The sequence below is a fragment of the Salmonella sp. SAL04214 genome (assembly GCF_046550615.1).
In the GTDB taxonomy this organism is placed as follows: domain Bacteria; phylum Pseudomonadota; class Gammaproteobacteria; order Enterobacterales; family Enterobacteriaceae; genus Salmonella; species Salmonella enterica.
This window is the reverse complement of the sequence record NZ_JBGDXT010000002.1, coordinates 173,015-402,876: the sequence shown is the minus strand read 5'-3', so window position 1 is coordinate 402,876 and position 229,862 is coordinate 173,015. Positions and strand designations below refer to the sequence as shown.

Genomic DNA, 229,862 nt, shown 5'->3' with positions numbered 1-229,862 from the left:
AGGTGGCAGGCTGATGTTTAACCACGTTAATCATCCACGGCACCCCGAAACGATCGCTGACCTTGCCGAAACCCTGCGCCCAGAAGGTCTCCTGCCAGTCCATTTCGATTTGCCCATGTGCGGCAAGGTTATCAAACCAGCGCTTCCCTTCTGCTACATCCTGGGTATCAAGCACCAGCGTAAAGCCGGAATAATGCGCCGTTCCCGACGGGCTGGCATCACTCATCATGATATCGCTGCCGGCAATGCGCATGTTGGCGTGGGCGATAGCAGTATCGGGAAAGCGCATTCCTGACGGGCAGCCCTCTTCGTTATCCGCCGCTGAGGGGGGCATTTCACCGAAGCTGAGTTTATAAAGCAGTTCTGCGCCTAACGTTTGTTGATAATACGCGATGGCGTCGGCACAGTTGCCGGCAAAAGAGAGATAGGGACTTAACGGCATGATGGTTACCTCAGGTAAGAGATGCTCGTTAAGTGTAGTTCGAAATTGGCACAATATTGTCGGTGGCAGGGCCGCTCAGGCCCGGTAAGCGAGGCGCTACCGGGCAATGACACGGTAAATCAGTTCTTTTTCACGAACTCGGATTTCAGTTTCATCGGGCCAAAACCATCGATTTTGCAGTCGATGTTATGGTCGCCTTCAACCAGACGAATATTCTTCACTTTGGTGCCGATTTTCAGCATGGAAGAGCTGCCTTTTACTTTCAGATCTTTCACGATGGTGACGCTATCGCCGTCTGCCAGCAGGTTGCCGTTGGCGTCTTTGACAATCAGCTCATCGCTCTCCTGAGCGGGTTCCGCATCGTTCCATTCGTGAGCGCATTCCGGGCAGATGAACATGCCGTTATCTTCGTAGGTATATTCGGAGTTACATTGCGGGCAGTGGGGTAATGACATGTTGGTATCCTCAAAAAGTCAGCGGGGGCAAACGCGCCCAAAAATGGCAGATCGCCGAAAAAGGCCGCAATTATACACAAAATCCTTAGCGTTGTCGGGACTATTGCCGCTTTTATAAATGGGTCTGCGCCACGCCAGTCAGCAATGGTTTACACTCAAATAACCGCTTTTTTACTGTCACCACAGCGCATTAGGGCGTCCTTATTTACACCTTTTGACCGAATTAACATATATGTGTGAAGTTGATCACATATTTAAACCCTGTTAGGGTAAAAAGGTCATTAACTGCCCATTCAGGCGTCAACAGGTTCGGTTGTACAGTCCGTAACCGGACAGTGTAAGTAAACCTGCTACGCTTGTATGAGGGATAGCGTTCGCGCCCCTCCCTCCGCTCGACGGCGACGCTGGCGCGGTATGCCAGTGCCCGCCGTATATAGCGCTACAGGGCTTAGCCTATGAGGACAGCTATGCTGAAAAGGAAAAAAATAAAACCGATTACACTGGGCGATGTGACCATCATTGATGATGGTAAACTTCGCAAAGCGATTACCGCCGCCTCGCTGGGCAACGCGATGGAGTGGTTTGATTTTGGTGTTTATGGATTTGTTGCCTACGCGTTGGGTAAAGTCTTTTTCCCCGGCGCCGATCCCAGCGTCCAGATGATTGCCGCGCTGGCCACGTTTTCCGTTCCCTTCCTGATTCGTCCGCTCGGCGGGTTATTCTTTGGTATGCTCGGCGATAAATACGGGCGCCAGAAGATCCTGGCGATCACGATTGTGATTATGTCGATCAGTACCTTCTGTATCGGGTTAATCCCCTCTTACGCGACGATCGGTATCTGGGCGCCAATACTGTTGTTGCTGTGTAAAATGGCGCAGGGCTTCTCGGTTGGCGGGGAATATACCGGCGCGTCGATCTTTGTCGCGGAATATTCGCCGGATCGTAAACGCGGATTTATGGGAAGCTGGCTGGATTTTGGTTCCATCGCTGGGTTCGTGCTGGGCGCGGGCGTGGTGGTCTTAATCTCAACGATTGTCGGCGAGGAGAATTTCCTTGAGTGGGGCTGGCGTATTCCGTTCTTTATCGCCTTGCCATTGGGAATTATCGGTCTCTACTTACGCCATGCGCTGGAAGAGACGCCAGCGTTTCAGCAGCACGTGGATAAACTGGAGCAGGGCGACCGCGAAGGGTTGCAGGATGGGCCGAAAGTCTCCTTTAAAGAGATTGCCACCAAATACTGGCGTAGCCTGTTGTCATGTATCGGTCTGGTGATTGCCACCAACGTGACCTACTACATGCTGCTCACCTACATGCCGAGCTACCTGTCGCATAACCTGCACTATTCTGAAGATCACGGCGTGTTGATTATCATCGCCATTATGATCGGGATGCTGTTTGTGCAGCCGGTGATGGGGCTGCTGAGCGACCGTTTCGGTCGACGTCCATTTGTGATTATGGGCAGCATTGCGCTGTTTGCGCTGGCGATCCCGGCCTTCATCCTGATTAACAGTAACGTTATTGGCCTAATTTTTGCCGGTTTGTTGATGCTGGCGGTGATTCTGAACTGCTTTACCGGGGTGATGGCCTCGACATTGCCGGCGATGTTTCCGACGCATATTCGTTACAGCGCGCTGGCGGCGGCTTTTAATATCTCTGTATTGATTGCCGGTCTGACGCCAACGCTGGCGGCCTGGCTGGTGGAAAGCTCGCAGGATCTGATGATGCCGGCGTATTATTTGATGGTCATCGCGGTGATCGGCTTGATTACCGGTATTTCCATGAAAGAGACGGCCAATCGTCCGCTAAAAGGCGCAACGCCAGCGGCGTCGGACATCCAGGAAGCGAAGGAAATTCTGGGTGAGCATTACGATAATATTGAGCAGAAAATCGACGACATCGATCAGGAAATTGCGGAGCTGCAGGTCAAACGTTCGCGTCTGGTACAGCAACATCCGCGTATCGATGAATAAATTTCGCGCTTAAGGTTCGCTTAATCTCTCGCGGGCATACTCTCCTCCATACCTTTGGAGGAGAGCGTCATGAAAAGCTATATTTATAAAAGTTTGACGACCCTGTGTAGCGTGCTGATTGTCAGCAGTTTTATCTATGTGTGGGTCACGACGTATTAAACGCCTGTTATGCCTTTTTCAACAGCACCCAGGCACGGGTGCCTGTTCTTTCCGTACGGTTTTGCAGGAAAAACTGTCCCTGATGTAGCTGGGTGATGCGGCTGACGATACTCAGCCCCAGTCCAATTCCGCCATAACGGCTGTCCATCCGCACGAACGCTTCGCTTAGCTTCCCGCATTTGCTTTCATCAATACCCGGACCCTCGTCTTCGACCGCCATAATAGCGTCGGGGTCGGCGCTAATGTGGATAGTGATATGGGTTCCTTCAGGGCTATAGCGATGCGCGTTTTCCACCAGATTTCGCAGCAGCATACGCAGTAACGTCGCGTCACCGCGCACCACCACGTCCGCCGCGCTTTCCGGCAGCAACAGAGTTTGCTGGCGCGTTTCCAGCATGGTGTTCAGCTCATCGTAGGAGGGGAGGATCACATCTTCCAGCAGTTTTACTTCCTGATAATTCCCGGAAGAGAATGACTGGCCCACGCGCGCCAGTTGCAGAAGCTGGGAGACGCTATCCATCATCTGGTCAAGACGGGCGATAAGCGGCGCGACATCAACATTGTGGGTTTTTGACAATAATTCCAGATGCAAACGCACCCCCGACAGCGGCGTGCGTAGCTCATGGGCCACATCGGCGGTAAAAAGGCGTTCATTGTCGAGCGTGGTGGTCAAACGCGTAACCAGTTGATTGATCGCCGAGACGACGGACTCAATCTCAAGCGTGGAGCTGTGAATGGCGATCGGCGCCAGATTATCCGCCGTCCGTGCTTCCAGCTCTTTTTGCAGTTCGGCGAGCGGACGGGTAATACGCCGTACCGCCTGGTAACAAATTAGCAGAGTCAGGCTAACCATAAATACGCCGGGGACGATCAGGCTGGCGACCGCCTCGCGAATTTCGTGCATGATATGGCGATCGTTGTTGCGATTATCCCGCAGCGCCTGCTCGAACAATTGGATTTGCTCAGTGCTTTCATGCCATAACCAGAAGGTACTAATTAACTGGAACACCAGCAGAATAAGACCAATTGTCAGCATTAAACGCTGGCGAAGGGTCATCGCTCTTCGCTGAAAACGCATCAGGCTCACTTAGCTTTCCTCAGTGGCAACCAGCATGTAGCCAAACCCGCGAACCGTGCGAATGCGCGACTTGCCGACTTTGTCGCGCAAATTATGTATATGCACTTCCAGAGTGTTGGTCGAGGGTTCGTTATCCCAGTTGTAGATATCGTTATAAAGAATTTCCCGGTGCACCGGACTGCCTGCCTTGAGCATCAACCGTGAGAGCAACGCGTACTCCTTAGGCGTCAGGGTCAGTTCCTGTCCATCCCTCCATGCCTGATGGCGGCCTATATTGAGCGTCAGATTGCCAACCGTCAGTTCACTTTCACCCTGATTATTATGGCGGCGCAGCAGCGCGCGGATGCGGGCGTGCAACTCCTCCAGGGCGAAGGGTTTTACCAGATAATCATCTGCGCCGACATCCAGCCCGGTAATGCGATCGTTGAGCGTATCGCGGGCGGTCAGAATGAGTACCGGCAGGGTGTATTTTTTCTGTCGGATTCGCGTCAGGAAATGCAGGCCATCCTCATCGGGCAGCCCTAAATCCAGCACCATCAGACTGTAATGACCAGACTCCAGACTATGCTCGGCGGCACGCGCTGTCGAAACGCCATCACACGCATAGCCTTCGGTTTGCGCGGCGAGTATTAACCCCTGTAATAATAGCGTGTCGTCTTCAACAATCAGTATCTTCATTCGCTTAGTCTCCTGCACGGTTGCAGAATATCATCTGCGGCCTGGTAATACGTCGTTTGTACGCCGGTTAATCCCAGCATGGTTGAGAAAAGATTGTCCTGTGAATAATCCAGCGTGCTCGCCCGTTTTTGCAGGCAGGCCTGATCCACCTGATAACGCTGTTGATAATCTTTAGAAAGCCAAATGAGCATCGGGACATGTTTTTGCGTATCCGGCGCAATGGAATACGGCAAACCGTGTAAATAAACGCCATTTTCACCCAATGATTCGCCGTGATCGGAAAGATAGACCAGGCTGGTGGTGAATTTATCCTGATGAGATTTCAGCAGGTTAATGGCTTTATCTACAATATAGTCCACGTACAGCACGGTATTATCATAGGTGTTGATCAACTGCTCTTGGGAACAGTTCTGAATTTCGTTAGTGTCACAGGTTGGGGTAAATTTTTTAAACTGCGGTGGATAACGGTTGTAATAGGTTGGGCCGTGGCTGCCGATGGTATGTAATACAATAACGCCATCGCCTTTCAAATGGTCGATATAGTCTTCCAGACCGTGAAATAACACTTCATCGTAGCACTCGCCGTCGATACATTGTCCGGGCAGGTTTAGCTCGGTGACATTTTGATGCGGAACGCGATCGCATGCGCCTTTACAGCCGCCGTCATTATCATTCCACAGTACGTTAATCCCCGCGCGCTGGATAATATCCAGCAGCCCTTCCTGGTGATGCGCCAGCTCTTCGTCATAATGTTTGCGCGGCATATCAGAAAACATGCAGGGAACGGAGATCGCGGTCGCCGTACCGCAAGAGGTGGTATGCGGGAAGTAGATCACATCGTCTTTCGCCAGCCGCGGATTGGTGTCGCGCGGATAGCCGCCAAGAGAGAAATCATCGCCGCGCGAGGTTTCGCCAACGATGAGAATCGTCAGGTTTTTGCGATCGCCTTTCAGCATTAATGGATTGCGATGGGCATCCTCGCCAATGCGTACCAGCGGCAAATTCGCCAGCCGTTGATGCGAATACCATGACCAACTGGCGACAATACTGTTCGATGGGCTTAACGCTTTGATCAACTGTTTATTATTTCGAAATAGCGAGGCGTAATCTTTATAGAAAAAGGCGGCGACCAGAATAACTAATAAAATAGAGATCAGGACGCTGACCAGGCGGTAAAGCCCGCTACGTAAGCGCGGCGTCGCCGGACGGATTTTGACCCAGAAGGCAATCACGGCTGCCAGAACGCCGCTTAATCCCAGAGTCAGCACCATTTGCGGCGTCATCAGCGCAAAGGTTTCCGCGGGCGTGGTATCCATCATATTGGCGATCATGGAGCGATCGATGATGATGCCGTAAGTCAAAATAAAATACTGCGCGGCAGCGCCGACCAGAATAAAAACGCAGGCCAGCAGTCGGTTTAGCCAAATAAATGAGGCCAGCGTCAGCACACTATTGACCACGCTAAACGCGACGACCGGCATGGAAATAAACACCAGTACATTGCGCAGCGAGTTTAACGGTAGGTCTTGTAGTACCTGCTTGTAGAACGCAATGTTCAGGCAGACGGCAATATAAAAGGAAAAAAGCAGAAGCCAGGCGATTTGCCCAAGAACAGGTCTTTTAAGAAAGCGCTTTAACATGTTGATGCGTCCATCGATTCGGTGACGCTAATCGTGACAAAGTAAAATTAAGTGAACCTTAAGAACTTAATGTTGGTGGTGGCCGGATAACCTGCGCTATCCGGCCTGTTGCGATAACATTAACTACACGTGGTCAATCCTGTTTAACCGGCGCATCCAGCGGATACGGGTTTTTGTGAATGCGGTTGTAGTTCAACGCATACAGCGCGGTGATCACCATCAACGTGACGAACGACCACATCACTTCTTTGGCGCCGGAACCGATGACCGCCCAGATGCAATACACAAACGCGACGAAGGTGATCAGCAGATACAGCGGGCGCGCTTTACCAAAGTGACCGTGGCCCAACAGCAACAGCGCGGCACAGGTGTAAAGATAAGGCACCAGGGTGAAGATAACCGACACGGAGGAGACCAGACCAAACTCTTTCGCGGCGTTCGGCGACATACTGCTGAACTGGAAGATAGTCATCAGCACGCCGACGATAAGCAACCCAGCCACTGGCGTACCGGCTTTATTAACCCGCGCGAAGATCGGCGGGAAGAGACCATCGTCCGCCGCCGCTTTTGCGGTTTGACCGGCAAGCAGCGTCCAGCCGCCGAGAGAGCCCAGGCAACCTGCTGCCGCACAGAAGGAAACAATAGCCCCTGCGGTATCGCCCAGCGCCATACGCGCCGCGTCACCGAAAGGCGATGCCGACACACGCAGCGCCGCGTTGGGGATCATCCCCATAATCGCCGTTGTGGAGAGCACATAGCAGACGGCGGCGATCAGTACCCCGCCGATGGTGGCGATAGGCACGTTGCGTTTCGGGTTTTTGACCACCCCGGCCGCAACGGAGGCGCTTTCTACCCCGATGAATGACCATAGCGTGACGTTCAACGTGCTTTGAATCGCCCCGAAAGTATTCATGCCGCTCACGTTCCAGGCCGCCATATAGGTTTCGCCTTTAAACCAGAACCAGCCGAAGACCGCAATCCCTACGATAGGCACCAGCGCCAGTACGGTGGCGACGGCCTGTACGCGGGTAATCATTTTCGGCCCGACGATGTTCAGCAGAACAAAAATCCACAGCACCGCGACGCAGGTAAGCGTTAATACCAGCGGATCTTTCAGAATCGGGAAGAAATAGCTCAGATAGCCGACGCCGATAACGACCATCGCGATATTACCGATCCAGCATGCCAGCCAGTACAGCACGTTCGTTTGATAGCCCAAAAACGGCCCGAAGCAGCGGCGTGCGTAGGCATAAGAACCGCCGGGACTGGGATCTAAGGACGACATTTTGGCATAAACCATCGACAGCGCCAGGGCGCCGATGATAGTGACCAGCCATCCGTAGATTGCAATCCCGCCAGTGGCCGCCAGGTTGGCAGGGAGTAAGAATACCCCTGAACCCATAATATTCCCCGATACCATTAAGGTGACGGGGATTAGGCCCACTTTGTGAGCATCAGCATCCGAAGACATAATTTGGACTCCTGAAAAGGTGACTTCGTTACGATAAATTACGTCGTATCATACCCCCTCAGAATGCCGCTGAATTATGTCGGAGACGGGTTATCGCCAATGCTGTTATTATCGTGTCTTATCGTTGAGTGTAGAAAAATTAGGCAGCCGATCGTTCCCGATGTTGGCTAACATAATGCAGGGGGGTCATACCATAAAACTCTTTAAACACGGAAATAAAGTACGATGTGCTGTTATACCCACACAGCTGTGAGACTTGAGAGATATTCTTTCCGTCCATTAATAATTGGTTTACGGCATAACGCATTCGGCAGGTCGTGATTATTTGGCTATAACTGGTATTCTCGTTTTTGAGCTTTTTCTTTAACAAGCTTGGACTCAGGCACAGGCAGCTGGCAACGGCGCTCAGATTCCAGTCTTTATGAATATCGCTCTGAATGATGTGGTAAACGCTGTCACTGATGCGGCTGCGCAGCATGTGCATTAACAAAGAAATAAATTTTTTGTGGTCAAGAAAGCGGGATAAAACGGTGAAAAGGAGCGCACGGGTACGTTCACTAACAATTTCATCCGGTGTTTCCATCGCGCTGTAGCGGGCGGCGACCCTGAAGATATCCGGCGTCAGACAGTTGGCGGTCAATAAGGGATCGGCGTTGCGTTGCCAGACGGGAAGGTGTGAGAGATCTTTATTCAGGAATTGTAAATAGTCTTTAATATTATTGCGACTAACTTGTATTACTAGCACGCTATTTAATGATGAAATGTCAATAACGTTATTTTCACAAGCCAGAATGGCCATATAATTCGCTTTTAAACTGATTGGCTCCTTACCATTTACTCGTAACCATGTATCTTTTTCGGTTAATAACACTATGCAAGGCTCGTTGCTGCAAATCCTCATACCCGAACTCCTGGAATATGAACATAAAAGACCGGATCTCGCCAAACGGGAGAGATAACGGGGACTGAGTCAATTGTGTGATGAATTGAAACTGCACTAAAATAACTTTCCTGAATAATATTACAATATTTGTACGATGAATTAGGGTGTACAAAAAGTTGTACGCGAGTGGCAACTTGTCATTTTTGTATAAAAAAAGCGCGGGATGGGGCCCGCGCAAAAAGGTATGACAGTATTATTGTTTTGCAGCAATACTCAGGGAATACATGCCATCCTCAAAAAAAAGACTCTTTGTGATTAGGCTTTCACGCACATAACGTGATATACGCCATCAATAATTTCCGTGCCTTCGGTTTCATGCTCAAAGCCAGGGAAGTGATGATCCCAGGATTGCAGTGAGCGTAAGTAACCCACCTGCGGACTGTTTTCATCGCCAAAGTTTTCACCGGAGAGCAACATCGGGATGCCTGGCGGGTAAGGAATAACGGAGTTCGCCGCAATGCGACCCGGTAGATTTTCAATCGCCACCATTTCAATATTGTCGTTCACGATCGCGTTGTAGGCGTCGCGCGGGGTAATCTCCGCAACCGGCAGGGTGGAATAGGCGGCGTTGAGACGGGCGCCCGGGTTATTTTCACGTAGCCAGGCAAACATTTTATCGCCCAGGTCATGAATACCCATGTTCGCGTAAGTGTCAGGATAATCCTGCACCAGTTCCGGCATCACCTGCGCCAGCGGCGTATTCGCGTCGTAATGATGTTTGAAGGAGCACAGCGTGTTGATCAGCGTTCCCCATTTCCCGCGAGTTACCCCCATAGAGAACAGGAACATAATCTGAAAGTCGGTGGTGCGGGTCGGCACGATACCGTGGCGGCCAAGCCATGCTGTGACCAGCGCAGCAGGTACGCCGGATGCTTCCAGTTCGCCATCGTCGCCCATACCCGGCGCCAGGATACTGACTTTAATCGGGTCCAGCATACTCCAGTTATCCGGCAGGTCTTTAAAGCCGTGCCAGGTTTCCCCGGGGCGCATGACCCAGCAGTTCTGGTCGGTGGCCAGCAGTTTTGCCGGCGCGTCGGCGAAGTCATATGTTTTACCGGTTTGTGGATCGGTGACGACGTCTTTATTCCACGGTTTAAAGAACCAGTCGCCTTCATCGGTAAACTCTTTATAAAGACGCGCCATCGCCTGACGGAAATCAACCGCTTCGTCAATTACCTCTTGAGTCAGGGACAGGCCGCTGTTACCGTCCATCATCGATACCGCCACATCGTTGGATGCGCAGATGGCATATAACGGAGAGGTGGTGGCATGCATCATATATGCCTGGTTGAAGCGGGAGAAATTCACCGCGCCACGGCCTTCACGGACGTGAATGTAGGAAGCTTGTGAAAGCGCATTCAGTAATTTGTGCGTGGAGTGGGTGGCAAACACGGTCGGACCGTTATGGTCGCCTGGCTCGCCGCGCATCGCGTAGTGATCGCAATAAATCGGGTTGAAGCGCGCATAGCCGTACCATGCTTCGTCGAAGTGAATGCGATCGCTGGTTTTTGCCAGCAGATCCTGCGCCTCTTTGGCGTTATAGCATACGCCGTCATAGGTACAGTTGGTCACTACGCTGTAAGACGGTTTCTGTCCGGCTTTAGTTTTGGTCAGCGGGCTGGCGCTGATTTTTTTCTGCAAGGTTTCAGGCTGCATTTCCTGCGGGTAGATTGGCCCGATAATGCCGTAACGGTTACGGCTTGGCACCATATATACCGGTTTGGCCCCAGTGAGGATCAGCCCCTGCTCGATGGATTTATGGCAGTTACGATCCAGTACAACGACATCATTATCCGTCATACAGGCCTGCATAATAGTACGGTTAGAACCGGAGGTCCCGACAACCACGGACCAGGAGCGGTCAGCACCGAATACGCGGGCGGCGTTTTTCTCGCTTTCGCCAAACGCGCCGGTATGGTCGAGGAGTGAACCGAGCGTGGTACGCTCAATCCCCATATCGCTGCGGAACAGGTTTTCGCCATAATAATCGTGATAAAAGCGACCGGCAGGCGTTTTAGTGAAACCGACGCCGCCCTGGTGTCCCGGCGCCGCCCATGAATATTCATGAATGTCGCTGTATTTCATCAACGCGTTAAACAGCGGCGGTAACAGTTGCTGGCGATACCGGGTCATGGCGGCAACGGCGCGTCCGGCGATAAAGTCAGCGGTGTCTTCCAGAATCCAGGCGAATTCATCGACAAGCTCCAGCAGGTCGCGGTCCAGCGATGCCGTCGCTTTTTCCCTGTCGCCTAACAGGAAAACGGGCACGTTTTGCTGACGCTCGTGAAGCTTACCGATCAATTGCCTGACGCTCAGGTGCTCATCCGGTTGTTCCATTTGGTAGCTAAACATCAGACAGTCAATGGCTTCGTTCGCGGACAAGATGGCATAGCCGTCATCGAAGGATGTCGATTTAATGACGGTAACATTTTGTTGGCTCAAGGCATCCGCCAGACGCTCAACCGCGTTGCCAACCCAGGTGTCCTGATGCAGAAACTCACTTTCAACAATTAATACTTTCATCATCTTTTACCCGGTTGTGGAGGCCGTGCAATTTACGCCTTGCCGACCCGCCGTATGAATGTGACGTGGGCAAGTATTACCCCGTCAAATAGGGGGTGTAAAGTGATGGAATAATGGTCAGTTATTGATATTTATTTTTAATAAACAATGGGTTAATTATTGATGGCGAGCGATTTCACCCGCGGTTTATCGACAGGTGAATTATTTTTTTGGCTGATAGTGGTATCCGGCTTTAGCCGGGCATCGTCTGGCGTCGTTGCTGACTTAGCTTGCGGTATTGTTGCGGCGACATACCGACAAATTTGCTAAAAGTACTGTAAAAACGGCTGCTGGATCGGAACCCGGCTGTCAGAGCGACATCGAGGATCGTTTTGTCAGTATCGCTCAATAAGGCACGTACGTGATTGATGCGCATCGCCGTGATGTACTGCTTCATCGTCAATTGCATAACCCGCTGGAATATTCCCATCGCGTAATTAGCATTGAGTTTGACATGCTCCGCGACGTCGTTAATGGTGAGCGCCTGATCGTAGTTATCGGCAATAAATCCCAGCATCTGGCTTACGTAAAACTGCGCATGGCGTGAGACGCTATTCTTGTGGGTGCGTGATGTTTTATTGAGCAAAATGGGCTGCCAGCCGGAAAGGCTAAAGCGTTTAAGCATCAGGCCGATTTCATCGATCGCCAACTGGCGAATTTGCTCATTCGGGCTGCTTGTTTCCTGCTGCCAGCGCAACACTTCAAAGGTGCTAAGCTGCTGGGTCGCCAGTGATTTAACCACCATCCCGTGCGTGACATGGTTGATAAGATCGCGATCCAGCGGCCAGGAGAGAAACAGGTGCATCGGCAAACTGAAAATCGCCATCTGGCGGCAGTTGCCGGGGCGGGTAAGCTGGTGTGGCGTACAGGCCCAAAACAGGGTGATATGTCCCTGCTTTATCTGCACGACTTCATTGTTGATTAAATACTCCACATCGCCGTCAAACGGAACATTCACTTCTACTTGCCCATGCCAGTGACTGCTGGCCATTCTGTGCGGCGGCCTCAGTTCAACGTCCAGTCGTTGATATTCGGAATAGAGCGACAGCGGGCTACGGGTTTGCTTTTCATCGCCGTTGCACATGTGCGGGTCGGGCGGGAGGAGGGATATTGCTTGCGTACTCATCGTCACTCCATTTCCTGAATTATCAGAATTATGCCCCTTTAGCCGGGAGGAAACCGGGAATCCGGACACAGAATCCGTCGATATTGTAGAGCGTAGCCTGACTATCAGGCCGAATACTCTGCTTTTTACGCCATTTTGTCCCAAAAACTCAGATCTTCCGCGCGTCAGCATACGATCTGAGTTTTCGGGAATGCTCATCGGGGAAGACGGAGGTTTTCACCGGGAACGCGTGCCACCATGAAGGTGTTCACTACTGTTCTGGAGAGTCATGATGACGGCACCCAAAATTACCTTTATCGGCGCAGGTTCTACGATTTTCGTCAAAAATATCCTCGGCGATGTGTTTCACCGCGAGGCGCTAAAATCAGCGCATGTCGCCCTGATGGATATTGACGAAACCCGGCTGGAAGAGTCGCACATTGTGGTACGGAAACTGATGGACTCAGCGGGCGCTTCTGGCCGGATTACCTGCCATACCAACCAGAAAGCGGCGCTACAGGATGCGGATTTCGTGGTGGTCGCCTTTCAGATTGGCGGCTATGAACCCTGCACCGTGACCGATTTTGAGGTTTGTAAGCGTCATGGCCTGGAACAGACGATCGCCGATACGCTGGGGCCGGGCGGCATTATGCGCGCGCTGCGGACTATCCCGCATCTGTGGCGGATTTGCGAAGACATGACGGAAGTCTGTCCGAAGGCCACCATGCTCAATTACGTCAACCCGATGGCGATGAATACCTGGGCGATGTATGCCCGCTATCCGCATATCAAACAGGTCGGCCTGTGCCATTCGGTACAGGGAACGGCGGAAGAACTGGCGCGCGACCTGAATATCGATCCCGCCTCGCTGCGCTACCGCTGCGCCGGCATTAACCACATGGCGTTTTACCTCGAACTGGAGCGCAAAACGGCTGACGGGACTTATGTCGATCTCTATCCTGAATTGCTGGCGGCCTATGACGCCGGACAGGCACCGAAGCCCAATATTCACGGCAATGAACGCTGCCAGAACATTGTGCGCTATGAGATGTTCAAAAAGTTGGGCTACTTCGTCACCGAGTCATCAGAGCATTTTGCCGAGTACACGCCGTGGTTTATTAAACCGGGACGCGAGGATCTGATTGCGCGCTACAAGGTGCCGCTGGATGAATATCCGAAACGCTGCGTAGAACAACTGGCGAACTGGCATAAAGAGCTGGAGGAGTATAAAACCGCCGAGCGTATCGACATCAAACCGTCCCGCGAGTACGCCAGCACCATTATGAACGCTCTGTGGACCGGCGAGCCGAGCGTGATTTACGGCAATGTGCGTAACGAGGGGCTGATTGATAACCTGCCGCAGGGAAGCTGCGTGGAAGTGGCTTGTCTGGTGGATGCCAACGGCATTCAACCGACGAAGGTGGGGACGATCCCTTCTCATCTGGCGGCGATGATGCAGACCAACATCAACGTGCAAACGCTGTTGACCGAAGCCATCCTCACGGAAAACCGCGATCGCGTGTATCACGCGGCGATGATGGACCCTCATACCGCAGCGGTGCTGGGTATCGAAGAAATCTATGCGTTGGTTGACGATCTGATCGCCGCGCATGGCGACTGGCTTCCGGCCTGGTTACGCCGTTAATCTCCAGCCGCGCTGGACGGCAGATCCGGCGTTTAACCTCTACTAACAGAAGGCGGGCGCTGGTAACAGCGACCCGGTACCCTATGAGCATCTCTCTGACAACAAAGCTGAGTTACGGGTTCGGTGCGTTTGGTAAGGATTTCGCCATCGGCATTGTGTATATGTACCTGATGTATTACTACACCGATGTGGTGGGACTCTCGGTCGGCCTCGTCGGCACCCTCTTTCTGGTCGCGCGAATCTGGGATGCGATAAACGATCCCATCATGGGCTGGATTGTCAACGCCACGCGTTCGCGGTGGGGGAAATTTAAGCCGTGGATATTGATCGGCACCTTAACCAATTCGCTGGTGCTTTTCCTGCTGTTCAGCGCCCATCTTTTTGAGGGAACCGCGCAGGTTGTATTTGTCTGCGTAACTTACATCCTGTGGGGCATGACGTATACCATTATGGATATCCCATTTTGGTCGCTGGTGCCGACCATTACGCTTGATAAGCGAGAACGCGAACAACTGGTGCCGTTCCCGCGTTTCTTCGCCAGTCTGGCTGGCTTCGTCACTGCCGGTATAACGCTGCCGTTTGTGAACTACGTTGGCGGAGCGGATCGTGGGTTCGGCTTTCAGATGTTTACGCTGGTACTGATTGCGTTTTTTATCGCCTCGACTATCGTGACATTACGCAACGTACATGAGGTGTACTCCTCCGACAACGGAGTAACGGCGGGCCGCCCACATCTGACGTTAAAAACGATCGTTGGATTGATATACAAAAACGATCAGCTCTCTTGCCTGTTGGGAATGGCGCTGGCGTATAACATTGCCTCTAATATTATCAATGGCTTTGCGATCTACTACTTCACCTATGTGATTGGCGATGCCGATCTTTTTCCCTATTACCTTTCTTACGCCGGCGCGGCGAATCTGTTGACGCTGATTGTCTTCCCCCGGCTGGTGAAAATGTTATCGCGGCGGATATTGTGGGCGGGCGCCTCCGTGATGCCCGTTCTGAGTTGCGCAGGGCTCTTCGCGATGGCGTTGGCGGATGTCCATAATGCCGCTTTAATCGTGGCGGCGGGTATTTTCCTGAATATCGGGACCGCGCTCTTTTGGGTGCTTCAGGTGATCATGGTGGCGGATACGGTCGATTATGGGGAATTTAAGCTCAATATTCGCTGCGAGAGTATCGCTTATTCCGTACAGACGATGGTCGTGAAGGGCGGCTCGGCGTTTGCGGCGTTCTTTATCGCTCTGGTGCTGGGGCTGATTGGCTACACGCCGAACGTGGCGCAGTCTGCGCAAACCCTGCAGGGGATGCAGTTTATTATGATTGTCCTGCCGGTACTGTTTTTCATGATGACGTTGGTTCTCTACTTCCGCTACTACCGTTTGAACGGCGATATGCTGCGCAAGATTCAGATCCACCTGCTGGATAAATACCGGAAAACGCCGCCATTCGTCGAACAGCCGGATAGCCCGGCGATTTCTGTGGTAGCGACCAGCGATGTAAAAGCGTGAGCATGGTCTCTCGTGCAGGCCGGATAAGCGTAGCGCCATCCGGCAATTAACCGATAACGCGGCCCGGGTGAACGCCGGGCCTGCCAGGTTATTTCGCGCAGTTAGCGCACTGTTTGCTGACAATCTGCTGGAAGAAATCGTTGCCTTTGTCATCCACCAGGATAAAGGCCGGGAAATCTTCTACTTCAATTTTCCAGATAGCTTCCATGCCGAGTTCCGGATACTCGACGCACTCCAGATGCTTAATGCTCTGCTGTGCCAGTACCGCCGCCGGGCCGCCGATACTGCCCAAATAAAAGCCGCCATGTTTTTTACAGGCATCCGTGACCTGCTGACTACGGTTGCCTTTCGCCAGCATGATCATACTGCCGCCGTGGGATTGCAGCAGATCGACATAAGAGTCCATTCGGCCTGCGGTGGTGGGGCCTAATGAGCCAGATGGATAACCTGCCGGCGTTTTTGCCGGACCTGCGTAATAGATGGGATGGTCTTTAATATACTGCGGCAGGTCTTCGCCGGATTCAATACGCTCTTTTAGCTTCGCGTGGGCGATATCGCGACCTACGATAATGGTGCCCGTCAGCGACAGACGAGTCGAGACCGGGTACTGCGATAGCTGGGCGAGGATCTCTTTCATCGGACGGTTGAGATCGACTTTCACCGCGTCGCCTTCGCCCGCCTGACGCAGCGCTGGCGGAATATACTGGCCCGGATTGTGTTCCAGTTTTTCGATCCAGATGCCTTCGCGGTTGATTTTCGCTTTGATGTTACGGTCTGCCGAGCAGGAGACGCCCATCCCCACCGGACAGGAAGCGCCGTGACGCGGCAGGCGAATTACGCGAATATCGTGGGCGAAATATTTCCCGCCGAACTGGGCGCCGAGGCCAAGTTTATGCGCTTCTTCCAGCAGTTCCTGTTCCAGGTGGAGATCGCGGAATGCCTGGCCGTGCTCGTTACCTTCCGTCGGCAGCGCGTCGTAATAGTGGGTGCTGGCGAGTTTAACGGTTTTCAGCGTGCTTTCCGCCGAGGTGCCGCCAATGACAAAGGCGATATGGTATGGCGGACAGGCTGCGGTGCCCAGCGTGCGCATTTTCTCAACGAGGAAGTTTTTCAGCTTGCCTGGGGTGAGCAGCGCTTTGGTCTCCTGATAGAGATACGTTTTGTTTGCTGAACCGCCGCCTTTCGCCACGCAAAGGAACTTGTACTCGTCGCCATCGACGGCATAGAGATCGATTTGCGCTGGCAGGTTGCTGCCGGTATTGACCTCTTTGTACATATCCAGCGGCGCGTTCTGCGAGTAGCGCAGGTTATCTTCGATATAGGTATTAAACACGCCTTTGGAGAGCGCGGCTTCATCACCGCCGCCCGTCCAGACGCGTTGGCCTTTTTTACCCATGATAATCGCCGTGCCGGTATCCTGGCAGGTCGGCAGAATGCCTTTGGCGGCGATTTCGGAGTTTCTCAGGAATTGCAACGCCACATATTTGTCGTTTTCGCTGGCTTCGGGGTCATGGAGAATGGCGGCGACTTGCTGCTGGTGTTCAGGACGGAGCATAAAAGACGCATCATGGAAGGCCTGCTGAGCCAGCAACGTTAACGCCTGCGGCTCAACGTTGAGGATAGATTCTCCATTGAATTCACTGACGCTGACATAATCGGAGGTGAGCAGATAATACTCTGTTTTGTCCTCTCCCATCGGGAAAGGCGCCTGATAGATAAACTCTTTTTTCGACATGTGCTTCCAGCCTAATAGTAAGAAAATGTATTAAGAGCCTCATAGGCCAGGCTCTAAGTCGCGCGCCGCGCATAACCGGGCGGCGCGCGCGGCCATTACAGGAATCCGTACATTGCGGCAAAGATCCAGCCAAAGACGCAGGAGACGCTCACGCCAATCAAACCCGGCAGAATGAAGCTGTGGTTAATGACGAAGCGACCAATACGGGTTGTGCCGGAACGGTCAAACTGAATCGCCGCCAGATCGCTTGGGTAGGTCGGCAGGATATAGTAGCCATAACATGCCGGCGCAGAGGCCACGATATACGCCGGATCGACACCGATAGCCAGCGCGACGGGAACAATCGCCGCCAGCGCCGCTGCCTGGGAGTTAACAAACTTGGAGACCAGCAGCAGAACGATGGCATAGGCCCACGGATACTCTTTGACCATTTCGCCCAGCACGCCCTGAATTTCCGACATATGCGCGCCGAACATGGTTTCCGCCATCCAGGCGATCCCGTATACCGCGACAATCGCAATCATACCGGAACGAAAAACTTCGTTTTTTGAGATAGACGCAGGATTGGTTTTGGTCAGGATGATAATGAGCGCCCCGGTCAGCAGCATGAACATCTGAATGACCAGCACCATCGACAACGGTTTGCCGCCGAAGGTTGGACGTAAGTCGGAGTCCGCGCCCAGGAGAGCGACCACGGCAATCGCCGCCAGGAAGATCCACATCGCCAGCCAGTTGCTTTTCGGCAGTTTTTTATCCAGCAGCGTCGCGGTATCGCCGTACACGTACTGACGGTTTTCCGGTACGGAGATAAATTTCTGAAACGCTTCGTCTTTATCCAGATCTTTACCGCGGAACCAACTAAAAATACCGATTGCCAGGATACCGAGCAGGGTAGACGGGATGGTGATCGACAGCAGATCGAGGAACTCCAGATGTTTTCCGTCAAATGTCACGTTGCCCAGCATCGCTACCAGAGAAACAACGGCGACGGAAACCGGACTGGCGATGATGCCCATTTGCGCGCCGATAGAACTGGCCGCCATTGGACGTTCCGGACGGATATTATTCTTGATCGCCACGTCATAGATAATCGGCAAAATGGTGTAGACCACGTGGCCTGTCCCACACAGAATCGTCAGGGTACAGGTGACGAACGGCGCCACAATAGAGACGTATTTGGGGTTGCGACGCAGCAGCTTTTCGGCAATCTGCAGCATCACATCCAGCCCGCCTGACGCCTGCAACGTTGCCGACGCGGCGACTACCGCGATAATGACCAGCATTACGTCAACGGGCGGTTTACCTGGCTGGAGATGGAAAACAAACACCAGAATGACCAGACCAATACCGCCCAACAACCCGAGCGCGATGCCGCCCTTTCGGGCACCATAAAACAGACATATTAATATTATGAGAAGCTGTATACTAAATAACATTTTTATTTATCCTCGCGATAAACCCAGTCAATTTTGATAAATGGATCACAGCCATCTTCTGATTTGTGTGAATGAGCATCAGGAAATGGCGAATATTCAATGCGCCAGTGGCGACGATTAACGATTAAGCTTTTTACAGAGTTGCTTTAAGTAATTATTTTCTTGCGATGGTGATGTTCAGAGGGAAGCACCCTCTGGCGATGGGCAGGTGGAGTCAGCGAGATCAGTAAATTATGATTTGTCTGTTTTAAAAACAGGCGTTTATTATTTAATTTTTGTGTCTCGCCATCAGGTAAATCACGAGATAAAGCGAACAGAATGTGACTTATGTGATCATTGTCACGCCATTTTTTTAAATTATTAGTATGGCGTGTGGAGACGCGTATCTGCTCACCAATATACGTATTGTCCATAGGCGTAGCACAAGCTCCATTGCTACAAACATAATTTTATTTAAGTGTCAGGAAAATTCCGGACAAATCCCTTTTTTAATAAAAATACACACTCTCGGCATGGGATAATACTTAATTAACTTTTGTTAGCGTTTTGAAATTAAAAACAGCGCAGAGCGCTGTAATAATAGAAAATAACGTTAACAGGCCTGGGTTGAGTATATTTGATCTGACACAATTTCCCAGGTTTGTTATTAATGTGATAGCGTTTTTATTGGCATTGTTATAATAAATGTTACCAGGATATAACGCTTCGCGTCGGCTTTATGCTGTATCCTTACTGACAATATTGTTTCAGTAAAGAGTAATGTTCCGGCTGAACGCGGTAGCGGTAAACCGGCCTGCCGGTCACGCCGTAATGAATACTGGTAAACAAGATATGGCAATTCACCAGCCAGATAAGATATTTACGGCAGGAGACGCGCGAGATATTCACTTCGTTGGCCAACTCGTCGGTAGAAAATTCCTGCTCCTGATGCGCATCAATCCACTGGCATAAGGTGCGTAGCGTTTGCTGCGTCAGCCCTTTTGGCAGCCGACGAGGCTCCTGCTCGCTGGATGAATTACCGTGAATGAGCAGGTCAAGCTCAGACTGTTCGTAATACTGGCGTTTTTCCATCGCCGTTTTCTTACGTAGCCAGCCGGTCAACGCTTCTTCAAAGCGCGTGGCCTGAAAAGGCTTGATCAGATAATCCACCACGCCGTAGTGAAGCGAATCTTTAATGGTGGCGGCGTCAGCGGCAGAAGAAATGACAATAACGTCGCTTTTGCAGCCTGCGCTGTGCAGGACAGGCAGCAGATCCAATCCGTTTTCCTGCTGCATATAGATATCCAGCAGGATTAGGTCAATGTGATTTTCACTGTTGAAGATAAACTCTTTCGCTTTTTCCAGCGTCGAAGCGGTTCCACAACAATGAAAACCGGAGATTTGCGCGACATAGCGGCGATTTAACTCCGCGACCATCGCATCGTCATCGACAATTAATACATTGATCATAGGCTGGTCCTTTCTCCATCCCAGGGTAACTGTACAAAAAATTGTGTGAAGATCCCAGGCTCGGACTCCACGGAAATTACGCCGCCAAGCGCTTCAACCTGCTGTTTAACCAGCGCTAAACCGACGCCGCGTTCGGCGCCTTTCGACGAGACGCCTTTTTCAAAAATCGCCTCGATGCGCTCAGGTTCGATACCCGGACCGTCATCGCTCACTTCGCAATGCAGCCAGCCATGACGGTAGTGTAACGAGACGCTGATTTCGCCGCCGGATTCCTGGCTCAATGCTTCCAGCGCGTTTTCAATCAAATTACCCAGCGCCGTAATCAGCACCGTAACCTGATCTTCATTGTTATTATCCGGTAACTGGCTGTCGCTGCTTATCACCAGGCTGTGCCCGAAATCAGAGGCGCGAGTAATCTTACTGAGCAAAAAGCCAGCGATAATCGGCGACTTTATTTTACCCAGCAGCAAACCGATCTCTTCCTGATAGTTATTGGCCGTCTTGATAATATACGCTTCAAGCTGCTTATAACTCTTCAGGTGCAATAATCCCAGAATCACATGTAATTTGTTCATGAATTCGTGGGATCGTTCACGGAGCGCATCCGCGTAGTTCACCATCCCGTCCAACCTCTGCATCAGTTGGCGAACTTCTGTTTTATCCCTGAAGGTGGATATCGCGCCGATAATTTCGCCGTTGCTGCGCACCGGAACGGTATTCACCAGCAGCAGGCGGCCTTTGACGATGATCTCTTCATCGCGGCGCGGCGTACCGTCACGCAACACTTCGCTAATGTCCACCACCTGCGACCAGGCATGACTCAGGGTGGATAATCTGGCGTCATCCTGCGTTTTTCGATAATCGAGCAGCGCCTGCGCCGCATGGTTAATTAACGTGACTTCGCCGCTATCATCCACGGCGATAACGCCCTCTTTGATTGACTGCAGCATTGCCTGGCGTTGTTCAAACAGGGTTGAGATCTCATAGGGTTCGAGGCCAAACAGGATACGTTTTAGCACCTTGACCAGCGCATACGTGCCTAATAACCCCACCAGAGCGCCGAACAGAATGGACCAGATAATACTGCCGCGGCTATTGTTGATCTGCTGCGTAACGTGACTGAGTTCCAGGCCAATCGCTACCACGCCGATCTGCCGGTGGCGTTCATCATAAACCGGTGTGAAAACGCGCAGCGCTTTGGCAAGAAAGCCGCGATTAATGGCAACGTTTTCCTTTCCCTGCAGCGCGAGCAGAATGTCATCGCCTTTGAACGGTTGACCGATTCGCTGCGTTTCTGGGTGCGAATAACGGATGCCCTGCATGTTGGTCACCACAATAAACAAAAAGCCATTATGCTGGCTCACCGCTTCGGCGAGCGTCTGAATGCCGCTTTCCGCAGGCGGTTTTTTCAGCCCCTCGCGAATTGCCGGAGAGTCCGCCAGCGAGCGAGCCACCGCCAGCGCTTTATCTGCCAGCGCGTCGCGCGTCATGCTGCTGATTTGCGAAAAATAGATCAGATGGACCACAACGAGCACCGAAAACAAAACGGCGCTGACCATCAGAATGACGGTAGTGCCGAGTTTCATGGGGCGTTTGCGTAACGCCCGGCATGGCAGGGAGTGTTTCATAGTGGACCTGAGCGGACGAATCGTAAGGTTATTATCCCTGATGAGGCGTCTAATTCAAAGGTATAGGCGATGTTGCTCCAGTGTTGAAAAGCCCGTCTGGTCTTGCAGGGCGCGCTACCTGCTCATGTCGTTAATTAATATCGCCGGATACCGTGATGGGTAATTTATTTTCATCAGAATTACATAAAATAATTTTTCATTAATTTTTATAATAACGTATGCGGTATCACATTTTATTTTTACTGACGTTCAGAATGCGTTTGATCACAATCAATCAGCACAAATATTTAATCTATTATGATTAGTTTTCATTACATATTATTAATAATTATGGAAGCAATGTGAGAAATAAAAAATGGAAATAAAAAAATGGCTGAACACAACCATAACCCGACGTGATGCTATTGTCGCTACTGCAAAAGTAGGGGCGGCGGTGACGCTAAGCCAGGCGATTACGCTGCCTTTTGCTACCACTGCCCAGGCGCAGGATACCCCGATACCGAAGGATGCCAACGGCGAAACCGTCAGGCACAGCGCCTGTCTGGTCAACTGTGGCAGTCGATGCCCGCTTAAGGTTATCGTGAAAAATGATCGCATTGTGCGTATTGAGCCGGAAGACGCGAAAGATGATGCGGTATTCGGCGAGCATCAGATTCGTCCCTGCCTGCGCGGGCGTTCCAGTCGCTGGCGGGTCTATAGCCCGGATCGCATTAAGTATCCGATGAAAAGAGTGGGAAAACGCGGCGAAGGAAAATTTAAACGTATTTCATGGGATGAGGCCACGGCCTTTATTGCGGCGGAATTAACGCGCGTTAGCGAAAAATATGGCCGGGAAGCTATTTATTATAATTATCAATCCGGCGCGTATTATCACACGCAGGGTAGACCCGCCTGGATAAGATTACTAAATCTCACCGGCGGTTATTTAAATTATCACAACACCTATTCCACGGCGCAAATCGCCACCGCCACGCCTTATACCCACGGTGATTATGTCGGTAGCCATTTTACGCAGATCGCGCATTCCGATCTGGTTGTGCTATTTGGCCTGAATCTCTCAGAAACGCGGATGTCCGGCGGCGGCCAGGTTGAAGAGCTGCGCCGGGCGCTGGAGACCTCGAAAGCCCGGGTCATTATTATCGATCCGCGCTATACCGATTCGGTGATTACCGAACACGCCGAATGGCTACCGATTCGCCCAACCACGGACGCCGCGCTAGTCGCCGGCATAGCGCATACGCTGATTACCGAACAGCTTCTCGACGAGGCGCTGGTAAACCGCTATTGCGTCGGCTATGACCGTAGCACCTTGCCGGACACGGCTGCGCCTAACGCCAGCTATAAAGATTATGTTCTTGGCACGGGCGATGACGGTATCGCGAAAAACCCGGAATGGGCGGCGGATATCACCGGTATTCCGGCAACGCGTATTCGCCAACTGGCGCGCGAAATCGCCTCGGCGCGCGCCTGCTATATTTGCCAGGGCTGGGGTCCGCAGCGTCATGCCAACGGCGAACAAACCGTGCGTGCTATTCAGACGCTGCCAGCGTTAACCGGCCACTTCGGGCGGCCCGGCACCAACAATGGCAACTGGCCTTACGGTACGCCGTATGGCGTGCCATTGTTGCCTGTCGGTAAGAATCCGATCACAACCTCTATTCCTTGCTATCTGTGGACGGACGCCATTCAGCATCCGGAGAAAATGACCGCGACGACAATGGGCGTGAAAGGCGCGGACAGGCTAAAAACCGGGATTAAGCTGTTTTTCAACCAGGCCGGTAATACCTTGCTGAATCAGCACGGCGAAACGAACCGCACCCGACAAATTCTCGCGGATGAATCGCTGTGTGAAACCATTATCGTGATTGAAAACCATATGACGCCCAGCGCGATGTATGCGGATCTGCTGTTGCCGGAGACCAGCTATCTTGAGGCGGAAGACCTGGTGGACAGCTCCTATGCGGCGGGATCGCATAACTATATGATTGCGATTCAGAAAACCGTTAAACCGATGTGGGAAGTGCGCAGCACGTATGACATCTGCGCGGATATCGCCGGGCATCTTGGACTGCGCGAGCAATATACCGAGGGCCGAACTCAGGCGCAGTGGGCGGAGATGCACTATCAGCAGATCCGTGAAAAACGTCCATACCTGCCGGAGTGGAGCGTGGCGAAAGAGATGGGCGTGATTGACCAGCGTATCGCTACCGAGCAGCAGAGCCTTGCGTTTGCCGATTTCCGCGCCGACGCCGAGGCTAATCCACTCTCCACGCCGTCGGGCAAAATTGAAATTTACTCCCAGGCGCTGGCGGATCTGGCGCAAACGTGGACTTTGCCAGAAGGCGAGCGAATTCCCGCATTGCCGGAATTTTGTCCGGCGAAAGAGTCGCATCTTAACAAAGCGCTGACGGCGAAGTATCCGTTACAGTTAAGCGGCTTCCATACCAAAGGGCATACCCACTCGACCTACAGCAATGTGCTGATGCTGCATGAGGCAGTGCCGGATGAAGTCTGGATTAACCCGATTGACGCCAGCGCCCGCCAATTGAAGTCCGGCGATCGGGTGCATGTATTCAATGACCGCGGCGTGGTGGAGCTTCCCTGTAAAGTGACCCAGCGCATTTTACCCGGCGTGGCGGCGATGCCACAGGGCGCGTGGACGCGGCTTGACGGCAACGGCGTTGATGTCGGCGGCTGTATCAATACGCTGACCAGCCACCATCCTTCGCCGCTGGCGAAAGGCAATCCGCAGCATACCAATCTGGTTGAAATTAAACGCGCTTAAGGAGTGATGTACGATGAAACAGTATGGCTTTTATGTTGACTCCTCGCGCTGTTCAGGCTGTAAAACCTGCCAGGTAAGCTGCAAGGATAATAAAGATCTGGATGTCGGTCCGAAACTGCGCCGCGTCTATGAATATGGCGGCGGAAGCTGGGTGAAAGAGGGGGAAAGCTGGCATCACGACACCTTTACCTACTACCTCTCTATTGCTTGTAACCATTGCGATGAGCCGGTATGTGTCTCCGGCTGTCCGACCGGGGCGATGCATAAACGCAAAGAAGATGGTCTGGTCGTGGTGGATGACAGCGTATGCGTCGGCTGTCGCTATTGTGAAATGCGTTGCCCCTACGGCGCGCCGCAGTTTGATACGCAGGCGAACGTGATGCGTAAATGCGACGGTTGTCTTGACCGACTGGAGAACAATCTGCGCCCTATTTGTGTGGATTCTTGCCCGCAGCGAGCGCTGGATTTTGGCCCTGTCGATGAATTACGGGCAAAATATGGCACGGAGAATCAAATTGCGCCGCTGCCTTCGGCGTCGTTCACCCATCCTAACCTCATTATTAAACCGCATCCGAAAGCGAGACCCACAGGTGATACGGAAGGCGCAATCATGAACATTCGGGAGGTGCGCCATGCATGAGTTACCGCTGGTCTTTTTTACGGTCTTTACCCAGAGCGCGGTCGGCGCGTTTATTCTGCTGCTGATTGGCGGCGCAATGGGGCTGGTCGCGCCGCGGCGTAAGGCTATTGGTCTGTTCTCGGTGATGTGCCTGTTTGGGCTGGGCGTCATTGTCGGCACCTTCCACGTCGGGCAACCGCTGCGTGCGCTGAATATGCTGCTGCGCGTCGGACATTCGCCGATGAGTAACGAGATTGTCCTGTCGGCGGCTTTTGCGGCGCTCGGCGGGCTGGGGGCGCTCGGTTTGTTGCTGAACCGGGCGACGCCGCTGTGTAACGCGTTGGTCTGGTTGGCGGCGATAGTCGGAGTTGTCTTCTTATACGCCGTTCCGCAGATTTACCAACTGCCGACGGTGGCGACCTGGCGTTCATCTTACACCACGGCAATGATGATATTGACGCCGTTGATTGGCGGCGGCGCGTTGGCGGCATTGTTTGGCGTGCGCCGTCTGGGGCTACTGGTCAGCGTGTTGGCGATTTTGGTGAGCTTTTGTCTGCGCCCGGGCTATATGGCGACGCTGATGAGCGCCGATAGCGCCCTGACCGCCGCGCAGCATAGCTGGTTTACCGCCCAGGCGGTATTGCTGGCGGCGGGCGTGGTCGGGGTGGTGGTCTGCGCGCGCCTGAAATCGAGCGCTGCGGTGCTGGCCATGACGGCTGTGGTGGTTATCGCGGCGGAGTTGGCGGGTAGGATTGCGTTTTACAATCTGTGGACGCTGCCAATGTAGTTTTTGCCCGGCTTATGCCATGTAAGCCTGATCAGCGTAGCGTCATCAGGCGAGATATTTCAGGAGCTATTGCTATGCTTTCCCGTGCTGTTTTGCCGCGTATCCTCGGCGCACTGTTTTACTACTCCCCTGCGAGGCCGGAGGTGAAAGCGTTGTTCGGTTGTTTGCCAACGTTGCCTGAGCTTTACCCCTGGCGCGATCGCGGACCTATTGAATCACTGTGTGCGTCATGGTCGCTACCGGATGATGATGCGCTTACATGGCAATTTTCTGTGTTGTTTGAAGGCCAGGGAAAGATGCCCGTCCCGCCCTGGGGATCGGTCTATCTGGAAAAAGATAATTTGCTGATGGGGGAAACCACCGCCGATTATCGAGCTTTTTTACAGTCGCAGGGAATGGTATTCACTGACCGTGAACGCGAGCCGGAAGATCAGTTTGGCCTGATGCTATTAGCCTGTAGCGATCTGCTGGCACGAGGCGACAACGTGGCGGCCAACCGGTTACTGGAGGCGCATCTGCTGCCCTGGGGATTCCGCTATCTGGAATTGCTGCAACGCAATACCGTTAGCGCCTTCTATGCCCGGCTTGCCGTCGTAGCGACCTGTTATCTGCAGGATGTTCAGCAGCAACAGGGACTACAGCCTGAGAATAAACGGTTGTTTTTTTGAGGTATTGGTCGGGTTTTGATGGCGTGCCGTAATACTTGTGCCGCCATCGTGCCCGCTGTTGCGTCAGCGGGCACAGTTTACTATTACAGCTCCGGCGTCTTTTTGAAACCGGTCAGCATCAGCACCAGGCTCTGTTTTGAGTCCGCTGGCGTGAAGTCGTAGTGATTTCCCTGACGGTCGCCGCCGATATACCAGGATATTTCCGTTTTCCCTTCCGCCAGCGCTTTGCGCACCGCTTTATCGACATCAACCATGCGATACTCATGTGAATGGTCCAGATATAACACGGCATCGGAACGGTAGTTGATCGCCGGTTTATTGTTCCAGGACACGGTACTGACGTGCCAGTCACTGCTGGTCGGGTAAAAGAAAATTTGATCGGCGCCGTTCGTTTCCGTTTTGCCGCCAAAAAGGCGAATACGGTATTTGAATAGCGAAGCGTCCATATTGGCAGGCAGGGGCGGGATCTTAAATTTCACCAGCGTGAGCGTTTCCGGGTGCTGCGTGCGTCCGCCATTTGTCCAGTCATCCTGTACGTACAAGGTATCGACGCTGGCATGAGGCTTGTCGTCTTCGCTACTTACCCAGGTATTTTCTTCCGCTTTACTGTAGGCGTAAGGAACCGTAGTGCCGCAATCCAGTCCCTGATTCATACACAGATCCGTCATAAACTGCGCGCCATCTTCCGTCCAGCCATTCATAAAATCGGCATGGGCGGTATAAAGACTTCCCCAGCGCTCTTCCCGGGTTTCGCCATGCATTACCGGGTCCATCGACAATTCCACTTTGGACGTATCCAGCGAGGAGATCTGCGGGAGTACCCAGGCGATGTTCATATTAACCGTCGGGATTTTGACCGGATAGTCTGCGGAACATTTCCCGTGGTCGGCATAGATAGCGTTATTGTGGCTATGGGTTGGTTTCAGGTTGACGCCATCCCAACAGTTGGGGAAAGCGATCCCGATATTAAACTGGACGGCATCGCCCGCTTTACGTAGGCCGCATATTTCGCCTATCTTGTTGGTGTAACCTTTGCCGTTGGCACATAAAAAGGTGATTGCGGAACTGGGGCCAGTACCGTGATGATCGCCTGCCAGTAACTCCAGCCCGGCCGGGAATGGATGGAGCGGATATTGCGCTACATTTGTGGATTGATAATAGGTCTTTTGGTAGGCCGGATTTACGATTTCACCATCAGGTAATTTCATGGACGGCGCCCAGTAAGCGGAGCTGTCGGCTTTATTATCACAGGTGGTATCGGGTTGCGCGCGCAACGTCTGGTAGGTAGAGACCGCGTCGGTGTGGGTGTTGCCAAAAAAGTCATGCCACATCGCCTGATTCGCTTTACCAAACATCATAATCGCGTCATCGCCCAGCGTGTGGTGATAGCCGCACACGACATGTGCCTGAGGGTCGGCATGGGCCGGGAATGCGCCAGCGGCAACGAGCGTAGCCAGGCTGACGGTAATAAGGTTGAGTTTCATTTTTTTGCTGCCCGGTTGAATAGAAGTGGGAGCAGCAATAGCAGATCAGATTGCGGTGTTACATCTCATTAATTATCACTTTTTGTCATTTGCCCTGCATACAGGGGCGAATTTGCAGACGTACTATTTAAATAATTAGCCGAAACTACCCTCCTCTTGATTATGTCAATTTACAAAAAGGGTACGTTAGTGATTAAAATCGGGCTTTTTGTGATAACCCTCACTATTTCATTTTGCCTATGCTAATGGCGCTCGCCATAACCGAATAACGATTCTATCGGACATCGGCTTTATTTTTAAGAAATGCGTTACGACATCAGTCGTGACGCGATCTGCTATGGGTTTTTTATGAGATTACTAAAACGCGTTATTGTGGTTGTACTCTTGGGCGTGATTTTATTTATGGTCAGGGACGATATACGCTATGTTTATCAACTGATCCTCAAATATGGTGATAAACCCTCGGCGCTGGCACTGAGTAGCTATAAAGCGGTTATTCAGCAAAAACCAGTCGCAGGAGTTAAGAGTAACCTTTCAGGTTTGACCTACTCCGCCGAAGACAGGATGCTTTTCGCCGTTATTAATAATCCCCCTGAACTGGTCTGGTTAACGACAGAAGGGCAGTTGGTAGGGCGGATGCCGCTCCAGGGCATCCACGACCCGGAGTCTATTGCATGGAGTGGGGGCAACCAGTTCCAGATAGGCAGTGAGAAAGATGGCGCGGTCTATAAAACACAGGTGGATATTCAGCGCGGCACCATGCAGATAATCTCCATGGTGAAGCTTGAGGGCTATGACAAAGCAAAAAATAAAGGGCTGGAAGGTACGGCATGGGATGCGAAAAATGAGAGATTATATGCCGCAAAAGAAAGAAAACCCATAATGATCAAAGAAGTAGAGATGAGCAAAAATGGTATCACCAGAGCGTTGCCTTCTGCCATCACTGCAAGTGTGAGCGATGTCTCCGGACTTGAATACCATGCCCCAACGGATTCGCTGCTGGTGTTGTCGGACGAGTCAAAAATGATTCTTGAGGTCAGTTCCGAGTGGCGGGTGCGCGATCGATTGTTCCTGACGGCGGAGTGGTCAGGGCTCAGAGACGATATACCCCAACCAGAAGGGATTGCCATGGATAATGAAAATAATTTGTATATTGTGAGTGAACCAAATCTGTTTTATAAATTTTCGTGTGATATACAGAATGACTAAAATCTATTTTTACTGTCACAGTATGCTAAAACAGAACAAGGTTATTAATACCATGATTTGAAGATTGTTTGATTCGTTGATTCATTGTTGGGGATATTTATGTTTTACTTACCTCAGTAACGGATTACTTTGTGGTGTAGCGTAACGGTAATTGTCCTCCTCATATTTGCGGCAGCGTAGTCTGCCGCTTTTTTTTATAAATTAACTCTCTCTGTAATAATTAACAGACAATGAATATTATTCTGTTTTTTCAGCAGGCCTCCGAAGAGACCTCGCATGGTGATGTTTAGTTATCAGGCATGATTTTCTTCATCAACACTTACCGAATGCCATGTCACCTCGCTAAGCGAAATCATTTTATCTACGCCGGAGCTCTTGTTAACCGGGTTTTCCGTCGGCGATGTGCCTGTAAATGTTCCACTGGCTGTGGCGCTATTACCGGCGGGATCGGTGGCCGTTATGGTGTACTGATTCGCCCCCGACAGAATAGCGGATTGCGGAACAGAAACATGCCAGTTACCGGTATCGTTATCAACACTGGCGGAGTAGAGTCGCTCGTCAGCCAGCCGATAGACAGCGAAGAATTACCCCATAGCGTTTGCGGAACGAACACTGATTGAACAGCTTTCATTCACTGCTGTTCCCGGAGATTTTATGGGTATTATCGGTACATCAGGTTCAGGTAAATCTTCTTTAATCAAAGCACTATCAAATTCCAGTCATTGCTATACGGGAACAGTTAAATTATACAATTTTGATATCACACCGATCTCTGAAGATGATAGCCAGAATTGCCTTGCCTACCACTCTGCAACATTTTAGAAAAAATTACGTAATATCGACTGATATGTAAAACTCATTCAGCATCAAATGCATTAATTCAACGTCAGTAGTAATATCCATTTTTTTATAGGCTGATCTCTTTTGTGTTGAAATCGTTTTTATATTTCGATCTAATAAATTTGAGCAACTTTTAACAGATAATCCTGCTGCCACGTAATAAATAACTTTTTTCTCGCTCAGTGTTAGATCGAATTTTTTAGCGAGCAACAGAATCCCATCTCTTATATTAATATGTTTTGCTTTGTTCTTATACTGCATTGTCAGATATCTCAATTAACATATTGATGACGAGAGGAAGATAAAAACGCTAAAAATTCCGATGGTGTAGTTTTGAAATGTTTTTTAAAAACGCATGTAAAATAAGAAGCACTATCATAACCACACATATAAGCCACTCGGGTAATATTATATTCACTATTGCGTAGAAGTTTTGTCGCTTTATTCATTCGCGCATTAAGGTAAACTTCGCTGAATGAGGTGTGCTCTTGTTTCAATTTCCTTTTTAATGTGGAGCAACTCATATAGAGTGAGTCAGAAATATCCTTGAGCGCCCATTTTCGACTTATGTCGCTTATAATAATATTATAGATGTTTTCGGCTAATGTATTTTGCGATAGTTCTCTGAAGAGAGCAAATGCTTCGGGTTCATAGATGAACTCTGAAAGGAGAAATCTTATTAAATATTCCTTTTTATCTTGGGATAATTTCTGGCTTTTATTTGAAGAGTGTAAGAGGTTGAATACTCTTGCTACGCCTGTTTCTATTGGCGCTAACAGATGTTTTGTCATCGGTTTTGTTAATGGGGCCGAAAAGTCTGCATGTTCATACAGAAAAAAATTATAAGCATTTTTTATTGACGCTGAATCTAATTCAATTAAATTATAATTTAACTGTTCATGAGTCTCTTCCATTGTGATATGAATGGTTTGATCTTTAGCTAAAAATATTAACATTGGCCCTGATGCCGTAATATACTCCCCGGACGATGTCGTAATTGAAATTTTACCCGTGGTGAGCTTGATGAGTACGGACTGCAGTAAATTTAATCCCTGAAGTGATAAGGATTTCCTCTGCCATTTTTGCGCTGATTGTAAACATTCAATGCTCCCCACCTGGACAGGTGAGGGATTAAATACTTTTAGCATGATAATTTCCTTTTATTAAATGTGCGTGTAAATCAAAAATTATTCTGAAAAATATTTCAAAAGAAAACTAATATATAGCTATATAATTATTTGCGAACTTAAGGTATCAGGTGGCGATCTTTTCATTTTCTATGGAAAATGCTATTTTATATTGCATTTCTACATATTATAGTATCGTTAAAAAACTATGTCGCGTATAAAAAAAAGATGGAAATTTACAAGAATTGGCTCATGTTATTATCAAATTATCTCTTTAAAATTTGAATTAAGTAATAATTGCCTTTAATCTTTTAGAGAATAGCTCTTTAATTTCATGGGGGTAGTTAGCATGAGGTCTAAGATCTGATGTTAATTTGTGATAAGGTTTATCCTGGAGGTAAATATTAACGCTCTCGGCCAGGAAAGGCATACAACGCGGTAAATATATACGGCGGCGGGTAGATGGCGTAGCGATATCCGGAAGTTTTAGGGGAGGGGAAGCATTCAATCGAATGGTTGGCTTTATGAAAAACGGTATAACACGTTATTGAGGTTCTTACTGTGCGTATCCGTTAGGTTTATGCTTTCTGGATTGTATAATGTTGCGTGTTTTGGCGCGGCAGTATTGAATCTTTTGCTGCGTCGGCCCCGAGGAGGAATCACTCACAGCGAATGCCAGCGCACAGCCCGGTCCTGAATCTCTAAATGAGTAGAAAACCTTTCGGTTCGATACTCCGGTTCTATTCCTTCTAAATTTATCGTAATGACATCTGCGTTACGCGTGTTGTATACTTAATATCCGCAGAAGTACAAGAGGACAACACTATGTCAGCCGCAAACAGTATGGCGATGAAACGCGAAACCCTGAACCTGCGTATCAAACCCGCCGAGCGCGATCTTATTGATCGAGCGGCGAAAGCCAGAGGGAAAAACCGCACAGACTTTGTGCTGGAAGCTGCCCGCGCTGCCGCAGAGGAAGCGCTGATCGAACAACGCATCATTATGGCCGATCCACAGGCTTATCAGGAATTTCTCGCTCGTTTGGATCAAACACCTTCACCTAATGCCGCACTGCGTAAAACCATGCAGACCCCTGCACCGTGGGAGCAGGAAAAATGATCTCCTCCCCTGAGCCGCTTCATGCCGGACATATTCTTACTCCGTTTTGCTGCGGTGTGGATTCTATGGATAACTGGCTGAAACAGCGGGCGATGAAAAATCAGACCACTGGTGCGTCCCGTACCTTTGTGTGTTGTGGCAGCGATTCGAACGTACTGGCCTATTACTCGCTGGCGTCCAGCGCGGTCACGACGAATACCGCCCCCGGTCGCTTTCGTCGCAATATGCCTGACCCGATTCCGATTGTGGTATTGGGGCGTCTGGCGGTGGATAAATCGCTTCATGGGCAGGGCGTTGGTCGGGCGCTGGTACGCGACGCAGGGCTGCGGGTTATTCAGGTGGCGGAGACTATCGGCATTCGCGGGATGCTGGTTCACGCCCTGTCGGATGAAGCGCGGGAATTTTACCAGCGGGTGGGGTTTGAACCATCGCCGATGGATCCGATGATGTTGATGGTGACGTTGGGGGATTTGGTGGAGAGTGTTTAAACTCCAGAACGTATCCATTAACCTCACAGACACTTCAAGTTACGGATGAAAATTGCCCCTGAAATAAAAAACGAATTCAGTTTTGAACATTTTCCATCAAATTAAGTGGGTTTTCGTCGATATGCAGCGTCAAGTTGTACAAAAAATAGTTACGAAACACACCCTGGTCCTACGTTACTTATAAGAGTTATCGCTTGTTATTATGCAGTAGAGAGGTCAGCACAGAACCAGTAATGAGTTACGTAAACAGAGAGTCTTTATCTCTGGAAGCGGTGCCCGTTCTGTTTGGTTTCGCCATAACCTTGAGAACTTCAAAAAGCGCCTGAAAGCGCTGGAGCGTAGAGCCAGTGACGACGAGGCGTGTGGAGAAATCGAAACGGCGCATCCCGGTTATCTGGGTTCACAGGACATATTCTATGTTGGCAACCTGAAAGGCGTTGGGCGTATTTACCAGCAGACATTCTCGGGCCAGACTGTGTGTTCTGTTCTTTTTGACGATCGGATGTCCGAAGATGATGGCTGCCGCCAGACTGACGATGTCTGTCCTGCTGCTCAATATCCCGTCCGGGGGCGTGATGATGCTGTCAGGTTTGCTGCCCGGTGGCCGCTGGTTTGCGCAACTTTGTGTCCTGCACCTGACCGTTATCGGAGCCGTGTTATATCTCCCCTGATCATTCCTTTCCTGTCGAAAATTACACTGTCTGTTGTTTAATTATGTATTAACCCGGAGAGACTCTTTAAGCTCCAGCAGTCAGGCATTGCGGGTTGTTTATCTGCTGACTGAACGTTTTCTCTGTGTGTAAACACCTTCCCTTCTTCCACCTGTTCCATGTTTAAGAATGGAACGGAGGTTATTTTATTACGGCAACCATGTCCGTTTTTTTTATTTATTTCCCTTTTTTTAATATCTGAACATAATTTAATGCTCTCCCAGCCTGTTTTCTGAACGTTGTTTTTATCCGGCATTAATGATTCTGTATTTTATATACCCTGTTCACCGGCCCCTTTAATTCCCGGTTACTGTTTTACGTTTTGTTGAAAAACAGGAAGATACTTGCGTAGTGAATAATATCCTGCGGTACTTGTTCGGGGCTGGGAAGCCTCTGTGTTTGCGGTCGATTCCGGCTTAACTATAAATCAACGTCTTTTTTAAATGCTGCGGGGTTGTTGTATATCCATTTGATTTAAATGTATTTTATATCGTGATGTTCAGTTTTATTACATAAAGTTCTGTCTTTTTCGTTATTATTTTCTGTTTTTGATTCTGGTTAATTAATTCTTTATTTTTTAATGGAGTGGAATGCATGGTGGACTGGTTATTTGGCGATCTTTTGTATTGGCTTAATGCTATTTTATGGTGTATTAATCTATTATTTGTTTGTTTTTTTGGTTTTTAGTGTTACATATTGGCTTTGCTATGGATTAAAAGATCGTTAAAAATGGCCTTTTCAGCATTAATCTCTTAAATATAATAAGCGAAAAGATTAGTTATCTTCCCTTTACATGTTTTCCTTGCCGGGAAGGTTAAGGAAAAGTTAAGGAAGGAAGTTCCGTTGAAACTGAATAAAAAATCATTTTCCGGCGTCAGGATAGTGAGGGCCGGGGAACTCGAACCGGGGGCAGTGTCCGAAGAGCAGTTCTGGCTACTTGTTGATATATCCCCGATACACAGTGAAAAGATTATTCTGGCCCTGAAAGATTATTTCGTTTCCGGGTATTCCAGAAAGGTTGTGTGCGAACGCCACGGTATGAGTGGCGGATATCTCAGCACCAGTGTTAACCGGCTGAATTTTATCAGCAGGAATGTGCATAAACTGGCGGGTTATTACAGCCATCATGAATGATAAAGCAGACTGAACCGTCTGCTCCGGATTTGCGATGAAAAAAATAAAGATACTTTTCCTTCTGCTGCTGGCAGGGGGCGGGCTTTCTCACGCTTCCGTTCAGAAAACCCTGTTCAGTGCTGATGTGGTGGCCTCTGCCTGTCATGTGGTGGTGGATGCTGACGGTACCGGCAGCAGCCGTCTGACGTTCGGGACATACCGTAAGTCGTCCGCTGCACCCGTGCCGCCGCGTGATTTCACCGTGCGTCTGTATGAGACCGGCGCCACCGTTCAGGGCTGTTCGGCCTTTCTGGCCGGGCAGATCGCCACCCTGAATTTCGGCAACCCGGGCCAGCTGGACGGACAGGGTGTGGTCACCCGTGGCGCCGGCGACGGTATCCGTATCGATGTGCGGGCCGCGGATACGCAGGCGGACTTCCGGGGGCGCATCACGCAGGCAAATCATGAGGTGAAGTACCCGGTGGATTTTGCCGCGAAGGGGCAGTTCCGGTTTCGTGCGCAGCCGGTGTTTCCGGCGGACGTGAAGGCGGGTGAGTACAACGGCGCCCTGACCTTTGTGGTCACCTACCAGTAAGGAATGCTGATGAACGGGAATAACGTAAGACAGCCAGCCTGCCAGATGTCTTTTCACCATGCCGTGCTGGCATTTGCGATAGCGGTTGCCCTGGGCAGCGGTACCGCAAGTGCCGGAGAGAAACTGGACATGTCCTTTATTCAGGGCGGGGCGGGGATTAACTCTGAGGTCTGGGCGGCGCTGAACGGAGATTATGCGCCGGGGCGCTACCTGGTGGACCTGTCCCTGAACGGGAAGGATATCGGGAAGCGGATCCTGGACGTAACACCACAGGACAGCGAAGCGCTGTGTCTGTCAGAAGCGTGGCTGGCAAAGGCCGGGATTTATGTCAGCGCGGAGTACTTCCGTAAGGGATATGACGCCACGCGGCAGTGCTGGGTGCTGGCGAAAGCGCCGGCGGTGAAGGTGGACTTCGATGTCGCCACCCAGAGCCTGTCGCTGGCCATTCCGCAGAAAGGACTGGTGAAAATGCCGGAGAACGTGGAGTGGGACTACGGAACGGAGGCGTTCCGGATGAACTACAACGCGAACGCCAACAGCGGGCGGTACAACACGTCGGCGTTCGGCTCAGCAGACCTGAAGGCCAACATCGGTCGCTGGGTGGTGAGCTCGTCAGCCACGGCCAGCACCGGGGATGGCGGGAGCAACGAGGCCACGATAAACATGTTCACGGCCACCCGGGCCATCCGTTCCCTGAGTGCGGACCTGGCGGTCGGGAAGACCTCGACCGGTGACAGCCTGCTGGGCAGTACCGGCACGTACGGGGTGTCCCTGTCGCGGAACAACAGCATGAAGCCGGGCAACCTGGGGTATACCCCGGTGTTCAGCGGCATTGCGAACGGTCCCTCAAGGGTGACCCTGACCCAGAACGGCAGGATGCTGTACTCGGGGATGATGCCGTCCGGGCCGTTCTCCGTCACGGATGTGCCGCTGTACAGCAGCGGGGACGTGACGATGACCGTCACCGGGGATGACGGGCGGGTGCAGACGCAGGTCTTCCCGCTGTCGGTAATGGCCGGGCAGCTGAGTCCGGGGCAGCACGAGTTCAGCGTGGCGGCCGGGATACCGGACGACGACAGCGACCTGGAGGGCGGGGTGTTTGCCGCGTCATACGGATATGGTCTGGACGGGCTGACGCTGCGCACGGGGGGCGTGTTCAACCAGGACTGGCAGGGCGCCAGTGCCGGTGCGGTTCTGGGGCTGGGGTATCTGGGGGCGCTCTCCGCTGACGGCGCTTATGCCACGGCGAAGTACCGGGACGGCAGCCGCAGCGGGAATAAGGTGAAACTGGCCTGGAGCAAACAGCTGGCGCTGACGAACACCGGACTGCGGGTGAGCTGGTCACATCAGAGTGAGGAATATGAGGACATGTCCTCCTTTAACCCGGCTGAAACATGGCTGCAGCAGAACCAGGGGCGCCGGACCCGGGATGAGTGGAATGCGGGCATCAGCCAGCCGGTGGGAGGGCTGTTCAGCCTGTCGGCGTCGGGATGGCAGCGGAGCTATTACCCGGCCTCCACGACCGGCAGTTACCGGTACGCTGATGACAACGGTAAGGAGACAGGAATTACCGGTACCCTGAGCACACAGATAAAAAGCGTCAGCCTGAATCTGGGCTGGTCCGGGTCCCGGAACATGAACGGGGAGAACACCTGGTCGGCCTCCGCGTCGGTGTCTGTGCCGTTCACCCTGTTTGAGCGGAAGTACAGCAGCAGCACCACGGTGAGCACCGGTAAAGATGGCGGCACCGGCGTCAGTACCGGTATCTCCGGGGCCCTGAACGACCGGTTCAGCTACGGTCTGGGCGGCGGCCGTGACAGTGACGGCGGTATCAGCAGTTACCTGAACGCCGCCTACAGCGGCGACCGGGCGAACCTGAACGGCACGGTGAACCACTCGTCCGGTTCGGGCACCAGTGGTTCGGTGTCAGCCAGCGGTTCGGTACTGGCGGTGCCGGCGGCGCGGGACATCATGTTCAGCCGGACCACCGGGGACACGGTGGCGGTGGTGAGCGTGAAGGACACGCCGGGGGTGAAGGTGATGTCCGGCAATGAAACGTCGGACAGTGACGGAAACCTGGTAGTGCCGCTGAACAGCTATGACTGGAATACGGTGACCATAGATGCGGGCACGCTGCCGCTGGACACGGAGCTGTCCACGACCAGCCGGAAGGTGGTGCCGACGGACAACGCGGTGGTGTGGATGCCGTTTGATGCGCTGAAGGTGCACCGTTACCTGCTGCAGGTGAGGATGCCGGACGGGGCCTTTGTGCCGGGCGGCACGTGGGCACGGGACAGCAATAACACGCCGCTGGGCTTTGTGGCGAACAACGGCGTGCTGATGATTAACGCGGTGGACCGCCCCGGCGATATCACGCTGGGACAGTGCCGGATACCTGCGGCGAAACTGCAGGAGACGGCGAAACTACAGGAAATTACGTGCGAATAAGCATAACCGGACAATGATGACGATGAAACAGACCCAGAAAATGCGTTCTTTTTTCCGTAACAGAGTGACGAAGGCGCTGGGAATGACCCTGGCCCTGATGATGGCGAGCCAGAGTGCGCTGGCTTCCCTGGCGGCGGACCAGACCCGCTATATTTTTCGCGGCGACAAGGACGCGCTGACCATCACGGTGACCAACAATGACAAGGAGCGTACTTTCGGCGGCCAGGCGTGGGTGGACAATATTGTGGAGAAAGACACCCGCCCGACGTTTGTGGTGACGCCCTCCTTCTTTAAGGTGAAACCGCAGGGGCAGCAGACGCTGCGTATCATCATGGCCTCTGACCACCTGCCGAAGGATAAAGAGTCAGTGTACTGGCTGAACCTGCAGGATATTCCGCCGGCGCTGAAGGGCAGCGGAATTGCCATTGCCCTGCGCACGAAGCTGAAGCTGTTCTACCGCCCGGAGGCGCTGCTGAAGGACCGTAAAGGCGCCGAGGAAGGCATCAGCCTGCAGGTCCGTCCGGACGGGCGGACGATGCTGGTCAACACCACGCCGTATATCTACGCCATCGGCAGCCTGCTGGATGCGAACGGTAAAAAAGTTGCGGTGGACAACGACACGGCTCAGAAACTGCTGATGTTTATGCCGGGGGATGAGGTGCAGGTGAAGGGGAATGTGGTGAAGGTGGATTCCCTGAACGATTACGGCGAGCTGCAGACCTGGACCATCAACCAGAAAAAAACGGCGACTTCTCCCAGGCAGAAGACATCTGATACGGCGGTTAATTCGTCTGATAAAGCAGGTAAAAAATAACCCTTTCCGGTCCTGCGGAATAAAGAGAAACCATGATGAAAAAAGCACTGATGGCGGTGGCCCTCTTCAGCGCCCTGCCGGTCCTGGCGGCGGATTACAGCGAGAAGACGCAGTACCTGGGCGTGGTGAACGGTCAGGTGGTGGGCAACAGCGTGGTGAAGGTGACGCGCACCCCGGCGGACCCGGTGCTGTACCGGACGGAGAGCAACGGTCCGCTGCCGGAGACGCTGGTCATCCGCAATGCCGAAAGTCGTCCGGCATCCGGAAACATGGCATATATCACGGTGAAACGGCCCCTGGGAGACGGCCGGGACGCACGGCTCACGCTGAAGACCACCCTGATGGTGGACGGGCAGCGGGCGGCCCTCTCGGCCAGCCAGCGGGGAGAGGATGTGGTTATCACGGTGCCGGCGGCAATCCGGCAGGTGGAGCTGAGAAGTGACGCGCCGGCGGAGCTGGAGGTACCGGCGAACTACCGGGGGAATGTGCAGGTGCCGGTGGAAGTGGAGGGAGTAAGCGCCGGTTAAAAAGAACGGCAGGACACCACGCATTACCTGAGTGAATGACGCACAGTTATTTACGGCAATAACGTAAAGCCATTCTGTATTACAGGGATAAATATCTCAGTGATGCCACCTGAATAAGGTGGCAGGGGATGGCTTTGCGGTAAGACCGGGTAACAGACGGAATTACTATTTAATAACAAAATAGTTCTTTAATTGTTTTATAAAACTGAAAGGAATAAATTCATGAAAAAAACACTGATTGCACTGGCAGTGGCTGCATCTGCAGTGGTATCCGGCTCGGCTATGGCTGCGTGGACAGCAAACGGCGGCGGTGGTCAGGTTGAGATTGGCGGGTCACTGACACCAGTGACGAAAGCGACTCCGTGGGAAACTGCAGTCGGTGCTGCTGTCACAAACCTTAACGGTCAAGTTCAGAAAAATGACACAAAACTTGAGATTACTGTTCCAAAAACCCTCCCTATCCTGGCCATTCGCTCTACTGCGCAGTTTACAGGTCGGGCTGGCATTGTTCCAACTATTAAGTATGGCTGGATCGGTGATGACTGGAATAATAGTTCTGTAACAGCTTCAGCAGCAGTACGGAACGAAGCGGGACAGGTAATAGGTAAGGCTGTTTTCCCTTTAACTGCTCAGGGAATCGTGGCCGCAGCCAAGCTTGATGGTAGCCGTCCTTATCAGAGGTTGCTGGCTGCAAATGAGGGGCAGGGGTACTTCGGTGGTCTTCCAACAGCACCTAGTAGTGTTGCGGATGTTCGCAGTGTCATTTTTGAGGGGTGGCCTGATATTACAAAGAACTTTGTTATCCCCGAAGGTGGCTCAATGGGAAATACTTGGTCAGAGACATTTAGTGAATCTGACTGGAAATTCTCTTCCTATTATGGTTCTGTAATTGCTAAAAATAGTATAGTTAAAATGACCATGAATGCTCCCGTTAGTGCCGATGCTTCATTTAAATGGAAAATTGGTTTGCCTGCTACGGTTACCTATCAATAATACATCAGGTTGTCAGGCATAACAGAAAGTAATTTGCCTGATTATTAAAAACGGTGTTCTGCTTTACGGCCGCTCACCGGTAATAAACCCGGTATTCCGGCATAGTTATTTCCTGCTTCTCTGTCAGCCAGGAAATGTCCGCGTACGCCGGTGCCGGGTTTATTATTTTCAGCTTGTCTGAATGCTCGTTGTTTATTAATTATGACCAACGGATAAAACAGAGTGAATAACGATGAAAATAACGCATCATTATAAATCTATTATTTCCGCCCTGGCCGCGCTGGCCCTGTTTTATTCCGCAGCACCCCGGGCCGGAATTCTTGACGGCGGGGAAATACAGTTTCACGGTCTGGTCACTGACGAGGCTCCGAAATGGACCTGGCAGGTGGGCTCCCCTGACCAGACATGGGCGGTGGATACCGCTGATGCCCGTACAGCGAACGGACAACTGGTTTTTGATTTACGCGGCAAGGGCTCCCTGCCGTTTCTGGAAGGCCATCTGTATGAGGTGGCAGAGCGCGGTGGTCCCGGCTTCACCCCTTTTATCTCCTTCAGCAGTAACGGGCAGCCGTTTTCCGTGACGGATGGCGGCAGCACGACGGCGCAACACTTCCGCGCCTCTGTCCCGGTACGTAACCCGGAGAACGGTCACGTGGCGGGACAGCTTTCTTTCACCCTTGACCAGGGAATGGCCGTCAGCGCCGGACACCAGGAAGACGGGGCGGTTCTGCCGGCAGGCATGTCGCTCGTAAACGGGCAGAGCGTGAGCGGTGTGCAGGCCGGCACCCTGCCGCAGTGGCTCAAAAGCCGTCTGCCTTCCCTGCTGATGCTGAACCGGGGCTTCGGTAACGGAATGAGCACGGCAGATAACGGTCAGGTTATCAGTCAGGGCGTGCTGGCTGACGGCCGGGTGACCCGGCTGGCGGCGGCCTATGCGTCCGCCGTCTCGGATTTTGAGCTGCGCCTGCCGACAGAAAACACGCCGGCGCAGTGGCAGGCCGGGCTGAGTGTGACGGTGACGGTCCAGTAAAGAACGGGCAGGGAGAGGAAGAACACAATGAAACGAATGACGATTTTACTGCTGGCCGCCAGTCTGCTGCCGTCCTGTGTGCTGGCGTGGAACACGCCGGGGGAAGACTTCAGCGGAGAGCTGAAGCTGGGCGGGCCGGTGACCAGCACCCGTAATCCCTGGGTCTGGAAGGTCGGGGAAGGGAACACACAGATAAACACGAAAGCTGTCTCTGTCCTGCGCAGTGGGGAGCAGGTAATACCGGTTCCCCTGCCGGCCATGACGGTCCTGCTGGGAAAAACTATCCTGACCACCCCGGCCGGCCGGGAGGGGCTTGCGCCGCAGGTGACGTACGGTAAGGAAACCGAGGGTTTTGCACTGACGTGGACGGCACCGGGTATGGCATCGGTGACACTGCCTGTGACGGGGGAGGGAAATGTCCGTACCGGGACATTCACCTTCCGGATGCAGGCGGCGGGTGTGCTGCGCCATGTCCTGGGGGACCGGGCGGAGTATGCCGGGCTGTATGGCGACCTGCAGGGCAACGGCTTGCCGCCACAGACGCAGGTGATGCCGGCAGGGCAGACGCCGGGTGTGCTGCAGACCCTGTTTGACAGTGAAGGCCCGGTCTGGCTCCGGGAGATGACGGTCAGCAGCGTGTCCGGACTGAGCCGGTTCAGTGACGCCGCCCTGCGCCAGGTTGACGGGGTATACGGCGCACAGACGGTGGCGGACAGCGGTGAGCTGCGTTTTAAGGGGGCGGTACCGTCCCGCTGGCATACCTCCCTGGCGGTGAGCATTGAATACCGGTAAGGCTGCAGGCCCCCGGTCACCCGTTCCGGACCCCGCCGTTTTTATGGGGCTGGAGCGGGCCGACGGCGTGTTTTTCTTTGTGAGTGTCCGGGATATCCGGCAGGCGCAGGAACATAACGGCCGGGTCAGGCTGGTATTCGGGGAAGGCACGACATTCATGACCAGAATGACGCTGTCTGAGTTTTCTGCTGCCTTATATGAAGCCGGTGGCTGTTATCTGTCGGTTGTTGATGCAGGTACTGTGTTATGTCAACCACTCGCAGAGAAACCTGATGCCGGTAGTGAACTATTTCTGAGCAGGGATCGTAATGAAAATATCTGTACGTGTACTGGTCACGGTTTATCTGCTGGTTCTTGTGGGACTGGCAGCCATGCTGGCAGAGCTGATAAGCCCGGCGTTAAGTTAGCGGGGGCAGGATAAATGGAAAATGCCATGTCCCGCCGGAAACGCATACTGCTGACGGGGAACTGTGAATATGAACTGCTGGGGCTGTCACATCTGCTTGCCGGTATGGGGTATGCCGTGGTGCGACCGGAGATGTCACCTTCCGGGGCATATGACCTGGCCCTGGTGGCACTGAGTGCGGAGCCGCTGGCCGGCTGGGGGCGGCATCTGCAGGGTATCAGAATGCTGCACGCGGCCAGTCCGGTTCCCATGGTTGTTCTGGTACCTTCGCGGCTGCAGGAAATGCGGCTACTGAGAGGAACTGCGCAGGTTATCAGTGGCCGGGACAGCCTCCTCCGGCTGCGTGACATGCTGTGTCAGGCGCTTAAGGGAAGAGCCGGGCCGGAAAGCTCAGGTGAACTGACTGACTTGCGAAAGCGGACTTTGATATCCCTGTGTACGGCCATAAACAAGAATGCCTCACTGAAGGCGGCATCACGCAAGGATTATTACCTCCGGGCCTGCCTGGTGGAGTATGCAGGGGTGGAGAACCTGCATGTACTGTGCACGAGCGGCCTGTTACCCGGGGTGATTACAGATGAAACCGGACAACGGTTCTGATATGTGAAGACCCGGGGCAGGTATTTCAGCTTCCGGGACAGCATTGCTTCCCCGTAGTCACAGGAGAACAAAATGAGTAATGACGCTTGCGACAAAATTCTGTCTTTTATGCAGTCACAGGCAAACGGCAGGATAAATATACCGGTCAGAACCCGGAGTATTGCGGATGCGGCCGGGCTGACAATATACCAGGCCAGGGCTTATCTGGTTACGCTTGAGGACGCCGGCGTGGTGGAGAAAATGAATGCAGGTAAAGGCGTGTCCGGCCGATGGCGGCTGGTCTGACGGATATCCGGTAAAACAGGGGCATGGAGAGAACAAGTGGCCGGAACAGATATTGCGGTAACTGACTGATGAACTTTCTGAAGATGATTTATTACATCTGTATTTCTTTTGTCGTCATGATGTCACTGGTGTTTTTTGTATCGGTATTTCTGTTACTGAATATTGAATGAATATAATCCGGGGCTGCATGACAGGCCTTACGGGAATAAAGCTCTTTTTATCCGGACATTTCCATACCGGTAATTCCCCGGAGAATTTTTTTTGCAGAAGGACAACATGCCGGATGACGAAAGACGCGCCGGGTATGGCGGGGGACGCTTTTCGCTCCGGGCGCTGATTTTACTGCTGCTGACCAGCGCTTTTATCTCCGGCTTCCTGACCGGAGCCCTGGCCATGCTCTGGTTTGTCATTGACTGCATGTAATGCGATGAACTGAACATCCGGAACCATGACTCTGAGACGTTTACTTAAACAAAAACCGGCACTGCTGGCTGGCGCTCTTCTGATGGTGGCCGGTGCGGCCACACTGTATTTTCCGGAAACCTGGTACCCGGAGGAAACGCAGTGGCAGCTTGCGACAGAAAAAGACATTCCCGGTATACAGGGCGGTCTCTCCGGCCTGACGTGGAACCCGGACAGCGGAACGCTGTTTGCCGTGACCGACCATCCGTCGTCGGTGGTGGAGCTGGACACGGACGGGAACGTGCTGCGGGTGATACCATCGGATGGCGACCATGATTTTGAGGCCATTGAGTATCTCGGCCGGAACCGCTATGTCCTGTCCCGGGAACGGGAGCGGATACTCACCACCCACCACATTGACAGGAATACGTCTATCCTGCCGCCGGCGTCATACATCCTGACCCTGGATGTGGACAGAAAAAGCGACAATGCCGGTTTTGAAGGCCTTGCCCGTGGACGGGGAGAGAATGCACTGATAGTGGCGCAGGAAAAGAAACCGCTTCGTTTTTTGGAAACGGACCACAGCCATGACTCTCTGTCGGTCAGTGATTCACTGACACACCGGTTGTCCCTGCCGTGGTTCCTGAAGGATATCTCCGGCCTGCATTACGACAGGAAAAACAGGCGGCTGTATGTGCTTTCCCATGAATCAGCCCTGGTAATGGTGTCAGACCCCGAGGGCGGCTGGAGGGTGATGCCGCTGCGCCGGGGACACAGTGGTCTGGAGCGGGACATTCCACAGGCGGAGGGGATAGCTTCTGATGGCCGGAATTCGCTGTGGATAGTCAGTGAGCCAGACCGGTTTTACCGCTTCAGCCGGACAACGATGTCATGACGGTCTGGACGGACTGCAAACGGGTGGTTTGCGAATCGGGGAAACCAAAGGCGTTCTCCACGCCCGGTCGCCCCTACGCAGTTGCACTTCCTTTCATTTGCTGTGGCCAGTTTGCGGGAAGACTTTCACCTTCAGTAATTAAGTTCGGGGCGTTCTTCTTTACTCAATAAATTATTTTTGTCGTTCAGTTCCTCACGGACTTTTGCCAGTGACTTCTGAAAAGCCGGGATTGTTTGCAGTCTTGCAAACTCTACTGCTCCCACATAACGACCAGCATCAACATCACTTTGCCAGTGAGCACCGCATATTACTCTGCTTTGCCCGAACTCCCATCCTCGTCTGGCGAGCTCCTGCGCGCGTTCCGGTCTGGCCTGGGATAATACTAATGCCAGAAGTGTACCATAAGCAGTATGCCCGGAAGGGTAAGAGCCATCTTTTCGCAAAGTATTCTCATCTTCAGGACGGCAGGTGGAATGATTAAATAAGACAAAGGGACGAGTACGCATATAATATTTTTTTGCCGAAGCAGTAGCGTAGTAGCCGCCCATTGTCAGAAGATTCTTTAACATATTCCAGGTTTCTGGCGTATCTTTGGGGTTAATTTTAGCACCCACTACTGGCGAGAATATTCTGGCTATATTTTCCACGCTTACATCTGCATCCTCAGCAGCTTGTTTCCATCGCGGGGAACCCTTTATCGCATAGCCCTTAAAATAAGCCTCCTTATCATAGCGGAAAGCCGGATCATCATTACCTGGCGGTGGTGGTAAGTAGAACTGACTGTTCACTGATTCTTCAGGAGAATGAAAGGGTTGCACTGTTTCTGCTGATGTATATTTAGCTACGATCAGTGGTAGAAAAAATACTAAATAACGACTTTTCATAAAGACTCACTCCGGATCAGGCAATAATAAACAGATGTAATCCTATAATGATTTATTGCAATGGTTATTCAACATACAGGTAAAAAAGCAGGACGCTGCACTGGTATTATTGTCTGTCCATACCGGACTGACTGCTGCGGACAACAGAACAATACCGGTACTTCCGGCTAACAGCATTTTGTTTAAATTTTCTCCCCGGTTGTTTTTTATCTGCGTGCCTGATTGACACGCATTAGGTTAAAATCTTTCCGTAATAACACAGTATGAATAATTATTTTAAAGTATGTGCTCTGTTACCCCGATAACTACCATCAGTCATGATGTGCTGAGTATTAATTTATGATTATGAACAAGAGTCGGAAACAGTATTTAAGAATAAAGAAACCGAAAAAGAAAAAATGCTAAAATTGGCGAAGGGATTATTGTTATCAGTGATGAAAAAGTTCATAGCGGAGATATTGGATTCACTTGTCGGGGTTAGCGAACCGTCAGATGGAGTGATACGCGTTATTACTGGTAATAATCTCCCTGTAGCTAAGTAAGCTTTTGATCCTGGCCCAAAGATGAGCGGCTGATCGCCGAAGCGCTGGGCGTTGCGCCAGAGAAAATCTGGCCTTCTCGTTATAGCTAGTCAGGCCAGAGATGGGGGCTACGGATTTCCATTCCCAGAAAAGCAAAAACCCAGCCATAGGCTGGGTTTTCTGAATAAGTGGTGCCCGGACTCGGAATCGAACCAAGGACACGGGGATTTTCAATCCCCTGCTCTACCGACTGAGCTATCCGGGCAACGGGGCGCATTAAACCGTAAAGGGGCGCGGTCGTCAACGGCTTTACACGAAAAAAGTGATAAAATCGCGCTGACTGCCTGCTTTTCAGGCAAAATGCATAAAATCAGTACCCGTCAGGTGAGCGCTCCACCCTGACGGCACTGTGCAAAACGCAGAATATCTTCCGCCAACCGCTGAGCGGTATCTACATCAGCCTGACTGCGGTTGACCAGCATTCGGCTGAGACAACCTTCCAGCACCAGCTCCATCTGCCTTGCGACCATCGCCGGATCGTCAATTTCCAGCGTGGTCAGTAGCTCATGGGTAAAATCATGTGCCGCGCGTTTTTGTTGATTAGCCAGTTGGTGAATCGGATGGGTTGGATCGGGATAAAACGTACAGGCGGCAATGAACAGACAACCAGGATAACGGTTATTACTGACACATTCCGAAAGCGCGCTGTAGCGTGCCAGTAGCTTTTGTTCAGCAGAAAGCGTCTCATCAAGAAGAAGCTGGCGTCGCCAGATATCTACCTGCTGACTCAGATAACGTAGCGCGTCATATAAAATGGCTTCTTTATCTGGCCAGAAACGCTGTAATGTGTCGAGTGGACGATTTACGCGCTCCGCCACCATTTCCAGCGTAGTATCGGCTATCCCTTGCGTCTCCAGTAATTTCAGGGCTTCTCCCAGAATATCTTCACGTTGCACGGTATTCTCCTCCGTCTTTGCTTTTGCAAGTGTCGCTCACGGTTGGCGATCGTGCAAATGCGCGCTAAAGGTGGCGGCGTCCATAAAGCCGGTGACTCGCGCTTGCGGCTGTTCCTGGCCTTGGGCATCAAAGAACAGAATGGTGGGCAGCCCGAGGACTTGCAGATGCTTTAACAGCGCGACATCCTGCGCATTGTTAGCGGTGACGTTAGCCTGCAAGAGCACCGTGTCGCCGAGCGCCTGCTGGACCCGCGGATCGCTGAAGGTATACTTTTCAAACTCTTTACAGGCCACGCACCAATCGGCGTAGAAATCCAGCATAACGGGTTTGCCTTTGGCCTGCGCCAGCGCCTGATTGAGTTCATCCACGGTAGAAATAGCCGTGAAATTGAGGTGCGCTGGAGCTTGCGCGGATGGCGATCCGAACGCCCAATCCTGTAGAGGCCGCACGCTAATGAGCGCTACCGCCAGCAGGATAATCTGTACGATACGCATCCACGCTCGTCTGGCCTGAAGGCTGGTGATAAAGGCCCAACCAAAGAAAGCGACGCCCAGCAGCGACCACAGACGTAAACCCCAAGCCTCGCCAATAATCCGCTCCAGTAAAAAGACCGGTAACGCGAGGATCACGAAACCAAAAGCGGTTTTAACATGCGCCATCCACGGGCCGCTTTTCGGTAGCAGACGGTTGCCAAACACGGTGACCAGAATTAGCGGCAGACCCATACCTAATGCATACAAATACAGCGTACCGCCGCCCAGCCACATGTTGCCGCTCTGAGCGATATAAAGCAGGATCGCGCTTAACGGCGCTGTGGTACAGGGCGAGCAAATTAATCCTGCAATCGCCCCCATAACAAAAACACCGCCGGGCGAGCCGCCTTGCTGACGATTACTCATTAATGTCAGCCGGGTTTGCAGTGAGGAGGGGAGCTGTAGTGTGAACAGGCCAAACATCGACAACGCAAGCAGGGTGAACACGATGGCAAGGCCGATTAACACATAAGGGTGCTGCAGCGCCGCCTGAAACTGTAATCCCGCCGCGGCGACGACCAGACCCAGTGCGGTATAGGTCAGCGCCATCCCTTGTACATAGATAAAGGCCAGCAGCAGTGCGCGCCCCGTCGACAAACGCTGCCTTCCCCCCAGGACAATACCGGAAATCAGCGGATACATGGGTAAAACGCAGGGCGTAAAGGCGATACCGATGCCGATCAGCAACGCCCAGAGCGCGGAAAACGGTAGCTGGGCGGCGGGTTTTGACGTCTCACTCGTCTGGGTGACAGCAGGCGTCGGCGTGGCGTCTATTGCCGCGGCGACTTCACTTAGCGGCACCGTTTTCGTTTCCGGCGGATAACAGAATCCCGCATCGGCGCACCCCTGGTACGTTATCGTTAATGTCGCGCCAGCCGCCGCCTGGTTAACCGTTACCGGAACGTTTAGCCGCTTACGGTAGATTTCGCTTTTTCCGTAGAACTCATCTTCATGCCAGACGCCTGCCGGGAGTTGGACTGCGGCGATATCCGCTTTCGTCGGCGTGATACTGATTTGTTTACGGTAAAGGTAGTAACCCTCTTTTACCTGCCAGGAGAGGGTAAGATCGTGTTGATTTTGCTGAAAATCAAAAACAAACGCCCGGTCGGCAGGGACGAACTGCGAGCGACCCGGCGCGTCGAATAATCCGGCGAAGGCGGATGTGCTGCACAGCAGCAGGATCAGCGTAAAGATGCGTTGAGCCATGAGAGGTAATCAGTATCTCCGTGAGTAACAGGTAAAACCAGAAGTTCAGGCGTTTGATACGGGTGATGAGACTTCAGGCAGTCGATAAGCGCTTGCTGATGTGAAACGGTGGTTTTTAAGATCATTTGAACTTCATACTCCTGCTCCAGTTTGCCTTCCCAGTAGTACAGCGATGTCGCGCCGGGGAGGAGGGTGGCGCAGGCGGCCAGTTTTTCCGCCAGCACTTTGGCGGCCAGATCCTGGGCGGTAGCTTCATCCGGGGCGGTACAAAGCACCACAACGGCCTCGGGGATGGAAATATCCTGACTCTTAACATCAAGCATAAACACCTCGAAAGAACAAAAAGACCCGCAAGTGAACGGTCACTATACAACGGACGAGGGCAGGATGTTAGTCAAAGGGCGGGAGAATGCGGGGCGTGATACGCCCCGCGGGTGAAACACTTACAGCATAAAGCTGCCCAGCAGGAAGCCGAAGCAGACAGCCAGAACGACGCCCAGGGTGCCTGGGATGAAGAACGGGTGGTTAAAGACGAATTTACCGATACGGGTTGTACCGGTGTCATCCATCTGTACCGCCGCAACCAGAGTCGGGTAGGTCGGCAAAATGAACAGGCCGGAAACGGCGGCGAAGGAAGCGACTGCCGTCAGCGGAGAGACGTTCAGCGCCAGCGCCATCGGCATCAGCGCTTTCGCCGTTGCCGCCTGAGAGTAGAGCAGCGCGGAAGCAAAGAAGAAGATGACGGCCAGCAGCCACGGATGCCCCTGGATGACGCTACCCGCAGTGTCTTTGATCCAGTCGATGTTAGCGGATACGAAAGTATCGCCCAGCCACGCCACGCCCAGAATACAGATACAGGCGCTCATCCCTGCTTTAAAGGTACTGGAGTTGAGGATGGCGTCAGTTTCCACTTTACACAGGATGGTGGTCAGCGTTGCGACGCTCAACATGATGATCAAAATAGCGTTGGTGGTGTTCATCAGCGGTTTCTCAACCAGGCCGAGGCTCGGACTGTTGACAATCGCATAAACAACCACGCAAATAACGCCCAGCAGGAACAGCCAGACGGAATTTTTTGCCATCGGTTTGATTTCAATCTGCTTTTCACCACGCAGTTCAATCAGCCCTTCTTCCAGACGCTTGCGGTAAATCGGGTCGTCCGACAGTTTGGAGTTGAACAGCATCGTGACCAGGAAGGACATCACCAGCACCGCCAGCAGCGTAGAGGGGATAACCACGGACAGCAGGTGAATGTAGCTAATGCCATGACCTTCCATAACAGAAGACATATACACCACGGCCGCAGAAATCGGCGAGGCGGTAATCGCAATCTGCGCGGATACCACGGCGGTCGAGAGCGGACGGCAAGGTTTGATTCCCTGCTCCTTCGCGACTTCAGCAATAACCGGCAGCGTTGCCAGGGAAATGTTCCCGGTACCAGCAAAAATAGTCAGGAAATAGGTCACAATCGGTGCGAGGATAGTGATGTATTTCGGGTTCTTACGCAGCAGTTTTTCCGTCTGGTTTACCAAATAATCCAGACCGCCCGCGACCTGCATAGCAGAGATCGCGGCGATAACCGCCATGATGATGGAAATGACATCGAATGGAATTGTCCCTGGCTTCACGCCGATGGCGGCAAGTACCAGAACACCCAGCCCACCTGCGAATCCAATACCGATGCCCCCAAGTCTGGCGCCCAAAAAGATTGCCAGCAAAACAATGATAAGTTCGACAACTATCATATTAGCCTTCCTTGTTGTTTAACAAGTTGATATTAAATTGTTGTTATTTGGTAACTTCTTGTAAGAAAAAGGCACGTCATCGTGACGTGCCTCTTTGGTACTACCCTGTACGATTACTGTTCGCTTTCATCAGTATAACGTTTAGCTTTATAAGCCGGGTGCATCAAGTTCTGTACGGAGAAAATATCGTCCAGCTCGGCTTCCGTTAACAGGCCGCGCTCCAGCACAACTTCACGTACGCTCTTACCGGTTTCAGCACAGATTTTACCGACGATGTCGCCGTTGTGGTGGCCGATGAACGGGTTGAGGTAAGTGACGATACCGATGGAGTTATAAACGTACCCTTCGCACACTTCTTTATTCGCGGTAATGCCGTTAACGCATTTTTCCAGCAGGTTGTAGCACGCGTTGCTCAGAATGTGGATGGATTCGAACATCGCCTGACCGATAACCGGCTCCATAACGTTCAACTGCAACTGACCGGCTTCCGCCGCCATCGTAACGGTGGTGTCGTTACCGATGACTTTAAAGCATACCTGGTTTACGACTTCCGGTACTACCGGGTTCACTTTGGCTGGCATGATGGAAGAGCCCGCCTGCAGTTCCGGCAGGTTGATCTCGTTCAGGCCGGCACGAGGACCAGAAGAGAGCAAGCGCAGGTCGTTACAGATTTTGGACATCTTCACTGCCAGACGTTTCAGCGCGCTGTGAACCATAACATACGCGCCACAGTCAGATGTCGCCTCAATCAGATCTTCAGCCGGAACACAGGCGAAACCAGTGACTTCAGCCAGTTTTTTCACCGCCAGCGGAGAGTATTCTTTCGGCGTGTTCAGACCGGTGCCGATTGCCGTTGCGCCAAGGTTGACTTCCAGCAGCAGCTCAGCAGTACGCTCGATGCTTTTCACTTCTTCTTTCAGCAGGATGCTGAACGCACGGAATTCTTGACCAAGCGTCATCGGTACGGCGTCCTGCAACTGGGTACGACCCATTTTCAGGATGTCCTGGAATTCAACCGCTTTACGTTCGAAACCTTCACGCAACTGGTTGATGGCATCGATCAGTTTGACGATAGAGGCGTAAACCGCTACACGGAAGCCTGTCGGATAGGCGTCGTTAGTGGATTGACATTTATTCACGTGGTCGTTCGGGTTCAGGTACTGATATTCACCTTTCTGATGACCCATCAGTTCCAGCCCGATGTTGGCCAGCACTTCGTTGGTATTCATGTTGACGGAAGTGCCCGCGCCGCCCTGGTAGACATCTACCGGGAACTGGTCCATGCACTTACCGTTGTTAAGGACTTCATCACATGCGGCAATGATGGCATTCGCCACACTCTTAGGAATGGTTTGCAGCTCTTTGTTGGCCAGCGCCGCCGCTTTTTTTACCATAACCATGCCACGCACAAATTCAGGGATGTCGCTGATTTTGTTATTGCTAATGTAGAAGTTTTCAATCGCTCTCAGAGTGTGAACACCATAGTAGGCTTCAGCTGGAACTTCCCTGGTACCCAACAGATCTTCTTCGATACGAATGTTGTTTGACATGTGAACCTTCTTTTTCAAGCTGCCAATGATTTTTACTTTAAAACACACAGGATATATGTGATTTCGAATGTTTTCTGACCGACGATTATCCCCTCCATCGGCCTGATAAACGAGATCATATGCTGCTTCAGAATTCCTACCGTAATCTGGATCACTTAAAGTGTGGGAATTTACCCCTTATTTATTATTTTGTGAAATAGGTCACCGCTTTAGTATTACTACCTAAAATAGGTGTACAAACCACTTGAAATTTTGCTACGCACCACCATATCGAATCGATGCGAATCGCAACCCCATTCAAATGGTCGTCGCAGACGGCCATGACTTACAGGAGAGTCCTTTGCGCTGGATACCCTTTTTAGCTGTCTTTCTCTATGTTTACATTGAGATTTCTATCTTTATCCAGGTCGCCCATGTGCTTGGTGTCCTGATGACGCTAATCCTGGTGATTTTTACGTCTGTTATCGGTATATCGCTGGTACGTAACCAGGGTTTTAAAAACTTTTTGCTGATGCAACAAAAAATGGCGGCCGGTGAGAGCCCGGCGGCAGAAATGATTAAGAGTGTATCGCTGATCATCGCTGGCTTACTGCTCCTGTTGCCGGGGTTTTTCACCGATTTTCTCGGCCTTCTCCTTTTGTTACCGCCGGTGCAAAAACATTTGACGCTGAAGTTGCTGCCGCATTTACGTTTTTCCCGGATGCCGGGCGGCGGGTTTAGCGCGGGTACTGGCGGTGGCGAAACATTTGACGGCGAGTATCAGCGTAAAGATGACGATCGCGATCGTATTGAACATAAAGACGATCGTCGGGATTAAAGGTAGAAATGTTGGTCGGATAAGTCGCACGAGGCGTTATCCGGCCAGCGGATGCGTCTTACGCCATGCGTTTTCGCTTCGGTAAAAACAGCCATAATGCAGCCAGCATGATAATGGCATATAAGCTTTTCCACCCCAGCATTGCCAGCAATAACAGGCACAGTAGACAACCCGTCACCGCCAGTGCATAGCAACGCCCTTTCAACAGTCGACAGCCCGCCAGCATACAAAGCAGATAGAGCATAATAAAAATACCGTTAGCATAGACGATCAGCGCATTGAGGTTAATCTTCAGGGCGTAGACGACCAGGGAACTCACGCAACAACAGACCAGAATAACGTTCAACGCGTGCAAGGGAAGGCGCCCGGGAGAGAGTTGAGCCAGATAGTGATCGGGCTGATATTGCATTTGCGTCCATATCAGACGCGCAAAACTCTGAGCATACACATTCAGGCTGGCAAAGCAGGTGAGATAACCAATAATGCAGGCTACCCACAACGCCTGGATACCGAAGAGATGAACAATAATAAGCGGTAGCGATGCTGTTGCCGCTATCTTGTCGCTATAGACGCCAAAATGCAGCACCACGGCGGTACAGGCCCAATAAATGGCGCCGGCCAGCATCAGGCCAATGATCAATGCGCGCGGAAAATCACGTTCAGGATTTTTAAATTCAGATGACAAATGCGTAAACGCCTCAATTCCCACAAATCCCCAGAACATGATCGCCAGGGCGGTACACAGCCGGGAAAAGGTAATTTCGTTTGCGGCTGGGAAGGTGATATCTGCAGGTTTAATCGCGCCTTTCCACAGAATGGCGGCAATAAGCGCGATAATTAATCCAGCGATAATGGCTTGCAGGTTGGCGCTGGAGCTGGCGCCGCGCGATCCCATAAACCATAGTAAACCTAGAGTACCCAGCTCCCCAAATAAGAGCTGTTCGCTTTGCCAGCCAAACAGCGCCTGGCCGAAACCCACCGCAATATGCAAGGCTGCGGGAAAACTAACAGGAATGACTGATAAAAACAGCCAACTGATCACCCGTTGCAGACGCGGGCCAAATGCCATCCCGACAAAATGCGCTACGCCGCCAGCGTGTGGAAAATGACGCCCCAGCACAGCAAAGACAATCGCAATAGGGAAAATCAAAATAATGAGCAGCGGCCATGCCCAAAGGCTGATGTTGCCTGCCGCCAGCGCAGCCAGCTCCGGAAGCGCAAAAACGCCAGTCCCTAATAATGATGTGGTTAACAAGATAACGCCCTGAACCAATCCAAGCTCTTTTTTTAGTTCATTCATCAGCTCATTATCCGGCGGCATTGTAACGTCAGGTGACGACAGACATTTTTAAGCGTATCACACACGCCTTTTCTTATAGCAGGATGTTCTAAACCTTGGGTAAACGTGAGATAAGTAGCGTTTTTACCGCTTTTTTCGCTCAGAAGAATTTTTTTTCATCTCCCCCCTTGAAGGGGCAAAACCCCATCCCCATCTCTCTGGTCACCAGCCGGGAAACCGTTTACGGGCCGGCGTCACCCATAACTGATAATGACTTTCTCAAAGGAGAGCTATCAATGAGTATTCGTCCGTTACATGATCGTGTGATCGTCAAACGTAAAGAAGTTGAGTCCAAATCTGCTGGCGGCATCGTACTGACCGGTTCCGCAGCGGGTAAATCAACTCGTGGCGAAATCATCGCTGTCGGTAAGGGTCGCATCCTGGACAACGGTACTGTACAGCCGCTGGACGTGAAAGTTGGCGACATCGTTATTTTTAACGATGGCTACGGTGTGAAATCTGAAAAGATCGACAATGAAGAAGTGTTGATCATGTCTGAAAGCGACATTCTGGCAATTGTTGAAGCGTAATCCGCGAACGACACTGAACATACGAATTTAAGGGAAAGAGAAAATGGCAGCTAAAGACGTAAAATTCGGTAACGACGCTCGTGTGAAAATGCTGCGCGGCGTAAACGTACTGGCAGATGCAGTGAAAGTCACCCTCGGTCCGAAAGGCCGTAACGTGGTTCTGGATAAATCTTTCGGTGCGCCGACTATCACTAAAGATGGTGTTTCCGTAGCGCGTGAAATCGAACTGGAAGACAAGTTTGAAAACATGGGCGCGCAGATGGTGAAAGAAGTTGCCTCTAAAGCGAACGACGCTGCAGGCGACGGTACCACCACCGCGACCGTACTGGCGCAGTCCATCATTACCGAAGGCCTGAAAGCCGTTGCTGCGGGCATGAACCCGATGGACCTGAAACGTGGTATCGACAAAGCGGTTGCTGCTGCGGTTGAAGAGCTGAAGGCGCTGTCCGTACCGTGCTCCGACTCTAAAGCGATTGCTCAGGTAGGTACTATCTCCGCTAACTCCGACGAAACCGTAGGTAAACTGATCGCGGAAGCGATGGATAAAGTCGGTAAAGAAGGCGTCATCACCGTTGAAGACGGTACCGGTCTGCAGGACGAACTGGACGTGGTTGAAGGTATGCAGTTTGACCGCGGCTACCTGTCTCCTTACTTCATCAACAAGCCGGAAACTGGCGCAGTAGAACTGGAAAGCCCGTTCATCCTGCTGGCTGATAAGAAAATCTCCAACATCCGCGAAATGCTGCCGGTTCTGGAAGCCGTTGCAAAAGCAGGCAAACCGCTGCTGATCATCGCTGAAGATGTTGAAGGCGAAGCGCTGGCTACCCTGGTTGTTAACACCATGCGTGGCATCGTGAAAGTGGCTGCTGTTAAGGCACCGGGCTTCGGCGATCGTCGTAAAGCGATGCTGCAGGATATCGCTACCCTGACCGGCGGTACCGTAATCTCTGAAGAGATCGGTATGGAGCTGGAAAAAGCAACCCTGGAAGACCTGGGTCAGGCGAAACGCGTTGTGATCAACAAAGACACCACCACCATCATCGATGGCGTGGGTGAAGAAGCTGCCATCCAGGGCCGTGTTGCTCAGATCCGTCAGCAGATTGAAGAAGCGACCTCCGACTACGATCGTGAAAAACTGCAGGAGCGCGTAGCGAAACTGGCAGGCGGCGTTGCGGTTATCAAAGTTGGCGCTGCGACCGAAGTTGAAATGAAAGAGAAGAAAGCCCGCGTTGAAGATGCCCTGCACGCGACCCGTGCTGCGGTAGAAGAAGGCGTGGTTGCTGGTGGTGGCGTTGCGCTGATCCGCGTTGCTTCTAAAATTGCTGACCTGAAAGGCCAGAACGAAGACCAGAACGTGGGTATCAAAGTTGCGCTGCGCGCAATGGAAGCTCCGCTGCGTCAGATCGTGCTGAACTGCGGCGAAGAGCCGTCTGTTGTCGCTAACACCGTTAAAGGCGGCGACGGTAACTACGGTTACAACGCAGCAACTGAAGAATACGGCAACATGATCGATATGGGTATCCTGGACCCAACCAAAGTTACCCGTTCTGCGCTGCAGTACGCGGCTTCTGTGGCTGGTCTGATGATCACTACCGAGTGCATGGTGACCGACCTGCCGAAAAGCGATGCTCCTGATTTAGGCGCTGCTGGCGGCATGGGTGGTATGGGTGGTATGGGCGGCATGATGTAATGCGACGAGAGTCGCATTCCTCTGCGTAACTAACTGAATAAAATAGAGAATTTTTCTCTTGCAGTTAGCTTGCGTGCCCGGTGAGCGGGGCTTGCCCCGCTCCCAAAACCCTTTAGCGTAGCATAAGGTGGAGTCGCTTCGGCGGTGGAATACGCGCCCGTAGTTTGGGTTACCTTTCAGTGATGAGCAGTAACGCGCCCATTACTTTCACTCAGTTATCTGCGGCAGTTTACTCTGCGCAGAATGCCCGTCAGGGCAGGCATCGGCTAATCCCATACCGATGTTACATCCTTAACGATTATGGCGCGGTTTGCCATACATCATCACTTCATCCTTTCATGGATTCATGAACAGGACGGGATCGTTTTGCTCGCGATCTTTACAAGAGGAATGCAGCGCAAGCTGTACGGGTGATTGTTCTGTCGCTATTTCTTGAGCAGAAATAGTGAAGAAGAACCCGTTGTTCAGCCAACGGTAGCCTAGGGATAGTGCGTCACTGGCAACGGTGGGGTGCGGAGCTTCCTGACAACGTACTCCCGCGCAAGCGGCGGTTGATATCCGTGAGGAAATTAACTGGATTGGTCTAACGACATGACCATGAGAGGCCAGGCTGTATCGTAAGGTTAACGTACGTGAACTGCTGTTAAACACCGTCAGCCGCATTGAGCGTAAGTCGTTGATACGCTTTGACCAAAAGGTGGGTGGACAGGTTATCTCTTTTACATCTGGGGATACGCTGATATGAGCGCCACCGGTGGATAGGCAGAACCTAACCGATACGTGTCATCTGTACGGAACTCGGTAAGCCCGTATATTCGCCTCGTTGAGGCAGGGGAGTCGCAAGGCGAACTGTTGGGTATGCGGGTAAGGGAGGTTGGAAAAAGCAAACGCTGCGCTGTAATGGCGTGGATAGAGGCATGAAACAGGGCCTCACCGGAAACGGGGCAGACTTCCAACTGGTCTTAAATCGTAATAAGGCTTGTAAAGCTTATTGAATGTAAAACCCCGAGGGGCGAAACGTGATTTCTCCCTCGGGGGGAATCCACGTTCGTCCTCAGGGTGCTCTCGACAGAGCATTCAGGAGGATAGCAAGGTGAATACCGAAACGCGAGTTGAATCGCAGGCGGTATCTGCGTCTTCCCGCCCGGAAAGGTGGCACGCCATTAACTGGCGTAAAACCTCAGAAGCGGTGAGAAAGCTACAGGTACGCATTGCGAAGGCAGCGCTTCAGCAGGAGTGGCGGCGGGTAAAAGCGCTGCAACGAATGCTGACCCGTTCGCTGGCGGCTAAGGCATTAGCGGTCAGGCGAGTCACGGAAAACCGGGGCAAGGATACCCCCGGAGTGGATGGAAAGTTATGGAGTACCCCGAAAACCAAATGGGAGGCCATCTTCGATATGAAGAGAACCGGATATCACCCTAAACCGCTGCGGCGGGTGTATATCCCGAAGTCGAACGGCAAGTTGCGTCCGCTCGGGATACCGACTATGAGAGACAGGGCCATGCAGGCGTTATATCTGCTGGCGCTGGAACCCGTATCGGAAACGACAGCCGACCGCAACAGTTATGGTTTTCGTCCGATGCGTTCAACGGCGGACGCTATTGAACAGTGCTTTGTAGCGCTCAGCCGGGGCAACTCGGCGCAGTGGGTGCTGGAGGGCGACATCAAAGGGTGCTTTGATAACATCAGTCATGACTGGTTACTCTCGCATATTCCGATGGATAAGCAGGTGCTGGGTAAATGGCTGAAGGCAGGCTACATGGAATCTGGTCATTACCATGCAACCGGTGCGGGAACGCCTCAGGGCGGCATCATCTCGCCGGTGTTGGCCAATATGGCGCTTGATGGACTGGAAGCGGTGCTTGCATCCCGATTTGGGGTGAAAAACACCAAAGCCAGCTATAAGACCAAGGTCAACTATGTGCGTTACGCGGATGACTTTATCATCACTGGTATCTCGCAAGAGCTGCTGGAAAATGAAGTCAAACCTCTCGTTGAAGCCTTTATGGCGGAACGGGGGCTGCAATTGTCGCCGGAGAAAACGGTGATAACGCATATTGAGCAGGGTTTTGACTTCCTCGGCCAGAACGTGCGCAAGTATCGCGGGAAAATGCTGATAAAGCCTTCCCGTAAGAATCTGCGAACGTTTCTGGCAAAAGTGAGGGACATCGTGAAGCGTCATCCGACGCAGCCGCAGGACTGGCTGATACATCAGCTCAACCCGGTATTGCGGGGCTGGGCGAACTATCACCGGCATGTGGTGGCGAAAGAAACGTTCAGCTATGTGGATTACCGTGTCTGGAAGCTGCTCTGGCGCTGGTGTTGCAGGCGGCATAAAAACCGCTACAAACGCTGGGTGAAGGCTAAATACTTTCATACGGTGAATAACCGGCGTTGGGTGTTTCAATGGCGGGAGGATAAGGAAAATCCGGTAACACTGGTCTGGGCAAAAGACACCGTTATTAAACGACACACTAAGATAAAGGCGGAAGCTAACCCTTATCTGCCTGAATGGGAACTGTACTTCGAGCAGCGCCTTGAGCGTCACTGGAAGGAAACCATGCAGGGTAGGAAGAAGTTGCTGGCGCTCTGGCTCAGGCAGGAAAAACGCTGCCCGCTCTGTAACCAGTTAATCACAACGGGGACAGGCTGGCACGTTCACCATAAGCACCAGAAGCATCTGGGCGGCGGTGACGAGCTTGAGAATCTGGTGATGCTGCATCCGGGTTGTCACATCCAGTGGCATGTTAATAATTCTTATGATTAGGAGTTGAAGTTGAGGTATCTAACCCCAATTTTAATAGGGAATTCATATAGGTTGAGTTGTACGTTATGGATGGAATGACAACCTGTATCCCTCTCTATTCTCCAGAGGATACTAGGTAATTATCTGGTTGGAGGATGGAGTTGTAATCATGGGTAAAGATCAACATGTAGTGAAACGGGATGATGGTTGGGCAGTTCGTGGTGAAAACAACACTAAGGACACTTCGCACCATGCAACACAGCAAGAAGCTATTGATGCTGCAAGGAAGATCGCGAAGAACCAAGAAAGCGAATTGGTTATTCATGGGCGAGATGGAAAAATCCGTGCTAAAGATTCATACGGTAATGATCCATGTCCACCCAAGGATAAAAACTAACCATCGCTGCCGGTTCAACCCGTCGGTTGAACTTATTAAGGCTTGAGCCGTATGCGGGGAAACTCGCTCGTACGGTTCTTAGGGGGCGGCGGCGCAGTAATGCGCTGCTGCTACCCGACATTGCCCATACCCTGCATCCTTCAGGCTGCAGATGCGTTGGCTAACCCCAGTCACTTCCTTGAGTAAGTGACTGGGGATTACCGCCTTCCTGCAACCAGAATGATTTGGGTGCTTATCTCCCAGAATTGAGAAACCCCCGGGCAGAAATGACCGGGGGTTTTTCTTTTAGTCATCTTTTTAGTATAAGATTCAGATACGGACAAAACGTCCAGCTCATTGATTATGGGGAATAACATGCACGTGAAATATTTAGCAGGGATCGTTGGCGCCGCGCTGCTGATGGCGGGTTGTAGCTCCAGCAACGAACTCACCGCTGCCGGCCAAAATGTACGCTTTGTCGAAGATAAGCCAGGCGCGGAATGCCAGCTAATTGGTACGGCAACCGGTAAACAGAGTAACTGGTTTTCAGGCCAGCACGGCGAAGAGGGTGGCTCAATGCGTGGCGCAGCGAACGATCTGCGTAATCAGGCGGCCGCGATGGGTGGAAACGTGCTGTATGGCGTAAGTAGTCCGTCACAGGGCATGTTGTCCAGTTTTGTCCCGACGGCCAGCGAGATGAACGGCCAGGTTTATAAATGTCCGAACTGATATGTCTGAATCGTAACGCCCTCTGAAAGATTCAGAGGGCGATATGGTTAGCGTTTTTCCTGCGATGACGCCATGCGTAGATTATGCAACGCGCGCATGCATTGATCTTGCGTCAGACGCGCTGCTTTACCGGTTCCAAGCGTTCTGACATAAACCTTACACGGTTTTCCTTCCAGCTTTTTAAGACGCGGGCTGAAATTCAGCAAGCGGCGTGATATCGCTTCAGCTTCTTTAGAGCCTGACTGACTACGGGTCTTAATGATGGTGCCGCAATCATGCGATTGTCCTGCCTCATCCGTATAACGATAAACGAGCGCTAAATAATGGTTATACAGATTATGTTTCCAGTCAGGCTGATTATAGGTATCGAATTCGATATTACCGTTTTCCAGGCAGTCAGCATCGTATAATGGTAAAAAGTCCAGCATTGAAGAAATACGCAATGCGAGCTCACGCATTTCGGCATTATTAATGGCGTGAATAATAGCCATCACCAGAACTTCAACCTGCCACTCACCGACCTGTAAATCAAGATGGCTACCATTGTGCAGCTTTAACGTAAAGGTTAATACTTTTTCTGTATTATCGCTCAACGCTAAAGATTCAACACGCTGATTAACATCGGCGTTTTCCAGCTCTTCACGGAGTATTGCCGGAATATTCTCATGCATTTTAAGCACATGACTGCTTTTGGCTTTCTGGCGTTTTTCCTGCTCTTGTTCCGGAAGCGAGTGTTGTAAATAAAGCCGGTGTTCAAGGCCGATCAACAAGTCTCGCAGCGCGAGCACAGGAAAGAAAAGCAGTGTTTCTTTATTTCTCAGTGACTTCACCTTAAGCGCCAGCGCGATAAACTTATCATTGTGACGAATAACGCCGGTATTTAGTCCCTTAATCGTTAAGGCCATGTCAATTCTCCACAAATATAAAATAATTAAATGTTTTACTGCAATGTATTTGATATATAAATTGTTTATGCCGTCCTATAAAAAGGAGAACCAGTATAATTCGAAAATGCAGTACACGCTAAGCGAGTCCTAAAACGGACTTTATTGAAAAGAGAGGACCGGGAAGGTGTATTTAACGAAGGTTAGTTTATCGTCGCCAGAGGGTGAGGAGAATCGCGGGGGAATCTCCTCGTGATATTGCGCGGTAATATTTTTCGTCGTCCCTGACGCGCCCGCGAGGATTAGCACTGCCGAAGCTGTAAATCCAGCGGTGTTTTGCTCGGTTCGCCGCCGATTTCACGCGCCAGTCTTGGCACCATATAGCCGGATACCAGCGTGAGCAGTTCGCGCATGATTTGCCGGGCTTCGTCATCGGTGACCATAAAATGCGCGGCGCCCTGCACTTTATCCAGCACATGCAGGTAATAGGGCATCACGCCGGCGTCAAATAGCGCGTTGCTCAGATTCGCCAGCGTTTGCGCGTTATCATTCACGCCACGCAGCAGGACGCTCTGGTTGAGAAGCGTGACGCCCACGTGGCGCAGTTTTTTCATCGCCAGGCAGAACGCCTCGTCCACTTCATTAGCGTGGTTGATATGGTTCACCAACAAAATTTGCAGACGTGACTGGTCAAAGCGGGCGACCAGTTCGTCAGTAATGCGTGCCGGGATGACGATAGGCAACCGACTGTGGATGCGTAGCCGCTTGACGTGCTTAATGGCTTCCAGTTGCGTGAGCAGCCAGTCCAGCTCATGATCTTTCGCCATCAGCGGATCGCCGCCGGAAAAGATGATCTCATCCAGTTCCGGGTGTGCGGCGATATACTCCAGCGCGACTGTCCAGTTGCGCTTATTGCCTTGATTCTCCGCATATGGGAAGTGACGACGGAAACAGTAGCGGCAATTTACCGCACATCCGCCTTTTACCAGCAATAGCGCCCGGTTTTGGTATTTATGCAATAATCCTGGCACCACGCTGTGTTGCTCTTCCAGCGGGTCGGTGGAGAAACCGGGGGCGACAATAAATTCATCCCGGGACGTCAGCACTTGACGTAAAAGAGGATCGTCAGGGTTGCCCTTCTCCATGCGCGCAATAAAAGCGCGCGGCACGCGGAGGGCAAACAAGCGCCTGGCGTCCTGTCCTGCCCGGAGGTTTTCATCAGCTTCAATCTGTAAAAGATGCAGCAGTTCGTCGGGATTGGTCACAACATCGGCAAGTTGCGCTAACCAATCTTCTCGCAATGGGGTATTTAGGGTTACAATATGCGCCATTTTGTGGCTTAGCTACCAGTTAACAATTTCAGAGGGCCTTATGGCGACTTACTATAGCAACGATTTTCGTTCCGGTCTTAAAATCATGTTGGATGGCGAACCTTATGCGGTTGAATCCAGTGAATTCGTGAAACCGGGTAAAGGCCAGGCGTTTGCCCGCGTTAAGCTGCGCCGTCTGCTGACCGGCACGCGCGTTGAGAAAACCTTCAAATCGACCGATTCCGCAGAAGGCGCGGATGTAGTCGATATGAACCTGACTTACCTGTACAACGACGGTGAGTTCTGGCATTTCATGAACAACGAAACCTTCGAGCAGCTGTCTGCAGATGCCAAGGCTATCGGCGACAACGCAAAATGGCTGTTGGATCAGGCGGAATGCATCGTGACCCTGTGGAACGGTCAGCCTATCTCTGTTACTCCGCCGAACTTTGTTGAACTGGAAATTGTTGATACCGACCCAGGTCTGAAGGGCGATACCGCAGGTACTGGCGGCAAACCAGCCACGCTGTCTACTGGCGCAGTGGTTAAAGTTCCGCTGTTCGTGCAGATTGGCGAAGTGATCAAAGTCGATACCCGTTCCGGCGAATACGTATCCCGCGTAAAATAATTTACGTTATCGGGAAAAATGGTGCAGCGTATGCTGCGCCATCCTATTTTTCGCGCCTCAATGATGAAACGCTTTATCGGCCTTGTCGCGCTGGTTCTTCTTACCGGCACATTATTAACGGCATGTAATACCGCCCGCGGCTTCGGCGAAGATATTCAGCATCTTGGCCACGCCATCTCCCGCGCAGCCAGCTAATCGCTTCTCGTCTTCCTAAAATTAGTCGATCGCCCGTCATTTTCTGGGATGTTGTCTATTATTAAGTTGCTATACACAAACAACATTGGCTAGAAAAGGAAGACATTATGGTTAAAAAGACAATTGCAGCGATCTTTTCTGTTTTGGTACTTTCCACTGTATTAACTGCTTGTAATACCACGCGCGGCGTGGGCGAGGATATCTCGGACGGTGGTAGTGCGATCTCTGGCGCTGCAACCAGAGCTCAGCAGTAATCATCAACGGTACGGCATGGCGTCGTACCGTTAATCGATTTTCTCCGGAAGCATAAGAAAGGGAGAATACCGGTTATCCATATGAAGTTTCATACGGATATTACGCTTATAGGTGTAAACCGTTTTCCCGTGAATGCCAAGCGCATACGCAATCTCTTTATTGCTGGTGCCTTCCGTCCACATCGCGAGCACTTTTTCCTCCTGCGGAGAGAGCAATGGCGTGGCGCTTTCCGGCGCTTCCTGCAGTGGATGAGTATATAGCGCTCCTTTAATTCGTTGTGCAAGCTCATGTAAAGGCGTGTGTTTAGATAACACCGCATGACTGGCATATTGCGGTCTGTACGGCATATTCCCTGACTGTAATAATACCAACGGCGTCATCCTGCAGGCGGCAAAAAATGCATTGATAGGCTGCTCGGGTAAGGCATCGTTGAGAAAACCATATAAATCAGCGATAACCAGATGGGGCTTCCATTGCAGAATATGTTCTTTCGCCAGTATAAGGTTATTCATCCCGGATACCAGCAGTGAAGAACTGAGCACATCAGTGTGATTAAGCCAGGCCTCCATGCCCGTACGGGTAAAGTGGCATCGGTCTATCACTAAAATTTTCAACATAGTTTTTTGCACCCGGAAGTAGTAAAGCACTTTCTTTCCCAGAAGGCGTTCCATCATAGAGAACTCCTGTGGGCGCTAAATGCGAAAACTACGCGGCTTAAAAGGGCCAATTCCCGCCTTTAGACGGAAAAAAATAAAAAGGTTGAAATTCATTTTCTCTCAGGCAAAAATGGCTTTTCATCCGTATACGTTACAGGACGACCTGTAAACGCTATTCTCACCGGGGACGGCCCCATTAATTATCTGGAGCCTGCTATGTCCTGGATCATTCTATTAATCGCTGGTTTACTTGAAGTGGTATGGGCTGTCGGCCTGAAGTATACCCACGGTTTTTCTCGTCTGACCCCCAGTATTATCACCATTACGGCCATGGTTATCAGTATGGCGTTACTTTCCTGGGCAATGAAAACGCTGCCCGTTGGAACGGCGTACGCCATCTGGACCGGCATCGGCGCCGTCGGGGCGGCAATCACCGGTATCCTTCTGCTGGGCGAGTCTGCCTCACCGGCGCGTTTGCTCAGTCTTGGCTTGATCGTCGCGGGTATCATTGGGCTAAAACTCAGTGCGCATTAATTCGTCGCTGATATTGCTACGAACCTGATTGTTTTACCCAAATTAATTTATTGACGTCAAACCCCTCCCGGGTCGCGACGGCCAGCATTTGCTGTTTTATTTCCTCAGAAAGCGTTGGCGTGCGAGAGAGTATCCACAGATAGTCGCGATCCGGGCCGCACACCAGCGCATGACGGTATTCCCGGTCAAGCGCAATCACGTTATAGCCGCCGTAGAACGGGCCGAAAAAAGAGACCTTGAGCGCGGCGCGGTTTGGACTACCGGTAAAATACGCTTTGCCTTCTGTTTTTTGCCACATTCCCCGATCCGGGTTATAGCCTTTATTGATGACATTAATCCCGCCATCGTCACGCAGACTATAGGTGGCCGTGACTTGTTCCAGTCCACGTTCAAATCGATGATCGAGGCGTGCGATCTCATACCAGGTGCCGAGGTAACGTTTGGCATCAAAGTTATTTACCACGGTAACGCCTTTAGGCGGGGTAGGTGAACTACAGGCGACAACCAAAAATGCCGCAGTAACCGCAGCAACGACGGGCAGCAAGCGCATAGCGTTTTTCCTTCCAGTGTTTTTTCTAAGTGTAGAACCTGGCGGGAAAATGAGAGGCAGGAAAAGAAAAAACGCCCTCTTATCGGGTAGATAGGAGGGCGTCGTGGCAACTTAGAGAGTGATAACGCCAATCGCCGTCACAACGGTCAGGATTGCCGCCAGACCGTAGAAGACCCATTTGCCCGCGGGCACGTGGATTTTCAGGTCATGCATCGCGTGGTGCATACGGTGTAGGCCACACCATAGCGGCAGCACGATCATCAGGAACAGAAAAACGCGACCAATAAAGCTTTGGGCGAACGTCAGTACGCGCTCAAAACTCAGGGCATCGCCCGGAAATAGCCCCAGCGGCAGCATGATGCCAACCAGTAGCACGATCACCGGCGCGATGATCGCGCCCCACATACCGCCTGCGCCAAACAGTCCCCAGAATACGGGTTCATCAGAACGTTTTGGGTTTGGATTAATCATCCGGGACTCCTTACCAGAACAGGGCAACATACAGAATGACTACGGTGACTACCGCAGTGACCACCCAAAGCCCTTTGATGATTGGCTCTGGCCCCATTTTTTCGTCTTTTACAATGATATTGGCCGCCTTCGGCGCCAGTTCAAACCAGGTTTTGGTGTGCAGCAGCGCGGCCGCCAGGGTGATCAGGTTTAAGATCACTACCACCGGGTTTTGTAAAAAGCCGACGAATCCCATCCAGGATTCCGCGCCGTGTTTGAGCGCAAACAGACCGAAAATCAGTTCAATACTGAACCAGACTGCCGGCACCGCTGTGCCTTCGCGCAGCATATAAAAGCGATAAAACGGCAGTTTTTTCCACCAGGTGGACGTCATCGGCCGCACATAGGGTTTGCGTTTAGTCGTCATGTTGCACTCCTTAGCGTGGTTTCAGGGTGGCGATAAGAAAGTCTTTCGAGCTTTCCACTTTACCCTGCTGAATGGCCGCAGCCGGATCGACATGTTTTGGACAGACTTCGGAGCAGTAGCCCACGAAAGTACAGGTCCATACGCCGTTCGGACTGTTCAACTGCGCCATACGCTCCTTCTTACCGTGATCGCGGCTATCTTCGTTATAGCGATGCGCCAGCGTAATCGCAGCCGGTCCGATAAACTCAGGATTCAGACCGAACTGCGGGCACGCGGCGTAGCACAGACCACAGTTGATGCAACCGGAGAACTGGTGATACTTCGCCATTTGCGCCGGGGTCTGGACATTCGGCCCCTGATCTGGCGTGCGAGAGTTGCCAATAATGTACGGTTTAATCGCTTCCAGGCTTTCGATAAAGTGCGTCATATCGACAACCAGATCGCGCTCAATCGGGAAGTTCGCCAGCGCTTCCACCTTCATACCGTTGGTGTAATCGCGCAGGAAGGTTTTACACGCCAGTTTAGGGACGTTGTTGACCATCATGCCGCAAGAGCCGCAGATCGCCATACGGCAGGACCAGCGGTAGCTCAGGTCTGGCGACAGGTTATCTTTGATGTAGCCCAACGCGTCCAGTAGCGATGTTGTTTCATCATAAGGAACTTCATAGAAAGCACTGTGCGGCGCGGTATCGGTTTCCGGGTTATAGCGCACCACCTCAACTTTCAGGTTTTTCATCTCAGCCATTCGCCTTCTCCTTCTTATCGGCTGCTTCCGCTTCACCGCCGTAAACACGTTTGGCTGGCGGCAGGGTGGTGATTTTCACGTCGCTGTATTCCAGACGGGTCGTGCCATCAGCATCGCGGAAGGCGAGGGTGTGCTTGAGGAAGTTCACATCGTCGCGCTCGGTACAGCCTTCATCCAGACGCTGATGCGCGCCGCGGGACTCTTTACGCGCCAGCGCAGAGTGCGCCATACATTCGGCGACGTTCAGACCATGACCCAGTTCAATGGTATACAGCAGGTCAGTGTTGAACACGCTGGAGGTATCGGAGATACGTACGCGCTTGAAACGTTCCTGAAGCTCGGCCAGTTTATCAATGGTTTTCTGCATCAGTTCCGGGGTACGGTAAATACCGCAACCTTCTTCCATAGACAGACCCATCTCATCGCGGATCTTCGACCAGTTTTCGTTGCCTTCCTGGTTCACCAGATTTTTCAGACGTTGTTCAATATCGGCAACCTGGGCGTCGAGCGCGGCGCTATTTGCGGCACCTGCCGTCGCAGCGCGTTCCATTGCTTGTTCGCCAGCCAGACGACCAAACACCACCAGTTCCGCCAGCGAGTTGGAACCGAGGCGGTTCGCGCCATGCAGGCCAACAGAGGAGCATTCGCCAACGGCAAACAGCCCTTTGACACGGCTTTCACAGTTCTGGTCGGTTTCAATGCCGCCCATGGTGTAGTGCGCGGTCGGACGTACTGGAATCGGTTCTTTAACCGGATCGACGCCGACATAGGCTTTCGCCAGTTCGCAAATGAACGGCAGACGTTCATGCAGTTTCTTCTCGCCGAGATGACGCAGGTCGAGGTGAACCACATCGCCGCGCGGCGTGGAGATGGTGTTGCCTTTACGCCATTCGTGCCAGAAAGCCTGGGATACTTTGTCGCGTGGCCCCAGTTCCATATATTTGTTTTTCGGCTCGCCCAGCGGCGTTTCGGGGCCCATGCCGTAGTCTTGCAGGTAACGGTAGCCATTTTTATTGACCAGAATACCGCCTTCGCCGCGGCAACCTTCGGTCATCAGGATACCGGAACCTGGCAGGCCGGTCGGGTGATACTGAACGAATTCCATATCACGCAGCGGAACGCCGTGGCTCAGCGCCATGCCCATCCCGTCGCCGGTGACGATGCCGCCGTTGGTGTTATAGCGGTATACGCGGCCTGCGCCGCCTGTCGCCATGACCACGGCGTTGGCGCGGATTTGCACCAGCGTGCCTTCCATCATGTTCATTGCCACCAGGCCGCGCGCATGGTTGTCATCAACCAGAATATCCAGCACAAAATGTTCGTCAAAGCGCTGGATTTGTGGGAACTGCAGGGAAGTCTGGAACAGGGTATGCAGCATATGGAAGCCGGTTTTATCCGCGGCGAACCAGGTACGCTCGATTTTCATACCACCGAAGCGACGCACGTTAACGCTACCGTCCGGACGGCGGCTCCACGGGCAGCCCCATTGCTCCAGCTGCGTCATCTCAGTGGGACAATGGTGGACAAAGTAATCCACGACATCCTGCTCACACAGCCAGTCTCCGCCTGCTACCGTATCGTGAAAATGGTAGTCAAAGCTGTCATGATCCTGGGCGACAGCGGCTGAACCCCCTTCGGCAGCGACGGTGTGGCTGCGCATCGGGTACACTTTTGAGATCAGTGCGATTTTAGCATTGGGATTCGCCTGTGCGGCAGCAATTGCAGCACGTAATCCCGCGCCACCGGCGCCTATAATGGCAAGATCGGCTTGAAAGGTTTGCACGACATTCCTCCAGATTATTGTAATTTCACCCTCGCGCAGCCAGATAAAGCCTCTGGGTTCTGCGAAGTATGAATGCGTTTCCACTGCTCCTTTATGGGTACAACAGTATAGTCTCAGGGATGTCAGGGAAATTTGACGTGTTCGATTTTTTTAGCGTATCAGAGGGATGAATTATCATTGATTTTGATTAATTTAATTACTAAACCATCTGAAATCACTTTTTTTACCCTCCAGAAGGCGCCCGATACGCCTGCGCAAAATTTGTTTCGCCCGCGCGTTGCGAGTAGACTTCGTGACCTTGTCTTAAACTGGAGAAAGAATCATGAGCGAAACGGCAACCTGGCAGCCGAGCGCGTCCATCCCCAATTTATTAAAACGTGCGGCGATTATGGCGGAAATCCGTCGTTTCTTTGCCGATCGTGGAGTGCTTGAGGTTGAGACGCCCTGCATGAGTCAGGCGACGGTCACAGACATTCATCTGTTCCCGTTCGAAACGCGTTTCGTCGGACCTGGCCATTCCCAGGGGATGAACCTCTATTTAATGACCAGTCCGGAATACCATATGAAACGCCTGCTGGCGGCAGGGTGCGGTCCGGTTTTCCAGCTATGCCGCAGTTTCCGTAATGAAGAGATGGGACGACATCATAATCCGGAATTCACCATGCTGGAGTGGTATCGCCCGCATTACGATATGTACCGCCTGATGAATGAAGTGGATGATTTGCTTCAGCAAGTGCTGGATTGTCAACCTGCGGAAAGTCTCTCCTATCAACAGGCGTTTCAGCGCCATCTGGAGATTGACCCGTTATCAGCAGATAAAACGCAACTGCGTGAGGCGGCGGCAAAGCTTGATTTAAGCAATATCGCCGATACGGAAGAAGACCGTGATACGTTGCTGCAACTGCTGTTCACGATGGGGGTTGAGCCGCATATAGGTAAAGAAAAGCCGACCTTTATTTATCACTTTCCGGCAAGTCAGGCATCGCTGGCACAAATCAGTACCGAGGATCATCGCGTTGCCGAGCGCTTTGAGGTGTACTACAAAGGTATTGAGCTGGCGAATGGTTTCCACGAACTGACGGACGCACGTGAGCAACAACAGCGCTTTGAACAGGACAATCGTAAGCGCGCCGCGCGCGGTCTGCCGCAGCAGCCGATTGACCAAAATCTACTGGATGCGCTGGCCGCCGGTCTACCGGATTGTTCCGGCGTGGCGCTGGGTGTTGATCGTCTGGTGATGCTGGCGCTGGGAGCAGAAAGCCTGGCGGACGTGATTGCTTTTACGGTCGATCGGGCGTAAATCTGAAATTCACTCTTTCGCGAGATAAAATGGCGCAATAAGCGCCATTTTGTAGCATATTTTTTCAATTATCCTCTATTTGCCACAACATAAGGCTGGAACTTTGATGCCATTTAGGTATCAATCCTGTGTTGATTTTTTTATCGCTGACCTTTGTAAAAAAGAAGGCGGCGTCAATCGGTGAGCGGCGTCTGGCAAACGCGCTCGAGCGTAAGGGATGGTTGAATGACCCACACGATAAAAAAGATGAGCCTTATTGGGCTTATCCTGATGATTTTTACTTCTGTTTTTGGTTTTGCGAATAGCCCGTCGGCGTTTTATTTAATGGGGTATAGCGCAATCCCGTGGTATATATTTTCTGCCTTGCTGTTTTTTATTCCATTCGCCTTGATGATGGCTGAAATGGGTTCCGCTTATCGCAAAGAAGAGGGCGGGATCTATTCGTGGATGAATAATAGCGTGGGGCCGCGTTATGCGTTTATTGGCACGTTTATGTGGTTTTCATCGTATGTCATATGGATGGTAAGTACGGCGGCAAAAATTTGGGTACCGTTTTCTACTTTTGTTTTTGGCGCCGATATGACGCAGCACTGGCGTATTGCGGGGCTTGAGCCTACGCAGGTTGTCGGGCTGCTCGCCGTTGGCTGGATGATTCTGGTGACGTGTGTCGCCGCCAGAGGGATCAATAAAATTGCGCGAATTACGGCGGTCGGAGGTATTGCCGTAATGTGTCTTAATTTAGTTTTATTGTTAGTGAGTGTCGCTATTTTGTTATTAAATGGTGGGCATTTTGCACAAGAAATTAATTTTACCTCGTCACCGAATCCGGGTTATCACTCCGGCCTGGCAATGTTGTCATTTGTGGTATTTGCTATTTTTGCTTACGGCGGTATTGAGGCTGTCGGCGGACTGGTGGATAAAACCGAGAAACCGGAAAAGAATTTTGCGAAAGGTATTGTTTTCGCGGCTATTGTGATTTCAATTGGTTATTCTTTGGCGATCTTTTTATGGGGCGTCAGCACTAACTGGCAACAGATATTAAGTAATAGCGCCGTTAACTTAGGGAATATCACCTACATTTTGATGTCGAGTTTAGGCACGACATTAGGTAACGCGTTAAACCTTTCTCCGGACGCAGCGATGACGGTGGGCGTCTGGTTTGCGCGTATCACCGGCCTTTCTATGTTTCTGGCTTATACCGGCGCGTTTTTTACGTTGAGCTATTCACCGCTGAAAGCCATTATTCAGGGGACGCCAAAAGCGTTGTGGCCCGCGCCGATGACGACACTGAACGCTAACGGTATGCCGGCGACCGCTATGTGGCTACAGTGCGTGCTGGTGAGTCTGTTTATTTTGCTGGTCTCTTTTGGCGGTGACACCGCATCGGCGTTTTATAACAAACTCACGCTGATGGCGAACGTCTCAATGACCTTGCCATACCTGTTCCTTGCGCTGGCATTTCCCTTCTTTAAAGCGCGTCAGGATCTGGAGCGGCCATTTGTTCTCTTTAAAACCAAAGCCTCTACCCTGGTCGCGACGGGTGTTGTGGTGCTGGTGGTGACGTTTGCCAACGTCTTTACCATCATCCAGCCGGTGATTGAAGCTGGGGATTGGGACAGCGCCTTGTGGATGATCGGCGGCCCGATCTTCTTCTCGCTGCTGGCGATGGCGATTTATCAGAATTACAGCAGCCGCATGAGCGCCGATCCGGAGTGGGCGGCGGAGTAATCTTTGTCCGGATAGCGTTAGCTCATCGGCTTTATGAAAAGGATATTTATAATGAGTCCGAAAATGTTTGCATTGTGCGCTATCTGGATTTTACTGGCTATCCCACTCATCGCTGTATTTTCAGTCCTGGATAAAGAGTGGATGATTGGCGAGAGTGGGATAAACAACATTTGTGATGTGATGAGAACTGTCGAAAATGATGATTCCAGAGGTTTTGGCGCGATGATGACGCTGCCCCTGTTTTTCCCGTTTTTTTACGTTACTGTGTATAAGAAAATACGTAGTTGGTTTTTGTACTGTGTCGCGTTGGTGATATTTGCTTACTGGTCCTGGCAATTCTTCTTGCGCTATCAGTTTTGTGTGTGATCTATGCTAAAAGACCTGATAAGCCTATGTCATCGAGTCTTTTAGCGTCATCCGGCGCCATTGCGTTTACAAACTGCCCGCCGGGCGGCTGGTTTTACCCGCTGACGTTAACGTTCTCCCCGTTTGTTTACCGCCGAGGCTCTCCAGACGCATCTGGAACGGCGGGAACGGCATATCAATACCGTGCTCGCGGAAGCCAGCCAGAATCAATTGGTGGATCTCATGGCGTAATGGCATACGGTGTCCCATTTCCGCGGCATAGATACGCAGTTCGAAAATCTGAATACCCTGCTGGAGATCCACCAGAAAGATTTCAGGCGGCGGGTTATCAAGCACCAAAGAACAGCGCTGCGCCGCCGTCAGCAGAATTTGCGTCACCTCTTCGCTATTGGCATCCGCCGGTGCCGGGATGGTTAACACCACGCGCGTAACGGAGTCAGACAGCGACCAGTTGATAAACTGTTCGGTGATAAAGGCTTTATTCGGCACGATAATCTCTTTACGATCCCAGTCGCTGATGGTGGTGGCGCGGGTATTGATTTTGGTCACGCTGCCGGTGAGATCGCGAATGGTCACCGTATCGCCGATACGAATCGGCTTTTCAAACAAAATAATCAGGCCGGAGATAAAGTTAGCGAAAATTTCTTGCAGGCCAAAACCAAGCCCAACGCCGAGCGCGGCCACCAGCCATTGTAGCTTCGACCACTCAATGCCGATCATCGAGAAACCGACCAGCCCGCCAATTAGCATTAACAGATATTTGGTGATGGTCGTGATGGCGTAACCGGTACCAGGCGTTAAATCGAGATGCTGTAATAACGCCAGTTCCAGCAGCGCAGGCAGATTACGCACCAACTGCGTGGTGATGATAAAGACCAGAATCGCAATGAGCACCGCCCCGAGGGTAATCGGCTCCAGGCTTTCCACGCCTTGCACCGTAGAGGTGACATCCCACAGCGAAATATTCTCCAGGAAGCCGAATGCCGAGTGGATTTCCGACCACAGTACAATTACCGATAGCAGGGCGATAAGCATCAGAATTGAGCGGACCAGACGCAGCGACTGAGCGCTAATAGCGTCAAGATCGATTTCACTTTCATCGATGTCGACCGCGCCTTCCAGGCTGGAGGAGTGCGCCGGTTCTTCTTCGCCGCGCGCGCGCTGCGCCAGCATTTCCGCCCGACGATGTTTGGCGCGGTCAAAAGCCAGTCGGCGTCGTTGGATCAGCATCCAGCGGCGAATGACGTGATAAATGACCAGCAACAGGAACCAGATAGCGACCGAGGTTTCCAGTCTCGCCAGTAGCGCCTGTGCCGTGGCCAGATAACCCACCGCCGCCGCCAGAATCGCGATAAGCGGCGCGCCCATCAGCATATTCCACAGCAGGCTGTTGACCATGTTGTCGCCGTTGCCTTCTTTATCAAGATAGAGCGGGATGCCTGCTTTTTTCAGACTCAGCGTGACCAGCGCCAGCGCGCCGCATATCAGGATGAAGCAAAGGCGGCCCAACGAGCCGGAAAACTCCCGATCGTTAAGATTATCAAACATGATCACTGCCATAATGAGCGGCACGATCAGCCCAATGCTCATCAGGTAGTAGCGCATCGCTTTCGCTACCCGGTTTCGCGGCCAGCCGAAATGCGCCACAAACAGGCCATTAGGACGGGCAAAAGCGGCGCAAATCATGACTACCCACAACAGCGGTACTGTCGCCGTCACGCCATCGCCGATGGCGACGGCCAGCGGATACGGCCAGGCTTCCTGTAGACCATAACCGAGCGTCGCCCACAAGACGGGCAGCGGCGAGGCGACCAGAATCGACCAGAACACCGTTCGCAGCGTCAGCGAGAAGTGATCCTGGGTGACTTTCCCGACGCGCGAGGCCGAGCGCTCAAGGAACCGGTTGAAGTGTTGGCGTGAATAGAGGCTAAACCCGACCAGCGCCAGCGCGCCGAATAACGGCAGTAGCGTCTCTTTGCTGGTCAGCATCATGATGCTGGCTTTACCTAACTGATTAAACGTATCTAATGAGATAAGCCGGCGTAAATCCTGAACCAAATCAACAGGCCAGGAGAGCGATAGCGGGCTAACGTCAGCGGTCCAGAACAGATAACGGTGGGTCGCTTCATTAACCTCTTTAAGCGCATCCTCCAGTTGGCTGTTGGAGACTTTCAGTTTGGTCAGCTCCAGGATCAGCGTATCGCCGCCCTGTAACAACGAGTTGAGCAGCTCGCGCTGAGTGCGAAGCTGGGCGTCAAGAATCTGGTTTTGCTCGGCGGTCAGCGGCTGTCCATTGGCCTGACGTATTTGCCGTAGCTGCGGCTGCTTATTGAGTAACTCTTCATAGCGCATTCGGTGAACGCGTAGCTGCGCCATTTCCGTATCAAGCTGCTGCGGCTTAGGCATCTCTGGCAGACGGGCGACCTGCGCGCGCAGCGCTTCGCCAAGCATGTTGGACACGCCAAGCCATTGCGACTGCTCCCGCAGCGTATTGAGCGCCTGGCGCACCTGTAACGTTTGGCTGGTGGCCTGTCGCTGCTGCGAGGCGACCAGATCCATCCGCTGCGCTTGTTGATTAAGCGCCTGTGACAGCTCGCGGTTGACTTTAAATTGTTCGACGATGCCTTCCGGCAAACCGGCGCTGTTTTCCGCCAGCAGCTCAGTGCTTTCCAGCGCGCGTTCCGCTTCACGTTGGCGCAGGCTATTGAGCTGATTGCGCAGCGCCTGAAGATACGCATCCAATTGCTGACTCTGTTTTTCCGCCAGCTCGGAACGCAGACGAGCCAGTTCCTGCCGGTTGTTGGCGGACAGTTGCGCCAACTCCAGTTCGTCGACTAACGCTTTTAGTTTGGCGGACTCCGCCTGCATACTGAGACTTTGCGCCTGGCTAAGCGCGGCACTTCCGCCTGCGGCGCCGAGCCGTCGCTCAATCTCATTAAGCTGGCGGCGGGCGTCGTTTTGCTGTTGGGGAAGCTGGCTGAGCGAGTCGGCGATCTCCCTGACGCGCTCCTGCTCCTGTTGCGCCTCGCGGGTTTTATCCAGTAGCTGGCTGCTAACCTGCAAGATCTCCTGATTTAACGCTTCGGTGGACATCTCTGGCGGTACGCTGCGAGGTTCATCGCGCAGATTATTCAACTGGGCGCGCAAGGTGGCGGATAGCTTAGGGAAATTATCAATAACGTGTTGATATTGTTTCGCGCGCTCAAGCGAGCCTTTTCGCTCTTCAAGCGCGTTTAACGCAGTCTGGAGCGCCTCAACGGCTTCCGGCTGAGCGGGCTTCGCCGCTTTTGCCTGCTCCAGTTCCTGCGTGATTTGTTTGGCGTCGGGGGCCGTTGCGGCGAACGCCCCCGTGCTGAGGCACCAGGCCATCAGAAAAGCGATAATCAGGCGCACGTCAGCATTCTCTCTTGATTAGGTGTCGTCTTTTTTATTGTCAACCAGCGGGCTGGCGTCGTGTTCGGCTTTAATTTCTTCTGCCGGCAGCGGAGCAGGTTCTACCTCCGGCGCGACGAATGTTTCGGTCGACGTCGCCAGCGGTTGGCCAATTTTGGTAACGGACAGGCTTGCCAGCGACGCGATCAGATTCACTTTCCCCGGCGCAAATAAGTTGATGACCGTGGAACCCAGTTTAAAGCGCCCCATCTCCTGGCCTTTCAACAAGGCGACAGACCCTTCATGTTCGCCTTCTGGCCAGGTCCAGCGCTTGATGATGCCTTCGCGCGGCGGGGTAATGGTCCCCGCCCAGACGGTTTCGATACTGCCGACAATAGTTGCGCCGACCAGAATTTGCGCCATAGGACCGAACTCGGTATCAAACAGACAGATAACGCGCTCGTTGCGGGCAAACAGGTTGGGGACGTTTTGCGCGGTCAGATGGTTAACGGAGAACAGATCGCCCGGTACGTAGATCATTTCGCGCAGGATGCCGTTGCATGGCATATGCACGCGATGGTAGTCGCGAGGGGAGAGGTAAGTGGTTACAAACGTGCCGTTGCGGAACTTATCCGCCATCAGGTAGTTACCCGCCAGCAACGCCTCAAGGCTGTAATTATGGCCTTTGGCCTGCAAAATTTTATCTTCTTCGATACGACCCAACTGGCTTATCACGCCGTCGGCAGGCATCACCAGGATGTTAGGATCGGTATTGAGCGGACGCACGTCATCACGCAGCGGACGAACAAAGAAATCATTGAACGTACGATAGCTGGCGGTATCCGGTTTTTGCGCCTCGGTCATATCGACTTTGTAATACTTTACGAAGAGATCGATAACCAGTTTTGTCAGCCATCCTGCTCGTTTGCTTGCGCCCCAGCCCGCCAGGCGAGTGAGCCATAGTTTCGGCAGAATGTATTGTAGCGAAAGTTTAAATGAGTTTAACAAGGTAGCCTCCAGGCCATTGTTGTTCCTGAACCGGCAGTTATACCGGTATCCTGAAAAAAGGGGGACGATTCTAACGACGCCTAGCGTATCTGTCAGTCGTCCGTATCAGAAAAGTTTTTACGCGTTTTTACCTGCGCCATACTTTCAAGAATTCGGTGATAATTTTCGAAACGGGTTTCCGCAATAGCGCCGTTCTCTACCGCTTCGCGAATGGCGCAGCCTGGATCGGCGTCATGCTTGCAGTCCCGGTATTTGCAATGTCCCAAATAGTCATGAAATTCGACAAAGCCCTGGGTGATTTGTTCCGGCTCCAGATGCCATAAGCCGAACTCGCGCACGCCGGGGGAATCAATGACATCGCCGCCATGCGGGAAATGATACAGACGAGCAGCGGTAGTGGTATGTTGACCCAGACCGGAGACATTCGACACATCGTTCGTCAGAATCTCGTTCTGTAAGCCGAGCAGAGCGTTTAGCAGACTGGATTTTCCGACGCCGGACTGCCCGGCAAAAATACTGATGCGACCGGTTAACGCCTCTTCCAGCGGTTTCAGACCATCCTGCGTATGGCTGGAGACCATCAGCACGCGATAGCCGATATTGCGGTAGATATCCATCTGCTCATTAACGAAGTCCATACCTTCGTCGTCCAGCAGATCAATTTTATTGAGTACGATAAGCGGCTCAACCTGTAGGGTTTCACAGCCGACCAGATAGCGATCGATGATATTCAGCGACAGCTCCGGCAAAATCGCGGAGACGATAACGATTTGGTCAATGTTGGCGGCAATAGGCTTCACGCCGTCGTAGAAGTCCGGGCGCGTCAATACCGAGGTGCGCTCATGCACCGCTTCAACGATGCCTTTTACGTTGACGCCCTCTGCGGCGGCTTTGCCCGGACGCCAGACGACGCGATCGCCCGTCACCAGCGAACGGATAGTGCGGCGGATATTGCAGCGGTGAACCTCGCCGTCAGCAGACTCCACATCGGCATGCATACCAAAACGGCTAATGACGATACCTTCTGCAGGCTCGCCAAACAGGTTGTCATCGTAGTCGGCTTTCTCCGCGGACGTTTTTAAACGACGCTGGTGATTGGCGTTCACACGGCGCTGCTGGCCTTTGGAGAGTTTATTTTTGCTCAATCGTACTGGCTCCTGGTCGCCCATAGTGGGCAAAACATCTATGATACACGCAATTGTAGATGAATATAGTCACAGTGAATGTGACCTCTGAAGGGTGGAAAATAGCATGAGTGCCGATGAAAACAACCTGATTTGGATCGATCTGGAGATGACAGGTCTGGACCCCGAACGCGATCGCATTATTGAGATAGCCACGCTGGTGACGGATGCCAGCCTGAACATTCTGGCGGAAGGGCCGACGATTGCGGTACATCAATCCGATGCGCAACTGGCGTTAATGGATGACTGGAACGTGCGCACCCATACCGGCAGCGGCCTGGTAGATCGCGTTAAGGCAAGTACGATGGGCGAACGAGACGCTGAACTGGCGACGATTGAATTTCTGAAAACGTGGGTGCCTGCGGGTAAGTCGCCGATTTGCGGTAACAGCATCGGTCAGGATCGTCGTTTTCTGTTTAAATATATGCCGGAACTGGAGGCCTACTTCCACTATCGCTATCTGGATGTCAGTACGCTCAAGGAACTGGCGCGCCGCTGGAAGCCGGAGATTCTGGCCGGCTTTACCAAGCAGGGCACGCACCAGGCGATGGATGATATTCGCGAGTCGGTGGCGGAGCTGGCTTACTACCGCGAGCATTTCATTAAGCTGTGAGGCGTAACATGCCGGATGGCAACGCCAGAGCGTCTCATCCGGCAGCTCTCCCGCCACTGAATTACTGCGTAAACCATTTCTCCTGCATTTGCGCATATTCCGGCGACGCTTTCACCTTGTCGAGCGCGGCATTAATTTCTTGCAATAGCGCGTCGTTGCCTTTGCGTACCGCAATGCCTAACCCTTTTCCGTAGTAGTCAGGATCGCTGGCGCGTTCATCCATGATGGCGTAATCCGGATTGTTTTTTAGCCATTTACCAATTGCGGCGACATCGCCAAACACGCCCTCAAGACGGTTATTTTTCAGATCGGTAAAAGCGTTTAGATAGCTGTCATAGGCGACAGGCGTGATAGCTTGTTGTTTATCCTGCAAATAGCGCTGATGCGTTGTACCGTTTTCCAGTCCGACTTTTTTGCCTTTCAGATCGGCAAAAGTGTGATAAGCCCCTTTACGCGTGACGACTACCGCCGATAGACCTTCGTAATAGGGTTGGCTAAAGGAGACCTGCTGTTCACGTTTGGGCGTCATATCCATACCGGCGATCACCGCATCAAACTTTTTGAAACGTAGGCCGGGGATCAGACTATCAAAGCTCTGGTTAGTGAATGAGCACTCCGCTTGCATCTCTTTGCAGACCGCGTTGGCGACATCAATATCGAAACCAACAATTTTATTATCGGCATCGACAAACTCATAGGGCGCATAGGTGGCGGAGGTGCCAAAATGTAATGTTCTGGCGGAAACGGAAGCAGCGTGAACGGAGAGGCTGGCTAACAGCATGACAATAAGTTTTTTTTTCATCTTGATCCCTGATATCAATTGGATGTTGTGGTCACCGTGCTATTCTTTTTTTGGCGCAGGGTGCTATTCTGATTCTGTGCCTTTAGGCGTGGCGTGAAAAGTTTTTTGTTGCATAGCGCACGCTTTGCTCGTTTTTTGTCTTGTTTGGTGATTTAATCAGCATTCAAACAAAAATCGCGAAAAAATGCGTTCAGGGGCTTGCAGCTAAATGGATTTCTCGTATAATGCGCCTCCCGTAACGACGCAGAAATGCGAATTACGACAGCAACAAATTTGCGGGAATAGCTCAGTTGGTAGAGCACGACCTTGCCAAGGTCGGGGTCGCGAGTTCGAGTCTCGTTTCCCGCTCCAAAATTTGAAAGTACTTGTTAAGTACAGACCACCAATCGCAGGATTTCGAATTGCGACAAGGCGGCAACTGAATGAGTCCTCAGGAGCTTACTGAAGTAAGTGACTGAGGCGAGTGAAGGCAGCCAACGCAGTAGCGGTTCGAAAGACGAAGATTATGCGGGAATAGCTCAGTTGGTAGAGCACGACCTTGCCAAGGTCGGGGTCGCGAGTTCGAGTCTCGTTTCCCGCTCCAAATTTGAAAGTGCTTGTTAAGCACAGACGCACCCAAGCGGGAATAGCTCAGTTGGTAGAGCACGACCTTGCCAAGGTCGGGGTCGCGAGTTCGAGTCTCGTTTCCCGCTCCAATTCTTATCTACAGTAAAATTATCCACAACGAATATCGCGTTGGGGCACGTTTTGTTCCGCTTTCGTCAGATCCTTGTAAACAGACTTATCCACAGGGCGGCCCATTACTCCTGGAATGCAAAAAATTATACCTGACGCGTAGAATTTCTATAATTTACTGAAAAATATAGAAAAAATAAGATTTCAAAACGTTAGCGTTATTGACTATTCCTTTTTTCCCTCTTGAATCGCAATGTGTTTTTATTTTTATACACAGCCTGTGAATAATTCAGGCATCGCGCACCAGCCCTTTTTCAATCACCCTGACCAGACGCTGTTTTTTCGGTAGCTGCACTTCAATGATGCAGGCGTTCCGCTTTTCAATTTGTTGCGCAATCGCCCATTCGATATGCTCATCGAGAAGTGGATGCTCACCCTTGCGGCTTTCCAGCGCCGTAATGACGGCATTACTCCACGGCGCATTCCCCAGCGCGACGGCAACATTGCGCAGCCAGCGTAAATGGCCAATGCGCCGAATCGCAGAACCTTCAGTGGCTTTCAGAAACTGCGCTTCGCTCCAGCTAAACAACTCAAGCAAATCTGGGTTATGCAGCGCCTTGCGTGGGCTAAAATCTGCTTCGTCGGTCAACTGAGAGTAACGATTCCACGGACAGATAAGCTGGCAGTCATCGCAGCCGTAAATACGGTTGCCTATCAGTGGGCGAAATGCTTCCGGAATAGCGCCTTCCAGCTCAATGGTGAGATAAGAAATACAGCGCCGCGCGTCCACCGTATACGGTTCGACAATCGCCCCGGTCGGGCAAATGGTCATACAGGCGACGCATTTGCCGCAACCTTCCTCGACCGGCTGGTCGACCGGCAGCGGTAAATCAATCAACAATTCCCCCAGGAAAAAGAATGAGCCCGCCTCCCGATTAAGGATAAGTGAGTGCTTACCCGTCCAGCCAAGTCCGGCTTTTTCCGCTAATGGGCGTTCAAGAATAGGCGCAGAGTCGACAAACGGTCTAAAATTCAGCGAACCGCAGTACTGCTGGATCTGCTCGCCCAGTTTTTTAAGGCGGCTGCGTAATAGCTTGTGATAATCACGCCCCAGCGCATATCGGCTAACGTAGCCCAGCGTGGGATCCTTCAACGTACTGGCAAACGCGGCGTTGGCGGGCAGATAGTTCATGCGCACGCTGATGACACGTAGCGTACCGGGTAAGAGTTCATGAGGCCGGGCGCGCATCATACCGTGGCGCGCCATCCATGCCATCTCGCCGTGGTATTGTTTGTCCAGCCACGCCTGCAGCGCAGGTTCGGATGCGCGCAGATCGGTATCAGTAATACCGACCTGCTGAAAGCCCAGCTCCAGCCCCCACTGCTTAATATTTTGCGCTAACTGATTGAGATCGAGGGGCTTTGACATGATGGACCATAACATGAAGAAAAACCCTGTAAGTATACCACACTCCATTTGGCCCGCCGATGACATCAAACGGCTGGAACGCGATGCGGCGGATGCCTTCGGACTCACACTCTATGAATTGATGCTGCGCGCTGGCGACGCGGCATTTCGGGTAGCCCGTGACAGTTATCCTGACACCCGACACTGGCTGGTGTTGTGTGGTCATGGCAACAACGGCGGCGATGGTTACGTCGTGGCGCGACTAGCGCAAGCGGCGGGCATTAGCGTAACGTTGCTGGCGCAGGAGAGCGACAAACCGTTGCCTGAAGAAGCGGCGCAGGCGCGCGATGCCTGGCTGAATGCCGGCGGCATTATCCATGCTGCCGATATTATCTGGCCGGAAGCGACGGATCTGATTATCGACGCGCTGCTTGGCACCGGCATAGCCCAGGCGCCGCGCGACTCGGTAGCCGGTCTGATTGAACAGGCGAACGCCCATCCTGCGCCGGTTGTCGCCGTCGATATCCCGTCAGGCCTGCTGGCGCAAACGGGCGCCACGCCTGGCGCGGTGATAAGCGCCGCGCATACGGTCACGTTTATCGCCCTGAAACCAGGCCTGCTGACCGGCAAAGCGCGTGACGTTACCGGCATATTGCATTATGACGCGTTGGGACTGGAAGGCTGGCTGGCGAGCCAGACGCCGCCGCTCCGGCGTTTTGACGCGACGCAGTTGGGGCAATGGTTAACGCCGCGTCGACCGACCTCGCATAAGGGCGATCATGGTCGTCTGGCGATTATCGGCGGCGACCAGGGAACAGCGGGCGCAATTCGGATGGCTGGCGAGGCGGCGCTGCGTACGGGGGCTGGGTTGGTCAGAGTTCTGACTCGCGGTGAAAACATCGCGCCGTTGCTGACGGCCCGCCCGGAACTGATGGTACATGAACTCACGCCTCAGTCGCTGGAAGAGAGCCTGACCTGGACTGACGTTGTGGTGATCGGCCCGGGGCTTGGACAGCAGGAATGGGGCAAAAAAGCCTTACAGAAAGTAGAAAACGTCCGTAAACCTATGCTGTGGGATGCGGATGCGTTGAACCTACTGGCAATCAATCCTGATAAACGTCACAATCGCGTGATTACGCCGCATCCGGGAGAGGCGGCCCGCCTGTTAGGATGTTCTGTGGCAGAAATTGAAAGTGATCGCTTACTTTCAGCACAGCGTCTGGTAAAACGGTATGGAGGCGTGGTCGTGTTAAAAGGCGCAGGAACGATTATTGCCGCTGAACACCACCCTCTGGCTATCATTGACGCTGGTAATGCGGGGATGGCGAGCGGCGGGATGGGCGATGTCCTGTCCGGCATCATCGGCGCATTGCTCGGACAGAAGTTTACCCCGTATGATGCGGCATGTGTGGGATGTGTGGCTCACGGCGCGGCGGCGGACTTACTGGCAGCGCGTTATGGCGCTCGCGGCATGTTGGCGACCGATCTTTTTACTACGCTGCGGCGTATTGTTAACCCTGATGTGATTGACGTAAACCATGATGAATCGAGTAATTCCGCTACCTGACGAACAGGCGACGCTAGACCTGGGGCAACGGGTAGCCAACGCCTGCGATGGCGCGACCGTTATTTATCTGTATGGCGATTTAGGTGCCGGTAAAACGACGTTTAGCCGGGGATTTTTACAGGCGTTAGGCCATAACGGTAATGTAAAAAGCCCCACCTATACGCTGGTAGAGCCTTATGCGCTTGATAACATGATGGTATATCACTTCGACTTATACCGTCTTGCGGACCCGGAGGAGCTGGAGTTTATGGGCATTCGCGATTATTTCGCCAACGACGCCATTTGTCTGGTGGAGTGGCCGCAACAAGGTAAAGGCGTTCTCCCCGACCCGGACGTCGAAATCCATATTGATTACCAGGCGCAGGGGCGTGAGGCTCGCGTAAGCGCGGTATCCTCATCGGGTCATTCGTTACTGGCGCGTTTAGCCGATTAGCTATAAAGGTGGCGGGATGATTTATCGCATCAAAAATGCCGTAATAGCAGCCTTAATCCTGCTGTGCGCGCAGGCGGGCGCCGCCAGTCTCTCTGATATTCAGGTGTCCAACGGCGAGCAGCAGGCGCGCATTACGCTGAGTTTTATCGGCGAGCCGGAATATGCTTACTCACAGGACGGTAAACGGACCGTGGCGCTGGATATCAGGCAGACCGGCGTGATTCAGGGGCTGCCGCTTCAGTTTAGCGGTAACAATCTGGTGAAAACGATCCGTGCCGGAACGCCGAAAGATGCGCAATCTTTACGGTTGCTTGTCGATCTGACGGAAAATGGTAAAACCGAGGCGGTGAAGCGGCAAAACGGCGGCAACTATACGGTCATTTTCACCATTAATGCCGATGTTCCGCCGCCGCCACCGCCTGTCGTCGCGAAACGGGTTGAAAGCGCGCCCCGCCCGACGGAGCCTGCCCGTAATCCGTTTAAATCTTCTGATGATCGCCTGACCGGCGCAACCAGCAGCAATACCGTTACGCGGCCTGCGGCGCGCGCGTCGGCAGGCGCTGGCGATAAAGTGGTGATTGCTATTGATGCCGGACATGGAGGCCAGGACCCCGGCGCGATAGGCCCGGGCGGTACGCGCGAGAAAAATGTCACCATCGCCATCGCGCGTAAGTTACGCACATTGCTGAATAACGATCCGATGTTTAAAGGCGTGCTGACGCGTGACGGCGACTATTTTATTTCGGTGATGGGGCGGTCTGACGTGGCGCGTAAGCAAAACGCTAACTTCCTTGTCTCTATTCATGCGGATGCCGCGCCAAATCGAGACGCCACCGGCGCCTCCGTCTGGGTATTGTCCAATCGTCGCGCGAACAGCGAAATGGCAAACTGGCTTGAGCAGCATGAGAAGCAATCCGAACTGTTAGGCGGCGCTGGCGATGTGCTGGCGAACAGTCAGTCAGACCCTTATCTGAGCCAGGCGGTACTGGATTTGCAATTCGGTCATTCGCAGCGGGTAGGGTATGATGTGGCGACGAACGTGCTAAGCCAACTCGACGGTGTGGGGTCGCTGCATAAACGTCGCCCGGAACATGCTAGCCTGGGCGTGTTGCGTTCGCCGGATATCCCGTCCATTTTGGTGGAGACGGGCTTTATCAGTAATCACGGCGAAGAGCGATTGCTGGCGAGCGACCGCTATCAGCAGCAGATTGCTGACGCTATATACCGGGGGTTGCGTAAGTACTTTGCAGCGCATCCGATCCAGTCTGCGCCGCAGGGCGGCCCAGGCCAGACGGCCAGTACCAACCAGCCTGGCGCCATAACCGCCGCGAATTAAGGAGATTTCATGCCGATTCAGGTTCTGCCGCCGCAGCTTGCGAACCAAATCGCCGCTGGCGAAGTGGTGGAACGCCCTGCGTCGGTTGTTAAAGAGCTGGTAGAGAATAGTCTGGATGCAGGCGCCACCCGCGTTGATATCGACATCGAGCGTGGCGGCGCGAAGCTTATTCGTATTCGCGACAATGGCTGCGGCATTAAAAAAGAGGAGCTGGCGCTGGCGCTGGCCCGTCATGCCACCAGTAAAATCGCCTCGCTTGACGATCTGGAAGCGATTATCAGTCTGGGATTTCGCGGCGAAGCGCTGGCCAGTATCAGTTCGGTCTCGCGTTTGACGCTAACGTCGCGTACGGCGGAGCAGGCGGAAGCCTGGCAGGCGTATGCGGAAGGACGCGACATGGACGTGACGGTAAAACCCGCTGCGCACCCGGTCGGCACCACCCTGGAAGTTCTGGATCTCTTTTATAATACGCCCGCCCGGCGCAAATTCATGCGTACCGAAAAAACGGAATTTAATCATATCGATGAGATCATCCGTCGTATTGCATTGGCCCGTTTTGACGTCACGCTTAACCTGTCGCACAACGGCAAATTGGTACGGCAGTATCGCGCTGTCGCAAAGGACGGGCAAAAAGAGCGCCGGTTAGGCGCCATCTGCGGCACGCCGTTTCTCGAACAGGCACTGGCGATCGAGTGGCAGCATGGCGATCTAACCCTGCGCGGCTGGGTCGCCGATCCGAATCACACCACCACGGCGTTAACGGAGATCCAGTACTGCTATGTGAATGGCCGCATGATGCGCGACCGCTTGATCAACCATGCCATTCGCCAGGCCTGTGAAGATAAACTGGGCGCGGACCAACAGCCTGCGTTTGTGCTGTATCTGGAGATTGACCCGCATCAGGTGGATGTCAATGTTCATCCCGCCAAGCACGAAGTGCGTTTTCATCAATCCCGGCTGGTGCACGACTTCATCTATCAAGGGGTGCTGAGCGTTCTGCAACAGCAGACGGAAACGGCGCTGCCGCTGGAGGAGATTGCGCCAGCGCCGCGGCATGTCCCGGAAAACCGTATCGCCGCCGGGCGCAACCATTTTGCTGTACCCGCCGAGCCAACTGCGGCGCGCGAGCCCGCGACACCGCGTTATTCCGGCGGCGCATCGGGCGGTAACGGCGGGCGTCAGTCCGCAGGTGGTTGGCCGCACGCGCAGCCAGGTTATCAGAAGCAGCAGGGCGAGGTTTATCGCACGCTTTTACAGACGCCGACGACGAGCCCCGCGCCGGAGCCGGTTGCGCCTGCGCTTGACGGACATAGCCAGAGTTTTGGTCGCGTACTGACGATAGTCGGCGGTGACTGCGCGTTGCTGGAACACGCGGGGACTATCCAGCTCTTGTCACTGCCGGTTGCGGAGCGTTGGCTGCGTCAGGCGCAGCTTACACCGGGTCAAAGTCCGGTTTGCGCGCAGCCGTTGCTGATTCCGCTGCGTTTAAAAGTGAGCGCCGATGAAAAAGCCGCACTGCAAAAAGCCCAATCTTTGTTGGGAGAATTGGGTATTGAATTTCAGTCAGATGCGCAGCATGTGACCATTCGGGCGGTGCCTTTACCCTTACGACAACAAAATTTACAAATCTTGATTCCTGAACTGATAGGCTACCTGGCGCAACAGACCACATTTGCAACGGTCAATATTGCACAATGGATAGCGCGTAATGTGCAGAGCGAACATCCGCAGTGGTCGATGGCGCAGGCCATATCGCTGCTGGCGGATGTTGAGCGGCTATGTCCGCAGCTGGTAAAAGCGCCGCCGGGTGGCCTGTTACAACCTGTTGATTTACATTCGGCGATGAACGCCCTGAAGCATGAATGATGTAAGCAAGGCGAGCCTGCCTAAGGCGATATTTTTGATGGGGCCGACGGCCTCCGGCAAAACGGCGCTGGCGATAGAACTGCGTAAAGTTTTGCCAGTAGAGTTGATAAGCGTTGATTCCGCCCTCATTTATCGGGGAATGGATATTGGCACGGCTAAGCCGAATGCCGATGAGCTGAAAGCGGCGCCGCATCGACTGTTAGATATACGCGACCCGTCGCAGGCGTATTCGGCGGCGGATTTTCGCCGCGACGCGTTAGCGCAAATGGCGGAGATCACCGCTGCGGGGCGTATCCCGCTGTTAGTGGGCGGTACCATGCTGTATTTTAAGGCATTGCTGGAAGGGTTATCGCCGCTGCCTTCAGCAGATCCGGAAGTCAGATCCCGGATTGAGCAGCAAGCAGCGGAGCTTGGATGGGAGGCGTTGCATCAGCAACTTCAGGAGATAGATCCGGTTGCCGCCGCGCGAATTCATCCAAATGATCCGCAAAGACTTTCCCGGGCACTGGAAGTTTTTTTCATTTCGGGTAAAACTTTAACGGAGCTAACGCAAACGTCAGGAGACGCGCTACCGTACCAGGTGCATCAGTTCGCTATCGCCCCGGCGAGCCGTGAACTGCTCCATCAGCGCATTGAACTGCGTTTTCATCAGATGTTGGCTTCAGGTTTTGAAGCAGAAGTCCGGGCGCTTTTTGCCCGAGGAGATTTGCATACGGACTTGCCTTCCATCCGTTGTGTGGGATACCGCCAGATGTGGTCATACATTGAGGGCGAAATCTCATATGATGAAATGGTTTATAGAGGTGTTTGCGCCACGAGACAGTTGGCGAAGCGCCAGATGACCTGGTTGCGCGGTTGGGAAGGGGTGCGCTGGCTTGACAGTGAGAATCCCGATCGGGCGCGAAAAGAAGTATTACAGGTTGTTGGTGCTATCGCAGACTGAATGTGTACAATTGAGACGTATCGTGCGCAATTTTTCAGAATCGAAAGGTTCAAAGTACAAATAAGCATATAAGGAAAAGAGAATGGCTAAGGGGCAATCTTTACAAGATCCGTTCCTGAACGCATTGCGTCGGGAACGTGTTCCAGTTTCTATTTATTTGGTGAATGGTATTAAGCTGCAAGGTCAAATCGAGTCCTTTGATCAGTTCGTGATCCTGTTGAAAAACACGGTCAGCCAGATGGTTTATAAGCACGCGATTTCTACTGTTGTCCCGTCTCGCCCGGTTTCCCATCACAGCAACAATGCCGGTGGCGGCGCCAGCAATAACTACCATCACGGTAGCAACGCGCAGGGTTCTACTGCGCAACAGGACAGCGAAGAGACTGAATAAGTTCACGCGCTGTTTATCCATGTCGGGGGCGTCGGATAATCGCCCCCGCTGGTTATTAAGAGGGTTTACGCTTGTTTGACCGTTATGATGCCGGTGAGCAGGCGGTACTGGTACACATCTATTTTTCGCAAGACAAAGATATGGAAGACCTCCAGGAGTTTGAATCTCTGGTCTCTTCCGCCGGTGTCGAAGCAATGCAGGTGATTACCGGTAGCCGTAAAGCACCGCACCCGAAGTACTTTGTAGGTGAAGGTAAGGCAGTTGAAATTGCGGAAGCCGTGAAAGCGACTGGCGCAGCGGTCGTATTGTTTGATCATGCATTGAGTCCAGCCCAGGAGCGAAACCTGGAGCGTTTGTGCGAGTGCCGGGTTATCGATCGCACCGGTCTTATCTTAGATATTTTTGCCCAACGTGCGCGAACCCACGAAGGTAAGTTGCAGGTTGAGCTGGCGCAGCTACGGCATCTGGCTACGCGTCTGGTGCGTGGCTGGACCCACCTTGAACGTCAGAAAGGCGGGATTGGTTTGCGCGGTCCGGGTGAAACCCAGCTCGAAACCGACCGTCGTTTACTGCGTAATCGCATTGTGCAGATTCAGTCGCGCCTGGAGAAAGTTGAGAAGCAACGTGAGCAGGGGCGGCAGTCGCGCATCAAGGCCGATGTTCCGACGGTATCGCTGGTGGGCTATACCAACGCCGGAAAATCCACCCTTTTTAATCAGATCACTGAAGCGCGGGTCTATGCGGCAGATCAGCTATTTGCGACGCTGGACCCGACGTTACGTCGTATTGATGTAGCGGATGTCGGTGAAACCGTTCTGGCGGATACGGTAGGCTTTATCCGCCATTTACCGCACGATCTGGTGGCTGCCTTTAAAGCTACCCTGCAGGAGACGCGTCAGGCGACGCTGCTGCTGCATGTGGTCGATGCGGCGGATGTTCGTGTGCAGGAAAACATCGAGGCGGTAAACACCGTTCTCGAAGAGATTGACGCTCACGAAATCCCCACCTTAATGGTGATGAACAAAATCGATATGCTGGACGACTTTGAACCGCGTATCGACAGAGATGAAGAGAATAAACCCATCCGCGTTTGGCTTTCAGCGCAAAGCGGCGTGGGAATACCACAGCTTTTTCAGGCTTTGACGGAGCGTCTTTCCGGCGAGGTGGCGCAGCATACGCTGCGTTTGCCGCCGCAGGAAGGGCGTCTGAGAAGCCGGTTTTATCAGCTTCAGGCAATAGAAAAAGAGTGGATGGAGGAAGACGGTAGCGTCAGTCTGCAGGTACGAATGCCGATTGTCGACTGGCGTCGCCTCTGTAAACAAGAACCGGCGTTGATCGAATACGTGATCTAGGCGCGAAGTCATTCAGGTCGTATTGAAGCGGTAGCTGAGAGAATTTCAGGAGCTCACAACTAAGTGACCTGGGGTAAAAAAGCCGCCACTCAGGACGCAGCCTGAAAGATGATGTCTGTAACGGCGGTTCGTCTGAAGCATGGAGTAATTTCGCCTTATCCTCTGAGGTCGAAAGACAACGGGGATCACCGCATAACAAATATGGAGCACAAACATGGCGTGGAATCAGCCCGGTAATAACGGACAGGACCGCGACCCGTGGGGAAGCAGCAAACCTGGCAGCAACTCTGGGGGAAATGGAAACAAAGGTGGCCGCGATCAGGGACCTCCCGATCTGGATGATATCTTCCGTAAGCTGAGTAAAAAACTCGGTGGTTTTGGGGGTGGTAAAGGCACCGGTTCCGGCGGCGGTAGCTCATCGCAAGGCCCGCGTCCGCAACTGGGAGGCCGTATTGTCGCCATCGCCGCGGCGGCAGTAGTCATTATCTGGGCGGCCAGCGGTTTTTATACCATTAAAGAAGCCGAGCGCGGCGTTGTGACGCGTTTTGGTAAATTCAGCCATCTGGTAGAGCCAGGTCTGAACTGGAAGCCGACATTTATTGACGACGTCACGCCGGTGAACGTCGAAGCGGTGCGCGAACTGGCGGCGTCAGGCGTGATGCTGACGTCTGATGAAAACGTCGTGCGCGTTGAAATGAACGTGCAATACCGCGTCACCGATCCGCAGAAATATCTGTTTAGCGTGACCAGCCCGGACGATAGCCTGCGTCAGGCCACCGACAGCGCGCTGCGTGGCGTCATTGGTAAATACACGATGGATCGCATCCTGACCGAAGGCCGTACCGTTATTCGTAGCGATACCCAACGCGAGCTGGAAGAGACTATCAAACCGTACAACATGGGGATTACCCTGCTGGACGTGAACTTCCAGGCCGCGCGTCCGCCGGAAGAGGTGAAAGCCGCCTTTGACGACGCGATTGCCGCACGTGAAAACGAGCAGCAGTACATTCGTGAAGCGGAAGCGTATACCAACGAAGTTCAGCCGCGCGCCAACGGTCAGGCGCAGCGTATTCTGGAAGAGGCACGCGCCTATAAAACCCAGACTATCCTGGAAGCGCAGGGTGAAGTCGCCCGGTTTGCGAAGATTTTGCCGGAATATAAAGCCGCGCCGCAGATTACACGCGAGCGTCTGTATATTGAAACGATGGAAAAAGTGCTGAGCCATACCCGTAAAGTACTGGTTAACGACAAGAGCGGTAATTTAATGGTGCTGCCGTTAGATCAGATGCTGAAAGGCGGGAATGCGCCGGCGGCAAAGAGCGACAATAGCGCCAGCAACCTGCTGCGCCTGCCGCCGTCCACAAAGTCTAACGCCAGCGGAGCAAGCAACACGTCGTCCTCAAATCAGGGCGATATTATGGACCAACGCCGCGCGAATGCGCAGCGTAACGACTACCAGCGTCAGGGGGAATAACGATGCGTAAGTCAGTTATTGCGATTATCATCATCGTGCTGGTAGTGCTCTACATGTCCGTCTTTGTGGTCAAAGAGGGCGAGCGCGGCATTACGCTGCGTTTTGGTAAAGTTCTGCGTGACGATGAGAACAAACCGCTGGTTTACGCGCCGGGTCTGCACTTTAAGATCCCGTTTATTGAATCAGTGAAAATGCTTGATGCGCGTATCCAGACGATGGATAACCAGGCCGATCGCTTTGTGACTAAAGAGAAGAAAGACCTGATTGTCGACTCCTACATCAAATGGCGTATCAGCGACTTTAGCCGTTACTATCTGGCGACCGGCGGCGGCGATATTTCGCAAGCCGAAGTGCTGTTAAAACGTAAATTCTCGGACCGTTTGCGTTCTGAGATTGGTCGCCTGGACGTAAAAGACATCGTGACCGATTCTCGTGGTCGTCTGACTCTGGAGGTGCGCGACGCGCTGAACTCCGGTTCAGCCGGTACCGATGATGAAGTGGCGACCCCGGCGGCGGATGACGCGATTGCCGAAGCGGCGGAACGCGTCACGGCGGAAACCAAAGGTAAAGTACCGGTCATCAACCCGAACAGTATGGCGGCGTTGGGTATCGAAGTGGTCGATGTGCGTATTAAGCAGATCAACCTGCCGACCGAGGTTTCTGAGGCGATTTACAACCGTATGCGCGCCGAGCGTGAAGCGGTCGCGCGTCGTCATCGCTCACAAGGTCAGGAAGAAGCGGAAAAACTGCGTGCGGCTGCTGACTATGAGGTGACGAAAACTCTGGCGGAAGCCGAGCGTCAGGGGCGTATCATGCGTGGTGAAGGTGATGCTGAAGCCGCGAAGCTGTTTGCCGACGCGTTCAGCCAGGACCCTGATTTCTACGCGTTCATTCGTAGTCTGCGCGCTTACGAGAAGAGCTTCGAAGGTAATCAGGACGTGATGGTACTGAGCCCGGACAGCGATTTCTTCCGCTACATGAAGACACCGAGTTCGACGACACGCTAAAATAGCGTCAGCGGTTTTAGACCAGCAAAACCACCGCATCCAAAGGATGCCGGTGGTTTTCTTTTATAAGGGCGATAAATGAATTCAACAATCTGGTTGGCGCTTGCTCTGGTATTAGTCCTCGAAGGGCTGGGACCGATGCTGTATCCCGGCGCATGGAAAAAAATGGTTTCGGCACTGGCGCAACTGCCGGAAAATGTTTTACGTCGTTTCGGCGGCGGACTTGTGGTCGCGGGAGTTGTGGTCTACTACATGTTGAGGAAAACGATTGGCTGAGCAAAAAGTGGTCGGATTTGCCGCATATTGAGTGCAAAAAGTGCTGTATATCTGAAAAAGCGATGGTAGAATCCATTTTTAAGCAAACGGTGATTTTGAAAAATGGGTAACAACGTCGTCGTACTGGGCACCCAATGGGGTGACGAAGGTAAAGGAAAGATCGTCGATCTTCTGACTGAACGGGCTAAATATGTTGTACGCTACCAGGGCGGTCACAACGCAGGCCATACTCTCGTAATCAACGGTGAAAAAACCGTTCTCCATCTTATTCCATCAGGTATTCTTCGCGAGAATGTAACCAGCATCATCGGTAACGGTGTTGTGCTGTCTCCGGCCGCGCTGATGAAAGAGATGAAAGAACTGGAAGACCGTGGCATCCCCGTTCGTGAGCGTCTGCTGCTGTCTGAAGCCTGTCCGCTGATCCTTGATTATCACGTTGCGCTGGATAACGCGCGTGAGAAAGCGCGTGGCGCGAAAGCGATCGGCACCACCGGTCGTGGAATCGGGCCTGCTTATGAAGATAAAGTGGCACGTCGCGGTCTGCGTGTTGGTGACCTTTTCGACAAAGAAACCTTCGCTGAAAAACTGAAAGAAGTGATGGAATATCACAACTTCCAGTTGGTTAACTACTACAAAGCTGAAGCTGTTGATTACCAGAAAGTTCTGGATGATACGATGGCTGTTGCCGACATCCTGACTTCTATGGTTGTTGACGTTTCGGACCTGCTCGACCAGGCGCGTCAGCGTGGCGATTTCGTCATGTTTGAAGGTGCGCAGGGTACTCTGCTGGATATCGACCACGGTACTTATCCGTACGTAACTTCTTCTAACACCACAGCAGGTGGCGTGGCGACCGGTTCCGGCCTGGGCCCGCGTTATGTTGATTACGTTCTGGGTATCCTCAAAGCTTACTCCACTCGTGTAGGTGCAGGTCCGTTCCCGACTGAGCTGTTTGATGAAACCGGCGAGTTCCTCTGCAAGCAGGGTAACGAATACGGCGCTACTACCGGCCGTCGTCGTCGTACCGGCTGGCTGGACACCGTTGCCGTTCGTCGTGCGGTACAGCTGAACTCCCTGTCTGGCTTCTGCCTGACCAAACTGGACGTGCTGGATGGCCTGAAAGAGGTGAAACTCTGCGTGGCTTATCGTATGCCGGATGGCCGCGAAGTGACTACCACTCCGCTGGCAGCTGACGACTGGAAAGGTGTAGAGCCGATTTACGAAACTATGCCGGGCTGGTCTGAATCCACCTTCGGCGTGAAAGATCGTAGCGGTCTGCCGCAGGCGGCACTGAACTACATCAAGCGTATTGAAGAACTGACCGGCGTGCCGATTGATATTATTTCTACCGGCCCCGATCGTACTGAGACGATGATTCTGCGCGATCCGTTCGACGCGTAATTGATGGATGATGCCCGGTAACGCTACGCTTACCGGGTCTATGATGAGTACGCATTTGTTGGCCGGATAAGATGCTTTGCATCACCCTTCGGCTCAAATGCGTCATTGTTCCCCGCTTTTTTCCTTCCTGAACCGAAATAAATTAGCAGCCTGACAGGTGGCTGGTTTATCATCAATACAGATAAGTTATATCCCGTTTTCCCTTTTCCTGAGGTTGATGTGCAGTTAACGAGTTTCACCGATTACGGCTTACGTGCGCTAATCTATATGGCGTCGTTACCAGATGGACGAATGACCAGCATTTCTGAGGTGACAGAAGTCTACGGCGTGTCCCGTAATCATATGGTCAAAATTATCAATCAGCTTAGCCGGGCGGGCTTTGTCACCGCCGTTCGGGGAAAAAATGGCGGTATCCGCCTGGGTAAACCGGCTAATACTATTTGTATTGGCGATGTGGTGCGTGAGCTGGAACCCTTATCACTGGTCAACTGTAGCAGCGAATTTTGCCACATCACCCCTGCCTGTCGTCTGAAACAGGCGCTTTCTAAGGCCGTGCAGAGTTTTCTCAAGGAGCTGGATAACTACACGCTTGCCGATTTGGTTGAAGAGAATCAACCGCTTTATAAATTATTACTGGTGGAGTGAAGTAAACTTCATTAGAGATGACAATGGAGGAACCTCAATGTCACAAGATCCTTTCCAGGAACGCGAAGCAGAAAAATACGCGAATCCTATCCCGAGCCGGGAATTTATCCTCGAACATTTAACGAAACGTGAAAAACCGGCCAGTCGCGAAGAACTGGCCGTAGAACTGAATATTGAAGGCGAAGAGCAGCTTGAAGCCTTGCGTCGCCGTCTGCGCGCGATGGAGCGCGACGGACAACTGGTCTTTACCCGCCGCCAGTGCTATGCGCTGCCGGAACGCCTCGACCTGCTGAAAGGCACCGTGATCGGTCATCGTGACGGTTACGGTTTCTTACGTGTCGAAGGCCGCAAAGACGATCTGTATCTTTCCAGCGAGCAGATGAAAACCTGTATTCATGGCGATCAGGTGCTGGCGCAGCCGTTGGGCGCCGATCGTAAAGGTCGCCGCGAAGCGCGTATCGTCCGTGTACTGGTACCGAAAACCAGTCAGATAGTCGGGCGTTATTTCACCGATGCGGGCGTCGGCTTTGTAGTGCCGGACGACAGCCGTCTCAGCTTCGACATTCTTATCCCGCCAGAAGACGTCATGGGCGCGCGGATGGGGTTCGTGGTCGTGGTTGAACTGACCCAACGTCCAACTCGCCGTACTAAAGCGGTAGGGAAAATCGTCGAAGTGCTGGGCGACAATATGGGCACCGGTATGGCGGTTGATATGGCGCTGCGTACCCATGAAATACCTTACATCTGGCCGCAGGCGGTAGAGCAGCAGGTCGCCGGGCTGAAAGAAGAGGTGCCGGAAGAGGCGAAAGTCGGTCGTGTCGATCTGCGCGATTTGCCGCTGGTCACGATTGATGGCGAAGATGCCCGTGACTTTGACGACGCGGTTTACTGTGAGAAAAAACGCGGCGGCGGCTGGCGTTTGTGGGTCGCTATTGCTGACGTGAGCTATTATGTACGGCCGCCAACGCCGCTGGATCGCGAGGCGCGCAATCGCGGCACGTCGGTTTACTTCCCGTCACAGGTTGTCCCAATGTTGCCGGAGGTGCTCTCCAACGGCCTGTGTTCGCTAAACCCGCAGGTTGACAGGCTGTGTATGGTCTGTGAAATGACCATCTCGGCGAAAGGTCGGCTGACCGGCTACAAATTCTATGAAGCGGTGATGAGCTCCCATGCGCGTCTGACCTATACCAAAGTCTGGCATATGCTGCAGGGCGATCAGGATCTGCGTGAACAATATGCGCCGCTGGTGAAGCATATTGAAGAGCTGCACAACCTCTACAAAGTGCTGGATAAAGCGCGTGAAGAGCGCGGGGGGATCTCGTTTGAGAGCGAAGAGGCGAAATTTATCTTTAATGCCGATCGTCGCATTGAGCGTATCGAACAGACCCAGCGTAATGACGCGCATAAGCTTATCGAAGAGTGCATGATCATGGCGAATATCTCGGCGGCGCGCTTTGTCGAAAAAGCTAAAGAGCCGGCGTTATTCCGTATTCATGATAAGCCCACCACCGAAGCGATCACCTCATTCCGCTCCGTACTGGCGGAGCTGGGGTTGGAGCTGCCGGGCGGAAATAAACCGGAACCGCGCGATTATGCCGAACTGCTTGAATCGATTGCCGACCGGCCGGACGCCGAAATGCTGCAAACTATGCTGCTGCGTTCAATGAAGCAGGCGATTTACGATCCGGAAAACCGCGGGCACTTTGGCCTGGCGTTGCAGTCTTATGCACACTTTACCTCGCCGATTCGCCGCTATCCGGATCTTTCTTTGCACCGCGCCATTAAGTACCTGCTGGCGAAAGAGCAAGGGAATAAGGGCAACACCACAGAAACGGGCGGTTATCACTACTCGATGGAAGAGATGTTGCAGCTCGGCCAGCACTGTTCGATGGCGGAACGCCGCGCTGATGAAGCGACGCGTGATGTCTCCGACTGGCTGAAATGTGACTTTATGCTGGATCAGGTAGGCAACATCTTTAAGGGCGTGATTGCCAGCGTCACCGGTTTCGGCTTCTTTGTCCGTCTTGATGAACTGTTTATCGATGGGCTGGTACACGTTTCCTCACTGGATAACGATTACTATCGCTTCGATCAGGTAGGGCAACGTCTGATTGGCGAGTCCGGCGGGCAGACATATCGCCTGGGCGACCGGGTCGAGGTACGCGTCGAAGCGGTGAATATGGACGAACGGAAAATTGACTTTAGCCTGATCTCCAGCGAGCGCGCACCGCGTAACGTCGGCAAAACGGCGCGTGAAAAAGCGAAAAAAGGTGAAAGTAAAAACGCCGGTAAACGTCGTCAGGTAGGTAAAAAAGTTAACTTCGAGCCTGATAGCGCCTTCCGCGGCGAGAAAAAAGCGAAGCCGAAAGCAGCAAAGAAAGACGCGAGAAAAGCAAAAAAGCCATCGGCTAAAACGCAGAAAATAGCCGCAGCGACCAAAGCGAAGCGTGCGGCGAAGAAAAAAGCGGCAGAGTGAGCAATACCCTCTTCAAACAGAAGAGGGTGAATTATCTGTAGGCCGGGCAAGCGTAGCGCCCCCGGCAAAACGTAAATAACGAGTACATTAATGAGCGAAATGATTTACGGCATCCACGCAGTGCAGGCCCTGCTGGAGCGCGCCCCTGAACGTTTTCAGGAAGTCTTTATTTTAAAAGGCCGTGAAGATAAACGTCTGTTGCCGCTGATTCACGCCCTTGAGTCCCAGGGCGTGGTTATCCAGCTGGCAAACCGCCAATATCTCGACGAGAAAAGCGACGGTGCCGTGCATCAGGGCATTATCGCTCGTGTGAAACCAGGCCGGCAGTATCAGGAAAACGATCTGCCGGATCTGATCGCATTACACGATCGCCCCTTTTTGTTGATCCTCGATGGCGTCACCGATCCGCATAATCTTGGCGCCTGTCTGCGCAGCGCCGATGCCGCTGGCGTACATGCGGTAATCGTGCCGAAAGACCGCTCCGCGCAACTTAACGCGACGGCGAAGAAAGTCGCCTGCGGCGCAGCGGAAAGCGTGCCGTTGATCCGCGTCACCAACCTGGCGCGCACGATGCGCATGTTGCAGGAAGAGAATATCTGGATTGTCGGAACGGCGGGCGAGGCTGACCATACGCTGTATCAGAGCAAAATGCCTGGCCGCATGGCGCTGGTCATGGGCGCAGAAGGTGAAGGTATGCGTCGTCTGACCCGTGAGCACTGCGATGAGCTGATCAGCATTCCTATGGCCGGTAGCGTGTCGTCGCTGAATGTCTCTGTTGCGACCGGGATTTGTCTGTTTGAAGCCGTTCGCCAGCGAACCTGACGCTAATAGTATTTTTTAAGAAAAAACCATCCGATTATGGATGGTTTTTTTTTATCTCTGGCTGGTAATATAAAAAGAAAAACCTACCCTGTAATTTCTTTTATTTATAAAAAATGAGATAGAGATAAAAATATGGCATGGACTCCACGGACGCTGGCGGATGCGTTAAACAACATCGCCGAATTAGATATTGATATAGAAAATAATGAATCTTCATTAATAATAAAAATGAATGATTATGGCGATTTACCACTGGCGGTTTTATTTACCTCGCAACAAATAGTTATCGAGACTTATATCTGTCCGGTAAATACGATTAGAGATACCGCGGAATTTAATCTTTTCTTACTGAGAAATCAGAAGGTTTTACCGCTGTCTTCGGTCGGTATTACCCAGGTAAAACAGGAGGAATATTATGTCGCTTTTGGCGCGTTGTCGTTAAATTCGTCGCTTGCCGACGTGACGCTGGAAATCACCACGCTTGTAGAAAATGCGTTGGATATCGCTGAAATAACACAAGTCTATTCACAGGAATAATACAGGCGGCTTACATGGGAATTTTAAAAAGTTTGTTCACGTTAGGTAAATCATTCGTTGCTCAGGCAGAAGAAGCCATTGATGAAGCACAGGGTGTACGTATGCTGGAGCAGCATATTCGCGACGCAAAAGCCGAGCTGGATAAAGCGGGTAAATCCAGAGTGGATTTATTGGCGCGGGTGAAGTTAAGCCATGACAAGCTGAATGATTTACGTGAGCGTAAAGCCAGCCTTGAAACGCGGGCGTTGGCGGCAATGAGTAAGAATGTCGACGCCGCTTTACTCAACGAAGTGGCGGAAGAAATAGCCCGTCTGGAAAATGCCATTCTTGCCGAAGAACAGGTGCTGACTAATCTGGAAGCCTCTCGCGATGCGGTGGAGAAGGCCGTAACGGCGACAGGCCAGCGGATTGCGCAGTTTGAGCAGCAACTTGAAGTGGTTAAGGCGACAGAAGCCATGCAGCGCGCGCAGCAGGCGGTGACGACCTCGACCGTCGGAGCCGCGTCGAATGTGTCTACGGCGGCGGAGTCGCTTAAACGTTTACAAACGCGTCAGGCTGAACGCCAGGCCCGGCTGGATGCCGCCGCGCAGCTGGAAAAAGTCGCCGATGGACGCGACCTGGACGAAAAACTGGCGCAGGCGGGTATTGGCGCAACCAATAAAAGCAATGCTCAGGATGTGTTGGCGCGTTTACAGCGTCAACAAGGCGAATAATGCTCTTTACGTGGATTGTCAAAACCTGCCAGCGTCATTTGTCCAGACTGACCTGGCCCGCTTTGCTGGGCCTGTTTATCGGGCAGTATCTGCTTTGTTATCTGGTGCTGCGCCTGTTGCGCGAAAGCGCGTTGGTGAGCCAGTTAAGCGATTTTATCTATTACTGCTCGGTGGTGGGTTCCACATTAGGTTTTGGCGATCTTAGCCCGCAGACGGCGCCAGGACGTCTGTTCACCGCGCTGTGGCAAATTCCGGTTAGCGTTGGGTTGTTCGGCGCGTTAATGGGAAAAGTGATTGCGCAGGTGCAGGGAATGTTAGCGAAAGGAATAACGGGCATGGGCGATTATCGCCATTTACACCATCATATGCTGGTGATTGGCTGGCGGGGTCATCAAACCGAAAAGATGATCTCATTGCTGCTATATGACAAGCGGCGTGCCTTTGAACGGGTTCTGCTGTGCGAACTGGAAGATATTCAGCATCCGCTGCCGGGTAATAACTGGGTGGATTTTATCCGCATCAGCAACTTTAACGATCCGCAGGAACACCAGCGCATGGGGCTGGAGCAGTGCCAGAGCGTGATTATTTTCGCTCGTACCGATGAGCAGACCTTCACGGCGGCGCTCTCGCTGGCAGACTATGTACCCGCGCAGTGCCATATTGTGGTTTATCTGGAAGACGAGCGTTATGCCGGATTACTGGAAACCCACTGCCCGCGCATGGAGATAGTCCGTAACCTTTCCGCTGAACAACTTTCCCGTTCCATTCAGGACCCAGGATCATCGCAATCTGTCGCTTCCATTATGAATCCGATGCTGGGCGATACCGGATTCGCGTTGCCTGTCCCGGCTTCTGTCGCGCCTATGCGATACGGCGCGCTAATGCGTTATATGAAGCTTCATCATGACGCGACGGTGCTGGGGATCAGTCACTGTAAGAATGGTCGTGGTATGGAATTGAATCCGGTGATTTCAACTGAAGTCAGAGGCGGTATGTGGCTACATCTGGTCGGTAATAATCGCATTCTGGCTGAAGAGGTCGCATGGCAAGAGATAGAGGTTCCCCTATGATGCAATTTTTTCAGCGTTTGCTCGGTAAAACAAGCGCGCCAGCGCCGATTCGCGGACCATTAGGATTACATCTTAACGCTGGTTTCACGCTGGATACGCTGGCATTCCGGCTACTGGAGTCGTCATTGCTGGTGGCGCTACCAGGTGAAAAATACACTGTCGCGGCAGCGAGTCGCATAGATTTAGGCGGCGGCAGTCAGATTTTTCGCTACTACACCTCTGGCGATGAGTTTCTACAAATTAACACCACTGGCGGCACGGATGTTGACGACATTGATGACATCAAACTTTTTGTATATGAGGAAAGTTTCGGTATTAACGAGGAACGTCACTGGCGTTCAGCCATTGCGCCAGCGGCAATAGGGCCGATGACGCTCAACTGGCAAGAACGGCGCTGGCAGCGTTTTTTTAACCATGAAGAGCCGGGCAATATTGAACCTGTCTACATGCTGGAAAAGGTTGAAAATCAGCAGGCAGAGAAATGGGACGTTCACAATTTTACGATGGGCTTCCAGCGCCAGGTGACGGATGACGCCTGGGAGTATCTTCTATTGAACGGGGAAGAATCATTTAACGAGCGCGGTGAGCCTGAATGGGTGTTTTCACGCGCCCTCGGCGTGGATATCCCGCTCACTTCACTGACGGTTATTGGTTAAGCACATACAGGGAAATTATGCATATACTGGACGCATTACTGGCTTTCTGCGCCTATTTTTTTATTGGCGCGGCAATGGTCATTGTATTTCTTTTTATTTACTCAAAGATAACGCCGCATAATGAATGGCAGTTGATAAAAAATAACAATACTGCGGCATCGCTGGCCTTTAGTGGTACGTTGCTGGGTTATGTCATCCCCTTATCCAGCGCGGCGATAAACTCGGTCAGTATCCCGGACTATTTTGCCTGGGGCGGCATTGCGCTGGTTATTCAGCTGCTGATTTATGGTTGCGTAAGGTTATACATGCCTACGCTGAGCGAAAAAATTATTAATCACAACGTGGCGGCGGGGCTATTTATGGGAACCGCAGCGCTGGCTGGCGGTATTTTTAACGCTGCCTGTATGACATGGTAACGGAAGATCATGGCAAAAAAACGAAAATCCAGAAGCACATCCGGCGTAGGCCATTCGGCAATAAGACGGATAGCCGAACCGGTCAATCCCTTTGAGCGGCAACGAAATCGCTACACGCCAAAATGCCTGACGCTGGCGATTATGGGCGGAGCGGCCTTTTTTCTCCTGAAAGGGTGCGGTGATGGCGGCAATAGTGACAACGACGGCGATGGGACGTTTTACGCCACGGTGAACGACTGTATTGACGATGGCAATAGCGCCAGCGTTTGCGCTGACGGCTGGAATAATGCGAAAACAGAATTTTACGCTAATGTGCCTAAGCAATTGACGCAGGAGCGCTGTCAGTCGCAGTTTGGCGATTGTTACTTTGATATCACCGAGCGGAGCTGGGTTCCGGTATTAAGCGGCTTTTTACTCAGCCGCGCGATTCGTCAGAACCGTGATGAACAATACATCTATAGCAGCGGCGGTTCATCTTACGTCTCCCGTCCCGTCTGGCGCACCACATCCGGCGATTATGCGTGGCGCAGCGGCACAGGGAAAAGCGATACCGTGACCAGCCCTGGTTATATCACACGGAAAGCGTCCACCGTCTCCCGCGGCGGCTATGGCCGTTCTTCCAGCGCCCGCGGGCACTGGGGAGGCTAACCATGCTACGACACAACGTACCGATACGCCGGGATCTGGATAAGATCGCCTGCGATCACGGTTTTGACTTTCATGTTATCGATAACGAAATTTACTGGGATGAAAGCCGGGCCTACCGTTTTACATTACGGCAAATTGAAGAACAGATCGAAAAACCGACCGCAGAGCTTCATCAGATGTGTCTGGAGATTGTCGAGCGGGCCGTCCGGGATGAGCAGATCATGCAGCAGCTGGCGATCCCGCCATTGTACTGGGATGTCATCGCCGAAAGTTGGCGCAGCCGCGATCCTTCGCTTTACGGGCGGATGGATTTCGTCTGGTGCGGCAAAGATCCGGTTAAATTGCTGGAATACAATGCGGATACGCCGACGTCGCTCTATGAGTCCTCCTACTTTCAATGGCTATGGCTGGAGGATGCTCGTCGTAGCGGCGCCATCCCGCGTGATGCCGATCAATACAACGCGATACAGGAGCGGCTGATCGCCCGCTTCAGCGAGCTGTACAGTCGGGAACCGCTCTACTTTTGCTGTTGTGAAGATACCGACGAAGATCGCACGACGGTGCTGTACCTTCAGGATTGCGCGCAGCAGGCGGGCCAGGAAACGCGATTTATCTATATTGAAGAACTGGGACTTGGCGTAGGCGGTGTGCTGACCGATCTGGACGATAACGTGATTCGCCGCGCCTTTAAGCTCTACCCGCTGGAATGGATGATGCGCGATGACAACGGCCCGCTGTTGCGAAAACGTCGTGAGCAATGGATTGAGCCATTGTGGAAAAGTATTCTGAGTAACAAAGGGCTGTTGCCGTTATTGTGGCGCTTTTTCCCTGGCCATCCGAATCTTCTGCCGGCCTGGTTTGAGGGCGAAAAATCGCTCGCAGCGCCAGGCGAAAGCAGCGTGCGGAAGCCGATTTATTCACGTGAAGGCGGCAACGTCACGATTTTCGACGAGCGGCAAAATGTTATCGATCATGCCGACGGCGACTACGCTGACGAGCCGATGATTTACCAGGCGTTTCAGCCTTTGCCGCGCTTTGGCGATAGCTATACGCTGATTGGCAGTTGGATCATTGACGATGAAGCCTCCGGGATGGGGATTCGCGAGGACAATACGCTAATTACCAAAGACACTTCCCGTTTCGTCCCACATTATATTGCCGGTTAATCATACTTTTGTGATCTTGCTCCGGCGTCAATGGCGCAGTCATGACCATACTTGACTTCAGCGCCATTGAAGGAGGGAGACACCATGTCCTGGCAAACACATACCGTCTTTAATCAACCAGCTCCGCTCAATAACAGCAACTTATTCCTGTCTGATGGCGCGCTGTGTGAAGCGGTTTCCCGGGAAGGCGCGGGATGGGATAGCGATCTTCTCGCCAGCATTGGCCAACAACTGGGAACGGCGGAATCACTGGAACTGGGGCGTCTGGCGAACGCGCATCCTCCTGAGTTGCTGCGTTACGATCCCCAGGGACAGCGCCTGGATGACGTTCGCTTTCACCCCGCCTGGCACCTGTTGATGCAGGGGCTTTGCGCTAATCGGGTACATAACCTGGCCTGGGAGGAAGAGGCAAGGGCGGGAAGTTTTGTCGCCCGGGCGGCGCGTTTTGTATTACATGCTCAGGTAGAAGCGGGAACACTCTGTCCTGTCACGATGACCTTTGCCGCGACACCGTTGCTATTGCAGATGCTTCCCGCCACTTTCCATGACTGGCTGGCGCCGCTGCGCAGCGATCGCTACGATTCGCATTTGCTGCCGGGCGGGCAAAAACGGGGCCTGCTCATCGGCATGGGAATGACGGAAAAGCAGGGCGGATCTGACGTACTCAGTAATACGACCCACGCGGAGCGGCTGGCGGATGATTCATATCGGCTGGTGGGACATAAATGGTTTTTCTCTGTGCCGCAAAGTGATGCGCACCTCGTGCTGGCGCAGGCAAAAGGAGGACTATCCTGTTTCTTTGTGCCGCGTTTCCTGCCAGACGGGCAACGGAACTCTGTTCGTCTTGAGCGCCTGAAAGATAAACTCGGTAATCGATCTAATGCCAGCGCCGAAGTCGAGTTTCAGGATGCCGTCGGCTGGCGGCTGGGAGAAGAGGGCGAAGGGATTCGGCATATCTTAAAGATGGGCGGTATGACGCGTCTTGATTGCGCGCTCGGGAGTCATGGCTTAATGCGGCGCGCATTTTCAGTCGCGATTTACCATGCTCATCAGCGTCAGGCTTTTGGTAAGCCGCTGATCGAACAACCGTTGATGCGACAAACCTTAAGTCGTATGGCGCTATGCCTGGAGGGGCAGACGGCGCTTTTGTTTCGGCTGGCGCGCGCCTGGGAGCAACGTCGCGAGGCGAAAGAGGCATTATGGGCGCGATTATTCACGCCAGCGGCGAAATTCGCCATCTGTAAGCAGGGAATCCCTTTTGTGGCTGAGGCGATGGAGGTTCTCGGCGGGATGGGGTATTGCGAAGAGAGCGAACTCCCTCGCCTGTACCGTGAAATGCCGGTGAACAGTATCTGGGAAGGTTCCGGCAATATCATGTGTCTGGATGTACTTCGGGTGCTGACAAAACAACACGGCGTCTATGACGTATTGAGTGAAGCTTTTGCGGAAGTCAAAGGTCAGGATCGCCATTACGACCGCGCGGTACGTCAGCTACAGCAACGTTTACGCAAACCGGACGAAGCAATGGGCAGAGAGATTACGCAGCAGCTTTTCTTGCTGGGATGCGGAGCGGAAATGCTGCGTCATGCCTCGCCGCCGCTGGCGCAAGCGTGGTGTCAGATGATGCTGGATACACGCGGCGAAATGCCGCTGTCTGCCCAGGTACAAAATGATTTACTGTTAAGGGCGACCGGGGGACTGCGGTAACGTTTGGCCTGTGGTACATGCCATCCGGCGCGAGCCACGCGGCATCAGGCATAGAGTATCGCCTGTACGCGCCAGTTATCCGACTGTTGTTCTTCATACATTTGAATAATTCTGTACCAGGACGCACCCTGTTCATCGGCTTTCAGGGCGATAATCCGCTCTACATCCTGTGGGTTTCCTGCAACATTACTGACCGAGATCAGGCCGATTTCATTCAGACCCGTTACGCAGTCAGCACTGGCGAATTCGGCAGACTGTGCCGTCGTACTCACCAGTCCGGCAGAAAGCAGCAGTGAGGATAAGGCAAGTTCTTGTTTCATCGTCAGCTCCTTATTACATACCCCGCATTTAACAGGACGCTCCATCACGGTAAACCTGTTTGTGTATTGTGCACAGGTAAACGCATAGGGACGCAAAGCAATGTAAAACTGACTAAAAATCAATCTACTGTTATTGACGATACAAAATGGCTTGTGAATACCACTGGCCGGTTACAACCGTTTCATCAACCATTAAGATAACGTAATAATCGGCTTTCGCAGCGACGGCTTTCGCTCTGATTTCATCTATTGCATCATCCGGGGAGCCCCGAACCAGCGCGCTTACGGTCCCCATCCGCTGTAGTCCTTGCGTTTGATCGCGACGGATTTCCTGCGGGTGATCGGCGACAGGCGGCGCAGGTTGCGGCGTACCCTGCAGCACGCTACACGCGCTTAATAACAGCGCTGCTATCAATGAAGCAAACCGACGCATAACTCTATCTCGTTTCCTGATAATCATAGTGTAATGCCTTATTGATTTCCCTTTAGGGGGAATGTTCCCGAAGTGTTACCTGTCACGCGATTTTCGAATGAAAACGTTGCGAAAGCGTAACCCAGTTCTCAAACATTATGAATTATTGCGCTATCCATAAACTTGCGTTAAGTATTTCTCCGTGGCATACCGGATAAAAAGGAGAGAATAATGATAGCGATTGAAACACGACAATTAGCCGGAGGCGTCGTACTACATGCCTTCCCGGAAGGGAAACGCGCTGTGCCGCTTCCCTGTGTGGTGTTCTATCATGGTTTCACCTCCTCCAGCCTGGTTTATAGTTATTTTGCCGTTGCCCTGGCACAGGCAGGATTCCGGGTAGTCATGCCGGATGCGCCGGGGCATGGCGCTCGCTTCGGCGGCGACTCACAGGGACGGATACACCGATTCTGGCAGATTCTGCACCAAAACATGCAGGAATTTACGACGTTACGTGCGGCGATTCAGGCGGAAAACTGGCTACTTGACGGGCGGTTGGCGGTGGGCGGCGCATCCATGGGCGGTATGACAGCGCTGGGCATTATGACGCGTCACCGTGAGGTAAAATGCGGGGCCAGTTTAATGGGGTCGGGCTATTTTACCGGGCTCGCCCGGACGCTTTTCCCGCCGTTATCCCCGCAGAACCCGGCACAGCAGGCGGAATTCGACAATATCATCGCGCCGCTACGTGAATGGGAAGTCACACACCAGTTAGAGCGACTGGCCGACAGGCCGCTTCTGTTGTGGCATGGTCAGGAGGATGACGTGGTGCCTGCTATCGAAACCTTCCGGCTCCAGCAGGCACTCGCCGGGGCGAAGCTGGATAAGCATGTGACCTGTTTATGGGCCGCAGGCGTGCGGCATCGCATTACGCCAGAAGCGTTGTCGGCGACGGTAGCGTTTTTCCGACAGCATCTTTAAACGCGGAGTATGTTTACACCCTGGGCTTCAAGCTGTTGCAAAACCTGCGGATTGGCATTTTTGCCGGTAATCAGCATAGCGATCTGATCGGCGCGGCTGAACAGCATTCCCGCGCGCTCGCCAATTTTACTGCTATCGACCAGCGCGACCAGTTTCCCGACGACGCTGAGCATTTTTTGTTCCGCCATGGCGGTTAGCATATCGGTTTTGTACAGGCCATCCGCAGTTAAGCCCTTTCCGCTGGTAAACATCCAGTGGCCCGCATAGAGACTGTTTTCACTTCCCTGCGGGCTCAGGGTAATCGACTGGCTTTTGTTGTACTGACCCCCCATGATAATCACGCTGTCATGCTCTTGATCGATCAGATAATTCGCCAGCGGCAGATAGTTGGTAATGATCTGTACCGGCTTCCCGCACATTTCACGCCCCAGCAGGAAAGCGGTGGAGCCGCAGTTAATCACTACGCTTTCACCCGGGTTTACCAGCTGCGACGCCGCTTTCGCGATGCGTACTTTTTCATCGTGGTTTTGCGCCTGGTGCAGATTCATCGGCGTCCAGCGGGGCCGCTGTTGGGTAATGGCCTCTGCGCCGTTGCGCACTTTTTTAAGTTTCCCGCTTTCGTCGAGCTTGTTGATGTCGCGGCGCGCTGTCGCCGGGGAGATCCCCAGACGCTCAATCACGTTTTCGACGGTAACAAAGCCCAACTGTGCCAGCATATCCAGCAGTATTTGATGTCTTTGTGCTTCAGTCATGAGCTATTCCGATACAAATTGATTTGAAAAGATGATATTTGAAATAGCCTGGAAATACTAAAGTAAATGGAAAAAATGCCGGGTAATCCCGGCATGATATCGACTCACAGGAAGGATTTGAACGGTAGATCGGGTTCAATGGTAAAGCAATCGTCAAACCCACGCGGATAGTGGTATTCGAAATTGTCTTTATCCAGCGGCCAGGTAAACTTGCCGCCAACCTGCCAGATAAACGGTTTAAAACCATACTTCAGGCGATCTTTCTTCATTTCCCATAGCACGCGGATCTCTTGCGGATCGGCCTGGAAGTTCGACCAGATATCGTGATGGAACGGGATCACCACTTTGGTATTCAGCGATTCCGCCATGCGTAAAATATCCGCGCTGGTCATTTTGTCCGTAATACCGCGCGGGTTTTCACCGTAAGAACCGAGCGCGACATCAATTTGATGTTCGTTGCCGTGTTTCGCGTAGTAGTTGGAATAGTGAGAATCGCCGCTGTGATAGAGATTGCCGCCCGGCGTTTTAAACAGATAGTTAACCGCGCGTACATCCATGCCGTCCGGCAGTACGCCAGCGGCTTTCTGATCGGCGGGCAGGGTGATTAATGCGGTGCGGTCAAAGGCATCAAGCGCATGAATTTCAATATCTTTCACTTTCACGACATCGCCCGGTTTTACCACGATGCAGCGTTCTTTCGGCACGCCCCAGCCAACCCATAAATCCACGCAGGTCTGCGGGCCGATAAACGGAACATCATCGGCGCAATTCTGCATTACGGCAGCCGCGACATTGACGTCAATGTGATCGTTATGGTCGTGGGTCGCCAGTACGGCGTCAATCTGACGGATAGCGAAAGGATCGAGAACAAACGGCGTGGTGCGCAGGTTAGGCTGTAATTTTTTGACGCCAGCCATACGCTGCATCTGATGGCCGGTTTTCATCAACGGATTACCGTGGCTCTGTTTACCGGTACCGCACCAGAAATCGACGCATACGTTAGTGCCGCCTTCAGATTTTAGCCAGATACCGGTACAGCCCAGCCACCACATAGCGAACGTACCCGGCGCGACCTGCTCTTGCTCAATCTCTTCGTTCAGCCAGCTTCCCCACTCCGGAAACGTGCTCAGAATCCATGATTCACGCGTGATGCTTTGTACTTTACTCATCGCATTTACCTTCATGTTTGTTCAAAATGGTTCAAAACGTGATTTGTTTTGATTAATCCTGACACTATTTTCTCAAGAAGGCAATGGGCTATTTTTTGACTTTTGGGTAGGGGAGAACGCAGCCAGAAGAAAATTTAATCTTTTCTGGCGTCATGGTGATGTATTCATCTTTATGATTTTACTTATTTTAATGAAGAAATGAGTTATTTATAAGTAAACCATGTATTAAGTGTGCTAATTATTTGCGCGCTACGTCACATTTAATCAAATTCAATCTTGTTGTGATTACTTTTGAAAATTACAGTGGAGGGACATTATTCTGAGCGCCTGCGACTCAGCAACCTTGTCTACCGGAGATCGTTATGGAGATCCTCTACAACATCTTTACCATTTTCTTTAATCAGGTAATGACCAATGCCCCGCTATTACTGGGTATTGTGACCTGCCTGGGCTATATCCTGCTGCGTAAAAGCGTCAGCGTGATCATCAAAGGGACGATCAAAACCATCATTGGCTTCATGCTGCTACAGGCCGGGTCCGGCATTCTGACCAGCACCTTTAAACCGGTGGTGGCGAAAATGTCTGAGGTCTACGGCATCAACGGCGCGATTTCCGATACCTATGCTTCGATGATGGCAACGATCGAACGGATGGGTGATGCGTATAGTTGGGTAGGCTACGCGGTGTTGCTCGCGCTGGCGCTGAATATTTGTTACGTCTTGTTGCGACGCATTACCGGTATTCGCACCATCATGTTGACCGGGCACATCATGTTCCAGCAGGCGGGGCTGATTGCGGTCTCTTTCTATATCTTCGGCTATTCCATGTGGACCACCATTATCTGCACGGCGATACTGGTTTCCCTGTACTGGGGTATTACCTCCAACATGATGTACAAGCCGACTCAGGAAGTGACGGACGGCTGCGGTTTCTCCATCGGTCACCAGCAGCAGTTTGCTTCCTGGATTGCCTATAAAGTCGCGCCGTTCCTGGGCAAAAAAGAGGAAAGCGTTGAAGACCTCAAACTGCCGGGCTGGCTGAACATTTTCCATGACAACATCGTCTCCACGGCGATTGTAATGACCATCTTCTTTGGTGCCATTCTGCTCTCCTTCGGTATCGACACCGTGCAGGCGATGGCGGGCAAAGTGCACTGGACGGTCTACATCCTGCAAACCGGTTTCTCCTTTGCGGTGGCGATTTTCATTATTACTCAGGGCGTGCGTATGTTTGTCGCCGAGCTCTCTGAAGCGTTTAACGGTATCTCCCAGCGTCTGATTCCGGGCGCAGTACTGGCGATTGACTGCGCGGCTATTTATAGCTTCGCGCCGAACGCGGTGGTCTGGGGCTTTATGTGGGGCACCATCGGTCAGCTGATTGCGGTTGGCATCCTGGTTGCCTGCGGCTCCTCGATCCTGATTATTCCTGGCTTTATCCCGATGTTCTTCTCTAACGCCACTATCGGCGTGTTCGCTAACCACTTCGGCGGCTGGCGTGCGGCGCTGAAAATTTGTCTGGTGATGGGGATGATCGAAATCTTTGGTTGCGTCTGGGCGGTGAAACTCACCGGTATGAGCGCCTGGATGGGTATGGCGGACTGGTCGATTCTGGCACCGCCGATGATGCAGGGCTTCTTCTCCCTCGGTATCGCCTTTATGGCCGTCATCATTGTAATTGCACTGGCTTATATGTTCTTCGCTGGCCGCGCACTGCGCGCAGAAGAAGATGCAGAAAAACAACTGGCAGAACAGTCTGCTTAATAAGGAGTTTTGATTATGACCGTACGTATTCTGGCTGTGTGTGGCAACGGACAAGGCAGTTCCATGATCATGAAAATGAAAGTGGACCAGTTTTTAACCCAATCAAACATTGACCACACGGTAAACAGCTGCGCGGTTGGCGAGTACAAAAGCGAGTTGAGCGGCGCGGATATCATCATCGCTTCTACCCATATTGCGGGCGAAATCACCGTGACCGGCAACAAATATGTGGTTGGCGTGCGTAACATGCTCTCTCCTGCTGACTTCGGCCCGAAACTGCTGGAAGTGATCAAAGAACATTTCCCGCAAGACGTGAAGTAAGGATGCAACATGAAATTACGTGATTCACTGGCGGAGAATAATTCTATCCGCCTGCAGGCTGAAGCGAATACCTGGCAGGAAGCCGTTAAGATCGGCGTCGATTTACTGGTGGCTGCCGACGTGGTGGAGCCACGCTATTACCAGGCCATTCTCGATGGCGTTGAGCAGTTTGGCCCCTATTTTGTGATTGCCCCCGGCCTGGCGATGCCGCATGGCCGCCCGGAAGAAGGGGTGAAGAAAACCGGTTTTTCGCTGGTGACCCTGAAAAAGCCGCTGGAGTTCAACCACGAAGATAACGACCCGGTCGATATTCTGATCACCATGGCGGCGGTTGATGCCAACACTCACCAGGAAGTGGGCATCATGCAGATCGTCAACCTGTTTGAAGACGAAGCTAATTTTGACCGTTTACGCGCCTGCCGCACCGCGCAGGAAGTCCTGGATCTCATTGACCGCACCAACGCGGCAGCTTAAGAAGGAATTGAAAATGTCATTACCAATGTTGCAGGTCGCGCTGGACAACCAGACTATGGATAGCGCCTATGAAACCACCCGCCTGATTGCCGAAGAGGTGGATATTATTGAAGTGGGCACCATTCTGTGCGTGGGCGAAGGCGTGCGTGCCGTTCGCGATCTGAAAGCGCTTTACCCGCACAAAATCGTGCTGGCGGACGCCAAAATTGCCGATGCCGGTAAGATCCTCTCCCGTATGTGTTTCGAAGCCAACGCGGACTGGGTGACCGTGATTTGCTGTGCGGATATCAACACTGCGAAAGGCGCGCTGGATGTGGCGAAAGAGTTTAACGGCGACGTGCAGATCGAACTGACCGGTTACTGGACCTGGGAACAGGCGCAGCAGTGGCGCGATGCGGGCATTCAGCAAGTGGTTTATCACCGCAGCCGCGATGCGCAGGCGGCAGGCGTGGCGTGGGGCGAGGCGGATATTACCGCGATTAAACGGCTGTCCGATATGGGCTTTAAAGTGACCGTGACCGGCGGACTGGCGCTGGAAGACCTGCCGCTGTTCAAAGGCATTCCGATCCATGTCTTTATCGCGGGGCGTAGCATTCGCGATGCCGAATCGCCGGTAGAAGCCGCACGGCAGTTCAAACGCTCCATTGCCCAACTGTGGGGCTAAGGAGCGGCTATGCTGTCGAAACAAATTCCGCTCGGCATCTATGAAAAAGCGCTCCCTGCCGGGGAGTGCTGGCTGGAGCGCCTGCGGCTGGCGAAAACGCTGGGTTTTGACTTCGTTGAAATGTCGGTGGACGAGACCGACGCCCGACTGGCGCGGCTCGACTGGAGTCGCGAGCAGCGCCTGGCGCTGGTGAGCGCGGTTGCTGAAACCGGCGTGCGCGTGCCGTCCATGTGTCTGAGCGCGCATCGTCGTTTTCCGCTCGGTAGCGAAGATGACGCGGTACGGGCGCAGGGGCTGGAGATTATGCGTAAAGCGATTCAGTTTGCGCAGGACGTCGGGATTCGCGTCATTCAACTGGCGGGGTACGACGTTTACTATCAGCAGGCCAATGACGAAACGCGTTGCCGCTTCCGCGATGGGTTAAAAGAGAGCGTTGATATGGCCAGCCGCGCCCAGGTGACGCTGGCGATGGAGATCATGGATTACCCATTGATGAATTCCATCAGTAAAGCGCTGGGCTATGCTCACTACCTCAATAACCCGTGGTTCCAGCTCTATCCGGATATCGGCAATCTGTCTGCCTGGGATAACGACGTACAGATGGAGCTACAGGCGGGAATCGGGCATATCGTCGCGGTACACGTCAAAGATACTAAACCCGGCGTGTTCAAAAATGTGCCGTTTGGCGAAGGCGTTGTCGATTTCGAACGCTGCTTCGAAACGCTCAAACAGAGTGGCTATTGCGGGCCCTATCTGATTGAGATGTGGAGTGAAACAGCAGAGAACCCGGCGGCAGAGGTAGCGAAAGCGCGTGACTGGGTGAAAGCGCGCATGGCCAGCGCCGGTCTGGTGGAGGCAGCCTAATGCAAAAGCTCAAGCAGCAGGTATTTGACGCTAACATGGATTTGCCCCGTTATGGACTGGTGACGTTTACCTGGGGCAACGTCAGCGCTATCGATCGCGAACGCGGATTGGTGGTGATTAAGCCAAGCGGTGTCGCCTATGAAACCATGAAGGTAGATGACATGGTGGTGGTGGATATGGATGGCAAAGTGGTGGAGGGACGTTATCGTCCTTCTTCCGATACCGCTACCCATCTGGCGCTGTATCAACGCTATCCGTCGCTTGGCGGCGTCGTTCATACCCACTCCACCCACGCCACGGCATGGGCGCAGGCGGGGATGGCTATTCCGGCGCTCGGTACCACGCACGCGGACTATTTCTTTGGCGATATTCCTTGTACCAGAGCGTTAAGCGAAGAAGAAGTGCAGGGCGAGTACGAGCTGAACACCGGTAAGGTGATCATCGAAACGCTGGGCGAGGTGGAACCGCTGCATACGCCAGGCATTGTCGTGTATCAACACGGGCCGTTCGCCTGGGGGAAAGATGCGCACGATGCGGTACATAACGCGGTCGTCATGGAGGAAGTGGCGCGAATGGCGTGGATTGCGCGCGGTATTAACCCGGCGCTGAATCCCATCGACGATTATCTGATGAATAAACACTTCATGCGTAAGCATGGCCCGAATGCGTATTACGGGCAGAAGTGAAGTATGAGCTCCGGAATGTGAATATTATCGGGATGTCACAGGTCTAATTCCGGAGCCATCTTTCCGCGAAAAAAGCCCCCTGTTCAGGGGGCAAATCAACTATGGCTTTTTCGTTGGTTTTCCTGATGCTAGCGATAAATATTCGCGCTGGCGTGTATATTGCCATTGCTACCCGGTTCCCGGATAAGTATGACGTGATAATACATTGCGTTTCGCACGTCAGCCTCTTCATTCAGCGCCAGATTGGCTTCACTTTCCGTGGCGAAGTTGTGGTTGATGTAGATCACGCCTAAGCTGCGCACATCATCCATATTTCTGGCCTGATGATTATTTAACTCGATGGCTGCCGTTGCCGTTATGCCAGGCAAAAGCGCAGCCAGAAATAACATTATCCGGGCTCGCATAGAGTACCTCCTCAGCAGCGCGGTCTGGTTGGCGATATCCCCCTTTAGTGAATCGCTTCTGGTTTAATTTTAACCATAACCCGCCGCAGAGATGGCGACCTTTTCTGATGCTGTTGTTCAAAAAATTATCGTATTGTCGTTTTTTACCTGATTAACAACCCATTGATGTATGCCGCTATGTTTAAGAAACCCTGTGTGGCAAAAAAGTGCGCTGACCACAGTGTCAATTTTTCTGCCGCAACAGGCCGTTTATAGTGGCGCGCGATATAACGTTAATATCTCAGCAGCAAAATGCGACGGGACAGGCGTTACGTTCGGCACGATAAATAATTGTACAATCACCTTGAGTTTGCCCGCAGGCGCCAGTATTATAACGCGTCATTTTTCAGCCGACCTTTAACACGTTCCTTGCCTCCATGGGCCGCGGCTGACCCAGACAGGAGGCTGAATAATCCGTAAGGAGCAATTCGATGCGTCATTACGAAATCGTTTTTATGGTCCATCCTGACCAGAGCGAACAGGTTCCGGGTATGATCGAGCGTTACTCTGCTGCCATCACTGGCGCAGAAGGCAAGATCCACCGTCTGGAAGACTGGGGCCGCCGTCAGCTGGCTTACCCGATCAACAAACTGCACAAAGCGCACTACGTTCTGATGAACGTTGAAGCGCCGCAGGAAGTGATCGATGAGCTGGAAACTACCTTCCGCTTCAACGATGCCGTTATCCGCAGCATGGTTATGCGTACTAAGCACGCTGTTACCGAAGCTTCTCCGATGGTTAAAGCGAAAGACGAGCGCCGTGAGCGTCGCGATGATTTCGCTAACGAAACCGCAGATGATGCTGAAGCTGGGGATTCTGAAGAGTAATTTCTGATGACCAACCGTCTGGCGTTGTCCGGCACCGTGTGCAGGGCCCCCCTTCGAAAGGTCAGTCCATCAGGAATTCCGCATTGCCAGTTCGTGCTTGAGCATCGTTCTGTGCAAGAGGAAGCCGGCTTTCACCGGCAGGCGTGGTGCCAAATGCCCGTTATTGTTAGCGGACACGAAAACCAGGCCATTACTCACAGTATAACGGTCGGCAGCCGCATAACCGTTCAGGGGTTTATTTCTTGCCACAAGGCAAAGAACGGTCTGAGCAAAATGGTTCTGCATGCCGAGCAGATTGAATTGATAGATTCTGGAGACTAGCCATATGGCACGTTATTTCCGTCGTCGCAAGTTCTGCCGTTTCACCGCGGAAGGCGTTCAAGAGATCGACTATAAAGATATCGCTACGCTGAAAAACTACATCACCGAAAGCGGTAAGATTGTCCCAAGCCGTATCACCGGTACCCGTGCAAAATACCAGCGTCAGCTGGCTCGCGCTATCAAACGCGCTCGCTACCTGTCTCTGCTGCCGTACACTGATCGCCATCAGTAATCGGTCACGGTCCATTAATACGACTTTGAGAGGATAAGGTAATGCAAGTTATTCTGCTTGATAAAGTAGCAAACCTGGGTAGCCTGGGTGATCAGGTTAACGTTAAAGCGGGCTATGCTCGTAACTTCCTGGTACCACAGGGTAAAGCTGTTCCGGCTACCAAGAAAAACGTTGAATACTTCGAAGCACGTCGCGCTGAACTGGAAGCTAAACTGGCTGACGTTCTGGCTGCTGCAAATGCACGCGCAGAGAAAATCAACGCCCTGGAAACCGTTACTATCGCGTCTAAAGCAGGCGACGAAGGTAAACTGTTCGGTTCCATCGGTACTCGCGACATCGCTGACGCTGTGACTGCAGCTGGCGTTGACGTGGCTAAGAGCGAAGTTCGTCTGCCGAACGGCGTTCTGCGTACCACTGGCGAACACGAAGTGAACTTCCAGGTTCACAGCGAAGTATTCGCAAAAGTTATCATCAACGTGGTTGCTGAGTAATCAGTCATTCTCGTTTTTGCTAGCAACGAAACGTCGGCCCAGCGCCGACGTTTTGCTTTTTTAACCCCATCGCTTTTCGACTGGCTATCTCCCCCTCTTTTCGCGATAATCAAAAATAAAACATTATTTTAATTTCTTGGTGAAAGAATGGATACCCAACGCCAGGCCTCCCCGTTTGCCCGCAAAAACGTCGTTTATGTGTGTGCCGCATTTTGTTGCCTGCTATGGGGCAGCGCTTATCCAGCCATCAAAAGCGGTTATGACCTCTTTCAGATAGCCACCGATGATATCCCTTCTAAAATTGTTTTTGCTGGTTATCGTTTTTTGTTTGCGGGTGGGTTGCTGCTACTGTTCGCGCTGCTTCAGCGTAAACCGATTGGTCGGTTTCGTCCGCGCCAGTTTGCTCAGTTAACGTTACTGGGTCTGACCCAGACGTCGCTGCAATATCTCTTTTTCTATATCGGCCTTGCGTTCACCACCGGCGTGAAAGGCTCAATCATGAATGCGACAGGCACATTCTTCAGCGTATTGCTGGCGCACTTTATTTATCAGAACGACCGATTGAGCTACAACAAAACGCTCGGCTGTATTCTGGGCTTTGCGGGCGTCATGGTGGTGAACGTCAGCAATGGCCTGGATTTCAGCTTTAATCTGCCGGGGGAAGGCTCCGTGGTGCTGGCGGCGTTTATTCTTTCTGCGGCCACATTGTATGGCAAACGTCTCTCGCAGACGGTCGATCCGATGGTCATGACTGGCTATCAATTGGGGATTGGCGGTCTGGTACTGGTCATTGGCGGTTACGTTTTTGGCGGTACGCTGACGATACATGGCTTCTCGTCGGTGGCGATTTTAGTCTACCTGACGTTGCTCTCGTCGGTCGCTTTTGCGCTATGGAGCATTTTACTCAAATATAATCGCGTGGGGATGATTGCGCCGTTTAACTTTCTGATCCCGGTTTCCGGCGCTGCTCTTTCGGCTATTTTTCTCGGCGAGAATATATTGGAGTGGAAATACATGATTGCGCTGGTGCTGGTGTGTTCGGGGATTTGGTGGGTGAATAAGGTGAAGCGGTAATGCTTCACCTGAACGAATGGGGTACAGGCGGGATAAGGCGTAGCCGGCGTTACTGCGCGCGAATAAAACTGCCGTCAGGCTGACGCGTAAACAGCACCTGTTGACCGTTATCGCCATCTATCGTTAAACCTGTCACCACCCCGCTGGCATTCTGGCGAATTTTAATCATTTGACCATTTTTGAGATTACTCAGCGGCTTGCCAGCACCTTCTACCTGCGCCATTGCATAAACGTCTGTCGGGGGCAGTCCGTGGTCACGGAACAGTTGCGCCAGAGTTTTACCAGGCTCAACCCGGTACGAGCGCCACTGTTGACCGATGCCGCTATCCTGCTGGAAAGGCTGCGTCTGCGGCTGGTTTTGTTCTTCCGGCTGGCCTTCCTGGATAGGTTCCGGCGCAACGGGCGCCACCTGATCCGGATCGTTTTGCGGCGCGACCAGCTGCGCCTGAAGCTGGGCCTCTGTCGGCGGCTGTGATTGCGATTGCAGATCCAATTGCGCTTCCCGCGTGACGACAGGCGAGTCGCTGGTCTCGCTGGCGGGCAGCAGGAAACCGATCACCAGCACGATAGCGGCAATGATAATGCCACGACGATGCATAGGCGGCAGCGGCTCCATGATGCGAAAATTATCCGGCGCGTGCCAGATTTTCGCCAGGGTTGGTTTTAATTCAAAGCGCCCGGGCATGGTTTACCTCCTGCTCCGCATCTCGTTCCTTAATCATAGAGTATAGATGGCTAACGCTATGATACTGGTAGTGCTATCCGCTTTCGTGACATCAATACGGATAATCTATTGTTTCTTTTTCCCTGCGATTTGTCATCCTCCCTGAGACAAAGTTTTACCAGAAGAAGCGTGGCTGTTATGCTGCCCGCTACTTTTTTGATATCCGATGAAGGAAAAATAATGGCCACCCCGACTTTTGACACTATTGAAGCGCAAGCGAGCTACGGCATTGGTTTGCAGGTAGGGCAGCAGCTCAGCGAATCCGGTCTTGAAGGGCTGTTGCCTGAAGCGCTGGTTGCAGGCATTGCTGATGCGCTGGAAGGTAAACACCCGGCGGTTCCTGTTGATGTGGTGCATCGTGCGCTGCGTGAAATTCATGAGCGTGCGGACGCGGTGCGTCGTGAGCGTTTCAAAGCGATGGCGGCCGAAGGCGTGAAATACCTGGAAGAAAACCGCGAAAAAGACGGTGTGAACAGTACTGAATCTGGTTTACAGTTCCGCGTTCTGACGCAGGGCGAAGGCGCGATTCCGGCGCGTACCGACCGCGTACGCGTGCATTACACCGGTAAGCTTATTGATGGCACCGTATTTGACAGCTCCGTCGCGCGCGGCGAACCGGCTGAATTCCCGGTAAATGGCGTGATCGCCGGCTGGATTGAAGCGCTGACTCTGATGCCGGTAGGTTCCAAATGGGAACTGACTATCCCACAGGAGCTGGCCTATGGCGAGCGTGGGGCCGGGGCATCTATTCCGCCATTCAGCACCCTGGTGTTTGAGGTGGAACTGCTGGAAATTCTGTAAGCGCCCCGGGTTTGCCGGATGATGGCGTAAACGCCTTATCCGGCAACCCTGACTTCAGCAAATGCCAATATTTTATTTTGCAAATGGCGTCGTTACGTGTATTTTTGTGAGCTAATTCGCATTATCAAAGTGATATAACACTCATTTTAAACATAAAATTAACATTGTATTTGAATCTTAGTATTCATCCCGCCGATTCTTACCTAATATCGATGAGTCCTGATAACAGGATCGTCGTATCATAGACCAAAGGCCGTAGAGCCCGCACAACACAGACAGGTACAGGAAGAAAAACATGGTAGATCAGGTAAAAGTCGCAGCCGACGAACAGGCTCCGGCTGAACAGTCGCTACGGCGCAATCTTACAAACCGTCATATACAGCTTATCGCTATTGGCGGCGCTATTGGTACCGGTCTGTTTATGGGATCGGGTAAAACGATCAGTCTCGCCGGACCGTCGATCATTTTTGTGTATATGATCATCGGTTTTATGCTTTTTTTCGTGATGCGCGCCATGGGGGAATTGCTGCTCTCGAATCTGGAATATAAATCGTTTAGCGATTTTGCTTCCGACCTGCTTGGCCCCTGGGCGGGATATTTCACCGGCTGGACGTACTGGTTTTGCTGGGTAGTGACCGGTATGGCTGACGTGGTGGCGATTACCGCCTACGCGCAGTTCTGGTTTCCCGGCCTTTCCGATTGGGTCGCCTCGCTGGCGGTAGTGATCCTGCTGCTAAGCCTCAACCTCGCCACCGTTAAAATGTTTGGTGAAATGGAATTTTGGTTTGCTATGGTCAAAATCGTCGCCATCGTGGCGTTGATTGTGGTCGGGCTGGTGATGATTGCGATGCACTTTAAATCGCCGACCGGCGTTGAAGCGTCTTTCGCGCATCTGTGGAATGACGGCGGCTGGTTCCCGAAAGGTATTAGCGGGTTCTTTGCCGGTTTCCAGATTGCGGTGTTCGCCTTCGTGGGCATTGAGCTGGTCGGTACTACCGCCGCAGAAACTAAAGATCCGGAAAAATCGCTGCCGCGCGCGATTAACTCAATACCGATCCGTATCATCATGTTCTACGTCTTTGCGCTGATTGTCATTATGTCGGTGACGCCGTGGAGTTCCGTGGTGCCGGATAAGAGCCCGTTTGTTGAGCTGTTTGTACTGGTGGGTCTGCCTGCCGCCGCGAGCGTGATCAACTTTGTTGTGCTGACCTCGGCGGCGTCTTCCGCCAACAGCGGCGTCTTCTCGACCAGCCGTATGCTGTTTGGCCTGGCGCAAGAAGGCGTGGCGCCAAAAGCGTTCGCTAAGCTATCAAAACGCGCGGTACCGGCGAAAGGCCTGACCTTCTCCTGTATCTGCCTGCTGGGCGGCGTGGTTATGCTGATGGTCAACCCGAGCGTGATTGGCGCATTCACCATGATCACTACGGTTTCGGCCATCCTGTTTATGTTTGTCTGGACCATCATTCTGTGTTCATACCTGGTGTACCGCAAAAAGCGTCCCCACCTGCATGAAAAATCCATCTATAAGATGCCGCTCGGTAAGCTGATGTGCTGGGTCTGCATGGCGTTCTTTGCGTTCGTGCTGGTATTACTGACGCTGGAAGACGATACGCGCCAGGCGCTGATCGTGACGCCGCTGTGGTTTATCGCGTTGGGTCTGGGCTGGCTGTTCCTGCGTAAGAACAAACTGGCTAAATGACGGATTTATCCCTCTCGCTTAGGCGAGGGGGTATGCGCATAACGTACCCACCGGGGCGCTTTCTTCATTTTTACGCCCCATTTTGTCGCTTCCCGCTCCTTAACGAGCTATTTTTCTCGCCACATTTGATAGCGTATGGAGATGAAAAGCTCAGGAAATGAGTGTTTGTCCGCTGATGCAAAGACGCGAAAAACGTTTCTTCAGGAAGGGCAGCTGTAAATTGCAGGCTGACGGTAAGTGCCGCCTTGATGAATTCCTATAATGGCGGCTCGCGCTGGATAATACGTTGAAAAAGTGGTTTAAGTAACAAATTAATCTCCTATTTCAAACTGTAATTATGACCATTCGACGCTGGATTTTAAGCGCTACGCTTTTGCTGCTGCCTGTTCCTGCGTTCGCAGATTTTCAGTATCAGCAGGATAAGGACGGCGTTTTTTATACCGCCGACGACGAACCGCAAATTCTCTCACGACTGCCTGACGTTAGCTATTCGCATTTACGGCGTATTGCCGATTTATCTCACCCGCAAGACCCTCGCCCGTTAATAGAAATCAATCCCGACAGCCATAACTGCGACGACAATCATATTTGTCAGCACGCTTATCTCAGCGATGGGCGCTTTATCCTGTGGGCAGGCAAAATCGTCCAGAATACCGGGGATGAGCCTGCCGTTGATGTTGCCAGCTTTCAGTCTTTTGGCGCCTTTGCCGCCGATAAACACGGTCTCTATTTTGATGGTAAACGTCGTGATAGCAATGCGGGTGAAAAACGTGTGGATATGGCAACTCTGGCAGAGACGAAAATCTGGAATCTGCTGCGGGATAAAAATAATCTCTATTATGAAGGCCGCTGGCTGGGGCGGGCCGATGGGTTTCGCGTGTTGAGGCTGGATTCCACTTCGGCAAGGGAGTTTATTGTGACGACGGCGCAACGGGTGATTGTGAACGGCATACCCATTACCGCTGATGCTAATACATTTCAAATCATTCGCTGGATGCCTGGCGAGGTACTAATTTATCGTGATAAAACCGGTAAGCATGACTATGAGATTGATAATTCCAGTCGGTACTGCGGCTATTTTAATATTGGCCTGCGTGAGGTGACATGGCTGAAGCATGAGGCAACCAACGCCGGGAGCAGTTGTAAGGTGGAAACCCTGCCGGGTGTCGATCCGGAGTATTTTTTTCGTCTGAACGGGAACACCGGTTGGTATAAGGATCGTATTTATCAGGTGAGCACGAATGCGTTGGGCGAGGGGGTACTGCGCATTTTTACGTCGCAGGAAAAACTTCCGGCGCTGAAAATAGATAGAGTTACCTATAATTACTACCATCTGGCTTTGTCCGCGGATGGGCAATTATATCGCCAGATCTCACGTGATCAATGGCAGCGCTATAACCCGATATTAACAGAGTGGACGACGGTATCACCAGCGCCCACTGACGTTATCTCTTTGCTTCCCTCTGATTACCACTAGCGCAGGATGGCGCAATGTTGAGAATAAAACAGTTCTGTTTATCGATTTTATTAATGCTGGCACCAGTGTTAGCTCTGGCCTGTTCCGGCATTCCATATGCTTTGTTTCACTATCAGCCGTGGGGGCAGGGAACGAAATATGTAGTTGAAGAAGATTATGATTATGGTATTAATTTTAAAGATATTGAAATTCGAGAGGTAAAATTTAGTCAACTACGGCACGTTCCTGACCGCATTGTTAATGAATATAATGACCGTGGAAAAATGAGTAATGATTTTGTTCATGTCGCCGCTTTTTCATCGCTAATAAAAAATGATTTCTGGCAGTTTTATTGGCTAACCGACGGCCAGCATATTTTATGGGCTGGGAAAATCGTACAAAATCCACCGGGTAAGCCGCCAGTGGATGCAGCGACTTTTCGGGCGTATGGACGCTTTGCCGCTGATAAAGATAGTCTTTACTTCGACGGCGAGCGCACAGATGATAATCATGGTGAAAAAAGGGTCGATATAGATTCGTTGCAGCAGGTCGGCGGCAACATCAAATTAAACGACTCCGGCGATGTGCTTAAAGACAGGCGCAACCTCTACTTTCAGGGACGCTGGCTGGCTAGTGCGCAGGGATATTCCATCCTGGGCGTTAAATCCTGGGAGCAGCGTAATATTCTGTTTTCGCCGACCAGCTGCGATACTACATCTAATCCTGGCCCGTGGGACACTATTCTACGTACCGCCACGCAGGTTTTTGTTAATGGTGTGGCAATTGATGCCGATCCGAACTCTTTTCATGTTGTGCGCTGGGTCGCTGGCGTGCAGTTACTCTATCGCGACAAAGCAGGCGTAAAACGCTATTACTTCGGCAAAGACTGTCTCAATACGTTTAATGTACAGCGGGATAAGGTGACATGGATGACGCGAGAGGCATCGCGCCGAGGCGATGACTGCCGAATAGCGACTATTCCCAATGTTGATCCAGAATATTTCCATCCCATTCATTACAATTGGACGGTAGCACAGTACAAAGATCTATTGTACCAGGCGAAGTATGTCTCTCCGGTCGACAGGGTATTAACCATCACCCGCTTGCCTGATCCGCAGGTACAGCTGAAAGCTGGCGCTAATTTGGTGGGTAAACAGATCTATTTTATCGGCGATGGGGGCGTGCAGATTATCGACCCTATTGGACCATTGGTGTGGTTTAAAAATCCCGATGGTTCATTTTCTGATGTTTTTGCTCATGACGATCGTTATCTCTATTTCTTCGGTGATACGCTGGTGGATAGCGGGCAACGGCGTAACGTCACGCGGACGCTGGATACTGCGCATATCGACAAGAGCGGTTATTATCTGGTCACTGAGGAGGGGAAATATGAGGTTATTAATAATGCATTCACCTCTCGCTAAAAAGCGTTAGTCGATTCAGAATAAACGATCCTGCCTATACGTTCAGGATCGTTTATTGGCGATGGATTATTCCCCGGCCAGCGCGCGTGGGAACAGCACGTTATTCTCCAGGCTGATGTGCTCCATCAGATCATCAATCATCTCATTAATGCCGTTATACATCGCTTTCCAGGTGGTGCAGGCTTCTGGCGGCGGCGTTACATTTTGGGTGACGTGTTTGATGACGTCTACCAGCTCTCCCGCCTCGTCATGCTCGCTTTCCATTACGCTTATCGGGCCTGTTGCCTGGCGACCCATACCCTGTTTGATCATGGGGAACAGGATCTGTTCTTCTTTCATCATATGGCTGGAAAGCTCTTCATGCAGCGCGGTGAGATATTTTGTCAGGCCGCGTGGGACGTTTGGCTTATCCGCGTGGACGCGTTCCACTTTGGTTGCCTGCAGGATAAGCTCCGGCAGTTGCTCGCGGTGTCGGTCATGATAGCGCACAACGATATGGTCAATAATGTCCGCCAGCGGAACGGCGCGCCAGTCTTTTTCGATGGGCTGTTCAGCCAATTGCGCCAGTTGCGCTTCTATGATGTCAATATCGACGTCGTGACGCGCGGCGGCGCGCGCCAGCGTCTGTTTTCCGCCGCAGCAGTAATCCATATCGTACTGGCGAAACAGCGCCGATGCGCGGGGAATAGAGAGCGCCAGTTCGCCTAAAGGTTGATCGCGATAAGCCATAGCCGTTACCTCATTTGCAATAATATAAGTTGTATTTTAAATGCCTCTTTAAGGCGAGGCTATAACTCTTTCGGGGTGCGTATAATTTAAGCCAGTATCAGATTAGCGTTCCGTGACCGGAACGACGGTCGCTTTTTCCGGTTTCGCTCTCACGGCAATGACCACGCCCGCCACCAGGAGCGCAATGCCGCTTAACGTCAGGAATGGCGGGATTTCCTGGCGCAGAATGAAGGTATAGAGCAGTCCCGCCAACGTCTCAAAAACAATCAGCGGCCCTAAAATAACGGTTGGCAATTTTTGGCTGGCGATATTCCAGCACAGCGCGCCCACCCAGGAACACAGCACCGCGATGGCGATCATCAGACCGATAAACAGCGCGGGATGCGGGCCAAAGGGCAGGGTAAACAGCGGTTTCTGGATACTCAGCCACAGACAGACCGCCGCATAGCCGATTAACGAGACCGGCAGCGTAACCAGCGCCTGCGCCGTTGCCCACATCATGGGATGTTTGTCGGGATTTTCCCGCAGCCAGCGGGCGTTGCGCAGCGCATACCATGCCCAGCACGCTACGGAAATCAGCGCCAGCACAATGCCTGAACCATAGCGCCAGCCGCTAACATCGGACAATCCCTGGCTAAGTTCAGCAATATTGACGCACAGCAGGCCAAAACCGATAAGCGCCAGCGCGGGCGCTAAACGCCGCCAGGATAATCTGCCGTCTCGTTGGCTATAGAGAACGTTAGCGAAAAGCGGAATGACGACTGGCAATGTCCCGATGATCATCGTCGACACCGGCGCGCCGGTTCGCTGAATGGCGCTGGCGAGGCAGGCGTAATAGATTACATTGCCCATCAGGGTCAGCGACAGGGCGGTGGACCAGTCTTTGCGCGTCAACTGGCGTAACCGTGTGCGGCCTAACCAGGCAATTGGCAGGGCAATCAGTCCCAGCGCCAGATAGCGTCCCATTGACTGTAAGAGGGCCGGGTAATCCGGCACGATTAACGGGCCGACGAAAATCAATCCCCACATTAGCCCTGCCAGCAGGGCGTATAGCACGCCGCTAATCATCAGATTCTCCTCATAAACCGTTCCGTCATTATCAGAGAAGGTCTATGAGGATGCTACATAAATTAACTAAATTTTAACACTTACAGTACGAAGCGAAGGCTTTCTGTGAGCGTCGTCGTCGGGCGACCGATGAGTTTACGCAGCGTATGGCTGTCATCAAACAGGCCGCCTTTCGCCGCGCCAGCGTCAGAATTGGCCAACATATCCGCCAGTCCGTCAGGCAGGCCTGCGCCTTTCAGCGCGGCGGCAAAATCGACTTCGCTCAGGTTCTGGTAGACGATTTTTTTTCCGCTCTGATGAGTAAGTTCATCCGCCAACTGGCGTAATGTCCAGGCGTCATCACCCGCCAGCTCGTAGACATTCCCGGCGTGACCCTCTTCACAGATGACGCGCGCGGCGGCGGCGGCATAGTCAGCGCGCATTGCGGAGGCGATTTTCCCTTCTCCCGCCGCGCCAATAAAGACGCCATGCTTCAGCGCGGCAGGGACGCTCGCCAGGTAGTTTTCCGTATACCAGCCGTTACGTAATAGCGTGTGAGGAATACCTGACTCAGCCAGCATCTTTTCCGTTTCAATATGTTCATCGGCGAGCGCCAGCGGCGATTTATCCGCATGTAGCAGGCTGGTATAGGCGATGAATTTCACCTTCGCGGCAATGGCGGCCTGAATAACGTTGCGGTGCTGCGCGGTGCGTTGTCCCACTTCGCTGGATGATATAAGCAGCAGTTTATCAACGCCCTGTAAGGCGGTGGTCAGCGCGGCTTCGTTAGCGTAATCCGCCTGGCGAACGGTGATCCCGCGCTGACTGAGCGGGGCGGCTTTTTTCGGGTTACGGACGATCGCGACGAGGTGGCTGGCGGGCGTCGTTTTTAGCAGGTTTTCAATAACGTGTTGGCCCAGTTGGCCTGTTGCGCCAGTGATAGCAATCATGGTGAACTCCTCAGTGTTGGTCTTGTGTTTTATTACGCTACCACCTAAACTTACTTTTAGTAAGTACGTACAAAAAGGTAAGTATCAATGCGCGCTCATACTCTTTCCCGGCAGTTGCGTGAAGGCAATCTCTTTGCTGAACAGTGCCCGTCCCGTGAGGTGTTAAAACATGTCACCAGTCGCTGGGGGGTACTGATTCTGGTCGCGTTACGCGACGGTACACACCGTTTTAGCGACCTGCGCCGCAAGATGGGAGGCGTGAGTGAAAAGATGCTGGCGCAGTCGTTACAGGCGCTTGAACAGGACGGATTTCTCAACCGGGTGTCATATCCAGTTGTTCCGCCGCATGTGGAGTACAGCCTGACGCCGCTTGGCGAGCAGGTGAGTGATAAAGTCGCCGCGCTGGCGGACTGGATAGAACTGAATTTGCCGCAGGTATTGGCGCAGCGGGACCGTTTATCAGATGGCGGCTAGCGCTTTATTCGGCCTGACTGGCAGGCCGAATAAACGTAGCGCCATACGGGACACACGTTACTTGCTTAAATCCACCTGATAAATGGCAAAACCGATATCATCGACGGCAACCTTCTTCATCGGATACTGCCCTTTCGCTTTAATGAAGGCAGCGGCTTTATCGCCTGGCGATGTTTCAAAGCGGATATCCAGCGCCGTATCGCTGTGGATTGGCGCCAGACGCCAGTTATTATCCGCCGCCGGATGGATTTCGCCCGCGCGTTTTGATTCTGCGCCAATCCATGCCGCCAGCACGGCGCGATTTTCATCCGGAGACGCAAAGGCGATATGGCTGTCGCCCGTGCCGGCAAACTTGCCGCCGTAAGCGCGATAGTTATTCGTGGCGACCAGGAACGTAGCGTTCGGGTCGACAGGCTTACCGTTAAAGGTCAGGTTTTTAATACGTTCCGCCTGCGGATTCACCATCTGGCATTCGCCATCATAGCGGGCGGGCTGTGACACATCGATTTGATAATTCACGCCGTCAATGACATCGAAATTATAGGTGCGAAAGCCATCCCAATTGATCAACGATTGCGGTTTGTTGCTGTGAATATCAATCTGATTAAACTGTCCGGCAGAACATTCCAGCCACTCTTTTACCTCTTTGCCGCTGGCTTTCACCACCACCAGCGTATTCGGATAGAGATAAAGATCGGCGGCGTTACGGAAGGTCAACTGGCCTTTTTCCACCTCGACAAAGCTGGCAGGATCGTTCTTACGCCCGCCAACTTTAAACGGCGCGGCGGCGGACAGCACCGGCAGTTTCGCCAGATCCGGATCGCCCTGAATAAAGTGTTCCACATACGCTTTTTGCGCGTTATTCACCACCTGTACGGTAGGATCGTCCTGCACCAGAGCAAGATAACTGTACATGTTATCGGCGGATTTACCGATAGGCTTGCTGACAAACTCGCGGGTGGCATCGTGATCGGCTTTCAGAATACCGACCAGCTTACTGTCTTCCGCTGCCAGCGACTTTTTAGCGGCGGCGTCGTAAATAGGCCGCGCTTCCGCTTTCGCCTGCGTAACCTGCCATTTGCCGCTGTCGTTATTGAGCACCAGATCGACCACTCCCAGATGGTCGCCCCACATGCCAGGCATTACCGCAGGAATGCCGTTAAGCGTACCTTTGGCGATATCCGCGCCTTTGATGTCGGCAAAATCTTTACCGGGGAAGACGGCGTGAGCGTGGCCAAACATAATCGCGTCGACGCCGGGAACTTCGCTGAGGTAATAAACCGAGTTTTCCGCCATGCTGTGGTACGGATCGGCAGAAAGGCCTGAATGAGCAATGACTACCACGATATCTGCGCCTTTCTCGCGCATTTCGGGCACATATTTCCGGGCGGTTTCCGTAATGTCATTGACGGTAACTTTGCCGCTCAGGTTCGCTTTATCCCAAATCATGATTTGCGGCGGAACAAAGCCGATATAGCCGATTTTCAGAGTTTGCGGGTTGCCGTCTTTATCAATAACGTTCGTCTCTTTAATCAGATAAGGCGTAAAGAGCGGCTTTTGGGTTTTAACGTCGATAATATTGGCGTTAACATAAGGGAATTTCGCGCCAGCCAGCGCGTTATGCAGATAGTTCAGACCATAATTAAACTCATGGTTGCCGAGGTTTCCAACCGCGTAATCCAGAGTGTTGAGCGCTTTATAGACCGGGTGAACATCACCGTCTTTGAGCCCTTTTGCCGCCATATAATCGCCCAGAGGGCTCCCCTGAATCAGGTCGCCGTTATCCACCAGCACGCTGTTTTTGACTTCATTTCGGGCGGCATGAATCAAACTTGCGGTACGTACCAATCCGAATTTTTCGGTTGCGGTATCCTTGTAATAATCGAAATCCATCATGTTGCTATGTAAATCAGTAGTTTCCATGATGCGGAGATCGACGGTGGCCGCATTCACGCTGGCGGCGATCAGCGTAGCCAGAAGCGTTGCACTAAACTTAATCATCAGAGGCACCTTTTAAGAACGCAATAGAAAAGCCGGATAGTGAAAAATAGCGATGATAAACAGTGAAACCCGATATCGTTCCGACCGTCGCCAGAAGAAGGCGAAACCGCCCCATCCGGCCGATTTTTTGCGAGTGTTCACAGAAGGGTGAATCATGCCATGAAAGGTATTATCAAAACCGCAGACGGTATCACAGTTGGCGGAACCCTTAACGATCGGGTATAAGTAAAACAACGAGTTAACGCCCCTGTCATAAAGAGGTGGAGAATGTTAGAACAAGTATGCCAGCTTGCACGGAACGCGGGCGATGCCATTATGCAGGTTTATGATGGAGCCAAACCGATGGAGTACGTCCGCAAGCAGGACGATTCTCCAGTCACTGCGGCGGATATCGCTGCACATACCGTGATTCTCGAAGGGTTACGCACGCTCACGCCGGATATTCCGGTGCTTTCAGAAGAAGATCCGCCTGCCTGGGAAGTGCGCCAGCACTGGCAGCGCTACTGGCTGGTCGATCCGCTCGACGGCACCAAAGAGTTCATCAAGCGCAATGGCGAATTCACGGTCAATATCGCGCTGATTGAGCAGGGCAAGCCGGTGTTGGGCGTGGTCTATGCGCCGGTGCTGAAAGTGATGTACTACGCGGCGGAAGGTAAGGCCTGGAAAGAGGAGTGCGGGGTGCGTAAGCAGATTCAGGTCCGGGATGCCCGCCCGCCGCTGGTGGTGATTAGCCGTTCGCATACGGATGATGAACTCACCGAATATCTCCAACAGCTTGGCGAACATCAGACCACCTCTATTGGTTCCTCGCTGAAATTCTGTCTTGTGGCGGAAGGCCAGGCGCAGCTTTACCCCAGATTTGGGCCGACCAGCGTCTGGGACACTGCCGCAGGTCATGCCATTGCCGTTGCAGCCGGGGCGCACGTTCACGACTGGCAGGGAAAAACGCTGGACTATACCCCTCGTGAGTCGTTCCTTAACCCCGGCTTCCGGGTGACTATTTACTGAGGAGCTTATGCAGCAGGTCGACCACCTGCTGTACCTCTTGCTGGGTTAACGCGCCATCTTTCACCCATTGAACCCGACCGTCTTTGTCAAGCACGATGACGGCGGACCCCTCTTCTTTTAATTGCCAGGCGTTACGCGCCACGCCATTGCTGTCGACAATAAATTGCGACCACGGGTAGAGCTTTTTATTACTTTCTATACTGCTACGCACGAACATACCGGAGCCGGGGATCGCATCATCGGTGTTCACAATTGTGGTCGTCTGGTATCTGTCATGCGGGAGCCCGGCGGATTTAATCGCTTCAATCAGCGTGGCGTTTTTTTCCTTCGCTGACGTTCGACCCGCAATGTGCAGCAGGACGCGCACTTTTCCCGCCAGCTGCGCGCTATTCCAATTTTTATAACTAAACTCATCTTTATTCAACGTCAGTTCGCCACGGTCGGCAATGCCTACCGGCGGCACCCGTTGGTTAACTTCAAGGTTATGCGCACAAGCCATTATGGGGAGTAGCAGACACGACATCGCCAGAATTTTACGTAGGGTCATGGTCATTCCTTCTTTATTTTTTTGCAGGTGATCCGACCACTTTGGGCCGATAGTTAATCATATGTGCGATTGATGCTTTTTCCCGCAAAGGGGATGCCAGTTTGCGGGCGGGCGCACACTTCCTGTGAAAAATGAAGGCATATACTGAGAAAAATGAGCTGATGTTTAGATAATTCTGAATAACTGTAATCAAAAGGTAAATATACTTATGCACACTGGAAACGACGTAGATATGGTCTATAGTCATATGGCATTAAAATTTGCGCCTTAAAACTGTTGGGCCGATTGTGGCACCGCAAGGGCGTAATACTCTGCAGGAGACAACAATGAAAATTTTCCAACGCTACAACCCGCTACAGGTGGCGAAGTACGTGAAGATCCTGTTCCGTGGACGGTTATATATCAAGGATGTTGGCGCTTTTGAGTTCGATAAGGGTAAGATTCTTATCCCAAAAGTGAGAGACAAGCAGCACTTGTCTGTGATGTCTGAAGTTAACCGTCAGGTTATGCGTCTGCAAACTGAGATGGCGTAACCAAAAGTGCTATGCAGTAGGTTAAAAAAGTAAAAAAAACGGCTCCTGAATCAGGAGCCGTTGATGTTTCTGGCAAACGGATTTCAGGCCGCGCTGTCTTCTTTACCTTGCGCATCGGGCAGTTTCGGCGCCGGTACGTTGCTTTTATTGTCGAGACGCGTCACCAGCAACTGATCGATACGGTAGTTGTCGATATCCACCACTTCAAATTTGTAGCCGGAAAACTTCACCGAATCAGTGCGTTTTGGGATCTTGCGCAGCATAAACATCATAAAGCCGCCAATGGTTTCATAGTTGCCGGATTGCGGAAACTCATCGATATCCAGCACGCGCATGACGTCGTCAATCGGCGTGCCGCCGTCAACCAGCCAGGAATTTTCATCGCGCGCCACAATTTGCTCTTCCAGTCCCTGGCCGACCAGGTCACCCATTAGCGTGGTCATCACATCGTTCAGCGTAATGATACCGACGACCAGCGCGTATTCATTCATAATGACCGCGAAATCCTCGCCCGCCGTTTTGAAACTTTCCAGCGCCTCAGAAAGGGTCAGCGTATCCGGCACAATCAAGGTATTGCGAATTTGCACGCCGCCATTCAGTGCCATACTTTGGTTCGCCAGCACGCGGTTCAGCAGATCTTTGGAGTCTACATAGCCGATGATGTGGTCGATATCTTCATTACACACCAAAAATTTTGAGTGCGGATGTTCGGCGACCTTTTTCTTCAGGCTTTGTTCGTCTTCGTGCAGATCAAACCAGATGATACTTTCGCGCGGCGTCATGGAAGACGGTACAGTGCGGGATTCAAGTTCAAACACATTTTCAATCAGTTCGTGCTCTTGCTTGCGCAAGACGCCCGCCAGCGCGCCGGCTTCCACCACTGCGTAAATATCATCAGAAGTAATGTCGTCTTTCCGCACCATTGGAATTTTGAACAGGCGGAAGATGTTGTTTGCCATGCCGTTAAACAGCCACACCAGCGGGCGAAAAACGAACAGGCAGAAGCGCATCGGGTTGATGATACGCAAAGCCACAGCTTCTGGCGCAATCATACCGATGCGTTTCGGGGTTAAATCCGCGAACAGGATAAACAGCCCCGTCACCAGCGAGAAAGAGAGAATAAAGCTCAGCTGCTCGGAGAGTTCTGGCGACATATAGTGCGAGAAAAGGGCGGAAAAGGCGGGCGAAAATGCTGCATCGCCGACGATACCGCCAAGAATAGCGACGGCGTTCAGGCCAATTTGCACAACGGTGAAAAACATGCCGGGATTTTCCTGCATTTTCAATACGCGTTGTGCGTTGATACTGCCTTCATCAGCTAATAACTTAAGTTTAATCTTACGTGATGCGGCAAGCGAGATCTCGGAGATGGAGAAGAACGCACTTACAGCGATCAGGCAGAATATAATGAATATACTGTTTAACATATCTTATCCGGCGAAACGCCAGATCCTCGGAAGGGAAGTTTATAAATCCGTGTGGTAACGTTTAATGAAAACCGGCTCGTAGCAGTGAGCCGATAAGTTCAGGGCTAGTATAGCGTAAGCTACTGTAAAGTCGCCAGAGGGTTCATTTTCAACTCCGACAAGTTCCCCCTACGCCAGCGTCGTCACGCGTCAGGCGGCAGGCAAACGCCGATCCCGCCAATCCCGCAGTAACCGTATGGATTTTTGTGCAGATACTGTTGGTGTTCATCTTCGGCGTAGTAAAACGGCGTCGCATGGGCGATTTCCGTGGTAATAGGGCGATGGTTTCCGGCGGCGGCCATTGCCGACTGAAAGCGCTCGCGACTGGCGTGAGCAGCGGCACTCTGTTCCGGCGTCAAGGGATAAATCGCAGAACGGTATTGCGTACCGTGATCGTTACCCTGTTGCATCCCCTGCGTTGGATCGTGATTTTCCCAGAAAATCTGTAAAAGCTGCTCATAACGGATAACGGCAGGATCGTACACTATCCGTACCGCTTCGGCATGACCGGTCTGCCCGGAGCAGACTTCCCGGTAGGTTGGATTAGGCGTGTAACCGCCCGCATACCCTGCCGCGGTGCTATATACGCCGGGCAATTGCCAGAATAAACGTTCTACGCCCCAGAAACAGCCCATAGCGAAGTAGGCGATCTCCATCCCGGCAGGGACATTGGTCATAGAGTGTTCATTTACCGCATGCAGAGTGGCGATCGGCATCGGGGTGTTGCGTCCTGGTAACGCATCTGCTTGAGTAACCAGATGTTTTTTATCAAATAAACTCATGAGCTATTCTCCCGAAAGCGTTAATTGGCGTTAAGGTTGTAACGAGACGCATCTTTGCACACAATAACAACATTAATGTATCTGGATTTAACCATAAGAAATATTTGGGCAGTCGTCTGCTTTTCAATCGCAATTGTTGATTTTATGTTAAGCCGCGGAGCGGTAGTGTGATTTTTTCCAGGGGTGGGAATAGGGGATATTCAGGAGAAAATGTGCCACATATCCGTCAGTTATGTTGGGTTAGCTTACTGTGCCTGAGCAGTTCTGCGGTAGCCGCAAATGTTCGTCTGAAAGTCGAAGGGCTATCCGGAGAGCTGGAAAAAAACGTTCGCGCACAGCTCTCTACGATTCAGAGCGATGAGGTGACGCCGGATCGGCGCTTTCGCGCCCGAGTTGATGATGCGATTCGCGAAGGGCTTAAAGCGTTAGGCTATTACGAACCCACTATCAAATTCGACTTGCTTCCACCGCCTGCGAAAGGACGGCAGGTATTAATCGCCAGGGTTACGCCCGGCCAGCCGGTGTTGATTGGCGGTACAGAAGTCATTTTACGCGGCGGCGCGCGTACGGACAAAGATTATCTGGCCTTACTAAAAACGCGTCCGGCAATCGGCACGGTGCTGAACCAGGGAGACTATGACAATTTTAAGAAGTCGTTAACCAGCGTGTCGCTACGTAAAGGCTATTTCGACAGCGAATTCGTTAAAAGTCAGTTGGGAATTGCTCTGGGCCGTCATCAGGCGTTTTGGGATATTGATTATGATAGCGGTGAGCGCTATCGCTTCGGACCTGTCACCTTCGAAGGTTCGCAGATTCGTGATGAATATTTACAAAATCTGTTGCCGTTTAAAGAGGGCGATGAGTACGAGTCGAAAGATTTGGCGGAACTAAACCGCCGACTTTCCGCTACCGGATGGTTTAATTCTGTCGTGGTGGCGCCGGAATTTGAGAAATCGCGTAAAACAAAAATTCTGCCGTTAAAAGGCGTGGTATCGCCGCGAACCGAAAATACGATTGAAACCGGGGTGGGGTACTCCACCGACGTCGGGCCGCGCGTGAAAGCGTCGTGGAAAAAACCGTGGATGAACTCTTACGGTCATAGTCTGACCACCAGCACCAGTATTTCTGCGCCGGAACAGGTGCTGGATTTTAGTTATAAAATGCCGCTGCTGAAAAACCCGCTGGAGCAATACTATCTGGTACAGGGCGGCTTTAAACGTACCGATTTGAATGATACGGAGCAGGACTCGACCACGCTTGCCGTGTCGCGTTACTGGGACCTTTCCAGCGGTTGGCAGCGGGCGATTAACCTGCGCTGGAGTTTCGACCACTTTACCCAGGGGAACGTCACCAATACCACCATGCTGTTCTACCCGGGCGTGATGATCAGCCGAACCCGCTCGCGAGGGGGACTGATGCCAACCTGGGGCGATTCGCAGCGCTACTCGGTAGACTATTCGAATACGGCCTGGGGTTCCGACGTGGATTTCTCCGTGCTGCAGGCGCAAAACGTCTGGATTCGGACTTTGTACGATCGCCACCGTTTTGTGATGCGCGCCAATTTGGGCTGGATAGAAACCGGTGATTTCGACAAAGTTCCGCCGGATTTACGTTTCTTCGCCGGGGGCGACCGCAGTATTCGCGGCTATAAATACAAATCTATTTCGCCTAAAGATAGCGACGGCAATCTTAAAGGCGCCTCAAAACTGGCAACCGGATCGCTGGAGTACCAGTATAACGTCACCGGCAAATGGTGGGGGGCAGTGTTTGTCGATAGCGGCGAGGCGGTGAGTGATATTCGCCGTAGCGATTTCAAAACCGGGACCGGGGTCGGCGTGCGCTGGGCGTCGCCGGTTGGGCCTATCAAACTCGATTTTGCCGTACCGGTCGGCGACAAAGACGAACACGGTTTACAGTTTTATATCGGTCTGGGGCCTGAATTATGAGTTTATGGAAGAAAATAAGCCTCGGCGTGTTGATTTTCATTGTGGTGTTACTGGCGAGCGTTGCGTTTCTGGTCGGGACGACGACGGGGCTGCATCTGGTATTCAGTGCGGCGAACCGCTGGGTGCCGGGGCTGGAGATTGGGCAGGTTACCGGCGGCTGGCGGGACTTATCGTTAAAAAATATCCGCTATGAGCAGCCGGGCGTTGCGGTAAATGCGGGCGAAATTCATCTGGCCGTTGGGCTTGATTGCCTGTGGCGCAGTAGCCTGTGCGTCAATGATCTGGCGCTAAAAGATATTAATGTCGCTATCGACAGCAAAAAAATGCCACCCTCCGAACCGGCGCAAGAAGAGGAAGAAAGCGGACCGCTGAACCTCTCCACCCCTTGGCCCATCACGCTGTCGCGCGTGGCGTTGAATAACATCAATATCAAGATTGATGACACTACCGTTTCGGTGCTGGATTTTACCTCCGGGCTGGCATGGCAGGAGAAAAACCTGACCCTGAAACCGACGCGGCTTCAGGGATTGCTGATCGCGCTGCCGAAGGTCGCTGACGTGGCGCAGGAAGAGGTGGTTGAACCCAAAATCGAGAAACCTCAACCGGATGAAAAGCCGCTTGGCGAAACGCTAAAAGATCTGTTTGCAAAACCAGTAATGCCGGAGATGACTGATGTTCACCTGCCGCTCAATCTGAATATCGAGTCATTTCGCGGCGAGCAGCTACGCATCACCGGCGATACCGATCTGACGGTGCGCACGATGCTGCTTAAAGTCAGCAGTATCGACGGTAATATGAAGCTGGATACTCTGGATATCGACGCCAACCAGGGCACGGTGAAAGCCTCCGGTACGGCGCAGCTCGCCAATAACTGGCCGGTTGATATTACGCTCAACAGTACGCTGAATATCGATCCGCTAAAGGGTGAAAAGATAAAACTCAAGGTCGGCGGCGCGTTACGCGAACAACTGGAGGTCGGGGTGAACCTTTCCGGGCCGATGGATGTCGCGCTTCGCGCCCAGACGCGGCTGGCGGAGGCCGGTTTACCGCTCAATCTTGAAGTCGTCAGCCAACGCATTGCCTGGCCATTGACGGGTGATACCCAGTTTCAGGCTGACGATCTGAAGCTCAAACTGAGCGGTAAGATGACCGACTATACGTTGTCGATGCGAACCGCCGTGAAAGGACAAGATATTCCGCCGGCGACCATCACGCTGGATGCCAAAGGGAATGCGCGGCAGATTAATCTCGATAAACTCACCGTCGCCGCTCTGGAGGGAAAAACCGAACTGAAAGCGCTGGTGGACTGGCAGCAGGCGATTAGCTGGCGTGGCGAACTGACGCTGAATGGCATCAATACCGCTAAAGAGATCCCGGACTGGCCCGCGAAGCTTAACGGCGTCATGAAAACCAAAGGCAGCCTCTACGGCGGTACCTGGCAGATGGATGTTCCGGAGCTCAAGCTGACCGGCAATGTGAAGCAGAACAGCGTTAACGTCAACGGGACGCTAAAGGGCAACAGCTACATGCAGTGGACGATCCCGGGGCTGCACCTTGCGCTGGGCCCAAACAGCGCCGATATAAAAGGCGAGCTTGGCGTTAAGGAGCTGAATCTTGACGCCGCCATCGATGCGCCAGGGCTGGATAATGCGCTGCCAGGGCTGGGCGGCATGGCAAAAGGAGTCGTTAAAGTCCGCGGTACGGTAGAAGCGCCGCAGTTGTTGGCGGATATCACCGCCCGCGGCTTGCGCTGGCAGGAGCTGTCTGTCGCCCAGGCGCGCATTGAGGGCGATATTAAATCCACCGATCAGATAGCGGGCCATCTCAACGTTCGCGTAGAGCGGATTTCGCAGCCCGACGTTAACATCAATCTGGTGACGCTTGACGCCAAAGGCAGCGAGAAGCAGCATCAGCTACAGCTCCGTGTTCAGGGAGAACCGGTATCCGGTCAACTCTCCCTGACAGGCAGTTTTGATCGCGAGGCGGCGCGCTGGAAAGGGACGTTAAGCGACACCCGTTTCCAGACGCCAGTGGGGCCATGGTCGTTGACCCGCGCGATTACGCTGGACTACCGTAATAAAGAACAGAAAATCAGTATCGGGCCGCATTGTTGGCTGAACCCGAACGCCGAGCTGTGCGTACCGCAAACCATTGATGCGGGCGCCGCAGGACGGGCGGTGGTCAATCTCAACCGCTTTGATCTGGCGATGCTGAAGCCATTTATGCCTGATACCACTCAGGCCAGTGGGATCTTTAGCGGGAAAGCGGACGTGTCGTGGGACACCACCCAGGAGGGATTGCCGCAGGGGAAGGTCACGCTTTCCGGTCGTAACGTGAAGGTCACGCAGACCGTCAATGACGCGCCGTTACCGGTCGCGTTTGAGACGCTGAACCTCAGCGCCGATCTGCACAATAATCGCGCCGAGCTGGGATGGCTGATTCGCCTGACGAACAATGGTCAATTCGATGGCCAGGTGCAGGTAACCGATCCTCAGGGGCGGCGCAATCTCGGCGGTAACGTCAACATGCGCAATCTCAATCTGGCGATGGTCAACCCTGTCTTTTCGCGCGGCGAAAAAGCGGCGGGAATGTTAAACGCCAGGCTACGTCTGGGCGGCGATGTGCAAAGCCCGCAGTTGTTTGGTCAGTTGCAGCTTAGCGCGCTGGATATTGACGGTAATTTTATGCCGTTTGAGATGCAGCCGAGCCAGCTCACCATGAACTTTAGCGGGACGCGTTCGACGCTCGCCGGTATCGTGCGAACACAACAAGGGCAAATTAACCTGAACGGTAACGCCGACTGGAGTCAGATTGACAACTGGCGCGCGCGGGTGACGGCGAAAGGCAGCCGGGTGCGGATTACCGTTCCGCCGATGGTGCGCCTGGATGTCTCGCCGGATGTGGTCTTTGACGCGACGCCTTCGCTGTTCACGTTGGATGGGCGTGTGGACGTTCCGTGGGCGCGAATTGTGGTGCACGACCTGCCGGAGAGCGCGGTCGGCGTCTCCAGCGATGTGGTTATGCTCAACAATGACTTGCAACCAGAAACGCCGCAGACAGCGTCTATTCCCATCAACAGTAATCTGACGGTCCACGTCGGCAACAACGTGCGCATCGACGCCTTCGGGCTTAAAGCGCGTTTGACCGGCGATTTGAAAGTCGCGCAGGATAAGCAGGGGCTGGGGCTGAATGGTCAAATCAATATTCCTGACGGCCGATTCCGCGCCTACGGCCAGGACCTGCTTGTCCGTAAAGGCGAGCTGCTGTTCTCCGGCCCGCCGGATCAGCCGCTGCTCAATATCGAAGCGATCCGTAACCCTGACGCCACCGAAGACGATGTCATTGCGGGCGTGCGTGTCACAGGCACTGCTGATGAACCCAAAGCGGAAATCTTCTCCGATCCGGCGATGCCGCAGGCTGAAGCGCTTTCTTATCTGCTGCGTGGGCAGGGGTTGGACAGCAATCAGAGTGATAGCGCAGCAATGACTTCCATGCTTATTGGCCTGGGGGTTGCGCAAAGTGGTCAGGTTGTGGGTAAAATCGGAGAGACATTCGGTGTAAGTAATCTGGCGCTGGACACGCAAGGGGTGGGCGATTCGTCCCAGGTTGTGGTCAGCGGCTATGTACTGCCGGGTCTACAGGTGAAGTATGGTGTAGGGATATTTGACTCTCTGGCGACGCTCACGTTACGTTATCGCCTGATGCCTAAGCTATATCTGGAAGCAGTGTCTGGCGTAGATCAGGCACTTGATTTGCTCTATCAGTTTGAGTTTTAGCAATGCGAATATTTGTCTATGGCAGTTTACGACAGAAACAAGGCAACAGTCACTGGATGACCAATGCCCAATTGCTTGGCGATTACCGTATCGATAACTACCAGTTGTATAGTCTGGGCCACTATCCAGGCGCAGTTCCGGGAAACGGAGCGGTATACGGTGAAGTTTATCGAATTGATAACGCCACGCTGGCCGAACTTGATGCTTTGCGCACCAGGGGCGGTGAATACGCACGCCAGTTAATCCAGACGCCTTACGGCAGCGCATGGATGTATGTATATCAACGTCCTGTTGATGGGTTAACTCTGATTGAAAGCGGTGACTGGTTAGACAGAAACCAGCCCTGAACTGAACACGCCACCCTCGGGTGGCGTTGTTTTTTACATTCTGGCTGATGGCGCTAGCGCCGGGCACGATGAGCTCTTATTCTGCCGTAGATCAATAATGACGCGCCGCCCAGGATAACAATGCATCCGAGAACCATAAATCCCTGCATATAGCTGCCGGTTGTCCGGTAAAAATAGCCGACCATAAGGCCTGCCAGCGTACCGCCGCCGCCGGCGCCGATGCCATTAATAATACCGGAGGCTGGGCCAATCGCATGGGGTTTAACGTTCGACTGGATAATCGACCAGATATTGGGGGTAAAGCTGGCGGCATAATAACCCATCGCCAGGGTAATGAGCGTGATTTTAAAGCCCGGCGCATCGACAAATGGCAGGAGAAATAACATCACGCCGGGGATTAGTAGGCCCAGTGAAGCAATAAGTACACGCTTTTGTGTCTTATCACTGATCCATGAGATAGGGATTGCCAGTATAACCGCAGTCAGATAAGGCAGAGAACTGACCAATGCTTTACTGAATCCGGTATAGCCGAGAGAATTGACAACCATGGGGATCCATAACGTAATTCCCCAGAACAACATCCCTTGAGTGATGTAGGTAAAAATAAGGAGTAGGAAGGGGGTTCCGCCCAGCGATTCCAGGGTAAGTTTAGTTTTCTCTGTTGGCGCCGGCGCACGATAATAAGGCGCTTCTTCCTGTTTTTTCAGCATTGTTATATAAAGTGGAACCACAACAACAATGCCGATCACACCAGTGATAATAAAAACATTTCGCCAACCGAAGGCAGCATCCAGCGGAGACAAAATCATAAATCCCAGGCCTAATGCCAGGAACTGTCCATAATACTGGATAATGCTGTTCGCCTGCGTCCGTTCTTTGTCTGAAAACCAGTCGCTGGCGAAGCGGGACTGCTGCGGCCAATAAATGCCTTCGGTAATGCCAAGCACCAGCCGACAAATCAAAATAACGTACACTGACGAGGTAAATCCGACAAAAACGGTCGCAATCGACCAGATTAGCACCATCAGAATGACTATTTTTTTCGGATCGTATCGCTGGGTAAATACGCCGCCAAAAATATTTGAAAAGGCATAGCCAATAAGAAATATGGTTAATACAATGCTGGCCGTTGCGCCATCAATATTCAGGTCGTGTGTAATCGTAGGTAACGTAACGGAAAGATTAGAACGGTCAAGATAAGCAACAAAAAGGCCGAACATTAATGTTGCGCCGATCCGTAGCCATTTTTGCATTGAGGTCATTTTTCAACTCCGTTTGGCCGCGCGCCAAAATCAATTTGACGAAATAATATCTCACCGGATTTTATGGTCATTTGTGGTACCAGCACATGCGTCCCCGTGAGCGTTTCACCATGAATATCGGCAAATTCAACATGCCTGTTTTTTAATTTAAAGATGGCGATATCGGCAAATGCCCCAGGGGCCAGCGTACCAATTTCTGCTGCCATGCCCAATAAAACTGCTGGGGTATGGGTACAGGCGTTAATGACATCGGTAAGCGCGACGCCGAGTGCTAAATATTTCGATAAAATCCATGGTAAGGCGTAAACAGGCCAGGCGAGTTTAGTGATGGTTGAGAGATCGCTACTGATGATATCCGGAAGAAAGCCATTGGCGATGGCTCGGCGTGCCGTGTTCATTGAAAAATGGCTGCGACCATTGGCGGCATCAAATATAACGCCTCTTTCCCTTGCCTGACGGACTTCGGCTAAGACAGCGCCTTCATCAGTAAGAATGGTGCTACCTTTGCCGTGAAACGCATGAGCGATAATATCGCCGCGGCGTAGCAAGGAGACAAGTTCTTTCATGGGAACGACGGGATGAGTCGAGTGTATTGCCACGGGGCACCTTAAATCGTTGGCAATACGAAGGGATTCAGTCAGCGGTTTTAATCCATATTCAGCAATGTCCTCAGTCTGAACCTTGAGTTTTAATCCCTGAAGAACGTTGCGATACTGGCGAAACAGCGCGTGGATCTTATTTTCATCAATATTGTCAGGATCATAATTTTCTTGTGACCAGGTTTGGCCCGGCGGCGACACGGTCAGAAACGCTTTGATTCGAACTTTGCTGGCGCAAATCACCGTTCGGTAGAAGGCATCAAAGTTTGCCGTACCGGCAGAACCTGCATCCACGACGGTGGTGACGCCATTCGGCGGCATGTACATATCAGGCCTGACGCCGCCTTCCGTCGCGTCATAAAAAACATGCGCGTGATAATCGATAAGACCGGGAGTGACGATCATGCCGTCGGCATGGATAATCCGGGTCTCCGAAGTTACAGGATATTTATCGGCATCAACGATAATATCGTTAATGATGCGTAAATTGTTAATGTCATTAATATTACGAGCGGGATCGATGATATGTCCACCGGTAATTAATATATCATTTTTCATCATAATCTCTTAAAGTAGTAAATAATTATGGCAGCCCTTAAAAATATATTAAAAAGTGTGTTTTGAGCGGATGTTATGTTGGATTAAAAATACGGTTATTGGTAGGGAGAGCTTAGGATACCTTATTAAAAAGGTAATCGGGCTTATGCACTAAATAAGAATTTAGCGCTTGCTAATATTTAGGGCGTAAGTCCATGGGAGTCTGCGGGCATTCACAAAACAATTATTATCTTGAGCTTTTTAGAGAAACCGTGAGCGTATTCAACCCTTTTTAATAAAAAATAAGGTAGAGTTTTATTCATTCCGTGAATGTTAAACTAATAATGATAAAAATTGTGTTCTATTCATTAGCCAATAAAAAGGCCCTCATTACTATGAGAGCCTTTATCTTGACGATTATGTAAAAGCGAACTTATTTCTTCGCTGCGCGCTCGAAGGAGGCAACGATTTCCGCTTTAGCCGCTTCGGCGTTGTCCCAACCGTCAACTTTCACCCATTTGCCTTTTTCGAGATCTTTATAATGCTCGAAGAAATGAGTGATCTGCGCTTTCAGCAGTTCCGGCAGATCGTTCACATCTTTAATGTGATCGTACTCTTTGCTCAGTTTGGTGTGCGGTACGGCAACCAGTTTCGCATCTTCACCGGATTCGTCGGTCATTTTCAGTACGCCAACCGGACGGCAACGGATGACGGCGCCTGGCTGCAGCGGGTACGGCGTCGGGACCAGAACGTCTACCGGGTCGCCGTCCAGAGACAGGGTATGGTTGATGTAACCGTAGTTGCACGGATAGAACATCGCGGTGGACATGAAGCGGTCAACGAACAGCGCGCCGCTCTCTTTGTCAACTTCGTATTTGATCGGATCTGCGTTAGCCGGGATCTCGATAACGACGTAGATATCTTCCGGCAGTTCTTTACCCGCCGGGACGTTGAGTAAGCTCATGTCTGTTTCCTTTGAATTTATGACAAACAAGTGGCGAGTATTATAGCCAACTCACGCCGAAAGTCTTCGCTTGTTTTCGTTTCCGCCTCATCTGGCGCGTCGTTGCGGAGCATAAACGACAAAGGTTAAGAACCGGAAAAATCACGGGCCTGATAAGGCAACGCCGCCATCGGACATGTTATTGCCCAATGGCGGCTTCATGCGTTAGTCCGCATGGTGGTAAAGATTACGCGTCCGGGTATTCGCGGATAAAGCGTTCCACATCGTCAACCATATGGCGGTTGCCGACGAAGAACGAGCGGCGCTGGTGCAGGCTTTCCGGAATGATATCCAGAATACGTTCTTTACCATCGCTTGCTTTGCCGCCGGCCTGTTCCGCGAGGAACGCCATCGGGTTGCATTCATACAGCAGACGCAGTTTCCCCTGCGGATGGCTGGCGGTGCTGGGGTAGAGATAGATGCCGCCTTTCAGCAGGTTGCGGTGGAAATCGGCCACCAGAGAGCCAATGTAACGTGAGGTATAAGGGCGACTTGTTGAACTATCCTCTTCCTGGCAGAATTTGATGTACTTCTTCACGCCATTCGGGAATTTAATGTAGTTGCCTTCGTTAATGGAGTAGGTTTTACCCTTTTCCGGGAAACGCATACGTTCCTGGCACAGACAGAACACGCCTAACGACGGATCGTAGGTGAAAGCGTGTACGCCGCAGCCGGTGGTGTAAACCAGCATGGTGGACGAGCCATACACGACATATCCCGCAGCGACCTGTTTGTTGCCGGGTTGCAGGAAATCTTCTTCGGTGACCGGCGTGCCGACGGGCGTCACGCGGCGATAAATCGAGAAAATCGTACCGACAGAGACGTTAACGTCGATGTTAGAAGAGCCATCCAGAGGGTCCATCAGCACCACATATTTCGCGTGTTCGCAGCCTTCAAAGACGACAATTTCGTCCTCTTCTTCCGATGCGATGCCCGCTACAATATCGCGCGCTTTTAGTGCAGCTTTCAGTTTCTCGTTCGCGAACAGATCGAGTTTCTGCTGAACCTCGCCCTGTACGTTCTCAGCACCGCTGGCACCCAGGATATCGACCAGACCGGCCTTGTTGATATCGCGGTGGATGATCTTGGCGCCCAATTTTATTGCCGACAGCAAAGCAGTGAGCTCACCGGTAGCCTGAGAGAACTCGTGCTGCTTTTCGACAATAAATTCACCTAACGTTTTCATAACACTTTCCCTGCAATTGATTGGAGTAAAGCGACCGTAACAATCTTAACAAACATTTCAGATGATGCGCTCAGGTGAATCGCGCCAGCAAAGTACAGATTTACCTGAAATGCGTTTCTCACTTGCCAGACATGTGCGTAAAATGGCTCGCAGATAAAAAAAGGATAGTGACGTATGCGCATTCATATTTTGGGAATTTGTGGCACTTTCATGGGGGGGCTGGCGATGCTGGCTCGCTCGCTTGGTCATGAAGTAACGGGTTCGGACGCCAATGTGTATCCGCCGATGAGTACCTTACTTGAGAAGCAAGGCATTGATCTGATCCAGGGTTATGACGCCAGCCAGCTCGATCCGCAGCCGGATCTGGTGATTATCGGCAATGCGATGACGCGCGGGAATCCGTGCGTGGAAGCGGTGCTGGAAAAAAATATTCCCTTTATGTCTGGTCCACAGTGGCTGCACGACTTTGTGTTGCGCGATCGCTGGGTACTGGCGGTCGCCGGTACCCACGGCAAAACCACGACCGCAGGCATGGCGACCTGGATACTGGAAGCGTGCGGGTACAAACCGGGCTTCGTGATCGGCGGCGTACCGGGCAACTTTGAGGTTTCCGCGCGCCTGGGCGAGAGCCCGTTCTTTGTTATCGAAGCGGATGAGTACGACTGCGCGTTCTTTGATAAACGTTCTAAATTTGTGCATTACTGCCCGCGGACGCTGATCCTCAACAACCTTGAGTTTGATCATGCCGACATCTTCGACGATCTGAAAGCGATCCAGAAGCAGTTCCACCATCTGGTGCGCATCGTGCCGGGGCAGGGGCGCATCATCTGGCCGGAAAACGACATCAACCTGAAACAGACCATGGCGCTGGGCTGCTGGAGCGAGCAAGAGCTGGTGGGCGAGCAGGGACACTGGCAGGCGAAGAAGCTGACTACGGATGCTTCCGAGTGGGAAGTGTGGCTGGACGGCGAAAAAGTCGGCGATGTGAAATGGGGCCTGGTCGGCGAACATAACATGCACAACGGTCTGATGGCGATTGCCGCCGTGCGCCACGTGGGCGTCGCGCCCGCAGAAGCTGCCAGTGCGCTGGGGTCATTTATTAACGCCCGCCGCCGTCTGGAGCTACGCGGTGAAGCGAACGGCGTGACGGTGTATGACGATTTTGCTCACCATCCGACGGCAATTCTGGCCACGCTGGCGGCGCTGCGCGGTAAAGTGGGCGGCACCGCGCGCATTATCGCAGTGCTGGAGCCGCGCTCTAACACGATGAAGATGGGGTTATGCAAGGATGACCTGGCACCGTCGTTAGGGCGTGCGGATGAAGTGTTCCTGCTGCAGCCGCCGCATATTCCGTGGCAAGTGGCGGAAGTCGCCGAAGCCTGCGTACAGCCTGCTCACTGGAGTGGCGATGTCGATACGCTGGCGGAAATGGTGGTGAAAACCGCACAGCCTGGCGATCACATCCTGGTGATGAGCAACGGCGGTTTCGGCGGCATCCATCAGAAATTGCTGGATGGGCTGGCGAAAAAAGCTCAGAACGTAACAGCGTATTAAATGACTATGCGGTCAGCCAGCCTTGTGGCTGGCTGTTTTATATGGGGCATCTTGCCATCGAAAGCGCATTCCGCTCGCCGGGAGACGTTAAAGCAATACTGAAAAATCATTTGCCGCTCAGTATTGAAAAAGAGTAGACGCATATCCTTAAAGTAATCAGTGTAATACACTAAGAGTGTTCCGCCGGTTGCCGTATGCGGGACGAAAAGAGCCAGTTCGCAATAACAGATGAAGGTTTCGTGATTTATAAACGTCACCTTCTGCCTTTCAACGTTTGCGATGCCGCCTGGCTGCGGGCATCGTCCAGTCATAACAATGCTGATCCTGTCGCATTTATGCGGTCAGATTCAGATTGCTCAGAACCCAGCCCGCCAGCAAATTCTGTACTGAAGGTAACCACAGCGCAATTTGAATGTTGTTAACTGTATGTTCAGTTCATTTGTGCTAATATGGTTATTTACGAAATTTTCGTTCTATTAGAGTATCATGCATGTCTAAACATCAAACTCAACTTTCCTTACTGCAGGATGATATCCGCAGTCGCTATGACAGCCTTAGCAAACGTCTTAAACAAGTTGCTCAGTATATTCTGGATAATAGTAATAGCGTTGCTTTTGACACGGTCGCTTCCATCGCGCAACATGCCGATGTTCCCCCTTCGACACTGATTCGTTTTGCTAATGCGTTTGGTTTTAGCGGATTTAATGAAATGAAACAGGTATTTCGCCAGCACCTGATGGAGGAAACAGTAAGCTATACCGAGCGGGCGCGTCTGTTCAGACAGAAAAATGCGGATGAAGGGGAACCTACCCCGGAAAAGCCGGGTGAAATTCTGAAGCTATTTTCAATGGTGAATGCACAGGTATTACAACAATTACCGGTGCAGATTAAAAATGAGCAGTTGGATGCGGCGGTCAATCTGTTAGCGAAAGCCGACAATATTTATGTGATTGGATTACGTCGTTCGTTTAGCGTGGCCAGTTATTTAACCTACGCATTGCGTCATCTGGAGAGACGGGCATTTTTAATTGACGGTATTGGCGGAATGTTCTCTGAACAGCTAAGTATGGTCAGCCCCGACGATGTTGTTATTGCCATCAGCTACTCGCCTTACGCGCAGGAAGTGGTGGAATTAGTCGAGCTTGGCGCGAAACGCGGTGCGCACCATATTGCGATAACCGATAGCCAGGTCAGCCCGCTGGCAGCGTTCAGTGAAGTCTGTTTTGTGGTACGTGAAGCGCAGGTCGATGGTTTCCGTTCTCAGGTCGCGTCCATGTGTCTGGCGCAAACGTTAGCGGTTTCACTGGCGCTGGCGACGGAGTAAAAAAACAAGCCGATGATCGTATTTAGCGATCATCGGCATTGTGGTGAAACTTAATCAGAATAACGTTCGGTTTGAATTGGCTGCGGTTTTTTTCTGCGTTTTGCTAACACTACGCTCTCCATTTTCTCCAGCGAAATGCCTTTTGTTTCCGGCAGGTAACGGCAGATAAAGAAGTAACTGAAGATGCAGCAGATGGCGAATATCCACATTGGAAATGCGCCGTGGAAATGCGAAAGTAAATACGGGTTTTCATTAATCATCGGGAAGAATTGCGAAACTAAAAAGTTTGCCATCCACATAAATCCGACCGAAATACTCATTCCCTGCGACCTCATCCGGTTAGGGAATATTTCAGAAATAAGCACCCATGCGCCCACGCCCCAGGAAAGCGCGTAGAAAATCATAAAGAACAGCATACCGAATAGCGCGAAATAACCGGTTGCCTGGCTGTACAGCGCCCATGAGGTGAGCAACAAGCCGATGATGCTGCCAATAGTGCCTTTACGCATCAGCGACAAACGCCCCATCTTATCCATAATCATTGCGCCAATAATGGAACCGATAAGCTGAATCACGCCGATCCAGATTGTCTGGAACAGGGCCTCCTGGGCGCTACCGGTCACATCCTTAAGGACGATTGGCGCGTAATACATCATGACGTTAACCCCTGTTACCTGTTGCAGCATAGCGATCATGCAGCCCAGAATCAGGATGAAACGCACGTTCCCGTCGCGGTAATTGAGTTTTTGATGGGCGTTTAGTTGGTCGTTTTGCAGTGAGGTTTTTATATCGGCAAGAAGATGTCTGGCATGTTCTTCGTTGGATATTTTGGTCAGTATTTTTAGCGTCTCCTCCTCGCGACCAATCATCATCATCCAGCGGGGAGATTCCGGGATTAAAAAGACTAAAATACAGAACAAAATGCAGGGAATAATGCCCGCAGCAAACATATAGCGCCAGCCAAGTTCAATGAGCCAGGTATCCGCTGCAATCGATGCTATTTTGTAGTTAACGTAGAAGATCAGAATCTGACCGAAAACGATAGCGAACTGCTGCATACTTAATGCTCTGCCGCGCATGTTTTTCGGTGAGACTTCAGACATATACATCGGTGATACTGTTGCCGCCAGGCCGACTGCCAGTCCACCGATAATGCGATAAATCACAAAATGGGTGAACGTGTAGGAGAGGGAGGTGCCCACTGCGGAAATAGTGAATAACAGCGCTGAAACCATCAATGATTTCTTGCGTCCAAAACGTTTGGATAAATATCCGGCGCTAAACGAACCAATAACGCACCCCACCACAACGCAGGAAACCGCCCAGCCGGTCTCAGCAGGAGATAGATGAAAGTAGCTGGTCAGTGAACCAATCGCACCTGAAATAACAGCAGTATCGTAGCCAAATAATATTCCGCCCAGTGCGGCAATCGCGCAGATGCGTAATATGTAACCCGTATTATAACAACTATCTGATGTGGACATAGGTAGATTATCTCCAGAATAAACTTCATCTATCTGTTTGAATTTAGTGAACAAATAGACAAATTCATCTTATGTCGGTCATTGCCGTAGCTCTGCCGACGATCTTATAGCTATTGAGAACTCTCGTTTCACAACCTATGTTTTAATTTCAAAACGATCAATAATGAAACTTATGTTTTGTTATGGGTATCACATTTCGAATTTCATAATCCTGGCGTTTTTTATCGTTAAGATGCTGCGTTTTGCGCAGTGCTCCCCTGTATCTTGATGAATTTACTTTGTTTTATTGTTTTCTTGACAGTGCCTGAGTTCAATTTGTCAGGGGCCGTACTTTTTGTTCTTTCCTGGAATATCTCCATTTCGTGATCTTTTGCATGGAATTTTTCTTCTAATGAATGCAAAAATAAAATGAAAAATTTCATTGGTGTGTTGTTTCCTCAACAGGCAAGGGAGGGATTATGTCTCAGAGAAGTAAGTACAATTCGGCCTATGTGTACGTCCTGTGTTGTATTGCGGCGCTGGCTGGATTGATGTTTGGTTATTCAACGGCGGTGATTACCGGGGTGGTATTGCCTTTACAGCAGTATTACCAACTGACGCCAACCGAGACCGGATGGGCCGTTTCCAGTATCGTGATTGGTTGTATCATCGGCGCGCTGGTCGGTGGAAAAATTGCCGATAAACTGGGGCGTAAACCTGCGCTTCTGATCATTGCGATCATTTTTATCGCTTCTTCCTTAGGGGCGGCGATGAGTGAATCGTTTATGATCTTCTCCCTTTCCCGCATTGTGTGTGGTTTTGCGGTTGGGATGGCCGGAACGGCATCCACCATGTATATGTCTGAACTGGCGCCTGCTGAAATTCGCGGCAAAGCGCTGGGCATTTACAATATTTCCGTGGTATCTGGCCAGGTTATCGTGTTTATAGTCAACTATCTGATAGCAAAAGGAATGCCTGCTGATGTGCTGGTTTCCCAGGGCTGGAAGACTATGCTTTTTGCCCAAGTGGTACCCTCCATTGCGATGTTAGCGATTACGCTTTTCCTACCCGAATCACCGGCATGGTGCGCCCGTAACAACCGCAGCGAAGCTCGTTCGATAAAGGTGCTTACCCGGATCTACAGTGGATTAACGGCCACAGATGTGGCCGCTATTTTTGACAGCATGAAAGAAACCGTACGTCCACAGGACAACGTCGCCGGGGGAGAACGCACCAACCTGAAAAGCTCGCCGGTGCTCCGCTATATTCTGTTGGTTGGATGCTGTATCGCCGTTTTGCAACAGTTCACAGGCGTTAACGTAATGAACTATTATGCGCCGCTGGTGTTGCAGAACAGCAGTACCGAAGTGGTTATGTTCCAGACCATTTTTATCGCGGTATGTAATGTGGTGGGCAGTTTTATCGGCATGATCCTGTTCGACCGCTATGGCCGTATACCGATTATGAAAATTGGTACCATCGGCTCAATTGTCGGCCTGTTGATCGCGTCATACGGTTTGTACACCCATGATACAGGTTACATTACCATCTTTGGCATCCTGTTTTTTATGCTGCTGTTTGCCGTCAGCTGGAGCGTTGGCGCATGGGTACTGATTTCTGAGGTTTTCCCTGAAAAGATAAAAGGTTTTGGGATGGGGCTGGCGGTGAGTCTGATGTGGATAGCCAACTTCCTCATCTCACTGTTGTTCCCGGTCATAAATGATAACGCCTGGCTGCAGGAGACCTTCGGCGGCGCTTTCTCGATGTGGATTTTTGTCGTCTTTAATTTGGTCTGCTATGTCTTTATTTCTCGTTATGTGCCGGAAACAAAAGGGGTGCCGCTAACAGAAATTGAACGGCTGGCCGAGAACAAGCTGCGTGAAATTCAGGGGAAACGTCGCGATGTAATAGCCTGATACCTCTCCAATATTAGCGGAGAATATCCAGAGATATTCTCCGCTGGTTACACAACCTTTACTCCCTCCAGCGAGTGCGCACAGGATATACCCTGTTGAAACCTCCCCAGTGTTTACCACCTCTACGTAACTAATTGATCTATAATAATATCGGCAAATAGGGTAAGTCTTCTTCTGCATCATTATTTTATTGCGTATTCCTGGTGGGGGCCGTGCCGTAAATACGCTATATACAAAACAGGGAAATAATTTAAGAGAAGGCGGATAGCGATCTTATGAGCGTGTGTGGCGCAGAGTTGAATAAAAAAGCCAGCCGCAGAGGACGGCTGGCAAAGTACCACTCAACGAAGTGTTATCGCGGGTAGTCTGGTGAGTTAATCCACGCGTGGTTCTCTTCCCAGGTGAAACGCCATTTTCGTAGCGGGCCGGCCATCACGTTCAGATAGTAGTTATCGTAACCCGCGATGGTGGCAACCGGGTGGTAGCCCTTAGGTACTTTCACTACATCCCGGTTATAGACCGCCATACATTCATCCAGGCTGCGATCGTCGGTGTAGACGCGCTGTAAGCAGAATCCCTGAGGTGGATTGAAACGGTGATAGTACGTCTCTTCCAGATAGGTCTCCTGGCCTTCAACTGCCGTATCGTGCTTGTGCGCGGGCCAGGAGCTGGTATCGCCTTCATTAGTGTACACTTCAACGACTAGCAGGCTGTCGGCGAGCTGGCTATCAGGAAGGATGTTATGCACCAGGCGCTGATTGCGCCCTTTTCCCCGATGCTCTACCCCGACCTCTTGTGGCGAGATCAGACGTACCGGAAGCTCTCCGAATCCCGGCGCGCTGCATACGGCCAGCTCAAGGTCGGTTTCGGCTGTCACTTTCGCCTCCGTATGATGGGGGAGGTAAACCGAATAAGCCGGAATGCGTTCAAACGGACTCATGCGCTGACCAATCCGATAGAAAAAACTGTCGGCGGCCTTAACGCTGGCCAGCCCGGCAACCAGCACCAGACAGCGTTCACGCTCATCGGACGGCAGGGTTATCGACTCTCCAGCCTTCAACTGCCAGACATCAAAACCGACATACTCCCAGCCTGCATTTTGAGGGGAAATGTGTTGGATATTTCCCGACTCAGAGGTACAGGTACTCAGCAAGTTGGCCATAATCTTCTCCTTCCTGAAAGCGTATTAACCGAGAGTCGGCATACTGAACTCCGATACGATCTGCTGTCCGTTCGGCCAACGCGAGGTAACGGTTTTCATCCGGGTATAGAAGCGCACGCCATCCGGCCCATGGACGTTCAGGGCGCCAAACACCGAGCGCTTCCAGCCGCCAAAAGAGTGAAATGCCATCGGAACCGGAACTGGAATATTAATACCGACCATCCCGGCTTCAACCGACTGGGCGAATTCGCGCGCATAGTGACCGTTGGTGGTGAAAATCACGCTGCCGTTGCCGAATTCATGGGAGTTTACCGTGCTAATGGCGGTGGCATAATCCGGGACGCGCACAATTCCGAGAACCGGGCCAAAAATTTCTTCACGCCAGATGGTCATCTCAGGCGTGACGTTATCAAACAGAGTGCCGCCGACATAAAAGCCTTCAGGATATCCCGCCACGCTATAGTTGCGGCCATCCATGACCAGAGTTGCTCCCTCGCTAACCCCTTTGTCGATGTAACCCAACACTTTCTGTTGGTGAGCACGTGAAACAACCGGGCCCATTTCATTTTCATCTTTGCCGCGCAACTCTCCCGGGCCGATACGTAGCGCCGCAATCAGCGGTTTCAGGCGTTCGATCAGACGGTCCGCCGTTTCATCGCCCACCGCGACCACTACCGGCAGCGCCATACAGCGTTCGCCCGCGGAACCAAATGCTCCGCCCATAATGGCGTTGACGGTGGCGTCCAGGTCTGCATCCGGCATGACGATTGCGTGATTTTTGGCGGCCCCGAAGGCCTGTACGCGTTTGCCATGGGCGCTGGCGGTGGTATAGATATGTTCCGCGACGGCGGAGGAACCGACAAAGCTGACGGCCTGTACGCGAGGGTCGCTGGTCAACAGGCTAGCCGCCTCATTGCCACAGTGAACAACGTTAAACACGCCGTCCGGCAGGCCAGCCTCCTGTAGAAGCTGCGCCATACGTAACGATGCGGACGGCACCAGTGCGGGCGGCTTCAGAACGAAGGTATTGCCGCAAGCCAGAGCAACCGGGAACATCCACATAGGCACCATTGCCGGGAAGTTAAACGGTGTGATGCCTGCCACAACCCCAAGCGGCTGCATTAATGAAAAGCTGTCAACGCCTGAGCCGACGTTAAAGGAGTACTCTCCTTTGCTGAGGTGCGGGATCCCGCAGGCAAATTCGACAACCTCTATGCCGCGCGTCAGTTCGCCAAGCGCATCTGACCAGACCTTGCCATGCTCGCTGACGATCAGCGCCGCCAGTTCCTCCCGATGCTTTTCCAGTAATACTTTGAATTCAAAAAGGATACGTGCCCGGCGTAGCGGAGTCATTTTACTCCATGCCGGAAAAGCCTCATGTGCGCTTTGAATTGCCGCCAGCATCTCCTCTCGGGTGCTCTGGGTGACCTGACGAATTACTTTACCGGTGGCCGGATTAGTCACCGGTAGCGTCTCGCCGCTGCTGCTCAGTGTCGTTTTACCATGAATAAAATTGCCGACTGTTTCCATCTCTTTTTTATCCTCTTAAACCGATGTTGACGACGTTCTGACTGAGCGGTCACAGGAAAGCCTGGTTATCTTCAGCCTAAAACGCATACCGTATTCAATGTAAATTTTAGGATTAAAAATTTCAAATTTATTTTTATGAAATTTTATTTTGAAAATTTGACGGCTGATTTTTATACGAGGGTATGTGCAGTAAGAAATCAAAAATATAATTAACTTATTGATTTTTATCGTTTTTATTTGGTGTGGTATCAATGATTGTCTGTTGTGACGAGGAAAGATTTGGAAAAAATTATGATCTATATAGCATTTTTGTTTCATTTGGTGTGGTATAAAAATTCAAATTTCAGGGGTGTTTCGGCACCACAGTTTCGGATATTGGAGGGTAAATCATGCGCTTGTGCTTCTGTCCTTCAGAACGAGAGAATAAGGCTCAGCCCCAGTTGGCGTATGTGAGTCAGGTCAGTGAGAGCAATGGTCCGTTTGTCCGGTTCATGCATATGCACCCACAGACCGTTGAACTGATTCTTATCACCGAAGGAGACGGGGAGTATTTCATTGGCGATCGCATCTACCCGGTTCGTAAAGGCGACCTGGTCATTTATAACAGCCAGGTGGTGCATGATGAGTATCTGGAAAGCGGGCGGCCAATTGGCACTATTTGTTGTGGGATTAACAATATTTCGTGTCCGGGTCTACGTGAGAATGCGCTAATACCGGATGATATTGTGCCGGTTATTCCACTGTATCACCATTATGCGACGGTGGAAAAACTGATGAGCTCCGTGTTTACCGTTATTAATCAGCATGCGGTAGAAGGGCCAGCAATGGCGCAGCTATTGACCCAGGTAGTACTCAAATACATTGAGGGAAATGTCTTATTGCGCACAGGTAACGATGCCATACAGCGCCATGAAAATTTACTTGATTCAATAAAATCCTATATTGATCGCAATTTCTATGAGCCAATTCGGCTGGATACGCTGGCGACGAAATTTAATGTCAGTCCTTATTATGTTTCCCATGAATTTAAACGCCGCTATGGTTATTCACCGATGGATTACCTGATAAAACGTAGGCTGGGGGAGGCGCAATCGTTACTAACCACGGATGAAGGCGGGCGCGAAAAGATCACCTCTATTGCTTATCGTGTTGGCTTTAGCAACCTTAGTCATTTTCAGAATTACTTCAAAAATAAAGTAGGGAAAACGCCCGGTCAATATCGCAAGGACTATCGTAAAGCTAATTATTTATTATTTGAATATTAATGCTTGCTAAAATTTAATCGTCATGAGAATGGTCGCAATACTGCGGCCATTTTTTATTTGTCGGTATATTTTATGCGTTTATCTATAGCGCGAAAAGTCTGGCAATATCATTAAAGAGTGATGATTTTTTTGTGATACCTGACGCATTTATCCCACTTCTTCAACCAGGATAGATAAAGTTTTTCAGGCTACAAAAAGTAATATGTTGTCCATCAAAGGTTAATTTGCATCGCGGTATGCAGTAAAAGCGTTTCATTAAGTGGGAGCCAGCAACATGTACAATGTAAAAAAGAGCATTAAGTTGGGGATTGCGCCTATCGGTTGGCGCAATGATGATATTCCTGAGATTGGTAAAGAAAATACATATAAACAAATACTTAGTGATGCCGCGCTTACCGGTTTTTCCGGGACAGAAGTTGGCGGTTGTTATCCGCAGGATCCTGCTGAGTTAAATAAAGAGTTAATGCTTCGCGGACTGGAAATACCAGGCCAGTGGTTTTCTTCCTTTATTATTCGCGATGGTATTGCATCTGCGATGAATGCTTTTGAACAGCATTGTGCTTATTTGCAGGCAATACATGCATATGTCGCCGTTGTTTCTGAACAAACTTATAGTATTCAAGGTATTATCGATAAGTGCGTTTATACAGAGAAGCCTAACTTCAGCGACAGCGAATGGCAGCTTTTATGCGAAGGACTTAATGCGCTTGGGAAGATTGCCAATGCGCACGGGCTGAAGCTCGCTTTCCATCATCATATGGGCACCGGTGTGCAGACTCTGCCAGAAGTGGATCGACTCATGGAGAATACCGATCCGCAATTTGTACATCTGCTGTTTGATACCGGGCATATATATGTTTCTGACGGCGATGTCATGCCGCTACTGAGTAAACATTTTGATCGTATTAAACACGTTCATTTTAAAGATGTGCGTAATGAAAAACTTAAAGCATGTCGCCTCGCGAAGAAATCCTTCCTCAATTCTTTCCTTGATGGTGTGTTTACCGTCCCCGGCGATGGAAATATTGATTTTAAATCCGTATTAGCTTATCTGGTCGGGCATCAATATTCTGGCTGGATTGTTGTTGAGGCCGAGCAGGATCCTAAGAAATATAACCCATTGGAATATGCGCAAAAAGGTAAAAAGCATATTGATGAGTTACTGAAAAATTATCTTTAATTGAAAAGGAAACAGAAAATGACTTTAAAAGCAGGTATTGTAGGTATCGGCATGATCGGCTCCGATCACTTAAGACGTCTGGCCAACACCGTGTCGGGTGTAGAGGTTGTTGCCGTATGTGATATCGTCGCGGGTAGGGCGCAGGCGGCGCTGGATAAGTATGCGATCGAAGCCAAAGATTATAATGACTATCACGATCTGATTAATGATAAAGACGTTGAAGTGGTCATCATTACCGCATCAAATGAGGCGCATGCCGATGTGGCCGTTGCCGCGCTAAATGCTAACAAATATGTTTTCTGCGAAAAACCGTTAGCGGTGACGGCTGCGGATTGTCAGCGTGTGATTGAAGCAGAGCAGAAAAATGGTAAGCGCATGGTGCAGATTGGTTTTATGCGCCGCTACGACAAAGGTTACGTTCAGCTGAAAAATATTATCGACAGCGGCGAAATCGGTCAGCCATTAATGGTTCATGGACGTCATTACAATGCCAGCACGGTGCCAGAATACAAAACGCCACAGGCTATCTATGAAACATTGATTCATGAAATTGACGTTATGCACTGGCTGCTTAACGAAGATTATAAAACCGTTAAGGTTTACTTCCCGCGTCAGTCCAGCCTGGTGACCACTCTGCGTGATCCGCAGCTGGTTGTAATGGAAACCACCTCCGGCATCAATATTGTGGTTGAAGTGTTTGTGAACTGCCAGTATGGCTACGACATTCACTGCGATGTTACCGGCGAGAAAGGAATGGCGGAGCTGCCAACCGTCGCCAGCGCCGCGGTACGGAAAGCGGCGAAGTATAGCACCGACATCCTGGTTGACTGGAAACAGCGCTTTATTGATGCCTACGACATTGAGTTCCAGGATTTCTTCGATCGCCTGAACGCAGGATTGCCGCCGGCAGGCCCAACGTCATGGGATGGTTATCTGGCTGCGGTTACCGCTGATGCCTGCGTGAAGTCTCAGGAAACAGGGAATACCGAGATTGTTGAATTACCCTCAAAACCTGATTTCTACAAATAAACCTTCCGCGTATTAAAACCTTCTGCCGGATAGCGATGCTTAAGCGTCCTATCCGGCATATCACAATTTATTATCTTCTTTTATCCGGAACTTCCCTATGAAAGGCAGACTCATCTCTTCCGATCCGTATCGTCAGCAATTCCTTGTTGAGCGTGCGGTCTCTTTTTCGCATCGTCAGCGTGATTGCAGTGAATTAATCAGCGTCTTACCGCGCCACACGTTACAGCAGATTGACGGATTCGGCGGCAGCTTTACCGAAGGTGCGGGTGTGGTATTCAACAGCATGAGCGAAAAGACGAAGGCGCAATTTCTTTCCCTTTATTTTTCTGCTCAGGAACATAATTACACTCTGGCGCGGATGCCAATTCAGAGCTGTGATTTTTCCCTGGGCAATTACGCGTATGTCGATTCCAGCGCTGACCTGCGACAGGGACGACTCTCCTTTTCCCGCGATGAAGCGCATTTAATACCGCTGATTTCCGGGGCGTTGCGGTTAAATCCACAAATGAAGCTGATGGCTTCGCCGTGGAGTCCGCCGGCGTTTATGAAAACTAATAACGATATGAACGGTGGCGGCAAGCTGCGGCGCGAATGCTACGCCGACTGGGCCGATATCATTATCAACTACCTGCTGGAATACCGCCGCCACGGCATTAATGTGCAGGCGCTTTCCGTGCAGAATGAGCCGGTGGCGGTAAAAACCTGGGACTCCTGTCTGTATAGCGTGGAAGAGGAGACAGCCTTTGCCGTGCAGTATCTGCGTCCGCGCCTCGCCCGGCAGGGTATGGATGAGATGGAGATCTATATCTGGGATCACGATAAAGATGGCCTGGTAGACTGGGCTGAAATCGCCTTTGCTGACGAAGCTAATTATAAGGGAATTAACGGGCTGGCATTCCACTGGTATACCGGCGACCATTTTTCGCAAATACAGTATCTGGCCCAGTGCCTGCCGGATAAAAAACTCCTGTTTTCCGAAGGCTGTGTGCCAATGGAGAGCGATGCCGGTAGCCAGATTCGCCACTGGCATACCTATCTCCATGACATGATTGGTAATTTCAAATCGGGTTGTAGCGGGTTTATCGACTGGAATCTGCTGTTGAACAGTGAGGGTGGGCCGAATCATCAGGGTAATCTGTGTGAAGCGCCCATTCAATACGATGCGCAAAACGACGTGCTGCGGCGTAACCACTCCTGGTATGGTATTGGCCACTTCTGCCGCTATGTGCGTCCGGGGGCGAGGGTCATGCTTTCTTCAAGTTACGATAATCTTCTGGAAGAGGTGGGATTTGTGAATCCCGACGGCGAGCGTGTGCTGGTGGTGTATAACCGCGATGTACAGGAAAGGCGTTGCCGGGTGCTGGATGGCGATAAAGAGATCGTGTTAACGCTGCCGCCGTCAGGCGCCAGTACGTTGCTATGGCGGCAGGAGTCGATCTGAATGATGAAGCTGGGATTTAATGAAGCGACCTGTATGCGAAACTCCACGCTGGCACAGGATGTTGTGTTGGCGGAACGTTTTGGCTATGACTACATCGAAATCCGTCTGGATATGTTGCAGGAGTGGTTACAGAAACATACGTTAAGCGAGCTGGCAGACATTTTTGCCGTCGGCCACCTTAAGCCCTGGGGCTACAATTCGCTGGAAGACATTACGTTTTGTGATAGCAAAAGCTGGGCGGAGAAACGGCGGCAGTTGGCTTTCGCCTGCCATGCTGGCTCAGTGGTGGGGGGTGATTGTCTGGTTGTGGTGCCCACCATTCGTCAGGGGGGAAATTTTCCGCCAGGGGAAACGGTGAAAGATTCAGTGAAGCGTCTGCGCGAGATGGCGGCAGTGGCGGAAGAAAGCCAGATGCGCCTGGCCTTTGAGCCGATCGGTTCCGCAGGATGCTGTGTGCGCAGTCTTGCCATGGCGATGGAGATCGTAGATGCGGTCGATCGCAGTAACGTCGGGCTGGTCGTCGATGCCTTTAATCTTTACCTGCACGATCAATGGCGGGATCTGACCACGCTTCGCCAGATCCCTGTGGAAAAGATCTTCGTTTACCATATTGATGACGCCGATAATCTGCCGCTGGCAACGCTGGAGCATTGCCATCGTCTGTTTCCTGGCAACGGCGTGATCCCACTGCATGAGATCACGCATGAGCTAGTGCAGAAGGGCTATGAGGGGATCTGTTCGCTGGAACTGTTTAACCCTGGCTACTGGCAGATGGCGGCCAGCGAAGTCTTTGCGATAGGGGCGGAAAAGACTCGCCCCTTCTTAACAGCTTAATGTTGCCGCAGCAGGAGATGGACAACCGCCGCGCCCAGCAGCGCGCAGGCCGCGGCCAGAAGAAAGACCTGCTGATAGCCGATAAACGGCGTCAGCAGGCCCGCTATTGGTCCGGTAAATCCGTAGGCCAGATCCTGAAACGCTGACCAGACGCCGAGGGCCGTACCACGAATCTCCGGTGGCACTCTGCGCACAACCTCTACGCCCAGCGATGGGAACATCAGCGAACAGCCGCAGCCGGTAATCGCCGCGCCAATCAGCGCAGCGCCTGCTGACGGAGCGGCCCACATTACCGCCAGTCCGGTCCCCTCTACCAGTAGTGAAAAGGTTGCGACCGTGGCGCCGCCGTAACGGTCGGGAAATTTGGCGCAGAAAAAGCGGACAGCGATAAACGCAATGCCAAATAGCGTCATCGCAAAACCGGTGTTATCCCAGTGACGCTCGTTGAACCAGAGGGCGGTAAACGCGCTTAGGGTGGCAAAACCAATGCCCTGGAGCACAAGCCCTGTTCCGGGCCGCCACACCAGGCCGACTACCCGTAGCACTGGCACGCGGGGACGGGCTGTTGGGATATTCCCCGGAATGCCATAGATGACTCCGCTGGCGATGATCGGCAACAGCACGACGAGGAGCGCCGGAAGCGCCAGGCCGGCCCTGGCGTAAAGCGACAGCCCCAGCGGCGCGCCGATAGCCAGCGCACCGTAGGTCGCCATGCCGTTCCAGGAAATAACCTGACCCGCGTGGGTCGAGCCCGCCAGCCACATCCCCCAGGTTAAATTACCGGTCAAAATGAAACTTTCACCGATGCCCAGCAGCACACGACCAACAATCAGTATGGCCCATGCGAGCAGCGGAACCGGGTGAGCGATTAGACTGACCAGCATCAGCAGACCTGATGCGGCGCAGTAGAACTGACCGGTGATAACCGTCCGACGTCCGCCTGACGTGTCGGCTTTTCGACCCGCGGCGCCCCGGGTAAGCAAGGTGGCGATAAACTGGCTGCCTACCGCGATACCGATCAACAGATCGCTCAGATGCAACTGCTGCTGAACGTACAGCGGCAGCATGACTAACGGGATGCCAATAGTCAGATAGTTGAGAAACATCGCGGCGCTGATGCGAAACAGCGTGATCGATGTGGAATGTTGTGTGAGAGCTGGCATGGAATCGTCCTTGAACACGCCCCTTGTCCGATGCAGACACGGGGCGTGATGAGGCAGGCATTAACGTGCCGGGCGGTATTCGCGCCAGTAGTCGATAAGCATGCGGTATTTTTGTTTCACCGTTGCGATGAGCTGTTCATCGTTAAGCTGGCCGCCTAACCACTGGCGAGACGGTTCGCCAAAGATGGTCCGGCCGACGGCGAAACCTTTCACCCAGGGCATATCCGCTGCTGCGGCGAATCCTGACTTCAACTCGCTTTCCGGTGCGTCCAGGCCAAGTATCAATATACCGCGACATTCAGGGTCATAATGCTCAATATGCTGGCTGATTTCTCGCCAACGATCAGGGCTCAACGGCGGCAGTTTCCACCAGTCCGGCAGGATCCCCAGTTGATAAAAACGTTCCACAATCTGGGGATAGTATTGCTCATTTTGGTCTGCCGCATCGCGCGGCAAGATGACTTCCAGCAGCAGATCGTGACCAGACTGGCAGCAGGCGCGGTAAACCTCGTCAATGAGCGCCTCTTGTTCAAGACGTACCGACTCTGCATCGAGTGGATGATAGAAGACCAGACATTTCACGACGTGCTCTTGCGGCCAGCTGACAAGCTGAGAGCCAATATCGCCATGTTCCAGCTTCAGCGGATACGAACCGGGCATCTCAACCGGTCGGCCAATCCACCATCCCTGGCCGGTCACGTCGTTAAGCGCCTGCTGACCAAAGGTGGTATCGGCAAGGATGCCGCTATTATTCTGTAAACCGGCCTCAAGCGCCGCCTGACGTGCCCCTTCCAGCAGTAGCATCTTCAGGGGGGGGATTGCGGATTCACTGGCGCCGACTTCATTTGCGATATCCACCAGTTGCTTGCGATGGTCAAAGGCGAATACGCACAGCTCCGGCCAGTGCTGTTTACGGGTTGTGACCCGATGAAGGTGATTCAGCCGCAGGTCTTTGTCTGGCCGGGTGATGGATTGTTCACGCACGAGGTAGTCGTCCAGCTCTTTTTTGGTTGGCATGGCGGGGGCACAACCGTGGCGCGATACCACTAACGCGCCGCAGGCGTTTGCATAACGGCAGGCTTGCTCCCAGCTTTCATCGTTCAGGTATCCCCGCAGCAGTCCTGACATAAAGGCATCGCCCGCGCCCAGAACGTTCAGAACGTCTACGCGAACGCCGCTATGTATCTTCACCTGCGACCAGTCATCGGCGATGTTGCCTTCAAAGACTGAGCAGCCCAGCGCGCCGCGTTTGCACACCAGTACGGCCTGGGTCAACTGACGGACGCGCCGCAGGGCGGTCAGCGTGTCGGTACTGCCGCCGGCGATATGGAATTCTTCTTCGGTCCCAACGATCAGATCGAAATGGCGCAATACCTGCTGGAGCTGTTCGGTAACCTGTGATGAGGCGATGAAACGTGTTTCACCGTCTCCTAGCGACGTCAGACCCCACAGTACGGGGCGGTAGTCGATATCCAGCGCCCGCCGCAGCCCGTGTTTTTGCGCATACTCCAGCGCTTTAAGAACGGCGGCGCGCGTATTGGGGTGAGAAAGATGGGTACCGGTGACGGCTAATGCGCGTGAAGAAGCGATGTAATCTTCGCGGATATCCTCGGGTGTTAGCGCCATGTCCGCGCAGTTATCGCGGTAGAAGATCAGAGGAAAGGTGTCCTGATCTTTAATGCCGAGGATCACCAACGCGGTCAGACGATCGCGATCCGACAGCAGGCACTGCGTATCCACACCAACGCGGTTTAATTCTTCACGAACGAAACGTCCCATATGCTCATCGCCGACGCGGGCCAGCATAGCGGAACGTAATCCCTGAATGGCCGTGCCGTAGGCAACATTGCCTGACGATCCCCCTAAATATTTAGCGAAAGTCGTCATATCCTCCAGCCGCGACCCGATTTGTTGACCATACAAATCAACGGCGACTCGTCCCAGACAGATAACGTCCAGCGGCTTTTGCTCACTACTGACTGCTTTATTCATTGACATATCCCCTAACAGAAGACGGTGTTATTTTTGCCCATACTAAGGTTTGGTGATTTCATTTTCAATAAAAATGGAAATAATGTTTTCATTTATTGTTTGAACAAGATCACAGAAATGGCATTTCCGGGCAACGCGTATGATCGTTTTTTGTTGTGTTTTTTTGTTTTAATTGATTGATTATTAATGTGTTATTTCTTTTAAAAGCACATGGAAGATAAATTTCATTTTCATGAAAAATACGCCTGAATGGCGAAATTTTTTAACCGTTTTTTGATCTCCTTCCCATAAATGAAATATAAATTCCATATAATTGTGAGAACGGAAATTTTGATCCTATGATAAGTCTCTGTGTTTTTGGGGCTGAAGCGATGCATAAGCAGGCAACGACAGCCGAACGGTTGATAAAAGCAGGTGGGGTACATGAAAACAATCAGGTTGACCATGGCGCAGGCTTTGGTGCGCTTTCTTGATAATCAGTACATCGACGTAGACGGCAGCGAAATCAAATTTGTAAAAGGGATTTTCGCCATTTTTGGCCACGGGAACGTCGTCGGATTGGGGCAAGCGCTGGAAGAGGACTGTGGCCAACTTAGCGTTCATCAAGGGCGTAACGAACAGGGAATGGCGCATATCGCGACGGGGTTTGCCCGCCAGATGCGTCGCCATCAGATTTATGCCTGCACCTCCTCAGTGGGGCCAGGGGCCGCCAATATGATCACCGCAGCGGCGACCGCGACGGCTAACCGTATTCCACTGCTTTTGCTGCCGGGCGATGTGTACGCATCTCGTCAACCCGACCCGGTTTTGCAACAGGTTGAACAAGAACACGATCTGACGCTGAGCACCAATGACGCTTTCCGTGCAGTTAGCCGCTACTGGGATCGCATTACGCGTCCGGAACAGCTAATGAGCGCCTGTATCAGCGCGATGCGGGTGTTAACCGATCCGGCGGATACGGGGGCCGTGACGCTTTGCCTGCCACAGGATGTGCAGGGTGAAGCCTGGGATTATCCGGATTATTTTTTCGCTCGCCGGGTCTATCGTCTTGAGCGTCACGCGCCGACGGAGCCGATGCTGAACGAGGCGGTTGCGCTGATTCGCCGCCACCAGCGGCCGCTGATCGTTTGCGGCGGGGGCGTGAAGTACTCGCAGGCTGAAGAGGCGCTGCTGAGATTTGCCGAACGCTGTCATCTGCCGATTGCTGAAACCCAGGCTGGCAAGGGAGCGCTCAGTTCTGCACATCCGCTGAACGTCGGCGGGATTGGCGAAACCGGTTCACTGGCGGCGAATCTGCTGGCGCAGGAAGCCGATCTGATTATCGGTGTGGGGACGCGCTATACCGATTTCACCACCTCCTCAAAGTGGATCTTCCAGAATCCCGACGTGCGCTACTTAAATATCAACGTTAGCCGCTTTGATGTCTTCAAGCTGGATGGCGTACAGATGCAGGGTGACGCTCGCGTCGCCCTGACGCAGCTTAGCGAACGGCTGGCCCAGGAGCATTATGCTTCGCAATGGGGTGAGACTATTCACCGCGTCCGCTCGCAATATATGGCGGAAGTTGAGCGCGTCTATGCTGTGGAATATAGCGGAGAGGACTTCAAACCTGAAATTGAGGATCATATGGATACTCAAAAGGTGTTTGAAGAGTTTAATGAGATTACGCGGTCGTGGCTGACCCAGACGCGCGTGTTGGGCGTGCTTAACCGGATGTTGCCGGAAAACGCGCTGGTGGTGGCGGCGGCGGGCAGCCTGCCGGGCGACCTCCAGCGTGTCTGGCAAAGCCGCGGCGAGAATGATTACCACGTCGAGTACGGCTACTCCTGTATGGGCTACGAAGTCAATGCCGCATTGGGGGCCAAACTGGCGCAGCCGGAGCGCGAGGTGTACAGCTTCGTGGGCGACGGTTCGTTCATGATGCTGCACTCTGAGTTGGTCACTTCCGTCCAGATGGGGAAAAAGATTACCGTCATTTTGCTCGATAACATGACCAACGGCTGTATCAATAATCTGCAAATGGAACACGGTATGGACAGTTACTTCACCGAGTTTCGTTTCCATCAGCAGGAGAGCGGTCGTCAGGAAGGCGGGTTTATCCCGGTCGATTTCGCTCGCATCGCTGAAGGATATGGCTGTAAAAGCTATCGCGTCACCACCATTGAACAACTACATGAAGCGTTGGAAGATGCTCGTAAACAGACCGTGAGCACGCTGATAGACATAAAAGTGCTTCCCAAAACGATGGTGCATAAGTACCTGAGCTGGTGGCGCGTTGGCGGGGCGCAGGTATCCCGTAGCGAACGTATCCAGGCGGTAGCGCGTATGCTTGAGGAACATATCGGACAGGCCCGGCAGTACTGATTAATTTGCCGTCGTTCAGGTTGCAGAGGTGTGGTTATTGTTCTGCAACCTGAACGATACAGCGTCAACGCATTGTTTGCTTTTCAGAACGGCAAAATAAAACGATCCGTTTTTCGCAGAATTACGGATGCTTTTCTTTTGCGGTTTTAAATTTACTATTCATGAGATTAAGAGGTACGAATGAAAAAGCTTCGATGTGGTGTTATTGGCCTTGGTCGGGTAGGTAAAATGCATGTTGAAAATATGTATTTACTGCCTCAATTAGATATTATCTGCGCCGCCGATTATTTTATTGAGGAGATGAGCGATTGGCTTTATTCGGTAAATATAACTTCAGGGTATAAAAATTATCAGGAACTTTTACAGCGTGATGATATAGAGGCAGTTTTTATTTTCACCTCAACGGATATGCACGAAGAGATCGTCACGGCGGCAGCGCAGGCGGGGAAGCACATTTTTTGTGAAAAACCGCTCAGCATGAATGAAGATGAGCAGGCCTCAATGGCGGTGCTGAGAAAAGTGAAAGAGAAGGGGGTGACGCTGCAGGTTGCCTTTAACCGCCGTTTTGATCCTCAGTTTCACGAGGTCTTTGAGCTGGTGCGCAGCGGCAAGATTGGTCGGCCCCAGATGATAAAAATCACCTCCCGCGATCCGGACCTGCTACCCCATGATCTGATCAAACGTATTGGCGGTCTGATTTTTGACTTCACCATGCATGACTTTGATATGGCTCGTTTTATGATGCAGGATGAAGTCAGCGAAGTCTATGTTAAGGGCAATACGCTGATTGATCCCAGCCTGAAAAATATTGATGATGTTGATACGCTTGCGGTGATGCTGACTTTCAGAAACGGCGGCTACGCGCTCATTGATAACAGCCGTCGGGCGGTATATGGCTATGACCAACGGGTGGAGGTTTTTGGCTCAGAAGGGATGGCGTATGCGGATAACGTTAGTGAATCGACGGTGAAAGTTTTCAACAGCCAGCACTGCATAATGAAAAATCCCCTTCCTGATTTCACGGTTCGTTATCGCGAAGCTTACCGAACGGAAATATTACACTTTATTGATTCAGTCCTGCATCATACGCCGGTTGTCTGTACCGGCGAAGACGCATTATTGGCCCAGCGTATCGCTATTGCCGCGCAGCAATCATTAAAAAGCGGGCTGCCGGTGAAAATAACAAGCGATATTTATCTTTAACTGCATCTGTTAATAATGAATAAACTCTCGCACTGAAAAGTGTGAGAGCTTTTCTATACCGAGGGTAATAAAATGAAAGAAATGCAGGCAACGCTGCCCCAGACATTTTATATAAAACCAGGTAAGTTTATCTGGAGCTACCTGGGAACATTTTTATTTATGTTGGGCGGCTGTATTGAGAACAGCTGGTTATCTGCCTGGTTAAATACGCAGGGATTTGATCAAGCGCATATCGGGCAGATTTTTGCCGGGTATGGGATTGTGGTCGCGATCACCTCCTGGCTATCCGGCGTCTGTGTGGACGTTTTTGGTCCTAAAAAGGTGATGGTTACCGGTTTTATCGTCTATCTTCTGGCTTCCGTCGCGTTTCTGAACTTTGCGCTACCCAGCCATGATTTTGGCGCCATTCTCGTGACCTATATGCTGCGTGGCGTGGGGTATCCGCTGGTCTGTTACTCCTTCCTGGTACGCCTGACCATCCAGTTGGATAATCACCAGCAAGGGATCGGCACCTCGCTATTTTGGGTGGTCTATAACCTTGGTTTTACCATCATTGGGCCGGTGGTGGCGGCGTCGTTAATTCCTGCGTTGGGGCATATCAACGTGATGTGGGCCGGGATGGGCGTTGCGCTGCTGGGGGTTCTCTTCATGCTGGTGCTGGAACGCAATGAATTCATTCTGAAACCGCGAACGACGCCGGTCTTCAAAGAGTTATCTGCGGGTATCTCCATTATGTATGAACGGCCACGGATCGGTCTGGCGGTGATTGTCAAAACTATTAACGGTCTTGGCACCTATGGTTTTGTTGTCGTATTACCTCTATTTCTGCTGGATAAGCACTTTACGCTTGAGGAATGGGCGAGTATTTGGGGGATTACCTTTATCTCTAACCAGGTCTTCAACATTATCTTTGGCTGGATGGGCGATAAAATTGGTTTTCGCCGAACCATCCAGATTTTTGGCAGCATCCTGACCGGTGTCGCTACGCTGATTGTTTACTGGGTGCCGATGATATGGGGGCATAACTATGTCGCCTTTATGCTGGCGATGTGTTTGTGGGGAGCCGGGCTGGCTGGCTTTGTGCCAATGACGCCGCTGGTGCCGATGATGGCGCCGGATAAGAAGGGGGCGGCGAACTCGGCCGTGAACTTTGGCTCCGGCCTGGGGAATTTCGTTGGGCCAGCGCTGGTCTCTGTTCTGGCAGGGTTCGGCACCGGCGTGGTGATGTATACTATGGCGGGGCTCTATTTATTCAGCGGCATTCTGGTGCAGTTTCTTAAAGTACCTGGCGAGAAATAGCTTCAAATATTCTTCAAAAATCCCTTATAGCCTGTGATGTTCATCACTAAATTAAACCGGTTTTTATCAAGATTGATAAAGCCGGTTTTTTCACCCTACGTTAAATTGTACTAACGGATTACGGTTATTTACCCACTCATATACGTTCAGGGAGAAAATAATGAATATCGAAAAAACACGGTTTTGTATTAACCGGAAAATTGCACCGGGTCTAAGCATAGAAGCATTCTTTCGACTGGTTAAACGTCTTGATTTTAATAAAGTGGAATTGCGTAATGATATGCCAAGCGGCAGCGTTACTGATGACTTGAATTATAATCAGGTGCGTAACCTGGCAGAAAAGTATGGACTTGAAATTGTCACAATTAATGCGGTCTATCCCTTCAACCAACTGACCGAGGAGGTCGTAAAAAAAACGGAAGGATTATTACGAGACGCACAGGGAGTCGGCGCGCGGGCATTAGTTCTTTGTCCGCTGAATGATGGAACGATTGTGCCGCCGGAGGTTACGGTTGAGGCAATAAAACGACTGAGCGATCTCTTTGCCCGGTATGATATTCAGGGGCTGGTTGAACCTTTGGGATTCCGCGTAAGTTCGCTGCGTTCTGCCGTCTGGGCTCAGCAACTGATCCGGGAAGCAGGTTCCCCCTTTAAGGTTTTGCTGGATACCTTCCATCATCATCTGTACGAAGAGGCCGAAAAGGAGTTTGCGTCGCGCATTGATATTTCTGCTATCGGGTTGGTGCATTTGTCCGGTGTGGAAGACACCCGACCAACGGAAGCATTGGCTGATGAGCAGCGTATTATGCTGAGTGAAAAGGATGTAATGCAGAATTACCAGCAGGTGCAGCGTCTGGAAAATATGGGATATCGCGGTATTTACGCTTTTGAACCTTTTTCTTCCCAGTTGGCTTCCTGGAGTGAGGCGGAAATAGAGGAACAAATTAATCGCAGCGTGTCATTGCTGTTGCAATGATACAGCTAATTTCCAGGTGACCGTTTTCAGTTTCCGCAGCGTGGTATTTACAATGAAAATTGCTTTTGATGTCGATGTTATTAAACATTTACCCATTACCCAAATGGTACGGCAGGTTTCCGAGTGGGGGTATAAATATATTGAGCAGTCGCCGCACCCGCGTATTAATCCGTTTTATAAACACCCTAAAGCTGGTCGCGATACCATGCAGGAGTATAAACGCGCCTTGCAGAACTACGGTGTGGAAATCTCGTCATTTATTGTGGTTTATCGTTGGTCCGGCCCCGATGAAGAGCGTCGGCGCGCCGCGGTAACCAACTGGAAGCGGATGATTGAGATTGCCGTTGATATGGGCGTACAGGTGATTAATACCGAGCTTTCCGGGACGCCGGATGAGCCGGAGATTTGTGAAGAGATGTGGTATCGCTCCATGGAGGAACTGCTGCCGATCGTGGAACGAGAGGGAATTCGAATCGAAATTCAGTCTCACCCCTGGGATTTCTGCGAACTGAACGATGAGACGGTCGACATGGTGCAGTCTTTGCGTAGTGATAACGTGACCTATCTGTACAGCGCACCGCATGGCTTCTTTTACGATAAAGGGCAGGGCGACGTCGCAAGGATGCTGAACTATGCCGGGGCCGATCTTTCGCATGTTCTGCTGGCCGATACGCACAACCACACGCTTCCCTGCCGCTATATCATGAACCCGCCTGGCGTGAATGCGACGATTCATCAGCACATCGGGCTGGGAGAAGGTGAGGTCGATTTTGACGCGCTATTCCAGGCGCTGCGTGAAATGGATTTTGCAAACCGCACGTTTAAGGTGGGGGGTGAGGCAATTATCACCACGTCGCTGTTTGGTTATCCTGAAAAAATGAGTGTTCAGGCGGTGGAAACGCGCGAGCGGATCGAGCGGGAGCTACTCGGACGTTAAAAACGGGTGGATTTGCCTGTACCGCGCCACAGGCTGGCGCGGTCATTTGCGGCAATTACCCTTCGTTTTCCGCCAGCTCGCGCAGATACTGGAAGATCTGACGCGCTGATTTCGGCGGTTTGTTGCCTTCTTTCTCTTTCTTCGCATTGCGGATCAATGAACGAAGCTGTTGACGATCGGCGTGCGGCCACAGGGCCAGTACTTCGGCTACCGCGTCATCGCCTTCGACGATCAGACGATCGCGCAGATGCTCAAGCTTGTGAAACAGCACCACCTGCTGATTATGGCGGTTCTTCAGCTTGTCCAGCGCCTGGCGAATAGGTTCAACGTCGCGTTGGCGCAGCATTTTTCCGATAAGCTGCAACTGGCGGCGGCGTCCTTCCATTTTGATACGCTGGGCCAGTTCAATGGCGTCGCGCAGATCGGCGTCCAGCGGGATCTTATCCAGCGCGTTTTTCCCCAGATCCACCAGTTCCGCGCCCAGGCGTTTTAATTCCTCGGCATCGCGTTTAATTTCACTTTTACTGACCCAGATAATTTCATCGTCTTCGTCTTCGATGTCATCACCGGGAACGTCGTCGAGCCAGTCTTCGGGCTGCTTTGTCATGTCAGGCTCCTTAAAAAAAGAGGCTAATGTTACCAGTTAAGATGCGCACTGAAAAACGGTTCTCTGTTAGACTTCAGAGAAACTCTCTCTACATTATGGCATTTGCAATGAAAGTAATCTCACAAGTTGAAGCGCAGCGTAAGATTCTGGAAGAAGCAGTTTCGACAGCGCTGGAGTTAGCCTCAGGCAAATCGGATGGGGCGGAAGTCGCCGTCAGCAAGACCACCGGCATTAGCGTCAGCACCCGTTATGGTGAAGTAGAGAATGTCGAATTTAATAGCGACGGCGCGCTGGGCATTACGGTGTATCACCAGAACCGCAAAGGCAGCGCCTCTTCGACGGATTTAAGCCCGCAGGCGATTGCCCGTACCGTGCAGGCCGCGCTGGATATCGCGCGTTACACGTCGCCGGACCCGTGCGCAGGCGTGGCGGACAAAGAACTGCTGGCGTTTGACGCGCCGGATCTGGACTTGTTCCACCCGGCAGAGGTTACGCCAGACGAAGCCATTGAACTGGCCGCGCGTGCGGAACAGGCTTCTCTAAAGGCGGATAAACGCATCACCAATACCGAAGGCGGGAGCTTTAACAGCCATTACGGCATTAAAGTGTTCGGCAACAGTCACGGCATGTTGCAGGGATATTGCTCCACGCGCCATTCGCTCTCAAGCTGCGTCATCGCTGAAGAGAACGGCGACATGGAGCGTGATTACGCTTACACCATCGGTCGGGCAATGGCGGATCTGCAAGCGCCGGAATGGGTCGGGGCCGAGTGCGCGCGCCGCACCTTATCCCGCCTGTCGCCGCGCAAGCTCTCCACCATGAAAGCGCCGGTCATTTTCGCCAATGAAGTGGCGACAGGGCTATTTGGTCATCTGGTCGGGGCGATTGCCGGCGGCGCGGTCTACCGTAAATCCACTTTTCTGCTCGACTCGCTGGGCAAACAAATTCTGCCGGAATGGTTAACCATCGAAGAACACCCGCATCTGCTAAAAGGGCTGGCGTCTTCACCGTTCGACAGCGAAGGCGTGCGTACGGAGCGCCGGGACATTGTGAAGGATGGCGTACTGACGCAATGGTTGCTGACCAACTATTCTGCCCGCAAACTGGGGCTGAAAAGTACCGGTCATGCCGGCGGCATTCATAACTGGCGTATCGCCGGGCAGGGGCTGAACTTTGAGCAGTTGCTAAAAGAGATGGGCACCGGCCTGGTGGTGACGGAACTGATGGGCCAGGGCGTCAGCGGTATTACCGGCGACTACTCCCGCGGCGCTGCGGGATTCTGGGTTGAAAATGGTGAAATCCAGTACCCGGTAAGTGAAATTACCATTGCCGGTAATTTAAAAGAGATGTGGCGTAATATTGTCACCGTAGGTGATGATATTGAAACGCGCAGTAATATACAGTGTGGTTCGGTATTGTTACCGGAGATGAAAATCGCCGGACAATAATACCCGTCATACTTCAGGCTGCAGGCGCGTTGGCTGCCTGCGACCCGAATTATTCAGGGTATTACACTTATCGTTAATAATAAAAAAGGAAGTGAGCAATGCGTAAAAGCCTGTTAGCTATTCTTGCTGTGTCATCGCTGGTATTCGGTTCGGCTGTTTTTGCTGCCGATCTTGAAGATAATATGGATATTCTCAATGATAACCTGAAAGTTGTTGAGAAAACGGATAGTGCCCCTGAACTGAAAGCGGCATTAACCAAAATGCGCGCGGCCGCGCTGGATGCTCAAAAAGCTACGCCGCCAAAGCTGGAAGATAAAGCGCCGGATAGCCCGGAAATGAAGGATTTTCGTCACGGTTTTGACATTCTGGTCGGCCAAATTGATGGCGCGCTGAAGCTGGCGAACGAAGGTAACGTTAAAGAAGCGAAAGCGGCGGCGGAAGCGCTAAAAACCACCCGCAATACGTATCATAAGAAGTATCGTTAATTTTTGTGGGATGGCGGCTTCGCTTTATCCGCAGGTCGCCATCCGGCAAAATGTAATACCCATCACACTTTCTCACTTTATACGACAACGTTATTGTTTCGCCATTTCCTCTTTATGCTGCGATAGATCTCACACTTTCCCGGCGATAATTCATTAATGCCGCCTTTTCTGTGGCGCAGATCACCTATCCCACTCGCGTTTCCACTTCGAGGTGGAAAATAACTCGCTACAAACTTTTAACCCTTACCGCTAGTTTTATCTCATTGCCATTAACGGGGTGAGACGCGTGGATAACGGAGCAGTAAAACACGATGCTGGTGAGCGAATTAACGAACTGGCTGAACAGGTGTTAACGCAGGTGGATGGCCTGCTGGGGCGGCATCACATTGTCCCCAATGCGGTACAGACGCAAATGCTGACCTCGCACGTTCGCGCGATGGCGCACCGGTCAATTACCGGCGAGCCTTTACCGGAAGTCGATGCCAGCTTGTTTGATGAAATCTCAGCCGAATCAATGGCGCTCGCCCGCGAAATCGTGGCGGCGTTTGGCAACCTTCCTGACGAAGAGGCCTGGCTATTATCGGTACATTTTGAAGTCGCGAAAGACAACCTCTAAGGAGCAAAAAATGGAACAGATTACCGTCGTGATTGGCGATCGCCTGGGTAAAGGCCAGAAAGTGGCGGCAGGCGTGGAAAAAGCGGGCGGTCGCGCGGTCGTCGTACCGGGCGTCGCGGCAGACATGAAGCTGGGCGATGTGATGAAAGCGGAAAACGCCACCTTCGGCATTTCATTTTGCGGCAGCGGCGGCGCGGGCGCTATCACCGCGCAAAACAAGCATGGCTACAAAGCCAAATATGGCATGCGGTCAGTGGATGAAGGCGTCACCGCTATTAATGAAGGCTGCAACGTGTTGGGTTTCGGCTTTATGGATAAAGAAGAGCTCGGCGAGCGCCTGGTGCAGGCGTGGCAAAAGAAATACGGCGCCTGATGATGAAAGAGCAATTCACCACCACGGTGAGAGTAAAAGGCAAGGGCGACGCCAAAGCACGCGCCTTTGCCGATGCGCTGAACCATGTTCAGTCGGCGGTGATGAGAGAGTCGCCGTATATCTTACTGCGTATTGAGCCACAGGATGTGCGGATTGTTCAGGCGCATGAGTCGGTGCGTAAAGAGGCCTTTCTGTTTTTCTTTTTGCGCCGGGAACGACGCACTTACAGCGTGGAGCTGGATGTGACCGTCAACGTGACCGCCATCAATCTCGACAGGGTGGATTTCGTCGCGAAACGCTGATTTTTATTAAAAAGGCATAGTTATGTTCCTGATAATACTAATTAAATCGCTCATTATCGGCGCGCTGGTCGGCGTAGGGGTGGGCGCTGGGGCTGCACGCATGTTTCACGCGCCAACCACGCAGGGGATGGGCGCGTTCCGTACGTTGGGCGAACTCAACTCTTGTGAAGGCGACCCGGCATCTCACTTCTCCTTTGGGCTGGGGTTCTTCTTTAACGCCTGGGCCTCGTCTGTGGCGGCCGGATCGTTCACCCAGGATGTCGATCACCGCATCATCCCTAACTGGGGCGCGGCGGCGCTAATGATCAAAAACCGTAACGTCGGCGAGACGCTGCACGACCCGAAAAAAATGGCGATCGCCTGCGCCGTCATCGGCATGATCGTCGTGACGTTCCTTAACCTGACCGCCTCATCCGTGCCAGAAGCGCTACAGGTGACGGCGGTTAAGGTGCTGGTACCGGCGGCAAACCTGCTGGTCAACATCGTCATGCCTGTGATCTTCTGGTTAGCGGCGATCGACGCTGGTAAAAAATCGGGCTTCTGGGCCACCGTTTTCGGCGGCGCGGCGCAGCTCATCATGGGGAACGCCGTACCGGGGTTGGTACTGGGTATTTTGATCGGCAAAGGCGTAGAAGAGAGCGGCTGGAACCATGTCACCAAAGTGATGATGGTCGCCATCGTTTTGCTGTTTGTGTTGAGCGGCTTCTTCCGCGGCTTCGACATGAAAATGATCGAGTCTTTCAACATGACGGTACCGAACTGGCTTGAACTGATCCACAACTCGCTCAGCGGCAAATAACGGAGGCCACAATGGAAGAGAATAAAGGTTTTTGGTATGCCGACTGGTCGTTCCCGATCTTTGTTGGCCTGCTCTCCTCCGGCGTTTTCGCCGGGACGCATATGTACTATCTGTACGGTATCGGCGCATTTAACGAAGTTGCTTTTGTGGCGATGTTGAAAGCGGGGATGGATACCGGCGTCTACGGCGCGGTCGCCGCTTTCGGCGCCAGCTTTTTATTTGCCCGCATTATCGAAGGTTCGCTGGTCGGAATTCTGGATATCGGCGGGGCAATTCAGACTGGCGTGGGCTTAGGGGTTCCGGCGTTACTGCTGGGGGCTGGCTTTGTCTTCCCGGTGGCGAACTTTATCGCTTCGCTGATAACCGGTCTGGTGATTGGCCTGGCGATTGGCTACATCATTATTCTGGCGCGTAAGTTCACCATCAATCAGAGCGACTCCACGTACGGAGCGGACGTCATGATGGGGGCCGGTAACACTTCAGGCCGTTTTCTGGGGCCGTTGATTATCCTCAGCGCCATGACGGCATCGATTCCCATTGGTCTGGGCTCTCTGGTGGGCGCGCTGCTGTTTTATATCTGGCAGAAGCCGATTACCGGCGGCGCGATTTTAGGCGCGATGATCCTCGGTTCCATCTTCCCGGTTGCGATTAGCTAATTGTTGATTTGTAGGCCGGATAAGGCGGTTGCGCCGCCATCCGGCAAAGGAGAGAGCGATGTTTGATTTACTCCTGCGCCATGCGCGTCTGGTCGATGACACGCTGACTAATATTGCCCTGCAAGATGGCAAAATCGCGGCGTTGGGTGACGTTGATGGTCCGGCGCTGAAAACCATTGACCTGCGCGGCGAGTGTTTTGTCAGCGCGGGTTGGATTGATTCTCACGTTCACTGCTACCCGACATCGCCGATTTACCACGACGAACCGGACAGCGTGGGTATTGCCACTGGCGTTACCACAGTGGTGGATGCAGGCAGCACTGGCGCAGATGATATTGACGATTTTTACACCCTGACCCGTGACGCGACCACCGACGTTTATGCGCTATTGAATGTTTCACGCGTTGGGCTTATTGCCCAAAACGAGCTGGCTAACATGGCCAATATTGACGCCGATGCGGTCCGGCAGGCGGTAAAACGCCACCCGGATTTTATCGTCGGCCTCAAGGCGCGGATGAGCAGCAGCGTGGTAGGCGTTAACGGCATCACGCCGCTGGAACGCGCTAAAGCCATGCAGCAAGAAAACGGCAACCTGCCGTTGATGGTGCATATTGGCAATAACCCGCCGGATCTGGACGAAATAGCGGAGCGTCTGACGGCGGGCGATATCATTACCCACTGTTACAACGGTAAGCCGAACCGTATTCTGACGCCGGAAGGCGAGCTGCGCGCCTCGGTGACACGAGCGCTGGCGCGCGGCGTGCGTCTGGACGTCGGACATGGTACCGCCAGCCTGAGCTTTGCGGTGGCGAAACGCGCCATTAGCCTGGGGATTTTACCGCATACCATCAGTTCCGATATCTACTGCCGTAACCGCATCAATGGCCCGGTGCATTCGCTGGCTAATGTGATGTCGAAATTCCTCACCATCGGCATGTCGCTGCCGCAGGTCATTGCGTGCGTGACGGCCAATGCCGCCGATAGCCTGAATCTGAAAACCAAAGGTCGTCTTCAGCCTGGTCTGGATGCCGACCTGACCCTCTTTACACTTAAACGCCAGCCCACCGTGTTGGTAGACGCGGAAAACGACAGCTTACAGGCTGAAGAATTGCTGACGCCGCTTGCCGCGATACGCGCAGGCAAGGGCTATATGACCGAACAAGGGAGCGCGGAACATGCCTTCGATTTTTGAGAAGTATCAATTAAAACAGGTGATTAACGTCTCCGGACGTATGACGGCGCTCGGCGTCTCTACGCCGCGCCCGGAAGTGATAGACGCGGCGATGGCCGGAATGAATCAGTATTTCGAGATGAAAGATCTGGTGAATAAAACCGGCGAGTACATTGCGAAATTGCTGGAGGTGGAAGGGGCGACGGTAGTCTCCTGCGCCAGTGCGGGTCTTGCCCAGTCGGTTGCCGCGGTACTGGTTCAGGACAGCGACTGGCTGCTGGAAAACCTGCACGTTACACCGATTGAAAATAACGAAATCGTCCTGCCAAAGGGCCACAACGTCAACTTTGGCGCGCCGGTGGGAACGATGGTGGCGCTGGGCGGCGGCAAACTGGTGGAAGCCGGTTACGCCAACGAATGTTCCGCCGCGCAGTTGGCGGCGGCCATTACGCCGCGCACGGCGGCTATTCTCTATATCAAATCTCACCACTGCGTACAGAAAAGTATGCTCAGCGTGGAGCAGGCTGCGGTGGTGGCGCGTACGCATAATCTCCCGCTGATTGTGGACGCGGCGGCGGAAGAAGATTTGCAGTGCTACTACCGCGTGGGCGCAGATCTCGTTATCTATAGCGGCGCGAAAGCGATTGAAGGGCCGACCAGCGGGCTGGTGATTGGTAAAACGCAGTATGTTGAGTGGGTAAAACGTCAGTCAGCGGGCATAGGCCGGGCGATGAAGGTCGGCAAAGAGGGAATTGTTGGCCTGACCTGTGCCATTGAATTGTACCTGCGGGCGCAAAAAGAGAGCGGCGCGGAGATGGTAGAAAAAATGGCGCCCTTTATCGACACGTTGAACACGTTTAACGGCGTCAGCGCCCGTGTGGTGTGGGACAGCGCCGGACGCGACATCGCGCGCACGGAAATTAAGTTTGATGAAGCCGTTACCGGCATCGCCACTGGCGAACTGGTAGACGCGCTGAAGCAAGGGGAATACGCGATTTACTTTCGCGGATACAAAGCCAACGAAGGAATTATTGAAGCGGATGTCCGCAGCGTCGATCGCGCGCAGTTAGCGATTGTGGCGCGTCGTATTGGCGAGGTGATTAATCAGGAGAAACAAGCATGAAACTGACCCCTAACTTTTACCGCGATCGCGTTTGCCTGAACGTACTGGCCGGTTCGAAAGATAACGCCCGGGAAATCTACGCGGCGGCGGAAGGTCATGTGCTGGTTGGCGTGCTCTCCAAAAACTATCCGGATGTGGCAAGCGCAGTCGCGGATATGCGTGAATATGCGGCGCTTATCGACAATGCGCTCTCCGTCGGACTGGGGGCAGGCGATCCTAACCAGTCGGCGATGGTGAGCGAAATCTCGCGTCAGGTACAGCCGCAGCATGTCAACCAGGTGTTTACCGGCGTAGGGGCCAGCCGGGCGCTGCTGGGGCAAAATGAGACGGTGGTGAACGGTCTTGTCTCGCCGACCGGCACGCCGGGACTGGTGAAAATTTCCACCGGCCCGCTAAGTAGCCGCGCGCCGGACGGCATCGTACCCATAGAAACGGCGATTGCGCTACTCAAAGACATGGGCGGCAGCTCCGTTAAATACTTTCCGATGGGAGGGCTCACCTGTCGCGACGAGTATAAAGCGGTAGCTGAGGCCTGCGCCCGCCATGATTTCTGGCTGGAACCGACGGGCGGTATCGATCTGGAAAACTTCGCCGAGATTCTGCACATCGCCCTTGATGCAGGTGTAAGCAAAATCATTCCTCACATTTATAGTTCGATTATTGATAAGGTGAGCGGCAACACCCGTGCGGACGATGTGCGTCAGTTACTCGCTATCGTCCGGTCGCGTGTCGGCTAATCATGAGGAGAGAGACGTGCGATTCCCCAACCAACGTTTAGCGCAGCTATTTGCGATGCTGCAAAACGAGATGCTGCCGCAGGACGAACTGGCGCAGCGGTTGTCGGTCTCCACGCGTACCGTTCGGGCGGATATCGCCGCGCTGAACATGTTGCTGACGCCGCATGGCGCGCAATTTACTCTCAGCCGCGGCAACGGGTATCAGCTCAAAATTGATGATCCGGCACGTTATCAATCCCTGCAAACGCAGCAATCTCCCGCCCTGGCGCGCGGTCCGCGCACCAGCCAGGAGCGGATACACTATTTGCTGGCGCGTTTTTTAACCTCCGCCTTCTCGCTGAAGCTGGAGGATTTGGCAGATGAATGGTTTGTCAGCCGTGCGACGCTGCAGAACGACATGGCGGACGTGCGCGAGCATTTGCTGCGTTATCATCTGACGCTGGAAACGCGTCCGCGTCATGGCATGAAACTGTTTGGCGGAGAGATGGCGATTCGCGCCTGTCTGACCGACCTTTTATGGACGCTGGCGCAGCAGGAGCCCTCCCATCCGTTAATTGTTAGTACCACGCTGAACACCGAGGTGTCTCAACGGCTGCAGTCTCTTTTGCCGGATATTTTCTCTCATTGTCAAATCCGCCTGACCGATGAGAGCGAACTGTTTCTGCGTTTATACTGCGCGGTGGCGGTACGGCGTATTCGCGAGGGGTATCCGTTATCGGAATGCGTGGCGGAGGAGGTCGATGAAAAGGTGCGCCATGCGGCGCATGAGATTGCGGAGCTACTACAACAGCTGGCCGACAAGCCGCTGTCGGAGCCGGAAGTAAGCTGGCTGAAGGTGCATATTGCCGCCCGCCAGGTACAGGAGATTGCCCCCAGCGCCATTAATGCCGATAATGAAGAGGCGCTGGTGCGCTATATCCTCAATTTTATTAATACCCAGTACAACTATAACCTATTGAATGATAAACAGCTTCACGCGGACTTGCTGACCCACATCAAAACGATGATCACCCGCGTGCGCTACCAGATCATGATCCCCAACCCACTACTGGAAAATATTAAGCAGCACTATCCGATGGCGTGGGATATGACATTGGCGGCGATATCGAGTTGGGGAAAATACACGCCGTATACCATTAGCGAAAACGAAATCGGTTTTCTGGTGCTGCATATTGGCGTTGGGCTGGAACGTAGTTACAACATTGGCTACCAGCGGCAGCCGCAGGTACTGCTGGTGTGTGATGCTGGTAATGCGATGGTGCGGATGATTGAAGCGGTACTGGCGCGGAAATACCCGCAGATTGAGATAGCCCGCACTTTGACGCTACGCGACTATGAGGCGCGGGACAGTATTGTGGAGGATTTTGTGATTTCCACGGCGCGGATCGGCGAAAAAGATAAACCGGTCATTATGATCGCCCCCTTTCCTACCGACTATCAATTGGAGCAGATCGGTAAGCTGGTGCTGGTGGACAGAACCCGTCCGTGGATGCTGGATAAATATTTCGATGCCTCGCATTTTCGCATTGTGGAAGGGGAAATAGATCAACAGACGCTGTTTAAAACGCTGTGCGATCAGTTGCACGAGGAAGGCTTTGTTGATGCGGCGTTTCTCGATTCGGTTATTGAACGTGAAGCTATCGTCAGTACGTTATTAGGCGACGGGATTGCCTTGCCACACGCGCTGGGGCTGCTGGCGAAGAAAACGGTGGTTTATACGGTGCTCGCGCCACAGGGGATTGCCTGGGGTGATGAAACGGCGCACGTTATTTTTTTACTCGCCATCAGCAAAAGTGAATATGAAGAGGCGATGGCCATCTACGATATTTTCGTCACTTTCCTGCGCGAACGCGCTATGACGCGCCTCTGCGCATGTCAGAATTTTACGCAATTTAAAACGGTCGCGATGGAGTGTGTGAGTCGTTTTTGACACTTTCCCGTCACGTCATTGTTAAGAAGATTTATGTACTTGTCGGTATGCCAGCACGGGTTATTTTACCCAATCTTCGTACTGCAAACCCGGTACCCGCTCAAACTCCCTCACGTTATTAGTGACCAGTATCGCCCCGGACGCAATGGCATGGCCGGCGATAGCCGCATCGTTTGATCCAATCGGCGTACCGACGGCGGCCAGTACGGCACGGATCTCTGTGGTGGCATCCACTGCCGCCCGGTCCCAGGCCAGCACGGCATCCAGGCGACTACAGAATGCATCAACCAGTTGGGCATGGCGCGGCGAGGCCTTTTTGCCCGTACAGCCAAAACGCATTTCGGCGTAGGTAATCGCCGACACCACAATACGATGGCGGCGCAGCACTGCCTGCTCAAGGCGTTTCAGCACAGCTTCCGGCTGTTCGCGCATAATGAAAGAACAGATGCAGGTATCCAGCATGTAGGTTTTACTCATAGTTCAAAGCGTCCCTCATCGCTGATGATGTCTTCGCGTTCCGTCAGAAAGTCTGGGCTGGCTTTTTCCTCATGACGGAATGATCCCCAGGAAGGGCGGGCGGGGCGCAGTATAATCGTGTCGCCTTCGCGGAAGATTTCAAGTTCGTTGACGCCGTCAAAATCCAGATCGCGTGGAAGGCGGATCGCGCGGTTATTGCCATTTTTAAATACAGATACGGTTCGCATGGTCGTCTCCTGCCCTTGTGGGCGTGATGTTATAGGCCAGTGTCGGAGTTAATTATATGCCTGTGCGTGACATATGTATAGGCATATGCATATACCTGTAAGCAGGAGGCGAAAGAAGGGCGTAAAAGTAGCGGACGAGTAACGGTTTTGACCCAATATCCCCGCATCAACGCAAATGATGCACTACCTGGTTGCTGCTACCGCGCCAGATAAGCGCCGGGTCTTTCAGATCCTGCACAAATTTGCCATCGACCAGCACGTTGATGAGATTGACCACCTGCATTTGCGCGGCGTTGAGTTCATTGAGCTTGTAGCCGGTCCACACCCAGATATCTTTCCCCGGGCACTCTGCGCGGATGCGTTGTACCAGTGCCAGGATATCCGGTACGTTTTGCGGATGCAGCGGATCGCCGCCCGACAGCGAGATCCCCTGACGGTGAATGCGCGTGTCGTTCAGATCGGCAATGATCTTATCTTCCATCTCTTTGGTAAACGGCTGGCCGGAGTTCAGCCGCCAGGTGCTTTTGTTATAGCAGCCAGGACATTCGTGCACGCACCCTGACACAAACAGGGTGCAGCGGGTGCCGGGGCCGTTAACGATGTCTACGGGGTAGTATTGGTGAAAGTTCATGTTTCCTCGTTGCATTTGGCGCTGTAGCGGCGTTGGCCGCTCTCACTTACCCAGGTCACTTACTTATGTAAGCTCCCTGGGATTCGTTCGTTTGCCGCCTTGCTACAACACCAACTGCTTAGAGGAAACTCATGAAATTGGAACTATAGCCAGCGGTTATAGGCCGGATAAGGTGTTTACACCGCCATCCGGCATTTACGCATTGCAAACGGAGGATTAACCTATCTGCCCATTGCCTAAATGCTTCACGCGGCGCTTCACTTCTTCCTGCTTACCGGCGTTAAACGGGCGTGCGTCCGGGCTGCCTAAATAACCGCACACGCGGCGGGTGACCGAGACGCGCGCGGCGTCGTGGTTGCCGCATTTCGGGCAGGTGAAACCTTTACTGGTACATTCGAACTCGCCGGTAAAGCCGCACTCGTAGCATTCATCGATCGGCGTGTTGGTGCCGTAATACGGTACATGCTGATAGCTGTAATCCCAGACATCTTCCAGCGCTTTCAGGTTGTGCTGAATGTTCGGGTATTCGCCGTAGCAAATGAAACCCCCGTTCGCCAGCGGCGGATACGGCGCTTCGAAATCGATTTTGTCGTACGGGTTAACCTTCTTCTCCACGTCGAGGTGGAAGCTGTTGGTGTAGTAACCTTTATCGGTTACGCCCGGCACTACGCCGAACTCGGCGGTATCCAGACGGCAGAAGCGGTCACAGAGGTTTTCACTTGGCGTGCTGTACAGGCTAAAGCCGTAGCCAGTCTCTTCTTTCCACTGATCCACGGCCTGGCGCAGACGCTCCACAATTGCAATGCCTTTAGCGCGAAGCTGCTCGCTGTCGTACAGGTGTTCGCCGCCGAACAGCGCGTTAATGGTTTCATGGATACCAATGTAGCCCAGAGAGATGGACGCACGACCATTTTTAAAGATTTCAGACACGTCGTCGTCCGCTTTCAGCCGCACGCCGCAGGCGCCTTCCATATACAGGATAGGCGCGACGCGGGCTTTCACGCCTTCAAGGCGGGCGATACGGGTCATCAGCGCCTTCCGCGCCAGCGCCAGACGTTCATCCAGCAGTTTCCAGAATGCGGTTTCGTCGCCTTTTGCTTCCAGCGCGATGCGCGGCAGGTTAAGGCTAATCACGCCCAGGTTGTTACGCCCGTCGTGGATCTGCTCGCCGTTTTCGTTCTCCCACACGCCGAGGAAGCTGCGGCAGCCCATTGGCGTTTTGAACGAACCGGTGACTTTGACCACCTGATCGTAGTTGAGGATGTCCGGATACATGCGCTTGCTCGCGCACTCCAGCGCCAGTTGTTTAATGTCGTAGTTCGGATCGCCAAACTTGTGGTTCAAACCATCGCGGATAGCGAAGACCAGTTTCGGGAACACGGCGGTTTTGCGATTTTTACCCAGACCGGCGATACGGTTACGCAAAATAGACGCCTGGATCAGACGCGACTCCCAACTGGTGCCGAGGCCAAAACCAAAGGTCACGAAAGGCGTCTGGCCGTTAGCGGTGTGCAGCGTGTTAACTTCGTATTCCAGCGACTGGAAGGCGTCGTAGCACTCTTTTTCGGTGCGAGAACGCGCATACCCTTCGGCATCCGGGATCTGCCACTCATCGGCGGTTTTGCGGTGCTTGTTGTAGCTTTCGGTGACAAACGGCGCCAGCACTTCGTCGATACGGTTAATGGTGGTGCCGCCATAAATATGGCTGGCGACCTGCGCGATAATCTGCGCGGTAACGGCAGTGGCGGTAGAGATTGATTTCGGCGGTTCGATCTCGGCGTTACCCATCTTAAAGCCCTGGGTCAACATGCCTTTCAGGTCGATCAACATACAGTTGAACATCGGGAAGAACGGCGAATAGTCGAGATCGTGATAGTGGATATCGCCGCGCTCATGCGCTTGTACTACGTCACGCGGCAACAGGTGCTGGCGGGCATAGTGTTTGGCGACAATCCCGGCCAGCAAATCGCGCTGGGTGGGAATGACTTTACTGTCTTTGTTGGCGTTTTCATTGAGCAACGCGGAGTTAGTTTGCTCTACCAGGCCGCGAATCTCCTGGTTCAGACGACCACGCTTTTCACGCTGAATGTCGCGATCGTGACGGTATTCGATGTAGGCGCGGGCAAGCTGTTTGTACGGGCCGGACATCAGTTGGTTTTCAACCGCAGTCTGGATCTCGTTAATATCCACCTGACTGCGTGCGTTCATTTGGCTGCTAACGACTTCTGCGACGGTGGCACAGTAATCTGCGTCATCGACTCCCGCTGCTTTAGCTGCACGTAGAATGGCTTCCTTAATGCGCTCTGATTTGAATGGCACTTTACAGCCATCTCGTTTCATCACATGCGGTGTCATGATCACTCCATATTTGTAAGAACAGGTTATCCACAGAGGCCGGGGAAGCCATAACAGGTTTATTCATCTCTTTTCCAACGACTTCCCGCAATCCTGACCCAGGTTATCCACAATTCACCTTGTGTCGAGTGAACAGGTGTTGTAGCAATTGTAGTCAATTAATACAACATATTGGGTCGGCGTGCATTTTAAAGTCTATATGTAGTGATTTGCATCAAGGATGTTTGCAATTTTATTGATGTAGAACAAGGTAAAAATCAGAGCGTACAGATGGCGGGCGCTGTAGCGTTTGTAAAAGATAGCAAGAAAAATCTGATTAATTATTCAACAAAAACAGACAGTAACCTGGAGCAACGCCACAGCCCGTGTCAATAGGTTTGTGGCGTTTATCCGTATAAGGACGTCGCGTTAGCGTTGTAACCACCAGATGGCTTCAAATGGGCGGAGCGTCATCGCCGCTGGCTGGCTGGCGACCTCGCCATAATTATGCAGTAGCGCCTGCCACTGTCCTTTGATATGCGGCGGATGCCACTCCTGGCACTGGTCGCTCAGATTGGCGACAACCAGCAGGGTTTGCCCCTGCCACTGGCGGCGATAACACCATACTGATGGGCTATCCGGGAGGAGATCCTGATAATCGCCCCAGATCAGTACAGGCTGGGTTTTACGTAGCGCAATCAGCTTTTGATAGGTGTAAAACACCGAGTTTTCATCGCGTAATGCCGCCGCGACATTAACCTCCGTATAGTTATCGCACAGGCTTATCCACGGCTCGCCCTGGGTGAAACCGGCGTTTTTACCGTTGTCCCACTGCATCGGCGTGCGGCTGTTGTCGCGGGATTTACTGGCCAGGATAGCCAGCAGTTCGTCGGGGTCGCGCCCGGCGGCGCGTAGCGCGGCAAACATATTATGACTTTCCACGTCGCGATAATCGGTGATGCGGGTAAAGTGTGGGTTGGTCATGCCGATTTCTTCGCCCTGATAGATATAAGGCGTCCCTTGCATACCGTGCAGCGCCATCGCCAACATTTTCGCGGCTGGAATCCGGTATTCACCCTCGTCGCCAAAGCGGGAAACGATGCGCGGCTGATCGTGATTACACCAGAATAACGCGTTCCAGGCGACGTTATGCATCCCCTGTTGCCAGTGGCGGAACAACGCTTTCAGCGCCACATAATCAGGTTTTGCCAGCGTCCACTTTTCGCCATTGGGGTAATCCACCTTCAGATGATGAAAATTGAAGGTCATCGAGAGTTCGTCGCCGCTAAGCGCGGCATATTGCTGGCAGTTTTCCAGCGTGGTAGAGGACATTTCGCCTACCGTCATCAGATTACGCGGCGTAAAAACGTCACGGTTCATTTCGCGTAAAAACGTATGCGCGCGCGGCCCGTCGGTATAAAAGCGGCGTCCGTCGCCCGTCGGATCGTCAGGAAAATCCTGATCTTTGGCGATCAGGTTCACCACGTCCAGACGCAGGCCATCCACGCCGCGATCGGCCCAGAATTCGCAGACCTTTTTCAGCTCGGCGCGCACGGCGGGATTTTCCCAGCTCAGGTCGGCCTGTTCAGGCGCGAAAAGGTGTAAATAATATTGTTCGCTCTGGCTATGCCAGCGCCAGGCGCTGCCGCCAAATTTGGATTGCCAGTTATTCGGGCAGACCTCCGGCGTGCCATCGCGCCAGATATAAAACTGACGGTATGGACTCTCTTTGTTCAGCGCTTCGCGAAACCAGGCGTGCTGGGTAGAAGTATGGTTAAACACCATATCCAGGATGATACGAATACCGCGTGCTTTCGCCTGCGCGACCAGCTCGTCAAAATCATCCAGCGTGCCGTAGGTCGGGTCGATAGCCGTATAATTTGCGACGTCATAACCGTTATCCACCTGCGGCGAGATATAAAACGGCGTGAGCCAGATGGCATCTACGCCGAGTCGCTGTAGATAGTCAAGGTGCTGCGTGACGCCGCGTAAATCGCCGGTGCCGCTGCCGGTCGTGTCCTGAAAACTTTTCGGGTAGATCTGATAGATAACGCCGTTTTGCCACCAGAGGGGAATAGTCATTGTTGTTTCCTGCAAGTGCGTTGGGACGCAACTGCGCCCCGAAGAAGTATTAGACAATTTGTAATGTGCCCTGACGATGCTTACGCTGATAGATAAAGGTGGTCAGAATCACCGGGATAACGATCGCGATAACCATCGCCATGCCGTACACCTGCCAGTAGCGCGGCGGTATAGACAGGATACCCGGCAGGCCGCCCACGCCGATACCGTTGGCGATGACGCCGTTCAGACCGCAGAGCAGTCCCGCCAGACCAGAGCCGATCATCGCGCACAGCATTGGAAAACGATACTTCAGGTTGATACCGTACATCGCCGGTTCGGTTACCCCAAGGTAAGCGGAAATGGCGGCAGGAACGGAGATCTCGCGTTCATTGTGTTTACGGCTGGAGATGATGATGCCCACCACGGCGGAGGCCTGCGCGATATTCGACAGCGCAATCAGCGGCCAGACTGGCGTACCGCCCATGCTCTGGATCATCTGCATATCGATAGCGAGCGTTGTCTGGTGGACGCCGGTAATGACCAACGGGGCATACAGGAAGCCGAACAGCGCCGCGCCTATCGGGGCGAAACTGCCGGTCATCAGATAACGTACCGCAAAGGCCACGCCGTCGCCGATCATACGACCAAAGGGGCCGATAAAGGTGTGGGCGAGAAAGACGGCCAGTATTAACGAACACACCGGGACGACGACCAGGTAGAGATAATCCGGCACGATGCGTTTCAACTGCGTTTCAATAAACCCAAGCGCCAGCCCTGCCAATAACGCCGGGATAACCTGCGCCTGGTAGCCCACTTTCTCAATGCTAAATAAGCCGAAGTTCCAGACGTCCGGCGTTTGCTGGCCCAGCAGATACGCATTCATCAACTGCGGCGACACCAGTGTCACGCCGAGCACGATACCAAGAATCGGCGTGCCGCCCATTTTTTTCACCGCCGACCAGCAGATCCCCACCGGCAGATAGAAAAAGATCGCTTCGCCGATCAACCATAAAAAATCATAAAGCGTTTTTAGCGCTGGATGCATCTGCGCCAGCGTTTGGCCGTTGCTCATCGGCACATCGCCGATCACGTTACGAAAGCCTAAGATCAAACCGCCGCTGATCAACGCCGGTAGTAGCGGAAAGAAGATCTCCGCGAAGTGGGAAATTAACTGCTCATGCCATTTCATGTTCTGGCGAGCGGCTTTTTTGGCCTGCTCTTTATCAGCATACGCTTTGCCGGTGGTCTCCAGCAGCGCGTTATAGTAATCGCCGACTTCGGTGCCGATCACCACCTGAAACTGCCCGGCGTTGGTGAAACAGCCTTTAACCATCGGTAATTGTTCGATCTCTTTTGGCCTGGCGTTCGCGGGCTGGTGGAGCACAAAGCGCAGGCGAGTAATGCAATGGCTCACCGTGGCGATGTTGTCACGCCCGCCGACCAGGTCAATCAGCCGGTCGATATCGGCTTGTTTTACTTTGCTCATCGTAAAGCCTCATGGCAGAGGAGGTAAGTTATGGGTTGGCGCAAGAGTAGCTCTTCAACGTTGGTTTAAAAATGGGAACGTTCCCGAAACGCAGCGACGATCACAAATTACTCGTGGTATTCCGTTTAATTAGTCACTCAGGCGAGGGTAGAAGGAATGACGATCCGGCGCGGATCGCAGCGGCCATTGATCTGTTCGATCAGCTGCGAAGCCGCCTGCCGTCCGGCTTCAGCATAGCCAGGATCGACAGTGACGATCTCCGGGTGCAGGAATTTTATCAGCGGCGTGTTCCCGACGCTTGCCAGTTGCAGCGTCTCAATACGTTGCTCCTGTAAATACTTACTGGCGCCCAACGCCAGCGTATCGGTGGCGCAGACTAACGCGGTGGTATCCGGCATGATGACACTTGCCGTATGCTCATAGCCCTGCTTCATGGCAAGACCGGGCAGGGCGGCGACGGGATGAAGTTTATGTTTTTTGCAAAACGCCAGGTATGCGTCATGCCGACGTTTGCCGGTGGTAATATCGCTATGGGGAACGCCCAGAAAGCTAATGTTGCGGTGTCCCTGCTCATACAGCCGCTGCATAAGGATATGAATCGCGCCCTCGTCGTCGTAACAAACGGAGGCAAAACCTTGCGCATCTCTTGCCAGCAGCACCAGCGAGGCTTTCCAGGGGGCGATCAACTCTTCTGTGATGCCGGTAAAGCCAAACAGCACCACGCCATCAATGTTACGTCGTCTGAGCATGCCCAGATGTTCCATTACCAGCGTCGGCGAGAACTGACTTTCCATCATAATAGGGTCGTAGCCCTGTTCGTAAAACGCAGGCAGCATGGTCTGAACCGCGAGGTTTTCAGACAACGAATCAAGGCGAGTGACGATAATAGCGACCACTTTATCGCTTTGTCCCCGCATCGCGCGGGCGGAGCGGGACGGGGAGAAACCGTGTTGATTCATCACCGCTTCGACACGCTCGCGGGTACGTTCGCTTACGCCGCTTTCATTGTTAAGCACGCGGGAAACGGTTGATTTCCCTACGCCGCTCAGGCGGGCGATGTCTTTGATAGTGAGCCGGTTTTGCATCCTGTTTTCCCGTGGCGTGACGCTGATGGTGATAAAAAGAGTAACTTTACTCAAGCGAAGGGCAATGGGCAAAGTCTGGTTTATCGTTGGTTTAATTACGTAACGGTATGATACCGCCATAATTGCCACAAAACTTATGGATTTATGCGTATAATCCGCGGCGCAAATTATTTACTTACCGGAGGCGACATGGACCCTGAACCCACCCCTCTCCCGCGATGGAGAATTTTCCTTTTCCGGTAAGCCTGCCTCTGCTGTCTTACCGGTGTGTAAGACAGTGACACGATAACGTCCCTGTTTTTATTTAAACATTGCTCATCGGGCAAGGCTTTGCCGCGCCTGAAGAATTTTCTGCGCCTGACTTCGGCGCGGAGGGATTACCTATGCTAAAAACCATTACCCGCCAGCTTTTTGCCCGGCTTAATCGTCATTTGCCTTATCGTCTGGTTCACCGCGATCCGCTGCCCGGCGCGCAGACCGCGGTAAATGCGACTATCCCGCCTTCGCTGAGCGAGCGCTGTCTGAAAGTCGCGGCAATGGAGCAGGAGACTCTCTGGCGCGTTTTTGATACGCACCCGGAGGGATTAAACGCCGCCGAGGTGACGCGCGCGCGTGAAAAGCATGGCGAAAACCGTCTTCCGGCACAGAAACCCTCGCCGTGGTGGGTGCATCTGTGGGTATGTTATCGCAATCCTTTCAACATCTTACTCACGATTCTTGGCGGCATTTCTTATGCCACGGAGGATCTGTTTGCCGCAGGCGTTATCGCCCTGATGGTCGGTATCTCAACGCTGCTGAATTTTGTGCAGGAAGCGCGCTCGACAAAAGCGGCGGACGCGCTAAAAGCGATGGTGAGCAATACCGCTACCGTACTGCGGGTTATTAATGAAAATGGCGAAAATGCCTGGCTGGAATTACCCATCGATCAACTGGTGCCCGGCGATATTATTAAGCTGGCGGCGGGGGATATGATCCCGGCGGATTTACGGATTATCCAGGCGCGCGATCTGTTTGTCGCCCAGGCGTCGCTGACCGGCGAATCTCTGCCGGTCGAGAAAGTCGCCGCGACGCGTGAGCCCCGGCAAAATAACCCGCTTGAGTGCGACACGCTGTGCTTTATGGGGACGAACGTCGTGAGCGGAACGGCGCAGGCCGTGGTGATGGCGACCGGCGCCGACACCTGGTTTGGTCAATTGGCGGGGCGCGTGTCGGAACAAGATAACGAGCAGAACGCTTTCCAGAAAGGAATTAGCCGCGTCAGTATGTTGCTGATCCGCTTTATGCTGGTCATGGCGCCGGTAGTACTGATTATTAATGGTTACACGAAAGGTGACTGGTGGGAAGCGGCGTTATTTGCGCTTTCGGTCGCGGTAGGACTCACCCCGGAAATGTTGCCGATGATCGTCACCTCTACCCTCGCGCGCGGGGCGGTGAAACTCTCGAAACAGAAAGTTATCGTGAAGCACCTTGATGCGATTCAGAACTTCGGCGCGATGGATATTCTGTGCACCGATAAAACCGGCACTCTGACGAAGGATAAAATTGTGCTGGAGAATCATACGGATATTTCTGGTAAGCCCAGCGAGCATGTACTGCATTGCGCCTGGCTGAACAGCCATTATCAGACCGGTCTAAAAAATTTACTGGATACGGCGGTCCTGGAGGGAGTAGACGAAACCGCCGCGCGTCAGCTCTCCGGACGCTGGCAGAAAATCGATGAGATCCCGTTTGATTTTGAGCGTCGCCGGATGTCGGTGGTGGTCGCCGAAGATTCGAACGTGCATCAACTGGTCTGCAAAGGCGCGTTACAGGAGATCCTGAACGTGTGTACTCAGGTGCGCCACAACGGCGATATTGTGCCGCTGGACGACAATATGCTGCGCCGGGTGAAACGCGTTACCGACACGCTGAACCGTCAGGGGCTACGCGTGGTCGCCGTCGCGACCAAATACCTGCCTGCGCGTGAGGGCGATTACCAGCGTATCGATGAGTCTGACCTGATCCTGGAAGGGTATATTGCTTTTCTCGATCCGCCGAAAGAGACCACCGCGCCGGCGCTGAAAGCGCTGAAGGCGAGCGGAATTACGGTGAAAATTCTCACCGGCGACAGCGAGCTGGTAGCGGCAAAGGTTTGCCATGAGGTTGGGCTGGATGCGGGCGATGTCGTTATTGGCAGTGATATTGAAGGGTTAAGCGACGACGCGCTGGCGGCGCTGGCCGCCCGTACGACGTTGTTTGCGCGTCTGACGCCGATGCATAAAGAGCGCATTGTCACTTTACTCAAACGCGAGGGGCATGTGGTCGGTTTTATGGGCGACGGGATTAACGATGCCCCGGCGTTGCGGGCGGCGGATATTGGTATCTCGGTAGATGGCGCGGTGGACATCGCCCGTGAAGCCGCCGATATTATTCTGCTGGAAAAGAGCCTGATGGTGCTGGAAGAAGGCGTCATTGAAGGTCGTCGTACTTTTTCTAATATGTTGAAATATATCAAGATGACGGCCAGCTCAAATTTCGGTAACGTGTTTAGCGTACTGGTGGCGAGCGCCTTTTTGCCGTTCCTGCCAATGCTGCCGCTGCACTTGCTGATTCAAAACCTACTGTACGATGTATCCCAGGTGGCGATTCCGTTTGATAATGTCGATGAAGAACAAATTCAAAAGCCGCAGCGCTGGAATCCGGCAGATTTGGGGCGCTTTATGGTCTTTTTCGGTCCGATCAGCTCGATTTTTGACATTTTGACCTTTTGTCTGATGTGGTGGGTATTTCATGCGAATACGCCAGAAACGCAAACTTTGTTCCAGTCCGGCTGGTTTGTGGTGGGATTACTGTCGCAAACGCTGATTGTGCATATGATCCGTACCCGCCGTCTGCCGTTTATTCAAAGTCGCGCCGCCTGGCCGCTGATGGCGATGACGTTGTTGGTGATGGTGGTGGGAGTCTCGTTGCCGTTTTCGCCGCTGGCGTCTTACCTGCAGTTGCAGGCGCTGCCGTTAAGCTATTTCCCGTGGCTGATTGCCATTCTGGCGGGCTATATGACGTTAACCCAGTTAGTGAAAGGGTTTTACAGCCGACGTTATGGCTGGCAGTAAGCGTCGAAGTATTGTGCATTATCGGCCTGGATGGCATACCAGGCCGAATAAGCGATAGCGCCATCCGGCCACTATCTATAAACGAGCGTTAGCGACGAACAGCGATCGCTTCAATCTCAATTTTCACGTCTTTCGGCAGACGGGCAACTTCCACGCAGGAACGCGCCGGGAAGGTGGCGTTGTGCTCGGTGAAGAAGGCTTCGTAGGTGGCGTTGACGGTCGCGAAATCGTTCAGGTCTTTCACGAATACGGTCGTTTTCACAATGTCGCCTACTTTCAGGCCAGCGGCTTCCACGATAGCTTTAACGTTTTCCAGCGACTGACGTGCCTGAGCGGATACGTCTTCCGCTACGGCGCCGGTTTTCGGATCGACCGGAATCTGACCGGAAGTGATTACCATGCTACCCAGGTCAACGCCCTGTACGTATGGGCCGATTGCTGCTGGTGCATTTTCCGTCGCAATAGTTTTGCTCATGATTTCTCCTGAATTACAGCGGTAATAGAATGTCCCCGCTCATTATAGGGAGCCGGGATCTCATAACCAACCCAAATTAGTTGGCCAGCACCACATAATGCGAAAACTCTTTTTCACAGTATTTGCATTTGAGGGCGATATCATTGGCGCGTTTTTTCACTGCAAAGCTGGAGGATACTGGTTCCGCGTGGCTGATGCAGTTGCTGTTCGGGCAAACCAGCACATTATTAATACGCTCTGGCAGGCTGGGGCGTGATTTCCCGACTACGTCGTAGTTGTCGATGCGGTTAACGGTGGCCTGCGGCGCGTACAGAGCAAGTTGGTTAACCTGCTCATCGGTGAGAAAGGTGTTTTCTATTTTGATTAAGTCTTTACGCCCCATCTCGCCAGACGGGAGATTCAGACCGATAGTGATTCGCTGATCGGTCTCGGTCAATTTAAACAGACTCAGCAGTTTAAAGCCTACCTGCGCAGGGATATGGTCAATCACGGTGCCGCATTTAATGGCTTCAACCTGCAGTTTGTTATCGTGTGTCATCGCTTTTCTCCCTTACAGACTCAGTTCGCTATTCAGTACCAACGCCAGTAACGCCTGGCGAGCGAAAATACCGTTGCCCGCCTGTTGGAAGTACCAGGCGTGTGGCGTTTTATCCACATCCGTGGTGATTTCATCAATCCGCGGCAGCGGGTGCAGCACTTTCATATTTTCACGCGCGCCGTTCAGGTCGCTGGCGCGCAGAACAAACTGCGCCTTCACATTGGCGTACTCCGACGGGTCGAGACGCTCTTTCTGTACGCGAGTCATATAGAGGATGTCGACGTCGGCCATGACCTCTTCAATAGAACCATGCAGGCTCCAGGCCATCCCTTTTTCATCCAGCATATCCAGAATGTACTGCGGCATCGCCAGCGCGTCCGGCGCGATAAAATAAAAACGGTTGCCGCTAAATTTCGCCAGCGCCTGGGTTAGCGAATGCACGGTGCGGCCATATTTCAGATCGCCGACCATCGCGATATGCAGGTTATCCAGACGGCCCTGCGTTTCCTGGATGGTAAACAGATCCAACAGGGTCTGCGTCGGATGCTGGTTCGAACCGTCGCCCGCATTGAGCACCGGCACCTGACCGGAAAACTCCGTCGCCAGACGTGCCGCGCCTTCTTGCGGATGGCGCATCACAATCGCGTCCACGTAAGTGCTAATCACTGAGATCGTGTCGGCTAACGTTTCTCCTTTTTTCCCCAGCGACGTGTTGGCGCTGTCGGAGAAGCCCACTACGCTGGCGCCCAGGCGATGCATTGAGGTTTCAAACGACAGGCGGGTACGCGTGGAGGCTTCGAAAAAGCAGCTGGCGATCACTTTATGTTTCAATAGCTCCGGCTGCGGGTTGGCTTTTAATTTCGCCGCCGTCGCCAGTACCAGATTAAGATCGTCGCGGCTGAGGTCGTTTATGGAAATGATATGTTTTTGATATAGCGGGTTAGCCATGTTTATCTCCTGACGCCTGGGCAAAAAAAAGCCCCTCAATTGAGGGGCTTGGTATTGGTTTTCAACGGAAAGAAAAACGGCAGGCCTGCGTCCTTTTTCAGACGCGGTAAGACAGAATGTCGTACACACTGAACCATGCTTCCTCCCGGCAAATTGTCCGCGATTATACTCAGCTCTGTTTGGGGATCAAGCGATTAATGCATGATTTACTCATCGCAAACGGTTCTTATGAATTTAAATTCATTTTAAGCAAATAATTAATTTGTTTGTGTACCAGCGCCGTGCGCTGAACGACCCGTGGTGCGACCCAGACAATACTGCTACCGGCAACGACGCCGAGAATTTCCGGCAATGCGTGGTAATCCAGAATTCTTGCGACGGCGCGACCATAACCTGCTGCCGTATGGATAAGGATAAATTCGCTATTATGTTCAACGCTGACGACCATTTCGGCTATTGAACGTCCGGCATCCGGCGAAGGACGCCGCTGGGGATTTACGGAATAAATCTTTTGTCCCTTCGTATTTCTGATTTTTATTGCGCCCAGCAGCTTGAGCAGGCGCGAAACCGTAGACTGACTGATACCTTCAAATCCCTCATTTTGTAAATCGCGGCGAATCTCCTCCTGGGACAGGTAACTTTTTTCACTAATCAGGCGCTGACAAACCGCCAGTTGCTGTTGTTCTTTGGCGGAGTAATCATCGTATTCCTTCATAAATGCACCTTATCTTTATTATTAATATCAACGGACTGGCGAAATTCATCACATTTGTCACATCGATTGCGGATCAATCGGGCGGTTTTGCAGGAAAATGAGAAGCCGATCAAAAAAGGTGACGGCGTGCCTGATGGCGCTGTGCTTATCAGTCCTGTCGGATAAGACGCGTCGCCATCTGGCTCGTTACATCATCGCTCCGATGCTCAGTACCGCCATATTCAGCAATGTCAGGATCAGCAACAGCGGCGCGACCCATTTCAGATAGCGGACATAGGGAACCCGCGCGATCGCCAGACCGCCCATGACCACGGCGGAGGTGGGAGTAACCAGGTTCACAATCCCGGAGGCCGACTGGTAGGCGGTTACGACCAAATCCCGCTGTACGTGGGCAAAATCCGCTAACGGCGCCATAATGGGCATTGTCAATACGGCAAGACCGGAAGAGGAGGGCACCAGGAAGGAGAGCAATACTTCCAGCCAGTAGGTTACGTTTATGAAAATGGTGGTAGAGAGGCCGGAAACCAGACTTTCCGCGCTGTGCAAAATAGTGTGGGTAATCATACCGTTATCCATGACCACCACAATGCCGCGCGCGATACCAATAATTAGCGCCACGCCGAGCAAATCCCGCGCGCCATTGATAAAGGTACTGGTGAACGCTTCCTCGCCCATCCGCGTTATCACGCCAACGATAATCGCCGCCGCCAGAAAAACGCCGGAGATTTCCGCCATCCACCAGCCGAGAACCGCCACGCCGTAAATCATCACCGCGAAAGAGGCGGCGAAGATCAGCAGCACCCATTTCCGGGTAGCCGTAAACTCCAGCAGTGTATTGGCGCGATTGCCAAGGAAATGGGCGCGATTTTCCTCCATTTTATCCGCCACGATAGAAAGCTCAGGATGGGCGCGGACTTTGCGCGCATAGCGCATTACCCAAAACACGCACAATACGTAGCCGACGATTAACAGCAGTACGCGCATCAGCATTCCCTGAGTAAAAGGGATGCCGGCGGCGTTGGCGGCAATGACCGTGGCGAAAGGGTTAATGGTCGAACCGAGCGTGCCTATCCCTGCGCCGAGCAGTACGGTTGCCGCCGCCACTAACGGATCGAAGCGGGCCGCCATCATGACCGGTACCAGCAGCGTGTAGAAGGGCAACGACTCCTCCGCCATGCCATAGATAGTGCCGCCTGCGGCGAACAGCGCCATCAGAATGGGGATCATCCACTCATCTTTGCCGTTGAGTTTGATAGTTACCCGTTCAATACCGGCATCAATCGCCCCCGTTTTATTCACCACCCCCAGAAAGCCGCCGATAATCAAGACAAACAGCGCGACGTCAATGGCGCCAGCGGTGTAGGTTTCGTGGTTATAGAGGCCGTCAATCGGCGCCAGTAAAACAGCGGTAATCCCTTGCGGATGCGCGTCCACGGGGGCATACGTTCCCGCCACCGGCACCTCTTTTCCCAGCGTGGCGTTCATCGCCATTTGGTATTTTCCCGCCGGCACAATCCAGGTCATCACCGCGACCAGGGCAATAAGAATAAACAGGATGGTATAAGCGGTGGGAAATTTAAATTTACCCATGATGTTCTCTCCTGATATCACGGATATGCGCCGCGAGGGCGCATATCCTGTGGGATTAGTCGCCGAGCGTCGCCACCATGACTGCTTTGATGGTGTGCATCCGGTTTTCCGCTTCATCGAAGACTATCGAGCCTGCGGACTCGAACACCTCTTCCGTGACCTCCAGTCCTTTCAGGCCGTAAGCCATTTCGATTTCGCGTCCCACTTTGGTGTGCTCGTTATGGAAGGCGGGCAGGCAGTGCATAAACTTCACATCAGGATTACCGGTAGCGTTTACCACCTGCTGGTTGACCTGATATGGCGTCATCAGACTGACGCGCTCCGCCCAGGCTTCTTTGGGTTCTCCCATCGAGACCCAGACGTCGGTATAGAGGAAATCCACACCGTGAACGCCGTCTTCAACGCTCTCCGTTAAGGTGATACGAGCGCCAGTAACGCTGGCGATTTCCCGGCACTGCGCGACCAGCGCGGCATCAGGCCAGAAGGACTTTGGCGCTATCAGGCGGATATCCATGCCCATCTTCGCCGCGCCCACCATCAGCGAGTTGCCCATGTTGTTGCGCGCGTCGCCCAGGTAGGCGAAGCTCAGTTCCGGCAGCGTTTTACCCGGCGCGTGTTCCAGCATGGTCATCAGATCGGCCAGGATCTGTGTGGGGTGAAATTCATCGGTCAGGCCGTTCCAGACGGGAACGCCCGCGTATTCCCCCAGCTCTTCCACAATGTGTTGACCAAAACCGCGATATTCGATGCCGTCATACATCCGCCCCAGGACGCGAGCAGTATCTTTCATGGACTCTTTATGGCCGATCTGCGAGCCGCTTGGGCCGAGATAAGTCACCTGCGCGCCCTGGTCGAACGCGGCGACTTCAAACGCGCATCGGGTGCGGGTAGAGGTTTTTTCAAAAATCAGCGCGATGTTTTTGCCGATCAGTGTTTGCTTTTCGCATCCGGCTTTTTTTGCGGCTTTCAGCTCAATAGCCAGATCGATGAGGTGTTGGATTTCCGCCGGGGTGTAGTCAAGCAGCTTCAAAAAGTTACGATTTTTCAGTGAAATAACCATTACAATATCCTTGTTAAAATGAATTGCCTGATGGCGCTGCGCTTATCCGGCCCACGGTTATGCGCGCTCTGTAGGCCGAATAAGGCGGAAGCCGCCATCCGGTAAAAAGCCTTATGCGTCAACGTCGGCGGTTTCACACCGAATCAAAGTACCTTTCTCGCCCGCGAGAATGGCTTGCCCATCCGCCAGCGAGCCGATTCCGGCAATGCCGCGGCAATGGCTGACAAACTCAGCGCAGGCGGTCACTTTCGGGCCCATCGAACCGGCGTCGAACTGCATTTCACGAAGCAGCTCCGGCGTAACCTGCGCCAACGGGCGTTGGGTGGGCTTGCCCCAGTCGAGATACACCGCGTCGGCATCGGTCAGAATGAGCAGCGCGTCGGCGTGAATTTGGCTGGCAAGCAGGGCGGCGGACAGATCTTTGTCGATCACCGCCTCGATACCGTGGTAGCCATCGGCTTTTTCCACGACCGGCACGCCGCCGCCGCCGTTACAGATAACCAGGTGATCGCGGCTAATCAGCGCGCGGATGGCATCGTTTTCCACAATGCGTTTCGGCTGCGGGGAGGGCACAACGCGGCGGAAGGCGTTACCGTCGGCTTTGAATACCCAGCCCTTTTCTGCCTGTAACGCACGGGCCTGCGCTTCGTCGTAAATCGGTCCGATATATTTGGTTGGATTGAGGAATGCCGGGTCGTTGGCATCGACTTCGACCTGGGTGAGCAGGACGCTGATTTCACGCTCCGGCAGATGATTCTTCAGCGCCTGTTGCAGCATGTAGCCAATCATGCCCTGGCTTTCCGCACCGAGAATATCGAGCGGATAGGGCGTAACGTTAGCGTAGGCGCTATTTTGTAGCGCCAGCAGTCCTACCTGTGGGCCGTTGCCGTGCACTAACACCACGCGCCATTGCCGGGTAAGCTGGGCGATGGTTCTGGCCGCCAGTTCGATATTTTTACGCTGAATATCAGCCTCCAGCGGTTCGCCGCGTTTGAGCAGCGCATTGCCGCCCAGCGCGACGACCAGTGTGCGTTTGTTTTCCATAACGTCTCCTTTAAATACCATCGCGTTCCAGTGGACAGCTCATGCAGCGTGCGCCCCCGCGCCCGCGACCCAGTTCATCGCCGGGAATGGGAAGGACGGTAATGCCAGCTTTGTCGTATTTTTCGTTGGTCCAGATGTTGCGCTCATAGCCCACCACCACGCCGGGACGCAGGGTGAGCACGTTATTGGCGTCATTCCACTGTTCGCGCTCAGCTTCAAATGCGTCGCCGCCAGTGGTGATTAAGCGCACCTGATCGATGCCAAGCGCTGTTTCAAGAGCATGAACCAGCGTGCTCTCCTGGGTTCGTTTCAGACCGCCGCGTCCGTCTGGCGTCAGCGTCCAGCACTGAACGTCCGGGCGAACGACTTCCGGATAGACGGAGAAGGTGTCGATATCAATGTGGGTCATGACGGTATCAAGGTGCATACAGGAGCGATGTTTTGGCAGTTCAACGGCAATGACGCGTTCCGCCTGACGATGTTTAAACAATGCCTGCGCCAGGAACTCAACGCCCTGCGGCGTAGTACGTTCAGACATACCGATCAACACCGCGCCGCGGCCAATCACCAGCACATCGCCGCCCTCTAAAGTGGCGTGGTCGTAATTAATGTCCTCGTCGCCGAAATATTTAATGAAATCACCGCCTGCGAATTGAGGATGCCAGCGATAAATAGCACGTAAATTATTCGTTTCACGTTGGCGTGCAGGTTTCGCCATGGGGTTAATTGAGACGCCGTTATATATCCAGCAGGACGTGTCACGGGTAAATAGGTGATTCGGTAATGGCTTCATAATAAAGTCATTAATATCGTGAGTATCGACCACCATATTTTTTATGGAGGCGGGGATTTCGCCGTAAGTTAAACCGCCGCTTAAATGGCGAGCCAGTTCACGGTGCGGCATATCCGCCAGCCAGGCGCGAATATCTGCAGCAAAGGTGGGCCCAAGGCGATAATCGGAAATTTGCGTGTCCAGTAGCCAGGCTTTAGCGTCAGCCACATCCAGCGTTTGGGTGAGCAGGTCGGTTAACAGCAACACTTCTATCCCTTGCTGGCGCAGCGTGTTGGCAAAAATGTCATGCTCTTCGCCAGCGCGCTCTACGGATAATACATCGTCAAAAAGTAATTCCTGACAATTTGAAGGGGTAAGTCTTTTTAGGCTGAGATTGGGCCGATGCAACATTACGCTGCGTAATTGACCGATTTCAGAACCGACAAAATGCTTTTCCATCATTATACCTTTTACATAATTTCAAGAATAAAGAAGGAGTGGCTGCAAATATTTAGCGTGCTTGCAGTCGCGGCGTTTCAGTTAAATTCGGGAGCAATGATTGAATTTTATTTGGGTTGTTAATGTGATGAGATTCACATCAATCAAGGAGTGCTATTTTTCTTACTTAATATATGAGCCGGGTCAGATAAATTCAAAAAACAATAAGGCATTAAATGAATTACTACGCAGCTATATGGTTTGTTATTTTTTTATTGTTAATTATTTGTTTGCTGTATTGAATGATATTTAAATCTTAACTCATTGAAAATAAAGTGATTATTTTTAATGGTTGCATAACTATGCGTGAGGGGGATTTTATTATCGGGGATATTTAAATAATTTAAAAATAACTATGGATAGAGAAGTCATTTATGCAGGGAGAGCGAATTGTGATCGCTAAAACGTTTTTATGTTAACGCCTTTAATATCAAAGCGTTGTTAGTGATGGCAATTTGGCGCCGCTGGGGTTTATGCATAGGTACTGCATAAAGTTGGGCGAACTATTAACAATATATAAACACCGCTGGCGATAAACATGCGCTGGCGCAAAATCGATGAGAGTAAGGGTAGTATGGCAGCCATTTTTCTCGTATAAAGAGAAATATAAAACGCTGTTTTAACTAAGGGGATGCGATGATTATTGGCAATATTGAACATCTGGAGGCCTGGCTGCCGACGGCGTTACGGCAGGCGATTGAGCACGTCAATGCGCATGTCACGGCAACGACCGCGCCAGGTAAGTATGACATTGACGGCGACAGGCTGTTTTATATGATTTCTGAAAATATGACGGAGCCGGGCGAATCGCGCAGCGCAGAGTATCACGCCCGTTATCTTGATATTCAGATTGTGCTACAAGGTCAGGAAGGGATGGCATTCAGTACCCGGCCTGCGGGAACGCCGCACACGGACTGGCTGGCGGATAAAGACATTGCATTTTTACCGACGAGCGTCGACGAGAAAACCGTCGTCCTGAACGAAGGTGACTTTGTGGTGTTTTATCCCGGCGAAGTGCATAAGCCCCTGTGCGCGGTGGGAGAACCGGCGCGGGTACGTAAAGCGGTTGTGAAGATGCTGATGGCGTAATGTTTTTGTGCCGGATGGCGGCGCCTGCACGTTGCGATCTTGTAGGCCAACCGCCATCCGGCATCATAACGACATTATTTAGACAGCGTCGCTACCATTACTGCTTTGATGGTATGCATTCGGTTTTCCGCTTCATCAAAGACAATGCAGGCCGCAGACTCAAAAACCTCGTCGGTCACTTCCATCCCGCCATGTAAACCGTACTCTTCGGCCATTTTTTTGCCGAGCGTGGTTTCATCATCATGGAACGCAGGCAGACAATGCAGGAACTTAACCTGCGGATTGCCGGTTAACGCCATCATCTGGCTGTTGACCTGATAATCACGCAGCAGGGCAATACGCTCCGCCCATTTCTCTTTGGGTTCGCCCATAGAAACCCAAACATCGGTATAGATAAAATCCGCGCCTTTTACGCCTGAGGCGATATCTTCGGTCAGGGTGATGGCGCCGCCGTTCTTTTTCGCCATGGCGCTGCACTCCGCCACTAACGCGGCTTGCGGCCAGCAGGCTTTTGGCGCGACCAGACGGAGATCCAATCCTGTTAACGCGGCGGCTTCCAGCATGGAGTTACCCATGTTATTACGCGCGTCTCCGGCATAGACCAACGTCATCTCGTTAAAGGCTTTACCCGGCAGATGTTCCTGCATGGTGAGCAGATCCGCCAGTAATTGCGTTGGGTGATACTCATCGGTTAAACCGTTCCATACCGGCACACCGGAATATTCAGCCAGCGTTTCGACGATCTCCTGGCCATATCCTCGATACTGAATACCGTCAAACATTCGGCCCAGGACGCGGGCAGTATCTTTGATGGACTCTTTATGGCCGATCTGGCTCCCGCTGGAACCCAGGTACGTCACGCGCGCCCCCTGATCGTATGCGGCAACTTCGAAAGAGCATCGTGTCCGGGTCGAGTCTTTTTCGAAGATGAGCGCAATATTCTTACCCACCAGCTTTTGTTCTTCTTTACCGTTTTTCTTATCGGCTTTCAGTTTGGCGGCAAGCTGCAACAGAGCAGTGAGCTCGCTGGCGGTGAAATCAAGTAACTTTAAAAAAGGTTTTTGGTAAAACGTAGACATACTTCCCTCACATGGCTTAGGCCTCTCATTGAATTAAAATTCACTTTATATGGATGATTATTCATTTGCAACCCTGTTTGATAAAACTTTTCTCGATAAGGTGGAGGCAACGTCGGCGGTATGTGACAATAAGAGTATCGGCAGGACATCTATGAGGAACGAGCTATGGCAAACCCGGAATTACTGGAAGAGCAGCGTGAAGAAACGCGGTTAATTATTGAAGAGTTACTTGAGGATGGCAGCGATCCGGATGCGCTGTACACTATCGAGCATCACCTTTCCGCTGACGATTTCGAAACGTTGGAAAAAGCCGCGGTAGAAGCCTTTAAACTCGGCTATGAAGTGACGGAGCCGGAAGAGCTGGAAGTGGAAGAGGGCGATACGGTTATTTGTTGCGACATCCTCAGCGAGTGCGCGTTGAACGCCGAACTCATCGACGCTCAGGTTGAGCAACTGATGAACCTGGCGGAAAAATATGATGTCGAATACGACGGCTGGGGAACCTATTTCGAAGACCCTAATGGCGAAGAGGGTGACGACGACGATTATGTCGATGAAGATGACGACGGCGTGCGTCACTAAAGCTGCATAGTATGACGGTACGGCAGCGTCTGCTGTCGTATTTTTTTACAGGTTACGTATGAATTACCCGCAAATACTCTCTCCGGTGCTTAATTTCCTGCATTGCCCGACGCCGCAGGCGTGGATTGTCCAGGCCCGCGATCCGCAAAATCTTCCTCTTCTGCTTACCGATCACTTGATCTGCGAACTGAAGGCTGCGCAAACCGCGTTGCTGTTGGTGCGTAAATATGTCGCCGATAAATCTGGCGCCGACGCGCTGCTCGCCTGGCTGCAACCTTACGAGGCGTTCGCGTTTCGTCAGGGGCCGGAGCCGGATTTTGTTGCCCTGCATAGACAGATTAGCAAAAGCGCCATGCCGCAAACTGATGACCCCTGGGGTCGTCAGCTTATCGACCGTATGGTGTTATTGATTAAAGAGGAGTTGCACCATTTTTGGCAGGTACGCGAGGTCATGCAGGCCAGAAACATTCCTTATGTGAAAATCACCGCCAGCCGCTACGCGAAAGGAATGTTGAAAGCGGTACGCACGCACGAACCGCTCACCTTAATTGATAAGCTGATTTGCGGGGCGTATATCGAAGCCCGCTCCTGCGAACGTTTTGCCGCTCTGGCGCCCTGGCTGGATGAGGATTTACAGACGTTTTATCTCTCGCTTCTGCGCTCCGAAGCGCGGCATTATCAGGATTACCTGGCGCTGGCGCAGCAGATTTCCGCCGAGGACATTTCTGCGCGCGTGCGCTATTTTGGCGAGGTGGAAGCTGACCTTATCTTGTCGCCAGACCGCGAGTTTCGTTTTCATAGCGGCGTGCCAGCCGCCGGATAAAGGGTAAAATTAAAGATTAGCGTTTTTATCTTTTACGCTGTCGCCACCTGCGTGGTCATCCGCCCGACATCAAACTGCTGGCGAGCAGAAAAAGTCATTTTCATGATATTCTGTCCTGAGTAAAGCCTGCCCTGCGGCAGGCAAAAAGAACTCACTCAGTGTTATATTCCCGAAAGGTGACCTTGAACAATGCCATTTTTGCATCATCACTACGGGTTCTTGTGTTGAAATACTTACTGTTTCACGCCTTTTGACGCTTCAGAGCAGGTCTTGCCAACAAAGGTTTGTTTAATTTTGTTGATGGAGGTTGTTTTATTACCTCCTGCATCGACATCCGATTTCATGGTCATCGCAAATTCTGTATCGCTTATTTTCGTCGTTTCTACAATAGAGTGCGATTTGACATCAGGATTATTACAGACAGTCTCATTGATCAGTTTGGTATCCGTACTTTCTACAAATGTTGTCGTGCAACCGCCTGCACTGGTAGAAAAACCCTTCACCATTTTTTTAGAATCTTCAGACATTTTAGGGGTATAACACATAAGCGTCGCTATGCCCGAATTTTTTTCATCCATTAATACTTCTTTTGTATCTGGATTGATGGTGCGCATTTCTATATTTTCCATTTTCCATTCGCCGGGCTGTATATCTAATGCATATACATTAGAGATACTAATAAACATAGCGGGGAAAACAATTGCTGATAATAGGCGTTTCATTTATAACTTCCTTGAATAATAAGTGATTCCCGGATAACAGGATGTTTCCGGGATTACTTATATCAGCAAAAATAATACCTGGCGAGGATAAATAAACGCCTGGTTTTCAGAGATCCTTTAACATCCTCACTTCGCAATCGACATGTCCGGTGCAGCCGAGCGGTTCGCTAATATGTTCAAATCCTAAACGTTCGTATAGCGCAATCGCCTCGCGTAAAAAAGCCGTTGTTTCCAGATAGCAGCGTTTAAAACCCTGTTCACGGGCATGATCCAGAGCCATCAGCGCCAGCTTTTTCGCCAGCCCCTGACCACGAATCACCGGTAAAAAATACATTTTTTGCAGTTCACAAATGTCTGGTTCGCTACAGGATAACGGCGCCACGCCGCCGCCGCCCACCACACAACCGTTTTGCTCTACCACCCAGTAGGCCGCGCCCGGTTGGCTATAAACCTGATACAGTTCATCCAGATTGGGGTCGGCAACGGTATAACCTTTATCGGCGGTAAGTCCGTATTCCGCTGAAACCTGACGGATGACACGGGCAATAGCGGCATTGTCGGCGGTAGTGATTCGGCGCACCGTGAGCGTTGGCGAGGCGACATTATTCATAATATGGCTCAATTTTTAAAATTTATTTATAGATTACTTTAATACCACCGTCTTGAGTTACGCGCAAGGAGATCCTGAATCAGACAAAATAAAAGGCGGAAAAATTAAACAAAAATAGTATCGTAGTCAAATCAGTAACAATTTACTGGTTTTTATTATTAATTCTAATAGATTGTAATTCAGGGATATGATTCATGAATAACGTTATCAGTAGTAAAGATAACCATAATCACACGTTGGTGTTTACAGGCAAGGGCGGAAAGTATTTTGTTATTTGCCTTGTGAATTTCTTGTTGACGTGTATCACGTTGGGAATCTATGCGCCGTGGGCGATGGTGAAATGTCGACGTTATATTTATACTAATATGACGCTAAACAATCAGCCTTTTGCTTACAAAGCCACGGGCGGCGCATTATTTATTAGTGTGTTGTTAGTTTTTATTATTTATATTGTTAGCCTCTCTCTTATTGAACACGGTCATCCCGGTCTCGGTTTTACGCTATTCGGCTTATTAATTGCGATTATTCCTTTTATGGCGGTGAAAGGATTACAGTATCAGGCGATGATGACTTCACTGAATGGCGTACATTTTGGATTCCAGTGTTCCATGCGGCGCGCCTGGTGGTACATGTTCGCTCTTCCGGTACTCCTGATGGTGGCGCTTTATATTGTTCTTTATATTATCTCACTGGTAACCATCGCCGTCGGCGGTTTAGTGTTCAATATCGTTTTTCTCGGTTTGCTGGCTATTATTGGGATAGGGGTCATTAACGGTATTACCTACAGTAAATGGATGACCTTGTTTGGCAATGGCGCAAACTTTGGCATTCATCGTTTCTCGATTCAGGTTAATGTTAAAACGTGCATCAGAGGGTGCGTGTTGGCAATGTTGACCCTTTTTCCTTTTGCTGTCGTGATTGGTTATCTAATCGCGCCGGTGTTCACCGACATGATTCTTTTGAGTATGATGGGGAATGCGCAGGCAGGAGGGGCGCTTATTCTGCAATATTATGGCCAGATAATGGCATGTTATTTCCTCTATTTTCTCGCGATTATTGTGGTAACCAGTTACTTATATGTGGCGTTACGCAACCTGTTTTTAAACAATTTGTCACTGGCGAACGATTCGATTCGTTTTCATTCCTCTGTCACTGCACACGGTATGCTGTGTCGGTTACTGGTGGTGTTTGTGATTTCCGGCGTGACCTTAGGGCTGGCTTATCCGTGGTTGAAAATTTGGCTGGTGAGCTGGCTGGCGCAGAATACACAGGTCCAGGGCGATCTGGATTCGCTTGAGTTAACCAATGATGAGAAGCCGCTGGAAAACAGCCCGCTAATGTGGATTTCTCGTGGCATCATGCCTTACTTCCCGTTTATCTGATGTAAAAAGGCCGACGTTTTCGTCGGCCCATAATTCATGTTGTCGGATGGCGGCGTGAATGCCTTATCCGGCCTACCGATCGCGCCATGTCAATAAGCGAACGTGTAGGCCTGGTAAGCGAAGCGCCATCAGGCTTTCAGATTACAGCGCGCTAATAACCGCCTGCTGCTCAATCAGCTTCGCTTTGGCTTCTGCGTAACCGTCCAGCTTCTCACGCTCTTTGGCAATCACCGCTTCCGGCGCACGGGCGACGAAACCTTCGTTGGACAGTTTGCCTTCGATACGGGCAATCTCGCCTTCGATTTTCGCCACTTCTTTCGCCAGACGCGCCAGCTCATCGTCTTTGTTGATGAGGCCTGCCATCGGGATCAGCAGTTCAGCGCCGTCGATGATTTTGGTCACGGAAACCGGACCTTTGTCATCGGCTGGCAGCACGGTGATGCTTTCCAGACGCGCCAGGGTTTGCAGGAAGCTACGGTTGTCGTTCACGCGACGCATCGCGTCAGCGCTGCAACCACGCAGCAGCAGTTCCAGCGGTTTGCCCGGGGCGATGTTCATTTCCGCACGAATGTTACGTACCGCAACGATCGCCTGCTTCAGCCACTCGGTATCGGCCAACGCGGCTTCATCCACCTGTGCGGCGTTATATTCCGGGAACGGCTGCAGCATGATGGTGTCGGCGGTAATACCGCAAATGACCTTCACGCGCTGCCAGATGGTTTCGGTGATGAACGGGATGATCGGGTGCGCCAGGCGCAGCAGACCTTCCAGTACGGTGACCAGCGTATGGCGGGTGCCGCGCAGTTCGGCTTCGCTGCCACCGCTCATTACCGGCTTGGTCAGCTCCAGATACCAGTCGCAGAACTGGTTCCAGGTGAATTCATACAGAATGCCCGCGGCGATGTCGAAGCGGAAGCTGTCCAGCGCGTCGCGGTAGGCTTTAACGGTCTGGTTGAATTCCGCCAGGATCCAGCGGTCCGCCAGCGACAGAGTCATTTCGCCGCCGTTGAAGCCGCAATCCTGCTCTTCGGTGTTCATCAGCACAAAGCGGCTGGCGTTCCACAGCTTGTTACAGAAGTTACGGTAACCTTCCAGACGCTTCATATCCCAGTTGATGTCGCGGCCGGTCGAGGCCAGCGCCGCCAGGGTAAAGCGCAGGGCGTCGGTGCCGTGCGGCTCGATGCCATTCGGGAACTGCTTCTCGGTACGCTTGCGAATTTTCTCCGCCATCTGCGGCTGCATCATATTGCCGGTGCGTTTTTCCAGCAGTTCCGGCAGGGAGATGCCGTCCACCATATCCAGCGGGTCGATAACGTTACCCTTGGATTTGGACATCTTCTGGCCTTCGTCGTCGCGAATCAGACCGGTCATATAGACGGTATGGAACGGCACCTGCGGCTTGCCGTTTTCATCTTTGATGAAGTGCATGGTCATCATGATCATGCGGGCAATCCAGAAGAAGATGATATCGAAGCCGGACACCATCACGCTGGTGGGGTGGAACTGACGCAGCGCGTCGGTGTTTTCCGGCCAGCCCAGCGTAGAGAAGGTCCACAGCGCGGAGGAGAACCAGGTATCGAGAACGTCTTCGTCCTGACGAAGCGCAACGTCGGCACCGAGGTTATTTTCCTGACGCACTTCGTCTTCGGTGCGGCCAACGTAGACGTTGCCCGCTTCGTCGTACCATGCCGGGATACGGTGACCCCACCACAGCTGACGAGAGATACACCAGTCCTGGATATCACGCATCCAGGAGAAGTACATGTTTTCGTACTGCTTCGGCACGAACTGAATGTCGCCGTTTTCAACCGCTTCCACCGCCGGTTTCGCCAGCACGTCTGCACGGACGTACCACTGGTCGGTTAGCATCGGTTCGATAACCACGCCGCCACGGTCGCCGTAAGGAACGGTCAGATCGTGCGGTTTAATTTCTTCCAACAGGCCCAGCGCGTCAACGGCAGCAACGACTGCTTTACGGGCAGCAAAGCGTTCCAGCTTTTGGAACTCAGCCGGAATCTCGCTGGAATAAACGTCAGACTCTTCACCTTTGGTATCGAACACTTCCGCGCTTTCGCGAATGTCGCCGTCAAAGGTCAGGATGTTGATCATCGGCAGGGCGTGACGTTTCCCGACTTCATAGTCGTTAAAGTCGTGCGCCGGGGTGATCTTCACGCAGCCGGTGCCTTTTTCCATATCGGCATGTTCGTCGCCCACAATCGGAATGCGGCGGTTAACCAGCGGCAGAATAACGAATTTACCGATCAGATCTTTATAACGCGGATCTTCCGGGTTCACGGCCACGCCGGTGTCGCCCAGTACGGTTTCCGGACGGGTGGTGGCGACGACCAGGTAATCTTTACCGTCTGCGGTTTTCGCGCCGTCGGCAAGCGGATAGCGGATGTGCCACATGGAGCCTTTGGACTCACGGTTTTCCACTTCCAGGTCAGAGATGGCGGTGCGCAGCTTCGGGTCCCAGTTCACCAGGCGTTTGCCACGGTAAATCAGGTCTTCTTTGTACAGGCGAACAAAGACTTCTTTCACGGCATTGGAAAGACCTTCGTCCATGGTGAAGCGCTCGCGCTCCCAGTCAACGGAGTTGCCGAGACGGCGCATCTGACGGGTAATGGTGCCGCCGGATTCCGCTTTCCACTGCCAGATTTTGTCGATAAACGCATCGCGGCCGTAGTCGTGACGGGTTTTACCTTCTTCAGCGGCAATCTTGCGCTCAACCACCATCTGGGTTGCGATCCCGGCGTGGTCGGTGCCGACCTGCCACAGGGTGTTTTTACCCTGCATACGCTGGTAACGGATCATGGTATCCATGATGGTTTGCTGGAAAGCATGTCCCATATGCAAACTGCCGGTGACGTTCGGCGGCGGGATCATGATGCAGAAGGACTCTTTGCTTTCGTCGCCGTTAGGCTTGAAATAGCCCTGCTTTTCCCAGTGCTCGTAAAGCGGCTGTTCGATATCTTGGGGGTTATATGTCTTTTCCATTATTTCCAGGTTGCCGTATTCAGGTTAAAACCAGCCACGCGGTAGGCTTTGTAGCGTTCGCGCGCCAGTTGTTTCAAAGTTTCTTCGTAAGGGACGAAGTCTACCACTTCTGTGAAAGCGGTGGCAAAATCTGCAAAGCTTGTACGCAGGCTGATTAAAATATCGCGCGGGCTGCTGTTGCGTTTTTGCGGCCAGGCGATTTCAACCGGCGCGCCGCCGCGTGGGCCTTCGCCTGCCAGATTGTGCGGGACAAAACTTTCCGCCGGTCTCGCCCACAGCGCTTCATCCAGCCGAATGGCCTGCTTCTCATCTTCGCAGGCGATCAGCACGCGCTTGCCGGCGCGCCAACGTTCTGCGGCAATTTCACACACCAGTTGTTCAACGGCGCTTAAACCGTTGACGGTAGTGTCATTATCCAGAAGATAGAACGTCGCATTCTTCATATATGGGGCTTCTTGTGGTGGATTTAAATGCGTTGCCATGATGCCTCCCGTAGGCCGGATAAGCGCAGCGCCATCCGGCAAAACGCCTGATGGCGGCGCTAATGCGCCTTATCAGGCCTACGGGGTAATCTCAAACTTACTCTTCGCCGTTAAAGCCCGCACGATTGAGCAGGAACTGCGACAGCAGCGCTACCGGACGACCCGTCGCGCCTTTCGCTTTGCCGGATCGCCAGGCGGTGCCGGCGATATCCAGGTGCGCCCAGTTATACTTACGGGTAAAGCGCGACAGGAAGCAGCCCGCGGTGATAGCGCCGCCAGGACGACCACCAATATTCGCCATATCCGCAAAGTTGGACTCCAGTTGTTCCTGGAACTCATCGCCCAGCGGCAGACGCCACGCGCGGTCGCCCGCCTGCTCGGACGCGCCGATCAGTTCATGCGCCAGCGGGTTATGGTTCGACATCAGACCGGTGATGTGATGACCCAGCGCAATCACGCAGGCCCCGGTTAGCGTCGCCACGTCAATGACGGCTTCCGGCTCGAAGCGTTCAACGTAGGTCAGCACGTCGCACAAAACCAGACGGCCTTCGGCGTCGGTGTTCAGGACTTCAACGGTTTGACCAGACATGGTGGTCAGCACGTCGCCCGGACGATACGCGCGTCCGCCCGGCATGTTTTCACAGCCCGCCAGTACGCCGATAACGTTAATCGGTAGCTGAAGCTCGGCGACCATACGCATCACGCCGTAAACCGCCGCCGCGCCACACATGTCGTACTTCATCTCGTCCATGCCTTCGGACGGCTTGATGGAGATGCCGCCGGAGTCGAAGGTCAGGCCTTTACCCACCAGCACGATCGGGCGCGCGTCTTCGGATGGATTGCCCTTGTACTCAATCACCGACATCAGCGATTCATTCTGCGAACCGTGGCCGACCGCCAGATAAGCGTTCATACCCAGTTCGCGCATTTGCTGTTCGCCGATGACGCGGGTGATGACATTTTTGCTGTAGCTGTCAGCCAACTGGCGCGCCTGTGACGCCAGGTAGGCGGCGTTACAGATATTGGGCGGCATGTTGCCGAGATCTTTCGCGGCCTTAATCCCGGCGGCGATGGCCAGACCGTGCTGAATGGCGCGTTCGCCGCTGGTGAGCTCACGGCGGGTCGGCACATTAAAGACCATCTTACGTAGCGGGCGGCGCGGCTCGCTCTTGTTGGTCTTGAGTTGATCAAAGCTATAAAGCGTCTCTTTGGCCGTTTCGACGGCCTGACGCACTTTCCAGTAGTTGTTGCGGCCTTTGACGTGCAGTTCGGTCAGGAAACAGACGGCTTCCATCGAACCGGTATCATTCAGAGTATTTATCGTTTTCTGAATAACCTGCTTATACTGACGTTCATCAAGCTCGCGCTCTTTGCCGCAACCAATGAGGAGGATTCGCTCGGAAAGAACGTTAGGAACATGGTGCAGCAACAGAGTCTGCCCCGGTTTTCCTTCCAGTTCGCCGCGACGCAGCAATGCGCTGATGTATCCGTCGCTAATTTTGTCGAGCTGTTCTGCAATCGGAGAAAGGCGACGCGGTTCAAAGACGCCCACGACAATGCAGGCACTCCGCTGTTTCTCCGGGCTACCGCTTTTTACACTGAACTCCATGCACTATGCTCCTGAATCTTAAAGACAACAGTGGTGGCTACAGCTATACTCGTCGTCTTTCAAGTTGCAGATGCGTTGGCTGCGCCTGCTCATCCCTGTTACTTACCTGATGTAAGCTCCGGGGCTTCACAGTCTTGCCGCCTGCCTGCAACTCGAAATCCATTAGAGTATAGAAATTGAAAGCTTTCGTAACTCATATCCGCTGTTGCGGTGACTTCGTGTTAATCTTAACGTTATTACGGCATTGGCACGTCAGAACAAGTTCTGAGAGGTGAATCCGCTGAGTATAATGATCTTAGCGATGATTTCGACGACTCAAGAGAATAAATGACGTTTAAGCCATGAAACAAGCTAAATTCCAGCAAAAAAATGGGTTTTTACGGGCGTATTTAAAGTGATAATCATAAGATATCTGGTGCGGGAGACGCTCAAAAGCCAGCTGGCGATACTCTTCATCTTACTTTTGATCTTCTTTTGTCAAAAGTTAGTGAGGATTCTCGGCGCGGCGGTTGACGGCGATATTCCCGCAAATCTGGTGCTCTCGCTTCTGGGGCTGGGCGTACCGGAAATGGCGCAGCTCATCCTGCCTTTAAGCCTGTTCCTGGGGCTGCTGATGACGCTGGGCAAACTGTATACCGAAAGTGAAATTACGGTCATGCACGCCTGTGGGTTGAGCAAAGCCGTGCTGGTAAAGGCCGCCATGGTACTGGCGTTATTTACCGGTATCCTTGCGGCGGTTAACGTGATGTGGGCCGGCCCCTGGTCGTCAAAACACCAGGATGAAGTGCTGGCGGAGGCGAAAGCGAACCCCGGTATGGCGGCGTTGGCGCAGGGGCAATTCCAGCAGGCGACCAACGGCAGCTCGGTGCTGTTTATCGAAAGCGTTGACGGCAGCGACTTCCACGATGTTTTCCTGGCGCAAATTCGCCCTAAGGGCAATGCTCGTCCTTCTGTGGTCGTGGCCGATTCCGGACACCTTACTCAGTTGCGCGATGGTTCTCAGGTTGTCACCTTAAACAAAGGGACGCGTTTTGAAGGGACGGCGTTGCTACGCGATTTTCGCATCACCGACTTCCAGAACTATCAGGCGATTATTGGCCATCAGGCCGTGGCGCTGGACCCGAACGATACCGACCAGATGGACATGCGCACGCTGTGGAATACCGACAACGATCGCGCTCGCGCCGAGCTGCACTGGCGTATCACGTTAGTCTTTACCGTATTTATGATGGCGCTGATGGTCGTGCCGCTCAGCGTGGTGAATCCACGTCAGGGGCGTGTCTTGTCTATGTTGCCCGCCATGCTGCTTTATCTGCTGTTCTTCCTGATCCAGACCTCCATTAAATCGAATGGCGGTAAAGGCAAACTGGACCCGGTTATCTGGATGTGGGCGGTCAACCTGATCTATCTGGCGTTGGCGATTGGTTTAAACCTGTGGGATACGGTGCCGGTCCGCCGCCTGCGTGCCCGTTTTCTGCGTAAAGGAGCGGTATAATGCAGCCATTTGGTGTACTTGACCGCTATATCGGTAAAACCATTTTTACCACCATCATGATGACGTTGTTCATGCTGGTGTCGCTCTCCGGGATCATCAAGTTTGTCGATCAGCTGAAAAAAGCGGGGCAGGGTAACTACGACGCGCTGGGCGCGGGTATGTACACCCTGCTCAGCGTACCTAAGGATATCCAGATCTTCTTTCCTATGGCGGCGCTGCTTGGCGCGCTGCTGGGACTGGGGATGCTGGCGCAGCGTAGCGAACTGGTGGTGATGCAGGCATCGGGTTTCACCCGTATGCAGGTGGCGCTGTCGGTGATGAAAACGGCTATCCCTCTAGTGCTGTTAACCATGGCGATCGGCGAATGGGTCGCCCCGCAGGGCGAGCAGATGGCGCGTAACTATCGTGCGCAGGCGATGTATGGCGGTTCGCTGCTTTCCACCCAGCAAGGTCTGTGGGCGAAAGACGGGAATAACTTTGTCTATATTGAACGGGTGAAGGGCGACGAGGAGCTGGCCGGCATTAGTATTTACGCTTTCAACGATCAGCGTCGTTTGCAGTCAGTGCGTTACGCCGCTTCGGCAAAATTCGACCCGGAGCATAAGGTCTGGCGTTTGTCGCAGGTGGATGAGTCCGATCTGCAAAACCCGAAACAGATCACTGGTTCGCAGACGGTGAGCGGCACCTGGAAAACGAATCTGACGCCGGATAAGTTAGGCGTGGTGGCGCTGGACCCGGACGCGCTTTCCATCAGCGGTCTGCATAACTACGTTAAATATCTGAAGTCGAGCGGACAGGACGCCGGACGTTATCAGCTCAATATGTGGAGTAAAATCTTCCAGCCGCTCTCCGTGGCGGTGATGATGCTGATGGCGCTGTCGTTTATCTTTGGACCGCTGCGTAGTGTGCCGATGGGCGTGCGCGTGGTGACGGGGATTAGCTTCGGCTTCGTCTTTTACGTTCTCGACCAGATTTTTGGCCCGCTGACGCTGGTATACGGCATTCCGCCGATTGTCGGCGCGCTGCTGCCGAGCGCGTCTTTCTTCCTGATTAGCCTGTGGCTAATGCTGCGTAAGTCGTAATCACAGTAATCGTAGGCCTGATGGCGCTGTGCTTTTCAGGCCTACTCCGGACCCGTAGGCCTGATAAGTCCTTTCCGCCGCCATCCGGCAGACCGCCTGGTATTCCTCGAATGATGTAGCGCGTAACCTGACGCGTGGCGCTTTTGGCTACGCGTTAAGCTCAGGCAAGCTGCGGGAAAAAGTAGATCAAAAAATTTATAACGTGCTGCCGTGATAAATCTGATAACCCAAATCAATCGTATTATGGTTGAGATCGTTATTTTTAATTTTGTTGAGCAACATCTGCGCGGCTCTGCGCCCGATCTCAAAACGAGGGGTAATTACGCTGGCGAGGCTCGGTATCATTTGCCTGCCCATCTCCAGACCGTGGAAGCCGGCGATGGAGATCTGCTCCGGTACGGCCAGTTGACGCTCGCGGCACCACAGTAGAGCGCCCATTGCGATATCGTCGTTAGTACAAAAGACGCCATCCACGTCCGGGTGCGCAGTAAGCGCATCACGCATTAGCTGTATCCCCAGATGGATAGAGGAGATAGCGCGGGGATTGATACGCAACGGCGCTAGCCCCCGGCGCGTCATCGCATCGCAGTAGCCGTGATAACGCTGCTCATCACGGATATCGTCTTTTGAACCCAGATAGAGAATTTTCCGCCGCTGGCGTTTATCCAGCATGGTGCTGACCATATCAAAGGCGGCCTGACGGTTATCAAACCCCACCTCCATATCTAAGCGATCGCCCTGGATATCCATGAGTTCTACAATCGGAAGGGTAGCTGAGCGCAGGAATTTGACGGTTCTGAGGGTATGATATTTTTCTGAAAGAATAATGCCGTCGATATTGTAAGACAGTAAATTGATAACGGACTCTTCTTCCGAATCGCGATTGTAATTGTAATTCGCAATGAGAGTTTGGTAGTTATGACCCGACGTTACGGATTCAATCCCGGCAAGAATGTCGGCAAACAACTGGTTCTGAAAAGAGGGGATTAGCACGCCCAGAGTGTAACTTTGCGCGTTTAACAGCATAGCTGGCGCGCGATTTGGTATGTAGTTAATTTCCTCCATGATCTGCGCAATACGCTCGCCGGTTTCCCTGGCGACTTTTTTCGGCGAGCGGATGTAACGGCTCACCGTCATTTTTGTCACGCCAGCAAGCGTAGCGATATCCTGCAAAGAAATTCTGTGATTCCTCATGTTTTCTCCAGTACCGGGGGCGGGAACGTCGCCCCCATGGTTAATTGGGCTGCGGATGATGAATTAATGCAGAACCGCATTCAGCGCCAGTACGCCCAGCAACCCCATGACAGAAATCAATGTTTCCATAACGGTCCAGGTGCGTAGGGTTTCCCCGACGCTAAGATTAAAATACCCTTTAAACAGCCAAAAACCGGGATCGTTAACATGTGATGCAATAACGCTTCCCGCGCCTGTCGCCAGTACCATTAACGCCGGATCGGCGTGGGTTACGTTAATAATCGGCAATACGACGCCCGCTGTGGTTATCGCGGCCACGGTCGCGGAACCTAACGCAATACGCAGCACGGCGGCTACCGTCCAGCACATTAATAACGGAGATAGCGAGGTGCCGGTCATTAATTGCGAGATATATTGGCCCACGCCGCTATCCACCAGCACTTGCTTAAACGCGCCGCCGCCCGCGATGATAAAAACAATCATCGCAATAGCGCCAATGGACTCGCCGACGATATCCATCACCTGCTCAACCGTACGTCCATTGCGTCGGCCCAGCGTAAAAATGGCGATGATAATGGCAATAAACAACGCCACTGCTGGATTACCGATAAATTCGAAGAAAACCCGCACGGCATTCGTTTTTGGCAGCGTGATTTCACATACCGCTGCGATGGCCATCAGAATGACCGGGATCACGGCGGCAAAAATACTGTTCCAGAATGACGGCATCTCTTCTTCACTGAATAGATGAGGATTAAATAATCCTTCAGGCGGCGCTTTCTCAAAGCGCGCCAGCAATTTTGAAAACAGCGGGCCGGCAACAATCACGGTCGGTATGGTAATGATTAACCCATACAGCAGGGTCGTACCGAGATTTGCCTCAAAAATTGTCGCAATAGCGGTAGGGCCGGGATGCGGCGGCAGGAAGCAGTGCGTAACGGATAAGGCGGCGACCATTGGAACCCCGACATACAGCAAGGGCAGTCCCGATGAGGCCACAATCGTAAAAACGAGCGGCAACAGCAGTACGAATCCGACTTCAAAAAACATTGCCAGGCCGACGATAAGCCCGGTGATCACCAGCGCCCATTGCACGCGTTTTTTGCCGAACGTATTAATGAGCGTCGTCGCAATGCGCTGCGCGGCGCCGGTATCGGAAATTAATCTTCCCAGCATCGCGCCAAAACCGAGGATCATGGCGAGTCCGCCCAGAGTACCGCCAATTCCGTTTTGTATGGAGTGCAGGACGTCTTGCGCGCCCATCCCTTCGGCAAATCCCACCACGGCGGCAACCAGAACAAGGGCGATAAAGCCGTTAACTTTAAAGCCAATCATTAAAACCAACAGCAGCGCAACGCCTGCCGCAATAATTATTAATGGCATATTCGTCTCTCTTATTAGCGCCAAAATAGCAGCGCTTACGCGCTGCGTCGTATTTCCCTGGTCAGACGGCAACCAGCATACCGCCATCGACAAACAGCAGATGTCCGTTAACAAAGTCGGAGGCTTTTGACGAGAGAAACACCGCTGCGCCAATAAGCTCCTGGGGATCGCCCCAGCGTGCGGCAGGCGTACGTTTGCATAGCCAGGAGGTGAAGGCTTCATCTTCAACCAGCGCTTTGGTCATCTCCGTTTTGAAGTATCCCGGCGCAATACCGTTGACCTGGATATTATGACGCGCCAGCTCCACGCACATGCCGCGAGTCAGCATCTTCACGGCACCCTTCGACGCGGCGTATGGCGTAATCGTGTCGCGGCCCAGCTCGCTTTGCATCGAACAGATGTTGATCACTTTTCCTGCCTGCCGCGCCACCATACGGCGCGTAACGGCCTGAGAGACGAGAAAAACCGCGGTCTGATTTACGGCGATGACGTCATTCCACTCCTGTTCGGGAAACTCAGTAAACGGATGACGGCGCTGGATACCGGCGTTATTTATCAGGACGTCAATGACGCCGATATCTTTTTCGATATGTTCAACCGCAGCTTCAATATCCTGTTTATGGGTGACATTAAAGGGAGCGGCAATAGCCTTTATCCCTTCCTGCTGAAGTTTCGTCACGGCTGTTTCGGCGCGCTCCGGAGTAATATCGTTAACAATAATGCGCGCGCCATAGCGACCAAGGCCGGTCGCCAGCAAATAACCAATTCCCTGAGCGGCTCCGGTGATAAGGATATTTTTACCTGCCAGTGAAAAAAGATCGTTCATGATAGTGTCCCTTATTTTACTTTCTCAGAAAACGAGCTGAACTTTTGCCGCCTGTGTTTTGTCTCCGGCAAAGATCAGCGCCGTTTCCAGGTCGGTAAATGGATATTCCGCGCTCAGTAACGGCAGCGGATTGATAACGCGGTTGGCAAGCCAGGAAACCGCAGTATTAAATTCGGTAGTAAAGCGGAAAGAGCCTTTCAGGGAGATTTCTTTGCTTATTACCATCATCATCGGGAAGTTGGGAACTGCGCCGCCCATGCCAACCTGCACCATCACGCCTTTGGCCCGTGTGACTTCCAGACACGTTGAGATTGAGGAAGGATGCCCAGAGACTTCAAAACTGATATCGAAATACCCTTTTTCTGCTTTCCAGCCATCAAGAGAATCATGCTGTGGGTTCACCAGCGTATCCGCGCCCATCTGCCGGGCCAGCGAGAGAGAACGGGTACTGATATCGGCACATACCACTTCCGCCGCGCCCAGCGTTTTTACCGCGCTAACAATCAGGCAGCCGATAGGACCAACGCCGGAGATAAAGACGCGTTTGCCCTGCAGATCGCCTGCCTCATGAGCCGCATGAATGGCAACCGCCAGCGGCTCGGCAAAGGCCATGGCTTTTTCGTCCGCCTGTTCCGGCCAGGGAATGCACTGAACGGTATCGACAGCTTTAAATCGGGTAAAACCGCCATCGACATGCGGAAAATACATGGCGCTGCCAAAGAAACGCATTTCAGTACAGTGGTTTTCTTCATGCTGCAGACAGTATTTGCAATGACCGCAAGGCTTCGATGGATTAATCGCTACCGGTTGTCCTTCACGTAATAAATCTGAGTCGCTATGAACGATTTTGCCAATCACTTCATGACCTAAAATCATTGGCGCTTTTACTGTAAAATTGCCGACTTTGCCTTCCTGATAATAATGTAAGTCAGACCCACAAATGCCGCCTCGGGTAATTTGTACGAGTGTTCCTTTATTATTCCATTCAATATTTTGTTCCGTAACGGCAACAGCACGCTTACCCGCAACAACGCAGGATTGAGTTTTTACTTCCATAAATTCCTCACTGGTCAGGTAGTTACCCTGAACGCATTTAAGCGGTTTTATTTGTCACTATTTGTGACTTATGTCACGCTGGAAAATTGTTACACTACAATGTTACGCATAACGTGATGTGCCTTAGAGTTCTTCTCTATGGAAATTAAAAAACGTGAAATTGTCGAACGTAGAGGCGTAATATTGTGGAGTGGAATATGACTCAGAGGTATTTAAATGGCCGGGGAAAGCTATATTTTAATGGGTGTTTCAGGTAGTGGTAAGTCTTTAATAGGCAGCAAAATTGCAACATTATTTTCTGCGAAGTTTATTGACGGCGATGATCTCCATCCGGTGAAAAACATTGATAAAATGTCTCAGGGAATACCGTTAACTGATGAAGACCGCTTACCCTGGCTGGAACGATTAAATGACGCTTCATACAGTCTTTATAAAAAAAATGAGACGGGATTTATTGTCTGCTCGTCATTAAAAAAGCAGTACCGCGATATTTTACGTAAGAGCAGCCCTAACGTACATTTCCTGTGGCTGGATGGCGATTACGCTACCATTCTGCAGCGAATGCAGCGTCGTGCCGGGCATTTTATGCCGCCAGACCTGCTGCAAAGTCAGTTTGACGCGCTGGAGCGACCGTGTGCCGATGAACATGATATTGCGCGTATCGATGTTAATCATGACATCGAGCACGTGACGGAGCAGTGCCGACTGGCTGTACAGGCTTTTCGTCAGGCACTCAGCGCTTCCTGATCATTGTCAAAGCGCTGAGTCAGGCGGTCAGAAGTCAGCTTTTAGCACTACACGATAGCGGGCTTTGCCGTCGCGAACGTGCTGGATAGCCTCGTTGATTTGTGACATTGCGAACAGTTCCGTGGTGGGCGCGACTTTGCTGCGTCCGGCGAATTTCATCAGTTTGCGAAGTTCATATGGCGTTCCGGTTGCCGAGCCTGAGATACTGCGATCGCCGGCAATTAATGTAAACGCCGGTACGGGCAGCGGCTTCAATACGGCCCCAACGGTATGGAAGTTGCCGCCATAGGTCAGCGCTTCGAAGTAGGGCTGCCAGTCGAGATCGACGTTGACCGTGTTAATAATGAGATCGAACTGGCCCGCCAGTGCTTTTAACGCTTCCGGATCGCGGCTGTTCACCACGTTATTGGCCCCCATCGCCAGCACTTCCTGCTCTTTCGATGGATTGGAGCTGAACGCGGTGACTTCGCAGCCCATTGCGTGTAACAGCTTTATGGCGATATGCCCCAGCCCGCCAATACCGATGACGCCAACGCGGCTGGTAGCAGTAATATGGTGCATCAATAGCGGTTTAAAGACCGTAATGCCGCCACATAACAGCGGGCCTGCGGACGCCATATCTATATTCTCCGGAAGAGGAATTACCCACTGCCAGCCCGCGCGAAGCTTCTCGGCAAAACCGCCACGATTGAGGATAGTGGGCACTGCGCCTTCCTGGCAGTTAATTTGATTGCCGCTGATACAGGCATCGCAGTGTCCGCAGCTGCGCGCCGTCCAGCCGATTCCAACGCGCTGGCCGACTTTTAGCCCCTTATCCTGTGCCGCGCTGCCGAGCGCGGCTACCCGACCGATGACCTCATGTCCGGCAACCAGAGGGTATTGAGAGAACCCCCATTCATTGTCGATCATCGACAGATCGGAATGGCAGATCCCGCAGTAGTCGACCCGTACCTCGACATCTTCCGGTTGGAGTTCTCCCGCATCATATTCATAGAGTTCGAGCTCGCCGCCCGCCTCTTTGGCGGCATAGCTTTTTATTATCGTCATTGTGTTTCCCTTAATGTGGTGTTGAACTGAAAAGTGTAGAGCATGGAGGCAAGGGACGCCCGGCGTTAATCTGCTGGAGAAGGCGGGAAGTAGCCTGATTATTCTATTTAATACTCAACGCTGCTGAAATTTTCAGCACTTAGCGATACAGGTGTATGCTCGTGCTTGCATGGCGGCGTATGACAGGTATAATCCACAACGTTTTCCGCATACCTCTTCAGTGCCGAAGTGGCGAAATCGGTAGACGCAGTTGATTCAAAATCAACCGTAGAAATACGTGCCGGTTCGAGTCCGGCCTTCGGCACCAAAAGCATGTAAATGGACCTCAACTGAGGTCTTTTTTTATGTCTGAAATCCGCGCCACACAAGGCTTTCCACGATTTTTCCTTCAACTGAAGTCAATCTAACTCAACCCACATCAACAAGCTTGTGAGTATACTAATGAGTATATTTTCCGATTCTATATTGCTTGTATACTCACGAGGTACCAATCGAAGGAGGTCCATCATGACCTAACGGATACTAAAGTTCGTTCTGCGAAACCTGAGGATAAAGAGTATTCACTTGTTGACGGTGACGGCATGTCCTTACTTGTAAAACCTAAATAGCTGCGCCAAATAGTAGATCACTTTGAGGGAACTCAGCCCGGATTGTGCGATCTGATCAATCGCCAAAAATCACAAATCACCAACCGGACTGAGCGATGCCGATCATAGCACCAATTCCCCGTGACGAACGACGCCTGATGTAGAAAGCTATCCATAAAACGCACGATAAAAATTATGCCCGCAGGCTGACTGCCATGCTGATGCTGCACCGGGGCGATTGCGTCAGCGACGTTGCCAGAACGCTCTGCTGTGCCCGTTCCTCCGTCGGTCGCTGGATTAACTGGTTCACGTTGTCGGGTATTGAAGGTCTGAAATCATTATCTGCCGGGCGTACCTGTCGCTGGCCGTTTGAGCATATCTGCACGCTGTTACGTGAGCTGGTAAAACACTCTCCCGGTGATTTTGGCTACCAGCGTTCCCGCTGGAGTACAGAACTTCTGGCAATAAAAATCAATGAGATAACCGGTTGCCAGTTACATGCCGGAACCGTTCGCCGCTGGTTGCCGTCTGCGGGGCTTGTGTGGCGAAGGGCCGCGCCAACCCTGCGTATCCGTGACCCGCATAAAGATGAAAAGATGGCGGCAATCCACAAAGCGCTGGACGAATGCAGCGCAGAGCATCCGGTATTTTATGAAGATGAGGTGGATATCCATCTTAATCCCAAAATCGGCGCGGACTGGCAGCCACGCGGGCAGCAAAAACGCGTGGTGACGCCGGGACAGAATGAAAAATATTATCTGTCTGGCGCACTGCACAGCGGAACAGGTAAGGTCAGCTACGTGGGTGGAAACAGTAAAAGTTCAGTTTTGTTTATCAGTCTGTTAAAGCATCTGAAGGCGACGTACCGACGGGCAAAAACAATAACGCTCATCGTGGACAACTATATTATCCACAAAAGCCGGGAAACACAGCGCTGGCTGAAGCAGAATCCGAAGTTCAGGGTGATTTATCAGCCGGTTTACTCGCCATGGGTAAATCATGTTGAACGGCTATGGCAGGCGCTTCACGACACGATAACCCGCAATCATCAGTGCCGTTCGATGTGGAAACTGTTAAGAAAAGCTCATCATTTTATGGAAACGGCCAGCCCATTTCCCGGAGGTAAACATGGGCTGGCGAAAGTGTAGCGGTATTCGGCGCAGCTATTTAGTGAAATATGACCGATGGGGCTACAGCCTGAACTGAGGCTGGCGGCGCGACCAACTCGCCGATCTGGAGCGGATGCTGTACCTGCTTGACGGGAAGACTATTCCCGATAACCGGCATGATGTCTCTATCCGATTTATGGATTTTGTTCGCGATAACCCGCATCAACAGGTCTATGAAGACGATATGTTCACCGTTCGCTACTTTCAGAAAGGCAGCGGGCATATCACGTTCAAGCGTCTGGATCTGGTGGAAAAGATGAATGACATCGTGGCAAAGCACTTTCCGGGGATGTTGCCTGCAAAATGAGATGTGATGTTTTTATAGGCACCTCTATGCTGATCTTAATAGAAGTTATTAAGTATTATTAAACGAGGTAATCCCTATGGTTTCTTCTGCTAAATAGACCATCAGTGCTCAGATTCCAGTTGAGCTGGCTCTTGCCGTTGAGAATCTGGCTGTAGAACTGGATCGTTCAAAGAGCTGGGTCATAAAGGAAGCATTACTCTCCATGCTGGCTGAAAGAGAGCGACGTCATCAGAGCATCCAGGCCGGTCTTGCCGATGTGGATGCCGGTCGTGTGGTGAGTCATTCGGACATGGTGGATTTCGCTAACCGTTTAAAGGAAACCTGACAGGCAAAGATATTGCTATCCGAGATAGTCGCCTCTCATTGCCATTTGCTTAAATACTCCCCATACTAGATACATGTGTTTATTACACGTGTAATTTCAGGAGGCTCTATGTCGGGTATGAGTGTACGACATAAAAAAACAGTCAGTGTCACGCTGGAACCTGCATTGCTTCAGCAAGCCCGTGATGCAGGTATTAATCTGTCTGCGGTGCTTACCGCCGCGCTGAAAGAGGAAATCAGCGCCACAGGCGTTGAACGCTGGAAAGCAGAAAATAGAGCGGGTTTGCAGGAGCTCAATCGTATTACTGATGAGCACGGCCTTTTATCGGACGATTACAGGACGTTTTAATCATGCAATACATGGTTTATCGCAATAAAGGAAACAGCAAGGCTTATCCTTATTTACTTGATGTGCAAAGCGATATTATTGATGAACTGCATACTCGCATGGTTATCCCATTGTTTCCTGTGAGCAGGTTGGTAAATAACCCAGTTAAGCGCCTCACGCCCACTCTGAATGTGGAAGGTAATGACTATCTGGTGATGACTCACGAAATGGCGAGTATCAGGCTTTCGCAGATTGGTGATGAGGTGATGGACGTTCGTTCCCACAGGCAAACCATCAAAAATGCTCTCGATTTTATCTTTGACGGGTTCTGAATGGCTTGCAGGTCAAATGGAGAGTTGTTCACCGTTCTGAAAGGGACTTGACGCGCTAGAGCCTGTGGAAGAAGATGAGGCGTGATTTTAAGTTAGCTGCGTTTTCAGAGAATCGCGCGTGAGTATACATGTGAGTATATATAGCGGTTCTCTTGTTTTGTAATCTTATTTACTTCAATAGGTTACGTCGAGAATCGCGGTGCGGCCTTCGGCACCAAAAGCGATTGTGATAATCTGAAAACCTACAACAATCAGTACGTTGTACAATGAAGCTGGACGTTGACGGCAACTACAAAATGGCCGCATCTCCGGCTTTTTTTGTTTATAAAGCCTCGTGCCGGATCTTTTCACTCACTCCCTGTTTTGTCAATCTCTCTCCACGCAACTTCTGAGCATCTCGACATTGTGCTCAATATAGCTGAGCGTCACCTTAATATCGCGGTGGCCGAGTAGTTTCTGCGTGACATACAGATTTTGCTCCGGTTTCTGCATCAATTCTGTGGCAACGGTATGGCGATAGCGGTGCGATGAAAAACGGCTGTGGCAGGCATCGCTAAGTTTGGCAAAGAAATAACTGACCTGATTTTCTGTCATCGGTTTACCCTGGCGCAGCGTCCGCTGACTGAAACGATTGATGTTGAACAACTGATCGTCAGCCCGCATTCCCTTTGTTTTCGCTTCTTCAAGCAGATGTTCCAGATAGGGCCGCAGCCGGGAGGCGATGGGAACGATATGTTCATCATGGCTTTTGCTGCCTTCGCTCTGAATAAACAGCGTGTCATGGACCAGATCGATATCCCTGACCCGCAGGTGAATAAGCTGATTCAGCCGGATCGCGGTATAGTTGAAGGTTTCAACCACGGTCAGCCAAAACCAGGCCGGATATAAAGGCGAACGATAGCCGCGCTGCATTTTCTCCCGTTCGATAAATTGGTTCAGCACTTTGCGGGATGCGAGGATTTGCTCGCGGGTCAGGGTTTTCTTTTTCCTACGAGATTCCCGCAGTGATGTTTTCTGGAACGGATTGATAAACTGCTCCAGCAGCCCTTGTTCAATCGCGAAGTTATACAAGGCCCGCATATGGCGCATATAGTGGTTCCAGCTTACCGGCTTGATACATCGCACATTTAACAGGTAATGACGCCACTCTAGCACCATATGCGGCGTGACTTCGGCGGGCAGTACGTTGCGCCAGTGAGTGAACTGGTTTACCGCCGTGCAATAGCAACTCTGGGTATCAGGGCGCAGCAGACGGGCAAAAAAATACTCTTCCAGGAGCTGTTCAAAAGTCATGGGTGTCTTCTCCTTCACTGAGCAAGAGATGAGGGTTATTAAAGGGAACGTCATCTCCAAAAAGCGGCGTGGGATCGTCAAGCAGATATCCCTTCAGACGTGAACAACGGCGTGGGCCGACAACGGCGCAGTGCCAGATGTTGAGGCCGTTTTTTTGTTTTCGGTGAAGATTCAGGTTCTGGAACTTCTTCTGTACCTCCCGCCAGTATTCTTCAGGGACATTCTGACCGCAGGCGCTAAGCCAGAGTTTGAAAATACCGGGCGTCACCAGAAACACCGACCCGGCGACGGTATGGATCCGGGCGTTCGGTTCATTGACTTCCAGATGTTGAGCCTGAACGTTACGCACCAGCCACTGCCAGAATGCTTCGCCGGATAGTGCGGTATCGTTCTGTTCGGGTTGGGGGGATGGTTGTTCCACAGTGATATCCGTTGCAATCACTGTTTCTGTCGCATTCTGGACTTCCGCTATCGGCGTGACGGTTCCACCGAAGGTTGCGGGCCGCTGTTGTGGATCTTCCCAAATCAGCGAAGGGGAAAAGCGCAGCAGCGTAAGTTCACTGCTCCAGCCGCCGTTAGCCTCAATCCGGCAATACCAGATGGCTTTATCCTCGCAGGGGATAAGTAGCTGGTGAGCCTGCATCTCGTCGAACAGCCGCACGTTATGTTGCGGTATGGCATCAATGCCCTGGCGCAGTAGCCAGCCACGCACGGCATCGGCAGCGTTCTTACTGACCAGCCATAGCGCCTCTTCCGTCAGCCAGCCGTCAGAGCCGCCGTCTGGGTTGTTGAGCCGGAACTCATGCACCAGCAGGTCGCGCAGGGCGGTGATAATTTGCTGCGGCAGCGAGGTTTGCGGGCGATGAATAGCTTTAACCGGATCGCCGCCGAGATTAAATGCCACCGACGCCCGGTCGGCTTTCTGTACCAGCTCCCCGGCAAGCCCGGCATACTGATATTGTCCGTTAAGGCAGTGCAGCAGGGTGGATAACGCAGCAGCGTCGGCGGCGAGCCAGTCGAGGCTTTCCGGGGGGAGAAGTTGGGTAAGCAGAAGAGCTGCCGCAGCCGGATGGCGCAGGTAATCACGTTGCGGCAGATAGCGGAACCGATAAGGCTGGGTTAGCGGGCCATGCCATGGAAACCAGTGTTTCCCGCTAATATTTTCCACTTCGATATCGGTGATGAGTTTGCCCAGATCGTGCAACAGCGCGGCGTAGATGATGACCGTTGTCCAGCGTTCGGACTGAGCAGCCTGATCTTCCGGTGCTGCATCAGGCGGGAAAAGATAACTCTGCCGCAGCCGTGCGGCATAACAGGCAGCTTCGAGGCTGTGATCGAGCAAACCGCCTGCGTGGGCGTGGTGATGGTTTTCCGAGGCCGGGAACAGCTGCGCCAGTTCTGCGAAGCGGTGAAGTGGTGTTAACCAGAAGCGTTCAAACAGTGAGGCGGGAAGGGCGGTGCTCTGGCGAATAAACTGGATCAGCTGTTGGCGGGTAGTTTCAGCCAGTAGTGTTTGTGCGGATTCAGGATGCAGCCATCCCTCCGTGGCATCTGGTTCGCCAGTGGATGGTGTGGTGTTTTGCTTTTTGCGCGTCAGCCATATCCGCATAATGGCCCTTTATTCCCAATGGATTTTGAGGCGCAGGAAGGCGGCGACGCAGTGAATCCCCAGGAGCTTACATAAGTAAGTGACTGGGGTGAGCGAGGAAAGCCAACGCACCTGCAACTCGAAAGACGAAGGGAAGCCCCTTTTTCGGGTAAGCCCGTTCCCCCTTCACTCTCTTCCCCTTAACCCTTTGGATTTTGCCTTTTGGTGCCGTCAGATTTGGGGCGAAATTGTTTATTGGATCGCGCAAATTTATTTTGTATGTAGTTCAGGTACCTGTTGGTGAATATCAGTTAGCGGCGGGTCTTTTCAGATTCGGAGAGGATCGCGGATATATTTTCAGGAAAAATAACGTCAGTTGTTTTTTCCAGCTCGTCAGGCGTCCACCAGTGATAGTCATTGATGACGAGTCGTTCATGATCGCTCCAGGCTTCGGTGCTGATCTCTTCATCGTTAATATGCACAATAAAAAAGCGTTCCTGAGCCAGAACTGTTTCGCCGCTGGGTAACAGCATCTGAAATGTACGTTCTGCGACAGAGGGGCCGATATCCTGGCGCATAATTCCTGTTTCCTCACGAAGTTCTCTTATCGCTGCTTGTTCAAAGGATTCACCATCTTCGACATCGCCTCCGGGTGTGGCCCAGTAAGATCTGCCAGCCAGTGCGTCAGAATTGTGAGTGAACCGGAAAAGCAGGATCCGGTTTAAAGGATCAATAATCAGTAATCGTGATGAAGGGCGTGTTCTCACTGAAGGTCTCGCTATCGTTATCAATAAAATAGGGTTGAGATGTTAGCATTTAACAGCCAGTAAAGTGCCGACAGACAGAGTGAACATGCTGTCGGCATGATGAAGTTATGCGCTCAGCGCTAACGGCTGCTGCGCCCGTTCAAGCAGATACTCACAGGCATTACGCGCTAAACCGCTGGCGCGGAAAATCGCTTTTTTGTCCTGCTGCAATACCTTCAGCCACGATGCGATGTAACTGTCATGTTGTAGCTTCGCCTGAATGCCGACATGGGCGCAGAGAAATGCAGATCCCATTTCGGCGATGAGTTCCTCGAAACTGTACGTCGGATCGCCAAAGGTGTGATTTCCTGCGGTGATGCCGTTCCGGTTCAACCGCGAAGCGTGTCCGGTCGCGTGTGTCAGCTCATGAAGTAGTGTGCCGTAGTAATCCTCACGCGAAGCGAACTGCTCAGGATGCGGCATGATGATGCAGTCGCGTCCCGGCGAGTAATACGCCCGATTCTGGCGTCGGTGAGTGATCGTCACCGCGCTTTGCCGGGCAACCTGCTCAGCAGCGGCGATGGGATCATCGACCATCACGACAGGCTGTGAAAACGCCTCCGGCAGTCCTTCACATTGCTGAATGTTGAACAGCCGGAACTCGCGTACTACAGCATAAGACGTCACTTTAGGATTGCCGTCAGCATCAAGAACTGTGCTCCCGTTGCTGTCCACTACCTCGCGCTGCTGGGGCAGATAAAACACGGCCAGTGTAGATCGTTCGCCTTTGCGGATGTTACCGCCCGCATTGCGAATTTGTGTAAAGGTCAGCCAGCGATCGCTTTCATATCCCTGTCGCTCAGCGCTGTTCCAGAGCAGAGGAATATTGATGCCGTGATACAACCGCCCGGATAAGGCATTCATCGGCACCACCGGTTCCCCTTCCCGCCACGGGCGAACCCAGGGGATCACGCCTTTCTCCAGCGCGGCGATAATTTCATCGGTGACTTTCTGGTAAAGATCGTTGCTTCTGTTCATAAGCGTAACCTCATGATAAAGAAGCCGGGTATAGCGCTCCCGGTCGGGAGTCGCTCGGCACGGGGAGTAAAGGATGCTGAGGGAATCAGCTGGTATGAAGGGCAGTAACCAACAGGTGGTTATCTTCAAGCGTTAAACGCAACGGCGTCATCAGCGGTACATTGCTGCTGCCGTCAGCGGGCAAACAGTACAGACCGAAATTAATACTCTTACGGTCCGGGCCTGCGCTTTTGAATGTCAGCATGGTGGCGACAATCAGGTTTTCGAGACGGTCGTCTTCCTGAGAGGGATCGAGTGGAAAACTGACTACCTTTTCCCATGCTTCAGGTGAGACAGACAACGATAAGGATTTTGCTTCAGGGCAAGATGAAGTTGGCATAGCGTTTCTCCCGTGATGAAAGCAGAGAAACACCGCCCGGCAGGGAGGGATTCCCTGCATGGTGGGGTAGAGGATGTATCAGGCGCTAAGCGCTGTCGGCGAGGATGATACGAAGCGGACGAAAAGGCGAGCCTCACCGGGTAGGGTGGCAACCTGAAGGCTCTGGTTGCGGGTCAAACTTCGTACAGATTAATACGGTATCAATAATAATCAAGAGTCAGGCTGTTCAGTGTGAGTTTGGGAGCCGTTATTCTGGAATCCACTTTGGTGCGCAGGATTTATCCGCTATAGGGATTAAAAGCAATTTATCCGTTGTAGGGGATAAAGCAGTTTGGGCAATCGATGATACCTGCGAAGCTCACAGTCTCAGGCTTTGAAGATCTGCTTACGATGCCAGCCGACGTATTGTTCGGTAGGCCACAGTGATTTGTCATGAGGAAGATGCAACTGCTGACCGTTCCGTTGCCAGAACAGGTTATCTACCACCGGGCTACGGCTGACGCCGCCGGAGATACGGATAGTCAGGTTTTCATCCAGTCCGAATGCGCCCATATCAAAAGCATCATGGTGCAGCGAACACAGCGCCAGACCGTTGTTTACCACACACGGCCCACCATAGGTTTTCCAGTGGATATGGGCTGCTTCAATACCAACCAGCGCACCATCCAGTCGTAGGTCGTAACCGCAGAAAGCACATCGTGAATGGTAAGCCCGGAGAACAATATCTCTGAAGCGCGGATCGCGGTTCTTCGAACGATCGATAAAATCCAGGCCCAGTTGGTTGGCGAGGATCCGCTGAATACTTTCGGGAAAGCGATCTATCAGGATTTGCTGGGCCAGTTGGTCGATTACTTCAGGGTGTGCGAGTAACTGTTGGTAAGCGGATTCATCAAAGCCGCCCGCTACCTGGTTATCAATCAGCTCTTTCTTTGTCGGCTGGGTGTTGCCTCTACGGGGTTTGCAGCCTTCCGCGTTGGCGATCTCCCAGAAGCCGTCAGTTCTGAGTCGCCAGAAAGGCATATTGGGATAGTCAGTGCGTCGCTTGGGACCAAACTCTTTGAGCAGACGAGTGAGCGGTTCGTGGATCTCCAGGCCGTAGTTAAACAGGCGTGGGTGGCCTGCTTTGTACTGCGATAACACATACAACAGCAGCAACGGCTTGTGCGGCGCGCATACGTCACCCTGACGCCACACGGAAACGTTGGAGATGGCTGATTGCAGCGTTTCGAGAGATATCATAGGAATGAACCGGGTAACAGGCTGATGTTATTGCGATCATGCTCGCAAAAACGGTGAAATTCAATTGTGGCTTGTGACATTAATAAGGAAGTCAGACACTTTAATGTCTGAAAGTTAAACATCAGTGAAAATGTCACTTGATGGAAAAAATTATCTGGGGCGAGAGAAACCTAAAGAGGATGTAGTCTGACAGATACCTATATAAACAACTGGTACCTGTCAGACTAGGTGCGTGCTAACGCACCTTAGTTGATAAAATCTAATCCGACTCGAGATTTTGATACACCGAGCCTGCCTAATAAATTCAAAGCATATTCGTAGCGTAATTCGGCAACTATTTTTGCTTCTACGGAGATTATGTTCATTTCATTTTCAGTAGGCTTGGCATATTTTAGTACTATTATTTTATCTTCAGAGAAAATACCTTGATTTTCCACATGGCAATCCATTGCTTTAGGATTTGCCTTGCCATCGAGTCCAACGGTGAAACTAAGGATATGTATTTTTCCGTCATGTTCAGACTGAACGAACAATAGATTATTCTGTGTGGAATAATTTAGTATTTGTCTAATTGATTCATCTTCATTGATTTCTGGCAAATTGGGTAGTTTAAGCTCGCTTTGCATATTTTTACGTGTGTTATTTAAAGCAACTTTCGCATCATACATTTTCACGAGCGTAACAGGGAGTAAACTATTTCCGTTTTTCTGACCTGGAACAAGGTCACACATAGGGGTTAGACACAACCAGTGATTATTATTGAACTCCAAAACATGCCCCGTAACCAAATGATGAGCAGTTATTTTTTTTGAACAACTGAAACAATTTGCATGTTTAATTTGTTCAAGCTCAGCATCAAGTGTAGATTTCTCTATGAAATAGTTTAAAGGTGAGTTGATTTTCTTTAAGTCGCGGACAAGATTAATTGTAAACTCATCAAGACTCGGTTTAATTTCGTATGCTAATTCTTCCCACAATTTAGTTACTGCTTGCCATGCAGCTGTTTTGATAGCATATTCATCCTCTTTTTGAAGTAATTCCTTTAGCCACGCCGCCTGTAAGAATTTTTTGTTAATTATATTACTTGCAGCATAGCTACCATTACTTTCAATTTCACTTCTGAGTTTTGATAAAATAAGTTTATGCGGATGTGGTTTAGAGTTTGACAAAGCCTCCAAAAGTTGATTCGGTATGTCACTGATTGGTGTGTCTTTTTTACCAAGGACAGTAATAAATAAGTCTTCTGTTTTTATCCAATTATGGTTTTCATTTGTCCCCCAATCAAAAAACTTTGATGTCTTATTATTAAATTGGTCAGCATATCTATGTAATTTTTCTGAGGAGATCCATTTAAAAATCAATATCTTGGATATGTTTATATTGTCTGGTTTTTGATCAAATATATTATGGAAAACACCAAGGACTTCGTAGTCGAAACATCCTGAACTTAAATTTGATCCGAATTTATTAATCAAGAAAAGTAAATCTAATGTAGAAACTGAATTAATTAGATCTTCCCTGATGCTTGGATCCTCGATTTCCCATTCATCTAAGGCGTCATCTATTCTAGATTTGATTTTATCATTTAAAATACTAATGGCGGGTCTTTCCTGTAAGGAAGTAATAATATCGATTAGTACCTCATTAACTGAACCCTTTTGTCCATCATAGCCTTTAGTATGCACTGCAACAATATTAAAGTGACGATTTTCAGATAGATTTTTAATAATATCTATAGATTTTTTACAATATCCAGAGTCCTCTCCATCTAAATGATAGTCCAAGATTAGTAAATCACTGTGGTAAAGACGGTTAGATACGGTTCCCTCTTGAATTTTCTTTTCTTTTCCATTATAGACATCTAAAAGCCAATTATATTCTTCACTTCGACTTATATCAATAATATCTTTTAATCGAGAAATGTTGTCTTGAGAAAAACTGTCTTTGGTCGATGAAATTAAATCATCAATAGTTGGGTATTCATCATCGATGACTGTCACAGTTCTAATCGGATCAATATAAGCAGATTTTAAATGTGGTTTGTAATCGAAAGTAGAATTATCAAGCATTTTTAATTCCTTTGAAATTAATTACAAAATTAGCACCATTTAGTATTTTTTTCTCTGTTCTTGTTTCGTAGAAAATACTATGGCCACTCACTGCTAAATTTTGTTTGCAGAGATAAAGGCCAACCCCACGACCACCTCTTTGTTTCTTGGAGAAAAATATAGTGAAAAGTTCGGACACATCATCAGGATCAACCCCTGGCCCGTTATCACTAACATATATCAAGCCATCAAGTACATCTAACCTAATAATTCGACGCTCTTCTTTAGTTTCTTTAACCCAATATCGTGAATTGTTTACTAAATTAATAAACACAGGATAAATTCTGGCTGGTTGATCATATAATGAAATATCTAGGAAATTAGTAGAGCAAGAAAATTCAATGGAATCTTTTTCAAATTTAATGTTGAAAAAATGATTAACATAATCAAAAATATCTTTTCCACTCAAGAAAGCTCTTACCTTATCGCCTGATAATTTTAATGGGCTTAAAAAACGCCAAGAATCGCTTAATGATTGATGTGCTTGGGTAATACTTGATAAAGCATTTTTCTGATATTCATCGAGGTTTGTTGATGACAGTCTATTTATACCTCGCTCAATAGTCATATCGAAACCTTCGATTTCATGACCAATTATCTCCACAGTTATTCCAAGTTGAGCGAGTGCATTCACTTGCTCTACCTGTTTCTTCAACCGTGTATTTTCGTTGACTGAAGAGATCGCGAGGCCTTCTAAATCAATTTCCTCTCTTAAGCTTTCTAATGCGGTAATATATGGGGCGTAGGTTTGACTTATTTCAATGTCTTGAATCTGATAAGCAAGATCTAAATTTTCAAGTGTTTTTTTGAGTGAAGTTCTATTTTCTTGTAGATCGGATAAATATTGAGATGTTTTTTCATGGAAAGCTTTATTTGTATTGTTTGTTATCTCTTCGAAACGCAACGTCTCTTCTTTTAATATATTGCGTCCTTTATTGGAAAATTTTCTTATTTTCGCATGTAATATGGCTGCTTTGCTACGAAAGTCTTTCTCAGCAATTGAATAATCATCTTTAACAGTAAAATGATCAAGTGCTAAGTATACAGAGTTATTAATCTGCTTTAAAAGACTTTTAGCATCAATCTCTAAATCGCGATACTGACGGTAGTCTTTCTCTATACTCCCTAAATTTCTTGGTACTGAACCTAAAGATAGGTTTTTTAGGGTACCATCCAATACGTCGATGTTTTCTTTGAGCTGTAATAGCTCCTCTAGTTCTTTAAAATTATTCTTGTCGCTTAGAAGCTGTGATATTTCATAAAATTCATTTCTTAAATGTTCTAAAGAAATACGATCTCTTTGAATCGATGTTTTGACTCTTCTTTGCTCTTTACGTAATAATTTTTTTCTATCTTCGTCTGCTTTCAAAGCAGCATGTTTAGCATTTATTTCCTCTAGCTTTTCATCTCGTATATTTGATGCGCGGCCAATAAACCTTTTTGCAATTTCTATTAAAATGTTTTCGACTATCTCTCTAAATAACTTAGATGCTTTATTGTCAATTATACCTTCTCTACCTGCTTTATCTCGTAGGTTGGGGTTATGTTCTTTCGTTATATATACACCACCAAAACATGCCCTATTACTGAACATATATAAACCAGCATTTTTTGAACGCCTTTTCTCGATCTCAAAAAAGTCATTATCTTCACGTCCGTATGGCATAACACGTAAATCATCACGAAAAACCATTACTCCACCAAACTGATCGCGGATGCGGTCGAATGTCGCATGCTGTTCATCTGACAATGTACTATTCTTTCTTATAACCTCAAATGTACCTAATCTTAAAAAGAAAGGGCCAAAGCGGGTATCTTTTCGTGTCTTATAAACAGTTTTGGGTTTAACTGTGATATTATCGAACCATTCGCCAAAAGCTTTAACTCTTCCAGAAAATAATCCGTTCTCATCAATATTCCCTTCAACTATATGTTCTAGCTGGTCAAAATTAGAAATATCAAAATTTCTAACCTCATCGATAATAAATCTTTGAAGATTACCATTCCAAGCGATAACGCTTGTCTTGAAATCAGTAATCTGTTCTTCTTCTTCTCTTTTAAATGGATTAACAAAGCTATTTAATGTTTGAAGAAAGCGTTCTTTAGCCCGAACTTCTGCACCTTGAGCTTCTGATCCCGCATCTGTTGATAACTGAGCTATTAAATCGTCAT

The 229,862-nt window shown here is 52.0% G+C and carries 220 protein-coding genes, 5 tRNA genes and 7 pseudogenes (2 of these 232 running past the window's edge); 129 read left to right on the top strand and 103 right to left on the bottom strand.

Features of this window, described 5'->3' with window-relative positions; all coding sequences use genetic code 11:
- Both yjdN and ACLJQD_RS05155 read right to left on the bottom strand, forming a co-directional pair.
- Positions 1-442, bottom strand: partial view of a VOC family metalloprotein YjdN gene (gene yjdN, locus ACLJQD_RS05160; protein ID WP_017441238.1) — the 5' portion only. It extends 2 nt beyond the left edge of the window; the window shows 442 of its 444 coding nt (coding positions 1-442); its start codon is at positions 440-442; only part of the stop codon is in view: it crosses the left edge, with 1 base visible at position 1.
- A 119-nt stretch (positions 443-561) separates the two neighbouring features.
- Positions 562-897, bottom strand: a complete 336-nt coding sequence (locus tag ACLJQD_RS05155; protein WP_000056482.1) for a zinc ribbon domain-containing protein YjdM — start codon at positions 895-897, stop codon at positions 562-564.
- A 467-nt stretch (positions 898-1,364) separates the two neighbouring features.
- Here ACLJQD_RS05155 and proP point away from each other — a divergent pair, with 467 nt between their 5' ends.
- Both proP and pmrR read left to right on the top strand, forming a co-directional pair.
- The gene (gene proP, locus ACLJQD_RS05150) at positions 1,365-2,867 is read left to right on the top strand and encodes a glycine betaine/L-proline transporter ProP (protein ID WP_017441237.1); all 1,503 of its coding nucleotides are present in this window, start codon (positions 1,365-1,367) and stop codon (positions 2,865-2,867) included.
- Between the two features lie 69 nt (positions 2,868-2,936).
- Positions 2,937-3,026 (top strand): LpxT activity modulator PmrR, encoded by a 90-nt coding sequence (gene pmrR, locus ACLJQD_RS05145; protein WP_000844399.1) that lies wholly within the window; start codon positions 2,937-2,939, stop codon positions 3,024-3,026.
- Between the two features lie 7 nt (positions 3,027-3,033).
- Here pmrR and pmrB read toward each other — a convergent pair whose 3' ends face one another.
- The 7 genes from pmrB to melR all read right to left on the bottom strand — a co-directional run bounded on the left by pmrB (position 3,034) and on the right by melR (position 12,524).
- Positions 3,034-4,104 (bottom strand): two-component system sensor histidine kinase PmrB, encoded by a 1,071-nt coding sequence (gene pmrB, locus ACLJQD_RS05140; RefSeq protein WP_001212189.1) that lies wholly within the window; start codon positions 4,102-4,104, stop codon positions 3,034-3,036.
- Between the two features lie 9 nt (positions 4,105-4,113).
- A complete protein-coding gene (pmrA, locus tag ACLJQD_RS05135) occupies positions 4,114-4,782 on the bottom strand; it encodes a two-component system response regulator PmrA (protein ID WP_000697899.1) in 669 nt (222 codons plus the stop codon).
- Positions 4,779-6,422, bottom strand: a complete 1,644-nt coding sequence (gene eptA, locus ACLJQD_RS05130) for a phosphoethanolamine transferase EptA (protein WP_017441236.1) — start codon at positions 6,420-6,422, stop codon at positions 4,779-4,781. The genes pmrA and eptA overlap by 4 nt, the downstream gene beginning before the upstream one ends.
- Before the next feature lie 133 nt (positions 6,423-6,555).
- Positions 6,556-7,893: an arginine/agmatine antiporter gene (gene adiC / locus ACLJQD_RS05125; RefSeq protein ID WP_000093130.1), complete on the bottom strand. Its 1,338-nt coding sequence runs from the start codon at positions 7,891-7,893 to the stop codon at positions 6,556-6,558.
- A gap of 139 nt (positions 7,894-8,032) precedes the next feature.
- A complete protein-coding gene (locus ACLJQD_RS05120; protein ID WP_001217083.1) occupies positions 8,033-8,794 on the bottom strand; it encodes an AraC family transcriptional regulator in 762 nt (253 codons plus the stop codon).
- Positions 8,795-9,091: 297 nt separating this feature from the next.
- Positions 9,092-11,359, bottom strand: a complete 2,268-nt coding sequence (gene adiA / locus ACLJQD_RS05115; RefSeq protein WP_001538051.1) for an arginine decarboxylase — start codon at positions 11,357-11,359, stop codon at positions 9,092-9,094.
- Positions 11,360-11,591: 232 nt separating this feature from the next.
- Positions 11,592-12,524, bottom strand: coding sequence for a transcriptional regulator MelR (melR, locus tag ACLJQD_RS05110; RefSeq protein WP_000106992.1), 933 nt, complete (start codon positions 12,522-12,524; stop codon positions 11,592-11,594).
- A 268-nt stretch (positions 12,525-12,792) separates the two neighbouring features.
- Here melR and melA point away from each other — a divergent pair, with 268 nt between their 5' ends.
- The gene (gene melA / locus ACLJQD_RS05105; protein WP_001527488.1) at positions 12,793-14,148 is read left to right on the top strand and encodes an alpha-galactosidase; all 1,356 of its coding nucleotides are present in this window, start codon (positions 12,793-12,795) and stop codon (positions 14,146-14,148) included.
- 83 nt (positions 14,149-14,231) lie between these two features.
- Positions 14,232-15,662 carry a melibiose:sodium transporter MelB gene (gene melB / locus ACLJQD_RS05100; RefSeq protein ID WP_000028070.1) on the top strand — a complete coding sequence of 477 codons (1,431 nt, stop codon included), beginning with the start codon at positions 14,232-14,234 and terminating at the stop codon, positions 15,660-15,662.
- Between the two features lie 88 nt (positions 15,663-15,750).
- On the opposite strand, the gene fumA is transcribed toward melB, so the two are convergent.
- The 5 genes from fumA to ACLJQD_RS05075 form a co-directional block, all read right to left on the bottom strand.
- The gene (fumA, locus tag ACLJQD_RS05095; RefSeq protein ID WP_000037187.1) at positions 15,751-17,397 is read right to left on the bottom strand and encodes a class I fumarate hydratase FumA; all 1,647 of its coding nucleotides are present in this window, start codon (positions 17,395-17,397) and stop codon (positions 15,751-15,753) included.
- A 95-nt stretch (positions 17,398-17,492) separates the two neighbouring features.
- Positions 17,493-18,833: an anaerobic C4-dicarboxylate transporter DcuB gene (gene dcuB / locus ACLJQD_RS05090; RefSeq protein ID WP_000899149.1), complete on the bottom strand. Its 1,341-nt coding sequence runs from the start codon at positions 18,831-18,833 to the stop codon at positions 17,493-17,495.
- Positions 18,834-18,979: 146 nt separating this feature from the next.
- On the bottom strand, positions 18,980-19,246 hold the full coding sequence (locus ACLJQD_RS05085; RefSeq protein WP_024137308.1) for a hypothetical protein: 267 nt from the start codon (positions 19,244-19,246) through the stop codon (positions 18,980-18,982).
- Between the two features lie 316 nt (positions 19,247-19,562).
- On the bottom strand, positions 19,563-20,282 hold the full coding sequence (gene dcuR, locus ACLJQD_RS05080) for a two-component system response regulator DcuR (protein ID WP_000611307.1): 720 nt from the start codon (positions 20,280-20,282) through the stop codon (positions 19,563-19,565).
- Positions 20,279-21,910 (bottom strand): sensor histidine kinase, encoded by a 1,632-nt coding sequence (locus ACLJQD_RS05075; RefSeq protein WP_000682902.1) that lies wholly within the window; start codon positions 21,908-21,910, stop codon positions 20,279-20,281. The genes dcuR and ACLJQD_RS05075 overlap by 4 nt, the downstream gene beginning before the upstream one ends.
- 355 nt (positions 21,911-22,265) lie before the next feature.
- On the opposite strand from ACLJQD_RS05075, the gene ACLJQD_RS05070 reads away from it, so the two are divergent.
- From ACLJQD_RS05070 to ACLJQD_RS05055, 4 genes are all read left to right on the top strand, one after another.
- Positions 22,266-24,695 carry a DMSO/selenate family reductase complex A subunit gene (locus tag ACLJQD_RS05070; protein ID WP_017441233.1) on the top strand — a complete coding sequence of 810 codons (2,430 nt, stop codon included), beginning with the start codon at positions 22,266-22,268 and terminating at the stop codon, positions 24,693-24,695.
- Positions 24,696-24,708: 13 nt separating this feature from the next.
- Positions 24,709-25,335, top strand: coding sequence for a DMSO/selenate family reductase complex B subunit (locus ACLJQD_RS05065; protein WP_000816143.1), 627 nt, complete (start codon positions 24,709-24,711; stop codon positions 25,333-25,335).
- Positions 25,328-26,101 (top strand): dimethyl sulfoxide reductase anchor subunit family protein, encoded by a 774-nt coding sequence (locus ACLJQD_RS05060; RefSeq protein WP_017441232.1) that lies wholly within the window; start codon positions 25,328-25,330, stop codon positions 26,099-26,101. Before ACLJQD_RS05065 ends, ACLJQD_RS05060 begins: the two co-directional genes overlap by 8 nt.
- A 74-nt stretch (positions 26,102-26,175) precedes the next feature.
- Complete coding sequence (locus ACLJQD_RS05055; RefSeq protein WP_017441231.1) at positions 26,176-26,769, top strand: molecular chaperone; 594 nt, start codon at positions 26,176-26,178, stop codon at positions 26,767-26,769.
- 83 nt (positions 26,770-26,852) lie between these two features.
- Here ACLJQD_RS05055 and ACLJQD_RS05050 read toward each other — a convergent pair whose 3' ends face one another.
- Positions 26,853-28,253, bottom strand: coding sequence for a DUF1996 domain-containing protein (locus tag ACLJQD_RS05050; RefSeq protein ID WP_017441230.1), 1,401 nt, complete (start codon positions 28,251-28,253; stop codon positions 26,853-26,855).
- A gap of 303 nt (positions 28,254-28,556) precedes the next feature.
- Between ACLJQD_RS05050 and ACLJQD_RS05045 the strand changes: the two genes are divergently transcribed.
- Positions 28,557-29,462: an SdiA-regulated domain-containing protein gene (locus ACLJQD_RS05045; protein ID WP_001268200.1), complete on the top strand. Its 906-nt coding sequence runs from the start codon at positions 28,557-28,559 to the stop codon at positions 29,460-29,462.
- Between the two features lie 293 nt (positions 29,463-29,755).
- Here the strand turns inward: ACLJQD_RS05045 and ACLJQD_RS05040 are convergent.
- The 3 pseudogenes from ACLJQD_RS05040 to ACLJQD_RS05030 all read right to left on the bottom strand — a co-directional run.
- Positions 29,756-29,893: pseudogene (locus ACLJQD_RS05040) on the bottom strand (hypothetical protein); the annotation flags it as partial.
- A gap of 36 nt (positions 29,894-29,929) precedes the next feature.
- Positions 29,930-30,028: pseudogene (locus ACLJQD_RS05035) on the bottom strand (hypothetical protein); the annotation flags it as partial.
- A pseudogene (locus ACLJQD_RS05030) lies at positions 29,998-30,097 on the bottom strand (hypothetical protein); the annotation flags it as partial. The pseudogenes ACLJQD_RS05030 and ACLJQD_RS05035, both read right to left, overlap by 31 nt.
- Before the next feature lie 19 nt (positions 30,098-30,116).
- Between ACLJQD_RS05030 and ACLJQD_RS05025 the strand changes: the two are divergent.
- Entirely contained in the window at positions 30,117-30,284 is a 168-nt protein-coding gene (locus ACLJQD_RS05025; protein ID WP_071527476.1) for an ATP-binding cassette domain-containing protein, read from the top strand.
- A gap of 6 nt (positions 30,285-30,290) precedes the next feature.
- Here the strand turns inward: ACLJQD_RS05025 and rtsB are convergent, their stop codons facing one another.
- From rtsB to ACLJQD_RS05010, 3 genes are all read right to left on the bottom strand, one after another.
- Positions 30,291-30,578 (bottom strand): transcriptional regulator RtsB, encoded by a 288-nt coding sequence (gene rtsB / locus ACLJQD_RS05020; RefSeq protein WP_072103482.1) that lies wholly within the window; start codon positions 30,576-30,578, stop codon positions 30,291-30,293.
- Positions 30,575-31,450 (bottom strand): AraC family transcriptional regulator, encoded by an 876-nt coding sequence (locus ACLJQD_RS05015; protein ID WP_017441228.1) that lies wholly within the window; start codon positions 31,448-31,450, stop codon positions 30,575-30,577. Before ACLJQD_RS05015 ends, rtsB begins: the two co-directional genes overlap by 4 nt.
- A gap of 265 nt (positions 31,451-31,715) precedes the next feature.
- The gene (locus ACLJQD_RS05010) at positions 31,716-31,937 is read right to left on the bottom strand and encodes a hypothetical protein (RefSeq protein ID WP_001595143.1); all 222 of its coding nucleotides are present in this window, start codon (positions 31,935-31,937) and stop codon (positions 31,716-31,718) included.
- A 317-nt stretch (positions 31,938-32,254) separates the two neighbouring features.
- Between ACLJQD_RS05010 and ACLJQD_RS05005 the strand changes: the two genes are divergently transcribed.
- The 3 genes and pseudogenes from ACLJQD_RS05005 to ACLJQD_RS04995 form a co-directional block, all read left to right on the top strand.
- Positions 32,255-32,548, top strand: a complete 294-nt coding sequence (locus tag ACLJQD_RS05005; protein ID WP_001271379.1) for a DUF1778 domain-containing protein — start codon at positions 32,255-32,257, stop codon at positions 32,546-32,548.
- Positions 32,545-33,036, top strand: a complete 492-nt coding sequence (locus tag ACLJQD_RS05000; RefSeq protein WP_000625911.1) for a GNAT family N-acetyltransferase — start codon at positions 32,545-32,547, stop codon at positions 33,034-33,036. Before ACLJQD_RS05005 ends, ACLJQD_RS05000 begins: the two co-directional genes overlap by 4 nt.
- A gap of 214 nt (positions 33,037-33,250) precedes the next feature.
- A pseudogene (locus tag ACLJQD_RS04995) lies at positions 33,251-33,499 on the top strand (IS481 family transposase); the annotation flags it as partial.
- 245 nt (positions 33,500-33,744) lie between these two features.
- Here ACLJQD_RS04995 and ACLJQD_RS04990 read toward each other — a convergent pair.
- Positions 33,745-34,002 carry a hypothetical protein gene (locus ACLJQD_RS04990; protein WP_001112996.1) on the bottom strand — a complete coding sequence of 86 codons (258 nt, stop codon included), beginning with the start codon at positions 34,000-34,002 and terminating at the stop codon, positions 33,745-33,747.
- Positions 34,003-34,589: 587 nt separating this feature from the next.
- Here ACLJQD_RS04990 and ACLJQD_RS04985 point away from each other — a divergent pair.
- The 12 genes from ACLJQD_RS04985 to ACLJQD_RS04930 all read left to right on the top strand — a co-directional run bounded on the left by ACLJQD_RS04985 (position 34,590) and on the right by ACLJQD_RS04930 (position 44,646).
- Positions 34,590-34,880 (top strand): PapB/FocB family fimbrial expression transcriptional regulator, encoded by a 291-nt coding sequence (locus ACLJQD_RS04985; RefSeq protein ID WP_000773469.1) that lies wholly within the window; start codon positions 34,590-34,592, stop codon positions 34,878-34,880.
- 34 nt (positions 34,881-34,914) lie between these two features.
- Positions 34,915-35,454, top strand: coding sequence for a fimbrial protein (locus ACLJQD_RS04980; protein WP_000721295.1), 540 nt, complete (start codon positions 34,915-34,917; stop codon positions 35,452-35,454).
- Between the two features lie 9 nt (positions 35,455-35,463).
- On the top strand, positions 35,464-37,902 hold the full coding sequence (faeD, locus tag ACLJQD_RS04975; protein ID WP_017441226.1) for a F4 (K88) fimbrial usher FaeD: 2,439 nt from the start codon (positions 35,464-35,466) through the stop codon (positions 37,900-37,902).
- A 22-nt stretch (positions 37,903-37,924) separates the two neighbouring features.
- Positions 37,925-38,716 carry a fimbria/pilus periplasmic chaperone gene (locus ACLJQD_RS04970; RefSeq protein WP_024137307.1) on the top strand — a complete coding sequence of 264 codons (792 nt, stop codon included), beginning with the start codon at positions 37,925-37,927 and terminating at the stop codon, positions 38,714-38,716.
- Between the two features lie 35 nt (positions 38,717-38,751).
- Positions 38,752-39,243: a DUF5462 family protein gene (locus ACLJQD_RS04965; RefSeq protein ID WP_017441225.1), complete on the top strand. Its 492-nt coding sequence runs from the start codon at positions 38,752-38,754 to the stop codon at positions 39,241-39,243.
- A 222-nt stretch (positions 39,244-39,465) separates the two neighbouring features.
- Positions 39,466-40,236 (top strand): hypothetical protein, encoded by a 771-nt coding sequence (locus ACLJQD_RS04960; protein ID WP_017441224.1) that lies wholly within the window; start codon positions 39,466-39,468, stop codon positions 40,234-40,236.
- Between the two features lie 232 nt (positions 40,237-40,468).
- Positions 40,469-41,266, top strand: a complete 798-nt coding sequence (gene faeH / locus ACLJQD_RS04955) for a F4 (K88) fimbria minor subunit FaeH (protein ID WP_017441223.1) — start codon at positions 40,469-40,471, stop codon at positions 41,264-41,266.
- A 27-nt stretch (positions 41,267-41,293) separates the two neighbouring features.
- On the top strand, positions 41,294-42,058 hold the full coding sequence (locus ACLJQD_RS04950) for a K88 minor fimbrial subunit faeI (RefSeq protein WP_017441222.1): 765 nt from the start codon (positions 41,294-41,296) through the stop codon (positions 42,056-42,058).
- A 421-nt stretch (positions 42,059-42,479) separates the two neighbouring features.
- Positions 42,480-43,064 (top strand): hypothetical protein, encoded by a 585-nt coding sequence (locus ACLJQD_RS04945; RefSeq protein ID WP_017441221.1) that lies wholly within the window; start codon positions 42,480-42,482, stop codon positions 43,062-43,064.
- Between the two features lie 72 nt (positions 43,065-43,136).
- The gene (locus ACLJQD_RS04940; protein ID WP_000063793.1) at positions 43,137-43,349 is read left to right on the top strand and encodes a FaeA/PapI family transcriptional regulator; all 213 of its coding nucleotides are present in this window, start codon (positions 43,137-43,139) and stop codon (positions 43,347-43,349) included.
- Between the two features lie 261 nt (positions 43,350-43,610).
- Positions 43,611-43,772 carry a hypothetical protein gene (locus ACLJQD_RS04935; RefSeq protein WP_001816720.1) on the top strand — a complete coding sequence of 54 codons (162 nt, stop codon included), beginning with the start codon at positions 43,611-43,613 and terminating at the stop codon, positions 43,770-43,772.
- Between the two features lie 25 nt (positions 43,773-43,797).
- Positions 43,798-44,646 carry an SdiA-regulated domain-containing protein gene (locus ACLJQD_RS04930; RefSeq protein ID WP_017441220.1) on the top strand — a complete coding sequence of 283 codons (849 nt, stop codon included), beginning with the start codon at positions 43,798-43,800 and terminating at the stop codon, positions 44,644-44,646.
- A 131-nt stretch (positions 44,647-44,777) separates the two neighbouring features.
- Here the strand turns inward: ACLJQD_RS04930 and ACLJQD_RS04925 are convergent, their stop codons facing one another.
- Positions 44,778-45,530: a non-specific acid phosphatase gene (locus ACLJQD_RS04925; RefSeq protein ID WP_000842426.1), complete on the bottom strand. Its 753-nt coding sequence runs from the start codon at positions 45,528-45,530 to the stop codon at positions 44,778-44,780.
- Between the two features lie 553 nt (positions 45,531-46,083).
- On the opposite strand from ACLJQD_RS04925, the pseudogene ACLJQD_RS04920 reads away from it, so the two are divergent.
- Positions 46,084-46,161 (top strand): annotated as a pseudogene (locus ACLJQD_RS04920) (helix-turn-helix domain-containing protein); the annotation flags it as partial.
- A gap of 79 nt (positions 46,162-46,240) precedes the next feature.
- Here ACLJQD_RS04920 and ACLJQD_RS04915 read toward each other — a convergent pair.
- From ACLJQD_RS04915 to aspA, 6 genes are all read right to left on the bottom strand, one after another.
- A tRNA-Phe gene (locus ACLJQD_RS04915) sits at positions 46,241-46,316 on the bottom strand.
- A 115-nt stretch (positions 46,317-46,431) separates the two neighbouring features.
- Complete coding sequence (locus ACLJQD_RS04910; protein WP_001188509.1) at positions 46,432-47,007, bottom strand: transcriptional regulator; 576 nt, start codon at positions 47,005-47,007, stop codon at positions 46,432-46,434.
- 36 nt (positions 47,008-47,043) lie between these two features.
- Positions 47,044-48,747, bottom strand: coding sequence for a protein-disulfide reductase DsbD (locus tag ACLJQD_RS04905; RefSeq protein WP_017441219.1), 1,704 nt, complete (start codon positions 48,745-48,747; stop codon positions 47,044-47,046).
- Positions 48,723-49,070, bottom strand: a complete 348-nt coding sequence (cutA, locus tag ACLJQD_RS04900; protein WP_000887832.1) for a divalent cation tolerance protein CutA — start codon at positions 49,068-49,070, stop codon at positions 48,723-48,725. Before cutA ends, ACLJQD_RS04905 begins: the two co-directional genes overlap by 25 nt.
- A gap of 120 nt (positions 49,071-49,190) precedes the next feature.
- The gene (gene dcuA / locus ACLJQD_RS04895) at positions 49,191-50,492 is read right to left on the bottom strand and encodes an anaerobic C4-dicarboxylate transporter DcuA (protein WP_000637595.1); all 1,302 of its coding nucleotides are present in this window, start codon (positions 50,490-50,492) and stop codon (positions 49,191-49,193) included.
- A gap of 113 nt (positions 50,493-50,605) precedes the next feature.
- The gene (gene aspA / locus ACLJQD_RS04890) at positions 50,606-52,042 is read right to left on the bottom strand and encodes an aspartate ammonia-lyase (RefSeq protein WP_000069440.1); all 1,437 of its coding nucleotides are present in this window, start codon (positions 52,040-52,042) and stop codon (positions 50,606-50,608) included.
- 340 nt (positions 52,043-52,382) lie between these two features.
- Between aspA and ACLJQD_RS04885 the strand changes: the two genes are divergently transcribed.
- The gene (locus ACLJQD_RS04885) at positions 52,383-52,859 is read left to right on the top strand and encodes an FxsA family protein (protein WP_017441218.1); all 477 of its coding nucleotides are present in this window, start codon (positions 52,383-52,385) and stop codon (positions 52,857-52,859) included.
- A gap of 58 nt (positions 52,860-52,917) precedes the next feature.
- On the opposite strand, the gene yjeH is transcribed toward ACLJQD_RS04885, so the two are convergent.
- Positions 52,918-54,159, bottom strand: a complete 1,242-nt coding sequence (gene yjeH / locus ACLJQD_RS04880; protein ID WP_023205022.1) for an L-methionine/branched-chain amino acid transporter — start codon at positions 54,157-54,159, stop codon at positions 52,918-52,920.
- 275 nt (positions 54,160-54,434) lie between these two features.
- On the opposite strand from yjeH, the gene ACLJQD_RS04875 reads away from it, so the two are divergent.
- The 5 genes from ACLJQD_RS04875 to ACLJQD_RS04855 all read left to right on the top strand — a co-directional run bounded on the left by ACLJQD_RS04875 (position 54,435) and on the right by ACLJQD_RS04855 (position 60,269).
- A complete protein-coding gene (locus ACLJQD_RS04875) occupies positions 54,435-54,728 on the top strand; it encodes a co-chaperone GroES (protein ID WP_000027827.1) in 294 nt (97 codons plus the stop codon).
- A gap of 43 nt (positions 54,729-54,771) precedes the next feature.
- The gene (groL, locus tag ACLJQD_RS04870) at positions 54,772-56,418 is read left to right on the top strand and encodes a chaperonin GroEL (RefSeq protein ID WP_000729126.1); all 1,647 of its coding nucleotides are present in this window, start codon (positions 54,772-54,774) and stop codon (positions 56,416-56,418) included.
- A 1,093-nt stretch (positions 56,419-57,511) separates the two neighbouring features.
- Entirely contained in the window at positions 57,512-59,185 is a 1,674-nt protein-coding gene (ltrA, locus tag ACLJQD_RS04865; RefSeq protein ID WP_017441217.1) for a group II intron reverse transcriptase/maturase, read from the top strand.
- Between the two features lie 148 nt (positions 59,186-59,333).
- Positions 59,334-59,561 (top strand): DUF2188 domain-containing protein, encoded by a 228-nt coding sequence (locus tag ACLJQD_RS04860; protein WP_017441216.1) that lies wholly within the window; start codon positions 59,334-59,336, stop codon positions 59,559-59,561.
- Positions 59,562-59,915: 354 nt separating this feature from the next.
- The gene (locus ACLJQD_RS04855) at positions 59,916-60,269 is read left to right on the top strand and encodes a DUF4156 domain-containing protein (protein ID WP_000558210.1); all 354 of its coding nucleotides are present in this window, start codon (positions 59,916-59,918) and stop codon (positions 60,267-60,269) included.
- 47 nt (positions 60,270-60,316) lie between these two features.
- On the opposite strand, the gene ACLJQD_RS04850 is transcribed toward ACLJQD_RS04855, so the two are convergent.
- Positions 60,317-61,174 carry a YjeJ family protein gene (locus ACLJQD_RS04850; protein ID WP_017441215.1) on the bottom strand — a complete coding sequence of 286 codons (858 nt, stop codon included), beginning with the start codon at positions 61,172-61,174 and terminating at the stop codon, positions 60,317-60,319.
- Between the two features lie 281 nt (positions 61,175-61,455).
- Complete coding sequence (gene epmB, locus ACLJQD_RS04845) at positions 61,456-62,484, bottom strand: EF-P beta-lysylation protein EpmB (protein WP_017441214.1); 1,029 nt, start codon at positions 62,482-62,484, stop codon at positions 61,456-61,458.
- A gap of 40 nt (positions 62,485-62,524) precedes the next feature.
- Between epmB and efp the strand changes: the two genes are divergently transcribed.
- The 3 genes from efp (at position 62,525) to ecnB (ending at position 63,540) form a co-directional block, all read left to right on the top strand.
- Positions 62,525-63,091: an elongation factor P gene (gene efp / locus ACLJQD_RS04840; RefSeq protein ID WP_000257282.1), complete on the top strand. Its 567-nt coding sequence runs from the start codon at positions 62,525-62,527 to the stop codon at positions 63,089-63,091.
- A gap of 60 nt (positions 63,092-63,151) precedes the next feature.
- Complete coding sequence (locus ACLJQD_RS04835; protein WP_000977686.1) at positions 63,152-63,286, top strand: entericidin A/B family lipoprotein; 135 nt, start codon at positions 63,152-63,154, stop codon at positions 63,284-63,286.
- Between the two features lie 107 nt (positions 63,287-63,393).
- Positions 63,394-63,540, top strand: a complete 147-nt coding sequence (gene ecnB, locus ACLJQD_RS04830) for a lipoprotein toxin entericidin B (protein WP_000239598.1) — start codon at positions 63,394-63,396, stop codon at positions 63,538-63,540.
- Positions 63,541-63,570: 30 nt separating this feature from the next.
- Here ecnB and ACLJQD_RS04825 read toward each other — a convergent pair whose 3' ends face one another.
- On the bottom strand, positions 63,571-64,158 hold the full coding sequence (locus ACLJQD_RS04825; protein WP_000912959.1) for a helix-turn-helix transcriptional regulator: 588 nt from the start codon (positions 64,156-64,158) through the stop codon (positions 63,571-63,573).
- A 255-nt stretch (positions 64,159-64,413) separates the two neighbouring features.
- On the opposite strand from ACLJQD_RS04825, the gene sugE reads away from it, so the two are divergent.
- Complete coding sequence (sugE, locus tag ACLJQD_RS04820; RefSeq protein ID WP_000118469.1) at positions 64,414-64,731, top strand: quaternary ammonium compound efflux SMR transporter SugE; 318 nt, start codon at positions 64,414-64,416, stop codon at positions 64,729-64,731.
- A gap of 16 nt (positions 64,732-64,747) precedes the next feature.
- On the opposite strand, the gene ACLJQD_RS04815 is transcribed toward sugE, so the two are convergent.
- The 5 genes from ACLJQD_RS04815 to frdA all read right to left on the bottom strand — a co-directional run bounded on the left by ACLJQD_RS04815 (position 64,748) and on the right by frdA (position 68,686).
- Positions 64,748-65,281, bottom strand: a complete 534-nt coding sequence (locus ACLJQD_RS04815; protein ID WP_001238398.1) for a lipocalin family protein — start codon at positions 65,279-65,281, stop codon at positions 64,748-64,750.
- Positions 65,282-65,392: 111 nt separating this feature from the next.
- Positions 65,393-65,752, bottom strand: coding sequence for a fumarate reductase subunit FrdD (gene frdD, locus ACLJQD_RS04810; protein ID WP_000609650.1), 360 nt, complete (start codon positions 65,750-65,752; stop codon positions 65,393-65,395).
- A 10-nt stretch (positions 65,753-65,762) separates the two neighbouring features.
- Positions 65,763-66,158, bottom strand: coding sequence for a fumarate reductase subunit FrdC (frdC, locus tag ACLJQD_RS04805; RefSeq protein ID WP_000208749.1), 396 nt, complete (start codon positions 66,156-66,158; stop codon positions 65,763-65,765).
- Positions 66,159-66,168: 10 nt separating this feature from the next.
- Entirely contained in the window at positions 66,169-66,903 is a 735-nt protein-coding gene (gene frdB / locus ACLJQD_RS04800) for a fumarate reductase iron-sulfur protein (RefSeq protein WP_000829509.1), read from the bottom strand.
- Complete coding sequence (frdA, locus tag ACLJQD_RS04795; RefSeq protein ID WP_001192952.1) at positions 66,896-68,686, bottom strand: fumarate reductase (quinol) flavoprotein subunit; 1,791 nt, start codon at positions 68,684-68,686, stop codon at positions 66,896-66,898. The genes frdB and frdA overlap by 8 nt, the downstream gene beginning before the upstream one ends.
- 322 nt (positions 68,687-69,008) lie before the next feature.
- Here frdA and epmA point away from each other — a divergent pair, with 322 nt between their 5' ends.
- The 3 genes from epmA (at position 69,009) to ACLJQD_RS04780 (ending at position 72,080) form a co-directional block, all read left to right on the top strand.
- Positions 69,009-69,986 carry an elongation factor P--(R)-beta-lysine ligase gene (gene epmA, locus ACLJQD_RS04790; protein ID WP_000004797.1) on the top strand — a complete coding sequence of 326 codons (978 nt, stop codon included), beginning with the start codon at positions 69,009-69,011 and terminating at the stop codon, positions 69,984-69,986.
- 225 nt (positions 69,987-70,211) lie between these two features.
- On the top strand, positions 70,212-71,714 hold the full coding sequence (gene yjeM, locus ACLJQD_RS04785; RefSeq protein WP_000149872.1) for a glutamate/gamma-aminobutyrate family transporter YjeM: 1,503 nt from the start codon (positions 70,212-70,214) through the stop codon (positions 71,712-71,714).
- A 51-nt stretch (positions 71,715-71,765) separates the two neighbouring features.
- Entirely contained in the window at positions 71,766-72,080 is a 315-nt protein-coding gene (locus ACLJQD_RS04780; protein WP_000074655.1) for a YjeO family protein, read from the top strand.
- A 66-nt stretch (positions 72,081-72,146) separates the two neighbouring features.
- On the opposite strand, the gene mscM is transcribed toward ACLJQD_RS04780, so the two are convergent.
- From mscM to rsgA, 3 genes are all read right to left on the bottom strand, one after another.
- Complete coding sequence (gene mscM / locus ACLJQD_RS04775; RefSeq protein WP_001236755.1) at positions 72,147-75,473, bottom strand: miniconductance mechanosensitive channel MscM; 3,327 nt, start codon at positions 75,471-75,473, stop codon at positions 72,147-72,149.
- Between the two features lie 18 nt (positions 75,474-75,491).
- Positions 75,492-76,460, bottom strand: coding sequence for an archaetidylserine decarboxylase (gene asd, locus ACLJQD_RS04770; RefSeq protein WP_000934949.1), 969 nt, complete (start codon positions 76,458-76,460; stop codon positions 75,492-75,494).
- 92 nt (positions 76,461-76,552) lie between these two features.
- Positions 76,553-77,605 (bottom strand): small ribosomal subunit biogenesis GTPase RsgA, encoded by a 1,053-nt coding sequence (gene rsgA, locus ACLJQD_RS04765; RefSeq protein ID WP_000041945.1) that lies wholly within the window; start codon positions 77,603-77,605, stop codon positions 76,553-76,555.
- A gap of 106 nt (positions 77,606-77,711) precedes the next feature.
- Here rsgA and orn point away from each other — a divergent pair, with 106 nt between their 5' ends.
- Entirely contained in the window at positions 77,712-78,257 is a 546-nt protein-coding gene (gene orn / locus ACLJQD_RS04760) for an oligoribonuclease (protein WP_001271546.1), read from the top strand.
- Positions 78,258-78,318: 61 nt separating this feature from the next.
- Here the strand turns inward: orn and ACLJQD_RS04755 are convergent, their stop codons facing one another.
- Positions 78,319-79,059: an arginine ABC transporter substrate-binding protein gene (locus ACLJQD_RS04755; protein ID WP_000727892.1), complete on the bottom strand. Its 741-nt coding sequence runs from the start codon at positions 79,057-79,059 to the stop codon at positions 78,319-78,321.
- 275 nt (positions 79,060-79,334) lie between these two features.
- Here ACLJQD_RS04755 and ACLJQD_RS04750 point away from each other — a divergent pair.
- From ACLJQD_RS04750 to ACLJQD_RS04740, 3 genes are all read left to right on the top strand, one after another.
- Positions 79,335-79,410: transfer RNA gene (locus ACLJQD_RS04750), tRNA-Gly, on the top strand.
- A gap of 156 nt (positions 79,411-79,566) precedes the next feature.
- Positions 79,567-79,642: transfer RNA gene (locus ACLJQD_RS04745), tRNA-Gly, on the top strand.
- Positions 79,643-79,678: 36 nt separating this feature from the next.
- Positions 79,679-79,754: transfer RNA gene (locus ACLJQD_RS04740), tRNA-Gly, on the top strand.
- A 269-nt stretch (positions 79,755-80,023) separates the two neighbouring features.
- On the opposite strand, the gene queG is transcribed toward ACLJQD_RS04740, so the two are convergent.
- On the bottom strand, positions 80,024-81,163 hold the full coding sequence (gene queG / locus ACLJQD_RS04735) for a tRNA epoxyqueuosine(34) reductase QueG (RefSeq protein WP_017441213.1): 1,140 nt from the start codon (positions 81,161-81,163) through the stop codon (positions 80,024-80,026).
- Between queG and nnr the strand changes: the two genes are divergently transcribed.
- The 22 genes from nnr (at position 81,162) to ACLJQD_RS04625 (ending at position 104,044) form a co-directional block, all read left to right on the top strand.
- Positions 81,162-82,709: a bifunctional ADP-dependent NAD(P)H-hydrate dehydratase/NAD(P)H-hydrate epimerase gene (gene nnr / locus ACLJQD_RS04730; protein WP_017441212.1), complete on the top strand. Its 1,548-nt coding sequence runs from the start codon at positions 81,162-81,164 to the stop codon at positions 82,707-82,709. The two genes, queG and nnr, sit on opposite strands and share 2 nt — an antisense overlap.
- Positions 82,681-83,142: a tRNA (adenosine(37)-N6)-threonylcarbamoyltransferase complex ATPase subunit type 1 TsaE gene (gene tsaE / locus ACLJQD_RS04725; protein WP_000981984.1), complete on the top strand. Its 462-nt coding sequence runs from the start codon at positions 82,681-82,683 to the stop codon at positions 83,140-83,142. The genes nnr and tsaE overlap by 29 nt, the downstream gene beginning before the upstream one ends.
- 16 nt (positions 83,143-83,158) lie before the next feature.
- Positions 83,159-84,478 carry an N-acetylmuramoyl-L-alanine amidase AmiB gene (gene amiB / locus ACLJQD_RS04720; protein ID WP_017441211.1) on the top strand — a complete coding sequence of 440 codons (1,320 nt, stop codon included), beginning with the start codon at positions 83,159-83,161 and terminating at the stop codon, positions 84,476-84,478.
- A gap of 9 nt (positions 84,479-84,487) precedes the next feature.
- Positions 84,488-86,344: a DNA mismatch repair endonuclease MutL gene (mutL, locus tag ACLJQD_RS04715; RefSeq protein ID WP_017441210.1), complete on the top strand. Its 1,857-nt coding sequence runs from the start codon at positions 84,488-84,490 to the stop codon at positions 86,342-86,344.
- A complete protein-coding gene (gene miaA / locus ACLJQD_RS04710) occupies positions 86,337-87,287 on the top strand; it encodes a tRNA (adenosine(37)-N6)-dimethylallyltransferase MiaA (protein ID WP_001000734.1) in 951 nt (316 codons plus the stop codon). The genes mutL and miaA overlap by 8 nt, the downstream gene beginning before the upstream one ends.
- Positions 87,288-87,369: 82 nt before the next feature.
- Complete coding sequence (hfq, locus tag ACLJQD_RS04705) at positions 87,370-87,678, top strand: RNA chaperone Hfq (protein WP_001051875.1); 309 nt, start codon at positions 87,370-87,372, stop codon at positions 87,676-87,678.
- Positions 87,679-87,749: 71 nt separating this feature from the next.
- On the top strand, positions 87,750-89,030 hold the full coding sequence (gene hflX / locus ACLJQD_RS04700) for a ribosome rescue GTPase HflX (RefSeq protein ID WP_000460338.1): 1,281 nt from the start codon (positions 87,750-87,752) through the stop codon (positions 89,028-89,030).
- 214 nt (positions 89,031-89,244) lie between these two features.
- Entirely contained in the window at positions 89,245-90,504 is a 1,260-nt protein-coding gene (gene hflK, locus ACLJQD_RS04695) for an FtsH protease activity modulator HflK (RefSeq protein WP_000312505.1), read from the top strand.
- A gap of 2 nt (positions 90,505-90,506) precedes the next feature.
- Positions 90,507-91,511, top strand: coding sequence for a protease modulator HflC (hflC, locus tag ACLJQD_RS04690; protein ID WP_001232417.1), 1,005 nt, complete (start codon positions 90,507-90,509; stop codon positions 91,509-91,511).
- A 78-nt stretch (positions 91,512-91,589) separates the two neighbouring features.
- On the top strand, positions 91,590-91,787 hold the full coding sequence (locus ACLJQD_RS04685) for a DUF2065 domain-containing protein (RefSeq protein ID WP_001089290.1): 198 nt from the start codon (positions 91,590-91,592) through the stop codon (positions 91,785-91,787).
- A 102-nt stretch (positions 91,788-91,889) separates the two neighbouring features.
- Positions 91,890-93,188 carry an adenylosuccinate synthase gene (gene purA, locus ACLJQD_RS04680; protein WP_000527960.1) on the top strand — a complete coding sequence of 433 codons (1,299 nt, stop codon included), beginning with the start codon at positions 91,890-91,892 and terminating at the stop codon, positions 93,186-93,188.
- Between the two features lie 219 nt (positions 93,189-93,407).
- Positions 93,408-93,833, top strand: a complete 426-nt coding sequence (nsrR, locus tag ACLJQD_RS04675; RefSeq protein WP_001177632.1) for a nitric oxide-sensing transcriptional repressor NsrR — start codon at positions 93,408-93,410, stop codon at positions 93,831-93,833.
- A gap of 37 nt (positions 93,834-93,870) precedes the next feature.
- The gene (gene rnr / locus ACLJQD_RS04670) at positions 93,871-96,309 is read left to right on the top strand and encodes a ribonuclease R (RefSeq protein ID WP_017441209.1); all 2,439 of its coding nucleotides are present in this window, start codon (positions 93,871-93,873) and stop codon (positions 96,307-96,309) included.
- A gap of 90 nt (positions 96,310-96,399) precedes the next feature.
- Entirely contained in the window at positions 96,400-97,131 is a 732-nt protein-coding gene (rlmB, locus tag ACLJQD_RS04665) for a 23S rRNA (guanosine(2251)-2'-O)-methyltransferase RlmB (RefSeq protein WP_001293274.1), read from the top strand.
- Between the two features lie 132 nt (positions 97,132-97,263).
- Complete coding sequence (locus tag ACLJQD_RS04660) at positions 97,264-97,668, top strand: YjfI family protein (RefSeq protein ID WP_000312605.1); 405 nt, start codon at positions 97,264-97,266, stop codon at positions 97,666-97,668.
- Positions 97,669-97,682: 14 nt separating this feature from the next.
- Positions 97,683-98,381 (top strand): PspA/IM30 family protein, encoded by a 699-nt coding sequence (locus tag ACLJQD_RS04655; protein ID WP_000511981.1) that lies wholly within the window; start codon positions 97,683-97,685, stop codon positions 98,379-98,381.
- The gene (locus tag ACLJQD_RS04650; protein WP_000899675.1) at positions 98,381-99,451 is read left to right on the top strand and encodes a potassium channel family protein; all 1,071 of its coding nucleotides are present in this window, start codon (positions 98,381-98,383) and stop codon (positions 99,449-99,451) included. Before ACLJQD_RS04655 ends, ACLJQD_RS04650 begins: the two co-directional genes overlap by 1 nt.
- Positions 99,424-100,107, top strand: coding sequence for a YjfK family protein (locus ACLJQD_RS04645; RefSeq protein WP_000090290.1), 684 nt, complete (start codon positions 99,424-99,426; stop codon positions 100,105-100,107). Before ACLJQD_RS04650 ends, ACLJQD_RS04645 begins: the two co-directional genes overlap by 28 nt.
- Positions 100,108-100,124: 17 nt before the next feature.
- The gene (locus ACLJQD_RS04640) at positions 100,125-100,523 is read left to right on the top strand and encodes a DUF350 domain-containing protein (protein WP_000547738.1); all 399 of its coding nucleotides are present in this window, start codon (positions 100,125-100,127) and stop codon (positions 100,521-100,523) included.
- A gap of 9 nt (positions 100,524-100,532) precedes the next feature.
- Positions 100,533-101,171, top strand: a complete 639-nt coding sequence (locus ACLJQD_RS04635) for a DUF1190 domain-containing protein (protein WP_001085591.1) — start codon at positions 100,533-100,535, stop codon at positions 101,169-101,171.
- Between the two features lie 2 nt (positions 101,172-101,173).
- A complete protein-coding gene (locus tag ACLJQD_RS04630) occupies positions 101,174-102,337 on the top strand; it encodes a glutathionylspermidine synthase family protein (protein WP_000943930.1) in 1,164 nt (387 codons plus the stop codon).
- An 84-nt stretch (positions 102,338-102,421) separates the two neighbouring features.
- Positions 102,422-104,044 (top strand): isovaleryl-CoA dehydrogenase, encoded by a 1,623-nt coding sequence (locus ACLJQD_RS04625; protein WP_000118965.1) that lies wholly within the window; start codon positions 102,422-102,424, stop codon positions 104,042-104,044.
- Positions 104,045-104,088: 44 nt separating this feature from the next.
- Here ACLJQD_RS04625 and yjfN read toward each other — a convergent pair whose 3' ends face one another.
- Together yjfN and bsmA are read right to left on the bottom strand one after the other, a co-directional pair.
- Positions 104,089-104,364: a DUF1471 family protease activator YjfN gene (gene yjfN, locus ACLJQD_RS04620; protein ID WP_001518964.1), complete on the bottom strand. Its 276-nt coding sequence runs from the start codon at positions 104,362-104,364 to the stop codon at positions 104,089-104,091.
- A 130-nt stretch (positions 104,365-104,494) separates the two neighbouring features.
- Positions 104,495-104,824, bottom strand: coding sequence for a biofilm peroxide resistance protein BsmA (gene bsmA / locus ACLJQD_RS04615; protein ID WP_000586836.1), 330 nt, complete (start codon positions 104,822-104,824; stop codon positions 104,495-104,497).
- A gap of 183 nt (positions 104,825-105,007) precedes the next feature.
- Here bsmA and yjfP point away from each other — a divergent pair, with 183 nt between their 5' ends.
- Positions 105,008-105,757, top strand: coding sequence for an esterase (gene yjfP, locus ACLJQD_RS04610; protein ID WP_017441208.1), 750 nt, complete (start codon positions 105,008-105,010; stop codon positions 105,755-105,757).
- Here yjfP and ulaR read toward each other — a convergent pair.
- On the bottom strand, positions 105,754-106,509 hold the full coding sequence (gene ulaR, locus ACLJQD_RS04605) for an HTH-type transcriptional regulator UlaR (RefSeq protein WP_001525301.1): 756 nt from the start codon (positions 106,507-106,509) through the stop codon (positions 105,754-105,756). The genes yjfP and ulaR overlap by 4 nt on opposite strands.
- A 104-nt stretch (positions 106,510-106,613) precedes the next feature.
- A complete protein-coding gene (gene ulaG / locus ACLJQD_RS04600; protein WP_000049161.1) occupies positions 106,614-107,678 on the bottom strand; it encodes an L-ascorbate 6-phosphate lactonase in 1,065 nt (354 codons plus the stop codon).
- 362 nt (positions 107,679-108,040) lie between these two features.
- Here ulaG and ulaA point away from each other — a divergent pair, with 362 nt between their 5' ends.
- Genes ulaA through ACLJQD_RS04570 form a run of 6 tightly spaced genes read left to right on the top strand, consistent with a single transcriptional unit; the run spans position 108,041 to position 112,447 of the window.
- A complete protein-coding gene (gene ulaA / locus ACLJQD_RS04595) occupies positions 108,041-109,438 on the top strand; it encodes a PTS ascorbate transporter subunit IIC (protein ID WP_000404876.1) in 1,398 nt (465 codons plus the stop codon).
- Between the two features lie 15 nt (positions 109,439-109,453).
- Positions 109,454-109,759, top strand: coding sequence for a PTS ascorbate transporter subunit IIB (gene ulaB, locus ACLJQD_RS04590; RefSeq protein WP_000218362.1), 306 nt, complete (start codon positions 109,454-109,456; stop codon positions 109,757-109,759).
- A 9-nt stretch (positions 109,760-109,768) separates the two neighbouring features.
- Positions 109,769-110,233, top strand: a complete 465-nt coding sequence (gene ulaC, locus ACLJQD_RS04585) for a PTS ascorbate transporter subunit IIA (protein ID WP_000776531.1) — start codon at positions 109,769-109,771, stop codon at positions 110,231-110,233.
- A gap of 13 nt (positions 110,234-110,246) precedes the next feature.
- Entirely contained in the window at positions 110,247-110,897 is a 651-nt protein-coding gene (ulaD, locus tag ACLJQD_RS04580) for a 3-keto-L-gulonate-6-phosphate decarboxylase UlaD (RefSeq protein WP_000056761.1), read from the top strand.
- 9 nt (positions 110,898-110,906) lie between these two features.
- Entirely contained in the window at positions 110,907-111,761 is an 855-nt protein-coding gene (gene ulaE / locus ACLJQD_RS04575) for an L-ribulose-5-phosphate 3-epimerase UlaE (protein WP_000949530.1), read from the top strand.
- Positions 111,761-112,447: an L-ribulose-5-phosphate 4-epimerase gene (locus tag ACLJQD_RS04570; protein ID WP_001170771.1), complete on the top strand. Its 687-nt coding sequence runs from the start codon at positions 111,761-111,763 to the stop codon at positions 112,445-112,447. Before ulaE ends, ACLJQD_RS04570 begins: the two co-directional genes overlap by 1 nt.
- 128 nt (positions 112,448-112,575) lie before the next feature.
- Here the strand turns inward: ACLJQD_RS04570 and yjfY are convergent, their stop codons facing one another.
- Positions 112,576-112,851, bottom strand: a complete 276-nt coding sequence (gene yjfY / locus ACLJQD_RS04565; RefSeq protein ID WP_001529484.1) for a DUF1471 family protein YjfY — start codon at positions 112,849-112,851, stop codon at positions 112,576-112,578.
- A gap of 193 nt (positions 112,852-113,044) precedes the next feature.
- On the opposite strand from yjfY, the gene ACLJQD_RS04560 reads away from it, so the two are divergent.
- The 6 genes from ACLJQD_RS04560 (at position 113,045) to ACLJQD_RS04535 (ending at position 115,835) form a co-directional block, all read left to right on the top strand.
- Positions 113,045-113,251, top strand: coding sequence for a hypothetical protein (locus tag ACLJQD_RS04560; protein WP_024137305.1), 207 nt, complete (start codon positions 113,045-113,047; stop codon positions 113,249-113,251).
- Positions 113,252-113,321: 70 nt separating this feature from the next.
- Entirely contained in the window at positions 113,322-113,717 is a 396-nt protein-coding gene (gene rpsF, locus ACLJQD_RS04555) for a 30S ribosomal protein S6 (RefSeq protein ID WP_001216673.1), read from the top strand.
- Between the two features lie 6 nt (positions 113,718-113,723).
- Complete coding sequence (gene priB / locus ACLJQD_RS04550) at positions 113,724-114,038, top strand: primosomal replication protein N (protein WP_001519453.1); 315 nt, start codon at positions 113,724-113,726, stop codon at positions 114,036-114,038.
- 4 nt (positions 114,039-114,042) lie between these two features.
- Positions 114,043-114,270 carry a 30S ribosomal protein S18 gene (gene rpsR, locus ACLJQD_RS04545; RefSeq protein WP_000135199.1) on the top strand — a complete coding sequence of 76 codons (228 nt, stop codon included), beginning with the start codon at positions 114,043-114,045 and terminating at the stop codon, positions 114,268-114,270.
- Positions 114,271-114,311: 41 nt separating this feature from the next.
- Complete coding sequence (gene rplI, locus ACLJQD_RS04540; protein WP_001196065.1) at positions 114,312-114,761, top strand: 50S ribosomal protein L9; 450 nt, start codon at positions 114,312-114,314, stop codon at positions 114,759-114,761.
- A 147-nt stretch (positions 114,762-114,908) separates the two neighbouring features.
- The gene (locus ACLJQD_RS04535; RefSeq protein WP_017441207.1) at positions 114,909-115,835 is read left to right on the top strand and encodes a DMT family transporter; all 927 of its coding nucleotides are present in this window, start codon (positions 114,909-114,911) and stop codon (positions 115,833-115,835) included.
- Between the two features lie 49 nt (positions 115,836-115,884).
- On the opposite strand, the gene ACLJQD_RS04530 is transcribed toward ACLJQD_RS04535, so the two are convergent.
- Positions 115,885-116,520 (bottom strand): OapA family protein, encoded by a 636-nt coding sequence (locus ACLJQD_RS04530; protein ID WP_001119446.1) that lies wholly within the window; start codon positions 116,518-116,520, stop codon positions 115,885-115,887.
- A gap of 219 nt (positions 116,521-116,739) precedes the next feature.
- Here ACLJQD_RS04530 and fklB point away from each other — a divergent pair, with 219 nt between their 5' ends.
- The 4 genes from fklB (at position 116,740) to ACLJQD_RS04510 (ending at position 121,939) form a co-directional block, all read left to right on the top strand.
- Positions 116,740-117,360, top strand: a complete 621-nt coding sequence (fklB, locus tag ACLJQD_RS04525; RefSeq protein ID WP_000235161.1) for an FKBP-type peptidyl-prolyl cis-trans isomerase — start codon at positions 116,740-116,742, stop codon at positions 117,358-117,360.
- 295 nt (positions 117,361-117,655) lie between these two features.
- Positions 117,656-119,059, top strand: a complete 1,404-nt coding sequence (gene cycA, locus ACLJQD_RS04520; protein WP_000228321.1) for a D-serine/D-alanine/glycine transporter — start codon at positions 117,656-117,658, stop codon at positions 119,057-119,059.
- Between the two features lie 337 nt (positions 119,060-119,396).
- Positions 119,397-120,536, top strand: coding sequence for a DKNYY domain-containing protein (locus tag ACLJQD_RS04515; protein ID WP_000155543.1), 1,140 nt, complete (start codon positions 119,397-119,399; stop codon positions 120,534-120,536).
- Positions 120,537-120,550: 14 nt separating this feature from the next.
- Positions 120,551-121,939: a hypothetical protein gene (locus ACLJQD_RS04510; protein ID WP_017441206.1), complete on the top strand. Its 1,389-nt coding sequence runs from the start codon at positions 120,551-120,553 to the stop codon at positions 121,937-121,939.
- Positions 121,940-122,005: 66 nt separating this feature from the next.
- On the opposite strand, the gene ytfE is transcribed toward ACLJQD_RS04510, so the two are convergent.
- The 3 genes from ytfE to ACLJQD_RS04495 all read right to left on the bottom strand — a co-directional run bounded on the left by ytfE (position 122,006) and on the right by ACLJQD_RS04495 (position 124,665).
- A complete protein-coding gene (ytfE, locus tag ACLJQD_RS04505) occupies positions 122,006-122,668 on the bottom strand; it encodes an iron-sulfur cluster repair protein YtfE (RefSeq protein ID WP_000331471.1) in 663 nt (220 codons plus the stop codon).
- A 102-nt stretch (positions 122,669-122,770) separates the two neighbouring features.
- Positions 122,771-123,736 carry a DMT family transporter gene (locus tag ACLJQD_RS04500; RefSeq protein ID WP_000623290.1) on the bottom strand — a complete coding sequence of 322 codons (966 nt, stop codon included), beginning with the start codon at positions 123,734-123,736 and terminating at the stop codon, positions 122,771-122,773.
- Between the two features lie 80 nt (positions 123,737-123,816).
- Positions 123,817-124,665, bottom strand: coding sequence for an SDR family oxidoreductase (locus ACLJQD_RS04495; RefSeq protein ID WP_017441205.1), 849 nt, complete (start codon positions 124,663-124,665; stop codon positions 123,817-123,819).
- Positions 124,666-124,752: 87 nt separating this feature from the next.
- Between ACLJQD_RS04495 and ACLJQD_RS04490 the strand changes: the two genes are divergently transcribed.
- Positions 124,753-125,139, top strand: coding sequence for a winged helix-turn-helix transcriptional regulator (locus ACLJQD_RS04490; protein ID WP_001201295.1), 387 nt, complete (start codon positions 124,753-124,755; stop codon positions 125,137-125,139).
- A gap of 57 nt (positions 125,140-125,196) precedes the next feature.
- Here the strand turns inward: ACLJQD_RS04490 and ACLJQD_RS04485 are convergent, their stop codons facing one another.
- Positions 125,197-127,140, bottom strand: a complete 1,944-nt coding sequence (locus tag ACLJQD_RS04485; RefSeq protein ID WP_017441204.1) for a bifunctional 2',3'-cyclic-nucleotide 2'-phosphodiesterase/3'-nucleotidase — start codon at positions 127,138-127,140, stop codon at positions 125,197-125,199.
- A 267-nt stretch (positions 127,141-127,407) separates the two neighbouring features.
- Between ACLJQD_RS04485 and cysQ the strand changes: the two genes are divergently transcribed.
- On the top strand, positions 127,408-128,148 hold the full coding sequence (gene cysQ / locus ACLJQD_RS04480) for a 3'(2'),5'-bisphosphate nucleotidase CysQ (RefSeq protein ID WP_017441203.1): 741 nt from the start codon (positions 127,408-127,410) through the stop codon (positions 128,146-128,148).
- On the opposite strand, the gene ACLJQD_RS04475 is transcribed toward cysQ, so the two are convergent.
- Complete coding sequence (locus ACLJQD_RS04475; protein WP_000175302.1) at positions 128,138-128,695, bottom strand: YtfJ family protein; 558 nt, start codon at positions 128,693-128,695, stop codon at positions 128,138-128,140. The two genes, cysQ and ACLJQD_RS04475, sit on opposite strands and share 11 nt — an antisense overlap.
- Positions 128,696-129,021: 326 nt before the next feature.
- Between ACLJQD_RS04475 and ACLJQD_RS04470 the strand changes: the two genes are divergently transcribed.
- Complete coding sequence (locus ACLJQD_RS04470) at positions 129,022-129,228, top strand: DUF1107 domain-containing protein (RefSeq protein WP_000689229.1); 207 nt, start codon at positions 129,022-129,024, stop codon at positions 129,226-129,228.
- A gap of 83 nt (positions 129,229-129,311) precedes the next feature.
- Here the strand turns inward: ACLJQD_RS04470 and ACLJQD_RS04465 are convergent, their stop codons facing one another.
- Both ACLJQD_RS04465 and msrA read right to left on the bottom strand, forming a co-directional pair.
- The gene (locus ACLJQD_RS04465) at positions 129,312-130,655 is read right to left on the bottom strand and encodes a hemolysin family protein (protein WP_000934970.1); all 1,344 of its coding nucleotides are present in this window, start codon (positions 130,653-130,655) and stop codon (positions 129,312-129,314) included.
- Between the two features lie 182 nt (positions 130,656-130,837).
- Positions 130,838-131,476 carry a peptide-methionine (S)-S-oxide reductase MsrA gene (gene msrA / locus ACLJQD_RS04460; RefSeq protein WP_000051464.1) on the bottom strand — a complete coding sequence of 213 codons (639 nt, stop codon included), beginning with the start codon at positions 131,474-131,476 and terminating at the stop codon, positions 130,838-130,840.
- Positions 131,477-131,688: 212 nt separating this feature from the next.
- Here msrA and tamA point away from each other — a divergent pair, with 212 nt between their 5' ends.
- From tamA to ACLJQD_RS04445, 3 genes are read left to right on the top strand one after another with little or no spacing between them, the layout of a single operon-like run.
- Positions 131,689-133,422, top strand: coding sequence for an autotransporter assembly complex protein TamA (gene tamA / locus ACLJQD_RS04455; RefSeq protein WP_001120235.1), 1,734 nt, complete (start codon positions 131,689-131,691; stop codon positions 133,420-133,422).
- Positions 133,419-137,198 (top strand): autotransporter assembly complex protein TamB, encoded by a 3,780-nt coding sequence (gene tamB / locus ACLJQD_RS04450; RefSeq protein ID WP_017441202.1) that lies wholly within the window; start codon positions 133,419-133,421, stop codon positions 137,196-137,198. The genes tamA and tamB overlap by 4 nt, the downstream gene beginning before the upstream one ends.
- A 2-nt stretch (positions 137,199-137,200) precedes the next feature.
- The gene (locus ACLJQD_RS04445) at positions 137,201-137,545 is read left to right on the top strand and encodes a gamma-glutamylcyclotransferase (protein ID WP_001219167.1); all 345 of its coding nucleotides are present in this window, start codon (positions 137,201-137,203) and stop codon (positions 137,543-137,545) included.
- 53 nt (positions 137,546-137,598) lie between these two features.
- Here ACLJQD_RS04445 and ACLJQD_RS04440 read toward each other — a convergent pair whose 3' ends face one another.
- The 4 genes from ACLJQD_RS04440 to fbp form a co-directional block, all read right to left on the bottom strand.
- The gene (locus ACLJQD_RS04440; protein ID WP_000203132.1) at positions 137,599-138,807 is read right to left on the bottom strand and encodes an MFS transporter; all 1,209 of its coding nucleotides are present in this window, start codon (positions 138,805-138,807) and stop codon (positions 137,599-137,601) included.
- Positions 138,804-139,967, bottom strand: coding sequence for a metallo-dependent hydrolase (locus ACLJQD_RS04435; protein ID WP_017441201.1), 1,164 nt, complete (start codon positions 139,965-139,967; stop codon positions 138,804-138,806). The genes ACLJQD_RS04440 and ACLJQD_RS04435 overlap by 4 nt, the downstream gene beginning before the upstream one ends.
- Positions 139,968-140,376: 409 nt before the next feature.
- Positions 140,377-140,907 (bottom strand): inorganic diphosphatase, encoded by a 531-nt coding sequence (ppa, locus tag ACLJQD_RS04430; RefSeq protein WP_000055079.1) that lies wholly within the window; start codon positions 140,905-140,907, stop codon positions 140,377-140,379.
- 226 nt (positions 140,908-141,133) lie between these two features.
- Entirely contained in the window at positions 141,134-142,132 is a 999-nt protein-coding gene (gene fbp, locus ACLJQD_RS04425; RefSeq protein ID WP_000853764.1) for a class 1 fructose-bisphosphatase, read from the bottom strand.
- A 174-nt stretch (positions 142,133-142,306) separates the two neighbouring features.
- On the opposite strand from fbp, the gene mpl reads away from it, so the two are divergent.
- Positions 142,307-143,686 carry a UDP-N-acetylmuramate:L-alanyl-gamma-D-glutamyl-meso-diaminopimelate ligase gene (mpl, locus tag ACLJQD_RS04420; RefSeq protein ID WP_017441200.1) on the top strand — a complete coding sequence of 460 codons (1,380 nt, stop codon included), beginning with the start codon at positions 142,307-142,309 and terminating at the stop codon, positions 143,684-143,686.
- 490 nt (positions 143,687-144,176) lie between these two features.
- Complete coding sequence (iolR, locus tag ACLJQD_RS04415) at positions 144,177-145,010, top strand: myo-inositol utilization transcriptional regulator IolR (protein ID WP_000033840.1); 834 nt, start codon at positions 144,177-144,179, stop codon at positions 145,008-145,010.
- Positions 145,011-145,060: 50 nt separating this feature from the next.
- On the opposite strand, the gene iolT1 is transcribed toward iolR, so the two are convergent.
- Complete coding sequence (gene iolT1 / locus ACLJQD_RS04410; RefSeq protein WP_000107710.1) at positions 145,061-146,494, bottom strand: myo-inositol import MFS transporter IolT1; 1,434 nt, start codon at positions 146,492-146,494, stop codon at positions 145,061-145,063.
- 458 nt (positions 146,495-146,952) lie between these two features.
- Between iolT1 and iolT2 the strand changes: the two genes are divergently transcribed.
- The gene (gene iolT2 / locus ACLJQD_RS04405) at positions 146,953-148,389 is read left to right on the top strand and encodes a myo-inositol import MFS transporter IolT2 (protein WP_000083108.1); all 1,437 of its coding nucleotides are present in this window, start codon (positions 146,953-146,955) and stop codon (positions 148,387-148,389) included.
- 352 nt (positions 148,390-148,741) lie between these two features.
- Here the strand turns inward: iolT2 and iolB are convergent, their stop codons facing one another.
- From iolB to ACLJQD_RS04390, 3 genes are read right to left on the bottom strand one after another with little or no spacing between them, the layout of a single operon-like run.
- Positions 148,742-149,551, bottom strand: coding sequence for a 5-deoxy-glucuronate isomerase (iolB, locus tag ACLJQD_RS04400; protein WP_000002010.1), 810 nt, complete (start codon positions 149,549-149,551; stop codon positions 148,742-148,744).
- Between the two features lie 24 nt (positions 149,552-149,575).
- Entirely contained in the window at positions 149,576-151,081 is a 1,506-nt protein-coding gene (iolA, locus tag ACLJQD_RS04395) for a malonate-semialdehyde dehydrogenase IolA (RefSeq protein WP_000450733.1), read from the bottom strand.
- Positions 151,082-151,096: 15 nt separating this feature from the next.
- Positions 151,097-151,399: a hypothetical protein gene (locus tag ACLJQD_RS04390; RefSeq protein ID WP_071527474.1), complete on the bottom strand. Its 303-nt coding sequence runs from the start codon at positions 151,397-151,399 to the stop codon at positions 151,097-151,099.
- A 122-nt stretch (positions 151,400-151,521) separates the two neighbouring features.
- Here ACLJQD_RS04390 and reiD point away from each other — a divergent pair, with 122 nt between their 5' ends.
- The 5 genes from reiD (at position 151,522) to iolI1 (ending at position 156,830) form a co-directional block, all read left to right on the top strand.
- Positions 151,522-152,346, top strand: a complete 825-nt coding sequence (reiD, locus tag ACLJQD_RS04385) for a myo-inositol utilization transcriptional regulator ReiD (protein ID WP_000332219.1) — start codon at positions 151,522-151,524, stop codon at positions 152,344-152,346.
- Positions 152,347-152,605: 259 nt separating this feature from the next.
- The gene (iolE, locus tag ACLJQD_RS04380; RefSeq protein WP_012601329.1) at positions 152,606-153,526 is read left to right on the top strand and encodes a myo-inosose-2 dehydratase; all 921 of its coding nucleotides are present in this window, start codon (positions 152,606-152,608) and stop codon (positions 153,524-153,526) included.
- 18 nt (positions 153,527-153,544) lie between these two features.
- Positions 153,545-154,555 (top strand): inositol 2-dehydrogenase IolG1, encoded by a 1,011-nt coding sequence (gene iolG1, locus ACLJQD_RS04375; protein ID WP_000172704.1) that lies wholly within the window; start codon positions 153,545-153,547, stop codon positions 154,553-154,555.
- A 97-nt stretch (positions 154,556-154,652) separates the two neighbouring features.
- Positions 154,653-155,996 carry a lysosomal glucosyl ceramidase-like type III secretion effector SrfJ gene (srfJ, locus tag ACLJQD_RS04370; RefSeq protein ID WP_017441197.1) on the top strand — a complete coding sequence of 448 codons (1,344 nt, stop codon included), beginning with the start codon at positions 154,653-154,655 and terminating at the stop codon, positions 155,994-155,996.
- Entirely contained in the window at positions 155,997-156,830 is an 834-nt protein-coding gene (gene iolI1 / locus ACLJQD_RS04365; RefSeq protein ID WP_017441196.1) for a 2-keto-myo-inositol isomerase IolI1, read from the top strand. It abuts the gene before it with no gap.
- On the opposite strand, the gene ACLJQD_RS04360 is transcribed toward iolI1, so the two are convergent.
- The gene (locus tag ACLJQD_RS04360; RefSeq protein ID WP_001111174.1) at positions 156,827-157,993 is read right to left on the bottom strand and encodes an MFS transporter; all 1,167 of its coding nucleotides are present in this window, start codon (positions 157,991-157,993) and stop codon (positions 156,827-156,829) included. The genes iolI1 and ACLJQD_RS04360 overlap by 4 nt on opposite strands.
- 60 nt (positions 157,994-158,053) lie before the next feature.
- Positions 158,054-159,991 carry a bifunctional 5-dehydro-2-deoxygluconokinase/5-dehydro-2-deoxyphosphogluconate aldolase gene (locus tag ACLJQD_RS04355; RefSeq protein ID WP_077907226.1) on the bottom strand — a complete coding sequence of 646 codons (1,938 nt, stop codon included), beginning with the start codon at positions 159,989-159,991 and terminating at the stop codon, positions 158,054-158,056.
- A 417-nt stretch (positions 159,992-160,408) separates the two neighbouring features.
- On the opposite strand from ACLJQD_RS04355, the gene iolD reads away from it, so the two are divergent.
- The 5 genes from iolD (at position 160,409) to iolH (ending at position 166,764) form a co-directional block, all read left to right on the top strand.
- A complete protein-coding gene (gene iolD, locus ACLJQD_RS04350) occupies positions 160,409-162,349 on the top strand; it encodes a 3D-(3,5/4)-trihydroxycyclohexane-1,2-dione acylhydrolase (decyclizing) (RefSeq protein ID WP_000849472.1) in 1,941 nt (646 codons plus the stop codon).
- Between the two features lie 180 nt (positions 162,350-162,529).
- On the top strand, positions 162,530-163,552 hold the full coding sequence (gene iolG2 / locus ACLJQD_RS04345) for a D-chiro-inositol-2-dehydrogenase IolG2 (protein ID WP_000736098.1): 1,023 nt from the start codon (positions 162,530-162,532) through the stop codon (positions 163,550-163,552).
- A gap of 72 nt (positions 163,553-163,624) precedes the next feature.
- On the top strand, positions 163,625-164,851 hold the full coding sequence (locus tag ACLJQD_RS04340; RefSeq protein ID WP_000661780.1) for an MFS transporter: 1,227 nt from the start codon (positions 163,625-163,627) through the stop codon (positions 164,849-164,851).
- Positions 164,852-165,011: 160 nt separating this feature from the next.
- Complete coding sequence (gene iolI2, locus ACLJQD_RS04335; protein ID WP_001019382.1) at positions 165,012-165,827, top strand: 2-keto-myo-inositol isomerase IolI2; 816 nt, start codon at positions 165,012-165,014, stop codon at positions 165,825-165,827.
- A gap of 52 nt (positions 165,828-165,879) precedes the next feature.
- A complete protein-coding gene (iolH, locus tag ACLJQD_RS04330; protein WP_000683955.1) occupies positions 165,880-166,764 on the top strand; it encodes a sugar phosphate isomerase/epimerase IolH in 885 nt (294 codons plus the stop codon).
- A gap of 55 nt (positions 166,765-166,819) precedes the next feature.
- Here the strand turns inward: iolH and yjgA are convergent, their stop codons facing one another.
- Positions 166,820-167,371 carry a ribosome biogenesis factor YjgA gene (gene yjgA, locus ACLJQD_RS04325; protein WP_017441193.1) on the bottom strand — a complete coding sequence of 184 codons (552 nt, stop codon included), beginning with the start codon at positions 167,369-167,371 and terminating at the stop codon, positions 166,820-166,822.
- A gap of 95 nt (positions 167,372-167,466) precedes the next feature.
- Here yjgA and pmbA point away from each other — a divergent pair, with 95 nt between their 5' ends.
- The 11 genes from pmbA to ACLJQD_RS04270 all read left to right on the top strand — a co-directional run bounded on the left by pmbA (position 167,467) and on the right by ACLJQD_RS04270 (position 177,011).
- Complete coding sequence (pmbA, locus tag ACLJQD_RS04320) at positions 167,467-168,819, top strand: metalloprotease PmbA (RefSeq protein ID WP_000852994.1); 1,353 nt, start codon at positions 167,467-167,469, stop codon at positions 168,817-168,819.
- Between the two features lie 98 nt (positions 168,820-168,917).
- The gene (cybC, locus tag ACLJQD_RS04315) at positions 168,918-169,304 is read left to right on the top strand and encodes a cytochrome b562 (protein ID WP_001232231.1); all 387 of its coding nucleotides are present in this window, start codon (positions 168,918-168,920) and stop codon (positions 169,302-169,304) included.
- 277 nt (positions 169,305-169,581) lie between these two features.
- Positions 169,582-169,920, top strand: a complete 339-nt coding sequence (locus ACLJQD_RS04310) for a glycine dehydrogenase (protein WP_001255103.1) — start codon at positions 169,582-169,584, stop codon at positions 169,918-169,920.
- 10 nt (positions 169,921-169,930) lie between these two features.
- On the top strand, positions 169,931-170,293 hold the full coding sequence (locus tag ACLJQD_RS04305; RefSeq protein WP_000435389.1) for an SFCGS family glycine-rich protein: 363 nt from the start codon (positions 169,931-169,933) through the stop codon (positions 170,291-170,293).
- On the top strand, positions 170,293-170,595 hold the full coding sequence (locus tag ACLJQD_RS04300) for a DUF4312 family protein (RefSeq protein ID WP_000975187.1): 303 nt from the start codon (positions 170,293-170,295) through the stop codon (positions 170,593-170,595). The genes ACLJQD_RS04305 and ACLJQD_RS04300 overlap by 1 nt, the downstream gene beginning before the upstream one ends.
- Positions 170,596-170,617: 22 nt before the next feature.
- Positions 170,618-171,394 carry a DUF4311 domain-containing protein gene (locus ACLJQD_RS04295; protein WP_000478578.1) on the top strand — a complete coding sequence of 259 codons (777 nt, stop codon included), beginning with the start codon at positions 170,618-170,620 and terminating at the stop codon, positions 171,392-171,394.
- An 11-nt stretch (positions 171,395-171,405) separates the two neighbouring features.
- Positions 171,406-172,050 (top strand): DUF4310 family protein, encoded by a 645-nt coding sequence (locus ACLJQD_RS04290; protein WP_000392128.1) that lies wholly within the window; start codon positions 171,406-171,408, stop codon positions 172,048-172,050.
- 58 nt (positions 172,051-172,108) lie between these two features.
- The gene (locus tag ACLJQD_RS04285; RefSeq protein ID WP_017441192.1) at positions 172,109-173,242 is read left to right on the top strand and encodes an amidohydrolase/deacetylase family metallohydrolase; all 1,134 of its coding nucleotides are present in this window, start codon (positions 172,109-172,111) and stop codon (positions 173,240-173,242) included.
- Entirely contained in the window at positions 173,226-174,344 is a 1,119-nt protein-coding gene (locus ACLJQD_RS04280) for a DgaE family pyridoxal phosphate-dependent ammonia lyase (protein ID WP_001139194.1), read from the top strand. Before ACLJQD_RS04285 ends, ACLJQD_RS04280 begins: the two co-directional genes overlap by 17 nt.
- Complete coding sequence (dagF, locus tag ACLJQD_RS04275) at positions 174,341-175,081, top strand: 2-dehydro-3-deoxy-phosphogluconate aldolase (RefSeq protein WP_023229489.1); 741 nt, start codon at positions 174,341-174,343, stop codon at positions 175,079-175,081. The genes ACLJQD_RS04280 and dagF overlap by 4 nt, the downstream gene beginning before the upstream one ends.
- Before the next feature lie 16 nt (positions 175,082-175,097).
- Positions 175,098-177,011: a BglG family transcription antiterminator gene (locus ACLJQD_RS04270; RefSeq protein WP_023242878.1), complete on the top strand. Its 1,914-nt coding sequence runs from the start codon at positions 175,098-175,100 to the stop codon at positions 177,009-177,011.
- Positions 177,012-177,071: 60 nt separating this feature from the next.
- Here ACLJQD_RS04270 and ACLJQD_RS04265 read toward each other — a convergent pair whose 3' ends face one another.
- The 7 genes from ACLJQD_RS04265 to treR form a co-directional block, all read right to left on the bottom strand.
- Entirely contained in the window at positions 177,072-177,488 is a 417-nt protein-coding gene (locus tag ACLJQD_RS04265) for a type II toxin-antitoxin system VapC family toxin (protein ID WP_017441191.1), read from the bottom strand.
- Complete coding sequence (gene vapB, locus ACLJQD_RS04260) at positions 177,485-177,715, bottom strand: type II toxin-antitoxin system VapB family antitoxin (protein WP_001261294.1); 231 nt, start codon at positions 177,713-177,715, stop codon at positions 177,485-177,487. Before vapB ends, ACLJQD_RS04265 begins: the two co-directional genes overlap by 4 nt.
- A 166-nt stretch (positions 177,716-177,881) precedes the next feature.
- Positions 177,882-178,346: an anaerobic ribonucleoside-triphosphate reductase-activating protein gene (gene nrdG, locus ACLJQD_RS04255; RefSeq protein WP_017441190.1), complete on the bottom strand. Its 465-nt coding sequence runs from the start codon at positions 178,344-178,346 to the stop codon at positions 177,882-177,884.
- A 216-nt stretch (positions 178,347-178,562) separates the two neighbouring features.
- Positions 178,563-180,701 carry an anaerobic ribonucleoside-triphosphate reductase gene (gene nrdD / locus ACLJQD_RS04250; protein ID WP_000187821.1) on the bottom strand — a complete coding sequence of 713 codons (2,139 nt, stop codon included), beginning with the start codon at positions 180,699-180,701 and terminating at the stop codon, positions 178,563-178,565.
- Positions 180,702-181,109: 408 nt separating this feature from the next.
- Positions 181,110-182,762 (bottom strand): alpha,alpha-phosphotrehalase, encoded by a 1,653-nt coding sequence (gene treC / locus ACLJQD_RS04245; protein WP_017441189.1) that lies wholly within the window; start codon positions 182,760-182,762, stop codon positions 181,110-181,112.
- Positions 182,763-182,811: 49 nt separating this feature from the next.
- Positions 182,812-184,230 (bottom strand): PTS trehalose transporter subunit IIBC, encoded by a 1,419-nt coding sequence (gene treB, locus ACLJQD_RS04240; protein ID WP_001651372.1) that lies wholly within the window; start codon positions 184,228-184,230, stop codon positions 182,812-182,814.
- Between the two features lie 137 nt (positions 184,231-184,367).
- A complete protein-coding gene (gene treR / locus ACLJQD_RS04235; protein WP_001181297.1) occupies positions 184,368-185,315 on the bottom strand; it encodes a trehalose operon repressor TreR in 948 nt (315 codons plus the stop codon).
- A gap of 144 nt (positions 185,316-185,459) precedes the next feature.
- Here treR and mgtL point away from each other — a divergent pair, with 144 nt between their 5' ends.
- Both mgtL and mgtA read left to right on the top strand, forming a co-directional pair.
- Positions 185,460-185,558: a mgtA regulatory leader peptide MgtL gene (mgtL, locus tag ACLJQD_RS04230; protein WP_105789234.1), complete on the top strand. Its 99-nt coding sequence runs from the start codon at positions 185,460-185,462 to the stop codon at positions 185,556-185,558.
- Between the two features lie 140 nt (positions 185,559-185,698).
- A complete protein-coding gene (gene mgtA / locus ACLJQD_RS04225; RefSeq protein WP_017441187.1) occupies positions 185,699-188,407 on the top strand; it encodes a magnesium-translocating P-type ATPase in 2,709 nt (902 codons plus the stop codon).
- 88 nt (positions 188,408-188,495) lie between these two features.
- On the opposite strand, the gene ridA is transcribed toward mgtA, so the two are convergent.
- From ridA to pyrL, 4 genes are all read right to left on the bottom strand, one after another.
- Positions 188,496-188,882: a 2-iminobutanoate/2-iminopropanoate deaminase gene (gene ridA, locus ACLJQD_RS04220; protein WP_000047544.1), complete on the bottom strand. Its 387-nt coding sequence runs from the start codon at positions 188,880-188,882 to the stop codon at positions 188,496-188,498.
- Between the two features lie 76 nt (positions 188,883-188,958).
- A complete protein-coding gene (pyrI, locus tag ACLJQD_RS04215; protein ID WP_000148567.1) occupies positions 188,959-189,420 on the bottom strand; it encodes an aspartate carbamoyltransferase regulatory subunit in 462 nt (153 codons plus the stop codon).
- Between the two features lie 12 nt (positions 189,421-189,432).
- Positions 189,433-190,368, bottom strand: a complete 936-nt coding sequence (gene pyrB, locus ACLJQD_RS04210) for an aspartate carbamoyltransferase (protein WP_000013055.1) — start codon at positions 190,366-190,368, stop codon at positions 189,433-189,435.
- 35 nt (positions 190,369-190,403) lie between these two features.
- A complete protein-coding gene (pyrL, locus tag ACLJQD_RS04205) occupies positions 190,404-190,505 on the bottom strand; it encodes a pyr operon leader peptide (protein ID WP_000249504.1) in 102 nt (33 codons plus the stop codon).
- Here pyrL and ACLJQD_RS04200 point away from each other — a divergent pair.
- The gene (locus ACLJQD_RS04200) at positions 190,485-190,625 is read left to right on the top strand and encodes a hypothetical protein (protein ID WP_001518160.1); all 141 of its coding nucleotides are present in this window, start codon (positions 190,485-190,487) and stop codon (positions 190,623-190,625) included. The two genes, pyrL and ACLJQD_RS04200, sit on opposite strands and share 21 nt — an antisense overlap.
- Here the strand turns inward: ACLJQD_RS04200 and ACLJQD_RS04195 are convergent.
- From ACLJQD_RS04195 to arcA, 5 genes are all read right to left on the bottom strand, one after another.
- Positions 190,595-191,083, bottom strand: a complete 489-nt coding sequence (locus ACLJQD_RS04195) for an arginine repressor (RefSeq protein ID WP_000666051.1) — start codon at positions 191,081-191,083, stop codon at positions 190,595-190,597. The two genes, ACLJQD_RS04200 and ACLJQD_RS04195, sit on opposite strands and share 31 nt — an antisense overlap.
- Before the next feature lie 186 nt (positions 191,084-191,269).
- A complete protein-coding gene (locus tag ACLJQD_RS04190) occupies positions 191,270-192,673 on the bottom strand; it encodes a YfcC family protein (RefSeq protein WP_017441186.1) in 1,404 nt (467 codons plus the stop codon).
- A 55-nt stretch (positions 192,674-192,728) separates the two neighbouring features.
- Complete coding sequence (gene argF, locus ACLJQD_RS04185; RefSeq protein ID WP_000237031.1) at positions 192,729-193,733, bottom strand: ornithine carbamoyltransferase; 1,005 nt, start codon at positions 193,731-193,733, stop codon at positions 192,729-192,731.
- A 111-nt stretch (positions 193,734-193,844) separates the two neighbouring features.
- Entirely contained in the window at positions 193,845-194,777 is a 933-nt protein-coding gene (gene arcC, locus ACLJQD_RS04180; protein ID WP_000428751.1) for a carbamate kinase, read from the bottom strand.
- Between the two features lie 10 nt (positions 194,778-194,787).
- Complete coding sequence (gene arcA / locus ACLJQD_RS04175; RefSeq protein WP_000410846.1) at positions 194,788-196,008, bottom strand: arginine deiminase; 1,221 nt, start codon at positions 196,006-196,008, stop codon at positions 194,788-194,790.
- A gap of 675 nt (positions 196,009-196,683) precedes the next feature.
- Here arcA and ACLJQD_RS04170 point away from each other — a divergent pair.
- A complete protein-coding gene (locus tag ACLJQD_RS04170; RefSeq protein WP_000583455.1) occupies positions 196,684-197,136 on the top strand; it encodes a YhcH/YjgK/YiaL family protein in 453 nt (150 codons plus the stop codon).
- A gap of 74 nt (positions 197,137-197,210) precedes the next feature.
- Here the strand turns inward: ACLJQD_RS04170 and argF (ACLJQD_RS04165) are convergent, their stop codons facing one another.
- A complete protein-coding gene (gene argF / locus ACLJQD_RS04165) occupies positions 197,211-198,215 on the bottom strand; it encodes an ornithine carbamoyltransferase (protein WP_017441185.1) in 1,005 nt (334 codons plus the stop codon).
- On the bottom strand, positions 198,185-198,280 hold the full coding sequence (argL, locus tag ACLJQD_RS04160) for a putative translational regulatory protein ArgL (protein WP_223148976.1): 96 nt from the start codon (positions 198,278-198,280) through the stop codon (positions 198,185-198,187). Before argL ends, argF (ACLJQD_RS04165) begins: the two co-directional genes overlap by 31 nt.
- A gap of 100 nt (positions 198,281-198,380) precedes the next feature.
- Between argL and rraB the strand changes: the two genes are divergently transcribed.
- Both rraB and miaE read left to right on the top strand, forming a co-directional pair.
- The gene (gene rraB / locus ACLJQD_RS04155; protein WP_000002940.1) at positions 198,381-198,797 is read left to right on the top strand and encodes a ribonuclease E inhibitor RraB; all 417 of its coding nucleotides are present in this window, start codon (positions 198,381-198,383) and stop codon (positions 198,795-198,797) included.
- Between the two features lie 11 nt (positions 198,798-198,808).
- A pseudogene (gene miaE, locus ACLJQD_RS04150) lies at positions 198,809-199,620 on the top strand (tRNA isopentenyl-2-thiomethyl-A-37 hydroxylase MiaE).
- Positions 199,621-199,853: 233 nt separating this feature from the next.
- Here the strand turns inward: miaE and ACLJQD_RS04145 are convergent.
- Positions 199,854-200,342: a DUF3617 domain-containing protein gene (locus tag ACLJQD_RS04145; RefSeq protein ID WP_000826193.1), complete on the bottom strand. Its 489-nt coding sequence runs from the start codon at positions 200,340-200,342 to the stop codon at positions 199,854-199,856.
- A gap of 106 nt (positions 200,343-200,448) precedes the next feature.
- Positions 200,449-200,952 carry a GNAT family N-acetyltransferase gene (locus ACLJQD_RS04140; RefSeq protein WP_001519079.1) on the bottom strand — a complete coding sequence of 168 codons (504 nt, stop codon included), beginning with the start codon at positions 200,950-200,952 and terminating at the stop codon, positions 200,449-200,451.
- Positions 200,953-201,146: 194 nt separating this feature from the next.
- Between ACLJQD_RS04140 and ACLJQD_RS04135 the strand changes: the two genes are divergently transcribed.
- Positions 201,147-202,334 carry a YjgN family protein gene (locus ACLJQD_RS04135; protein ID WP_017441184.1) on the top strand — a complete coding sequence of 396 codons (1,188 nt, stop codon included), beginning with the start codon at positions 201,147-201,149 and terminating at the stop codon, positions 202,332-202,334.
- 141 nt (positions 202,335-202,475) lie between these two features.
- Here the strand turns inward: ACLJQD_RS04135 and valS are convergent, their stop codons facing one another.
- The 3 genes from valS to pepA form a co-directional block, all read right to left on the bottom strand.
- Positions 202,476-205,331 carry a valine--tRNA ligase gene (gene valS, locus ACLJQD_RS04130; RefSeq protein WP_017441183.1) on the bottom strand — a complete coding sequence of 952 codons (2,856 nt, stop codon included), beginning with the start codon at positions 205,329-205,331 and terminating at the stop codon, positions 202,476-202,478.
- Entirely contained in the window at positions 205,331-205,774 is a 444-nt protein-coding gene (gene holC / locus ACLJQD_RS04125) for a DNA polymerase III subunit chi (protein ID WP_001523689.1), read from the bottom strand. The genes valS and holC overlap by 1 nt, the downstream gene beginning before the upstream one ends.
- Positions 205,775-205,910: 136 nt before the next feature.
- The gene (pepA, locus tag ACLJQD_RS04120) at positions 205,911-207,422 is read right to left on the bottom strand and encodes a leucyl aminopeptidase (RefSeq protein WP_000397158.1); all 1,512 of its coding nucleotides are present in this window, start codon (positions 207,420-207,422) and stop codon (positions 205,911-205,913) included.
- A 280-nt stretch (positions 207,423-207,702) separates the two neighbouring features.
- On the opposite strand from pepA, the gene ACLJQD_RS04115 reads away from it, so the two are divergent.
- The 3 genes from ACLJQD_RS04115 (at position 207,703) to lptG (ending at position 209,999) form a co-directional block, all read left to right on the top strand.
- On the top strand, positions 207,703-207,753 hold the full coding sequence (locus ACLJQD_RS04115) for a hypothetical protein (RefSeq protein WP_212724070.1): 51 nt from the start codon (positions 207,703-207,705) through the stop codon (positions 207,751-207,753).
- A gap of 63 nt (positions 207,754-207,816) precedes the next feature.
- Positions 207,817-208,917, top strand: coding sequence for an LPS export ABC transporter permease LptF (lptF, locus tag ACLJQD_RS04110; protein ID WP_000584132.1), 1,101 nt, complete (start codon positions 207,817-207,819; stop codon positions 208,915-208,917).
- Positions 208,917-209,999, top strand: coding sequence for an LPS export ABC transporter permease LptG (gene lptG, locus ACLJQD_RS04105; RefSeq protein WP_001182242.1), 1,083 nt, complete (start codon positions 208,917-208,919; stop codon positions 209,997-209,999). The genes lptF and lptG overlap by 1 nt, the downstream gene beginning before the upstream one ends.
- Before the next feature lie 195 nt (positions 210,000-210,194).
- Here lptG and ACLJQD_RS04100 read toward each other — a convergent pair whose 3' ends face one another.
- From ACLJQD_RS04100 to idnD, 4 genes are all read right to left on the bottom strand, one after another.
- On the bottom strand, positions 210,195-211,193 hold the full coding sequence (locus tag ACLJQD_RS04100) for a LacI family DNA-binding transcriptional regulator (RefSeq protein ID WP_001244065.1): 999 nt from the start codon (positions 211,191-211,193) through the stop codon (positions 210,195-210,197).
- A gap of 63 nt (positions 211,194-211,256) precedes the next feature.
- Positions 211,257-212,576, bottom strand: a complete 1,320-nt coding sequence (idnT, locus tag ACLJQD_RS04095; RefSeq protein WP_001128356.1) for a gnt-II system L-idonate transporter — start codon at positions 212,574-212,576, stop codon at positions 211,257-211,259.
- A gap of 61 nt (positions 212,577-212,637) precedes the next feature.
- Positions 212,638-213,402, bottom strand: a complete 765-nt coding sequence (gene idnO, locus ACLJQD_RS04090) for a gluconate 5-dehydrogenase (RefSeq protein WP_000998688.1) — start codon at positions 213,400-213,402, stop codon at positions 212,638-212,640.
- Between the two features lie 24 nt (positions 213,403-213,426).
- A complete protein-coding gene (idnD, locus tag ACLJQD_RS04085; RefSeq protein ID WP_017441182.1) occupies positions 213,427-214,458 on the bottom strand; it encodes an L-idonate 5-dehydrogenase in 1,032 nt (343 codons plus the stop codon).
- Between the two features lie 216 nt (positions 214,459-214,674).
- Here idnD and idnK point away from each other — a divergent pair, with 216 nt between their 5' ends.
- Entirely contained in the window at positions 214,675-215,205 is a 531-nt protein-coding gene (gene idnK / locus ACLJQD_RS04080) for a gluconokinase (RefSeq protein WP_017441181.1), read from the top strand.
- A 27-nt stretch (positions 215,206-215,232) separates the two neighbouring features.
- On the opposite strand, the gene ACLJQD_RS04075 is transcribed toward idnK, so the two are convergent.
- The gene (locus ACLJQD_RS04075) at positions 215,233-216,252 is read right to left on the bottom strand and encodes an NAD(P)-dependent alcohol dehydrogenase (RefSeq protein WP_000152563.1); all 1,020 of its coding nucleotides are present in this window, start codon (positions 216,250-216,252) and stop codon (positions 215,233-215,235) included.
- 222 nt (positions 216,253-216,474) lie between these two features.
- On the opposite strand from ACLJQD_RS04075, the gene ACLJQD_RS04070 reads away from it, so the two are divergent.
- The 6 genes and pseudogenes from ACLJQD_RS04070 (at position 216,475) to ACLJQD_RS04045 (ending at position 219,299) form a co-directional block, all read left to right on the top strand.
- Positions 216,475-216,559, top strand: a tRNA-Leu gene (locus ACLJQD_RS04070).
- A gap of 450 nt (positions 216,560-217,009) precedes the next feature.
- Positions 217,010-217,987, top strand: a complete 978-nt coding sequence (locus ACLJQD_RS04065; RefSeq protein WP_223195356.1) for an IS630 family transposase — start codon at positions 217,010-217,012, stop codon at positions 217,985-217,987.
- A 19-nt stretch (positions 217,988-218,006) separates the two neighbouring features.
- Positions 218,007-218,315: pseudogene (locus tag ACLJQD_RS04060) on the top strand (DUF4942 domain-containing protein); the annotation flags it as partial.
- A 100-nt stretch (positions 218,316-218,415) separates the two neighbouring features.
- The gene (locus tag ACLJQD_RS04055) at positions 218,416-218,640 is read left to right on the top strand and encodes a CopG family ribbon-helix-helix protein (protein WP_031233173.1); all 225 of its coding nucleotides are present in this window, start codon (positions 218,416-218,418) and stop codon (positions 218,638-218,640) included.
- 108 nt (positions 218,641-218,748) lie between these two features.
- Positions 218,749-218,988: a type II toxin-antitoxin system CcdA family antitoxin gene (locus tag ACLJQD_RS04050; RefSeq protein WP_000016244.1), complete on the top strand. Its 240-nt coding sequence runs from the start codon at positions 218,749-218,751 to the stop codon at positions 218,986-218,988.
- A 2-nt stretch (positions 218,989-218,990) separates the two neighbouring features.
- Positions 218,991-219,299 (top strand): CcdB family protein, encoded by a 309-nt coding sequence (locus ACLJQD_RS04045; protein WP_001199743.1) that lies wholly within the window; start codon positions 218,991-218,993, stop codon positions 219,297-219,299.
- A 366-nt stretch (positions 219,300-219,665) separates the two neighbouring features.
- On the opposite strand, the gene ACLJQD_RS04040 is transcribed toward ACLJQD_RS04045, so the two are convergent.
- From ACLJQD_RS04040 to ACLJQD_RS04005, 8 genes are all read right to left on the bottom strand, one after another.
- Positions 219,666-220,592: a tyrosine-type recombinase/integrase gene (locus tag ACLJQD_RS04040; protein ID WP_017441178.1), complete on the bottom strand. Its 927-nt coding sequence runs from the start codon at positions 220,590-220,592 to the stop codon at positions 219,666-219,668.
- Entirely contained in the window at positions 220,582-222,201 is a 1,620-nt protein-coding gene (gene mobH, locus ACLJQD_RS04035) for a MobH family relaxase (RefSeq protein ID WP_017441177.1), read from the bottom strand. The genes ACLJQD_RS04040 and mobH overlap by 11 nt, the downstream gene beginning before the upstream one ends.
- Before the next feature lie 290 nt (positions 222,202-222,491).
- On the bottom strand, positions 222,492-222,947 hold the full coding sequence (locus ACLJQD_RS04030; protein ID WP_031615695.1) for an NUDIX hydrolase: 456 nt from the start codon (positions 222,945-222,947) through the stop codon (positions 222,492-222,494).
- Between the two features lie 105 nt (positions 222,948-223,052).
- Positions 223,053-223,964, bottom strand: coding sequence for an ArdC family protein (locus ACLJQD_RS04025; protein ID WP_017441175.1), 912 nt, complete (start codon positions 223,962-223,964; stop codon positions 223,053-223,055).
- Positions 223,965-224,049: 85 nt separating this feature from the next.
- On the bottom strand, positions 224,050-224,343 hold the full coding sequence (locus ACLJQD_RS04020; protein ID WP_023242879.1) for a hypothetical protein: 294 nt from the start codon (positions 224,341-224,343) through the stop codon (positions 224,050-224,052).
- A 366-nt stretch (positions 224,344-224,709) separates the two neighbouring features.
- Entirely contained in the window at positions 224,710-225,582 is an 873-nt protein-coding gene (locus tag ACLJQD_RS04015; RefSeq protein ID WP_017441173.1) for a phosphorothioated DNA-binding restriction endonuclease, read from the bottom strand.
- A 245-nt stretch (positions 225,583-225,827) separates the two neighbouring features.
- Positions 225,828-227,651, bottom strand: a complete 1,824-nt coding sequence (locus ACLJQD_RS04010; RefSeq protein WP_023242880.1) for a response regulator receiver domain — start codon at positions 227,649-227,651, stop codon at positions 225,828-225,830.
- A protein-coding gene (locus ACLJQD_RS04005) for an ATP-binding protein (RefSeq protein ID WP_017441735.1) crosses the window boundary here: on the bottom strand, positions 227,644-229,862 show its 3' portion. Its footprint extends 751 nt past the window's final position; 2,219 of the gene's 2,970 nt are visible here — the last part of the coding sequence; its start codon lies beyond the right edge, outside the window — the gene reads right to left on this strand; it ends in the stop codon at positions 227,644-227,646. Before ACLJQD_RS04005 ends, ACLJQD_RS04010 begins: the two co-directional genes overlap by 8 nt.

Excerpts from the sequence above, each read along its gene's own strand:
- ACLJQD_RS04040 (WP_017441178.1), bottom strand. The coding sequence starts at position 220,592 with ATGACTTTTGAACAGCTCCTGGAAGAGTATTTTTTTGCCCGTCTGCTG.
- arcA (WP_000410846.1), bottom strand. The coding sequence starts at position 196,008 with ATGGAAAAGCATTTTGTCGGTTCTGAAATCGGTCAATTACGCAGCGTA.
- ACLJQD_RS04835 (WP_000977686.1), top strand. The coding sequence starts at position 63,152 with ATGATGAAACGCTTTATCGGCCTTGTCGCGCTGGTTCTTCTTACCGGC.
- rpsF (WP_001216673.1), top strand. The coding sequence starts at position 113,322 with ATGCGTCATTACGAAATCGTTTTTATGGTCCATCCTGACCAGAGCGAA.
- treR (WP_001181297.1), bottom strand. The coding sequence starts at position 185,315 with ATGCAAAACCGGCTCACTATCAAAGACATCGCCCGCCTGAGCGGCGTA.
- groL (WP_000729126.1), top strand. The coding sequence starts at position 54,772 with ATGGCAGCTAAAGACGTAAAATTCGGTAACGACGCTCGTGTGAAAATG.
- ACLJQD_RS04020 (WP_023242879.1), bottom strand. The coding sequence starts at position 224,343 with ATGCCAACTTCATCTTGCCCTGAAGCAAAATCCTTATCGTTGTCTGTC.
- ACLJQD_RS04970 (WP_024137307.1), top strand. The coding sequence starts at position 37,925 with ATGAAACAGACCCAGAAAATGCGTTCTTTTTTCCGTAACAGAGTGACG.
- ACLJQD_RS05005 (WP_001271379.1), top strand. The coding sequence starts at position 32,255 with ATGTCAGCCGCAAACAGTATGGCGATGAAACGCGAAACCCTGAACCTG.
- efp (WP_000257282.1), top strand. The coding sequence starts at position 62,525 with ATGGCGACTTACTATAGCAACGATTTTCGTTCCGGTCTTAAAATCATG.
- ACLJQD_RS04170 (WP_000583455.1), top strand. The coding sequence starts at position 196,684 with ATGATTATTGGCAATATTGAACATCTGGAGGCCTGGCTGCCGACGGCG.
- ulaB (WP_000218362.1), top strand. The coding sequence starts at position 109,454 with ATGACCGTACGTATTCTGGCTGTGTGTGGCAACGGACAAGGCAGTTCC.
- ACLJQD_RS04940 (WP_000063793.1), top strand. The coding sequence starts at position 43,137 with ATGAGTAATGACGCTTGCGACAAAATTCTGTCTTTTATGCAGTCACAG.
- ACLJQD_RS04860 (WP_017441216.1), top strand. The coding sequence starts at position 59,334 with ATGGGTAAAGATCAACATGTAGTGAAACGGGATGATGGTTGGGCAGTT.
- ACLJQD_RS04015 (WP_017441173.1), bottom strand. The coding sequence starts at position 225,582 with ATGATATCTCTCGAAACGCTGCAATCAGCCATCTCCAACGTTTCCGTG.
- ACLJQD_RS04495 (WP_017441205.1), bottom strand. The coding sequence starts at position 124,665 with ATGATTGCTATCACTGGCGCAACAGGCCAACTGGGCCAACACGTTATT.
- ACLJQD_RS04445 (WP_001219167.1), top strand. The coding sequence starts at position 137,201 with ATGCGAATATTTGTCTATGGCAGTTTACGACAGAAACAAGGCAACAGT.
- dcuA (WP_000637595.1), bottom strand. The coding sequence starts at position 50,492 with ATGATAGTTGTCGAACTTATCATTGTTTTGCTGGCAATCTTTTTGGGC.
- priB (WP_001519453.1), top strand. The coding sequence starts at position 113,724 with ATGACCAACCGTCTGGCGTTGTCCGGCACCGTGTGCAGGGCCCCCCTT.
- ACLJQD_RS04190 (WP_017441186.1), bottom strand. The coding sequence starts at position 192,673 with ATGGGTAAATTTAAATTTCCCACCGCTTATACCATCCTGTTTATTCTT.
- iolR (WP_000033840.1), top strand. The coding sequence starts at position 144,177 with ATGTCTAAACATCAAACTCAACTTTCCTTACTGCAGGATGATATCCGC.
- melR (WP_000106992.1), bottom strand. The coding sequence starts at position 12,524 with ATGAGTACGCAAGCAATATCCCTCCTCCCGCCCGACCCGCACATGTGC.
- yjfN (WP_001518964.1), bottom strand. The coding sequence starts at position 104,364 with ATGAAACAAGAACTTGCCTTATCCTCACTGCTGCTTTCTGCCGGACTG.
- yjeM (WP_000149872.1), top strand. The coding sequence starts at position 70,212 with ATGACCCACACGATAAAAAAGATGAGCCTTATTGGGCTTATCCTGATG.
- hflK (WP_000312505.1), top strand. The coding sequence starts at position 89,245 with ATGGCGTGGAATCAGCCCGGTAATAACGGACAGGACCGCGACCCGTGG.
- queG (WP_017441213.1), bottom strand. The coding sequence starts at position 81,163 with ATGTCAAAGCCCCTCGATCTCAATCAGTTAGCGCAAAATATTAAGCAG.
- pyrI (WP_000148567.1), bottom strand. The coding sequence starts at position 189,420 with ATGACACACGATAACAAACTGCAGGTTGAAGCCATTAAATGCGGCACC.
- arcC (WP_000428751.1), bottom strand. The coding sequence starts at position 194,777 with ATGGAAAACAAACGCACACTGGTCGTCGCGCTGGGCGGCAATGCGCTG.
- srfJ (WP_017441197.1), top strand. The coding sequence starts at position 154,653 with ATGAAAGGCAGACTCATCTCTTCCGATCCGTATCGTCAGCAATTCCTT.
- ACLJQD_RS04045 (WP_001199743.1), top strand. The coding sequence starts at position 218,991 with ATGCAATACATGGTTTATCGCAATAAAGGAAACAGCAAGGCTTATCCT.
- cysQ (WP_017441203.1), top strand. The coding sequence starts at position 127,408 with ATGTTAGAACAAGTATGCCAGCTTGCACGGAACGCGGGCGATGCCATT.
- iolI1 (WP_017441196.1), top strand. The coding sequence starts at position 155,997 with ATGATGAAGCTGGGATTTAATGAAGCGACCTGTATGCGAAACTCCACG.
- ulaD (WP_000056761.1), top strand. The coding sequence starts at position 110,247 with ATGTCATTACCAATGTTGCAGGTCGCGCTGGACAACCAGACTATGGAT.
- lptG (WP_001182242.1), top strand. The coding sequence starts at position 208,917 with ATGCAGCCATTTGGTGTACTTGACCGCTATATCGGTAAAACCATTTTT.
- ytfE (WP_000331471.1), bottom strand. The coding sequence starts at position 122,668 with ATGGCTTATCGCGATCAACCTTTAGGCGAACTGGCGCTCTCTATTCCC.
- valS (WP_017441183.1), bottom strand. The coding sequence starts at position 205,331 with ATGGAAAAGACATATAACCCCCAAGATATCGAACAGCCGCTTTACGAG.
- nrdG (WP_017441190.1), bottom strand. The coding sequence starts at position 178,346 with ATGAACTTTCACCAATACTACCCCGTAGACATCGTTAACGGCCCCGGC.
- yjfP (WP_017441208.1), top strand. The coding sequence starts at position 105,008 with ATGATAGCGATTGAAACACGACAATTAGCCGGAGGCGTCGTACTACAT.
- cybC (WP_001232231.1), top strand. The coding sequence starts at position 168,918 with ATGCGTAAAAGCCTGTTAGCTATTCTTGCTGTGTCATCGCTGGTATTC.
- cycA (WP_000228321.1), top strand. The coding sequence starts at position 117,656 with ATGGTAGATCAGGTAAAAGTCGCAGCCGACGAACAGGCTCCGGCTGAA.
- hfq (WP_001051875.1), top strand. The coding sequence starts at position 87,370 with ATGGCTAAGGGGCAATCTTTACAAGATCCGTTCCTGAACGCATTGCGT.
- idnO (WP_000998688.1), bottom strand. The coding sequence starts at position 213,402 with ATGAACGATCTTTTTTCACTGGCAGGTAAAAATATCCTTATCACCGGA.
- epmB (WP_017441214.1), bottom strand. The coding sequence starts at position 62,484 with ATGGCGCATATTGTAACCCTAAATACCCCATTGCGAGAAGATTGGTTA.
- dcuR (WP_000611307.1), bottom strand. The coding sequence starts at position 20,282 with ATGATCAATGTATTAATTGTCGATGACGATGCGATGGTCGCGGAGTTA.
- ulaE (WP_000949530.1), top strand. The coding sequence starts at position 110,907 with ATGCTGTCGAAACAAATTCCGCTCGGCATCTATGAAAAAGCGCTCCCT.
- ACLJQD_RS04470 (WP_000689229.1), top strand. The coding sequence starts at position 129,022 with ATGAAAATTTTCCAACGCTACAACCCGCTACAGGTGGCGAAGTACGTG.
- idnK (WP_017441181.1), top strand. The coding sequence starts at position 214,675 with ATGGCCGGGGAAAGCTATATTTTAATGGGTGTTTCAGGTAGTGGTAAG.
- holC (WP_001523689.1), bottom strand. The coding sequence starts at position 205,774 with ATGAAGAATGCGACGTTCTATCTTCTGGATAATGACACTACCGTCAAC.
- ACLJQD_RS04905 (WP_017441219.1), bottom strand. The coding sequence starts at position 48,747 with ATGGCTCAACGCATCTTTACGCTGATCCTGCTGCTGTGCAGCACATCC.
- ACLJQD_RS04625 (WP_000118965.1), top strand. The coding sequence starts at position 102,422 with ATGTCCTGGCAAACACATACCGTCTTTAATCAACCAGCTCCGCTCAAT.
- ACLJQD_RS05070 (WP_017441233.1), top strand. The coding sequence starts at position 22,266 with ATGGAAATAAAAAAATGGCTGAACACAACCATAACCCGACGTGATGCT.
- ACLJQD_RS04340 (WP_000661780.1), top strand. The coding sequence starts at position 163,625 with ATGAAAGAAATGCAGGCAACGCTGCCCCAGACATTTTATATAAAACCA.
- adiC (WP_000093130.1), bottom strand. The coding sequence starts at position 7,893 with ATGTCTTCGGATGCTGATGCTCACAAAGTGGGCCTAATCCCCGTCACC.
- ACLJQD_RS04630 (WP_000943930.1), top strand. The coding sequence starts at position 101,174 with ATGCTACGACACAACGTACCGATACGCCGGGATCTGGATAAGATCGCC.
- treB (WP_001651372.1), bottom strand. The coding sequence starts at position 184,230 with ATGAGCAAAGTAAAACAAGCCGATATCGACCGGCTGATTGACCTGGTC.
- ACLJQD_RS04950 (WP_017441222.1), top strand. The coding sequence starts at position 41,294 with ATGAAACGAATGACGATTTTACTGCTGGCCGCCAGTCTGCTGCCGTCC.
- frdC (WP_000208749.1), bottom strand. The coding sequence starts at position 66,158 with ATGACGACTAAACGCAAACCCTATGTGCGGCCGATGACGTCCACCTGG.
- msrA (WP_000051464.1), bottom strand. The coding sequence starts at position 131,476 with ATGAGTTTATTTGATAAAAAACATCTGGTTACTCAAGCAGATGCGTTA.
- ACLJQD_RS04685 (WP_001089290.1), top strand. The coding sequence starts at position 91,590 with ATGAATTCAACAATCTGGTTGGCGCTTGCTCTGGTATTAGTCCTCGAA.
- frdB (WP_000829509.1), bottom strand. The coding sequence starts at position 66,903 with ATGGCTGAGATGAAAAACCTGAAAGTTGAGGTGGTGCGCTATAACCCG.
- ACLJQD_RS04855 (WP_000558210.1), top strand. The coding sequence starts at position 59,916 with ATGCACGTGAAATATTTAGCAGGGATCGTTGGCGCCGCGCTGCTGATG.
- ACLJQD_RS04990 (WP_001112996.1), bottom strand. The coding sequence starts at position 34,002 with ATGCCGGATAAAAACAACGTTCAGAAAACAGGCTGGGAGAGCATTAAA.
- ACLJQD_RS04465 (WP_000934970.1), bottom strand. The coding sequence starts at position 130,655 with ATGTTAAACAGTATATTCATTATATTCTGCCTGATCGCTGTAAGTGCG.
- dcuB (WP_000899149.1), bottom strand. The coding sequence starts at position 18,833 with ATGTTATTTAGTATACAGCTTCTCATAATATTAATATGTCTGTTTTAT.
- ACLJQD_RS04440 (WP_000203132.1), bottom strand. The coding sequence starts at position 138,807 with ATGACCTCAATGCAAAAATGGCTACGGATCGGCGCAACATTAATGTTC.
- yjfY (WP_001529484.1), bottom strand. The coding sequence starts at position 112,851 with ATGCGAGCCCGGATAATGTTATTTCTGGCTGCGCTTTTGCCTGGCATA.
- yjeH (WP_023205022.1), bottom strand. The coding sequence starts at position 54,159 with ATGAATGAACTAAAAAAAGAGCTTGGATTGGTTCAGGGCGTTATCTTG.
- ulaR (WP_001525301.1), bottom strand. The coding sequence starts at position 106,509 with ATGACTGAAGCACAAAGACATCAAATACTGCTGGATATGCTGGCACAG.
- ACLJQD_RS04780 (WP_000074655.1), top strand. The coding sequence starts at position 71,766 with ATGAGTCCGAAAATGTTTGCATTGTGCGCTATCTGGATTTTACTGGCT.
- nnr (WP_017441212.1), top strand. The coding sequence starts at position 81,162 with ATGATGGACCATAACATGAAGAAAAACCCTGTAAGTATACCACACTCC.
- rpsR (WP_000135199.1), top strand. The coding sequence starts at position 114,043 with ATGGCACGTTATTTCCGTCGTCGCAAGTTCTGCCGTTTCACCGCGGAA.
- ACLJQD_RS05045 (WP_001268200.1), top strand. The coding sequence starts at position 28,557 with ATGCGTTACGACATCAGTCGTGACGCGATCTGCTATGGGTTTTTTATG.
- iolI2 (WP_001019382.1), top strand. The coding sequence starts at position 165,012 with ATGAATATCGAAAAAACACGGTTTTGTATTAACCGGAAAATTGCACCG.
- ulaG (WP_000049161.1), bottom strand. The coding sequence starts at position 107,678 with ATGAGTAAAGTACAAAGCATCACGCGTGAATCATGGATTCTGAGCACG.
- aspA (WP_000069440.1), bottom strand. The coding sequence starts at position 52,042 with ATGTCAAACAACATTCGTATCGAAGAAGATCTGTTGGGTACCAGGGAA.
- tsaE (WP_000981984.1), top strand. The coding sequence starts at position 82,681 with ATGATGAATCGAGTAATTCCGCTACCTGACGAACAGGCGACGCTAGAC.
- ACLJQD_RS04265 (WP_017441191.1), bottom strand. The coding sequence starts at position 177,488 with ATGAGTAAAACCTACATGCTGGATACCTGCATCTGTTCTTTCATTATG.
- ACLJQD_RS05025 (WP_071527476.1), top strand. The coding sequence starts at position 30,117 with ATGGGTATTATCGGTACATCAGGTTCAGGTAAATCTTCTTTAATCAAA.
- ACLJQD_RS04515 (WP_000155543.1), top strand. The coding sequence starts at position 119,397 with ATGACCATTCGACGCTGGATTTTAAGCGCTACGCTTTTGCTGCTGCCT.
- rplI (WP_001196065.1), top strand. The coding sequence starts at position 114,312 with ATGCAAGTTATTCTGCTTGATAAAGTAGCAAACCTGGGTAGCCTGGGT.
- nrdD (WP_000187821.1), bottom strand. The coding sequence starts at position 180,701 with ATGACACCGCATGTGATGAAACGAGATGGCTGTAAAGTGCCATTCAAA.
- ACLJQD_RS05075 (WP_000682902.1), bottom strand. The coding sequence starts at position 21,910 with ATGAAACACTCCCTGCCATGCCGGGCGTTACGCAAACGCCCCATGAAA.
- melA (WP_001527488.1), top strand. The coding sequence starts at position 12,793 with ATGATGACGGCACCCAAAATTACCTTTATCGGCGCAGGTTCTACGATT.
- idnD (WP_017441182.1), bottom strand. The coding sequence starts at position 214,458 with ATGGAAGTAAAAACTCAATCCTGCGTTGTTGCGGGTAAGCGTGCTGTT.
- epmA (WP_000004797.1), top strand. The coding sequence starts at position 69,009 with ATGAGCGAAACGGCAACCTGGCAGCCGAGCGCGTCCATCCCCAATTTA.
- ACLJQD_RS05085 (WP_024137308.1), bottom strand. The coding sequence starts at position 19,246 with ATGGACAATACGTATATTGGTGAGCAGATACGCGTCTCCACACGCCAT.
- melB (WP_000028070.1), top strand. The coding sequence starts at position 14,232 with ATGAGCATCTCTCTGACAACAAAGCTGAGTTACGGGTTCGGTGCGTTT.
- fumA (WP_000037187.1), bottom strand. The coding sequence starts at position 17,397 with ATGTCGAAAAAAGAGTTTATCTATCAGGCGCCTTTCCCGATGGGAGAG.
- ACLJQD_RS04300 (WP_000975187.1), top strand. The coding sequence starts at position 170,293 with ATGATGAAAGAGCAATTCACCACCACGGTGAGAGTAAAAGGCAAGGGC.
- ACLJQD_RS05015 (WP_017441228.1), bottom strand. The coding sequence starts at position 31,450 with ATGCTAAAAGTATTTAATCCCTCACCTGTCCAGGTGGGGAGCATTGAA.
- pmbA (WP_000852994.1), top strand. The coding sequence starts at position 167,467 with ATGGCATTTGCAATGAAAGTAATCTCACAAGTTGAAGCGCAGCGTAAG.
- ACLJQD_RS04535 (WP_017441207.1), top strand. The coding sequence starts at position 114,909 with ATGGATACCCAACGCCAGGCCTCCCCGTTTGCCCGCAAAAACGTCGTT.
- ACLJQD_RS04145 (WP_000826193.1), bottom strand. The coding sequence starts at position 200,342 with ATGAAACGCCTATTATCAGCAATTGTTTTCCCCGCTATGTTTATTAGT.
- dagF (WP_023229489.1), top strand. The coding sequence starts at position 174,341 with ATGAAACTGACCCCTAACTTTTACCGCGATCGCGTTTGCCTGAACGTA.
- pepA (WP_000397158.1), bottom strand. The coding sequence starts at position 207,422 with ATGGAGTTCAGTGTAAAAAGCGGTAGCCCGGAGAAACAGCGGAGTGCC.
- ACLJQD_RS04100 (WP_001244065.1), bottom strand. The coding sequence starts at position 211,193 with ATGAGGAATCACAGAATTTCTTTGCAGGATATCGCTACGCTTGCTGGC.
- argF (WP_017441185.1), bottom strand. The coding sequence starts at position 198,215 with ATGTCTACGTTTTACCAAAAACCTTTTTTAAAGTTACTTGATTTCACC.
- mpl (WP_017441200.1), top strand. The coding sequence starts at position 142,307 with ATGCGCATTCATATTTTGGGAATTTGTGGCACTTTCATGGGGGGGCTG.
- eptA (WP_017441236.1), bottom strand. The coding sequence starts at position 6,422 with ATGTTAAAGCGCTTTCTTAAAAGACCTGTTCTTGGGCAAATCGCCTGG.
- ppa (WP_000055079.1), bottom strand. The coding sequence starts at position 140,907 with ATGAGCTTACTCAACGTCCCGGCGGGTAAAGAACTGCCGGAAGATATC.
- ecnB (WP_000239598.1), top strand. The coding sequence starts at position 63,394 with ATGGTTAAAAAGACAATTGCAGCGATCTTTTCTGTTTTGGTACTTTCC.
- mgtL (WP_105789234.1), top strand. The coding sequence starts at position 185,460 with ATGCGTATAATCCGCGGCGCAAATTATTTACTTACCGGAGGCGACATG.
- iolD (WP_000849472.1), top strand. The coding sequence starts at position 160,409 with ATGAAAACAATCAGGTTGACCATGGCGCAGGCTTTGGTGCGCTTTCTT.
- iolH (WP_000683955.1), top strand. The coding sequence starts at position 165,880 with ATGAAAATTGCTTTTGATGTCGATGTTATTAAACATTTACCCATTACC.
- mutL (WP_017441210.1), top strand. The coding sequence starts at position 84,488 with ATGCCGATTCAGGTTCTGCCGCCGCAGCTTGCGAACCAAATCGCCGCT.
- yjgA (WP_017441193.1), bottom strand. The coding sequence starts at position 167,371 with ATGACAAAGCAGCCCGAAGACTGGCTCGACGACGTTCCCGGTGATGAC.
- ACLJQD_RS04050 (WP_000016244.1), top strand. The coding sequence starts at position 218,749 with ATGTCGGGTATGAGTGTACGACATAAAAAAACAGTCAGTGTCACGCTG.
- fbp (WP_000853764.1), bottom strand. The coding sequence starts at position 142,132 with ATGAAAACGTTAGGTGAATTTATTGTCGAAAAGCAGCACGAGTTCTCT.
- orn (WP_001271546.1), top strand. The coding sequence starts at position 77,712 with ATGAGTGCCGATGAAAACAACCTGATTTGGATCGATCTGGAGATGACA.
- ACLJQD_RS04655 (WP_000511981.1), top strand. The coding sequence starts at position 97,683 with ATGGGAATTTTAAAAAGTTTGTTCACGTTAGGTAAATCATTCGTTGCT.
- ACLJQD_RS04825 (WP_000912959.1), bottom strand. The coding sequence starts at position 64,158 with ATGTTGAAAATTTTAGTGATAGACCGATGCCACTTTACCCGTACGGGC.
- ACLJQD_RS04200 (WP_001518160.1), top strand. The coding sequence starts at position 190,485 with ATGTCGTACACACTGAACCATGCTTCCTCCCGGCAAATTGTCCGCGAT.
- ulaA (WP_000404876.1), top strand. The coding sequence starts at position 108,041 with ATGGAGATCCTCTACAACATCTTTACCATTTTCTTTAATCAGGTAATG.
- treC (WP_017441189.1), bottom strand. The coding sequence starts at position 182,762 with ATGACTATTCCCCTCTGGTGGCAAAACGGCGTTATCTATCAGATCTAC.
- ACLJQD_RS04965 (WP_017441225.1), top strand. The coding sequence starts at position 38,752 with ATGAAAAAAGCACTGATGGCGGTGGCCCTCTTCAGCGCCCTGCCGGTC.
- ACLJQD_RS04140 (WP_001519079.1), bottom strand. The coding sequence starts at position 200,952 with ATGAATAATGTCGCCTCGCCAACGCTCACGGTGCGCCGAATCACTACC.
- ACLJQD_RS04650 (WP_000899675.1), top strand. The coding sequence starts at position 98,381 with ATGCTCTTTACGTGGATTGTCAAAACCTGCCAGCGTCATTTGTCCAGA.
- ACLJQD_RS04290 (WP_000392128.1), top strand. The coding sequence starts at position 171,406 with ATGGAAGAGAATAAAGGTTTTTGGTATGCCGACTGGTCGTTCCCGATC.
- pmrR (WP_000844399.1), top strand. The coding sequence starts at position 2,937 with ATGAAAAGCTATATTTATAAAAGTTTGACGACCCTGTGTAGCGTGCTG.
- ACLJQD_RS04305 (WP_000435389.1), top strand. The coding sequence starts at position 169,931 with ATGGAACAGATTACCGTCGTGATTGGCGATCGCCTGGGTAAAGGCCAG.
- faeH (WP_017441223.1), top strand. The coding sequence starts at position 40,469 with ATGAAAATAACGCATCATTATAAATCTATTATTTCCGCCCTGGCCGCG.
- bsmA (WP_000586836.1), bottom strand. The coding sequence starts at position 104,824 with ATGATTATCAGGAAACGAGATAGAGTTATGCGTCGGTTTGCTTCATTG.
- ACLJQD_RS04390 (WP_071527474.1), bottom strand. The coding sequence starts at position 151,399 with ATGAAACAAAAATGCTATATAGATCATAATTTTTTCCAAATCTTTCCT.
- ACLJQD_RS04010 (WP_023242880.1), bottom strand. The coding sequence starts at position 227,651 with ATGCTTGATAATTCTACTTTCGATTACAAACCACATTTAAAATCTGCT.
- pyrB (WP_000013055.1), bottom strand. The coding sequence starts at position 190,368 with ATGGCTAACCCGCTATATCAAAAACATATCATTTCCATAAACGACCTC.
- ACLJQD_RS04640 (WP_000547738.1), top strand. The coding sequence starts at position 100,125 with ATGCATATACTGGACGCATTACTGGCTTTCTGCGCCTATTTTTTTATT.
- ACLJQD_RS04635 (WP_001085591.1), top strand. The coding sequence starts at position 100,533 with ATGGCAAAAAAACGAAAATCCAGAAGCACATCCGGCGTAGGCCATTCG.
- ACLJQD_RS04485 (WP_017441204.1), bottom strand. The coding sequence starts at position 127,140 with ATGATTAAGTTTAGTGCAACGCTTCTGGCTACGCTGATCGCCGCCAGC.
- iolT2 (WP_000083108.1), top strand. The coding sequence starts at position 146,953 with ATGTCTCAGAGAAGTAAGTACAATTCGGCCTATGTGTACGTCCTGTGT.
- iolB (WP_000002010.1), bottom strand. The coding sequence starts at position 149,551 with ATGGCCAACTTGCTGAGTACCTGTACCTCTGAGTCGGGAAATATCCAA.
- ACLJQD_RS05060 (WP_017441232.1), top strand. The coding sequence starts at position 25,328 with ATGCATGAGTTACCGCTGGTCTTTTTTACGGTCTTTACCCAGAGCGCG.
- ACLJQD_RS04530 (WP_001119446.1), bottom strand. The coding sequence starts at position 116,520 with ATGCCCGGGCGCTTTGAATTAAAACCAACCCTGGCGAAAATCTGGCAC.
- ACLJQD_RS05120 (WP_001217083.1), bottom strand. The coding sequence starts at position 8,794 with ATGAGGATTTGCAGCAACGAGCCTTGCATAGTGTTATTAACCGAAAAA.
- ACLJQD_RS04500 (WP_000623290.1), bottom strand. The coding sequence starts at position 123,736 with ATGATTAGCGGCGTGCTATACGCCCTGCTGGCAGGGCTAATGTGGGGA.
- ACLJQD_RS05065 (WP_000816143.1), top strand. The coding sequence starts at position 24,709 with ATGAAACAGTATGGCTTTTATGTTGACTCCTCGCGCTGTTCAGGCTGT.
- ACLJQD_RS04475 (WP_000175302.1), bottom strand. The coding sequence starts at position 128,695 with ATGACCCTACGTAAAATTCTGGCGATGTCGTGTCTGCTACTCCCCATA.
- argL (WP_223148976.1), bottom strand. The coding sequence starts at position 198,280 with ATGAATAATCATCCATATAAAGTGAATTTTAATTCAATGAGAGGCCTA.
- idnT (WP_001128356.1), bottom strand. The coding sequence starts at position 212,576 with ATGCCATTAATAATTATTGCGGCAGGCGTTGCGCTGCTGTTGGTTTTA.
- iolT1 (WP_000107710.1), bottom strand. The coding sequence starts at position 146,494 with ATGTCCACATCAGATAGTTGTTATAATACGGGTTACATATTACGCATC.
- ACLJQD_RS05000 (WP_000625911.1), top strand. The coding sequence starts at position 32,545 with ATGATCTCCTCCCCTGAGCCGCTTCATGCCGGACATATTCTTACTCCG.
- purA (WP_000527960.1), top strand. The coding sequence starts at position 91,890 with ATGGGTAACAACGTCGTCGTACTGGGCACCCAATGGGGTGACGAAGGT.
- ACLJQD_RS04570 (WP_001170771.1), top strand. The coding sequence starts at position 111,761 with ATGCAAAAGCTCAAGCAGCAGGTATTTGACGCTAACATGGATTTGCCC.
- ACLJQD_RS05055 (WP_017441231.1), top strand. The coding sequence starts at position 26,176 with ATGCTTTCCCGTGCTGTTTTGCCGCGTATCCTCGGCGCACTGTTTTAC.
- hflC (WP_001232417.1), top strand. The coding sequence starts at position 90,507 with ATGCGTAAGTCAGTTATTGCGATTATCATCATCGTGCTGGTAGTGCTC.
- iolA (WP_000450733.1), bottom strand. The coding sequence starts at position 151,081 with ATGGAAACAGTCGGCAATTTTATTCATGGTAAAACGACACTGAGCAGC.
- adiA (WP_001538051.1), bottom strand. The coding sequence starts at position 11,359 with ATGAAAGTATTAATTGTTGAAAGTGAGTTTCTGCATCAGGACACCTGG.
- miaA (WP_001000734.1), top strand. The coding sequence starts at position 86,337 with ATGAATGATGTAAGCAAGGCGAGCCTGCCTAAGGCGATATTTTTGATG.
- ulaC (WP_000776531.1), top strand. The coding sequence starts at position 109,769 with ATGAAATTACGTGATTCACTGGCGGAGAATAATTCTATCCGCCTGCAG.
- ACLJQD_RS04980 (WP_000721295.1), top strand. The coding sequence starts at position 34,915 with ATGAAAAAAATAAAGATACTTTTCCTTCTGCTGCTGGCAGGGGGCGGG.
- ACLJQD_RS04490 (WP_001201295.1), top strand. The coding sequence starts at position 124,753 with ATGCGCGCTCATACTCTTTCCCGGCAGTTGCGTGAAGGCAATCTCTTT.
- argF (WP_000237031.1), bottom strand. The coding sequence starts at position 193,733 with ATGGTTATTTCACTGAAAAATCGTAACTTTTTGAAGCTGCTTGACTAC.
- ACLJQD_RS04925 (WP_000842426.1), bottom strand. The coding sequence starts at position 45,530 with ATGAAAAGTCGTTATTTAGTATTTTTTCTACCACTGATCGTAGCTAAA.
- rnr (WP_017441209.1), top strand. The coding sequence starts at position 93,871 with ATGTCACAAGATCCTTTCCAGGAACGCGAAGCAGAAAAATACGCGAAT.
- ACLJQD_RS04355 (WP_077907226.1), bottom strand. The coding sequence starts at position 159,991 with ATGTCAATGAATAAAGCAGTCAGTAGTGAGCAAAAGCCGCTGGACGTT.
- ACLJQD_RS04875 (WP_000027827.1), top strand. The coding sequence starts at position 54,435 with ATGAGTATTCGTCCGTTACATGATCGTGTGATCGTCAAACGTAAAGAA.
- ACLJQD_RS04510 (WP_017441206.1), top strand. The coding sequence starts at position 120,551 with ATGTTGAGAATAAAACAGTTCTGTTTATCGATTTTATTAATGCTGGCA.
- ACLJQD_RS04195 (WP_000666051.1), bottom strand. The coding sequence starts at position 191,083 with ATGAAGGAATACGATGATTACTCCGCCAAAGAACAACAGCAACTGGCG.
- ACLJQD_RS04945 (WP_017441221.1), top strand. The coding sequence starts at position 42,480 with ATGGAAAATGCCATGTCCCGCCGGAAACGCATACTGCTGACGGGGAAC.
- ACLJQD_RS05050 (WP_017441230.1), bottom strand. The coding sequence starts at position 28,253 with ATGAAACTCAACCTTATTACCGTCAGCCTGGCTACGCTCGTTGCCGCT.
- pyrL (WP_000249504.1), bottom strand. The coding sequence starts at position 190,505 with ATGGTTCAGTGTGTACGACATTCTGTCTTACCGCGTCTGAAAAAGGAC.
- rraB (WP_000002940.1), top strand. The coding sequence starts at position 198,381 with ATGGCAAACCCGGAATTACTGGAAGAGCAGCGTGAAGAAACGCGGTTA.
- ACLJQD_RS04360 (WP_001111174.1), bottom strand. The coding sequence starts at position 157,993 with ATGCCAGCTCTCACACAACATTCCACATCGATCACGCTGTTTCGCATC.
- proP (WP_017441237.1), top strand. The coding sequence starts at position 1,365 with ATGCTGAAAAGGAAAAAAATAAAACCGATTACACTGGGCGATGTGACC.
- ACLJQD_RS04850 (WP_017441215.1), bottom strand. The coding sequence starts at position 61,174 with ATGGCCTTAACGATTAAGGGACTAAATACCGGCGTTATTCGTCACAAT.
- pmrA (WP_000697899.1), bottom strand. The coding sequence starts at position 4,782 with ATGAAGATACTGATTGTTGAAGACGACACGCTATTATTACAGGGGTTA.
- ACLJQD_RS05155 (WP_000056482.1), bottom strand. The coding sequence starts at position 897 with ATGTCATTACCCCACTGCCCGCAATGTAACTCCGAATATACCTACGAA.
- sugE (WP_000118469.1), top strand. The coding sequence starts at position 64,414 with ATGTCCTGGATCATTCTATTAATCGCTGGTTTACTTGAAGTGGTATGG.
- ACLJQD_RS04645 (WP_000090290.1), top strand. The coding sequence starts at position 99,424 with ATGGCAAGAGATAGAGGTTCCCCTATGATGCAATTTTTTCAGCGTTTG.
- ACLJQD_RS04295 (WP_000478578.1), top strand. The coding sequence starts at position 170,618 with ATGTTCCTGATAATACTAATTAAATCGCTCATTATCGGCGCGCTGGTC.
- ACLJQD_RS04025 (WP_017441175.1), bottom strand. The coding sequence starts at position 223,964 with ATGAACAGAAGCAACGATCTTTACCAGAAAGTCACCGATGAAATTATC.
- ACLJQD_RS04960 (WP_017441224.1), top strand. The coding sequence starts at position 39,466 with ATGAAAAAAACACTGATTGCACTGGCAGTGGCTGCATCTGCAGTGGTA.
- iolG1 (WP_000172704.1), top strand. The coding sequence starts at position 153,545 with ATGACTTTAAAAGCAGGTATTGTAGGTATCGGCATGATCGGCTCCGAT.
- ACLJQD_RS04280 (WP_001139194.1), top strand. The coding sequence starts at position 173,226 with ATGCCTTCGATTTTTGAGAAGTATCAATTAAAACAGGTGATTAACGTC.
- pmrB (WP_001212189.1), bottom strand. The coding sequence starts at position 4,104 with ATGCGTTTTCAGCGAAGAGCGATGACCCTTCGCCAGCGTTTAATGCTG.
- faeD (WP_017441226.1), top strand. The coding sequence starts at position 35,464 with ATGAACGGGAATAACGTAAGACAGCCAGCCTGCCAGATGTCTTTTCAC.
- ACLJQD_RS04135 (WP_017441184.1), top strand. The coding sequence starts at position 201,147 with ATGAATAACGTTATCAGTAGTAAAGATAACCATAATCACACGTTGGTG.
- ACLJQD_RS04815 (WP_001238398.1), bottom strand. The coding sequence starts at position 65,281 with ATGCGCTTGCTGCCCGTCGTTGCTGCGGTTACTGCGGCATTTTTGGTT.
- ACLJQD_RS04075 (WP_000152563.1), bottom strand. The coding sequence starts at position 216,252 with ATGACGATAATAAAAAGCTATGCCGCCAAAGAGGCGGGCGGCGAGCTC.
- frdD (WP_000609650.1), bottom strand. The coding sequence starts at position 65,752 with ATGATTAATCCAAACCCAAAACGTTCTGATGAACCCGTATTCTGGGGA.
- fklB (WP_000235161.1), top strand. The coding sequence starts at position 116,740 with ATGGCCACCCCGACTTTTGACACTATTGAAGCGCAAGCGAGCTACGGC.
- cutA (WP_000887832.1), bottom strand. The coding sequence starts at position 49,070 with ATGCTTGATGTTAAGAGTCAGGATATTTCCATCCCCGAGGCCGTTGTG.
- ridA (WP_000047544.1), bottom strand. The coding sequence starts at position 188,882 with ATGAGCAAAACTATTGCGACGGAAAATGCACCAGCAGCAATCGGCCCA.
- ACLJQD_RS04660 (WP_000312605.1), top strand. The coding sequence starts at position 97,264 with ATGGCATGGACTCCACGGACGCTGGCGGATGCGTTAAACAACATCGCC.
- ACLJQD_RS04755 (WP_000727892.1), bottom strand. The coding sequence starts at position 79,059 with ATGAAAAAAAAACTTATTGTCATGCTGTTAGCCAGCCTCTCCGTTCAC.
- tamB (WP_017441202.1), top strand. The coding sequence starts at position 133,419 with ATGAGTTTATGGAAGAAAATAAGCCTCGGCGTGTTGATTTTCATTGTG.
- ACLJQD_RS04285 (WP_017441192.1), top strand. The coding sequence starts at position 172,109 with ATGTTTGATTTACTCCTGCGCCATGCGCGTCTGGTCGATGACACGCTG.
- ACLJQD_RS04435 (WP_017441201.1), bottom strand. The coding sequence starts at position 139,967 with ATGATGAAAAATGATATATTAATTACCGGTGGACATATCATCGATCCC.
- ACLJQD_RS04930 (WP_017441220.1), top strand. The coding sequence starts at position 43,798 with ATGACTCTGAGACGTTTACTTAAACAAAAACCGGCACTGCTGGCTGGC.
- amiB (WP_017441211.1), top strand. The coding sequence starts at position 83,159 with ATGATTTATCGCATCAAAAATGCCGTAATAGCAGCCTTAATCCTGCTG.
- mgtA (WP_017441187.1), top strand. The coding sequence starts at position 185,699 with ATGCTAAAAACCATTACCCGCCAGCTTTTTGCCCGGCTTAATCGTCAT.
- rlmB (WP_001293274.1), top strand. The coding sequence starts at position 96,400 with ATGAGCGAAATGATTTACGGCATCCACGCAGTGCAGGCCCTGCTGGAG.
- vapB (WP_001261294.1), bottom strand. The coding sequence starts at position 177,715 with ATGCGAACCGTATCTGTATTTAAAAATGGCAATAACCGCGCGATCCGC.
- mobH (WP_017441177.1), bottom strand. The coding sequence starts at position 222,201 with ATGCGGATATGGCTGACGCGCAAAAAGCAAAACACCACACCATCCACT.
- iolG2 (WP_000736098.1), top strand. The coding sequence starts at position 162,530 with ATGAAAAAGCTTCGATGTGGTGTTATTGGCCTTGGTCGGGTAGGTAAA.